Origin of the sequence: Pseudomonas putida (assembly GCF_002025705.1) — a bacterium.
Classification (GTDB): domain Bacteria; phylum Pseudomonadota; class Gammaproteobacteria; order Pseudomonadales; family Pseudomonadaceae; genus Aquipseudomonas; species Aquipseudomonas putida_J.
Genome location: NZ_CP018846.1, coordinates 1,788,829 through 2,019,514 on the forward strand (window position 1 = coordinate 1,788,829; position 230,686 = coordinate 2,019,514).

200 protein-coding genes, 4 pseudogenes and 2 riboswitches (2 of these 206 running past the window's edge) are annotated in these 230,686 nt (G+C 58.8%); of the genes and pseudogenes, 105 read left to right on the top strand and 99 right to left on the bottom strand.

Going from position 1 to position 230,686, the window contains the following annotated elements; genetic code table 11:
• The 12 genes from BUQ73_RS08145 to BUQ73_RS08200 form a co-directional block, all read left to right on the top strand.
• Positions 1-226, top strand: partial view of a TonB-dependent receptor gene (locus BUQ73_RS08145; RefSeq protein WP_079227375.1) — the end only. It extends 2,108 nt beyond the left edge of the window; the window shows 226 of its 2,334 coding nt (coding positions 2,109-2,334); its start codon lies off the left edge, out of view; the stop codon is at positions 224-226.
• 42 nt (positions 227-268) lie between these two features.
• On the top strand, positions 269-799 hold the full coding sequence (locus BUQ73_RS08150) for a RidA family protein (protein WP_202818630.1): 531 nt from the start codon (positions 269-271) through the stop codon (positions 797-799).
• A gap of 5 nt (positions 800-804) precedes the next feature.
• On the top strand, positions 805-1,953 hold the full coding sequence (locus BUQ73_RS08155) for an aminotransferase class V-fold PLP-dependent enzyme (RefSeq protein ID WP_079227377.1): 1,149 nt from the start codon (positions 805-807) through the stop codon (positions 1,951-1,953).
• A complete protein-coding gene (locus BUQ73_RS08160; RefSeq protein WP_079227378.1) occupies positions 1,950-3,368 on the top strand; it encodes a S10 family serine carboxypeptidase-like protein in 1,419 nt (472 codons plus the stop codon). Before BUQ73_RS08155 ends, BUQ73_RS08160 begins: the two co-directional genes overlap by 4 nt.
• The gene (locus BUQ73_RS08165) at positions 3,365-4,813 is read left to right on the top strand and encodes a S10 family serine carboxypeptidase-like protein (RefSeq protein ID WP_161492833.1); all 1,449 of its coding nucleotides are present in this window, start codon (positions 3,365-3,367) and stop codon (positions 4,811-4,813) included. The genes BUQ73_RS08160 and BUQ73_RS08165 overlap by 4 nt, the downstream gene beginning before the upstream one ends.
• 14 nt (positions 4,814-4,827) lie before the next feature.
• Positions 4,828-6,438 carry a hypothetical protein gene (locus BUQ73_RS08170; protein ID WP_152031521.1) on the top strand — a complete coding sequence of 537 codons (1,611 nt, stop codon included), beginning with the start codon at positions 4,828-4,830 and terminating at the stop codon, positions 6,436-6,438.
• Positions 6,435-7,439, top strand: a complete 1,005-nt coding sequence (locus BUQ73_RS08175; protein WP_079227381.1) for a dipeptidase — start codon at positions 6,435-6,437, stop codon at positions 7,437-7,439. The genes BUQ73_RS08170 and BUQ73_RS08175 overlap by 4 nt, the downstream gene beginning before the upstream one ends.
• A 31-nt stretch (positions 7,440-7,470) precedes the next feature.
• Entirely contained in the window at positions 7,471-8,808 is a 1,338-nt protein-coding gene (locus BUQ73_RS08180) for a CapA family protein (RefSeq protein ID WP_079227382.1), read from the top strand.
• Between the two features lie 25 nt (positions 8,809-8,833).
• Positions 8,834-9,463: a YitT family protein gene (locus BUQ73_RS08185; protein WP_161492834.1), complete on the top strand. Its 630-nt coding sequence runs from the start codon at positions 8,834-8,836 to the stop codon at positions 9,461-9,463.
• Positions 9,460-10,953, top strand: coding sequence for a leucyl aminopeptidase (locus tag BUQ73_RS08190; RefSeq protein WP_079227384.1), 1,494 nt, complete (start codon positions 9,460-9,462; stop codon positions 10,951-10,953). Before BUQ73_RS08185 ends, BUQ73_RS08190 begins: the two co-directional genes overlap by 4 nt.
• A gap of 259 nt (positions 10,954-11,212) precedes the next feature.
• On the top strand, positions 11,213-11,359 hold the full coding sequence (ykgO, locus tag BUQ73_RS08195; RefSeq protein WP_051095424.1) for a type B 50S ribosomal protein L36: 147 nt from the start codon (positions 11,213-11,215) through the stop codon (positions 11,357-11,359).
• Positions 11,360-11,799: 440 nt separating this feature from the next.
• Positions 11,800-13,740 (top strand): TonB-dependent receptor, encoded by a 1,941-nt coding sequence (locus tag BUQ73_RS08200; protein ID WP_161492835.1) that lies wholly within the window; start codon positions 11,800-11,802, stop codon positions 13,738-13,740.
• 82 nt (positions 13,741-13,822) lie between these two features.
• On the opposite strand, the gene BUQ73_RS08205 is transcribed toward BUQ73_RS08200, so the two are convergent.
• From BUQ73_RS08205 to BUQ73_RS08215, 3 genes are all read right to left on the bottom strand, one after another.
• Positions 13,823-14,452 (bottom strand): 6-pyruvoyl trahydropterin synthase family protein, encoded by a 630-nt coding sequence (locus BUQ73_RS08205; protein ID WP_079227386.1) that lies wholly within the window; start codon positions 14,450-14,452, stop codon positions 13,823-13,825.
• A gap of 26 nt (positions 14,453-14,478) precedes the next feature.
• Complete coding sequence (locus BUQ73_RS08210; protein ID WP_079230503.1) at positions 14,479-15,603, bottom strand: CobW family GTP-binding protein; 1,125 nt, start codon at positions 15,601-15,603, stop codon at positions 14,479-14,481.
• A 170-nt stretch (positions 15,604-15,773) separates the two neighbouring features.
• On the bottom strand, positions 15,774-16,211 hold the full coding sequence (locus BUQ73_RS08215; RefSeq protein ID WP_079227387.1) for a nuclear transport factor 2 family protein: 438 nt from the start codon (positions 16,209-16,211) through the stop codon (positions 15,774-15,776).
• An 88-nt stretch (positions 16,212-16,299) separates the two neighbouring features.
• Here BUQ73_RS08215 and hisI point away from each other — a divergent pair, with 88 nt between their 5' ends.
• From hisI to cysS, 5 genes are all read left to right on the top strand, one after another.
• The gene (hisI, locus tag BUQ73_RS08220) at positions 16,300-16,713 is read left to right on the top strand and encodes a phosphoribosyl-AMP cyclohydrolase (RefSeq protein WP_079227388.1); all 414 of its coding nucleotides are present in this window, start codon (positions 16,300-16,302) and stop codon (positions 16,711-16,713) included.
• Positions 16,710-18,044, top strand: a complete 1,335-nt coding sequence (locus BUQ73_RS08225) for a dihydroorotase (protein WP_079227389.1) — start codon at positions 16,710-16,712, stop codon at positions 18,042-18,044. The genes hisI and BUQ73_RS08225 overlap by 4 nt, the downstream gene beginning before the upstream one ends.
• Positions 18,045-18,081: 37 nt before the next feature.
• Positions 18,082-20,007 carry a threonine--tRNA ligase gene (thrS, locus tag BUQ73_RS08230; RefSeq protein WP_079227390.1) on the top strand — a complete coding sequence of 642 codons (1,926 nt, stop codon included), beginning with the start codon at positions 18,082-18,084 and terminating at the stop codon, positions 20,005-20,007.
• 46 nt (positions 20,008-20,053) lie between these two features.
• Positions 20,054-20,959, top strand: coding sequence for a GTP cyclohydrolase FolE2 (gene folE2, locus BUQ73_RS08235; protein ID WP_079227391.1), 906 nt, complete (start codon positions 20,054-20,056; stop codon positions 20,957-20,959).
• 149 nt (positions 20,960-21,108) lie between these two features.
• Positions 21,109-22,503 (top strand): cysteine--tRNA ligase, encoded by a 1,395-nt coding sequence (gene cysS / locus BUQ73_RS08240; RefSeq protein ID WP_079227392.1) that lies wholly within the window; start codon positions 21,109-21,111, stop codon positions 22,501-22,503.
• A gap of 471 nt (positions 22,504-22,974) precedes the next feature.
• On the opposite strand, the gene BUQ73_RS28920 is transcribed toward cysS, so the two are convergent.
• A complete protein-coding gene (locus tag BUQ73_RS28920; protein ID WP_079227394.1) occupies positions 22,975-23,442 on the bottom strand; it encodes a transcriptional repressor in 468 nt (155 codons plus the stop codon).
• Between the two features lie 76 nt (positions 23,443-23,518).
• Here BUQ73_RS28920 and zigA point away from each other — a divergent pair, with 76 nt between their 5' ends.
• Entirely contained in the window at positions 23,519-24,736 is a 1,218-nt protein-coding gene (gene zigA, locus BUQ73_RS08255) for a zinc metallochaperone GTPase ZigA (RefSeq protein ID WP_079227395.1), read from the top strand.
• A 67-nt stretch (positions 24,737-24,803) separates the two neighbouring features.
• Positions 24,804-25,217, top strand: coding sequence for an RNA polymerase-binding protein DksA (gene dksA / locus BUQ73_RS08260; protein ID WP_079227396.1), 414 nt, complete (start codon positions 24,804-24,806; stop codon positions 25,215-25,217).
• Between the two features lie 38 nt (positions 25,218-25,255).
• Here dksA and BUQ73_RS08265 read toward each other — a convergent pair whose 3' ends face one another.
• Positions 25,256-26,068: an SDR family NAD(P)-dependent oxidoreductase gene (locus BUQ73_RS08265; RefSeq protein WP_079227397.1), complete on the bottom strand. Its 813-nt coding sequence runs from the start codon at positions 26,066-26,068 to the stop codon at positions 25,256-25,258.
• Positions 26,069-26,208: 140 nt separating this feature from the next.
• A complete protein-coding gene (locus tag BUQ73_RS08270; protein ID WP_079227398.1) occupies positions 26,209-26,997 on the bottom strand; it encodes a MoaF C-terminal domain-containing protein in 789 nt (262 codons plus the stop codon).
• A 406-nt stretch (positions 26,998-27,403) separates the two neighbouring features.
• Between BUQ73_RS08270 and BUQ73_RS08275 the strand changes: the two genes are divergently transcribed.
• Positions 27,404-27,991: a TetR/AcrR family transcriptional regulator gene (locus BUQ73_RS08275; RefSeq protein WP_079227399.1), complete on the top strand. Its 588-nt coding sequence runs from the start codon at positions 27,404-27,406 to the stop codon at positions 27,989-27,991.
• 91 nt (positions 27,992-28,082) lie between these two features.
• Here BUQ73_RS08275 and BUQ73_RS08280 read toward each other — a convergent pair whose 3' ends face one another.
• On the bottom strand, positions 28,083-29,513 hold the full coding sequence (locus BUQ73_RS08280; RefSeq protein WP_079227400.1) for an APC family permease: 1,431 nt from the start codon (positions 29,511-29,513) through the stop codon (positions 28,083-28,085).
• A gap of 308 nt (positions 29,514-29,821) precedes the next feature.
• Between BUQ73_RS08280 and BUQ73_RS08285 the strand changes: the two genes are divergently transcribed.
• Positions 29,822-31,039, top strand: a complete 1,218-nt coding sequence (locus BUQ73_RS08285; protein ID WP_079227401.1) for a multidrug effflux MFS transporter — start codon at positions 29,822-29,824, stop codon at positions 31,037-31,039.
• Between the two features lie 11 nt (positions 31,040-31,050).
• Positions 31,051-31,644 carry a TetR/AcrR family transcriptional regulator gene (locus tag BUQ73_RS08290; RefSeq protein ID WP_079227402.1) on the top strand — a complete coding sequence of 198 codons (594 nt, stop codon included), beginning with the start codon at positions 31,051-31,053 and terminating at the stop codon, positions 31,642-31,644.
• A gap of 284 nt (positions 31,645-31,928) precedes the next feature.
• On the opposite strand, the gene BUQ73_RS08295 is transcribed toward BUQ73_RS08290, so the two are convergent.
• Together BUQ73_RS08295 and BUQ73_RS08300 are read right to left on the bottom strand one after the other, a co-directional pair.
• Positions 31,929-32,384 carry a type II 3-dehydroquinate dehydratase gene (locus BUQ73_RS08295; RefSeq protein ID WP_079227403.1) on the bottom strand — a complete coding sequence of 152 codons (456 nt, stop codon included), beginning with the start codon at positions 32,382-32,384 and terminating at the stop codon, positions 31,929-31,931.
• A 15-nt stretch (positions 32,385-32,399) separates the two neighbouring features.
• Positions 32,400-33,755 (bottom strand): MFS transporter, encoded by a 1,356-nt coding sequence (locus BUQ73_RS08300; protein ID WP_079230504.1) that lies wholly within the window; start codon positions 33,753-33,755, stop codon positions 32,400-32,402.
• Positions 33,756-33,922: 167 nt separating this feature from the next.
• Between BUQ73_RS08300 and BUQ73_RS08305 the strand changes: the two genes are divergently transcribed.
• Positions 33,923-34,822 (top strand): LysR family transcriptional regulator, encoded by a 900-nt coding sequence (locus BUQ73_RS08305; RefSeq protein WP_079227404.1) that lies wholly within the window; start codon positions 33,923-33,925, stop codon positions 34,820-34,822.
• Between the two features lie 222 nt (positions 34,823-35,044).
• Here BUQ73_RS08305 and BUQ73_RS08310 read toward each other — a convergent pair whose 3' ends face one another.
• Both BUQ73_RS08310 and BUQ73_RS08315 read right to left on the bottom strand, forming a co-directional pair.
• Complete coding sequence (locus BUQ73_RS08310; protein WP_079227405.1) at positions 35,045-35,494, bottom strand: GlcG/HbpS family heme-binding protein; 450 nt, start codon at positions 35,492-35,494, stop codon at positions 35,045-35,047.
• Between the two features lie 79 nt (positions 35,495-35,573).
• On the bottom strand, positions 35,574-36,596 hold the full coding sequence (locus BUQ73_RS08315) for an MsnO8 family LLM class oxidoreductase (RefSeq protein WP_079227406.1): 1,023 nt from the start codon (positions 36,594-36,596) through the stop codon (positions 35,574-35,576).
• A 312-nt stretch (positions 36,597-36,908) separates the two neighbouring features.
• Between BUQ73_RS08315 and BUQ73_RS08320 the strand changes: the two genes are divergently transcribed.
• From BUQ73_RS08320 to BUQ73_RS08330, 3 genes and pseudogenes are all read left to right on the top strand, one after another.
• Positions 36,909-38,078: a p-hydroxyphenylacetate 3-hydroxylase oxygenase component gene (locus BUQ73_RS08320; protein ID WP_079227407.1), complete on the top strand. Its 1,170-nt coding sequence runs from the start codon at positions 36,909-36,911 to the stop codon at positions 38,076-38,078.
• Between the two features lie 74 nt (positions 38,079-38,152).
• Entirely contained in the window at positions 38,153-39,094 is a 942-nt protein-coding gene (locus BUQ73_RS08325; protein ID WP_079227408.1) for a p-hydroxyphenylacetate 3-hydroxylase reductase component, read from the top strand.
• Positions 39,095-39,189: 95 nt separating this feature from the next.
• Positions 39,190-39,447 (top strand): annotated as a pseudogene (locus BUQ73_RS08330) (MarR family transcriptional regulator); the annotation flags it as partial.
• 77 nt (positions 39,448-39,524) lie between these two features.
• Here BUQ73_RS08330 and hpaI read toward each other — a convergent pair.
• From hpaI to BUQ73_RS08370, 8 genes are all read right to left on the bottom strand, one after another.
• Positions 39,525-40,328, bottom strand: a complete 804-nt coding sequence (gene hpaI, locus BUQ73_RS08335; RefSeq protein WP_079227410.1) for a 4-hydroxy-2-oxoheptanedioate aldolase — start codon at positions 40,326-40,328, stop codon at positions 39,525-39,527.
• Between the two features lie 10 nt (positions 40,329-40,338).
• On the bottom strand, positions 40,339-41,142 hold the full coding sequence (hpaH, locus tag BUQ73_RS08340) for a 2-oxo-hept-4-ene-1,7-dioate hydratase (RefSeq protein ID WP_079227411.1): 804 nt from the start codon (positions 41,140-41,142) through the stop codon (positions 40,339-40,341).
• A gap of 17 nt (positions 41,143-41,159) precedes the next feature.
• Positions 41,160-42,467 (bottom strand): MFS transporter, encoded by a 1,308-nt coding sequence (locus tag BUQ73_RS08345; RefSeq protein WP_079227412.1) that lies wholly within the window; start codon positions 42,465-42,467, stop codon positions 41,160-41,162.
• Positions 42,468-42,521: 54 nt separating this feature from the next.
• On the bottom strand, positions 42,522-42,926 hold the full coding sequence (locus tag BUQ73_RS08350) for a 5-carboxymethyl-2-hydroxymuconate Delta-isomerase (RefSeq protein WP_079227413.1): 405 nt from the start codon (positions 42,924-42,926) through the stop codon (positions 42,522-42,524).
• Between the two features lie 63 nt (positions 42,927-42,989).
• Complete coding sequence (gene hpaD, locus BUQ73_RS08355; RefSeq protein WP_079227414.1) at positions 42,990-43,913, bottom strand: 3,4-dihydroxyphenylacetate 2,3-dioxygenase; 924 nt, start codon at positions 43,911-43,913, stop codon at positions 42,990-42,992.
• A gap of 90 nt (positions 43,914-44,003) precedes the next feature.
• On the bottom strand, positions 44,004-45,464 hold the full coding sequence (gene hpaE, locus BUQ73_RS08360; RefSeq protein ID WP_079230505.1) for a 5-carboxymethyl-2-hydroxymuconate semialdehyde dehydrogenase: 1,461 nt from the start codon (positions 45,462-45,464) through the stop codon (positions 44,004-44,006).
• Positions 45,465-45,469: 5 nt separating this feature from the next.
• Complete coding sequence (locus BUQ73_RS08365) at positions 45,470-46,237, bottom strand: fumarylacetoacetate hydrolase family protein (protein WP_079227415.1); 768 nt, start codon at positions 46,235-46,237, stop codon at positions 45,470-45,472.
• Complete coding sequence (locus tag BUQ73_RS08370; RefSeq protein WP_079227416.1) at positions 46,234-46,905, bottom strand: fumarylacetoacetate hydrolase family protein; 672 nt, start codon at positions 46,903-46,905, stop codon at positions 46,234-46,236. Before BUQ73_RS08370 ends, BUQ73_RS08365 begins: the two co-directional genes overlap by 4 nt.
• Positions 46,906-47,081: 176 nt before the next feature.
• On the opposite strand from BUQ73_RS08370, the gene hpaA reads away from it, so the two are divergent.
• From hpaA to BUQ73_RS08395, 5 genes are all read left to right on the top strand, one after another.
• A complete protein-coding gene (gene hpaA, locus BUQ73_RS08375; RefSeq protein ID WP_079227417.1) occupies positions 47,082-47,987 on the top strand; it encodes a 4-hydroxyphenylacetate catabolism regulatory protein HpaA in 906 nt (301 codons plus the stop codon).
• A 239-nt stretch (positions 47,988-48,226) separates the two neighbouring features.
• Positions 48,227-48,649, top strand: a complete 423-nt coding sequence (gene hpaR, locus BUQ73_RS08380) for a homoprotocatechuate degradation operon regulator HpaR (RefSeq protein WP_079227418.1) — start codon at positions 48,227-48,229, stop codon at positions 48,647-48,649.
• An 84-nt stretch (positions 48,650-48,733) separates the two neighbouring features.
• Positions 48,734-49,930, top strand: a complete 1,197-nt coding sequence (locus BUQ73_RS08385) for a Bcr/CflA family multidrug efflux MFS transporter (protein WP_079227419.1) — start codon at positions 48,734-48,736, stop codon at positions 49,928-49,930.
• Positions 49,931-50,094: 164 nt separating this feature from the next.
• A complete protein-coding gene (locus tag BUQ73_RS08390) occupies positions 50,095-52,170 on the top strand; it encodes an ATP-dependent nuclease (RefSeq protein WP_079230506.1) in 2,076 nt (691 codons plus the stop codon).
• On the top strand, positions 52,163-53,914 hold the full coding sequence (locus BUQ73_RS08395; protein WP_079227420.1) for a UvrD-helicase domain-containing protein: 1,752 nt from the start codon (positions 52,163-52,165) through the stop codon (positions 53,912-53,914). The genes BUQ73_RS08390 and BUQ73_RS08395 overlap by 8 nt, the downstream gene beginning before the upstream one ends.
• 520 nt (positions 53,915-54,434) lie before the next feature.
• Here BUQ73_RS08395 and BUQ73_RS08400 read toward each other — a convergent pair.
• From BUQ73_RS08400 to BUQ73_RS08415, 5 genes and pseudogenes are all read right to left on the bottom strand, one after another.
• Complete coding sequence (locus BUQ73_RS08400) at positions 54,435-55,736, bottom strand: NAD(P)/FAD-dependent oxidoreductase (protein WP_079227421.1); 1,302 nt, start codon at positions 55,734-55,736, stop codon at positions 54,435-54,437.
• A 256-nt stretch (positions 55,737-55,992) separates the two neighbouring features.
• Positions 55,993-57,480, bottom strand: a complete 1,488-nt coding sequence (locus BUQ73_RS08405; protein ID WP_079227422.1) for an aldehyde dehydrogenase family protein — start codon at positions 57,478-57,480, stop codon at positions 55,993-55,995.
• Between the two features lie 222 nt (positions 57,481-57,702).
• Positions 57,703-58,242: pseudogene (locus BUQ73_RS28925) on the bottom strand (methyl-accepting chemotaxis protein); the annotation flags it as partial.
• Between the two features lie 366 nt (positions 58,243-58,608).
• Positions 58,609-59,841 (bottom strand): annotated as a pseudogene (locus BUQ73_RS28930) (chemotaxis protein); the annotation flags it as partial.
• A gap of 112 nt (positions 59,842-59,953) precedes the next feature.
• A complete protein-coding gene (locus tag BUQ73_RS08415) occupies positions 59,954-61,267 on the bottom strand; it encodes a hypothetical protein (protein WP_079230507.1) in 1,314 nt (437 codons plus the stop codon).
• A 349-nt stretch (positions 61,268-61,616) separates the two neighbouring features.
• Here BUQ73_RS08415 and BUQ73_RS08420 point away from each other — a divergent pair, with 349 nt between their 5' ends.
• Both BUQ73_RS08420 and BUQ73_RS08425 read left to right on the top strand, forming a co-directional pair.
• Positions 61,617-62,435 carry a molybdenum cofactor biosynthesis F family protein gene (locus BUQ73_RS08420; protein WP_161492836.1) on the top strand — a complete coding sequence of 273 codons (819 nt, stop codon included), beginning with the start codon at positions 61,617-61,619 and terminating at the stop codon, positions 62,433-62,435.
• Between the two features lie 136 nt (positions 62,436-62,571).
• Positions 62,572-64,011, top strand: coding sequence for an APC family permease (locus tag BUQ73_RS08425; protein ID WP_079227425.1), 1,440 nt, complete (start codon positions 62,572-62,574; stop codon positions 64,009-64,011).
• Between the two features lie 333 nt (positions 64,012-64,344).
• Here BUQ73_RS08425 and feaR read toward each other — a convergent pair whose 3' ends face one another.
• Positions 64,345-65,313 carry a transcriptional regulator FeaR gene (feaR, locus tag BUQ73_RS08430; protein ID WP_079227426.1) on the bottom strand — a complete coding sequence of 323 codons (969 nt, stop codon included), beginning with the start codon at positions 65,311-65,313 and terminating at the stop codon, positions 64,345-64,347.
• A 399-nt stretch (positions 65,314-65,712) separates the two neighbouring features.
• Between feaR and BUQ73_RS08435 the strand changes: the two genes are divergently transcribed.
• The 11 genes from BUQ73_RS08435 (at position 65,713) to BUQ73_RS08485 (ending at position 81,951) form a co-directional block, all read left to right on the top strand.
• Positions 65,713-66,009 (top strand): hypothetical protein, encoded by a 297-nt coding sequence (locus BUQ73_RS08435; protein ID WP_079230508.1) that lies wholly within the window; start codon positions 65,713-65,715, stop codon positions 66,007-66,009.
• A 391-nt stretch (positions 66,010-66,400) separates the two neighbouring features.
• On the top strand, positions 66,401-67,867 hold the full coding sequence (locus BUQ73_RS08440) for an FAD-binding oxidoreductase (RefSeq protein ID WP_161492837.1): 1,467 nt from the start codon (positions 66,401-66,403) through the stop codon (positions 67,865-67,867).
• Positions 67,868-67,897: 30 nt separating this feature from the next.
• A complete protein-coding gene (locus BUQ73_RS08445; RefSeq protein WP_161492838.1) occupies positions 67,898-69,184 on the top strand; it encodes a (Fe-S)-binding protein in 1,287 nt (428 codons plus the stop codon).
• Complete coding sequence (locus BUQ73_RS08450) at positions 69,181-70,839, top strand: FAD-binding oxidoreductase (protein WP_079227429.1); 1,659 nt, start codon at positions 69,181-69,183, stop codon at positions 70,837-70,839. Before BUQ73_RS08445 ends, BUQ73_RS08450 begins: the two co-directional genes overlap by 4 nt.
• Positions 70,840-70,931: 92 nt before the next feature.
• The gene (locus tag BUQ73_RS08455) at positions 70,932-71,957 is read left to right on the top strand and encodes a cupin domain-containing protein (RefSeq protein WP_079227430.1); all 1,026 of its coding nucleotides are present in this window, start codon (positions 70,932-70,934) and stop codon (positions 71,955-71,957) included.
• Between the two features lie 138 nt (positions 71,958-72,095).
• The gene (locus BUQ73_RS08460; protein ID WP_237772751.1) at positions 72,096-73,517 is read left to right on the top strand and encodes an aldehyde dehydrogenase family protein; all 1,422 of its coding nucleotides are present in this window, start codon (positions 72,096-72,098) and stop codon (positions 73,515-73,517) included.
• Positions 73,514-75,043, top strand: a complete 1,530-nt coding sequence (locus BUQ73_RS08465) for a class I adenylate-forming enzyme family protein (RefSeq protein WP_079227432.1) — start codon at positions 73,514-73,516, stop codon at positions 75,041-75,043. The genes BUQ73_RS08460 and BUQ73_RS08465 overlap by 4 nt, the downstream gene beginning before the upstream one ends.
• 341 nt (positions 75,044-75,384) lie before the next feature.
• Positions 75,385-77,010 carry a DUF1302 domain-containing protein gene (locus BUQ73_RS08470; protein WP_237772779.1) on the top strand — a complete coding sequence of 542 codons (1,626 nt, stop codon included), beginning with the start codon at positions 75,385-75,387 and terminating at the stop codon, positions 77,008-77,010.
• 21 nt (positions 77,011-77,031) lie between these two features.
• Positions 77,032-78,396, top strand: coding sequence for a DUF1329 domain-containing protein (locus tag BUQ73_RS08475; RefSeq protein ID WP_079227434.1), 1,365 nt, complete (start codon positions 77,032-77,034; stop codon positions 78,394-78,396).
• A gap of 217 nt (positions 78,397-78,613) precedes the next feature.
• Positions 78,614-79,501 carry a WD40/YVTN/BNR-like repeat-containing protein gene (locus tag BUQ73_RS08480; RefSeq protein ID WP_237772752.1) on the top strand — a complete coding sequence of 296 codons (888 nt, stop codon included), beginning with the start codon at positions 78,614-78,616 and terminating at the stop codon, positions 79,499-79,501.
• 32 nt (positions 79,502-79,533) lie between these two features.
• The gene (locus BUQ73_RS08485) at positions 79,534-81,951 is read left to right on the top strand and encodes an efflux RND transporter permease subunit (protein ID WP_237772753.1); all 2,418 of its coding nucleotides are present in this window, start codon (positions 79,534-79,536) and stop codon (positions 81,949-81,951) included.
• Between the two features lie 144 nt (positions 81,952-82,095).
• Here BUQ73_RS08485 and BUQ73_RS08490 read toward each other — a convergent pair whose 3' ends face one another.
• Complete coding sequence (locus BUQ73_RS08490; protein WP_079227437.1) at positions 82,096-83,001, bottom strand: LysR family transcriptional regulator; 906 nt, start codon at positions 82,999-83,001, stop codon at positions 82,096-82,098.
• 305 nt (positions 83,002-83,306) lie between these two features.
• Between BUQ73_RS08490 and BUQ73_RS08495 the strand changes: the two genes are divergently transcribed.
• The 13 genes from BUQ73_RS08495 to BUQ73_RS08555 all read left to right on the top strand — a co-directional run bounded on the left by BUQ73_RS08495 (position 83,307) and on the right by BUQ73_RS08555 (position 95,692).
• Entirely contained in the window at positions 83,307-84,269 is a 963-nt protein-coding gene (locus BUQ73_RS08495; protein ID WP_237772754.1) for an SMP-30/gluconolactonase/LRE family protein, read from the top strand.
• 56 nt (positions 84,270-84,325) lie between these two features.
• Positions 84,326-85,258, top strand: coding sequence for a VOC family protein (locus BUQ73_RS08500; RefSeq protein WP_079227439.1), 933 nt, complete (start codon positions 84,326-84,328; stop codon positions 85,256-85,258).
• Complete coding sequence (locus BUQ73_RS28935) at positions 85,255-85,632, top strand: Rieske (2Fe-2S) protein (protein ID WP_416171808.1); 378 nt, start codon at positions 85,255-85,257, stop codon at positions 85,630-85,632. The genes BUQ73_RS08500 and BUQ73_RS28935 overlap by 4 nt, the downstream gene beginning before the upstream one ends.
• A 41-nt stretch (positions 85,633-85,673) precedes the next feature.
• Positions 85,674-86,837 carry an alpha/beta hydrolase family protein gene (locus BUQ73_RS08510; protein ID WP_079227440.1) on the top strand — a complete coding sequence of 388 codons (1,164 nt, stop codon included), beginning with the start codon at positions 85,674-85,676 and terminating at the stop codon, positions 86,835-86,837.
• A 33-nt stretch (positions 86,838-86,870) separates the two neighbouring features.
• Complete coding sequence (locus BUQ73_RS08515) at positions 86,871-88,004, top strand: FAD-dependent oxidoreductase (RefSeq protein ID WP_079227441.1); 1,134 nt, start codon at positions 86,871-86,873, stop codon at positions 88,002-88,004.
• Positions 88,005-88,301: 297 nt separating this feature from the next.
• Complete coding sequence (locus BUQ73_RS08520) at positions 88,302-88,844, top strand: carboxymuconolactone decarboxylase family protein (RefSeq protein ID WP_079227442.1); 543 nt, start codon at positions 88,302-88,304, stop codon at positions 88,842-88,844.
• A gap of 47 nt (positions 88,845-88,891) precedes the next feature.
• On the top strand, positions 88,892-90,175 hold the full coding sequence (gene hisD, locus BUQ73_RS08525) for a histidinol dehydrogenase (RefSeq protein WP_079227443.1): 1,284 nt from the start codon (positions 88,892-88,894) through the stop codon (positions 90,173-90,175).
• Between the two features lie 3 nt (positions 90,176-90,178).
• Positions 90,179-90,934: an SDR family NAD(P)-dependent oxidoreductase gene (locus tag BUQ73_RS08530; RefSeq protein ID WP_079227444.1), complete on the top strand. Its 756-nt coding sequence runs from the start codon at positions 90,179-90,181 to the stop codon at positions 90,932-90,934.
• A gap of 15 nt (positions 90,935-90,949) precedes the next feature.
• The gene (locus tag BUQ73_RS08535) at positions 90,950-91,408 is read left to right on the top strand and encodes a VOC family protein (RefSeq protein WP_237772755.1); all 459 of its coding nucleotides are present in this window, start codon (positions 90,950-90,952) and stop codon (positions 91,406-91,408) included.
• On the top strand, positions 91,405-92,391 hold the full coding sequence (locus BUQ73_RS08540; protein ID WP_079227445.1) for a fumarylacetoacetate hydrolase family protein: 987 nt from the start codon (positions 91,405-91,407) through the stop codon (positions 92,389-92,391). Before BUQ73_RS08535 ends, BUQ73_RS08540 begins: the two co-directional genes overlap by 4 nt.
• Positions 92,388-93,344, top strand: coding sequence for an NAD-dependent epimerase/dehydratase family protein (locus BUQ73_RS08545; RefSeq protein WP_079227446.1), 957 nt, complete (start codon positions 92,388-92,390; stop codon positions 93,342-93,344). The genes BUQ73_RS08540 and BUQ73_RS08545 overlap by 4 nt, the downstream gene beginning before the upstream one ends.
• 179 nt (positions 93,345-93,523) lie before the next feature.
• Positions 93,524-93,763, top strand: a complete 240-nt coding sequence (locus tag BUQ73_RS08550) for a DUF2188 domain-containing protein (RefSeq protein WP_079227447.1) — start codon at positions 93,524-93,526, stop codon at positions 93,761-93,763.
• A gap of 108 nt (positions 93,764-93,871) precedes the next feature.
• Positions 93,872-95,692: a DUF4209 domain-containing protein gene (locus tag BUQ73_RS08555; RefSeq protein WP_161492839.1), complete on the top strand. Its 1,821-nt coding sequence runs from the start codon at positions 93,872-93,874 to the stop codon at positions 95,690-95,692.
• 69 nt (positions 95,693-95,761) lie between these two features.
• Here the strand turns inward: BUQ73_RS08555 and BUQ73_RS08560 are convergent, their stop codons facing one another.
• Together BUQ73_RS08560 and BUQ73_RS08565 are read right to left on the bottom strand one after the other, a co-directional pair.
• The gene (locus BUQ73_RS08560; RefSeq protein ID WP_079227449.1) at positions 95,762-96,955 is read right to left on the bottom strand and encodes an N-acetylmuramoyl-L-alanine amidase; all 1,194 of its coding nucleotides are present in this window, start codon (positions 96,953-96,955) and stop codon (positions 95,762-95,764) included.
• Positions 96,956-97,434: 479 nt separating this feature from the next.
• Entirely contained in the window at positions 97,435-97,920 is a 486-nt protein-coding gene (locus tag BUQ73_RS08565) for a hypothetical protein (RefSeq protein ID WP_079227450.1), read from the bottom strand.
• A gap of 328 nt (positions 97,921-98,248) precedes the next feature.
• Here BUQ73_RS08565 and BUQ73_RS08570 point away from each other — a divergent pair, with 328 nt between their 5' ends.
• From BUQ73_RS08570 to BUQ73_RS08610, 11 genes are all read left to right on the top strand, one after another.
• Positions 98,249-98,743, top strand: a complete 495-nt coding sequence (locus BUQ73_RS08570) for a hypothetical protein (RefSeq protein WP_079227451.1) — start codon at positions 98,249-98,251, stop codon at positions 98,741-98,743.
• A gap of 162 nt (positions 98,744-98,905) precedes the next feature.
• On the top strand, positions 98,906-99,865 hold the full coding sequence (locus BUQ73_RS08575) for a LysR substrate-binding domain-containing protein (protein WP_079227452.1): 960 nt from the start codon (positions 98,906-98,908) through the stop codon (positions 99,863-99,865).
• A gap of 505 nt (positions 99,866-100,370) precedes the next feature.
• Complete coding sequence (locus BUQ73_RS08580) at positions 100,371-101,183, top strand: hypothetical protein (protein ID WP_079227453.1); 813 nt, start codon at positions 100,371-100,373, stop codon at positions 101,181-101,183.
• Positions 101,184-101,274: 91 nt separating this feature from the next.
• Positions 101,275-101,457, top strand: a complete 183-nt coding sequence (locus tag BUQ73_RS27915; protein WP_152031523.1) for a hypothetical protein — start codon at positions 101,275-101,277, stop codon at positions 101,455-101,457.
• Positions 101,450-103,732 (top strand): hypothetical protein, encoded by a 2,283-nt coding sequence (locus BUQ73_RS27920; protein ID WP_152031524.1) that lies wholly within the window; start codon positions 101,450-101,452, stop codon positions 103,730-103,732. Before BUQ73_RS27915 ends, BUQ73_RS27920 begins: the two co-directional genes overlap by 8 nt.
• A 24-nt stretch (positions 103,733-103,756) precedes the next feature.
• Positions 103,757-106,075 carry a hypothetical protein gene (locus BUQ73_RS08590; RefSeq protein WP_079227455.1) on the top strand — a complete coding sequence of 773 codons (2,319 nt, stop codon included), beginning with the start codon at positions 103,757-103,759 and terminating at the stop codon, positions 106,073-106,075.
• Positions 106,076-106,091: 16 nt separating this feature from the next.
• Complete coding sequence (locus tag BUQ73_RS27925; RefSeq protein ID WP_152031525.1) at positions 106,092-106,601, top strand: hypothetical protein; 510 nt, start codon at positions 106,092-106,094, stop codon at positions 106,599-106,601.
• Complete coding sequence (locus BUQ73_RS08595) at positions 106,574-107,998, top strand: tyrosine-type recombinase/integrase (protein WP_079227456.1); 1,425 nt, start codon at positions 106,574-106,576, stop codon at positions 107,996-107,998. Before BUQ73_RS27925 ends, BUQ73_RS08595 begins: the two co-directional genes overlap by 28 nt.
• A gap of 86 nt (positions 107,999-108,084) precedes the next feature.
• Positions 108,085-108,753, top strand: a complete 669-nt coding sequence (locus tag BUQ73_RS08600) for a tyrosine-type recombinase/integrase (RefSeq protein ID WP_152031526.1) — start codon at positions 108,085-108,087, stop codon at positions 108,751-108,753.
• Between the two features lie 183 nt (positions 108,754-108,936).
• Complete coding sequence (locus BUQ73_RS08605; protein WP_237772756.1) at positions 108,937-109,605, top strand: hypothetical protein; 669 nt, start codon at positions 108,937-108,939, stop codon at positions 109,603-109,605.
• 250 nt (positions 109,606-109,855) lie between these two features.
• A complete protein-coding gene (locus BUQ73_RS08610) occupies positions 109,856-110,365 on the top strand; it encodes a hypothetical protein (protein WP_152031527.1) in 510 nt (169 codons plus the stop codon).
• 18 nt (positions 110,366-110,383) lie between these two features.
• Here BUQ73_RS08610 and BUQ73_RS08615 read toward each other — a convergent pair whose 3' ends face one another.
• A complete protein-coding gene (locus BUQ73_RS08615) occupies positions 110,384-110,563 on the bottom strand; it encodes a hypothetical protein (RefSeq protein WP_079227460.1) in 180 nt (59 codons plus the stop codon).
• Between the two features lie 143 nt (positions 110,564-110,706).
• Between BUQ73_RS08615 and BUQ73_RS08620 the strand changes: the two genes are divergently transcribed.
• A complete protein-coding gene (locus BUQ73_RS08620) occupies positions 110,707-111,585 on the top strand; it encodes a LysR substrate-binding domain-containing protein (RefSeq protein WP_079227461.1) in 879 nt (292 codons plus the stop codon).
• A gap of 153 nt (positions 111,586-111,738) precedes the next feature.
• Here BUQ73_RS08620 and BUQ73_RS08625 read toward each other — a convergent pair whose 3' ends face one another.
• Positions 111,739-112,956 carry an amidohydrolase family protein gene (locus BUQ73_RS08625; protein WP_079227462.1) on the bottom strand — a complete coding sequence of 406 codons (1,218 nt, stop codon included), beginning with the start codon at positions 112,954-112,956 and terminating at the stop codon, positions 111,739-111,741.
• A gap of 284 nt (positions 112,957-113,240) precedes the next feature.
• On the opposite strand from BUQ73_RS08625, the gene BUQ73_RS08630 reads away from it, so the two are divergent.
• Together BUQ73_RS08630 and BUQ73_RS08635 are read left to right on the top strand one after the other, a co-directional pair.
• Positions 113,241-114,395 carry an MFS transporter gene (locus tag BUQ73_RS08630; RefSeq protein WP_079227463.1) on the top strand — a complete coding sequence of 385 codons (1,155 nt, stop codon included), beginning with the start codon at positions 113,241-113,243 and terminating at the stop codon, positions 114,393-114,395.
• Positions 114,396-114,524: 129 nt separating this feature from the next.
• A complete protein-coding gene (locus tag BUQ73_RS08635; RefSeq protein ID WP_237772757.1) occupies positions 114,525-114,905 on the top strand; it encodes an NUDIX domain-containing protein in 381 nt (126 codons plus the stop codon).
• A 48-nt stretch (positions 114,906-114,953) separates the two neighbouring features.
• Here the strand turns inward: BUQ73_RS08635 and BUQ73_RS08640 are convergent, their stop codons facing one another.
• Positions 114,954-115,139 (bottom strand): hypothetical protein, encoded by a 186-nt coding sequence (locus BUQ73_RS08640; RefSeq protein WP_079227465.1) that lies wholly within the window; start codon positions 115,137-115,139, stop codon positions 114,954-114,956.
• Positions 115,140-115,433: 294 nt separating this feature from the next.
• Positions 115,434-116,423 carry a zinc-dependent alcohol dehydrogenase family protein gene (locus BUQ73_RS08645; protein ID WP_079227466.1) on the bottom strand — a complete coding sequence of 330 codons (990 nt, stop codon included), beginning with the start codon at positions 116,421-116,423 and terminating at the stop codon, positions 115,434-115,436.
• A 115-nt stretch (positions 116,424-116,538) separates the two neighbouring features.
• Here BUQ73_RS08645 and BUQ73_RS08650 point away from each other — a divergent pair, with 115 nt between their 5' ends.
• On the top strand, positions 116,539-117,432 hold the full coding sequence (locus BUQ73_RS08650) for a LysR family transcriptional regulator (protein ID WP_079227467.1): 894 nt from the start codon (positions 116,539-116,541) through the stop codon (positions 117,430-117,432).
• Here BUQ73_RS08650 and BUQ73_RS08655 read toward each other — a convergent pair.
• From BUQ73_RS08655 to BUQ73_RS08665, 3 genes are all read right to left on the bottom strand, one after another.
• Positions 117,425-118,198, bottom strand: a complete 774-nt coding sequence (locus BUQ73_RS08655; protein ID WP_060486168.1) for an AraC family transcriptional regulator — start codon at positions 118,196-118,198, stop codon at positions 117,425-117,427. The two genes, BUQ73_RS08650 and BUQ73_RS08655, sit on opposite strands and share 8 nt — an antisense overlap.
• Before the next feature lie 34 nt (positions 118,199-118,232).
• Positions 118,233-119,468 carry an MFS transporter gene (locus BUQ73_RS08660; protein WP_079227468.1) on the bottom strand — a complete coding sequence of 412 codons (1,236 nt, stop codon included), beginning with the start codon at positions 119,466-119,468 and terminating at the stop codon, positions 118,233-118,235.
• Between the two features lie 109 nt (positions 119,469-119,577).
• Positions 119,578-120,627, bottom strand: a complete 1,050-nt coding sequence (locus tag BUQ73_RS08665; RefSeq protein ID WP_079227469.1) for an NAD(P)-dependent alcohol dehydrogenase — start codon at positions 120,625-120,627, stop codon at positions 119,578-119,580.
• Positions 120,628-120,997: 370 nt separating this feature from the next.
• Between BUQ73_RS08665 and BUQ73_RS08670 the strand changes: the two genes are divergently transcribed.
• A complete protein-coding gene (locus BUQ73_RS08670; protein ID WP_027919839.1) occupies positions 120,998-121,285 on the top strand; it encodes a DUF3303 domain-containing protein in 288 nt (95 codons plus the stop codon).
• Between the two features lie 8 nt (positions 121,286-121,293).
• Here BUQ73_RS08670 and BUQ73_RS08675 read toward each other — a convergent pair whose 3' ends face one another.
• Both BUQ73_RS08675 and BUQ73_RS08680 read right to left on the bottom strand, forming a co-directional pair.
• Positions 121,294-121,530, bottom strand: coding sequence for a hypothetical protein (locus tag BUQ73_RS08675; RefSeq protein ID WP_079230511.1), 237 nt, complete (start codon positions 121,528-121,530; stop codon positions 121,294-121,296).
• Positions 121,523-122,302, bottom strand: a complete 780-nt coding sequence (locus tag BUQ73_RS08680) for a VacJ family lipoprotein (protein WP_079227470.1) — start codon at positions 122,300-122,302, stop codon at positions 121,523-121,525. The genes BUQ73_RS08675 and BUQ73_RS08680 overlap by 8 nt, the downstream gene beginning before the upstream one ends.
• A gap of 168 nt (positions 122,303-122,470) precedes the next feature.
• On the opposite strand from BUQ73_RS08680, the gene BUQ73_RS08685 reads away from it, so the two are divergent.
• Together BUQ73_RS08685 and BUQ73_RS08690 are read left to right on the top strand one after the other, a co-directional pair.
• A complete protein-coding gene (locus tag BUQ73_RS08685) occupies positions 122,471-123,181 on the top strand; it encodes a response regulator (RefSeq protein WP_079227471.1) in 711 nt (236 codons plus the stop codon).
• The gene (locus tag BUQ73_RS08690; protein WP_079227472.1) at positions 123,178-124,533 is read left to right on the top strand and encodes a sensor histidine kinase; all 1,356 of its coding nucleotides are present in this window, start codon (positions 123,178-123,180) and stop codon (positions 124,531-124,533) included. Before BUQ73_RS08685 ends, BUQ73_RS08690 begins: the two co-directional genes overlap by 4 nt.
• On the opposite strand, the gene BUQ73_RS08695 is transcribed toward BUQ73_RS08690, so the two are convergent.
• From BUQ73_RS08695 to BUQ73_RS28590, 3 genes are all read right to left on the bottom strand, one after another.
• Entirely contained in the window at positions 124,534-124,998 is a 465-nt protein-coding gene (locus BUQ73_RS08695; RefSeq protein WP_079227473.1) for a DUF1348 family protein, read from the bottom strand. It abuts the gene before it with no gap.
• Between the two features lie 137 nt (positions 124,999-125,135).
• Positions 125,136-125,867, bottom strand: a complete 732-nt coding sequence (locus BUQ73_RS08700) for a zeta toxin family protein (RefSeq protein WP_079227474.1) — start codon at positions 125,865-125,867, stop codon at positions 125,136-125,138.
• Complete coding sequence (locus tag BUQ73_RS28590; protein ID WP_237772758.1) at positions 125,864-126,328, bottom strand: DUF416 family protein; 465 nt, start codon at positions 126,326-126,328, stop codon at positions 125,864-125,866. Before BUQ73_RS28590 ends, BUQ73_RS08700 begins: the two co-directional genes overlap by 4 nt.
• Positions 126,329-126,402: 74 nt before the next feature.
• Here BUQ73_RS28590 and BUQ73_RS08710 point away from each other — a divergent pair, with 74 nt between their 5' ends.
• Positions 126,403-126,876, top strand: a complete 474-nt coding sequence (locus BUQ73_RS08710; RefSeq protein WP_079227475.1) for a sn-glycerol-3-phosphate transporter — start codon at positions 126,403-126,405, stop codon at positions 126,874-126,876.
• 82 nt (positions 126,877-126,958) lie between these two features.
• Here BUQ73_RS08710 and BUQ73_RS08715 read toward each other — a convergent pair whose 3' ends face one another.
• The 5 genes from BUQ73_RS08715 to BUQ73_RS08735 form a co-directional block, all read right to left on the bottom strand.
• Positions 126,959-128,125: an MFS transporter gene (locus tag BUQ73_RS08715; protein WP_079230513.1), complete on the bottom strand. Its 1,167-nt coding sequence runs from the start codon at positions 128,123-128,125 to the stop codon at positions 126,959-126,961.
• A 52-nt stretch (positions 128,126-128,177) separates the two neighbouring features.
• The gene (gene dkgB / locus BUQ73_RS08720; protein ID WP_079227476.1) at positions 128,178-128,981 is read right to left on the bottom strand and encodes a 2,5-didehydrogluconate reductase DkgB; all 804 of its coding nucleotides are present in this window, start codon (positions 128,979-128,981) and stop codon (positions 128,178-128,180) included.
• 187 nt (positions 128,982-129,168) lie between these two features.
• Positions 129,169-130,743 carry a hypothetical protein gene (locus BUQ73_RS08725; RefSeq protein ID WP_237772759.1) on the bottom strand — a complete coding sequence of 525 codons (1,575 nt, stop codon included), beginning with the start codon at positions 130,741-130,743 and terminating at the stop codon, positions 129,169-129,171.
• Positions 130,744-130,868: 125 nt separating this feature from the next.
• Positions 130,869-131,363, bottom strand: a complete 495-nt coding sequence (locus tag BUQ73_RS08730) for a DUF934 domain-containing protein (protein WP_027919848.1) — start codon at positions 131,361-131,363, stop codon at positions 130,869-130,871.
• Positions 131,347-132,999 carry a nitrite/sulfite reductase gene (locus BUQ73_RS08735; protein WP_079227477.1) on the bottom strand — a complete coding sequence of 551 codons (1,653 nt, stop codon included), beginning with the start codon at positions 132,997-132,999 and terminating at the stop codon, positions 131,347-131,349. Before BUQ73_RS08735 ends, BUQ73_RS08730 begins: the two co-directional genes overlap by 17 nt.
• A 214-nt stretch (positions 133,000-133,213) precedes the next feature.
• On the opposite strand from BUQ73_RS08735, the gene BUQ73_RS08740 reads away from it, so the two are divergent.
• A complete protein-coding gene (locus BUQ73_RS08740; protein ID WP_079227478.1) occupies positions 133,214-134,290 on the top strand; it encodes an ABC transporter substrate-binding protein in 1,077 nt (358 codons plus the stop codon).
• Between the two features lie 85 nt (positions 134,291-134,375).
• A complete protein-coding gene (locus tag BUQ73_RS08745; RefSeq protein WP_079227479.1) occupies positions 134,376-139,073 on the top strand; it encodes a hypothetical protein in 4,698 nt (1,565 codons plus the stop codon).
• A gap of 322 nt (positions 139,074-139,395) precedes the next feature.
• Here the strand turns inward: BUQ73_RS08745 and BUQ73_RS08750 are convergent, their stop codons facing one another.
• Both BUQ73_RS08750 and metH read right to left on the bottom strand, forming a co-directional pair.
• A complete protein-coding gene (locus BUQ73_RS08750) occupies positions 139,396-139,614 on the bottom strand; it encodes a DUF2970 domain-containing protein (RefSeq protein WP_027919851.1) in 219 nt (72 codons plus the stop codon).
• Positions 139,615-139,782: 168 nt separating this feature from the next.
• Entirely contained in the window at positions 139,783-143,490 is a 3,708-nt protein-coding gene (metH, locus tag BUQ73_RS08755; protein ID WP_079227480.1) for a methionine synthase, read from the bottom strand.
• Between the two features lie 180 nt (positions 143,491-143,670).
• Between metH and BUQ73_RS08765 the strand changes: the two genes are divergently transcribed.
• The 5 genes from BUQ73_RS08765 to BUQ73_RS08785 all read left to right on the top strand — a co-directional run bounded on the left by BUQ73_RS08765 (position 143,671) and on the right by BUQ73_RS08785 (position 149,217).
• Positions 143,671-145,971, top strand: coding sequence for a fatty acid cis/trans isomerase (locus tag BUQ73_RS08765; RefSeq protein WP_079227481.1), 2,301 nt, complete (start codon positions 143,671-143,673; stop codon positions 145,969-145,971).
• 108 nt (positions 145,972-146,079) lie between these two features.
• Positions 146,080-147,114 (top strand): acyltransferase family protein, encoded by a 1,035-nt coding sequence (locus BUQ73_RS08770; protein ID WP_079227482.1) that lies wholly within the window; start codon positions 146,080-146,082, stop codon positions 147,112-147,114.
• A gap of 58 nt (positions 147,115-147,172) precedes the next feature.
• Positions 147,173-147,757, top strand: a complete 585-nt coding sequence (gene nfuA / locus BUQ73_RS08775; protein WP_027919855.1) for a Fe-S biogenesis protein NfuA — start codon at positions 147,173-147,175, stop codon at positions 147,755-147,757.
• Positions 147,758-148,120: 363 nt separating this feature from the next.
• Positions 148,121-148,729 carry an SCO family protein gene (locus tag BUQ73_RS08780; protein ID WP_060511040.1) on the top strand — a complete coding sequence of 203 codons (609 nt, stop codon included), beginning with the start codon at positions 148,121-148,123 and terminating at the stop codon, positions 148,727-148,729.
• Positions 148,729-149,217, top strand: coding sequence for a copper chaperone PCu(A)C (locus BUQ73_RS08785; RefSeq protein ID WP_079227483.1), 489 nt, complete (start codon positions 148,729-148,731; stop codon positions 149,215-149,217). Before BUQ73_RS08780 ends, BUQ73_RS08785 begins: the two co-directional genes overlap by 1 nt.
• A 48-nt stretch (positions 149,218-149,265) precedes the next feature.
• On the opposite strand, the gene BUQ73_RS08790 is transcribed toward BUQ73_RS08785, so the two are convergent.
• The 8 genes from BUQ73_RS08790 to BUQ73_RS08825 form a co-directional block, all read right to left on the bottom strand.
• Complete coding sequence (locus BUQ73_RS08790; RefSeq protein ID WP_027593874.1) at positions 149,266-149,493, bottom strand: hypothetical protein; 228 nt, start codon at positions 149,491-149,493, stop codon at positions 149,266-149,268.
• 74 nt (positions 149,494-149,567) lie between these two features.
• Positions 149,568-150,401, bottom strand: coding sequence for an AraC family transcriptional regulator (locus BUQ73_RS08795; protein WP_079227484.1), 834 nt, complete (start codon positions 150,399-150,401; stop codon positions 149,568-149,570).
• Positions 150,398-150,712, bottom strand: a complete 315-nt coding sequence (locus BUQ73_RS08800; RefSeq protein ID WP_079227485.1) for an AzlD domain-containing protein — start codon at positions 150,710-150,712, stop codon at positions 150,398-150,400. The genes BUQ73_RS08795 and BUQ73_RS08800 overlap by 4 nt, the downstream gene beginning before the upstream one ends.
• Positions 150,709-151,410 (bottom strand): AzlC family ABC transporter permease, encoded by a 702-nt coding sequence (locus BUQ73_RS08805; protein ID WP_152031528.1) that lies wholly within the window; start codon positions 151,408-151,410, stop codon positions 150,709-150,711. The genes BUQ73_RS08800 and BUQ73_RS08805 overlap by 4 nt, the downstream gene beginning before the upstream one ends.
• Before the next feature lie 176 nt (positions 151,411-151,586).
• Positions 151,587-152,276, bottom strand: coding sequence for a hypothetical protein (locus BUQ73_RS08810; protein WP_079227487.1), 690 nt, complete (start codon positions 152,274-152,276; stop codon positions 151,587-151,589).
• A 156-nt stretch (positions 152,277-152,432) separates the two neighbouring features.
• Complete coding sequence (locus BUQ73_RS08815) at positions 152,433-153,527, bottom strand: hypothetical protein (RefSeq protein WP_079227488.1); 1,095 nt, start codon at positions 153,525-153,527, stop codon at positions 152,433-152,435.
• A 34-nt stretch (positions 153,528-153,561) separates the two neighbouring features.
• Positions 153,562-154,191, bottom strand: coding sequence for a LysE family translocator (locus BUQ73_RS08820; protein WP_079227489.1), 630 nt, complete (start codon positions 154,189-154,191; stop codon positions 153,562-153,564).
• A gap of 2 nt (positions 154,192-154,193) precedes the next feature.
• On the bottom strand, positions 154,194-154,976 hold the full coding sequence (locus BUQ73_RS08825; protein ID WP_079227490.1) for a YqcI/YcgG family protein: 783 nt from the start codon (positions 154,974-154,976) through the stop codon (positions 154,194-154,196).
• A 161-nt stretch (positions 154,977-155,137) separates the two neighbouring features.
• On the opposite strand from BUQ73_RS08825, the gene BUQ73_RS08830 reads away from it, so the two are divergent.
• Positions 155,138-156,058 carry a LysR substrate-binding domain-containing protein gene (locus BUQ73_RS08830; protein ID WP_079227491.1) on the top strand — a complete coding sequence of 307 codons (921 nt, stop codon included), beginning with the start codon at positions 155,138-155,140 and terminating at the stop codon, positions 156,056-156,058.
• On the opposite strand, the gene BUQ73_RS08835 is transcribed toward BUQ73_RS08830, so the two are convergent.
• Positions 156,039-156,935 carry a LysR family transcriptional regulator gene (locus BUQ73_RS08835; RefSeq protein ID WP_079227492.1) on the bottom strand — a complete coding sequence of 299 codons (897 nt, stop codon included), beginning with the start codon at positions 156,933-156,935 and terminating at the stop codon, positions 156,039-156,041. The two genes, BUQ73_RS08830 and BUQ73_RS08835, sit on opposite strands and share 20 nt — an antisense overlap.
• A gap of 118 nt (positions 156,936-157,053) precedes the next feature.
• Between BUQ73_RS08835 and BUQ73_RS08840 the strand changes: the two genes are divergently transcribed.
• From BUQ73_RS08840 to BUQ73_RS08855, 4 genes are all read left to right on the top strand, one after another.
• Positions 157,054-158,238, top strand: coding sequence for an MFS transporter (locus tag BUQ73_RS08840; RefSeq protein WP_079227493.1), 1,185 nt, complete (start codon positions 157,054-157,056; stop codon positions 158,236-158,238).
• Positions 158,239-158,272: 34 nt separating this feature from the next.
• Complete coding sequence (locus BUQ73_RS08845) at positions 158,273-160,633, top strand: DNA polymerase II (RefSeq protein WP_079227494.1); 2,361 nt, start codon at positions 158,273-158,275, stop codon at positions 160,631-160,633.
• Positions 160,634-160,711: 78 nt separating this feature from the next.
• Positions 160,712-165,268 (top strand): NEL-type E3 ubiquitin ligase domain-containing protein, encoded by a 4,557-nt coding sequence (locus tag BUQ73_RS08850; RefSeq protein WP_079227495.1) that lies wholly within the window; start codon positions 160,712-160,714, stop codon positions 165,266-165,268.
• Between the two features lie 196 nt (positions 165,269-165,464).
• The gene (locus tag BUQ73_RS08855) at positions 165,465-166,019 is read left to right on the top strand and encodes a DUF4174 domain-containing protein (protein ID WP_079227496.1); all 555 of its coding nucleotides are present in this window, start codon (positions 165,465-165,467) and stop codon (positions 166,017-166,019) included.
• 79 nt (positions 166,020-166,098) lie between these two features.
• On the opposite strand, the gene BUQ73_RS08860 is transcribed toward BUQ73_RS08855, so the two are convergent.
• The 4 genes from BUQ73_RS08860 to BUQ73_RS08875 all read right to left on the bottom strand — a co-directional run bounded on the left by BUQ73_RS08860 (position 166,099) and on the right by BUQ73_RS08875 (position 169,388).
• Positions 166,099-166,587: a DoxX family protein gene (locus BUQ73_RS08860; protein WP_079230515.1), complete on the bottom strand. Its 489-nt coding sequence runs from the start codon at positions 166,585-166,587 to the stop codon at positions 166,099-166,101.
• Between the two features lie 15 nt (positions 166,588-166,602).
• Entirely contained in the window at positions 166,603-167,223 is a 621-nt protein-coding gene (locus tag BUQ73_RS08865; RefSeq protein WP_079227497.1) for a ferric reductase-like transmembrane domain-containing protein, read from the bottom strand.
• Between the two features lie 144 nt (positions 167,224-167,367).
• Entirely contained in the window at positions 167,368-168,651 is a 1,284-nt protein-coding gene (locus tag BUQ73_RS08870; RefSeq protein WP_079227498.1) for a sensor histidine kinase, read from the bottom strand.
• Positions 168,648-169,388: a response regulator gene (locus BUQ73_RS08875; protein ID WP_079227499.1), complete on the bottom strand. Its 741-nt coding sequence runs from the start codon at positions 169,386-169,388 to the stop codon at positions 168,648-168,650. The genes BUQ73_RS08870 and BUQ73_RS08875 overlap by 4 nt, the downstream gene beginning before the upstream one ends.
• A 221-nt stretch (positions 169,389-169,609) precedes the next feature.
• On the opposite strand from BUQ73_RS08875, the gene BUQ73_RS08880 reads away from it, so the two are divergent.
• Positions 169,610-169,885, top strand: a complete 276-nt coding sequence (locus BUQ73_RS08880; protein WP_079227500.1) for a DUF2790 domain-containing protein — start codon at positions 169,610-169,612, stop codon at positions 169,883-169,885.
• Positions 169,875-170,414 (top strand): thioredoxin family protein, encoded by a 540-nt coding sequence (locus tag BUQ73_RS08885; protein WP_079227501.1) that lies wholly within the window; start codon positions 169,875-169,877, stop codon positions 170,412-170,414. The genes BUQ73_RS08880 and BUQ73_RS08885 overlap by 11 nt, the downstream gene beginning before the upstream one ends.
• Positions 170,415-170,528: 114 nt before the next feature.
• On the opposite strand, the gene BUQ73_RS08890 is transcribed toward BUQ73_RS08885, so the two are convergent.
• A complete protein-coding gene (locus tag BUQ73_RS08890) occupies positions 170,529-171,377 on the bottom strand; it encodes a shikimate dehydrogenase (protein ID WP_079227502.1) in 849 nt (282 codons plus the stop codon).
• A complete protein-coding gene (aroQ, locus tag BUQ73_RS08895) occupies positions 171,374-171,823 on the bottom strand; it encodes a type II 3-dehydroquinate dehydratase (RefSeq protein WP_079227503.1) in 450 nt (149 codons plus the stop codon). The genes BUQ73_RS08890 and aroQ overlap by 4 nt, the downstream gene beginning before the upstream one ends.
• Positions 171,824-172,040: 217 nt before the next feature.
• On the opposite strand from aroQ, the gene BUQ73_RS08900 reads away from it, so the two are divergent.
• The 3 genes from BUQ73_RS08900 to BUQ73_RS08910 are packed head-to-tail and all read left to right on the top strand — an operon-like array spanning position 172,041 to position 177,637.
• Positions 172,041-173,294, top strand: coding sequence for a TolC family protein (locus BUQ73_RS08900; RefSeq protein ID WP_079227504.1), 1,254 nt, complete (start codon positions 172,041-172,043; stop codon positions 173,292-173,294).
• Positions 173,287-174,483, top strand: a complete 1,197-nt coding sequence (locus BUQ73_RS08905) for an efflux RND transporter periplasmic adaptor subunit (RefSeq protein ID WP_079227505.1) — start codon at positions 173,287-173,289, stop codon at positions 174,481-174,483. Before BUQ73_RS08900 ends, BUQ73_RS08905 begins: the two co-directional genes overlap by 8 nt.
• A gap of 16 nt (positions 174,484-174,499) precedes the next feature.
• On the top strand, positions 174,500-177,637 hold the full coding sequence (locus BUQ73_RS08910) for an efflux RND transporter permease subunit (protein ID WP_079227506.1): 3,138 nt from the start codon (positions 174,500-174,502) through the stop codon (positions 177,635-177,637).
• A 131-nt stretch (positions 177,638-177,768) separates the two neighbouring features.
• Here the strand turns inward: BUQ73_RS08910 and BUQ73_RS08915 are convergent, their stop codons facing one another.
• The 6 genes from BUQ73_RS08915 to BUQ73_RS08940 all read right to left on the bottom strand — a co-directional run bounded on the left by BUQ73_RS08915 (position 177,769) and on the right by BUQ73_RS08940 (position 184,515).
• Positions 177,769-179,103 (bottom strand): MFS transporter, encoded by a 1,335-nt coding sequence (locus BUQ73_RS08915; protein WP_079227507.1) that lies wholly within the window; start codon positions 179,101-179,103, stop codon positions 177,769-177,771.
• 149 nt (positions 179,104-179,252) lie between these two features.
• Entirely contained in the window at positions 179,253-179,972 is a 720-nt protein-coding gene (locus tag BUQ73_RS08920; RefSeq protein WP_237772760.1) for a hypothetical protein, read from the bottom strand.
• A 208-nt stretch (positions 179,973-180,180) separates the two neighbouring features.
• The gene (locus BUQ73_RS08925; protein WP_079227509.1) at positions 180,181-182,331 is read right to left on the bottom strand and encodes a TonB-dependent receptor; all 2,151 of its coding nucleotides are present in this window, start codon (positions 182,329-182,331) and stop codon (positions 180,181-180,183) included.
• Between the two features lie 68 nt (positions 182,332-182,399).
• On the bottom strand, positions 182,400-182,810 hold the full coding sequence (locus BUQ73_RS08930; RefSeq protein ID WP_027919886.1) for a DUF2946 family protein: 411 nt from the start codon (positions 182,808-182,810) through the stop codon (positions 182,400-182,402).
• Between the two features lie 115 nt (positions 182,811-182,925).
• On the bottom strand, positions 182,926-183,702 hold the full coding sequence (locus BUQ73_RS08935; protein WP_079227510.1) for a ParA family protein: 777 nt from the start codon (positions 183,700-183,702) through the stop codon (positions 182,926-182,928).
• A gap of 333 nt (positions 183,703-184,035) precedes the next feature.
• Positions 184,036-184,515 carry a hypothetical protein gene (locus BUQ73_RS08940; RefSeq protein ID WP_079227511.1) on the bottom strand — a complete coding sequence of 160 codons (480 nt, stop codon included), beginning with the start codon at positions 184,513-184,515 and terminating at the stop codon, positions 184,036-184,038.
• Positions 184,516-184,625: 110 nt separating this feature from the next.
• Between BUQ73_RS08940 and BUQ73_RS08945 the strand changes: the two genes are divergently transcribed.
• Positions 184,626-185,126, top strand: coding sequence for a GNAT family N-acetyltransferase (locus BUQ73_RS08945; protein ID WP_079227512.1), 501 nt, complete (start codon positions 184,626-184,628; stop codon positions 185,124-185,126).
• A gap of 12 nt (positions 185,127-185,138) precedes the next feature.
• On the opposite strand, the gene BUQ73_RS08950 is transcribed toward BUQ73_RS08945, so the two are convergent.
• The 9 genes from BUQ73_RS08950 to lpxO form a co-directional block, all read right to left on the bottom strand.
• Entirely contained in the window at positions 185,139-186,488 is a 1,350-nt protein-coding gene (locus tag BUQ73_RS08950; protein WP_079227513.1) for an OprD family porin, read from the bottom strand.
• A 17-nt stretch (positions 186,489-186,505) separates the two neighbouring features.
• The gene (locus BUQ73_RS08955) at positions 186,506-187,294 is read right to left on the bottom strand and encodes an ABC transporter ATP-binding protein (RefSeq protein ID WP_079227514.1); all 789 of its coding nucleotides are present in this window, start codon (positions 187,292-187,294) and stop codon (positions 186,506-186,508) included.
• Positions 187,291-188,307, bottom strand: a complete 1,017-nt coding sequence (locus tag BUQ73_RS08960) for a FecCD family ABC transporter permease (protein WP_079227515.1) — start codon at positions 188,305-188,307, stop codon at positions 187,291-187,293. The genes BUQ73_RS08955 and BUQ73_RS08960 overlap by 4 nt, the downstream gene beginning before the upstream one ends.
• A complete protein-coding gene (locus BUQ73_RS08965) occupies positions 188,304-189,314 on the bottom strand; it encodes an ABC transporter substrate-binding protein (RefSeq protein ID WP_079227516.1) in 1,011 nt (336 codons plus the stop codon). Before BUQ73_RS08965 ends, BUQ73_RS08960 begins: the two co-directional genes overlap by 4 nt.
• Before the next feature lie 108 nt (positions 189,315-189,422).
• Positions 189,423-189,623: riboswitch (cobalamin riboswitch) on the bottom strand.
• A gap of 28 nt (positions 189,624-189,651) precedes the next feature.
• Positions 189,652-190,818, bottom strand: a complete 1,167-nt coding sequence (locus BUQ73_RS08970) for a DUF1624 domain-containing protein (protein WP_079227517.1) — start codon at positions 190,816-190,818, stop codon at positions 189,652-189,654.
• Positions 190,819-191,066: 248 nt separating this feature from the next.
• The gene (locus tag BUQ73_RS08975) at positions 191,067-193,184 is read right to left on the bottom strand and encodes a TonB-dependent receptor (protein ID WP_079227518.1); all 2,118 of its coding nucleotides are present in this window, start codon (positions 193,182-193,184) and stop codon (positions 191,067-191,069) included.
• 108 nt (positions 193,185-193,292) lie between these two features.
• Positions 193,293-193,499, bottom strand: a riboswitch (cobalamin riboswitch).
• Positions 193,500-193,533: 34 nt separating this feature from the next.
• On the bottom strand, positions 193,534-194,103 hold the full coding sequence (locus tag BUQ73_RS08980) for a GNAT family N-acetyltransferase (protein WP_079227519.1): 570 nt from the start codon (positions 194,101-194,103) through the stop codon (positions 193,534-193,536).
• A gap of 78 nt (positions 194,104-194,181) precedes the next feature.
• Entirely contained in the window at positions 194,182-194,526 is a 345-nt protein-coding gene (locus BUQ73_RS08985; RefSeq protein ID WP_027919898.1) for a carboxymuconolactone decarboxylase family protein, read from the bottom strand.
• Between the two features lie 93 nt (positions 194,527-194,619).
• The gene (gene lpxO, locus BUQ73_RS08990) at positions 194,620-195,519 is read right to left on the bottom strand and encodes a lipid A hydroxylase LpxO (protein ID WP_079227520.1); all 900 of its coding nucleotides are present in this window, start codon (positions 195,517-195,519) and stop codon (positions 194,620-194,622) included.
• 157 nt (positions 195,520-195,676) lie between these two features.
• On the opposite strand from lpxO, the gene thpR reads away from it, so the two are divergent.
• Positions 195,677-196,222 carry an RNA 2',3'-cyclic phosphodiesterase gene (gene thpR, locus BUQ73_RS08995; RefSeq protein WP_079227521.1) on the top strand — a complete coding sequence of 182 codons (546 nt, stop codon included), beginning with the start codon at positions 195,677-195,679 and terminating at the stop codon, positions 196,220-196,222.
• Positions 196,223-196,228: 6 nt separating this feature from the next.
• Here the strand turns inward: thpR and BUQ73_RS09000 are convergent, their stop codons facing one another.
• From BUQ73_RS09000 to BUQ73_RS09015, 4 genes are all read right to left on the bottom strand, one after another.
• Complete coding sequence (locus BUQ73_RS09000) at positions 196,229-198,664, bottom strand: TonB-dependent siderophore receptor (protein ID WP_079227522.1); 2,436 nt, start codon at positions 198,662-198,664, stop codon at positions 196,229-196,231.
• A gap of 85 nt (positions 198,665-198,749) precedes the next feature.
• The gene (locus tag BUQ73_RS09005; RefSeq protein ID WP_237772780.1) at positions 198,750-199,676 is read right to left on the bottom strand and encodes a FecR family protein; all 927 of its coding nucleotides are present in this window, start codon (positions 199,674-199,676) and stop codon (positions 198,750-198,752) included.
• A 44-nt stretch (positions 199,677-199,720) separates the two neighbouring features.
• On the bottom strand, positions 199,721-200,227 hold the full coding sequence (locus BUQ73_RS09010) for a sigma-70 family RNA polymerase sigma factor (protein ID WP_079227524.1): 507 nt from the start codon (positions 200,225-200,227) through the stop codon (positions 199,721-199,723).
• Between the two features lie 39 nt (positions 200,228-200,266).
• Positions 200,267-200,878: an NAD(P)H-dependent oxidoreductase gene (locus BUQ73_RS09015; RefSeq protein ID WP_079227525.1), complete on the bottom strand. Its 612-nt coding sequence runs from the start codon at positions 200,876-200,878 to the stop codon at positions 200,267-200,269.
• Positions 200,879-200,971: 93 nt separating this feature from the next.
• Between BUQ73_RS09015 and BUQ73_RS09020 the strand changes: the two genes are divergently transcribed.
• A complete protein-coding gene (locus BUQ73_RS09020) occupies positions 200,972-201,568 on the top strand; it encodes a TetR/AcrR family transcriptional regulator (RefSeq protein ID WP_079227526.1) in 597 nt (198 codons plus the stop codon).
• Between the two features lie 10 nt (positions 201,569-201,578).
• Here BUQ73_RS09020 and BUQ73_RS09025 read toward each other — a convergent pair whose 3' ends face one another.
• The gene (locus BUQ73_RS09025; protein WP_079227527.1) at positions 201,579-202,484 is read right to left on the bottom strand and encodes an AraC family transcriptional regulator; all 906 of its coding nucleotides are present in this window, start codon (positions 202,482-202,484) and stop codon (positions 201,579-201,581) included.
• 180 nt (positions 202,485-202,664) lie between these two features.
• On the opposite strand from BUQ73_RS09025, the gene calA reads away from it, so the two are divergent.
• Complete coding sequence (calA, locus tag BUQ73_RS09030; protein WP_079227528.1) at positions 202,665-203,717, top strand: vanillin reductase; 1,053 nt, start codon at positions 202,665-202,667, stop codon at positions 203,715-203,717.
• Between the two features lie 174 nt (positions 203,718-203,891).
• On the opposite strand, the pseudogene BUQ73_RS09035 reads toward calA, so the two are convergent.
• A pseudogene (locus BUQ73_RS09035) lies at positions 203,892-204,482 on the bottom strand (hypothetical protein); the annotation flags it as partial.
• A 224-nt stretch (positions 204,483-204,706) separates the two neighbouring features.
• Between BUQ73_RS09035 and BUQ73_RS09040 the strand changes: the two are divergent.
• Complete coding sequence (locus tag BUQ73_RS09040) at positions 204,707-205,906, top strand: sugar transporter (RefSeq protein WP_079227529.1); 1,200 nt, start codon at positions 204,707-204,709, stop codon at positions 205,904-205,906.
• 62 nt (positions 205,907-205,968) lie between these two features.
• Here BUQ73_RS09040 and BUQ73_RS09045 read toward each other — a convergent pair whose 3' ends face one another.
• Positions 205,969-206,553 carry a LysE family translocator gene (locus BUQ73_RS09045; protein ID WP_079227530.1) on the bottom strand — a complete coding sequence of 195 codons (585 nt, stop codon included), beginning with the start codon at positions 206,551-206,553 and terminating at the stop codon, positions 205,969-205,971.
• A gap of 50 nt (positions 206,554-206,603) precedes the next feature.
• Positions 206,604-207,434: an AraC family transcriptional regulator gene (locus BUQ73_RS09050; RefSeq protein WP_079227531.1), complete on the bottom strand. Its 831-nt coding sequence runs from the start codon at positions 207,432-207,434 to the stop codon at positions 206,604-206,606.
• Between the two features lie 174 nt (positions 207,435-207,608).
• On the opposite strand from BUQ73_RS09050, the gene BUQ73_RS09055 reads away from it, so the two are divergent.
• Positions 207,609-208,061, top strand: a complete 453-nt coding sequence (locus BUQ73_RS09055) for a hypothetical protein (protein WP_152031529.1) — start codon at positions 207,609-207,611, stop codon at positions 208,059-208,061.
• Positions 208,062-208,211: 150 nt separating this feature from the next.
• On the opposite strand, the gene BUQ73_RS09060 is transcribed toward BUQ73_RS09055, so the two are convergent.
• Both BUQ73_RS09060 and BUQ73_RS09065 read right to left on the bottom strand, forming a co-directional pair.
• Positions 208,212-210,761 (bottom strand): ATP-binding protein, encoded by a 2,550-nt coding sequence (locus BUQ73_RS09060; protein WP_079227533.1) that lies wholly within the window; start codon positions 210,759-210,761, stop codon positions 208,212-208,214.
• 88 nt (positions 210,762-210,849) lie between these two features.
• A complete protein-coding gene (locus BUQ73_RS09065; protein WP_079227534.1) occupies positions 210,850-211,749 on the bottom strand; it encodes a LysR family transcriptional regulator in 900 nt (299 codons plus the stop codon).
• A 104-nt stretch (positions 211,750-211,853) separates the two neighbouring features.
• Between BUQ73_RS09065 and nfsB the strand changes: the two genes are divergently transcribed.
• Positions 211,854-212,507 carry an oxygen-insensitive NAD(P)H nitroreductase gene (nfsB, locus tag BUQ73_RS09070; protein WP_079227535.1) on the top strand — a complete coding sequence of 218 codons (654 nt, stop codon included), beginning with the start codon at positions 211,854-211,856 and terminating at the stop codon, positions 212,505-212,507.
• 299 nt (positions 212,508-212,806) lie between these two features.
• Here nfsB and BUQ73_RS09075 read toward each other — a convergent pair whose 3' ends face one another.
• Both BUQ73_RS09075 and BUQ73_RS09080 read right to left on the bottom strand, forming a co-directional pair.
• Entirely contained in the window at positions 212,807-213,973 is a 1,167-nt protein-coding gene (locus tag BUQ73_RS09075) for a cysteine desulfurase family protein (protein WP_079227536.1), read from the bottom strand.
• A 193-nt stretch (positions 213,974-214,166) separates the two neighbouring features.
• The gene (locus tag BUQ73_RS09080) at positions 214,167-215,093 is read right to left on the bottom strand and encodes a LysR family transcriptional regulator (protein WP_060484821.1); all 927 of its coding nucleotides are present in this window, start codon (positions 215,091-215,093) and stop codon (positions 214,167-214,169) included.
• A 138-nt stretch (positions 215,094-215,231) separates the two neighbouring features.
• On the opposite strand from BUQ73_RS09080, the gene BUQ73_RS09085 reads away from it, so the two are divergent.
• Positions 215,232-216,461 (top strand): acyl-CoA dehydrogenase, encoded by a 1,230-nt coding sequence (locus BUQ73_RS09085; protein WP_079227537.1) that lies wholly within the window; start codon positions 215,232-215,234, stop codon positions 216,459-216,461.
• Between the two features lie 60 nt (positions 216,462-216,521).
• Here BUQ73_RS09085 and BUQ73_RS09090 read toward each other — a convergent pair whose 3' ends face one another.
• The 3 genes from BUQ73_RS09090 to BUQ73_RS09100 form a co-directional block, all read right to left on the bottom strand.
• A complete protein-coding gene (locus tag BUQ73_RS09090; protein WP_079227538.1) occupies positions 216,522-217,565 on the bottom strand; it encodes a TerC family protein in 1,044 nt (347 codons plus the stop codon).
• 159 nt (positions 217,566-217,724) lie between these two features.
• Entirely contained in the window at positions 217,725-219,032 is a 1,308-nt protein-coding gene (locus BUQ73_RS09095) for a substrate-binding domain-containing protein (RefSeq protein ID WP_079227539.1), read from the bottom strand.
• Between the two features lie 67 nt (positions 219,033-219,099).
• On the bottom strand, positions 219,100-220,200 hold the full coding sequence (locus BUQ73_RS09100) for a tartrate dehydrogenase (RefSeq protein WP_079227540.1): 1,101 nt from the start codon (positions 220,198-220,200) through the stop codon (positions 219,100-219,102).
• A gap of 96 nt (positions 220,201-220,296) precedes the next feature.
• On the opposite strand from BUQ73_RS09100, the gene BUQ73_RS09105 reads away from it, so the two are divergent.
• Entirely contained in the window at positions 220,297-221,208 is a 912-nt protein-coding gene (locus BUQ73_RS09105) for a LysR substrate-binding domain-containing protein (protein WP_079227541.1), read from the top strand.
• A gap of 125 nt (positions 221,209-221,333) precedes the next feature.
• On the opposite strand, the gene BUQ73_RS09110 is transcribed toward BUQ73_RS09105, so the two are convergent.
• From BUQ73_RS09110 to ribBA, 5 genes are all read right to left on the bottom strand, one after another.
• The gene (locus BUQ73_RS09110) at positions 221,334-222,482 is read right to left on the bottom strand and encodes an ABC transporter ATP-binding protein (RefSeq protein ID WP_079227542.1); all 1,149 of its coding nucleotides are present in this window, start codon (positions 222,480-222,482) and stop codon (positions 221,334-221,336) included.
• Between the two features lie 19 nt (positions 222,483-222,501).
• On the bottom strand, positions 222,502-223,311 hold the full coding sequence (locus BUQ73_RS09115; RefSeq protein WP_027919924.1) for an ABC transporter permease: 810 nt from the start codon (positions 223,309-223,311) through the stop codon (positions 222,502-222,504).
• A gap of 6 nt (positions 223,312-223,317) precedes the next feature.
• Positions 223,318-224,235, bottom strand: a complete 918-nt coding sequence (locus BUQ73_RS09120) for an ABC transporter permease (protein ID WP_079227543.1) — start codon at positions 224,233-224,235, stop codon at positions 223,318-223,320.
• Complete coding sequence (locus tag BUQ73_RS09125) at positions 224,232-225,257, bottom strand: ABC transporter substrate-binding protein (protein WP_079227544.1); 1,026 nt, start codon at positions 225,255-225,257, stop codon at positions 224,232-224,234. Before BUQ73_RS09125 ends, BUQ73_RS09120 begins: the two co-directional genes overlap by 4 nt.
• A gap of 274 nt (positions 225,258-225,531) precedes the next feature.
• Positions 225,532-226,653: a bifunctional 3,4-dihydroxy-2-butanone-4-phosphate synthase/GTP cyclohydrolase II gene (gene ribBA / locus BUQ73_RS09130; RefSeq protein ID WP_079227545.1), complete on the bottom strand. Its 1,122-nt coding sequence runs from the start codon at positions 226,651-226,653 to the stop codon at positions 225,532-225,534.
• Between the two features lie 78 nt (positions 226,654-226,731).
• Here ribBA and BUQ73_RS09135 point away from each other — a divergent pair, with 78 nt between their 5' ends.
• A complete protein-coding gene (locus tag BUQ73_RS09135; RefSeq protein ID WP_060484815.1) occupies positions 226,732-227,025 on the top strand; it encodes a DUF1330 domain-containing protein in 294 nt (97 codons plus the stop codon).
• 210 nt (positions 227,026-227,235) lie between these two features.
• Here the strand turns inward: BUQ73_RS09135 and BUQ73_RS09140 are convergent, their stop codons facing one another.
• Positions 227,236-227,958, bottom strand: a complete 723-nt coding sequence (locus tag BUQ73_RS09140; protein ID WP_079227546.1) for a pirin family protein — start codon at positions 227,956-227,958, stop codon at positions 227,236-227,238.
• Between the two features lie 249 nt (positions 227,959-228,207).
• On the opposite strand from BUQ73_RS09140, the gene BUQ73_RS09145 reads away from it, so the two are divergent.
• Positions 228,208-229,557, top strand: a complete 1,350-nt coding sequence (locus BUQ73_RS09145; RefSeq protein WP_079227547.1) for a PAAR domain-containing protein — start codon at positions 228,208-228,210, stop codon at positions 229,555-229,557.
• The gene (locus tag BUQ73_RS09150) at positions 229,550-229,939 is read left to right on the top strand and encodes a hypothetical protein (protein ID WP_079227548.1); all 390 of its coding nucleotides are present in this window, start codon (positions 229,550-229,552) and stop codon (positions 229,937-229,939) included. Before BUQ73_RS09145 ends, BUQ73_RS09150 begins: the two co-directional genes overlap by 8 nt.
• A 349-nt stretch (positions 229,940-230,288) precedes the next feature.
• Here BUQ73_RS09150 and BUQ73_RS09160 read toward each other — a convergent pair whose 3' ends face one another.
• A protein-coding gene (locus tag BUQ73_RS09160) for an alpha/beta hydrolase (RefSeq protein WP_079227549.1) crosses the window boundary here: on the bottom strand, positions 230,289-230,686 show its final stretch. 622 nt of this gene lie beyond the right edge of the window; 398 of the gene's 1,020 nt are visible here — the last part of the coding sequence; its start codon lies off the right edge, out of view; its stop codon occupies positions 230,289-230,291.

The following is a 230,686-nucleotide window of genomic DNA, read 5'->3' on the forward strand; positions in this document are numbered from 1 at the left end:
GGCCACTAGCACTCGTTTCACTTTGCCGTCCTACACAACTGTAGACCTTAAAGGTGGAATCAGAGCAGGGGATTGGGATGCCAGCCTCTACGTACGTAATCTGTTTAATCGAGATTCACTCGTAGGAACAGGTGGTCGCAATACGTTCGCAACTGATAACGATGTGTTCACTGACACGCGTTTGCAACCTAGAACCGTTGGTGTGTCACTTTCAACACATTTCTAATAATTTGCTGGGTGCGGCCTCATCATTTAGGAGGTCGCCTCAGTGGTGCCACTGCAAGAGGTTTATGGTATGGGCTTAACTGAGGCAAGATTAACTGAACTTGGCATCACGCTACCGCAAGAAAGATTTACTGCTGAAGGTGTAAGGCTGCCTTTTCCCTTTGTAAAGGTAGACGGCACGCGAGTATTTATCTCTGGTCACGGGCCCATGGGCGGAACGCCCGTAGGTGTGAGCCATAAATTAGGTAAGGTTGGTCAAGAGCTTTCCGTCGAAGAAGGGTATCTAGCAGCTCGATATACCGCCATCAGTATTTTGGGCAGTCTTAAGCTTGAACTTGGAAATCTAGATCGGATTCGTTGCTGGCATAGAATTTTCGGTATGGTAAATAGCGCTCCTGGATTTACTGAGCAACCTAGTGTCATCAACGGTTTCTCCGATTTGATTCTCGAGGTTTTTGGCGCAGAACGTGGAAAGCACACGCGCAGCGCTGTTGGCATGTCGGAATTGCCATTTAATATCCCGGTAGAGATCGAGGGCGAGCTGGCGATATTTTCGGAATTCACTGAGGCTTGAATCAGATGACTGCGATCTTCGGCTCCGAAATCCGTAAAGAGTTTGCTTTTGATGGCATCCAACTCAACGGCGCATTTATGCACCCAGTACCTCTTCGCTCAGTAAAAGCGATGCAGGATTATCTTGATGTTCGCCTGATGAACGCTAACTCACCATTGGTAGACATGCCAGCGGATCGCGCTGAAGCTCAACAGTTATTTGCTCAGTTGATTGGAGCTGACCCTGATGAAATCGCATGGGTCTCCAGTACGACAGTAGGGGAAAACCTCGTGTTGGCGAGCTTGGGTCTAGTTCCCGGATCTAATGGCCGCATTGTAACAGACGCTTATCATTTTCCCGGATCCCTGCACTTATATAATGAGCTTAGAAAGCAGGGGGGCGACGTTGAAATAGTTATGCCTCGTGATAGTCGAATCGATCTAGAGGATCTGGCCAAGGCGATTACGCCGGGAACGAGATTGGTTGCGATATCGTTGGTTTCAGCAATTAATGGTTTCCAGCACGACTTAAAAGCCGTTTGCGAATTAGCGCATTCACGAGGGGCGCTAGTTTATGCTGACATAGTTCAGGCGGCTGGTAGTGTGCCCCTAGATGTGCATGCCAGTGGGGTGGATTTTTGTGCGTGCTCTACCTACAAATGGTTGATGGGTGATTTTGGTGCGGGTTTTCTTTACGTTCGCCGCAACCTATTGGAACAGATCCAGAGGAGTCAGTTTGGCTACCGGCAGCTCGCCCATTTCACCTCCCATATTTTTCCTTTCGACGAGCCTGGTGTAGCACCATTTCAATCTAGGTCGAAGGACAACGTAGCGGGCTACTTTGAAGTCGGCTCACTGAGTAACGGAGCTGTTGCTGCATTGAAGCCTTCCCTTCGCTGGCTGCTAGAGCTAGGCCAGGAACGTATTACAAATCACAGAGCGCCATTGTTACGAAGACTTCAAGAGACGCTGCCCGGTATGGGTTATAGCGCTATGACGGCGCCTGAAAGTAGTAGTGCATTGGTTAGTTTTGCGTGCGCGGACACAACCTCTTTCGCAGAGCGTATGCGTCAAGCGAATATTCATATTTCTATCTATCGGCATCGATTTCGTATTTCACTGTCGTTCCACAACGATATGGATGATGTTGAAAAATTGTTCGAGGCTCTCTCATGACTGTGGAGACACATGCTTTATCTTCAAACGCACAGGCTCTCGAAACCTGCGTGGTTTGTCGTGGCCGCTTCAATGGGGTCGAACTCACTTATGAAGCGGAAGTTTCTACCCATGAAGTGGTCGATGAGGTCTCCCAGCAGATTGTGCACTTGGTCTGCACGTCTTATGTGCGGACACCTGTGGATTCTAATAGGCCCGTAATTATTGTCTTTAATGGCGGGCCAATTTCTCCTTCGGTTTATCTGCACATGTTGGCCTTCGGGCCAAAATACGTAGCCTTCCCAGATGACCTGGACGCTTTGCCGGATTCGCTCGAGCTTCGTGATAATCCTAACTGTTTGTTGGATGTTGCTGATTTGGTGATGTTCGATCCCGCAGGGACAGGCTTCAGTAAAGTAGGAAGCGCTAGCAAGTTAGCTGATGGGTTTAGTGTTGAAGCTGATGCTAGGCAGCTGGTGAATTTCGTTAAAGTATGGACGGGTTATAAAAATCGAAGAGTTTCGCCAGTGTATTTTTTCGGCGAGAGTTATGGGACGATTCGGGCCGCTGTAGCGGCTCGGCAGGTGATCAATGATGAGACTAATCTTAAAGTCTCGGGTGTCATGCTGTTAGGGCAAGCACTCAATATCGTGGATACCGTGCAACGTCCAGCTAACGTACTAAGCTATGTAGCCTCTCTGCCAACGCTAGCAGCGACTGCTTGGTACCATAATAAGGTTGATCGAGGCGAGATGTCTTTGGTCGAGTTCCTAGAGCGCGCAGCCGAATTCGCGGGAAGTGAATATCTCCTTTCGCTTATGAAGGGTAATGACCTAGATTCCGCAGGAAAAGAAATCATTGCGGGAAAACTCTCGGAGTTCACGGGTGTCAGTGCGAAGGTCCATTTGGAGAATAACATACGCTTAACGAAGATGCAGTTCAGAAACGAGCTGCTACGAGAGCGTGGTCAGGTACTGAGTTTCATCGATTCCCGCTATACCTCGGAAGGATTTTCGACTACCGCTGATCCCGCTACAGCGTTGCATCGTGCTCTTTATCGCTTTCATGGCGATTACCTCAAAGGTAACCTCAAGCTACAAGCCCCTGATTCCTATGAGGTCAGTTCTCCTGTAACGAGCCTGGATGCGTGGGATTGGCATAATGCCACGCCCTTCAGTGATTGGCCCTATCTTGCTGATATAAATATGGCGATGGCAGCAGATAGCAATCTTCGAGTTTGGGTGGGTGTTGGTTACTTCGACTTGATGACTACGTTAGGCGCCACGCTCCACGCTATCAAGCAATCTGAGTGGCCGCGGGACCGAACAACGCTTTGTTGCTATGAGGGTGGGCATATGCCCTATACGGTTGAGCGTAATCTGCGAAAGCTCATGGACGATATTCGATGCTTTATTGTGGGGGATCAGCAGGAATGACCGGGGTCGTCAGCGATATCAAAGAGGACGTGCAATCGTTTAATCAATGGCCTTCTAGTCGTCATAGCCTACGGGTGGGCGCGAGGATGTTGGATTATGACGCTACATTTTCTGAGCTAACTCTGTGCCGTGACAATCGCGCTCAGGCCACAATTTCTGCGACTAGTTATACACTTGCGGGAGGCTGTGCGGACAATCCTCGGCCTGTCATGTTCCTCTTCAATGGAGGGCCTGGTGCGTCTTCTTTGCCACTCCATTTCAAGGCGCTAGGTCCACGCTTAATTACGGCAATCGATGAAGATACCTATCAACTCCGTGACAATCCAAACTGCCCGTTGGCGCTGATTGACTTAGTGTTCATAGATCCTGTCGGTACGGGCTTTAATCAGATTGTGGAGGGAGGCTCTTTAAAGCACTTCCTGAATGTCGAGGGAGATGCTGAAGCTGTATTGGAATTCATTGCCTGTTGGCTACAGGCGCATGGCCGCCAGAATGACCCTATTCATTTGGCAGGGCAGAGTTATGGTGCCTACCGCCTCACCGCTTTGGTAGAAAAAGCAGAGGGCCTGAAACTATCCGGCCTTACTATCATCTCGCCAATGATTGATGCGAGTGCGTCGGACCGCGCTGTGGGCAACGATTTACCATTTATTTTTTTGCTTCCTAGCATGGCTGCATGCGCGTGGTACCACCAGCGTATCGACAAGCGTGGCGCGCTTGACCAGTTAGTGGCCGACGTAAGTACTTTTGCGCAGGGAGAGTATGCTTCCGCATTGCAACAAGGGGGGCGGTTGCCAGAAGCTACCAGGAAATTGATTTCTGACAAGCTTGCAGGCTTACTCGGTTTGCCTGCTGAGCTTATCCTAAAGAAAGACTTACGCGTCGACCTAGACTTTTTCATGAACTCGTTGCTTGCAAGTGACAATGTGCGGATAGGCCAGCTAGATGGCCGAATTGTGGGCTCTGCTCAACCCGCACGTGTAAATAGCTCGAAAAGTAGTCAGCCAACCAGTGATCCTGCTTTGATCATTAGTGGAATGTCGCTTACGGTTGCCCAGTATTTCTGTGATGAGCTGGCTGTTAATTTGAATAGGCCATATGTCAGCCTTAACTTGGGGGTTAACGCTGAGTGGGATTGGCGTTTTGGCTTGCCGTCGACTCGCTTCTATGTCAGCAGAGGGCAGCATCTGGCTAATGCGATGCGTGACAATCCGAATCTTAAGCTTCTATGCCTTTGTGGGTACTTTGATTTGAGCACGCCGTATCTTGGCGCGCGGTATTCGCTTGAGCATGCAGGATTGCCTCTAGAGCGTGTTTCAATTCAGGCATTCCCCGCGGGACATACACTGTATGACGACCAGGATGTGTTCGAGCAGGTCACGGACGCCTTGAAAATGTTCATTGCTCAGGCGGAAAGTAATTCCAGTCAGGGGACTAAAGTTTGAAAATAGAGCATTCGGTGACGCTGCAACTTAAACCGCAATCGGATAATTGTGGTTATTTAGAAATTTCGGTTGTGCTGGAGGACGCTACGGTTCTTGTTGGTGAGCCATTCCTGGAGATACCGTCGACTGTCGCTGGTATCAAATCAGTCAGCTATCTACCCGAAGAAATCCGGGTGACTGATGACATAGGGGCTATCGCTGTTGAAATCATGCCGACAGCTTCGGGCAATGCGATTATCCCAATGGTGAGGTATTCGGCAGCGCGAAGTAGTGTGGGCCCTGTGCGCGTCGCCTACACAGCGCCTGTGCCAAAATCTTCTTCGCATCGCAATAGTGCTCCGCCATTTGACCTGCGCAGCGACGCTCCTGGTGTAAGTGGCGCAGGACTTACATTTTTGCTTCTGCCTATTCTAGAGGGGCAGGTGGCCTTGTCGTTGAAGTGGGACTTGAGCCTAATGTCTACAGGCGCCCGTGGAGTGTGCAGCCTCGGTACCGGCGATTTTATTTTGAGCTGCACCCTGGAAGAAGTTAGAAGTAGCTTCTTCATGGCTGGGCCATTGAAGAGCGTCCCTGATGCAGTAGAACAGGATTGCGTCTTCAGCGCCTGGTGGGTTGGCAAACCCAATTTCAGCTGCGAGTCCACGCTGCCATGGATCAAACGTAGTTACGAAGCGATAGCAGATTTTTTCCAGCCCCTGGAAACGAAGCCGTTCAGAGTGTTTATTCGCCCTGGCTCAATTGATTCAAGCGGAGGCGCTGCCTTGGTCGACAGCTTTATGATCGGATATGGCATGGAGCCTCAATCGGAGGACTCGTTACGCTTTCTGATGGCGCATGAGATGGTCCACCCACTCGCTAAGGGCCTGGATGATCAAGGGGCGGAGCACTCATGGTATGCAGAAGGGTGTGCTGAATACTTCAAGCTTATCATCTCCTATCGAGCCGGATTGGTAGACAGCGATGCCTTCCTGCGCGAGCTTCGCGCGAGTACTCAAAATTATTACGGAAATCCAAATATTGGTCTGCCTCAAAATCACGTTCAGCGTTACTTTTGGAGCGACTCTCTTGTTCGTACGCTCCCGTATGACCGTGGGCTCCTCTATTTGGCATCCGTAGACTACCAGTTGAGGACTGCGAGTGATGATAAGGTTCGGGTTGATGACATTGTGCGCGAATTGATTGCGCTCAAAAATGAGGGGGTCCGCCTGAATCAAGAGCTTTGGCTTAGTAAACTTACTGAAGTCATTGGCGAACAAGCATCTATCGACTTTCAGAAAATGATGTCTGGTTCGGTGCTGGTGCCGGCTCCAGGTGCATTCGGAAGAGAATTCACTAGGAAGACTATTGAATTGAAACAATTCGATTTAGGCTTCCTGGAGTCGTCTTTCAGGGAGGGGCAGATCCGCGGTCTTAACATTGAAAGTAACGCTGCTAAAGCTGGGTTGCGTGAGGGTGATGTTGTCGTCCGACACGATCGAGTTGGGGCAGCATCATCCGACGTGGAAAGCGATTTCAATTTAACAGTTTCCCGTGAAGGCGAACTCTATGAAATTAGCTATTCGCCCCGCGGGCAGTGTGTTGTCGGGTATGAGTGGGTAACCAAGCTCGACCGAGGTGAGGTATGAGTTTTGAAGAAAATCGTCGTGAACTCAGCGCCCTGACGGGTGGAGGGATTATTTGGGATAACCACGTATGCATGCCGCTCAGAACCCGAGATGATGGTTATTTATGCAAGCTAGAGCATTGTCGTGATGCTGGAGTTGATGTTGTCACCTTACCGATTGGCTATGGCAATGATAGCGTAGAGCAGCATTTCAGGATGATCTCACTGTTCCGGGATTGGATTGCGCGGAATTCGAACAGTTTTAGACTCGTGTTGACTGTAGAGGACGTTCTGGCAGCCAAACGCTCTGGCCAGTTAGGTATCTGTTTCGATATCGAAGGGATGGGTGCCGTTGCTGATCAACCTGACCTGGTGCGGCTTTACTACGATCTTGGTGTGCGTTGGATGTTAATCGCATACAACCGATCTAACTCTGCCGGGGGCGGTTGTCTAGATAATGATTGTGGGCTTACTGAATACGGTCGCCAAATTATAAAGGTGATGAATGAAGTTGGGATGGTGCTCTGCTGTACTCATGCGGGTTATTTGACGGCGAGACAGGCGATTGAAGTGTCTGATGCGCCAGTTATTTTTTCCCATTCCAATCCGCGATCTATGTACGATCATCCGCGAAATATTCCAGACGACTTGATGCGAATGTGTGCTGAGCGGGGTGGTGTTATCGGTCTTAATGGTATCGGTATTTTTCTTGGTAATAACGATGCAAGTACTGAGACTTTCATGCGTCATTTGGAGTACAGCCTTGATTTGGTTGGGGAAGATCATGTGGGAATAGGCACGGATTATTCCTTTGATCAAGAGGATGTTCAAAGGGCTGTTTTGAGTAATCCTGAGACTTTTCCCCCCGAGCTGTTTCCTAGTGGCAGCGGGTTGGAAATGATCCCGCCTTGGCGATTCAATGAGATCGCTTTCCGGTTGAGTGATAGAGGTTACTCGCAGTCGTTGCTAGCCAAGTTATTTGGTGGAAATCATATGCGTATCGCCAATCAGGTTTGGCGGTGATTTTTCTCTTTTGAGCTTTTCGAGGTGCAGGATGTCTTTAACACTCCCAGAGTCAGGAAGATGTGAGTTTCCTTGTACTGTCACCGACAATTTTTCTTTTGCTGCTGTCGGAGATTTGATTGGTCCTACACGACCTGAAACCGTCCGCATAGGCACTCGTTTTCGGGACGTCGTTGATTTGCTAAAGGCTGCCGACGTTACTTTTGCAAATCAGGAAGGCTCAATTTTTGATGTTGACCACTTCGAGGGTTTCCGCGCTGCTGAAAACGGCGGGGGATATCCAGTTAGCGATGCAGTCGTTGCGGATGATCTCAAGGCCATGGGCATCGACGTGGTGTCCAAAGCTAATAATCACGCGACGGATTGGGGAATAGAAGGAATGAATGCCAGCCTCAGTGAACTGAGGCGTGCCGGTGTCGCGGTGGCAGGTGCCGGTACGAGTCTGGCGGCAGCGAGAGCGCCTGCATATCTCGAAACCGCGAAAGGCAGGGTCGCGGTACTGGCCGCTGCAAGTACATTCACCCCAATGTCTCCAGCGGGTAATGCGGACGGAGAGGTTGGGGCAAGACCTGGTATCAGTGTCCTGAGGACAACTCCCGTCAACGTGCTAACTGCCGAGGGTATGCAGGTAGTCTGGAAGGCCGGGTGTCTTCAGGGCATTGGTACCGGCCTCGATAGCCGCGCTCATGGAAACCCTGATCGCTTGAGGTTGGGTGACGAAGTTTTCGCTGTGGGCGAACGCTCGGGCTTGCGCTACGAGATGAACCCTCATGATTTTAAAGAAATCGTTCGGTCTATCCGGGGCGCTAAACAAGTATCAGATTTTGTGGCGTTTGGTCTGCACGGCCATGAGAGCTATTCTGGTGATGGCGTTGATCGTCGACCTGCTGACTTTATGCCAATCTTGTATAGGGCAGCCGTAGATGCAGGCGCGGATATTGTAGTTACCACAGGCCCGCATTTGGTCAGAGGCATAGAGATCTACAAAGGCAAGCCAATATTCTATGGCTTAGGCAGCTTTTTCCTTCAGCTGGAAGGGGGGCGAGGGCCTACAGTTGATGCGGCCCGCCAACTAACTATCGATCCTCTTGAATTTACAAAGCCAGAATATATTAGGAAAATATTTCAGTTTCCAGTGAGTTGGTATGACAGCGTTCTGCCAGTTTGTGAGTTTTCAGCAGGCCGACTTTCCACGGTAAAAATATTCCCTCTGTTGTTAACTAAAACCGAAAATCCTGGGCTTCAAGGGCACCCTCGAATCGCTGTTGGTCAAGACGCCACCAGGATTCTCCAGCAGTTACAGCTCGACTCAGCGGAGTTTGGTACTTCGATAGTAATCAAAGGTGATGTTGGAGTTATATGTCTGTGATAATAGTTGGGGCGGGCTTGCAGTGATGGTTGCGTTTCGTCATACGTTATTCGAAGACCTTTGCGCGTTTACTATCGGCACTGTGATGATATCAATTGGGCTGGTGTTTCTGCACGCTGGCGGACTGATGACTGGGGGCACCGCAGGGCTATCATTGCTAATTAACTATGTCACTAACGTTCCGATAGAGGTCTCTTTCTTTCTATTGAATATACCTTTCTATGTTTTGGCTTTGCGCAGCATGGGTGGCAGTTTTACCGCCATTTGTTTTTTGGCCGTCGCAACCGTGTCGGTAATGACAAAGTACCATGCAGGATTTCTGCATCTTTCGGGAATTGATCCCGTTTATGCTGCTGTGACGGGGAATCTAATGTTGGGTGTAGGTATGCTTATATTGCTTCGGCATAGCATAAGCATAGGAGGGGTCGGTATTTTGTCTATCTATCTCTCCGAGAGGCTAGGGGTGAGGGTCGGCTATATGCAACTGTTTTTCGATGCAAGCATTTTGCTGGCTTCGTTGGCAGTTGTTCCTGGGACGATTGCATTATTTTCTCTAGGCGGTTCATTTCTACTCAATGGAATTCTAGCGATGAATTTTAGGAAGGATAGATATCCCGCTCACGGCTTGGTGGTTAAAACTCGAGGTGAAAAATGAAATCCCGCTTGGTCAGTATTTTAGATTCAGGGTCGCTGAGCGAGGCCACCTACGATGCGGTGGTGGTGGGGGTCTATGGAAGAACCCTGACTGAGGCTGGGGTAATTATTGATGAAGCGTTCCAAGGTTCAATTGGGCTTTCTCTGAATCATCACGAGTTTCCTACGCAAATAAGCGGTGTGTTAGTTCTAAATCAGGTGCTCAAGGGTGACTTGAAACGCGTTGTAGTAGTCCAGATGGGTGAGGCCTTAAAACTGAGTGTCAGGGATTTCAATCGGTGCGCAATCGCAGCGGCCCAAGCTGTTTCTGGATGCGAGCAGTTGCTTTGGTGTCTTTCTGAACAAGATGGCGAAGGGGACTTGGCAGGTCTGTCGATGCTGGCTTTGCGTGATGTAAATTACCAGTTCAGTCAGTTTAAAGGAGAAATTAATCCGCCCAAAAAATTCCAGGTGTTTACCCAATTTATCCCTGTCAAGAGTGCTGCCATTGATCAGCATATAGCCAGAGCTTGCGCTGTTGCTGATGGTGTTGATATGTGTAGGGACTTGGGCAATCTTCCGCCCAATATATGCACGCCGCAGTACCTGGCTGACACTGCACTGTTGTTGGGTGAACATTCCGGGGTTGTTGTAGACGTTTTGGATAAACAACAGCTTTTGGAACTGAAAATGAATGCGTTCTTGGCCGTGGCCAGTGGTTCTATCCATCCCCCTAAATTGATCGTAGTGAAGATTGAGCGAGGAACGGTTGATCAGGCACCCATAGTACTGGTGGGTAAAGGCGTGACCTTTGATGCGGGTGGTATTTCCATCAAGCCGTCTGATGCTATGGACGAGATGAAGTACGACATGTGTGGCGCCGCATCTGTCCTAGGTACCCTTCAGGCGACTATCGCGATGGGCCTTCCCCTGAATGTCATCGGAGTGATTCCTGTCTGCGAGAACATGCCTTCTGGATCCGCTTTTCGTCCGAGCGACATCATCCGCGCCGCTAACGGTACGACCATAGAGGTGATCAATACTGATGCCGAGGGTAGATTGCTGCTCTGCGATGCTCTCACTTACGTTGAACGCTTCAATCCATGCGCTGTGATTGACATTGCCACTTTAACGGGCGCCTGCATCGTAGCGCTAGGAGGCGTACATAGCGGGTTGTTTGCAAGGGAGGATGTGCTCGCACGATCACTCGTCTCTGCGGCTAATTCTTCGGGTGATAGCGTATGGCGGATGCCTCTTGATGCGGATTATGACTCGGCTCTCAATTCAGCATTCGCGGATGTACGCAACGAGGGTGGTAGGCCCGCGGGCAGCATAACGGCGGCGCGTTTCCTGGAACGCTTCACGAGGGCTTATCCCTGGGCTCATCTTGACGTAGCTGGAACGGCTTCTTTACGAGGAAGTCAGATGAAAGGCGCCACAGGCCGACCAGTGCGGCTCCTGACGCGATACCTACAAGACTTTGCTGACATGCAGGGCTTGGGAGCTGCTTGACGAGACGAAAGGCTTTGTGTAGCTGCAACATCCGAGCGCGATAAGCCTAATCAGATTCTGCCCCATCGATAGCGCTAACGATGGGGTTTTCAAGCCCAACTTCCCTACGCCCATTCCTCGCAGGGCAATCTTCGGGCTCGTGGGTCCATCGCAAGAGCGATCCGCAGGGCAACCCAGCGAACAAAAGCTGGGGTAGGGCTTGCCTAATGATAATGATTCGCGTTACCGTGATGTTATCACATAACGTTTGGAGGTTGTCATGCAGGTATTGTCCTCTCTCAAGCAAGCGAAGCTTCGGCATCGTGACTGCCAGGTTGTTAAGCGCCGCGGTCGTATCTATGTAATTTGTAAGTCCAATCCACGGTTCAAGGCCCGTCAGGGTGGGGTCAAAAAGAAAAGAGGTTGAGGGGCTCAGGCTGACAGTCCGCTCCCTTTGCGGACATTTTTCTCGGGGTTGGCCGCCCATCTTTACGATATCTGGAGCGTACAGCCTCAGGCAGTACCTCCAGATACCCCACTGATCCTTCAATACCCAGCAGCGGTTAGCTCGTGGCAATCCTTGGTTGTGCCGAGTGATCGCGGCCTCTGGAGCAGCGGCTGCCTAGCCATGATCATCAAAATTATGTATAAGTCAGGACGTTATAACATAACTAAAACGGTGGTATTTTCATGTTTGTATCAAGATCCCGAGGGCGGGTCGGGTCGATTACGCGCGCGATGATCGCTAGCGGCGTCGTCACTTGCGGGGTGGCTTCAGCCGCGGAGCCTGGAGGCCAAGGTGTTACCGAGCTAGGGCCGATTGAGGTGGTAGGAGAGCGAGGTGAATCAGCGGGTAGCCAACCCTTAGTGAAGAGCAAGGTAAGCAATGCACCAGAGAGCCTACCCGCAGCCGTCAGTACCGTAACCGCCGAAGACATTCGAACGATTAACGTAGGTCGCGATATCTCGAATATCTACCGCCGCGTCCCAGGGGTATTGGCCAACAATATCGATCAGGGGGATACCGGTAACGGTTTCCGTATGAGGGGCTTTGCGACTCAAGGTACTCATGGCGCTGACACCGCCGTCTATGTTGACGGCGTACCTCAGAATATTCCATCCAGCCAAGGCGGCGCCGGGCATGGCCCAGTCTTTCTTGAATGGCTCTCCCCCGAATTGATCGGTCGGGTCAATGTCATCAAAGGTCCTGTTTCCGCGCTCTACGGTGATCAGAACCGAGCCGGCTCGGTCGACATTCAAACCTTGGATGGTGCAGACGTGTCCTCGAGCATTTCGCTCGACCTTTCTAGTTACAACGGTAGGCGCTCCAGCCTGGTCTTGGGTGGTGAGCACGAGGGCCTCGAATCGTTGTTCGTTGCGGACATCTACCGCGCGGACGGTTTCCGCAAAGCGACGGAAACCAATCGAGACAACTACTTCTGGAAGCTGAGCAAGGTCATCGATGATGCCAAGTACTCGGCTCGCTTTAGTCATTACGAGTCGGACTACAAGGGCGCGGGCTATCTCTCTCTGAACGACATGCGTGCTGGCCTGAGCCCCAGATCTACACAGTATGGTTTGCCTGGTTTCGGTGATGCCAAGCGAAACACCTATGTGTTCAACAGGGCGCCGGCAGATGGTGAGGCGGGGCTGTACGCCACCGGCTACTTCGAAGATTTTGAGCGCTCCAGAGCGATCACCACCAGCACGACCAACCATACGTTCGGTAAGGATGACCGCCATATCTATGGGGGGCGGCTGGCTTACAACTTTGTGTTTGAGGACAGTGCTGCCCTGACGGTGGGGGCAGAAGCTAGAAAGGACGATGGCACGGCCTACAGGCAGCAGTATCGCTTCAACCAGCCTACTGAAAATTTCATCAACGATTTTGACATGGATCTTGTCACCTATGGGGTCTTCGCCCAGGGCCAGTACAAGCCTGTTGAGTCGGTGAAATTGCTAGCAGGCATCCGGTATGATCGATTCGATTACGATATCGATAACCTGAAATACCCAGGTGCGAGCACGGGATACCACAGTTCAGTAACGACGCCTAAATTTGGTGTCGTTTGGTCGCCTATCGATAGCTTCGAGTTGTTCGCCAACGTTGCGGAAGGATACCGATCCCCCGCAGCAGAGCAAATCAGTGCCGGAGCTAGTACTGCGCTACCACTGGGCCAGGCTGGGGGGTTGGCGAACGACACCATCCGGCCGACCAAAGTCAAATCCTACGACGCTGGTTTCACCATTCGGCCGTCTAGCAATTTCTCCAGCACGACTGAGTTCTACTACATCAAGAACCAGGACGAGACTGTTCAGACCGCTCCAGAGGTGTACCAGCAGGTGGGGGATACGACTCGCCGAGGTGTCGAGACGAGCTTCAACTACCAGGTGTCGTCAACTGTCAGCACTTATGCGAGCTATGGACGGATTCTGGACGCAATCGTCAACAATCCACCTGCTGGCACCGGGGCCAAGCTTACGGTGCCTGAGCATACCTACAAGGTTGGGGTGCAGTATCGCGATAGCTTCATGGGGGGTCAGATCACGCTCAACGCCGATGCTTACCACCTTGATGGGATTCCCTACTACGTAGGCTCACCTCAGACCCAGGAGCGTGAGATGCCGCCGTATACACGATACGATTTAAGGGCGACCTACGATTACCAAGAGTACGAGGTGAGCGCTTACGGAATCTTCCAGCCACATCGTTACGGAAGTGAGATTGCCTACGGCACGGCCAGCGGCCTGCTGCTCTCGCCCCAGCCTTCGACTATTCTGGGGGCCTCTATCAAGTACTACTTCTGAGGTGATTCGGTTGTGCAAAGTGGCAGCGCTTTGCACAACAATCCGACTTTATTAATCTGATGGTTGGCCTAAGGCCTTAGGCTTACTTGAATATTTCTTTGAATTGGCTCTCGAGTCCCAGTGCGATAGACATTTGAGTGAGGTGAGAGGGCTTGGATGCTTTGAGCTTAAGGCGATTGAACAGATTGGGGTCATTCCATTCAGACATGATTTTGGTGGAGAATTCGATTTGTTCTAAGCTGAGAGCGCCCATTTTGGGGTTGTCGATATCGTTTCGGAAACACTGTGCATAGCCAGTATCCGTTTCGTGCACGATCACTGAGTTTAACGTTACTCCTGATTCGCCATTCTGCATGTCCGTATGTTGCAAAACGGTATCAACCAAGAAGAAGATTACTCGCGAGAACTGTTCAGCGCTTGGTGATACGGGGATTGCTACCCAGCGCTCGGAGTGATTTTGGATAGATTTTATGTACTCAGGATCATCATCGCTCCAGATGGCCACAGCGTGATCAAACGAGTCAATGAGTGTGCGTACATCTCCCTTTAATAGTCCAAAATCATATACCATCTGTCCATTATCTAGGGCATCAGCTTGAAGCAGGATTTCGACCTTGTAAGAGTGCCCGTGAATAGAGTGCGAGCACCGGCGTGTGCTACAGCCTCGCACAATATGTGCATTTTCGAATTTGAATAGTTTTCTGATTAGCATGGTGTGCGTCCAGCAGAGTTTGGCAGCTATTTGAGGATTTCAGATTGATGAGCATTTGTTGAGTAGAGTGCTTGCTTCAAGCTGTCCAGCGTTCCCTCAATTGTGTGTTGGTCTACACCGTTGGTAATGAATACTAATTTAGATCGTCTGTCCTCGTCCGGCCATCCCGGCAAGGTGACAGGAGGGTGGAATATATGTTGAACGCCATGCAGGACGACGGGTGATGCTCTGCCTTCTATGTTAAGTATGCCTTTGACTCGTAAGATGTCTCTTCCGACGAAGCTCATTAGGGTTTCGAGCCAGAGCGTTAGAACCGTTTCGGGTATCGGGCTATCGACTGCAAAGCAGAATGCGCGGATATTGTCATCATGACGATTTACATCTCTTGTTTTTTGAGATTCATCGCCGCTTTCACGACGTAGTGAGAAGCTTTCATTGCCTTGTTTAAGGGGGGAGCTTATACGATAAGTGCTTTCTCTCAACCAGCGTGACACGTCAGGTTTCTCACCCGCTCCAGTGAACAGGCCAAGATTTAATATTTGCTGAGCGTCGACCTTTCCATTTTCAACTTTCCAGTACGTCGCTGCCGGGTTGATATTTCGTAGTCTCTTTTCAAAGTTTTGTGCGTTATGTGTTGAACTTAGGTCGGATTTTGTCATGAGCAAGACATCTGCTACAGCAACTTGCTTTACGGCCTCTTTGAAGCTGTTCAGGTTGTTTTGGCCTGTCTCTATGTCAACTGTAGCGACGATTCCATCAAGCCGGTACCTGGGGGCGATTTGTGCGTGTGTCATCAGGGTGTGGATGATCGGTGAAGGGTCAGCCAACCCTGTAGTCTCAATCAATACGCGATTGAACTGCCGCTCACCCTTCCGAGAAAAACGCCATGAGATATCACGCAGTGTTTTAACCAAGTCGCCGCGGATAGTGCAACAAACACAGCCACTACTCATTTCCATTACTAGATTTTCAGTGCTGTGAGCGATGAGGAGATGATCAAGCGCCATCTCCCCGAATTCATTGATAATGACAAGCGTATCCGCCATCTCAGGCTGCTGAACAAGGTGGTTCAGTATTGTAGTTTTGCCGCTACCCAGGAAGCCTGTAAGCAGTGTCACTGGGATCAGATTTGACTTTGTGGTATCGGTCATGGCGACCTCTAAGTTCATAAGTGTTTACTAGGTCCGAAGGGCGTAATTTTTGGTGTGTGGAAGGGCTCTTCGCGCGGTGGTACTTGGTACCTATCGCTCTAATAGAGGCACGCCCAAAGCCGCTATCTGCCTTAGGCGTGGTTGTGATTGCCTGAGCAGGTATATGGACCTTAGGCCTCCACTGATGAGTGGTGACCGGTGATTAGCCAACGCCCCTCAATGAATTCGAATGTGAACAGGAAGCGCGCCGGTACCTGGCGCTCGTCGCCATCCTGTCGATACACGAACGTATACAAGCCTCCGACCACGACAGTGCCAAGCTTCTGGCTCACTCTTTTTTTGAAAACCTGAACGTCACAGACCAGCCCATCATTGGCCAAGAAATTCTCAAAGTAGCTACGGCGGCTGTCATCGCAGTCACGTACGTCATTGGAGAGCGTTGGCACCAGGATCGCGTCTGGTGCGTAGAGAGCGAGCACGTCATCTACGTTTCGTGTGGCGACAGTCGCAGCCCACTGATGAAGAGCGGCTTTCGCGCCCGCAAGGCACGCAATCTCAGCATTGGCAGGGGTTGCGCCATTGGGTGGGGTAGGGTCGATTCCAGTCATCAGAAGCTCCTTGATCGCGTTGGGAGAGGAACGATTGTTAAAGGCAACGTTATAACATAACATTACGATTTTGGCCGAACGTGAACCCATGGTTTTTTCAATTCTTGAGCGCTCAGCAGATCAGACCGCTGTTTCCTTGGAGGAGGTGATCAGGTCACTCCGTTGGAATGGCGACGGCCTGATTGCCGCAGTAGCGCAGCAGCACGACACCGGCGCGGTCCTGATGCTTGCGTGGATGAATGAGGATGCATTGGTCGAAACCCTAGCAACCCAGCGTGTCTGCTATTGGTCGAGGTCGAGACAGCAGCTGTGGCGAAAGGGAGAAACGTCAGGTCACCGTCAGCAGCTTGTAGAAGCACGATTCGACTGTGACGGGGACGCAATCCTCCTGCTTGTAGATCAGGTCGGCCCGGCATGCCACACCGGGCGTCCCAGCTGCTTTTACAACGTTGTTCATGGGCGAGAAGTGCGCGTCACAGGTAACGCCGGAGATTTCGTATGACATCCGCTTTGATCAGAAACGCTCGGCTTGTAAATGAGGGTCAGGTCTTTGATGCGGACGTGCTCATTGCCAACGGCCGGATCGAAAAAATCGCTCCCAGCATCGACAGCAAGGCTGTGGTCGAAATTGATGCCAAGGGGCGTTGGCTGCTACCAGGCATGATTGACGACCAGGTGCATTTTCGAGAGCCAGGAGCGCCGCACAAGGGAAGCATTTTCACAGAGTCTCGAGCTGCGGTAGCCGGCGGGATTACGAGCTTCATGGATATGCCGAATACCCGGCCTGCCACTCTTGATCTCGCATCCCTGGTCGACAAGAAACAGCGGGCCGCCCGCAGCTCAGTTGCGAATTACGCCTTTCATTTTGGGGTTAGTCAGCACAACTTGGATGTCATTGAGGCCTTGGATCCGCGCTCTGTCGCAGGGGTCAAGGTCTTCATGGGCGCCTCGACAGGCGACATGCTGGTGGATGATCCATTGATTCTCGAGCAACTGTTCTCGAGGGTTCCAACGATCCTGCTTGCGCACTGCGAGCATACTCCCAGCATCCTTGCTCAAGAGGAACGATTCCGAGCGAAGTACGGAGATTTCATTCCTCCTGCCGCACACCCCCTCATTCGTGACGCGGATGCTTGCTTCCAGTCCTCTAGCCTCGCGGTGTCGTTGGCCAAAAAGCATGGCACGCGTCTCCACGTGCTGCACCTTACGACTGCTAAGGAGCTGTCGCTGTTTGAACCAGGTCCGGTAACCCAGAAGCAGATCACTGCTGAAGTATGCGCGCACCATCTGTTCTTCGACGATCGCGACTATGCAGAGCTGGGGAACTTGATCAAATGCAACCCAGCAATCAAATCGCAGGCAGATCGAGACGGTTTACGCGAGGCCTTGCTAAGCGATCGGCTTGATGTGATCGGCACAGATCACGCGCCTCACGCCCTGGATGAAAAGCAGAAACCCTACAGCCTTGCGCCATCAGGGTTGCCCTTGGTTCAGCACGCCTTACCCGCTCTGCTTGAGTTGGTTGAGCAGGGGGTGATCCCTCTCACGAGGCTGGTCCAAAAAACGAGCCACGCAGTTGCTGAGCTTTTTGCCATCCGGGATCGGGGGTTCATTCGCGAAGGATATTGGGCGGATCTTACGCTGGTTGAACGGCTTGCTGCCCCCCGCGCTGCGGCAAGAGATCCCGTACTCGCGCACTGCAATTGGTCTCCCTTTGTAAACCATCAATTTCAACATCGAATCGTCAGCACATTCGTGTCCGGGCAATTGGCCTGGCACGAGGGCCATATCCAGGAAAACTGTCAGGGCCTTCCACTGATGTTCGCACGCTAAGAAAGCGTTTAGTGCAAAGCCATGAGGACAACGAATAATGATTAATGTAACCCTGCCGGACGGCGCTGTACGTTCATTCCCCGCGCCTGTCACAGTGGCAGAGGTCGCCAAAAGTATCGGAGCTGGCTTAGCCAAGGCTGCGATCGCCGGGCGTGTTGATGGTGCTCTGGTCGACGTCAGTCATCTGATTGAACGTGATGCGAGCCTGAGTCTTTTGACATCCAAGGATGCCGACGGCATCGAGGTCATGAGGCACTCCTGTGCGCACCTGCTCGCCATGGCCGTCAAGGAGCTGTATCCGCAAGTGCAGGTGGCGATCGGTCCCGTAACTGAGGATGGGTTTTTCTATGACTTTGCTACCGAGATCCCTTTCACCACTGAGGACCTGAGCGTCATCGAGACGCGCATGTACGAGCTGGCGAGCCAAGACATGGCTATCTCTCGGCGCACGCTGAGTCGCAAAGAAGCACAAGATCTTTTCGAAGCTCGTGGTGAGGTTTTGAAGAGTGAAATCATCCAAAGCATTCCTGCCGATGAGATATTGAGTCTGTACAGGCAGGGCGATTTTGAAGACCTTTGCCGGGGACCTCATGTCCCGTCAACGAGCCGAGTAGGCGCGTTTAAGCTGACCAAGGTGTCAGGCTCATACTGGCGTGGTGACGCTAACGGTATTGCGCTTCAGCGCATCTACGGAACTTGCTGGCCAACCGCGAAAGATCTCGCTGCCTATCTGAACAGGTTGGCTGAGGCTGGTAAGCGAGATCACCGCAAGCTTGGCCAAGCGCTGGACCTGTTCCATTTTGACGACAGCGCACCGGGATCAGTTTTTTGGCATCCGAACGGCTGGAAGCTTTTTCAGACCCTCATCGCGTATCTGCGTGTCCGCCAAGAGTCAGCCAGCTACGTCGAGATCAACACACCCGATGTCATGGATCGCGGGCTCTGGGAGATCTCCGGACACTGGTTCAATTATCGCGAGAGCATGTTTACCACGACTACCGCGGATGATCGGGTTTTCGCGCTCAAGCCCATGAATTGCCCGGGTGCCGTCTCTCTGTTCTCCAAGGGCATGAAAAGCTATCGCGACCTCCCACTACGCTTGGCTGAGTTCGGGAAAGTACACCGTTACGAGGCCTCTGGCGCCCTTCATGGCCTGATGCGGGTAAGGCATTTCACTCAAGATGATGCCCACGTTTTCTGCACCTTGGAGCAGTTGCAAGGTGAGTGTGAGGACATCATTGACCAGGTCTTCGACATCTACAAAGACTTCGGGTTTACGGAGGTTGCGGTCAAGCTTTCAACCCGTCCTGCCAAACGAATCGGCAGTGACGAAACCTGGGATCTTCTGGAGGGCGCTCTCGTTGGAGCCCTGAAGGGGATGAATACGGATTACACGATCAACCCGGGGGAAGGCGCTTTTTATGGACCCAAGCTCGAATTTGTATTGCGTGATGCGATTGGCCGAGATTGGCAGTGTGGGACCCTCCAGGTTGACCTCAACCTCCCAGAGCGTTTCGACGTTCACTACGTTGATGATTCCGGTGCAAGGCAAAGGCCGGTAATGCTTCATCGAGCCCTTTTCGGCTCTCTCGAGCGCTTCATTGGCATCCTGATTGAACACTACAGCGGTGCATTCCCGACGTGGCTGGCACCTCAGCAAATCGTCGTTCTCAACATCAGTGATGGCCAAGCTGATTACGTTCGTGCAGTCGTCAAAACACTCAAAGCAGCGGGGCTTAGGGCTTTCAGTGACCTACGCAACGAGAAGGTGGGCTACAAAATTCGTGAGTACACGCTTCAAAAGGTGCCGTATCTGATTGTCGTTGGCGACAAGGAAAAAGAAGCGAATACGGTCACGTTGCGTACTCGTACGGGCGAGAACCTGGGCACGTTCACATTACCTGATCTGATCGGTCGGCTAGTACCTGAGGGCGCGGGGCCACTTGCCTCAGTGCTCCAGTGACAGCGGCTACGCCAGCTAATACCACCCTTCGAAGCGAGATTTAGATATGTCATCCATGAAGCTGCCCGATGTCGCAATCACGGAGCAACCGATTGCGCCTTTGCCTTTGGACTGGGTAGGGATGGAGGGTATCGACCTACCTATCCAGCTTGATGAGCCTGGCATTTCTTTGCCAATCCATGCAAAGGCAGACGTGCAGGTGGATCTGCCCAATGGTGGGACAAAGGGCATCCACATGTCCCGTCTGTATCGGTTACTAGACGAGCTTTCTTGGCCTCGTCCGCTGAGCCCAACGTTATTGCAGTCTGTGATGGCTGCCATGGTGGCGAGCCATGAAGACTGCCAGGCAACTGGGGCTCGTCTGCGTCTGTCGTTCGATCTTCTAGCCAGTCGACCAGCCCTCATTACAGAGGGCCTAGCAGGATGGAAGGCATACCCAGCTGTCATTGAGGCGACACTCAAGAAGGGACAGCTGCACCTCAGGATCCACCTGGATGTCGGGTATTCATCTACGTGCCCCTGCTCGGCCGCCTTGTCACGTCAAATTGTTGAAAGCGCGTTTCTGAAGGATTTCGCTGGATCCCAGAGTGTCACGCCCGAAGACGTTGCGGTTTGGCTGCGTAAACATGCTACCGCTGCCACTCCTCACAGCCAGAGGAGTGTGGCGGCAATCAGCGTAGTCATTGACTCGGCTGCGTCTTCGTTAGGGCTACTCGATTTGGCCGATCGCACCGAAGCAGCGCTTGGAACGCCTGTTCAAACAGCAGTGAAACGCGCTGATGAACAAGAATTCGCGAGGCTCAATGGCAGCAATCTCATGTACGTGGAGGATGCGACTCGTAAGCTTCAGCAAGCGCTCGCTGGCCATTACGAGGGGCTGAACATCTACGTTTCGCACAAGGAAAGCTTGCATCCACACGATGCAGTGGCGTGGTCGAGTATTGCGCTTTGAGAGCAGCAAATTCTCGGCGATCAAGATAGCAAGAACCGGACGCTAGACCTGGGCAAGCATGCCGGCCGTGAGTATTTGACGGTCTGGCAGCTGTTCATGATGAGCGTTCGGCCCCACCTGACTTTCAGCAGCAAAGGAAGAAGGAGTCCATGGAACTACATCTATACAACACGCTTGGTAGCAGCCTCCAAGTATTTCAGCCGGCGGACCCGCAGCGGGTCACAATGTATGTGTGTGGTCCAACCGTTTACGATCTGGTGCACATCGGAAATGCACGACCTGTCGTCGTTTTCGACGTCCTCAGCAGGATGCTTCGGAAACTATATCCTAAGGTGATCTACGCCCGAAACATCACGGATGTTGACGACAAGATCACAGCAGCCGCGCAGGCCGCGGGTATTTCAATCGGAGAGCTGACTCGTCACTTCACCGCTCAGTTTGAAACCGACATGCGGCAGCTCGGTGCGCTCGAGCCTGATATCCAGCCGTTAGCAACAGCTCACATTCAGCCCATGATCGCCATGGTGCAAGCGTTGTTGAAGCGTGGGCACGCCTATGTGACGCACGGACATGTTCTGTTTCACGTCCCGAGCTTCCCTGAATACGGTCGCCTGTCCCGTCGAAAGCGAGAAGAGCAGATTGCCGGCGCACGTGTGGAAGTGGCACCGTTTAAGCGGGATCCCGCAGATTTCGTGTTGTGGAAACCCTCTGACGATCAGCAGCCTGGCTGGCCAAGCCCGTGGGGTAGGGGGCGTCCAGGGTGGCACCTCGAATGCTCCGCGATGATCGAGACTCATCTTGGAAACACAATCGATATCCATGCCGGCGGGAGAGACCTGATCTTCTCTCACCACGAGAATGAAATAGCGCAAAGCGTATGCGCCCATGGTGGGGAGGACTATGTTCGGTATTGGCTACATAACGGACATGTCACAGTCAATGGACAGAAAATGTCCAAGTCTATAGGGAACATGACAACGGTAAGGAGTCTCTTGGAGCGATTCTCTCCCCGTACGCTGCGGTATGCACTGCTTACCGGTCACTACAGGCGTTCGCTAGAGATATCGAATCAAAGCTTGTTGCAATCGGAGAAAAGCCTTCAGCGCCTGGATGCTGTGATGGCGGGCGAAGACCCTGATGATCTCAAGGACGCACGTCCCGATCCCATCGTTTGGAATGCATTATTGAATGACCTCAACACGCCCCAGGCCATCGCACAGCTTCATCGTATGGCAAATGATTCGGCGCAAGCGAAAGGCGCGGTAGAAAAAGCTAGTCGAGTTGCTTCTCTGAGGGCGAGTTGCGAGCTGCTCGGCATTACAGATGGCCAATCGACTGTAACACTATCTACTGGCTCTTCAGACGACCCAAACTTTGAAAACGAAGTCGAATCGCTGATTGAACAGCGGAAGGCACTTCGACTGGCCGCCCGATTCGAGGAGGCAGATGAGGTCAGAAATGCTTTAAGTAATCTTGGTGTGGGCATCGAAGACACTGCGCAGGGGACACGTTGGCATAGGCTTTCGTCGGGTTACAGCCGATGACGAAGTCCCAGCAGGCTCCTTTGAAACTCGGTGCTGTACGCCGTCGCTAGACTCAGGGGCGGGCTCGACGGCTCGCTCATTAAGCGTCTACTGTAAAAGGTTTATTGATGATGATTAGGCAGATTGAGCCGGAACTTCTATATTTTGATGTCCCAGAAGTCAGTCGTGAGGAGGCCCCTATACGCATCCCCCATAAAATCACGTACTCGATCTGTATGCGTCAAGTCTATATCCATCTGCTGGGGTTGGCCCGCGAGTTTCATGCTCCGCGATGGGCTGTGGCTGTGGAGATTATGGACAAAGAAAATGTCATATATCCCGTTCGGCGTGTAGGTGATGAGCTATTTGGTCTAATTGATGATGCGAAAGAGGTAGGGTTGATTTTTGCCCTGAGAAAGATTGAGGATCTGAGGATGAAGCGTACTTAACAAGGATTTTTACTGAATCTTGCCTCGGGTCTGGCGCTCATGGCTAAGGAGAGCACTTAGGGCAGATGGCATCAATTTGAATTCCTTGTTCATGTAGCGTATGGCCCGATCGGAGTAACGTGCTCGTTATACAGTTTGCGAATTCTCGGTTCTTAATGGTCGTTACAGAGTGGCAGATTGGGCAGATCAGCAAGATGTCTGGGTCACATTTTCTCTGCGTCTTGCTTGTGCACAGGAGATAAACGCTGTTGCATTTGAGCTTTCTGACAACCCCTGCTTTTGAGAAAAAGGCCAGAGCCCTGTAGACCAGTACGGGACTCGCCGACGCTTTTTTCGTCCGAATGTGTTCCAGCAAGGTATAGGCCCCTAAGCCATTTTTGTGCCGGGCCAGTTCTTCCAGGATCAATCGTCGATCAGACGTTACCTTCAACCCAAGCCTTTCACACTCGGCGTATGCCCAGTCCAAAGGGCTGAGCTTGCGACGCTTTCCAGTCGCTCCACAGCTTGGCATTTCCCAATCCTCGTCCTAGGATGTTATGTTATATCGTAACACTAAATCGAAAACCGGTAAAACGAACGGAGAGGTCATGACCGTGCTCACGCCATCATCAACATCAACCACCGCCAAGCTTCCAGTCACAGTTCTGTCTGGCTTCCTTGGCGCGGGAAAGACCACGCTGCTGAACCACATCCTTAACAACCGGGAAGGCCGTCGAGTGGCCGTAATCGTCAATGACATGTCAGAGGTCAATATTGACGCATCGCTGGTTCGGGAGGGTGGGGCTGAGCTGTCCAGGACTGATGAAAAGCTCGTTGAAATGAGCAATGGGTGCATTTGTTGCACGTTGCGCGAGGATCTGCTGATTGAGGTTGAGCGGCTTGCTAAAGATGGCAGGTTCGACCAACTGGTGATCGAGTCCACTGGTATCTCTGAGCCACTGCCAGTTGCCGAAACCTTCACGTTCGCGGGTGAAGATGGCAAAAGTTTGTCGGACCTGGCTCGCCTCGACACCATGGTCACAGTGGTCGATGCCTTCAATTTTCTGCGTGATTACTCTTCCCGGGACAGCATCCAGTCGCGTGGTGAGTCGCTGGGGGAAGAGGACACTCGAACAGTAGTCGACTTGCTGATCGAGCAGATCGAATTCTGTGATGTCCTCGTTCTGAACAAAACAGACCTGGTGAATGAGGAGGAGCGTGAGCAGCTATTCGGGATCCTCAAATCGCTGAATCCAAGGGCCAAGATTGTCACGGCATCTTTCGGCAAGGTTGCTCTGGAGGAAGTGCTGGATACGGGCCTTTTCGACTTCGATGAGGCGACCAATGCTCCAGGATGGCTCGCTGAACTCCGCGGCGAGCATACGCCAGAGACCGAAGAATATGGGATCGGTAGCTTCGTCTACCGCGCTCGCCGTCCTTTCCATCCTAAACGCTTCCATGCGCTGATTTCGCAGGAGTGGCCGGGCGTCATTCGCTCTAAAGGGTACTTTTGGATCGCAACGTTGCCGATCTTTGCTTTCAACTGGTCGCAGGCCGGAGCAGTGGCTCGTCATGGTAGGGCCGGCTACTGGTGGGCCGCGGTTCCCAAAGAACGTTGGCCAACAGATCCAGAGTCCATTGCTCTGATCAATAAAAACTGGGCTGAAGGGGTGGGTGACGCCAGGCAGGAGCTGGTGTTGATCGGTAGTGGCATGGATCAAGAGCAGATCACCGAAATGCTGGACGAATGTCTGCTTACAGATGCTGAAATGGCGCTCACGCCTGAAGGCTGGATCAAGTTTGATGATCCATTTGAGTGGGAATAAGCAATAGCTGGTAGTAGGGGCGCAGAGACTGCGCCCCTCACATTTACGGAATTCTGAGGCCGCAGACATGACCCATGATGAGATCCTTGCTCAATCTGAGCACGACTATATGAGCGACGCTCAGCTGAAATTTTTCCGCGAGCTTCTCCTGTCTCAGCGTGACGAGTTGCAGCAGAGAATTGATGGCGAGTTTCAGGTTTTGAAAGCTCAGGAGCCAAGCAGTGATCCGTCGGACATCGGTACCGCCGAGGAGCAACGTGGCTGGAACCTGCGGATACTGGAACGAGAGAAAAAGCTCCTGGATAAAATGGATGAGGCACTGGAAAGGATTGCGAAAGGTGAATACGGTTGGTGCGAAGAAACCGGGGAGCCTATTGGGATCAAGCGCCTTTTGGCCAGACCCACCGCGACATTGAGTTTCGAGGCTAAAGAAAGAAGGGAGCTACAGGAGCGTCACCAGCGATCCCGTCGTAACCTATAGGCCTACGAGGGGAAACGCTTGTGCATGTATGTCGATGCCTAGCCCTTCGTGGACTGGATGAACGTGACTCTAGGGTCGAGTGCTAAAGAGCCAGGATCACCTGCGATCATGCCACCATCGACAGGCAGTACAGCAGCGTTGATGTAAGAGGCGCAATCCGATAGCAGCCATGCAATGACCTTTGCAACTTCCGAGGCGTTGGCTGGCCTGCGAGCGGGCACAAACGAGGTGGCTCGCGAGTAGGCTTCCTCAACGTTCATAACAAGATCCGCGCCGTACTCGCGCATCTCCTCGTCGGCCATTTCGGTTCTGATCCAGCCCGGGCATACGGCGTTGGCACGAATACCCTGCGGACCGTAATCAATGGCTACTGATTGCATCAGCATGTTCAAGCCAGCTTTGGTTGCGTTATAGCCTGGAATTCCTCCCGTTGCCCTCAACGCAGCGGCTGACGCTACGCCAACGATGGCACCGCGGGCAGCGATGAGGTGAGGCATCGCAGCACGTAGCAGCTTGAACGGCCCGGTCAGATTGGTCTGGACCATGTCCCCCCAGTCCTGGTCAGACAATTGCCCCACAGGACCGGCGCGAACGATCCCGGCGTTGAGCACCAGCCCTTGTAGAGAGCCAAATCTCTCCAGTGTTATTTCCATCAAGCGATCGATGTCAGTAGTGGATGCCACGTCGGCGACTACGGGGAAGGCTCCTGTTTCATCAGCCACTCTCTGAAGAGGCTCAAGGCGCCGCCCACAAATGACGACTTCCCAGCCGTCCGAACGGAGGGCCTTTGCGGTTGCTGCTCCAATACCCGTACCTGCGCCGGTAACGATTGCTACTGAGCGACTGGTCATGTTCATCCTCACGTTTAGACATGCCTCTCCCTGAAATCCCTACCCGGAGACAAGCAAGTCATTCTCACCTCGTGCCCTTTATGCACGTGCCCATGCGAGGGCGGCAGGTTTATTCATTGCGCGCCCTCACACAACGTCCATTACCCTTTCGAGAGGTCTTCGGGGTAGTGGGTCGTGTTCATCACGCTCAGGCGGGAGTTGAAGGGCAGCACGAGGGTGCTGTTGAGAGTGTCATCCCATCCGAACATCCGGCCGATCGACCGCTCCTCTTTGAGGTCAACTAGCAGTACTGCCTCGACGGTCATGATCTTCTCGGTCCAGAAGAAGATGTAGAGGCCTTCAGCGACTTTCCACGTCTTGCACTGATCCGTGTCTGCAAGGCCAACCTCACCGCCGCGCAGGCAATGCCACGTGAAGGTGCCCAGGTTCAGGTAGATGTGCTCGTAGGTCTCGATATCGCTGTAGCGATAGAAGATTCGCTTACCAACCAATTCGTCGGTGCGCTCATGCTTCGTGCCTTCGCCGTTGACGTTCGCGTACGTAAAGTCGGTAGTTGCCCGGATTTTACCCTCGACCTCTACGAAGCGAGAGATACCCGTCGTGACGGAGCCCGTATTCTGATCAAGGATGATCGTGACGTTCTCTGCGGCAAGGCTCTCACCGCGGACAAAATCGATGATGAAGATCCCGGGTCGCGCTTCGATCGCTTTGTAGTTTGCGGAGCCGGCTTGGTGCTGCTCACCTTTCCCCGCAGACCAGGTCAAAAGGTCTTGATCTTTGAAAACGTACTCGCTGGAAGCGTCCTGAAGAATCGTGCCAACCAACGCAGCGGAGGCGGGGAGGGTCTGCTTCCCGAAACCGTCCAGCATTACGGATACGGACGGCCACTCTGCTTCAGGTACGAAGTCTTGGGTAGATGCTAAAGCCATGATTTTTTTGTGCCTTTTTGTTATCTGGTCTAGGGGGCGTGTCGCTAGATTCCCGCAGTCAGCGGTGTCTGTTCAGGACCTGACGTCAGCCAAGAAATTAGGGTTGCACGCTGCTACGCTAGAAACTCTACGTTTGTTTAGTTTGATCGTCAACGCAGAGATGGGTGAAATTTGTCTCTCGAACGTAATGAGGTGCACTGGGGCCAGAATCGGGGGCGTGGGTGTTCCCCTTACGCAGGTGTTGGCCTCATGGCCAGCAGCGATGGGGTGCCGATCGGACAGGTTTGTGAGACCATCGCCAGCCGACGGATGCCCCGGCTTTCATGGCTCTAGATCAGTCTTCACACTGATCTGCCAGGACAATTCACTGAGGGGGCGCGAAAATGGTTCTTAGGTGTTTTTTCAGATGACACAGCAATCTGTTCGTTTGCCCTACGGGGAAGGTCGGGATGCCTTGATGGCAGCAGCGATTGATGTGGTAGCCGAGAAGGGGCTTCGAGGAGTCACTTACAGGGCTATCGCAGGCCGAGCGGGCGTTAACCACACTCTTGTGACACACCACTTCGGCTCCATAGAGGGGCTACTTGCCGCGACGATGGAATGGGCGGTTGAGCGCTCGATTCGTGAGAGTGGGTTGGAGCGGATTGCGGATTTCGACAACGCGTTCGCAGACTCGCTGATCGAATCAGTCTCCAACGAACCAGAACTCCAGCTGTTCCAGTTTGAGATGCTGCTCGAGTCTCGACGTAATCCGGAGATGCGCAGCCTAGTGGAGAAATTGTACGCAAACTACATGATGACCGTAGAGGCGGCCCTCAGGAATCGAGGGCTCGACACCAGGAATGAGGCAGCTATTGCTATCTTCGCAGCCTTGGACGGACTGATGCTGCAATTCCTCACCATTAGCGGGCCGGAAAAAATCCGGGCAGCGGTGATTCACATCGGGCATCTCGTCTCAGCGCTGCCTCGAACGGGTGGCATGAATCAGGACTGAGTCTGGGGCCTTGAAGATACCTTCCAGCCCCTCCGTATCATCCGTGCACCTAGATGCCATTGACCATGGGTATCTCCGCGAAGCGGTCGGATCAAGCGCTATGCGGAGCTGTAGGATCACCTGGCTGGCCGCGGTCCTGAAGCTTTCGCAGTCCGTATAGGACTACGGAAAGAAGCAGAATCCCGATCCCCATGAGCAGCTCTTTGGTGCCCCCGTATCCCACCAGCTCAGTGGATGCTGCACCGACAAGCACAATCAGGCCAGTCAACAAACTCAAAGTCCATGCCACGGGGATCCAACCCCGCCCCAGTTTTACGGGTCTCTCAGCGCCGGCTGCATCTTTGCGCAGCCACAGGAAGCCGCTCAGCGCGAAGAAAATCGACGCGACATAACCTATGTTGGCAGTCACGAGGATGGCCAAGGGAGAGGAAAGCAGGAAGATCATAGCGATGTTGAGTACCACCGCGACTGTCATGCAGCGACCTGGCACCTGGTGCTTGTTCAATACACCCAATTGACGGACTGTCAGACCGTCTAACGCCATTCCGTAGAGTGCCCGGGAGCCATCAGCGAGGGACGCGTTTAGTCCCATGAAGAGTCCCACCAGCAGCGTACCCACGAAAAAGCTGCTGTATTCACTTCCTAACACCGCATCGAATGCGCCGATGAAGAAACCATTCGGGTTATCAATCGCTGCTTGTTGATCGGCCAATCCTCCCAGGCTCAACGCTACTGCGGCGAAGGCAGCAACCGTGTACAGACCAGAGGTCACGAGCGCTAGCTTCATATCCTTCTTGCTGCGGTACTCGGGGCCAAATGCAGCGCACATCTCCGTGCCATAAGCGCTCCAAGCAATGAGGAACAGCCACATCAACGCAGTCCGGCCGGTGCTCCAATCGGTTGCGGGCAGCTGATCCCACGCTTTCTGGAAGTGATCGAAGCTCCACGCGTCACTATAGAGAGGGGCAAATGCGAGCACCAGGATTGGGATCAGCAGCAGCACACCCATGTACTTTGAAACGGATGCTGCCATCTGCACGCCCAGGCGGTTGAACTGCCAGAAAACGAGAATTAACCCGGCGCCGATGAATTGAGCCAGCCCGATGCTCACTGATCCAAGCTGGTAGCTCCAGGTCTGATCCGCAAACCACTGCGCTTGAATCAGTGAGCCCGCGCTTACTCCGACGATTGCGAGCACCGCGGACCACCCTAGCCAGTAGCCAAAGGAGGCGATCGGACCTACGAGCTTGCAGCGGCGCTTCCAGCCCTCCGTAGCGATCATCGCGATGCCGCCGGGCTTGTCCGGGAACATTGCACTCACTTCGAGGAAAATCCAGTTTTGACACGCTCCGATTGCGGCCGACCCGACCCACAAAATCAAGGCACCAATTGGGCCCAGCGCTCCTAGAGCAAATCCGAAAGACGCAAAGATTGATCCTGAGACCGCCATGGACAGGGCAAAAGCATCTGTCCAACGAAGCGTTTTGGACAGATGGGAGGCATTATTTTCGTTGTGGGCCATCGACAGGCGTCCTGGGAGGTTAAAGGCAAGTCAATTAGCCCACACCTTGGTGTGCCAGAACATGACTCACAGTGACCGGTGATTGTGAATCAGTGCCAAACACTCACGGCCTTCCTTGACCAATGCGGTGTCGAACCCATGGCTGAGTCTAGGCGATGCTTCCTCGGCGCTGCGCATGATGCCTCCCTGGCCGCATCATAGCGTTACAAATCCAATCTTCCTCAGGATTGACTTCGACTGATGGAAGAAAATAGCATCGCGGCTCTTTGCGACCGACCGGTCGGTAGTTTTTAGGGTGAGGACTTGAAATGGATGGAGCTGCTAAAAGAGTGCCTGTACGCATCGCAATCGCCTTGGGATTGATTGGCGCTTTGGGGCCATCGGCAGTGGACATGTATCTGTCTAGCCTCCCCGAAATTGCGCGTGAATATCGGGCCAGCTTCGCCAGCGTTCAGTTGACGTTGACATTCTTTCTGCTCGCGATGGGCGCGGGTCAGCTCCTGTTCGGACCTGTTGTCGATGCTTATGGACGACGCAAGCCTCTACTCATAGGTCTGACGATCTTCACGGCCTGCTCACTCGGGGCAGCTTGGTCACCCACCTTGGAATTACTAATCGGGTTCAGGTTTGTCCAAGGCTTGGGCAGCGCTTTGACTCTTGTCGTAATCATGAGCATGGTCCGAGACGTAAGTCATGGGGTTGCCGCGACCAAGCTGTTCGCAATGCTCATGACGATTGAGGGCGTTGCGCCGATCCTGGCCCCGGCAATTGGCGGCTTTATAGATACGCACTTCGGGTGGCGGGCAGTGATGCTTGTACTCGCTGCGTTGGGAGCTGCTGTGTTCTGCAATAGCTGGCTTTCGCTGCCCGAGACCCTTGATAGGGAGCAGCGAGAGCCGTTACGGCTGCGGGCGGCCTGCCGGACTTACGTCACCATTGCCAGTGATAGAAAGTTCTTGATGCCAACGCTTGCAGTGGCTGCGGTCTTCTTTTTCCTCTTCGCTTACATCGGAGGAGCAACCTTGGTCTACCAAGAGATCTACGGATTGAGCGCTCAGGATTTTGGTCTGGTATTTGGCGCGACCGGAGTCACGATTCTTTTTGGAGCCATGCTGACCGGCAAACTGGTGAGTCGATTAGGGCTTGGGCGGCTGTCGATGCTCGGGGTTTTATGTATGGCTGCCGGCGCGGCGATCGCTTTACTCGCGGCAGCGTCCGGGTTGGGTCTTGTGGGTGTCGTTGGAGGCATGGCGTTATCGCTTTTTGGTCTTGGGATTGCCGAGTCGACGCTAATGTCCCTGGTGATGTCTTCTCAAGAGAAAGCCTTGGGCTCCACCGCGGCTCTTTTGGGCGCATTCCAACTGTCGATCTCATCCACTGCCACGCCAATTGCAGGTCTTGTCCTGGCGTACGGGCCAGTGGCTTGGGTGGGGCTGCTGGCCTTTAGCGCTCTCATGGTGTGTTGGCTAACCAAAATCAGTGTGCCTAGCTCGTCTACAGAGGCCTACAATCTCGCCGGACACTGACAGGAGGCTGCATGATTGTTAACGATTTGAGTCCGGCAGCAGGGCGGATCGCCCAGCTGGCACTCAGCCATTTCGCCGAGCGTGGCTATGACGCGGCCTCAATGAATGATATCGCGGTGTTGGCTGGGCTCAAGAAGGCTTCGCTCTACGCCCATTTCGAAAGCAAGGATGCGCTCTACGTCACTGCACTTGAGATAGCGTTGGAGTCAGAAGTTGGCTTCGTACGTGCGCATTTTTCTCAGAAAGAGGAGGCCAGCGAGGTACCAGGCGAAGGGTACTGGTCTCAACTGCGCGATCGATACGCGCATAATGACTCACTGCGATTTCTATTGAGGGCCGCGTTCTACCCACCTCATGCGCTGAGACGAACGGTGATGTCAGGCTTCGACAGCTATCTGGAAGTGCTCCGAGGCTGCTTTACGGAATCCTGTGTGGCGGGGCGCCAGAGCATCTCAGTTGAGGTGGACAATTGGCTCGTTGAGGCATACATGGCGGTGATCGATAGCCTCACGGTTGAGCTGATCTATGGGAACGAAGAGGGTTACCGTCGTCGCATAGAGGCTTTCAGGGGCCTGTATCTTTGGGTGCGTAGCTGCACAGACTGACCACTGCGGAGCATTGGACCTGACCACTTGTCTGTACGGTGGATTCCTAATACAGCTGCTGTCCGTGATCAGCATGTTTAGGTCCATGGTGCCCAAGGCGACAGCTAGTAGATGACCCACAACGGACACTGGTCCCAAGGTCGTTGATTAGCACCGCGCACATCGCTGGTAAGCTGGCGATGTGCGCGAAGCAGCTTTGGTTTCGAGTCCGTCATGCCATGATACTGGCGGCTAAAAGAGCAGCCGTTCGCCTTGTATGGACAACACCCTTTCGCCAGTGCCCTCTAGGCGCTGGCCGCCTGGCGACGCAGCAGGTCGTCAATTGCCCTGATTGCGAGCGGGTAGCCGTCAGCGCCCATGCCGCATATTACCGAGTTGACCACGCTAGACATGATCGAGTGGCGATGTAGTTCGTCGCGTGCATGAATATTCGACAAGTGCAATTCAATCAGCGGTGCGTCGATCAACTTCAGGGCATCCAGCACTGGGATTGAGTGAAACGAAAGGCCGGCTGGGTTGATGATCAAGGCTGCGCCTTGCTCGAACGCCTCTTGAATCCAGTCGATCATCACCCCTTCATGGTTGGTTTGGCGGAAGTCGCAAACCAGATCGAGTTCATTGGCCTGCTGTTCACTGCGTTGACGAATCTGCTCGAGCGTTGTGTGTCCGTAAATGTGTGGCTCTCGCCGACCCAGCAGGTTCAAGTTAGGGCCATTGAGAATGAAGACGGTGCGGTTCATGGTCGTCCTGCTGCGTTATTTGGAAAGGAGGGCTTGAGCGCAAGCGTCGGCGTCATCTGGTCCGGCGACGGCGTTAAGGTCGATGCCTTTGGTTTCCGGGCCAATGATGATCATCGCCAGCGAGATCAGGTTGATCACTGCACATAGTGTTACCAGCGGCCACGGCGAATTTCCCGACTGGCTCATCAGCCAGACTGCGATCATTGGCATTGGGCCGCCGATCACCAGGTTGGCGCCGGTGTAGGCCAGTGCCGAACCGGAGTAGCGCACCTGGGTCGGGAATGCCTCGGCGAACGCTACCGGCTGAATGCCGCTCTGGAATTGGGTGAACCCTAGGAATAGCCCCATGATGGCCATGATCGCGGTGACGTTTTGGGTATTAAGGATCGGGAAGTAGACGAACAGGATCAGCAGCGTCATGCACGAGCCTAGCGCCAGCGCTTTTTTGCGACCCCAGCGATCCGAAAGATAACCGCCACCCAACGCACCGAAAATCGCGCAGATGTTAGCCACCATCAACGACATGAAGCCCATCGACTGGCTCATACCCAGGTGCTTTGTCAGGTAGCTCAGGGAGAAAATCACAATCAGATAGAACAGTGCAGCGGGGGAGCAGAAGAACAACATCAGGCGCAGGATGGTTTTGTAGTGGCCACCCAGTGCGGATTTGAGAGGGCTTTTTTCCTGCTTGACCGGCGTTTTTTTCAAGGCAACGAAGGCTGGGGTTTCATCAACCTTGAGCCGGATGAAAATCGCGACAATCACCAGGACGAAACTCAGTACGAAGGGAATTCGCCAGCCGAAACTCTCAAATTGTTCGCTTGAAAGGCCTGCGGCCAGGGCCATGAGTACCCCATTGGCCAATATCTGGCTGAGCGGTGAGCATAGGCCCAGGTATCCCGAATAGCGTCCGCGGCGGTCGGGAGTAGCGTGCTCCAGCGCCATCAACTGCGCGCCAGTGGATTCTCCGCCCAGTGCAAAGCCTTGGATGATCCGCAGCAAGACCAGAAGGATAGGAGCCCAGACGCCGATTTGAGCGTAAGTAGGCAGCAGCCCCATCATTACCGATGCCAGCCCCATCATGGTGACCGTGGCCAGCATCAGATTCCGCCGGCCCATTTTGTCGCCCAGGTAGCCACAGGTGATGGCGCCCAATGGCCGCGCTGCCAAGCCCACACCGAACGTTGCCAGCGAAGCCAGCAGCCCCGCCGTCGGCTCCATGGCCGGGAAGAAGAGCTTTGGCAGAATGGTCGCCGACACCGCGCCGTACAATGTGAAGTCAAACCATTCAAGGGCAGTGCCAATAGTCGCGGCGGTCACTGCCTTGCGGGGCATGTGCAGATCTTGAGTCTCATTACTGGTCGTGCTCATAGAGATGCTCGTCATTGTTTTTATGGTTATGGGTTACCCATACGATCCTGCTCGGGCAGAGGGCGTTGGCAGGAAGCGATGAAGTAGGTAGACGTTAGCGCATCCTGCTTGCAGAATAATTATCTAAATCTAGATAAATCGATAAGCCAGCCTTATGGGAATGCGTTATGGAATTGCGTCATCTAAGGGCCTTTGTTGTCGCGGCCGACCTGCAACACTTCAGCAGGGCCGCCGAGCAATTGGGGGTCGCGCAACCGGCCCTCAGTCAGTTGATGCGAAGCTTGGAGACCGAATTGGGGCTGGCGTTGTTCCGGCGGGAAAATCGGGGGGTCGTACTGACTGCCGCTGGGGAGGCGTTCCTCCCTCACGCTCGACAATCCATTGAGTCCAGCGAACTCGCAACGGCCGCCGCGCGGCGTGCGCGGCGGGGGGAGGTTGGTGAGATCAACATCGGTTACCACTCGGCTTTGTTCGAAGCCAATTTGCCGCAGCTGTTACGGCATTACTTCAGCACGTTCCCCGAGGTCAACGTGTCGCTGGTGGATGCGGGAATCCGAGCGCAGTTCGACATGTTGCTTGACCACAAGCTGGACCTGGCATTTGCCAGGGTGTTTAAAGATCATCTACCCGATCGCTTGCGGACTCACCATTTCAGTCAGTCTCGGCTCGTTCTGCTTATTCCCGACAACCATGAACTGGCAGAAGGCTTTAGCGGCGAGCTGGTGACGCTTAGGCACGAGAAGTTCATCTTTCTCCAGGACGCAGCGGGCATCGGGCTCACTTCTCACACACTCCAAGCATGTCGGCAAAACCAGCTGCACCCGCAGAACATCATGTATGTACCTTCGTTGATGAGCATTCCTGGTTTGGTGGCGGCGGGGATCGGCCTAAGCATCGTGCCGGAAACGATGACGCGTTTGGCGATGCCTGGCATCAGGATCGTACCGCTGGCGCAACCGGAAATGATCAGTGAGCTGTCGCTTGTTTCCCGGATTGATGAGCGTTCAAGCGCGGTCCTGCATTTCATCGAAGAGGCGCATGGTTGGGGGAGTTTGCGAAGCGAGTGATTGTCGTGAGCGCACTGCCCAAGCTGTCGGCGTGCGGGCAGGGTCTGTAGGTATCCATGGCCTTCGACGCCAGCTTGCGGCCCATAGCTTTCTATCGCGCACGACCAAGCCAGCCGTGTGCGTTTTAATTATTCGATATCGGTGCTTGTTGATGAGGCCTACGATTGCATTGAGATTTGCGCCCGACGCGCAGTATCTACCTGTTTCAGCTCGAGTATGGTTCTAGACGGCGTCAGTCAACGCGAGATCACTGATACGCTTAGCTGCTGCTTTAGCGCACACACCATCATTGGCTTCACTCGCTCCAGACACCCCGATGGCGCCAACGACCTCTCCGTTAACCAAAAAGGGTTCGCCACCACCAAATAGGGCCATGCCTGCCTGAAGCGGCAGGCCTGTCTGGACCGCCGGTGAGCATCCCAGCAGACGATCCGTCCATTCTGATGTAGACCTCCCAAACCCGGCGGCGGTCAGCGCTTTATTTAGAGCGATAGCTTGCGATGGTCGTGGAGCACCGTCCATATGGGACATGTGTACTGTCATCCCCCCAGCGTCAACGATGACCAAGCTAACGCTGACGCTCAAGCCCTGTGCTTGCTCGATAGCGGCCTGCATACCTTGGATTGCAAGATCGAGCGTAATCGTCGCTTGCTGTCTCAACCAAAGGGCCATTCTATTGTTCCTCACTGGGCGGCTGAATTCGGGGTGGTGCTTTCTGCTGTTGCAGGGTGCGCGATGTGGCGATCCTGGCTCACTTGGCACAAAGACCGTGGGCGTCCGCGAGTAGGCGATAACTCTGAAGGCGATCTTCCAGGCGATGTGTCACGGTCACGATACCCACTTCGTCGCTACCGAAAACCCGCGCCAGATCCTGGATTTTCTTGTGGCAGCTTTCTGGTGATCCAACCACCATGTCGTCGAGCGTGGCATCGAACTCTAAGCGCTCTGGCTTGGTCATTTCCAGATAGCGGAGCCTTACCTCTGAGGGGGATAAAAGGGGCTCACGAGGGGCGCCACCCGCCATCATTTTTCGGTACACAGCGGTGCCTGCGATGAAGTGCGCCTCTTCGTCTGTCGGCGCACAAATCACCGCCAAGGCAAGGAGGCGAGGAGGGGTCGTTCCATGGCCGGCCTTCTGATAAATGTCGGTGTGATGGCTGAAAATGGCCGGCGAGCAGACACGGGGAGCAATGAACTTGGCCAGCGCCAAACCCATCCCAAGTTGGCCGGCGAGATCAGAGCTGCCTCCACCGGATCCGAGCATCCACAGTGATGGCCGAGCGGATGCTTCAGTTGGGAATGTCAGTGCTGCGTATGGGTGACCCGATGGAAAGCTGCCTCGGATGAAGGCGCAGAGTTCGGCTGCCTGCTGAGGGAAGTGATCGTGCTGAAGTAGGGCACCTGGTGCTGCCAATGCCACAGAGCTGAGGTGATTCCCACCTGGTGCACGCCCGATTCCAAGGTCAATACGGCCTGGAAACAATCCTCCTAGCAGAGAGAACGTTTCGGCGACTTTGTAGGGGCTGTAGTGGGTGAGCATCACTCCACCGCTTCCGATTCGCATCGTGCTGGTGGCGCTCGCAATCCGGGCCACCATAATCTCTGGAGCTGCTCCAGCGAACTGGATGCTGTTGTGGTGCTCAGCCAGCCAGTAACGGTGGTAGCCCAATTTTTCGCATTCGATCGCAAGGTCTACTGATGTCGCCGGCGCGGTTAACGCGTTGCAATTCTCATGGATAGGGGTTTGGTCAATTACGGTCAGTCGCAAAGTCACGGGCGTGCTTCCGTCATGAGGGAGGGGGCGCGCAGACTCAGGTTTGGAGCCAGGATTTTGTCGATCTGGCGAATAAGGCTTGAATCTACTGCTTTGTTTAAATGTTAACGAAACTGGAGCGGGCCTGCGACTGGGGGCAGGGATTTCCCATGGAAAGTGCAATTTTCTGCTCGTAACGTGCATTTCGGACGTAGGAGCGCCGCCACATACTGGACTGGTCATCGAATACACGGCCGGCTGATCGAGCCATCGCAAGAAATGCGAAGTGATCAGAGGCCTGGAACGAATTCTCCAATAATAAAGAGACCATCCATGAAAAAGCCCAATCCGCTGCTGGAAGATCTGAAGTCCGTCCTGCCTGCCATTGCAGCCAACGCTCCGCAGGCGGAAAAAGATCGTAGCGTGCCGGCCGAGAACATCGCCTTGCTCAAGGGCATCGGTATGCACCGAGCCTTCTTGCCAAAAAAATTTGGCGGCATGGAAATTTCGCTTCCCGAATTTGCTGAATGTATCGCTGTTCTTGCCGGTTCATGCGCAAGCACTGCCTGGGCGATGAGCCTGCTTTGCACCCACTCGCACCAGATGGCGATGTTCTCGGCCAAGCTCCAGGATGAGGCATGGGGAACTACTCCAGACGCTACCGCAAGCAGCAGCATCGCCCCCTTTGGTCGTACTGAAGAAGTTGAAGGCGGAGTGACCTTTAGCGGTGAGATGGGTTGGAGTTCGGGTTGTGACCATGCTGAGTGGGCGATTTTGGGATTCCGGCGTAAAAACGCCGAAGGTACCCAGGATTATTGCTTTGCGGTCCTCCCTCGTAGCGATTACGAGATCCGTGACGATTGGTACGCCATCGGTATGCGTGGCAGCGGAAGCAAGACGCTCATCGTGGAAAATGCATTTGTCCCTGAGCATCGCATCCAGAAAGCGAAGGACATGATGGAGGGCAAATCTGCTGGGTTCGGCCTTTATCCAGACAGTAAGATTTTCTACGCCCCCTATCGCCCTTATTTCGCGAGCGGCTTCTCAACCATTAGCTTGGGCGTGGCAGAGCGGATGCTCGAAGTCTTCCGCGAGAAGACCAAGAACCGTGTTCGTGCCTATACCGGCGCGGCAGTAGGCGCGGCAACGCCTGCCCTGATGCGGTTAGCCGAATCCACGCACCAAGTGGCCGCTGCTCGCGCGCTGCTCGAGAAGAGCTGGAACGAGATAGCCGAACACAGTGAACGTCATGAGTATCCCTCCCGCGGCACGTTGGCGTTCTGGCGGACCAATCAGGGCTACGCCACCAAGATGTGCATCCAGGCAGTAGACCGTTTGATGGAAGCGGCCGGCGGCGGCGCTTGGTTTGAAAGCAATGAGATGCAGCGACTCTTCCGCGACTCTCACATGACCGGCGCTCACGCTTACTCCGACTACGACGTATGTGCACAGATCCTCGGCCGTGAGCTGATGGGGCTTGAGCCCGATCCGGCGATGGTCTGAAGGCTCTTCGACGACCCAAACGATCCATAAAAACAACGAGAGCAAGCCATGCGCGGCTTGCTCGGGAGTCTTGCATGTCCACTGAAAATACAGAGCTTGAGTTTGATGCACGTGCGTTCCGTCGCGCCTTGGGTAACTTCGCTACCGGTGTAACCGTAATTACAGCCCGGGACCCCAGCGGTCGCCAGGTGGGCGTGACTGCAAACAGTTTCAACTCGGTGTCGCTTGATCCGCCACTCATCTTGTGGAGCATCGACAAGCGTTCAAGCAGCCATGAGGTGTTTGAAGCCGCGTCCCATTTTGCTGTAAACGTGCTCGCAGCCGACCAGATTGAGCTTTCGAACAACTTCGCACGGCCGAAGGATGACCGTTTCGCAGGGATCGAACATGAAGCAGGGGTAGGCGGCGCTCCAGTGTTCGAAGACTGTTCAGCTCGCTTCCACTGCGAGAAATATCAGCAGCTCGACGGCGGTGATCACTGGATCCTGGTCGGGAAGGTCTTGGCGTTTGATGACTTGGGTAGGGCGCCGCTGCTGTACCACCAAGGCGCCTACTCGATGGTCTTGCCGCACACCCGAATGACCAAGCGCGAAGAGGGTCAGCCGCCTAGCAGCAACTTCCAGGGACGCTTGAGTCACAACCTTTACTACCTCATGACGCAAGCGTTGCGCGCCTATCAGGCGAGCTATCAACCTCGGCAGTTGTCGACCGGTCTGCGCACAAGTGAAGCGCGGATGCTCATGGTTCTGGAGAACGACGCAGGCCTTAGCCTTCCAGACTTGCAGCGGGAAGTGGCGATGCCTGCCCGCGAGATCGAGGAGGCTGTCGCAAACCTCAAGCGTAAGGGGCTGGTGCAAGATGCAGGCGACTGCGTGAAATTGACGGTCAAGGGTGTGGATGAGACCGAAGCACTTTGGACGATTGCAGGTGAGCAGCAAGAGAAGGTTTTCGGTCAGTTTAGCAAGGAACAAGTCGAGACCTTCAAAGAGGTGCTCAAGGCTGTAATCCGCAACTGAAGCCTTACCTACAAAAAAACGGCGCCAAGGCGCCGTTTTTTATTTGGCCTGAGCTTAAACAGTCTTACCACAACACTAACAAGATGGATTTTCCAGTGATCAAATCCAGGCCATCGCTGACCCTCATCTTGCTTCAGGCGAGGGAAGGTGCCATGCGCTTTTTTCGCCCAGCTTTGAATGAGCATGGATTGACTGAGCAGCAGTGGAGAGTGGTGCGAATTCTCCATGATCAACGGCCTACGGAAATTCTCAAACTCGCCGATCTGGCTTGCATACTTGCTCCAAGCCTGACGGGTGTGGTTTCTCGCATGCAGAGGGCTGGGCTGAAGCAGAAGGTTCCTCACGACCAACGAGCTGAAGGGCTCCGTTCAAGTAGGTGAGGCTAGAAACTAAAAGAGGCGCAAGTGCGCCTCCTCTACATCGCCGAAAGTCAGTATACGCCGCCACCCGCGGTGTTGGTCACGATGCTTTCTTTGAACTTGCCCGCCAAGGTTTGCAGGCCCCTCATTAGCACCGTCGTGTCGACTCCGACCGCGACGAAGGCAGCACCCAGCTCAATGTAACGCCTGGCCAGCTTTTCGTCCGCACTGAGGATCCCGGCGGCTTTTCCTGCCTTACCGATCCTCACAATGGCGTCTTCTATAATCGCCTGAACTTCAGGGTGGCCGGGATTGCCGCGGTGCCCCAGAGCAGCGCTCAAGTCGGCTGGGCCGATGAACACACCATCTACACCTTCAACAGATAAGATCTCGTCCAGATTTGCCAGCCCCTCTTTGTTCTCAATCTGCACCAGCAAGCACATTTGCTCGTCCGCAAGATCAAGGTACCCCGGGATGCTATTCCAGCGAGAGGCGCGAGCCAGCGCACTGCCAACACCCCGGATACCTGTAGGTGGGTAGTGCACAGCCTTGACCAATTGGCGGGCTTGGTCGGCGGTCTCCACCATGGGCACGAGCAGTGTCTGTGCACCGAGATCCAGGACCTGTTTGATGAGGGCGGTGTCGCCGATCACCGGGCGAATGACCGCCTGGCTAGAGTAGGGTGCGACAGCCTGGAGCTGCGCAAGCATACCGCGCAGGTCGTTGGGCGCGTGCTCGCCGTCGATCAGCAGCCAGTCGAAACCGGCATTGGCGGCCAGCTCTGCACAGTAGGCATCGGCTAGGCCGAGCCACAAACCGATCTGGGCTTCGCCGCTTCGTAGGCGTTGTTTAAAACTGTTGATAGGCATGTCCATGACAGTTTCCTCAGATGAAGCGGCAGGAGATCGAGCCGAGCATGTCGTAGTCGACGTGGAAGGTGTCACCAGGGCGTGCGGCGACCGGTCGGGTGAACGAGCCGCCCAAAATGATCTGGCCTGGTTCGAGCGTGACGTCATACGGGGCCAGCTTGTTGGCCAGCCAGGCGACACCTTTGGCTGGATGATTGAGCACGGCAGCACTGACCCCGGACTCCTCGATCACGCCGTTGCGGTAGAGCACCGCTGGCACTTTGCGAAGGTCGATTTCGGTGGGGCGTACGGGGCGGCCACCCATCACCACACCAGCATTGGCTGCGTTGTCGGAGATGGTGTCGAACACCTTGCGGGTGGCCTGGGTTTGCGGGTCGACCTGCTGGATGCGCGCGTCGATGATCTCCAACGCCGGGATCACCCATTCGGTGGCGTCCAGCACATCGAATACGGTGACGTTCGGGCCCTTCAGTGGCTTGCCAAGGATGAACGCCAACTCCACTTCAACGCGCGGCACGATGAAGCGCTCGAAGGGGATGTCGCTGCCTTCTTCGAACAGCATGTCGTCGAGCAGGGCACCGTAGTCGGGCTCGGTGATGTTCGACGACACCTGCATGGCACGTGAGGTCAAGCCAATCTTGTGGCCCACCAGCTTGCGCCCGGCGGCGATCTTCTTTGCCACCCAGGCGCGTTGAATCGCGTAGGCATCTTCGATGGTGATTGCAGGTTGTTCCAGCGAGAACTGGCGCACTTGCTCGCGGCTACGTTCTGCCTGGTCGAGGCGTTCGGCGGCGAGCTGGATGAAAGCGTTGTCTAACATGAGGGAGATCTCTTGATTCAAGGATTGACGATGGCAGCCCGGGTGCGCAGCACCAGCAGGCCACCCAGGGCGATGAAGACGGCGAGTACGTACAGGGCCAGGCTGGCGCTGTGGGTGGTGTCGCGCACCCAGCCGATGAAGTAGGGCGTGAAGAACGAGGCGATGCTGCCTAGCGAGCTGATCAGGGCAATGCCGGCGGCCTGGGTGCGGGCGTTGAGGAAGGCCGGCGGCAGTTGCCAGAACATCGGCAGCGCGGCGCTGGCGCCCATGCCAGCCAATACCAGGCCACCCAGTACCGGCACCGCCTGCTCGGGCGCAATCGCGGCAATCGCAATGCCGGCGGCGGCCATCAGTAGTGGTACGCACAGGTGCCAGCGGCGTTCGCGCTGGCGGTCGCTGGAGCGGCCGCAAGCCAGCATGAACACGCATCCGGCCACGTACGGGACAGCGCTGAGCAGGCCGACACTGGCGTCGCTGGCCACACCGGCACTGTGAATCAGGCTGGGCATCCAGAACGCGAGGGTGTTGACCGCCAGCATTACCGCGCAATAGACCGCCACCAGCAGCCACAGCGCTCGGCTGGCGAAAATGGCGCTGAACGAGGTGACCGGTTTGCGCTGTTCTTCCTCGCCAAACTGAGCGCGCAGCGTGGCTTTCTGCTGCTCATTCAGCCAGCTGACCCGCTCGAAGTGCTCCGGCAGTACCGCCAGCACTACCAGGCCCAGCAACACCACAGGCGCACCTTCGAGCAGGAACATCCACTGCCAGCCACGCAGCCCGCCCGTGTCGTGCATGAAGGACAGGATGGCGCCGGACACTGGCCCGCCGACCACCCCGGCCAACGGCACGGCAATGGCGAACAGCGCGGTGACCTGGGCACGACGCCCGGCCGGGTACCAGCGGTTGAGGTAGACCAGGATGCCCGGAAAGAACCCGGCCTCTGCCGCGCCCAGGGCGAAGCGCAACAGGTAGAACGCGCTGCTGGTTTCGATCAGCAGCATGCTGGTCGACAACAGCCCCCACACCACCATCAGGCCGGCGATCCAGCGGCGCGGGCCAACGCGGTCGAGCATCAGGTTGCTGGGGACGCCGAACAGTGCATAGGCAATGAAGAACAGCCCGGCACCCAGGCCGTAGACGGTATCGGACAAGTGCAGGTCCTGGCTCATCTGCATCTTGGCGAAGCCGATGTTGATGCGGTCCAGGTGGGCAAACAGGTAGCACACCAGCAGCAGCGGCATCAGCCGCCAGGTAACTGCCCGATGAGTACTGTCGGCCCGTTCAACGTGTGCCTCGCGCGGCGAGGCTTGTTCGAGTGTGCTCATGTTTTTGTACTTGTTCTGTAATGAGTCAGGGGAGGCTTGGTGTGAGCCGGCGCGCTAGCGGTTGAACAGTGGGTGCAAGGTGCTGTGCTTGGCGTCGTAGACCTGTGCGGTGCTGTGGTCGATCTGCACGGTGATGCCGATCGGGCGCTGTTGCAGCAGTGGCTCCAGGCGGGCTTTCAACACTGCCAGCAAGCTGTCGCCCACTGCTTTGTGCACCTCGGTGCTACGGCCAGTAGCCATGCGTAGGTTGGCGTACAGGAAGCCGTATTCGCCTTTGCCGTCGGCCACCGCGCAATGGGCGGCGGGATAGGCCAGCACGCGGGTACCGCCAGTGGGGAATACGGCTTTGCCTTCGGCATCGCGCTGTTCAAGCATGGTGTCGGCCAGGGCGCGGCACAGGCCGGGGATGTCGGCGTCGGTTTCAAGGTCGGGGGTGTAGAGCAGAACCAGATGTGGCATGGGGGCCTCCTCGGTGAGGAGCGACTGGCCACCCGCCAGGGCGACCAGGCGCGAGCGGGTGGGTTACAGGCGGCTGGTGGACACCACGGCGGCCGGGTTGGCGGCCTGGGCAGCGGGGATGGCGCCGCCGTCCTGCGGGGTGACCGGGAAGATCGCGTTGATCTGGCCGGTGCCGGAAGAGCCGAAGTAGGGCGTGACCACTTCGGCCTTGCCGTCGTAATCGGACCAGCCCAGCGCACCCAGCAGCATCGCCGTGTCGTGCATGAATCCCTCGCCGTGGCCTTTGGCAGCGTACTCCGGCAGCATCCCGCAGAACGCCTCCCATTCAGCGTTTTCCCACATCTTGACCACACGATGGTCGAGGGTTTCCAGGAATGGGCTCCACACTTTGGTGGCGAAATCCGGAGCTTGGCCGTTCTGGGCGAAGCGGTGCGACAGCGATCCGCTGGCCAGGAACGCCACCGTGCCGTCGTAATGATCTTCCACAGCCTTGCGCATGGCCCAGCCCAGGCGGGCGCTGTCAGCCAGGAAGTGCGAGGTGCACAGCGCTGAGACCGAGATCACCTTGAAGTGCTGGTCTTGGTTCATGTAGCGCATCGGCACCAGAGTGCCATACTCCGGGCCCAGGGTAGTGGCGTGGTGAGCCATGGTCTCAACATTGAGACGATTGCATTCCTCGGCCAGGATCAAGCCCAGTTCCTTGTTGCCAGAGAACTCGTATTCCATGTTGCTGATGAAGTGCGGCAGTTCGTTGGAGGTATAGACCCCCTTAAAATGCTCGCCACAAAGGATGTGGTAGTTAGCGTTGACCAACCAGTGGGTGTCGAACACGACGATGGTGTCCACACCCAGTTCGCGGCAGCGGCGGCTAATCTCGTAGTGCCCATCAATGGCTGCTTGACGAAAACCGTGACGCGGTCCAGGCAGCTCGGACAGATACATGGAGGGTACGTGGGTGATCTTGGCTGCAAGTGCCACTTTTCCCATGATAAGACTCCTTATTCTTGTAGGTCCCGCGGCACCGGGCAGGTCCGGCGGTCGTCAGAACAGCGAACGCCCGGTGCGTTGGGGAAAAGGTCACACGCCCCAGCGAGGGATGTGGTGGCTGCCCATCGAGATACAAACGTTCTTGATCTCGGCGAACACTTCGAAGCTGTACTGGCCGCCTTCACGGCCGGTGCCCGAGCCTTTCACCCCACCGAATGGCTGACGCAGGTCGCGTACGTTCTGGCTGTTGATGAACACCATGCCGGCCTCGATGCCACGCGCAAGGCGGTGGGCCTTGCCGATGTCCTGGGTCCAGATGTACGAGGCCAGGCCGTATTCGGTGTCGTTGGCCAGTTGCAGCGCCTCGGCTTCGTCCTTGAACGGGATCAGGCACACCACCGGGCCGAAGATTTCTTCCTGGGCAATGCGCATCTTGTTGTTCACGTCGGCGAACACGGTGGGCTGAATGAACTGGCCCTTCGCAAGGTGAGCCGGCAGGTTGGCCGGGCGCTCCAGCCCGCCGGCAAGCAGGGTGGCGCCTTCCTCGATACCAATACGGATATACCCGGTGACTTTGTCGTAGTGAGCTTGGGTAATCATGGAGCCGACTTGGGTTTGCGGATCAGTCGGATCACCCACTTTCAGACGCTTGGCGCGAGCTGCGAATTCGGCGACAAACTGTTTGTAGACCGTCTCCTGAATGAAGATTCGGCTGCCAGCCGTGCAGCGTTCGCCGTTCAGGGAGAAGATAGTGAACAGTGCAGCATCCAGCGCACGATCAAGATCGGCATCTTCAAAAATCACCACTGGGGACTTGCCGCCAAGCTCCATGGAGTACTTCTTCAGACCGGCGGTTTGCATGATCTTCTTGCCGGTAGCAGTGCCGCCGGTGAAGGAAATGGCGCGCACATCGGGGTGGCGGACCAGTGCATCGCCGGCGGTAGCGCCGTAACCCTGGATCACGTTCAGCACGCCGTTGGGGATGCCGGCCTCTACAGCCAGGCGGCCCAGTTCGTTGGCGGTCAGCGGCGACAGCTCGCTCATCTTGAGTACGGCGGTGTTGCCCAGCGCCAGGCACGGCGCAGTCTTCCAGGTCGCCGTCATGAACGGCACGTTCCACGGGCTCACCAGGCCGCAAACACCCACCGGCTGGTACAGGGTGTAGTTGAGCATCTGGTCGTCGACCGGGTAGGTGTGGCCGTCCATGCGGGTGCACACTTCGGCGAAGAAGTCGAAGTTGTGCGAGGCTCGCGGGATGAGCACGTTCTTGGTCTGGTGGATCGGCAGCCCGGTGTCGAGGGTTTCCAGCTCGGCCAGTTTCGGCACATTCTGGTCGATCAGCTCACCCAGCTTGCGCATCAGCCGAGCACGTTCCTTGGCCGGGGTGTTGGCCCACTTAGGGAAGGCTTCTTTGGCCGCGGCTACAGCTTGAGCCACTTCCTCGGCGCCGCCGCTGGCGACTTCACAGATGGCCTCGCCGGTGGCCGGGTTGTAGTTGACGAAGGTGTCTTTGCTCTCGACCTCACGGCCGTTGATCCAGTGCTTGATCATGCTGCTCATGCCTTGTTGTTCTTGAAGAAGTCAGCTTCGCTGACGATACGGTTGACCAGGCGACCGACGCCTTCCACTTCCACCACCACTTCATCGCCCGGCACCACATCGGCCAGGCCTTCTGGCGTGCCGGTGGCGATCATGTCGCCCGGTTGCAGGGTCATGAAGCTGGAGAAGTATTCGATGAGGTGCGGGATGTCGAAGATCATGTCCGCCGTGGTGCCTTCCTGTTTCAGCTCACCGTTGATCCAGGTGCGCAGCTTCAGGTTGCTGACGTCTGGCACATCGGCGGCATCGACGATCCATGGGCCGACCGGGGTGGTGGCGTCGCGGTTTTTCACCCGCAGGTTGGGGCGGTAGTAGTTTTCCAGGTAGTCGCGGATGGCGTAGTCGTTGCACACGGTGTAGCCGGCAACGTAGGCCAGGGCGTCCTCGCGCTTGACGTTCTTCGCCGCTTTGCCGATCACCGCCACCAGCTCGCACTCGTAGTGCATGTACTCGACGTTGTCTGGGCGCCAGGTGACCTGGTTGTGGCCGGTGTAGGTGCCCGGCGACTTGATGAAGGCCAACGGTTCGGTGGGCGGTGCGAAGGCTAGTTCGCGGGCGTGGTCGGCGTAGTTCAGGCCCAGGGCGAACATGCTGCCGGTGGCCGGTGGCAGCCACTCGACCTGGTCTGCGGCCAGTAGCCGGCCATCGGCCAGGCGTACGGCGTCATCGGCCTCTACGGTAACCGCGTGGATGCTGCCTTCATGGCGGATGCGCGCGTGTTTCATTCTTGTTCCCCCGACTCGGCGACGATGGTGTTGGCCAGGCGGCCCAGGCCTGTGATCTCGACTTCAACCTGATCACCAGGGTTGACGTCGACGCGCCCTTCGGGCGTTCCGGTAATCAACACGTCACCGGCGTGCAACGTCATGAATTCGCTCAGCTCGGCAATCAGCTGCGGGATGCCGCGCACCAAGTTGGCGGTGGAGTTTTCCTGCACTACAGCGCCGTTGACATAAAGCTTCACAGTCAGCTGGTGCGGGTCTTCGATGGCCGATACCGGCACCAGTTCAGGGCCGATGGCGCAGAAACCGTCGCGGCATTTGGCCTTGACCGCAGGGCGGTAGTAGCTGTCTTCCGGCAGGCTGTATTCGTTGACGATGGTGTAGCCGGCGACATGCGCCATAGCGTCGGCCGCACTTACTCGGCTAGCGTCCTTACCAATCACTACGCCCAATGCCGGACCCGGTTGCAGTCGCTCTCCGGCGGGGTGAATAACGTTGGCACCATGGGCGTTGCGGGTGTTGGGTGTCTTGATGAAGAGCACAGGCTTTAGCGGAGCCTGCTTATAGGGCGGCTGTTCGAACTCGGCGAGACGTTGCTTCAGCAGACCGTTGTAGTTCAGCGCAATGCCAAACAGGGTGCCGTTCGCAGCGTCATGCAAGGCATGGCTCATGCTTCTCTCCTGGCAGCGGTAAGGTGGAAAAGCCTTACCCATAAATCGTTAATGTGTTAACGTTATATTTAATATGTTAACGATCGTCAAGCGCTCATGTCGTAGCGCTGCTTGCCCGCCGGGTGCAACATAGGCAGATAGCTAGCTGAGACGACAAAAACAACGGGTAAGAATTGATGACTGATCGGCAGCCAATCCCGAACATCAACATCGGTCAGGTGTACGACCAGCGCTACAGCGATAGCGAGGTCCACTACGACCGACTGGGTAACCTGGCAGGCTTTTTCGGAAGGAACATGCCCGTACACCGGCACGATCGGTTCTTCCAGGTCCATTACGTCAAGACGGGGACTGTCCGGGTGTACCTCGATGATCAGCAGTACATCGAATCCGGGCCGATGTTCTTCCTGACGCCACCTACGGTTGCGCATTCCTTCGTCACCGAAGCTGACAGCGACGGACATGTGTTGACGGTGCGTCAGCAACTGGTATGGCAAATGATCGAAGCGGACGGAAGCCTGGTGTCTTCTGGGCTTCAGGTCGCGCCGGCATGTGTTGCCTTGTCCCACCTCGCGCCTATGTACCAAGGTGAGGCCAGGCGAGTTGAGCTTCTGTTTGAAGAACTCAGCAACGAAATTGCGGAGCAGCGGGCTGGGCGCGGTGCAGCGTTGGAGAACCTTACACGGCTGATCATGATCAGCCTCCTGAGGTTGTGCTCCAATTCCGTAAAAGCGACCCCCGCGCGGCGAGAGGATCTGAAGATCTTCCATCGTTTCAATGAGCTGATCGAAGCTCACTACCGAGAGCACTGGCCGCTTTCTCGGTACGCTGAGGGTATTGGAGTCACCGAACCGAGGCTTAACGATGTCTGCCGACGAATCGCTGATCTTCCTTCGAAGCGCCTTATCCAGGAACGGCTTATGCAGGAAGCGAAGCGACTGCTGCTTTTCAGTGCCAGCTCCGCAAATGAGGTCTGCTATCAGCTGGGATTCAAGGACCCGGCCTACTTCAGTCGTTTTTTCCAGCGATATGCCAGCCTCACGCCTGGAGACTATCGGCAGCGACACTCTGGGTTGAGCTGATCTGGACACGGCTGGAGTGCTCCGGTCATCTTGATTGTTGTACCCAGATGGTCGCAGTTACGCTCTTCATGGAAAATGAGGTTTTCGTGGGAGAAATTGCACTTTTCATAGGCTCGTCCAAGGTGACGTTTGTGACGCATCCCTTAGGTTTGGTGGGGGCGCGACAGGGCGGGGCCTTTCTTGCACCCATACAGGCATGCTAATAAGCTGCCGTTTCGCTCACTCGACGTGGTTTGATCATGGCAAAACCAAGACCTTCTCTCACTCTGACGCTTCTGCAAGCTCGAGAAGCCGCAATGGCATTTTTCAGGCCTTCATTGAACGAGCATGACCTTACAGAGCAGCAATGGAGGGTGATCAGGATCCTCAGTCAACAGGGCGAGCTTGAAAGCCACCAGTTGGCTCAACAGGCATGCATTTTGAAACCCAGTATGAGCGGAGTACTAAGCCGACTAGAGCGAGACGGCGTCGTGCGCCGGCAAAAATCCCAGCAAGATCAGCGCCGAGTTTTTGTCAGCCTCACCGAGCAGGGGCAGGCATGCTTCGCGGCCATGAGCGGGGATATGGAGCGCAATTATCTGAAAATTCAGGCGCAATTTGGCCAGGAAAAGCTGGATCAGCTCCTCGCGTTGCTGAACGAGTTGAAGAGAATCGAACCGTAAGGCGCGACGTTTCACATGATGAAGTTCGCTTGATAACGTTAAGATGTTATCGTTTTGGGCGAACGTAATTCCTGTGGAGCGCCCATGCTGAGTAACCCGCGACGCCTGATCATAGTGCTAGCCGCCTTGGTAGCTTTTGCCCCTCTGTCGATTGATACGTATTTGCCAAGCTTGCCGTCAATCGCGGAGGATTTGAGCGCTAGTGCCGCTGATGTCCAGATGACTATCGGCGTCTTCCTGGCAGGACTGTGCATAGGGATGCTGTTTTATGGTCCGCTTTCTGATCGCTTTGGTCGTAAACCGCTGCTGATCTGCGGGATGGTTCTCTACCTCATCGCAACGGTGGGGTGCATGTTTGCAAGTACTGTTGAGCAGTTGATCGCTTGGCGTTTCTTGCAGGCGCTTGGCGGCGCAGCTGCCTCGGTACTCGGCCGCGCGATCGTGAGAGATCTGTTCTCGATCAACGACGCGGCTCGAACCTTATCGATGATGCATTTGGTGACGATGATCGCGACCCTCGTCGCGCCCTTGGCCGGTAGTTTCCTAATGATGATCTCTGGCTGGAGAACGATATTTGGAGGGCTTTTCTGCTTCGCCATCATTTGCTTGGTGGCTTGTATTTGGCGTGTCTCAGAGACCCATCCTATTGATAAGCGGACGAGGTCGATAGGCTCGGCTTTGGCAGGTTACTGGCATATAGCATGCGATCCTGCTGCGCTCGCTCTAATCCTGTGCATGGGGTTGAGCTTCGGCGGGATGTTCGCGTTCATCACCGCGTCGCCTTACGTTTACATTGAGCTTTACGGTGTGTCCCCACGTCTGTATGGCTTCCTGTTCGCGCTGAACATAGGGGGCGTGATTGCCATGACCATGCTGAACGCACGTATGGTTAATCGTGTCGGCCCTCAGGCAATGTTAGGCATCGGCGCGTTGTTATCAGCGATTGCGGCAGTTGGTTTAGGTGTGCTCGGGGGAATGAGTTTGCTCGACCTCCCTTGGATAGTTTTTTTTGTAGTCATGTATGTCAGCGTCACAGGCCTTATGGGAGCGAACTGTGTGGCCAGCCTACTGAAGCTCTTTCCAAAAAACGCTGGTGCTGCCGCTGGATTGGCGGTGTCTGCGCAATTCGCAATGGGGGCAGCTTTCAGTGCGCTCGTGGGTAGTTTGGCAGATGGCTCGCCTCGGCCAATGTGCTTAGTAATGGCTGCTGCCGGCGTGGGTGTAGCTGTGTGCTATCTGTGGCTGAGGTTTGGGCGGATGGGGCAAGCTTCGGCGGCATAGCAAACATTAACATTTCGAGCCCACGCGCTTCGCCGCCAACCATTCGATCGAACCTCGGGGGAGGTCAGATCCGGACTTGAGGGCTGCTGAACATTTCCATTGCAGTTGACTACGGTCCATCTGCATCTAAAGTGATGGCCAAACGATTTCACGGTAGGGACATCATGAGAATCGAGCGCGTCGAAATTCAGAATTTCAGGTTGCTCCAAAATGTCAGCCTCGGTCTCGAAGAGCGCACGACACTGATCGTTGGTCGAAATAATTGCGGCAAAACCTCGATTGCCGAGGTGTTCAGACGCCTACTGGCGGACAAGACGCCTTCATTTCGACTAGAGGATTTCTCCCTAGGTTGTCATGAGCGATTCTGGAGCGCATTCGTAGCTTTGCACGATGGTACATCTCGGGTTGATGTCGCTGATGTGCTTCCGGCGGTTCGAGTGACGCTGGATATTTCCTACGACATTGATGCGCCTGACTTGGGGCCCCTCAGCGAGTGCATCATTGATCTCGATACGAACTGTACCTGCGCGCGAGTTGCCCTCACGTATGGGCCGAGGGCTACTGCGCTCGACACCCTTTTTTCGGAAATGGACCCTCCGGCGTCTGATTCTGCGGTGCAGCGCTCAGCCTTCTTCAATCTCATCAAAGCGCGCCTGGCTTTGGCTTATGAAGCACGCCTAGAAGCGGTAGATCCCAACGACCCTACGAATCGAAAAAGCCTAGATCTCAAATCGCTCACAACATTGATTCAAGGTGGGTTCATCAATGCGCAGAGGGGCCTAGATGACGACACCCATCGTGAACGAGATGTCCTTGGCAAGGTGGTCGAGGTGCTTTTTCAGTCTGCACTGACTGACCCAACAGACCCTGAGAAACGCACCACCGCCGAGCAGCTCCATGGGGCGGTCGAAAAAATTCAGAAAGACCTGCACGACGGCTTCAACGCTGGCCTGACCTCGCTGCTGCCCACGTTCGAGCTATTCGGGTATCCAGGACTGGACGATCCAGGCCTGACTACCGTAACGACCTTCGATGTGGAGCGTTTGCTCAAGGACCATACCCAAGTCAGGTATCGCGGCGTTAACGGCCTAACGTTACCTGAAAGCTACAACGGGCTAGGGGTTCGAAACCTCGTTTACATCCTTCTCCAACTGTTGAAATTTTTCAGGGAATTCCAAGCGACGCCGGCGGCAGCGAGCGTGCATCTCATCTTCATTGAGGAACCAGAGGCGCACCTGCACCCGCAGATGCAGGAGGTCTTCATCCGTCAGTTGCATCTCATCAAAGGCGCCTTTGAGAAGCAGCTAAACGACAGTCGCCCATGGCCGGTGCAGTTCGTGATATCTACCCACTCGCCGCATATGGCCAACGAAGCGCGGTTCGAGACCATGCGCTATTTCCTCTCGGTGACTGACGAGAGCGGGATTCGGCAGTCCAAGGTTAAAGACCTTAGGCAGGGCATGGGCGATGCACCGGTGCCCGATCGAGATTTCCTCTACCAGTACTTGACGCTCACTCGTTGTGATCTTTTCTTTGCCGACAAGGCGATCTTGATCGAAGGCACCTCAGAGCGTCTTCTTTTGCCCACCATGATCGCCAAGACCGACGCATTGGCATCGGGTGGACCCCAACTCGCCAGTCAATACTTGACAGTGATGGAGGTGGGTGGTGCTTACGCCCATCGTTTTCACGACCTTCTGAGCTTCCTCGAGCTGCGCACCTTGATCGTGACTGACATCGACTCTGTCAAACCTAACGCGGATAAAAAGCGAAAGGCATGCCCAGTGGCAGAAGGGCATTTCACGAGTAATGGCTGTATCAAAAATTGGTTCGATGCTGAGGTGTCACCGGCACAACTGCTGGCGAAATCGCCAGCAGAGAAAACCAGCGGAATAAGGCGTCTCGCGTATCAGGTTCCGGAGGTTGAGCAAGGGCCAGTCGGTAGGAGCTTCGAGGATGCCTTCATTCTGGCGAATCTTGACCGTTTCGAGCTTGGGAAGGGTGACACCGCATCACTGGCATATGAGTATGCGTCGGACCTGAAAAAGTCGGAGTTCGCGCTCAGGTATGCCATCGAGGATACCAACTGGAACGTCCCCCGATATATTGCGGAAGGCCTGCGCTGGCTAGCGGTCGGGGCGCCGCCCATTGATCCTTCGGTGACTGCTGAAAAAATCTCCGCAGTTGTCGGGGCTGTAGGTGAGGCACTGGCAGCAGAGGGAGAGCAGGGCGATGTATAAACCCCAGGAAAGTCCCGCGGATGTAGCAGGGCGCGAAGCATTAGAGCGAATGTTCGCGTGCCTTGATCAGGGACAGAGCTTTCGTCTTGAGGCTGGAGCCGGCGCCGGCAAAACCTATTCGCTAGAAAAGGCTCTGAGCCGTTTGATCGAAAACCGAGGGTTAGCGCTGATTCGTCAGCGTCAGCAGATCGCGTGTATCACCTATACCAACGTTGCGAAAGACGAAATCATCTCGCGTTTCCAGGCACATCCAGCAATCCGGGCTGAGACCGTGCATGGTTTTTGCTGGTCACTGCTCAAGGATTTCCAATCATCTTTGCGCTCCTTTCTCTGCGAGCAAGAGTTCTGGCGTGAACGCCTTGAGCCCGCTGGGGGCATAGGTGTAAGGCGAATCCATTATGAGATGGGTATTCCGCGCATATCTGACGATGAAATCTCGATTCGGCACGAAGATGTCCTCACCTTGATGATACAAGCGTTACCCTCCCAAAAATTTAGGGCGGTGCTGACCTCGCGCTACCCAATCCTTTTTATCGATGAGTACCAAGACACGGATGAGCATTTCTTCGCAGCTCTGAAATCATGGTTCTTGGATCGTGGCCAGGGACCGATGATTGGCCTTTTTGGTGACCACTGGCAGAAAATTTACGGATCAGGGTGCGGCCTCGTCGTCCACGAGGCTCTACAGGCAATTGATAAAAATGCGAATTTTCGGTCGGCATCGCGGATTGTTGAAGTGCTGAACCAAATGCGACCGGCCCTCCGCCAGATGGTGAGAGACCCCGAACTGATCGGTGAGGCGAGGGTTTTTCACGCCAACCGATGGCCTGGCGTAAGGAGAACAGGGCAAGGAGGAGGTCACTGGACGGGCGACACCAGTGCTGAGGCCGCTCGCGCATATTTCGCGTGCCTGAAAGCTCAGCTCAGCGTGGAAGGGTGGGATTTCTCACCTGAAAAGACAAAGATCTTGATCCTCAATCACAGCGGAATTGCCCGAGAGCAGGGGTACGCGTCGATCCCTGCCATCTACGGCCAGTACAACGAGCCGTGGCTGAAGAAGGAGGATCCGCACATCAAGTACCTCACGGATCAGTTAGAACCCGCGTGCGCAGCTTATGAAGCGCGTAGATTCGGCGAGATGTTCGGGCATCTGGCAAGCGACCGCCCCACAATCCGTCGACACGGCGACAAAGTCGCGTGGGCTCAGGCGATGGGCGCGTTGGTCGAACTCAGGCTGTCCGGCAGCATTGGAGATGTGATTGATCACGTCAATGCGGTTCCGCAAATGCAACTGCCTGACGCTGTGGTGCGAAATGAGCAACGACTCCAGGCGTCCCACGATGGGGCTGAAGATGAGCCTCGGAGGATCACTCAGCTCAGGAAGCTTAGGGCTGTTCCATACTCAGAGCTGATAGCGCTTGACCGCTTCATCGATGGTCACACTCCATTCGCGACTAAACATGGGGTCAAAGGGGCAGAGTTCGAAAACGTCATCGTCGTGCTGGGACGTGGGTGGAATCAGTACAATTTCGGTGAGATGCTTGAATGGGTCCAGGCAGGACCGCCGGCGGACAAAAAGGATAAGTTCGAGAGCAACCGGAATCTTTTTTACGTTGCCTGCTCTCGCCCTAAGCTGCGCTTGGCTTTGTTGTTTACACAACTGCTGAGCCCAGGTGCATTAGCCCAGATCACCATGTGGTTTGGTGCCGATCATGTGGTCGAGCTTCCCCCTGATCCTCAATAGTGGCGGGAGTGCTGTAAGTCGAGAGGGAGGGGTGCAGTCAAAGAAGAGGCTCAGGGCTGTTTTTAGAGGTGTTTCGTGGTGAGCTGTGGGGTAGGGTTCGCCACTGGCGAAGTCGTCTTCATGGGCTTCTGACGGGCTTTTAGGGGGCTATCTGTTTATATTCAGGGAGTTATAAATCTAAAATTCAATTCTTATCACTGCTTATTGAAAAACCTATATTTTTCATTGACTTACTTGACACGTATTTATAAAATACTCTTAATCTCCGGCAGGGTAGGGTGCTAAGTCGGGTCCAAAACTGGTTATCTTCCTTGCGAAGCAAGGGTGTGTTTGAATACAAATAATACGCGCACGCGTAAAAAAATGTGCACCGTCATACCCCTCATCTCGCCTCCTTGGCCGTCGGCTACCGACAGCGTTAGCTTTGCGCTTTCTCGCGGATCTGCCAAGAAAATTGCGTCCTGTGAGACGCAATTTTTGCACCGGCGACCATTTGCTACTCACTCAGATTTAGCGCTGATCACCGACGACCGTTGGTGTACCCGACTAGCTGGTGGCTGATCTTCCCAAGTGTGCAAATTAGGTTTCGCCACGTGTCCTTTCCGACAACCTGCGTCGGTTTAATTGAACTCATGACATCCCAATGGCGCGACCCGCCCAGCATCCCTTCAGCGACAACCTGGCTAACCACATGGCTTGGGGTCACCCCAAAACCGGAGTACCCCTGGACGAAATATGCGTTCGGATGACCGGGGACCGTACCTACTTGCGGGAACAAGTTTGCCGTGCACTCCATTGGCCCACCCCAAGCAAGATCGATTTTCACACTCTCAAGATATGGGAATACCCTCAGCATAAGGCCGCGGTTCCATGCCTTCAAATCGTTGGGAATGTATTCGATCGCTTTGGTGGCAGAGCCGAAAAGCACCCTGTTTTCGTTGGTAACACGGTAGTAGTCGATGACGGGACGGATATCGCTGAAGGCGCCACGGATAGGGCTGATCTGATTGATTAGATCGACCGAGAGGGGTTCGGTGACTAATTGATAAGCGTAGGTATTGATTGTCCTTCTATGAAGGAAAGGCTCCAAGCGGTCAAGAAACGCCCCGCATGACCACAGAATTTTGTTAGCCCTTACCATGCCCTTTGCTGTGCGGACGGTGATGCTGTTGCCGTAGGTCACCTCAAGAACAGGCGTGTTCTCAAAAATCTGCCCGCCCAACCCGACGAACGCTTTGGCTGAGCCTAACAACATGTTGAGAGAGTGGATGTGGCCATTCCCCATATGCTTCAAAGCGCAGCTGTAGTAGTCCGAGCCGATGATGGACTTCACTGCGGCGCCTTCGAGGTACTCGATTTCGTGGTTCGGATTGAGTTGCTTGAATTCCTTTTCCCAAGCCTGAAGCAGTTTCCCCTGACGCTTGTTAAGGCCCATATAGCCATAGCCATGCTGGAAATCTGCGTCTATCCCGTACTTCTCGATGCGTGACTTGATGATAGAGGCGCCGACATCGCTGATCTCGAAGACTGCCTGGAGCCCCTGATCACCTACGCTCTTGCGGATCTTCTCCAGGTCATGGCCGATGCCAGCCATCACGTGCCCACCGTTGCGGCCAGAGCCACCAAAACCTAGATAGCGAGCTTCGAGCACGACGATGTTTTTGACACCCTTTTCTGCTAGCTCTAGAGCAGTATTGATTCCAGAAAAACCGCCGCCTACAACGACTACCTCTGCGTCGATCACTTGCTCAAGATCAGGGAAAGCGAGGTCATATTTTTTTGTGGCGGTGTAGTAGGTGGTGGGGGTTTCGACCGAGAGCATTCAGGGCACCTTTTTGCTGTCCGCGGTAGCTAGGCCAGGCTAGTGCCGCGCATCGACGCTTTTTTTATTGGGATGGGCGGGTTCGTTGCCCGCTGCATGTGCAGGTCCTATTAAACGCGCCGTCGCGGCTGGTGGACATGACCCAAGGTGCAAAGCGGTTGCCTGAGGATGACATGAGAGCATGGGCAGCCTCGTAGGCATCCCAGGATGCAGAAACCCGGCCGGAGCCGGGTTTGGTTGAGACCCTGCAAAGCAGTCAGTAGCGAATCATCACTGACTTCAGTTCGGTGTAGTCGTCGATGAACGCGCTCCCGAATTCTCGGCCAATTCCGGATGCCTTGACCCCACCGAAAGGCACCGCTGGATCCAGCATGGTGTGCATGTTCACCCAAACTGTTCCGGCCTCGATTTCCGGGACCAGACGGAGTGCTTTCGAAAGGTCGTTTGTCCAGATGCTTGCGCTGAGACCGTAAGGGGTATCGTTCATCAGCTGAAGCAATTCCTCTTCGGTGTCGTAGGGGAGGAACGTTGCGATAGGCCCGAACGTTTCCTCATTCAACAGTGTATCTTTCGCAGACTTGGCCAGAATGATGGTCGGCTCTACGTAGCAACCCGGGCCTTCAATGATTTCGCCGCCATAAACGATGGTGCTGTTTTCGGACTGAGCTGTTTTGAAGAAGCCTGCGAGCTTCTGCTGATGCTGCTTGTTGGTCACAGGTCCGAACTGGGTCGACTCGTCCAACGGCGAACCGATTTTCAGGGTTGCCAAACGTTGAGCCAGCTTCTCCATCAAGGGCTCGATCTGAGAGCGATGTGCGAAGAATCGCTCAGCCGCTGCACAGATTTGGCCCGAGTGAAGGAAGCCTGCTTCGATAATGCCGTCAGCCGCTTTGTCGAGATCCACATCCTGGAGGAAGCCTACAGAGTTTTTGCCGCCCAGCTCGAGTGTTGCTCGGGTAAGTTTGGCTCCCATAGCGCTCTTGCCCACGGCGATGCCGGTCGGCACCGATCCGGTGAAGGACACTTTGTTCGTCCCGGGGTGATCGATCAGCGCCTTGCCGGCGTAGCCGCTTCCCGTCACCACATTGAGAGCCCCCGCAGGAACGCCCGCTTGGGTGGCAAGCTCAGCGATACGCAGAATGGTGAGAGGGGTGAACTCGCTGGGCTTGATAATAACGCTGCAACCTGTGGTCAGCGCAGAGGCCAGCTTCCAGATTGCGATCATGGTGGAAAAATTCCACGGGACGATGCCTACCACCACACCGACCGGTTCTCGCAGGGTGAAGGCCGTGTACTTTTCGCCAGCGAAGGAGGGCAGGGAAGGTGTAATGGTTTCTCCACTGATCTTAGTCGCCCAGCCTGCGTAATACCGAAGGAAGTGAGCCGCTTGATCGACTTCAAAGGCACGGGAAATCTGAATGATCTTCCCGGATTGGATGGTTTCAAGCTGGGCCAGCTCCTCTCGATTGTGCTCGAGCAGATCCGCAAGCTTGAAGAGCACCCCAGCCCTCGCCGCAGGACTAACCTTGGACCAAACCTTGAAACCTGCCTGGGCGCTTGCAACGGCCTGGTCGACATCAACCTGGGTACCTTCGCTCACCTGAGCGATCGCCTCACCGTTTGCTGGGTTGACGACCTTTATCTTGTCGGAGGATGAACTGGAGACAAAACCGCCGTTGATGTAATGGCCATGATCACGGCCGAGAAAACTGATTACGCTTGGGAGAAGGGTGACATCGCTCATTAGGGCAGACTCCATCAATGAGGCAGAACGGCAGGCGCCGTGCAGCTGGAGGGAATAATCCGTGACGGTACTCCGGCGAGCTTCTGCCTTCTTGACTGAGGCTGTCAGGAGCATGACCTAAGGTGCCAACCGTACACCGCGTTCGAGCGGTCGGGCAGGCTGAAACAAGAGGTCTAACTGCGATGATTGCCACAGCTAGACTGCTCAGGAAAAAGCGGATTATCACACGCGGAATTGGTCCATCAGCTGCTTCTGATGACTCGCGAGGCTGTTGAGCTGACTGCTGATTTGAGCTGACTCATTTGCTTGCTCGGTCAACGTTTCAGTGACAGCGCGAATGGCAGAAACATTCCTGTTGACCTCTTCGGCTACCGCACTCTGCTCCTCAGCTGCACTGGCAATTTGCAGATTCATGTCACCGATCAAGGTGACCGCATCCCCGATTTTCGCAAGTGCTTGTGCTGCGCTCTGGATCTGAGCAGCATTGTTCTGGGCTTGGGTTTGGCTAGAGTGCATAGTGGTCACTACCTCGCGGGTTGCGCCTTGAATGCGCTCAATCACACCGCGGATTTCCTCCACCGAGTCCTGGGTTCTTCTAGCCAGGCTGCGAACCTCATCCGCCACGACAGCAAACCCCCGGCCGCTTTCCCCAGCGCGAGCCGCTTCAATGGCAGCGTTCAGTGCCAAGAGGTTGGTTTGCTCTGCAATGCTGCGTATCACCTCAAGCACAGAGCCGATCTCCTCACTGCTCAAGGCGAGGGCTTCGACTTCAATCACTGCCTTACTGACCTCAGCCGCCAGCTCGATAATGTCCCTGGTACTGCGCTCTATGATCGCTATTCCGTCTCTAGCCGCTGTGTCCGCGGCGAGCGCTGCTTGAGCCGCGCTAGATGCGCTGTTCGCGACATCGTGAGCAGTAGCGCTCATCTCATTCGCGGCTGTGGCGACCTGGTCAACCTCACGGAACTGCACCTGCATGCCCGTGCTGGTTTGGCGGGCAATTTCGGCTGATTGGTCAGCAGTGCCCCTCGCGTCGGTAATGCTTTGCTTGATATTCGCGATGGTAGGCTGAAGCTTTTCCAAAAAGCTGTTGAACCATCCGACCAAATTACCCAGCTCGTCTTTTTTGCCGTACTCCAGCCGCTGAGTCAGATCACCGTCTCCGCTGGCGATCTCTTTAAGCATTGCAGCGACCCTGTTGAGGGGCCGAGTAACGCCCGTCGCTGTGAACCAGACGAGCAAAAGACCGAAGATAGCTGCGGCTAATGCCACCACTATTGTCCTGTAGATACCTTCGGTTTGGACCTGATCGAGCAGGTTTTGAAGCTTGTATGAATCCTCGAGCATAATCTGCTCGGGCAGCTCAATGCTGACCCCCCAGGCCTTACCATCTGGGATTGGCTTAACGGGATGCACCGCTCTGATTAGCCCATCTTCCGCCATGATTGAAGGGCCTTGTGTGGCCAGCCGATGTAGAACTGCCTGTCCGTCAGTTCCCATGACATCACTGATGCGCTCGCCTACTTTACCTGGATCAGAACTGTAGCCTGCGAGTACGCCGCTAGCCGATGAAATAACGATCCGACCAGCCCCATTGAAAATACCAGCTTGTGCTTCGGTAACCGTCGCTTGCAAGGAATCCAATGCGAGGTCAACGCCGATGACTCCAAGGACTTTGCCTTCGTAAATGACGGGCATCGAAAGGGTTGTCATCAATAGGCGTTTGCCCGCTACAGTGTCCGAGTAGGGGTCCATGAGGCAGGTGGCCTTGGAATCTCTAGGGCACGTATACCAAGTGTTGTAGGGAATGCCACTAAGGCTCAGTTCTGTCTTGCTCAGATCGCCTTCCGTGAAAACGAGCTGAACTGACTGCCCATTACCACGGTTGAAAACCCTGCCGAATCGCCCAGCCTCGTTGGAGGCTCGGCCGTCGTCACCCACGAAATCGCTATCCCGCCCATCGAGGGCGTTTGGCTCGTAAGCCAACCATATCCCAACCACTCCGGGACTGTGGTCGAAGGCAGTTTTGAGCTGTTTGTTCAGCTCCTCACGCAGCACCGCCGGGCTCAATCCCCGGCTAGCAGCCATGGATCGTAGGTCATTGGCCTGATCAACCAGCGAGCGCATCAGCTGTAAGCTCGAGTTGAAGGTTTTTTGCAGCTCCAAGGCTTGCTCTGCTGCTTTAGCTTGGAGTTGAGCTTCGGCACTTCTGGTGAGCATCTTGCGACTTTCGGCGCTGATCAGCCGATTATTCGCACTGTTTTGATAGATGTTCATGCCGGTAGACAGGCTCATCACGACGAGTAGACAAAGTCCTGATAGGAGCACGATCTTCAGGCGAATGGACATCGAATTTAGCATTGGGGCTATCTCATATGGGCTAGCCCCGTTCGGAGGTGACCTCAGCGTTCCGTCACGGCCAAAGAGGGGCAGGGGAATGAAAACGCGCCGGTGATGGGCGCGTTTTTGGCTGTCAGAAGTTGGTGACGAACAACAACTGTGCGTAGACGTTGGTCCTGTCGCTTCCCAGCTGGCTGCCACCGTTTTCGGCACTGTGATCTGGCTTGTAGAAGCCGATCAGAGGCAGTACCAGAAGATGCTCGTTGACAGTCCATTCGCCGTAGATATCCAGCTCTTTGCCCGAGAGGTCCTGGACCGCGGAATTCAGCGTATCGAACTTGTAGAGCAGGGCGCCGGCGTTGAACGTCGGAGTAACGGCTAGCTTCAAGCCGACCTGCTGGATGGTGGCATTGGAGTTGAACGGGCCTGCGTAATTGCCAGCCACCTCACCTTGGAACCAGGTGCCAAGCTCACGGCCGTTCCCATAGAACAGAGGGTCGTAGCCTTCGGAAAAGCGGCTGTAGCGATAATTGACCTTAGGGGTAAATCTCGCGTCGTTGAAGGTCCAGCCAGCCTCGAGGTACCACGCATTTTCGTCAGACGACGTCTTTTGCTCTTTAGCGTATTCGCCGGCGAGGAAAAGGCCTGGTACGCCCGCGTCGCCTTTAGCGCGGACGCTGTAGATTTTCATGTCTTTTCGTTCCGGGTACAGGACGTCAGCGAACTCCTGATCCGTATCAACCACCTTGAGCGCCGTAAGCCCGACGGTGCCTTTGTCAGTGACATTTTCCAATGTGGCAACGATGGTCTCTGGCGCAGCCTGGGCGCGGTTATCAGACTTGAGCCACATCAGATCGCTGCGAATGCCCTCAGTCCCGCCCAGGCGCAGAACAGCGGTCTGATCGAAGTTTTTGCGACCTGTCAGGTAGTAAGCGCCCCCGCGGTCCAACCTGCCATCCAAGGGGCCGCGGCCGAAGTCCAGTGCATCGCCAGAGACGATGAAGCCATCCCCCACGATGATATTTTGTCTACCGAAGGAAACCTCAACGCCATCTTCACCGAGCATGGGGATCAGGTTTCCTGATTTCCAACCAGCAAAGGCGTCTTCGATTTTGGTGCTTCGTTCATCACCGATGGACCAGCCTGCCGCATCCCCATCACCAAAGGTGGCGGATGAAACCCAGTTGAGAGACGCGTAGGTGCTGCCGAATTGCTCAGTCTTGTGCTTCACATCCAAACCGTATTGGAATACAGCCTCTTGCCAAGTCGTTGAACCTGAAGTCTGAGTCGGTGTTTGGGCGTACTTCTCCCGGCTGGTGAAAATGCCAAAGGAGGCCGCGAGTTTCGCCTCGACGGTCGTGGCGCCGTTGCTGTACAGCGGGAGGCTGTGTGCGGTTGATGAAAAAATCAAAAAAGCGGGGGTCGCACAGGTTAGTGCAAAACGCAACGACAACTTCTTCCGGGGTTTAATATTCATCAACGCTACCTCTGCATTTATTAGAATTCTTAGAGCGAGACACAACTCCTCGTGTGTTGACGAAAGGCTATCCCTGGAGGGTTGGCGCCATCTTGACCAAGCGAGTCAAGCACTCGCCTCACAGTGCCAAAAACTGACTAGCCAGATGGTTGGCTTTGCTGAGCGGAAGGTGGCGAGCTAAAGCAGGCGCCGAACGGCAAGAGGTGTGACACGCAAAGGCAACACTTGGCGCTCATAGCCAAGACATGGCCAGATTCTCGTTCCTATCATGGAGGCGTATCGGCGATGCCGAAATCGTGACCGTGACGAGGAAAGATCCGTGACCTACCAGATCGAACAAGAGATGAAGCACCAGTCGTACATTCCTACCGAGCAGTGGCCCACGCTCGGGGAAATGGCCGACGGCTTCGAAGGGCACAAGTATGCGAGCACTGACTTTCTGGCTGGCAAGACCGTTAACATCCGTTTCGAAAATGGTTGGCTGATCGAGCATCGCTTTGAGAGCGCCACCTCCCTGACCTGGAAAATCCTTGAGGGTGATGGTACCGGTCTTAGTGCGACCGAGACCTACGAGGCCGTCGAGGTTCGCCCCGGCATCCTTTTTGTCGAGTTTCTTAAGCCGGCGCATCAAGAGTCAGCCACTTTGATTTGGAAGTTCGAAACGGGTGACATTCTTGCCGCCGTTTCTTCCTTCTGCGATCAAGACGGAGAGAAGAGAACCCAAACCGGGTTTGCTGCGGCTGTGGTCGATGGCATGCCTGGCGGATCGCCCATCACCAAATCGTCAAGCCTTGCTGGCAAGCGCGTCCTCTATCGATACAGCGAAGATGATTGGTACGAACACGTCTATTTCAGCTCTGAGACGATGGCATGGAACTGCGTCAACGGTGCCGAGAAGGGTATCGCAGATGTTGAAAAATGCGCTTACTACGATATCGCTGACGACCTATATGTGCTGTTCTGGACCGAGACAGTGATGCCAGTGGAATCCGTCATTGTTGTGGACCTCAAACAAATGCGCTCGATGGGTCGCTTCTTCTGCTGGGATCCGAAACCTGCTCAGTTACTGCATCTGACTTTTGGCTCGAAGGCGACTCTGCTCAACGAAACTACTTATCCAAAGACATTCGAAGCGTAAGGGTTTAAGGCTTTAATTCAACTGCCAAGTTCGGGTGTTGACCTGTTAATAAGTGCCCTGTGTGCGGCATGCAGTTTGGAAGTCGACGCCCGACACCGTAAACGACAATTACAATCAACGTTACGAGGGTCTAACCATGGAGCAGATATCTACTCCAGCTGGGACGCTACGCAAAAACGCATTAGGGATGTGGAACATCGTATTCTTCGTTCTCGCTACAAACGGGCCCCTAACAGGTCTTATTGGCGTTGTTCCAACCGCCATTTTGATGGGGAATGGCGTGGGTCTGCCCGGCGTTTTCCTGCTCGTGGGTGCTGTGTACCTCTTGTTTGCAGTGGGGTTTGTGGCGATGGGGCGTCACATCCGCAATGCCGGGGCTTTCTATGCTTACGTGGCTACCGGCTTGGGGCGTCCGCTAGGAGCCGCTTCGGCATTTTTGGCCATTGTGGCCTATGCCGGCATGCAAATCGCCTGCTACGGGTTGATCGGTTTCTTCACGTCAGAGACGCTTCTGCGCCTAGGCATCAACCTGGATTGGTGGGTCGCCAGCATCGGGTACGCAATTCTTGTACAGCTATTCGGTACCCGGAATGTCGAATTTAATGGGCGCTTCCTGGCTCTCCTGATGCTTGCCGAACTCGTCGTAATTCTGATCTTTGACATTGCGGTTGTTGGGCATGGCGGCGGTCCTGAAGGTTTTAGCACTGCGTCCTTCGTGCCTTCCAATGTCTTCGCCACTGGACTCGGAGCCGCTCTGGTTTTCGTGGGTGGTGCCTTCATGGGCTTCGAAACCACAGCGATTTATGCTGAAGAGGCTAGGGACCCGGCTAAAACGTTGCCGCGGGCAACCTTCACAGCATTGATACTGATCATGCTGTTCTACTCTGTATCGTCCTGGCTTCTCGTGGTCGCTATCGGCCCATCCATTGCCGTTGAGACAATTTCTCAAGATCCAGGGGCGATCTGGTTCCAGCTTTCTACAAAGCTCGTCGGTGTGGCGCTTTCAGACGCAATCAATATCCTGCTCATCACCAGCCTTTTTGCAGTGCTTCTTAGCTTCCATAACTCGCTCTCTCGGTACCTTTTCTCGATGGGACGGGAGCGGATCCTTCCAAGCGTGCTAGCTGTAACGCATAGCAAGCACCAGACGCCTTACGTTGCCAGCACGATCCAAACCTCGGTTTGCCTGGTTCTGCTTTTTGTGTTTGGCATCTCAGGTGCGGATCCGATCACCCAGGTCCTGCCGTTGGGCAGCGCTCCTGCAACCATTGGCATTCTCGCTGTGCAGTGCCTGGCCTCGATCGCGGTAATCCGCTACTTCCGCAAAAATCAGCTTGGCGTGAGTGTGTGGCAGCGCTTGATTGCCCCGTTTGTGAGCGCTGTAGCTCTGGCCTTTGGTGTGATTTTGATCATCAGCAACATGTCTCTGCTGACTGGCGGTGAGTCAATCTTCAACACGTTGATCCCACTGGGCATGTTGGCTGTGGGGATTTGCGGGATGGGGCTCGCCGGCTGGCACAGATGGCGCAATCCGCAGATCTACGCGAACCTGGGCCGAGTGCTCAACGAGGTTTAATCCCCACCACAGTGTCTTCTGATGGTGCTCCTTTGGTACCTCGGTTTGGCCAGCATTCGAAAGGGTGCTGGCCTTTTTTGTGCATTTGACCTGGACTCTCAGTCGCGGCGACTGGAACCTTAGAGGGGGCGACCGCGATTTTCATGCAGCTACCGGGCTAGGGAGGGTAGTCAATACAGCCTTCCGGCCAACTTCAGGGGATTGAATGCATTTTCCTGCATTGAGCGGCCTACTCGCATCAATTTAGCCCGCCCTGTCGGAAGCAGACAGCGCGTGCCCCGATCTGATCGGTTTCATCCCGGGCAGGCTAGGCCGCCTGCTCGGGGAATCTGGTCAGTTGAGTGAGCCAGTTTTGCTTCTGAACCCTCTAGGCGACACGCCGAATCTCGACTTGAATGCCCTGGAAAAGTGGCTCACATCGTTGAAGCCCCACGCGAAGGCCACGGCCGAGATTTTCTGAATATCGCTCTCCGACTCGAATTCTGAAGCGCACTTGTCCAGTCTTCTGTCCAGGATGTAGCGGCCGATCGACAGGCCGTGTTGGGCGAATATTCGGTGAAGCGTTCTCTTGGATGTACCCAGCTCGCTGGCGATCATCTCGGGGGTCAATTCAAAATTCGCAAGCTTAGCTTCGATGCAGCGTTGAGCTTTCTCGAAGTATGACTTCTGAACCCTTTCGCTGTACGTTGAGGCCTGGTTCTCAGATGAGGTAAAGGTCGGCCTAATCAGGCTGATCAGCGCTTCCATGACTGCCTCGAGATCCTCGCCGGTATCGTCTGCATCGAAGAATTGATTCGTGATGAAACCTGCGACCGTACCGATTCGGGAGCTTGAGCAGATCTTCTGATTTAGGATCAGTTGCTTGCTGTGAAGGCTGCTCTCCAGCTTGTGCCGAGGGATCACAATGGAAATCTGCTCTGACATTCCGGAGAAGTAGAAGTCACTCGGGCGCGAACTGTCCAACAGAACCAGATCACCTGGGGTGAGAATGCTTTGGGTACCACAATGATCCATCACCGCATCACCGGCGACCTGGTGGACGATATAGAAAAAATCGTGACCATCACGCTTGATATCTCTGACATCGCGATGAATGTGGGGGCAGTTGGCTCCGATCTTGGCCGCAGCATATCCGGGAACTGCCAGGTGGGCAGGTAGGATGGCACCCTCAAAACTCTCAATCCCTCGGGTCAGGGGCGGTTCAGGGTGAAAGGCTCCACATTGCTCCGCTAGCGTCGACTCCCAGAGCTGGTAGCCGGCTGATCCCTGTAAGCGATCATTGAGAGTCGAGGAATGGGTCATGGCGCACCTTTTTTGTATTCAGATGTTCGAAGCACGAAGCATCTGTTGTTGTGCAATTATTGAGCCGCTAAAGCCATTTGGACTAAGCGTATGATTTTTATACTAAAAATGTGGGGCATCATAAAGTGGTTTGTCCCCAATGCCACAGCCGAGGAGGTCGGCTACCCGCCGGGGCACCACAATAGGGTGCTTTGGTAACATGTTAATCATTTCTGGTGGGGCAGGTCCACTGTCCCGTTGAGCGAGCATTGGGCCCTGAAGTGTCGCTGTATGGGCGCGTATGCACCCACATCAGGGTGCGACCTTGCTGCCGATGGTGGGTGAGGGCAGAATTAGACCAAGGAGCACACCTGTACTCCTTGGGTGGAATTAGCATATTCAGCATTCGAGATTGCGAGCATGAGTAAGGATTTGACTGAGGCTGAGATGAGGCAAGCGCTGTTTGGCAGTGCTTCCCCGCCGACAATCGCTGCTTCTGCAACTGCCGTTGCAGAAAAAGCCACGCGTGTACGAGGGCAGGGGTTCTCGTCAAAATTGCTGGTTACTCTCCATGTCTCGAATGAGTTCGAGGGCGATTACCAGGTGGTCCAGCATGAGACCCCAACGCTGAGCCGACTTGTTGCTGAAATGGATGCCAAAAAGAAATTCAGCAAGAAATTCAAATACGTCACGGTCGTCTCAGTGGTTCAGGTTTGAAGCGAAAGCGCATCTGAGACCACCCCCCTTAACTTATCCAACCTGCGGTTCCTTCGCCATTGGCGGTATCTCCAGCATGCTCCTCCCATCGTGCTCAGGCGGCGTTGGATGGAGAAGGGCATTACAGATCGGTAGCCGCAAGCATCCGACGCCACGGCCGGCTGATTGCTGCTAACCGGCTGCCGGCGAGCATGTGCCTGTAAAGATTCTCACTCCATCTCCCCCTAAGACCGTTCTGGTCTGCGTAAATGAAAACCGACTAAAACCGCATTGGAAATAGACTAAAAAAGGACGATTTAGTCGATTTTATGGATTTTTGTAGCAGTTTTTGATCTTTTCTATCCCTAGACTTAAGCAATCCATCACCACTACAACTACAAGAAGGTGTGCCGTGGTTGCCAATAGTCTTCCAAAAAAGCTTCCGCCTGGAATCAAGCTTGATACCCAGCCAGAGGCTCTACAGCATTACGTTGCCTCACATCGTGTTCCTTGTGCTCTGCCGTTGGGGATTGCGCGTCCGAACACCCCTGAGCAGATCGAGCAGCTGGTCCTTTGGGCCCGGCAACACGAAGTAGCCCTGGTGACGGTTAGCTCCAGAGCCAACAAGCGCAGCCGTGCGGACACAGCTTTGGTTAAGCCGGCCCTGGTTGTGGATCTGTCTCAAATGCGTCGGATGATTCACGCAGATACCAAAGATGAGATCGCGGTCATTGAGCCTGGTCTGGATTTCGCAGAATTGGACGCGGCGCTTCTGAGTTCAGGATTGCGATCGATCAAGCCGTTCCTCCCTCGCCAAGGCAAATCTGTTCTGGCTACGTACCTCGAGCGAGAGCCTCCGATCGGGTCGAATACGCACTGGGACACTACTGACCCCTTGGCTGCGTTGAGCATTGTCTTCGGTAGCGGTGAGAGCTTCCGAACAGGTGGCGCATCTATCCCGGGTACGCTGGAGGAGAACCTTCAGCGTGGTAATCGCCAGATGATGGCGTCTGGTCCCTTGGTAACGGACTACGGCAGGGTGATTCTGGGCTCCCAAGGTACTCTCGGACTTGTCAGCTGGGCGTCAATCTACTGTGAAAGCATCCCTGCGATAGAAGAGTCTCGGTTCTACGGAGCCAACGAGCTAGGCGCCTTGACCGAACTGGCTAGGCTGCTTTCCTTGCACCAATTGGGCGCCCACTTCTTCATTCTGAGCGCCGCCCAACTCTCTCTCGCTCTCGCCGAGAAAGGAGGGGATTTTGAGCAGGTGCTACAGTGTGAGCAGAATGTCTTTGAATGGTACTTGTACGTAAATCTAACAGCAAATGATTACTTGCCCGAACAACGCATGGAATGGCAATTTGAATTGCTGTCTGACTTAGCGTCGCGGGCCAAGGCAACGTGGGTTGAGTCTATTGGCACGATTCTGCCTGCTACCTTCTCAAGGCGACTGCAAAATCCGCCAGAAAAGCACTATAAAGACGCGACTGGGAAAAAATACGCAGAGGCAATTTGCCTTACCCAATTGGATAAGTGCCAAGCGTTAGTAAGCGTAGTTCAAAAGCTTGTGAGTGATTTCGGTGCCAGCGCCCAGAGAAATATTCTGGTTGCAACGTATATTCAGCCGACCATCCAAGGAATCAGTTGCCATCTGGAGTTCACAATGTTCTCCGAGCCTGAGGATACCGCTCTGCTCATTGCGTTAGAGCGGCTAGTCGTATCGGCGCTTGCAGAAAACGGCGGATTCCTCAGTCGTCCATATGGCGATTGGGCAAAGATTGCGTATGAGCGGGATGCGAATATTGTTCCTTACCTGCGGAAGGTAAAAGATCTATTCGACCCGAGTGGGATTCTAAATCCAGGCAAGCTTTGCTTCTAAAAAAATAATTATTAGCTGGAGATGGACGCTATGTCGCTCGAAGAACGCCGAATCTATCAGGAGTCATGCACTCGCTGCTCCCAGTGCAAATTTGTGCCTATGCCTGAAAGTAAGAAATTTTCAGGGATCTGCCCCAGCGTGGATTATGGTAATTTCCACGCCTATAGCGGTGGTGGGAAGGTAATTACTAGCTATGCAATTCTCGAAAACAAGGCTGAAATAACGCCGGCGCTCATTGATAGTGTCTACGCCTGCACGATGTGCGGTGCCTGTGACACTACGTGCAAGACGAATATGGGTGAGAATGTGGAACCATTGGATACTATCTATGAGCTGCGCTCATTTTTAGCCAAAAATGGAAGTGTGCCCGACACGTTGAAGCAAATGGTCGAACAGTTGCGGGCCGAAGGGTCGCATCTGGGTAGAAGGAAAGAAAGAAGCCGATGGGCATCAGGTCTTAACATCAAAAATGCGCTGGAAAACAAAGTTGAAGTTCTGTTCCATGTTGGCGGCAGCATGGCATTTGATCAGTCTCAATGGCCCCAGCTTAAGCTTATCGTCGAATTGCTGACCCGTGCTCGGGTTGACTTCGGTATTGCCTTTGATGAGGAGCAAGACTCTGGCGGGCTCGCGTATGATCTCGGGTTCCGGGATGAGGCGCTGGCCTTAGCCGCCGCCACGCTTGATCGAGTTAAAGCATCAGGAGCAAAAATTCTGCTGGTGGCCTGTGCTGAGGAATTTGCCGCATTCAAAGGTCTCTACTCTCGAGTTGGCGTGGAATTCAAGAAAGTCCAAGTGATGCACGTGACCCAGTTCATCGAGAAGCTGCTGATCGAGGGCGCCCTGGAGTTGGAGTCAGTACCCGGACGTACAGTGACCTACCACGACCCTTGCAAGCTTGGGCGGCTGAGTGAACCTTACGAGCAGTGGTCCGGCCAATGGGAGACCGTGCTCAATACTGTGCCGGTTCCGAGCACGAAGCGGCCTGCACGATATGGCAACCAAGGTAACTACGGCGCACCGCGTCGCCTGCTAGGCATGGCAGGCGTCAAGATCCTTGAGATGGAGCGGAACCGGCAGTTTGCCTATTGCTGCGGTGCCGGAGCGGGCGCTACCGAAGCCTATCCAAAAATGGCTGAACAGGCAGCGCTTCATCGGCTTGAAGAGGCTAAAGCGACGGGAGCATCTTGCTTGGTAACCTCGTGTGCAGGATGTGAAAGACATCTTGGAGAAATTGCCCGGATCAATGCAATCGATATTGAGGTGCGAGATCTGGTTGGCTTCGTGGCCGGTCAATTCAAGGGAGGCAAGCAATGAGCAGCCTGCCGAAAGACATCTACGACGAACTCTCCCAGGTCGTCGGTGCACAGTACATCTCAGGAGACGACAGCGTTACGGCGAGTCACGACTGGTTCGGCCTGGGTGCTGACCCCTCGCCGCGGACGTTGCTGGACAAGCCACCAGCCGTCGTTGTCCTGCCGGCGTCGACTGAACAGGTTTCTGCCGTCATCAAGGTTTGTAACCGGCACGGAATCGGGTTCAAAGCGCATAGCACCGGCTACGGCAACTATGCTGGAGTGGGCACGGCCGGCTCCGTATCCATTGATCTTAGGCGTATGAATGGCCTGGAGATTGATGCCGAGAACCGTATGGCCATCATTGAGCCGTACGTTACCGCAGGTGAACTCATGGCAGAGGCCATGAAGCATAACCTGATGTGCCACATCATTGGCGCAGGCCCAGTGCATTCTCCTTTGGCCTCCGCGACCTCGATGGCAGGTGTTGGTTTGCCAGGGCACCACACAGGCAATAACTCCCGCAACCTGTTGTCGTTGGAATGGGTCACGCCAGAGGGTGAAATTGTCCGTATCGGTAGCAGTGGAAGTGACTGCGGTTGGTTCACAGGCGAGGGACCAGGCCCTGGATTCAGGGGAATGATTCGTGGCGTCCTCGGCGCTCTCGGCGGCTTGGGGGTTTTCACTCGCATTGGATATAAATTGTATCCGTGGGCTGGTCCGCAGCGACTGGAGTGGACCGGGGAGCATCCACAGCGTGGCGCAGTACTTCCCGAGCATTTTTCTCTCCACCAACTGAGCTGGCCGAATTGGGAGGCGATGACCAAGGGCACTTACGATATCAAGAACTCCCGCATCGCCACCTTGTTAACGCGTACCCCGCCATCGGGTATCGGGAATATTTTGACGGCTACAAACCGTGAATATTTCGAGGCAGAGGAAGCGGGTACGCTGCCTGAAGCAGCAACCGGTGCCACCGGTAAGGGCTGGACGGTGGTGCTGATGGCTTGGACCGCAAAAGAGCTAGCGTGGAAACATGCGGTGCTCGAGTCGCTTCTCAGTGCAACGCAGGGGCGCCAACTGTCGCTCGACCCACAGCATGAGCAAGTCATTTTTGCCAATGCGGTCACGTCGCTTTATGTCGCACGCTTCTGCCGGATGGGATCTGCCGCAGGCGTGAGCATGGGGATCTTTGACTCCTTCGGGCTGATACCTAAGGCGATTGAGCACAGTGAAGAACTGCTGGGCGACATGCAAAAGCCTGGTGGACCAATGATGAAAGCCGATACGGAGCAAAACTGGATGTGGTCCAGTGAGGGGCGGCATTTCTGGACCGAGAACAATCCCCCAGCCAACCGGTTTGAGCCGCGCAGTCTTGCAAGCGCAGTAGAGTTCATTGTCAGGTCTTTCATCAAAGGGGAAAAAGACCCCGTTGGCATCACCTTCTTCCTGATCGGGCCGGCAGCTGACATGTTCGGCAAGAAATTGGGCAATGCGCAGGTCTGGATGCGCAAAGTCAAGCAGATGTTTGATCCCAAGGACTTGTCTGACTCAAACGCTTTCGTTCGCTTGAAGGTGTCACCAGAGGCGCGTGCATGGCCAATTGTTAAGAATGTGCTTTTCCACCCTAAGTTGAAGCCACTGTTACAGCGGATTCTCGCTAAGCAATTCAAATAGCGAGCACATGCTTGCGTTGGGTTGTTCGCGTTATTGAAGGCAGGCTCTGTGGTATGGTCGTGAGCGAGGTGTCGTAGGTGCTTGGAGCTGAGATGATCACATCAAGAACAGCAAAGTCTGACCCCGCTGCTACAGGTCTGCCAGATTTGCTCAGTAACGCGATATCCGCTTTAAAGGTGGACTCGTCTGCCATCCTGGTCTTTGAGATTTTCGGGCCATGGGGGGTTAATGTTGAGTACGCCTATGGATTCAGCTGGACAGTTGTATCTGGCTGCATCTGGATGCAGCTTAACGGTAAGAACATAGAGAAGTTCAACCCGGGTGACACATTCATCTTTCCCAGGGGGACAGAGGGTAAGGTCTATACCTTGCTCTCATCTCCAGAGGCCAAACCTCAAGAAGCTTCGCATCTGTGGGAGCAGCAAAGCCTGCCTTCGTTCAAGCCCGGCCTGAGTATTGGCTGTCCTCGGCTCGTACGTTGGGGCGACGGCGCTCATCTGGATACGAAAATTGTCTCAACGGCTTTTGGTTTTAATGACAGGAAGCTAGGGCCTTTGATTGAGGCACTGCCAAGTCTGATGGTGGTTAAAGCGCCACAGGTTGATATGAGCTTCTTGGATATGTTGCTCAAATTTCCATTCGGTAAAGAGTCCGACAGCCAACCTGGTTATCTGGCAATAGCGGCTCAATCCGTACAATTGTTCCTGATGCATGCAGTTCGGGCATATGCGCTTTCAAGCACCGACTCCAAAATCGGTTGGCTAGGAGGGATGTCTGACCCAAGAATTTCCCGTGCGTTGGCCCGCATGCATGCGCAGCCAGAAGAGGATTGGGACCTGGCCAGGCTTTCAAGTGTGGCCGGAATGTCACGGTCTTTATTCGCGGCACGCTTTGTTGAGTGCATTGGCAGCTCGCCCAAAAAATACTTGGGCGCCTGGCGTATGCATTTAGCCCGTGAAGCACTCGCTGCTGGCGGGAAAACCGTGGCAGCGCTAGCTGAAAGCTTGGGTTATCAGTCTGAAGCGGCATTTCGCCTTGCTTTTAAAAAGTTTGGCGGGAAGTCCCCACGAGACTACGTCCGAAGCCTTAGGGACGACGGTGGTGAGGATAGCGGTTAACGTCGATGAAACGTGGCTGAGCGAGTGCTCAAGTCAGGGTGGATTAGTTTTTTTGGTTGGCAGTGAAAAGTTTCTGGCGTTCCAAACTTACGGGGCAAGGCGGTCATTTGCCTGAAATAATAATAAATGGAGTTCGAAATGTCTAACGTACCTTATGCAATGACTATTGGCGGTGAACGTGTCTTTGCCGATAACCTCGGCGAGGTAGTGAATCCGGCAACTGAAACTGTTGTATGTAGTTATCCGCTTGCTACGCGGGCTGATTTCGAACGTGCGGTGGCCTCCGCCAAGGACGCGTTTGTCTCGTGGTCGAAGACACCACTTGGCGTACGTCAAGCCAAGCTGCACGAGCTGAGTCAGCTGATTGAGCAAAAGAAAGACACATTCGTAGATCTGCTGATAACCGAACAAGGTAAGTCCCGAGCTGCCGCTGAGTGGGAAATCAATGGGTGTATCCATTGGTGCGACAAAATTTCCCGGCAGCACTTGGAAGACGAGGTTGTGGTCAGCAACCCCGATGAGGAAATCGTGACGCGCTATACGCCCATCGGCGTAGTTGGCGCGATCACGCCATGGAATTTTCCAGTGCTGCTTGCTGTTTGGAAAATTGCGCCGGCATTGCTGGTGGGCAACACCATGGTGCTCAAGCCATCTCCATACACGCCCCTCTGTACTCTGCTCTTGGGCGAGCTGGCACAGGCCGTACTCCCGGCAGGCGTGCTGAACGTGGTCTCTGGTGGCAATGAGCTGGGCCAGTGGATCACCGAACATCCCGATATCGGCAAGGTTTCTTTCACCGGCTCGACCGCGACTGGTCGACGAGTGATGCAAAGCGCTGCTAGCAATTTGAAACGCCTGACTCTGGAACTCGGCGGTAACGATGCCGCGATCGTGCTCCCTGATGTGGACCCCAAAGCAGTAGCAGGTCCTCTGTTCTGGGCCGCGTTTGCGAATAGCGCACAGTTCTGTGTGGCTTGCAAACGACTGTATGTACACGAGGATATTTACGATGAGCTGACCAGCGAGATGGTCGCTTACGCCGCTACGGTGAAAATGGGTAATGGCAAGGACGCAGGCACAGAGCTGGGCCCCTTGCAGAATCAGATGCAATACGAAAAGGTGGTTGAGCTACTGGATGACAGTAAAGCGAATGGTCACCGTTTCCTCCTGGGTGGCGAACTGCCAAGTGGGCCGGGCTACTTCGTACCGGTGACCCTGGTTGACAACCCTCCCGAGTCTTCCCGTTGCGTAGCCGAGGAAGCATTTGGTCCAATCTTGCCGATTCTGAAGTACCGAGATATCGAAGAGGTTATCGCGCGCGCCAACGACACTCCCTACGGGTTGGCCGGTAGTGTTTGGGGGCGGGACGTTGCCGAGGCTGAGCGCGTCGCTCGCCTTCTCGAGACCGGGACCGTCTGGATCAACCAGGCCCACATTTTCTCGCCAGATATCGCCTTTGGCGGTCACAAACAATCAGGCCTGGGAATTGAAAACTCACTGCATGGCCTTGCTGAGTACGCCAACGTTCAGACCATTCTGCGCAAAGGTAAAAGACCATGACTGTTCGCGAGTGCACGGCAGTCGGAGACTTGGTTGGTCTAGCGTCCCAGCGTTTCGGCGGGAAGGTGGCGATCATCTGCGAGGGCCAGAGCTGGACCTTTGAGCAGGTCAATGATGCCGCTAGCCGAGTCGCGCAGTACCTTCAAAACGCAGGGGTCGTGGCGGGGGATCGAGTAAGCCTCTACTCGCAGAACTGCCCGGAATGGATCGCTGGTTACTACGGAATTCTGAAGCTGGGTGCTGTAGTCAACCCTCTCAATCTGATGCTTTCCGCGGAGGAGGCTGCCTATGCAATCCGCGACTGTGGCGCCTCGGCCGTGCTGGGCGCTGGGGAGCTAGTTGAGAAACTTCTGCCAGTTATGGGAGAGGCCGCGCTAAAGGTAGTGGTTTCTCTTTCCGGCAATACCCCTGAGGGGGCAGTAGCGTTCACTGACGTTTTGGCTTGCGAACCATTAGCCAAACCGTACGTGAGCCTCGAGGGGGAAGAGCTTTGTACGATTGGATACACGTCGGGAACGACGGGTTTTCCGAAAGGAGCAATGCTCAGCCACAAGGCTATTCTCGTCAATGTGCGTATGACCTCGACGATGCATGTGAGGACGTCTCAGGACACAGCTCTGAGCGCGCTGCCGTGTTCACACGTGTACGGCAATATCGTAATGAACTCCGCTTTCCTGTGCGGCATGACGTTAGTGCTCCACAAGACATTCGATGTCACGGCCGTCCTTCAAAGTATCCAGGAGCACCGGGTGACGCTCTTTGAGGGCGTGCCGACGATGTACCACTACCTGATGTCTAGCGGCATGGTGAGTGGCTTCGATATCTCGTCCCTGACGCGCTGCACCATCGGAGGCCAAAGCATTTCAGCCGAAAGACTCGAGCAGATTGAGCGGCTGATGGGATGCCCGATCCTCGAGCTTTGGGGCATGACCGAACTTGGTGGATTGGGTACGACGCACAGTGCTTATGGTCCTAAACGCTACGGCTCGATTGGTGTGCCTCTGCCACACCTGGAGGCTCGTATCATCTCAACAGATGACCGAGCTAAACCGATGCCGTCGGGTGAGATTGGAGAGCTGCAAATACGAGGTCCCGTGACGATGACCGGGTACTTCGGCAAGCAATCTCAAACTCAGGAGACCTTGAGCGAAGAGGGGTGGTTAAGCACTGGCGACCTTGCGTACGCAGATGCTGAAGGGTTCTTGTACATAGTGGATCGTCTCAAAGATCTCATTATCACTGGCGGATTCAATATCTATCCGGCAGAACTCGAACGCGTGATTGGAGAGTACCCAGGGGTTGCGATGGTTGCTGTCGCTGGCGTACCGGACGATCTAAAGGGAGAGTTGGCTAAAGCTTTTATTGTGCAAAGTCCAGATGGAAGCATCGATCTTGATCTGCTCGAACAATACTGCCGAATGCGCTTGGCTGCCTATAAGGTGCCGCGTGCATTTCAGTTCGTCGATGCGCTCCCAACTACCAGCACCGGGAAGGTCCTTCGGCGGGAGCTTCGAAAGCTGGTATGACTTTATTTCAATTTGTATCGCACGCGTGGATCATTCGCGAGAATGATTCCTATTGGATGGGTGGTGGGGTCTTAGGCGTCAGATAAATAGTGATGAATATCAATGCTTTATTTGCATAGGTTGCGAGGGCATCAATAGGTGATTTTTAGGGGTTAGCTATCTGTGCTTTGGATAGGTCGTATCCATACTATTGATTTGTCATATGGTGGTTTTAGCGAGAAGCTCTAGTTGTAGACCCTCTTCTCGTGAGCAATTCGACGTTCAGCTATAACAAAAATAAGAGGCAAGCCATGAATAAAGAAGCAAATGCACTGCGCGGTGCCGTAGACATCAAACGTTCCATGATTTTCGCCTTCGCCACAGTCATTGGGGCTGCGCAGCAGGCTCATGCCTTCGAAATTGATATGGGTGACCCCGACCTCCGTGTGCGTTGGGATAACACAATCAAATACAGTAATGCCTGGCGCGTGAAAGACCAAAATAGCAAGCTCGTGGACGGAGCGAGCGCGCTCAACCAAGATGATGGTGACAGGAACTTCGATAAAGGTCTGATTTCTAATCGTCTGGATCTGTTATCAGAATTTGACGTCACCTATAAAAACTTTGGTGCGCGACTGAGTGGAGCCGCTTGGTACGATGATGTCTACAATCGTTCCAACGACAACAGTACTCCGTCGCGAGTGAACAGTTACTCCGTCGATTACGATGAGTTTACTAAAGACACTCGTGATCTTCATGGGCGGGATGCCGAAATTCTGGATGCATTCGTGTTCGCCAAAGGTGAGATCGCTGGGTTCCATACCAGCGCACGTCTTGGGCAGTACGCGATGCAATGGGGTGAAAGCCTGTTTTATGGCATGAATGCCATCGCTGGCGGCATGGCCCCCATCGATGTCGTGAAAGGTCTTTCGGTACCTAATACGCAGTTCAAGGAGCTGATCCGCCCTGTGCAGCAGGTGTCTGGCCAAATCCAGCTCACTCCAGACGTCAGTCTTGGCGCCTACTATCAGTTCAAGTACGAATCCAGCCGCCTTCCAGGGGCAGGCAGCTACTTTGGTCAAGAAGACTTCTTCGGAGAGGGTAGCGAACGACTGCTGGTGAGCGACTCGCCTATTCCTGGTGGAGCACCCATTGCGTTCTTCCATGGTAAAGACAAGGTCGCTAAAGACTCAGGGCAGGGTGGTCTTCAGCTGCGCTGGCGGACCGAGAGTGTAGATTGGGGCCTTTACGCGATCCGGTTCCACGATAAAGCGCCTCAATTCCAGGTTCGCCCGAATTTTGGGGCTCTGGACCTGGAGACCGGGAAGGCCGGCGAGTACTACATGGTTTATCCGGAGGGGATCGAAGCAGCGGGTGCGAGCTTCTCTACGACGGTTAACCAGACCAACATTGCAGGTGAAATTTCCACGCGCTGGAATCAGCCTCTTGCGTCCACTAGCAACCGGCCGCTGTTGGTAGGCGAAGCGATCGACAATGATCGAGATCCTCTGTATGCAACGGGTCGGACCCTTCACGCCAACTTGTCTTGGCTTCACACCTTGGAACCCAGCTTCATTGCCGCGGAGTCGAGCTTGATCGGCGAGCTGGCATGGAACCGCACGCTGAGTGTAACGAAGAGCCCTGACGCGATTGACCCCAACTCCGATCGTGATGCCTGGGCATTCCGCTTCGTATACGAGCCGACCTATCGCCAAATCTTCCCAGGTCTTGATATCAGCGTGCCCATGGGGATGAGTTACACCCATGGTCGTTCTCGAGCGATCGGTATTGCTTTCGGCGCTGATCGTGGCGGCGACATGAACATTGGTATCAACGGCACCTACCACGATACCTGGAAAATTGGCCTCAACTACACGCATTACTACGGTGCAGGTAATACCGGCCTTGATGAAGATGGGCACTATACGTTCCAGCAGGCCCTCAAGGATCGTGATTTCGTTGCATTCAGCATCAGTCGTACACTCTAATAATTATGTGAGGAGCACCTCATGAACACGGCTTTTAGAAAAGTGATACTGTCCTCGGCAATTGGCGCCTGCGCATTGCTGTCATTCAACACCTATGCCGCTGTCTCAGCTGAAGAAGCTGCCAAACTCAAAACGGAACTGACCCCGTTCGGGGCAGAGCGTAAAGGTAACGCAGACGGCAGTATTCCTGCGTGGGATGGCGGTTTGAAAGACGCTTCCTCGGTGACAAGTGCTGGCAAGCGGGGTGACCCTTTCTCCAGTGAGAAGCCGCTTTTCACCATCACGTCCGCAAATATGGAGCAGTACAAGGACAAGCTCTCGATCGGGACGCAAGCGATGCTGAAAAAGTATCCCGATAGCTACAAGCTTGAGGTCTACAAAACACACCGTACCGCAGCTGCTCCTGACAGTGTCTACGCAGCTTCGCTAGCCAACGCGACTTCAGTCTCCCTGGTTCAGGGCGCAGCCGGCCCAATGCCGAGTGGCGGAGCAGGGGGCATTCCATTCCCGGTCGCAAAAACCGGTGAAGAAGCCATCTGGAACCATCTGCTGCGCTGGCGCGGCAGTGCATGGCAGTCGAACATCACTCAGTACTTGACCACCGCAGACGGCAAACATGTACTGACCAACAACTCCCGTGTTCTTTCGCAGATGCCGTGGTTCCAGCAGGGCAATGGCGCAGATAAGGGCGTCTATTGGGAGCTGCGTATCCTGAACGATGGCCCGCCGCTTCGCGCTGGCGAAGCAATCCTTGGCGTTCAGAACATCGATGCGGAAAAGACCTCAAGCTGGACCTACCTCCCAGGTCAGCGACGCGTTCGCCGCCTTCCAAACGCTTGCTGTGATACGCCTACACCAGCTACTGCGGGCGTGATGAGCTTCGATGAAGTGACTGTGTTCCAAGGCCGGATCGATCGGTTTGACTGGAAGCTGGTCGGCAAGCGTGAAATGTACATTCCCTACAATGCCAACGGCGTGTTCGTCGCGGATAAGCCCGAAGACATCATGCTCCCTCGTCACTTGAACCCTGGCGTGGTGCGTTGGGAGCTTCATCGGGTCTGGGTCGTTGAGGCAACCCTCAAAAGCGGTGCGCGTCATGTTATGCCTAAAAGCACCTATTACCTCGATGAAGACACCTGGTCAGCTGTTCTGGGCGAACGCTACGACGGCAAAGGTCAGCTGAGCAAAACGCTCTTCGGTCTCCCTACAGTCATGCCTGACATCCCAGCAGTAGCTACGACCACTACCGGTTTCTACGACTTGGTGTCGGGTACCTGGTTCGTAGGTGATGTGTTCGCAGGCAGTCGTGATCAATACAAGATTGTGGAACCGTTCAATAGTTCGGTGTTCACTGCGGACTCTCTGGCTGGTGATGGCATTCGCTGACTTACCGGGGGCGTAAGCCCCCATTCCAGATTCCGCCAGATTGGTTGTATCCAAAATGAAAATAATAACTGTACTTGCGCTTGCCGTGCTCAGCTGCTCACCTGCTATCGCGGCCCCCGTTGCAGACGCCTCAGAACAAGGCTCACAAGCCCTTCGTGCCGTCTTGCAGGATGTAGTCCGAGCGGGTCCTCGGCTAGTCGCTGTGGGTGAACGAGGTGTGGTCTTGTTGTCCGATGACAATGGCCAACACTGGCGCCAAGGCGCGGTGCCAGTGCGTAACACGCTCACAGCAACTGACTTCGTGAATGACACCACTGGCTGGGCTATCGGGCACGGCGGAGTGGTGTTGCACAGCTCAGATGGTGGAGAAAACTGGAAAATACAGTGGGATGGCCAGAGGTTAGCCGAAGATGAGCTTAAGCAGGCCTCGATCTCCGGTGATGAAAAACGAGTAGTTCACGCCAAGCAACTGGTGGCCGATGGCGCGGATAAACCATTTCTGGATATCCAATTTGAAGACAGCTCCAACGGAATCGTCGTAGGGGCCTACGGCATCGCCATGGCTACAACCGACGGTGGCCGTAACTGGCATTCGATCATGGGACTGTTGCCGAATCCTGAGGGCTTGCACCTCTATGGCATCGCCAGGCGAGGGGACTTGATAGTCATCGCCGGCGAGCGCGGTTTGCTTCTGCGGTCGCGGGATGGTGGCAAAAGTTTTGAGTCGGTAGATAGCCCGTATCAAGGTAGCTTCTTCACCGCAGCTTACTTATCAGATGGGCGCATTCTGCTGGGCGGACTCCGCGGAAACCTGTTTTCTTCGGTAGATCAAGCTAGCAGCTTCACAGCGCTCCCATCCGGAGCCCCTGTGTCTTACACCACGATCCGAGAGGTTGGCGGCCGAGTCCTGATGATCAACCAGGCAGGTCTATTGACTCAGTCTCAGACGGAGAACTTTGATCCGCAGATCGTGCAAACACCTCCTGGTAATCCATTGTTCAGTGTGACTGAAGCAGCGGACGGCCATCTAGTGGGTGTGGGACTGGTAGGCGCAGTGCGACTTGATTCAAACACATCAACACCTGCTTTGAGAACTGAGCCATGAGTATTAAGCCTCCTGTATCATGTGATGTTGGCATGGAAAAGTTCGATCGAGCATCCGGGTCGATGTTAGAGCGAGCACTTTTCAATCACCGTGGCTGGGTGGTGTTGATATGCTTTGCTATCACCGTATTTCTGGGGTGGCAAGCATCCCACCTGACGTTGAATGCAAGCTTCGATAAAATGATTCCCAAGGATCACTCTTTCATCGTCAATTACAAAAAACACAGGGACGAACTGGCGGGGTTGGGTAATGCTGTACGTATAGCAGTGGTGAATCCGCAAGGCACCATTTACGACAAGCACTATCTGGATATGTTGCAGCAACTGAACGACGAAATTTATCTCCTGCCTGGTGTGGACCGTGCAGGTATGAAGTCGTTGTGGACTCCTTCGACCCGGTGGACCGGAGTGACTGAGGAGGGGCTTGAAGGCGGTGCAGTTATTCCCGATGGGTATGACGGTGAAGCTGAAAGCTTGAAGGCGCTTCGCCGGAATGTTGAACGTTCGAATGAAATTGGCCAGCTTGTGTCGTTTGATCAGCGCTCGAGTATTGTTTACGTTCCCTTGCTTGAAAAGTCGGCCGCAGGGGAGGTGCTCGACTACACAGCGTTCTCCGAGCAGCTTGAAGGGCTTCGCGCCAAGTACAGTACACAAGGCGTGGATATTCACATCACGGGCTTTGCGAAGGTAATTGGTGACCTGATTGAGGGCTTGCGGCAGATACTTCTCTTCTTTGCCGCAGCGATTGCAATCACTACCGCAGTCCTTTACTGGTATACACGGTGTCTCAGAAGCACGGCGCTCGTCGTGGTCTGCTCCCTGGTCGCCGTCATTTGGCAGTTGGGTTTGCTGCCGATGTTGGGCTACGGCCTAGACCCTTACTCGATTCTGGTTCCGTTTCTGGTATTCGCTATTGGCATGAGCCATGGCGCGCAGAAGATGAACGGGATCATGCAGGACATCGGTCGTGGAATGCACCGACTGGTGGCCGCACGCTTTACATTCCGCCGTCTATTCTTGGCAGGCCTCACCGCGCTGTTATGTGACGCTGTCGGCTTCGCAGTATTGATGATTATCAAAATCCAGGTAATTCAAGATTTGGCGGTAATCGCCAGTCTTGGGGTCGCCGTGCTGATCCTTACCAACCTCATTTTGCTACCCATATTTTTATCTTATCTCGGCGTCAACGCCAGGGCAGCCCAGCGGAGTCTGAGGGCTGAAGAGACTCAAATCGAAGGGAAGACCAAGCATCCGTTTTGGACCTTTCTTGATCTGTTTACACGGCGTCGCGGTGCGGTGATTTGCATCGCTGTGTCTGTCGGCTTGGCTGTGGGGGCGTTCCTCATAAGTTTGCACCTCAAAATTGGCGACCTAGATCCGGGCGCGCCAGAGTTGCGTGCTGACTCCAGGTACAATCAGGATGATGCATTCATGACCCGTAGCTATGGGGCCAGTAGTGACATCTTTGCCATCATGGTGAAGACTCCCGCTGGTGAGTGCTCAGCTTATGAAACGCTGAAACTGGTGGACGATCTTGACTGGCAGCTCAGGGGGCTGCCTGGTGTGGAGTCTACAAACTCATTGGCATTACTCAACCGCCGCATGCTGGTAGGGCTCTCGGAGGGCAACCCTAAATGGTATGACCTGGTAAACAACCAGGCCACCCTGAACATGGTCACCGCCAATGCACCGCGTGGCCTCTACAACGATGACTGTAGCCTCTTGACGCTCTATGCCTACCTGAGCGATCACAAAGCGGATACGCTTTCGCGTGTAGTCGACACTGTTGAATCCTTCGCAGCCGCTAATAACACTGAACATGTGCAGTTCATGCTCGCGGCAGGTAGCGCGGGGATCGAGGCAGCCACGAATATCGTGGTTCAGAAGGCCAACCGCGTGATGCTCATGTGGGTCTACGGTGCAGTGATACTGCTGTGCCTGGTTACCTTCCGATCCTGGCGAGCCGTGTTGTGCGCAGTGTTACCACTCATGCTTACCTCCATCATGTGTGAAGCGTTGATGGTCGGGTTGGACATCGGTGTGAAAGTAGCCACGCTGCCGGTGATCGCATTGGGTGTCGGCATTGGTATCGACTATGCCCTGTACGTCATGAGCATCATGCTTGGTCATATGCGCCAGGGTGTCAGCCTTTCAGAAGCCTACTATCGCGCGTTGGTATCCACCGGGAAAGTTGTGATGCTGACCGGTATCACGTTGGCGATCGGCGTTGGAACCTGGATCTTCTCGCCCATTAAGTTCCAAGCAGACATGGGCATTTTGCTAGCCTTCATGTTTGTCTGGAACATGGTGGGCGCATTGGTGCTGTTGCCCGCTCTCGCATACTTCCTGCTTCCTGTGAAGGGCGGAGTAGGGGTAGCCGATACGGTGAAATGCGACCAGCACAAACTGGATAAAGAGCCGGTCACTCATCAGCACTGTACCGTGCATTGATAGGTGCGGAGCAGGGCTCGGTGGTGTGAGTTTATCTAGCCTTTAATCTGCAAGCTTTACCCGGGTGATCCGCTGTACTGATTAGACAGCGGATCACCCGGTGAAGCTTTTTTTCTAATGACGGGTTGGTTTTTCGAGATTTCGCTAAAGGGTCTCGGCGGTTTCGGCGATGAGATGCCGGAGCCAGGTTAAGCCAGGATCATGCTGCTGGTATTTGTTCCACTGCATTGCGATCGTCAGCTTTGGTGCTTCCCAGGGCAGCGGCAGAATTTGTAACGGTAGGTAGGCAACCCAAAGCTCTGCAAGCCGGCGATGCATCGTTGCGAGACGATTGGTACCAATGAGGAAGGCTGGGACGCTGTTGAAGGTGGTGGTGATCACGTCACAACGCCGCTCAACACTGAATTTTTGCAAAAACCACTCATCCACACTCGGGGTTCTTCGTTCCCCCCACCTGACGAGTACGTGACTCATTAGCTTGTACTGCTCAAAGCTAAGTTTTCCACGGTCTAGCGGAAAATCATTGCTGGCTACACACACAAACTCTTCTTCGAAAAGCGCTTGCGACGGGTGCTCAGGAGTTATCTGGAGATCAGGCAGCAGCAAAAGATCCATTTCGCCACGTTCAATTTGATCGGCAGGATTGTTGTGCGGTGAAAACAGTTCGATGGAGCAGAGCGGGGCGACCTGGTTCATGCGCCGACTGACTTCGGGTATCAGCACCGTGCCGACATAGTCCGACACGATCAGGCTGAACTTCCGGTTCGACTCACCAGGGTTGAACAATGATCGATTTTCCAGCGTAGCTTTCATTTGAATCAACAGGTCGCGGATCGGCTGCACGAGTCCTTCACCGATTGGTGTCCGCACCATTTTACGGCCAACTTGGACGAGGAGATCGTCCTCGAAGTAATCACGCAAACGTGCTAGCGCTGCGCTTGTAGCCGGTTGACTCAGGTGCAAGCGTTCACCCGCCCGGGTGATGTTTTGCTCTGTGAGCAGGACGTCGAGAACGACAAGCAGATTTAGGTCTAGACCGTAGAAACGCATAGGTTTTTGCTCTCTTTAGCTGTACCGCCATTCACCAGCAGGACGCCATTTCTTGTTGATTTATTGAGATTTAGGCACAGAAGGGGATTTTTTACAATCCATGGGATTTATGGGTTGTATGTAAATTTAGAATTTCCCGAATGCCTCGGCCTTGAGTAATTTGTACCCTGAAAAGCAAAGTCACTCAGCAGTGAATCCCCGCAGCGTTCAGGGATTGGATTCTTCGCTTGACGAGGAAGGAGAAAATAAAAGTGAGGCAAAACCCACTCGTAGGTTGGCAAGTTGATAGGTCGAAGATCCATTTCGTGGGTCACGATCTTCAGCGCCCGGAGTGCATCATCGCGCAACCCAATGGAACTCTTTGGACGGCGGATGCACGCGGCGGTGTAATGCGGATTGACCCGGATGGGAGCCAGAAGCTAGTTGCTCCTCCTTTGGCGGCCGCGGTGGAGACCACGTTTGAGCAACGGTATGTTCAATCCCGAGACCAATCCCTGCCTAACGGCCTCGCATTAACGCCAGGTGGAGACTTCATCGTCTGCAATTGGGGTACGGAACGAATCGAGCGCTTGACCTCTTCGGGAAAGGTCGAAGTGCTTTTCGATACCGTCGCGGGACGCCCGTTGGGCAAAACAAATTTTCCACTCCTCGACTCAAAAGGGCGTATTTGGTTCACCGTCACTACCGTCATGCAGCCTTGGACAGACTCGATCAATGCGCGAGCGCTGGATGGTTATATCGGCGTGATTGATGAGAGCGGAATTCGGATTGTCGCGGAAGGGTTCGGTGGCACCAACGAAATCCGCTTCGATGATCGAGAGGAGTGGCTATACGTTGTTGAAAGCAATTCCCGTCGTATTTCCCGTCTCCGTGTGGGCCCAGGAGCCACCCTTTCCGATCGGGAAGTGTATGGCCCTCAAGAGCTTGAAGGTTTCCCTGACGGTTTCGCCTTCGACAGCTTTGGAAATCTCTGGGTAACGCTGGTGATGACCGACAAGTTAATTGCCATCACTCCCGAAGGTGACGTACTGACGCTGCTTGATGACGGGAATTCGGAAGCAACAGCAAAACTGAATCATCACTTTGCGAGTAGGACGTTAACGCCGGAGATCATGGCCGCGGCACGAGGCGAATTGGCGCCTTGGATGGCCAGCATCACGTTTGGCGGGCCGGATCTCAAAACTGTCTACCTCGGTAGCCTGCAAGGGACCCGCATTCCAGCGTTTACCGCGCCTTTGGCCGGTCAACCGCTTATCCACTGGCGTTAATCACTATGAGGCCTGCTTGGAACGTGCCTGGCAGATCGCAGAGCAATGGAGAATTTATGAACATTGTTGGACTAGAGAAGCTGGTTTTCGGTGTCGATGACATTCCGGCAGCGCACCAGTATTTGTTGGACTACGGCCTCGAGGCTACCGATTATGACCCAGCATACGGTGGCACCTATGTGGCTCTCGATGGCACGGGCCTGGTGGTCCGTCGTGGCGACGAAGCTAGCTTGCCGCCGTCACCGCCGGGTGTAACGTCTCCCAGCCTGCGAGAAACAGTGTACGGCGTTGCGGATGAGTCCACTCTGAGGGATATCAAAGCGCTTCTCAGCAGTGACCGGGAGGTGTGGGAGGATGCTGATGGTGCGGTGCACTGTATTGACGATGGTGGGTTTGCGATCGCCTTTATGGTCACCCAGCGCCATAGCTACGACGCTCGATATCTCGGCTTCAATGTGCCAGGGCAAGCGCCAGGTCGTGCACTGAATGACTGCGCAGCCAATCCTGACGAGGTCATCAAACCTCGCTCGCTGTCCCACGTGGTCTATTTCGTAGAGGACGCGGAAAAAGCGGAGGCTTTTTACGCCCGCCTGGGGTTTGTCGTTACTGACAAATTCAACCATCTCGGCCCCTTCATGCGGCCAGCGGGCACTACTGATCACCACACCTTGTTCATGATTCAGCGGCATAACGACCATATGGTCGGCTGCAATCACTTCACGTTCCACTTCGGTTCGGCGGGTGAAGTTCTTCAGCATGGCTGGAATTTTGTCAAGAAAGGGTATCGCAGCTTCTGGGGGCCTGGCCGTCACGTCTTTGGCAGTAATTTCTTCTGGTATTTCAACAGCCCATTCGGTGCGGTCATGGAGATGGACGCAGACATGGATCTGCATGATGAGCACTGGGTCGCCCGTGTCATGGACCCTGGTGCGGATAATTCCCAGATCTTCCTTTTCGACGCGGTCGATAAGTGGGCGCCCGGCGGGTGAGGCACGGAGTAGAGGGGCATGACCGTTTCCTTTGCTATCTGCATGAAATACCTCAAGGGCAGGCGAAGGGACTTTGGCGAGACGGTGGCCAAGACCTAGTTTTCGCTGTGCGTAAGGAAGAACAGCTTTTTATTTGGGTTAATTCCTGTCCGCATAATTACCGTCCGTTGGAGTATCGCCAAGATCAGTTCCTGTCAGGGAATGGTGAACATATTATCTGTTATGCACATTCGGCGCACTTCAGTATTGAGGACGGTTCTTGCTTTTCAGGACCATGCTTTGGCAAGCGACTGCTGCCTGTAAGTTATAGGCTTGGGCTAGATGGGAGCATATGGGTTTCTAACCTGCTGCCAAATATGACTAGTGAGATCTAGGTCCAGCAGTTTTTAAAATATTCTTTACGAGGATTGGGATAATGTTTCAGTATTTTCCTACGAACTATGTATGGAGCTTGTCAGCGATGATTGCCCTTACATCTGGGGGCAATATCGGCGAAGTTGATGCGATGTGCGCACCGCTTCTAGAGGCCGCACAGGCTGGCGATGACCCAGGTACTCAAGCATTTCATCAGGCTTGGCGGGCTGGAGGCGAAAACCTGGTTGGGCTTGCTACCGAAGATCTCGCAGCAGGCCGCGGCCGTTCCGCAGGTGAGAAATTTGCGCGCGCAGCGCTCTATTTAGGCATTGCCGAAAGGATGCTCGCGCACGGGGACGAGGAGCGATCAACTTTGTATGCTCGCTCTCTGGAGCTGTTTGCGCAGAGCCGCCTGCTTACGCGAGAGAACTGCGTACGCGTTGAAATTCCTTACGAGCATGCTTCCATCAGTGGTTTGTACGTGCGCGCCGAAGGTCTCAGTGCAGGGGAATCGTCTCCCGTCGTCGTGGTCATGAACGGCCTCGACAGTACAAAGGAAATGCTGCAAAAAAACGTAATTTGTACGCAGCTGGCACAACGCGGCTTGTCAGTACTTTTCATTGATCAACCTGGTACCGGCGAGGCTCTGCGTCTCCATGGCATGCCGGCGGTGCACAACACTGAGGTTTGGGCATCGCGCGTCGTTGATTGGCTAGAGCAACAGCCAGGCATTGACCCGGACCGTATCGGTGCCTTGGGTGTGTCTCTCGGCGGTTACTACTGCCCTCGGGCGGTCGCATTTGAACCACGGTTCGCATGTGGTGCGGTTTGGGGCGCCAACCACGATTGGCGGGAAGTCCAGCAAGCACGGCTGAATCGTGAAGGAGAGAATCCGGTACCCCATTACTGGAAACACGTTCAGTGGGTGTTCGGTGCTCGCGATATGGATGACTTCTTCGCCAAAGCCGAAAATATGCACCTGAATGGGGTATTGGATCGCATCCGCGTGCCGTTCCTGGTCACGCATGGCGACAATGATCGACAGATCCCACTGCGCTATGCCCATCAAACTTACGAACAGCTGACCAATTGCCCTGACAAAAAACTCGTGATCTTCACCGCTCGAGAAGGGGGCGTTGAACACTGCTCGCTAGACAATCCCTGCAACGCAGGCGGCCAGATAGCTGACTGGCTGGCTGAGAAGCTCGGCGGAACAACCAACTAAAAAAATAATAGCGGTATTCTGTGGAGAATCGCCATGGCGTTAGTTAACAAAGCTTTGGTTGTAGGGGGTGGTATTGGTGGCATGTGTGCCGCTATCCAGCTCAGCAAATTGGGAATTGAGGTTGACCTCGTTGAGGTCAACCCTCATTGGGCGCCAGACGGTGCCGGGATCACGATTAGCGGGCCTACGCTTCGAGCGTTGCGGCAAATCGGTGTCGTTGACCAAGTGCTTCAGCATGGAGGCTCCTGGCGCGCCATCGACCTCTGTGATGTCAACGGCGAATTGCTGCGCACTCTGCCCATGGCACCCACCACAGATGCAGAGGATCTTCCTCCGGCGGCTGGCATCCTGCGTCCGGTGCTGGCAGGTATCCTTGCCGAAGCCACTAAAGCAAGTGGTGTGCAGGTTCGCTTGGGAACGACGCTGACGACTCTGGTGCAGGATGCGGACGGGGTTGACGTCGTGTTTGCTGATGGCTCGAAGACTCGCTATGACTTGGTCATCGGTGCTGACGGCATCAATTCAGCGATTCGGAAATTCGTCATTCCTGATTTCGGTGGTCCCCAATTCACAGGGCAAGGCTCCTGGCGGGCCGTTGTGCCCCGGCAGCGAGAGAACTCCACCATTTACCTCGGCAGTCACGTCAAGGCGGGGATGAACCCCATCAGTGACAAAGAATGCTATCTCTTCCTCCTGGACAAGCGCCCGGGTTTGGACTTTATCCCGCAGGAGGATTGGCCTCGTTGTCTGGCTGAACTGCTTGAGGAGTTCAACGGTCCGTTAGGCGGTATTAGACGCGGCCTCCTTGACGGCACCCTCGAGCATCCACGTCTGCTCTACCGCCCGTTGGCCGGTCACATGATTCCTGGTCCTTGGCACAAAGGCCGAATTGTTTTGTTGGGGGATGCCGTTCATGCCACTACTCCGCATCTCGCTTCCGGCGCAGGGATTGCGGTAGAGGCAGCAATCGTCCTCGCTGAAGAGCTTGCGTCCCGGCGCACGTTGGAGGGCGCGCTAATCGCCTACGTTGGTCGTCACTATGATCGTGCCAATTTGGTGGTGACTGCTTCTGGGAAGTTGGGCGAGCTTGAAAAGGCTGGCGGGTCCGCGGAAGAACACTCCCGCATCATGGTTTCTGCCCAAGAAGCCCTGAGGGCGCCGATTTAGGGCAGGGCGTCTGTTAGGTACGCCGGCCCGCTTGGGGCGGGCCTGTGCTTGCAAAGGGTTAAGGTATTTGTTCGGTGGATATGTCCAATTCTAACAAATGATTTCTCTGATGCAGGTCAAGTCGTTATTTTGTAGTTAACACGTACCCAGCTCTAATTGAGCCAGTCATGGCGGAATCTTGTTGTCGAGTTCAGTTCGCTTGAATTGCGACTGGCATTTCCAGGCCGCTCTGAAGAGTCCTGTGCGTGCAATATGCATGTGCCTTTATTTAAAAGATTCTGACTCCAGGAGAGTGGAATGCCGGCTATTCCCTATAAACCCAGTGCAGAAGCTGGACCCGCTGACGTTGTAGATCCCATCATCGCGCGGCGTGGGGGCAAATTGTTGAACATCGATCGCATATTGCTCCACAGCGTACCGCTCACTGTGGGCTGGGGTGCGCTGCTGGGTAAAGTCCGAAATGAATTCAGTGTGGCACCGAAGATTCGTGAATTGGCGATTTGCGCAGTTTCAGCATTTTGCGGTGCTGAATACGAAATGCATCACCATGGTGACGTGTTTCTAAAGGCCGGAGGTACACCGGCTCAGTTCAACGCGCTACGCAATTTACGTGAGGCGATGCTTATGGAGAAAATATTTTCCCCACTAGAGCGGGCCGTTCTTCAACTGTCATTTGAAATGACCCGAAATGTACGCGTACCACAAACGTTGCTTTCAACGCTCCGTAGTGAGCTTGGTGATACGCAGCTGGTGGAGTTGGTGGGTATCATCGCAACTTACAATATGGTTGCTCGCTTCGTTGTCTCCCTTGGTGTCGATGTCGAAGGGAACTCCGCCTGACCGTGCCCTGTTTGCAGTTCTACAATCACCACAATAAAGGACAAAAAATGATTAGTTACCTCAAGAAAGGCAAATCTGCCGAAGTCAAAGCCGAGATCAATAACGATGTTCGCGCCACGGTTGAGAAAATTCTTGGCGACGTAGAGGCTCGTGGCGAAGCGGCTGTAAGAGAGTACTCTGAGAAGTTTGATAAGTGGAATCCTCCTTCTCTGCGCCTTTCTGACGCGGAAATTCAAGCCTGTATTGCCTCGCTTAGCCCGCAGGCGATTGAAGATATCAAGTTTGCTCAAGCGCAAATCAAGCGTTTCGCTCAAGTTCAGCTGATGTCCATGCGTGATGTTGAGGTTGAGACGCTGCCAGGGGTGGTTCTGGGCCATCGTAATATCCCAGTGAACTCGGTGGGGTGCTACATCCCAGGCGGCAAATATCCACTGCTTGCCTCGGCACACATGAGCGTGCTGACTGCCAAGGTTGCGGGTGTGAAACGGGTTATTGCCTGCGCTCCGCCGTTCGATGGCAAGCCTTCTCCGGAAATTGTCGCTGCGATGGCCATGGCCGGCGCCGATGAAATCTACGTGATGGGCGGCGTTCAAGCGGTGGCCGCGATGGCACTTGGCACTGAAGGGATCGCGCCGGTCGACATGATTGTGGGCCCGGGTAACGCCTATGTTGCAGAGGCGAAGCGACAGCTCTATGGCCGTGTAGGCATCGATCTGTTCGCCGGTCCGACTGAAACCATGGTGATTTGTGACGACACGGTTGATGCGGAATTGGTAGCAGTCGATCTGCTTGGCCAGGCTGAGCATGGTCCGACTTCTCCGGCATTCTGCGTAACCACCAGCCGCAAAATCGCTGAAGAGCTTCCTGCTGCAATTGAAGAGGTGTTGAAGCGGCTCGATACAGCGCCGGTCGCTAGTGTTGCCTGGCGGGACTATGGCGAGATCATCCTGTGTGACACCGATGAAGAGATGCTCCAGGAGTCCGAACGCATCTGCTCCGAGCACGTCCAGGTGATGACCAAAGATCCGGACTGGTTCCTCGAGCGCATGACCAGCTACGGTGGACTGTTCCTGGGTCACAGGACCAACGTCTCGTATGGCGACAAGGTAATCGGTACTAACCACACCCTCCCGACCATGGGTGCTGGCCGTTACACCGGCGGTTTGTGGGTAGGGAAGTTCATTAAAACCCATACCTATCAGCGCGTGCTCACTGATGAGGCATCCGTTCTGATTGGCGAATACTGCTCGCGCCTTTGCGCACTTGAGCATTTCTCCGGACACAAAGAGCAGGCCGACATTCGAGTGCGCCGCCTGAAACAGGTGGGCTGATCGATGAGCATTTCACTCAATGGCCGCGTTGCCGTGGTTACCGGCGGTGCTGGCAGCATTGGTGCTGCCATTTGCCGCCGGCTTGCAGCTTCCGGGGTGACGGTTGTGGTGGGGTACAACTCCTCGAAGGAGGCGGCAGAGCGCTTGGTCGGCGAACTCCCGCCGGCAGGGTTACCTCACTTCACCTTCCCCGCAGTGGTAACTGACAGCGCAGCGCTCGGAGCGCTCGCGCGCGAGGTAGAAGAGAGGCTCGGACGTTGCGATATTCTCGTGAACTGCGCCGGCACCACGCGTTTCGTTCCGCACAATGATCTTGATGGCTTGGACGACGAACTGTTCGACCAGATCTTCGCCACGAATGTCCGCGGTCCGTTTGCCTCTACAAGGGCGCTGAGCGCGCTCCTCAAACGCAGTGATGATGGGTTGGTTGTGAACATCTCCTCGATCGCTGCGGTGACGGCAATGGGAAGTAATGTTGCTTACTGCGCTTCGAAAGCCGCGGTGGACAACATGACACGGTCTCTGGCGCGCGCGCTCGCTCCGGCCATTCGAGTGGTTTCCGTATCCCCCGGACTTGCTGATACAGCCTTCATCAGCAAGCTCGACGGCGCCTGGCGGGATGATCAAGCGGCTCGTACACCGCTGAAGCGCCTGGCTGAGCCGGATGAGGTTGCTGATGCTGTCTTGGCTGTTGCGAGCCACCTGACGTTTACCACGGGTGCCGTGATTCCTGTTGATGGTGGAAGACCGCTTAGCTGACCCAGGGGAACGACAGTGTCCAGCATCTCCTTTGATTTCTTACCGCATCACCTCGGCGTCAGCGTACCGGACCTGGATTCTTCCATTTCTTGGTACAGCGACATGCTGGGCTTTGAACTGGATTTTCGTGAGTTTGTGAAGGTCATTCCCGCTGAAGTCGCCTTCATGCGTCGAGGTAACTTCCGCATCGAACTCTTCCAGGTTGAAGGGGCTGAACCTCTGCCGTCCGAGCGTCGTCATCCAAATCAAGATGTACGAACGCACGGTAACAAGCACCTGTGCTTAGCAGTGCAGGATGTGGGGTCCGCGATCGCTACGCTTACCGACAAGGGTGTTGACGTGGTTTTTGAGAAGGAGGTGCTGGGTACGCCGATGGCGTTCATCCGTGATAACGCCGGTAACCTGATTGAGTTCATTCAGTGCCCAGAACTCTTTCAGGTAACGCCGAACCACACAACGGAGAAAGGTTCATGAAACTTGCAACACTGAGAGACGGCAGTCGAGACGGTCGTCTCCTCGTGGTTTCCCGCGATCTGTCTTTGGCGACACGTGCTCATGCTGTTTCCACACTGCAAGAGGCGATCGAGCGTTGGGACGAGGTAAAGGACAAGCTGGATTCGGAATACCGCCGCCTCAACGAGGGCGACGAGACGGGAGCATTCCCCTTCGACCCATCTGATGTCATGGCACCGCTACCTAGGGCTTATCAATTCGTGGACGCTTCTGCGTTCTTGAATCACGGCAAAATAATGGAGCAGGCGTACAACCTGACCGTTAAGAAAAACCCAGGTGTCCCTATCCTGGTGCAGCGACAAGGTGACGACTTTTTCGGCCCCAAGGACGATTACCCGTTCCCCAGCGAGCAGGATCATTGCGACTTCGAGGGGGAGGTTGCAGTCATCGTCAACGATGTGCCCATGGGCATTGACTCATCCAATGCCGAAAAGCATGTGAAGCTTTTTCTATTACTCAATGATGTGTCCATGCGGGCACACCTGTTCCGAGAGCTTTCGATGGGGTTCGGCTTCATCAATGCGAAGCCGGCGACAGTCTTCGCACCGGTTGCCGTGACGCCTGATGAGCTGGGTGAGGCGTGGAGCGAGGGTAGGGTGCACTTGGACCTCCATGTCTCTAGAAATGGTGAGTGGTTCGGAAACCCAAATGGCGCCGAGATGGATTTCAGCTTCGGTGAACTGATTGCGCACCTTGCCTACAACCGCAACCTGCGCGCAGGCACGATTTTGGCGTCTGGCACGTTCTCGAATCAGGGCTACAAGAAAGTGGGCTCGGCGTGTCTTGCTGAACGACGCGCAATCGAGTTGATAGAGCAGGGTGAGTCAAAAACGCCTTTCATGCAGTACGGTGAAACCCTGCGTTTTGAAATGCTCGATCTGGATGGTCGATCGCTGTTCGGAGCGATTGAGCATCAGATGGTGTCCACCGAGGGTCAGCCATGAAAGTGCTAGTCACTGGAGGAAACGGCTTTGTAGGTCGGGAACTCGTCAGAAAGCTGCTCGCATCTGAGGACGTCTTGCCGGGCAAACCTCCGCTTTCGCAATTGACGATTGTGGACATGAGTGGAGAAAGTCTGCCCGATGACCCACGCATTAACATGGTCCTCGGGAGCATCGCTGACACTGCGGTGTTGCAGGAAGCCTTGGCGGTAGAGCCTGACCTGGTCTTCCATTTGGCGAGCGTGCCGGGTGGTGCTGCCGAGCGAAATTATGAGCTTGGTTTGAGCGTCAATCTGAGCGCAACGCTCGCATTGTTCGAGGGCCTTCGCACCCAGGCCGGACGGCCTGTTGTCGTGTTCACAAGCACGGTTGCGGTGTATGGACGAGAGCTGCCGCCGCTTATCAATGATCACTCGCTGCTACAGCCAGAGCTTTCCTATGGAGCACACAAGCTCGCTGGCGAGATCCTCCTTGAGGACTACAGCCGTCGGGGCTGGTTGGACGGACGCTTCCTCAGGTTACCTGGCATCGTAGCCAGGCCTCCTGAGCCCTCCGGACTCCTTTCTTCGTACATGAGTGAGGTTTTCTGGAAGCTCGCAGCGGGTCAGCATTTCGTTTGCCCAGTATCCGCAGCTGCAACCGCTTGGTGGATGTCGGTTGGATGCTGTGCGGATAACCTTCTTCATGCAGCTCGTCTGTCTGCCGAGACGGCCAGTTCGAGGCGGGGTTACACACTGCCCGTCCTACGCTTGACCATGGCAGAGGTCGTGGAGGGGATGGCGAAGAAGTACGGGGAAGACCGGCGAGACCTGGTTGAGTACCAGCCGAATGCTGAACTCGAGGCTGTGTTCGGTCGTTATCCTCCGATCGACACTCGTGCAGCTGAGGCTGTGGGATTCAGGCATGACGGCAGCCTCGATGTCTTGATCCGAAACTGCATGGCATGGCGCGACTGAAGCACCCGATGCAGTACCCGGTGGTCCTGTTCCGGCGCTAGCGCCGGCTCATGACAACGTTGGCTCGGATGCACAGCAAGCCATCGAGCTGTCGGGCCATCACCTGCTTTCTACGTGACTTTGTCTCCTACAAAGAGCTGGTCTATAACTCAGTGGCCACTACGCATAGGAGGGCGACCATGAGTAAAGATCAGGACAGAACCATATCTAGGCGAGCCGATGGTACTTGGGAGAACAAACGCAATGATGCCAGCCGTGCCTCGAGTGTGCATGACACGCAGGCAGAGGCTCAGAAGGCGGCCCGAGAAATGCTCAAGAATCAGGGGGGAGGGGAGCTGACGACTAAGGGAGTAGATGGGAGGATTCGCGACAAAGACACAGTCGCTCCAGGGAATGACCCAAGCCCTCCAAAAGGTTAGTGAAAGGCCCCCATGCGGGGCCTTTTTTGCGGGCGACGTGTACAGCGCTGAAGAAAGCGAATGAGCTGCTGACGCAGAATGGAGACAGTACCCATACGGAGGTCGTGCATGGCGCTTGACTGGCAACTCATCAACAACGAGAGCCTTGAATCCCTAGACTTGGACTGCCTGCTTCAGACGGTTGAGCGGTTGGATTGCTTCAGCTTTCAAACTGAAATTTCTCGGTTGGAGCGAGATCAGGCTCGATGGACCGGCGCGCAGCTCGAATGTCTACGCTTCATCGGCGCAGTGCTAACGATGATGCTCCATGCAGATCGGCCGCAGGAACCCTTTGGACCCATGTTCGTTATGGGAGCACAACGCAGCGCCATTCCATCTGACTTTCCTAGAGAGAGCGTTCGAGGGATAGAAGTGTGGGCAACCTATCTCAAAGAGCCGGAGCTTCGCGCGAGATTCTTGGACGTGATTTGGATTCAGGGACGTTCTTTCCCGGCCGCTCAAGCTGCCGTAGAGGCGTACCTTGCCTCTGCGTTGAAATTGGAGGATCCGAAAGACTGGAATTCCTCTGTGAAACGCATGGAGCGAGCCTTGCGTCTTTCAGCAGGCCTCGGCAAAGGTGGAACAGAGCTGCGACAGAAGGTGCTGAACGAGATCGAGGCCATGCTGCACCGGCACAAGGGTATGGATCCTCTTTACCTAACCCTGCGCCTCACTCGGTTGCTATTAGAGTTTAACCATGGCGACACCAGACAGTTTGCTGATTATGCGCGTTCAGCCGCAACGGAGGCCGAGGACGCCCAAGATTTTTGGAGAGCAAAAGACTACCTCCAGCTTGAGGCCGATTGCCATCGAGCGGCGGGCGATATTGAGAAGCAGGGCGCTGCGCTACGTGACTCAGCTGAAACCCTGGTGAAAGAGGCCGAGTTGGCGCAAAAGCGCTCTGGTCGCGGCGCGATGGTTGCTGCGTCAGTGTTATCGGATGCGGTAGAGGCAATGCGCCAAGCACCAGGGGGACGGGAGCGTGCAGCAGAGTTGCATGAGAAATTGCTGGTCTTGCAGCAAGAGTCGGTAGTCGAGTTTAAGCCGATCTCGACCAGTCTCGACATCACCCAATTGATTCAGAATTCCACCGCAGCGGTTAGGGACAAAACCATCAATGAGGCGATAATTGCATTCTGCCATATGGCAAAGCCACCCTCGGTGGCAGACCTAATACGGGAGGTCCACAAGCAGGCTCGCGTGGCAGTGTTCAGTAGCCTGATTTCAAGCGAAGTGTTGAATTCGCGTGGCCGAGTGATCGCCCGGGCTCCCAGTCTTGAGGAATCTGACGATCCTAAGCTCGAAGGCCTTCGCTGGCGAATGTTTGGGCAAGCGCGCATGGGTCGGAGTCTGGCAGTCCAGGCAACGCTTAACCCTGCCAGGATGGAGATTCTCGGGGCACATAGCCCGGACCGCCTGCATCTTCTGAGCTTGATTCAGCACAGCCCCTGGATCCCGCCTAACCACCAGGAAAGTATCCTCCGTGCCCTCGTTGCGGGCTTCGAGGGTGACATGCTCATCGCCGGCCACCTAATACCCCCACAGCTCGAAGCGTTGATAAGACACGTGGTGGAGTCTTTGGGGGGCGCAACCTCAATGCTAGAACCTGGCGGCGTTCAGCCCGAGCGACCATTAGGTGTTCTACTTGAGACACCTGAGGCGCTCAGGGCTTTCGGTGCGGATGGAGTCTTTGAGTTGCAGGATCTCCTCATCGACCCATTAGGCACCAACCTACGGAACGAGGTGGCGCATGGACTGCTCGACGACTCTGGGATGTTCGAAACAGATGTGTTGTACGCGTGGTGGCTCCTACTTCGCTACTGTGTTCTAACGTCCAAAATCACGGCACGGCGGCTAGGCGAAACACCGCCAAGCACGGCCGACACGTAACTGAGTGCACGGGCGTCCCGTGAGGGGCCGGACATGACCGATATAAGGCCCTAGTGCGAAGGGCAGGTATCAGGCAGTGCGAGCCCTTGCACGGGTGGCCAGTAGGGTGCCTTCCGGCGGCGTAGCGCTGAAGTAATCATTTATTCCATCAAAGACTGCCTGAGCTAGCCGTTTTTGGTGGCGGGGATCGCACAGCTTTCGGCAGTCATTGTCGTTGGAAATGAACCCTGTCTCGACGAGAATCGAAGGGATATCGGGTGACTTGAGGACTGCGAAACCTGCCTGCTCTACCCGTTTTTGATGGGTGCCGGCGACCTTGCCGACATTGCCAAGGATCGTTCTTCCTAGGTCCAGGCTAGTGGCAATCGTGGACGAGAGGGACATGTCCAGGATGACGTTGGCGACCATTGGGTCCTTGTTCTTCAGCGACAGCAGCTCCCTGGCGCCCAACAGATCGGAGCTGTTCTCTCGCTGTGCCATCCAGCGCGCAGTTGTGGATGTCGCACCATTTTCTGAGAGGGCATAGACGGACGCTCCGGAGGCACTTTTCCGCGGGGCGGCATCGGCATGTACAGAAACAAACATGTCCGCGTTATGGCGCCGGGCTGCTTCGACCCGTTTTCTCAGCGGGATGAATACGTCAGTGTTCCTCACGAGATGAGCCTTAAAGCCTCGCTGAGCGTTGAGCTTCTGCGCGAGCTGCTGCGCAATGGCAAGCGCTACCACTTTCTCCTTTTCACCTTTAGACCCCATTGCCCCGGGGTCTTTGCCGCCGTGCCCCGCGTCTATGACAACCACGATGTCACGATCGGAGCTATTTCTGATTGATTCAATTTGCGTGGCAGCTACTACTGTGGCGGGTTTGGCAGCAGAGCGGAGGTCGAGTACCAAGCGGTAGTTATCACTCCCGGAAGGATCGAGGACGAACAGCTTCGCGGCGGCTGGTTCCTTCAGGTCAAGCACCACTCGAGTACTGGTGCCGTATGCACCACTTCGTACTGCGGTCACCAGGCGGCTGGCTTCGGGGAAATGCCCGAGCGAATTTGCGACATGGGTGTTATCTAGATCGATGATCAATCTATCAGGGGACTGTAGGGTGAAGGTGCGGTATTGAGGGCGGCCGTTCAGCTCAAAAACCAGTCGTAACCGTTCCCCATCATCAGCTGCTCTAGCAGCCAGGAGCCTTGGAGAGGCTTTCGCGGATAGGGCCCATGGGACTGCTAGGCCAGCCACCAAGAGGTGAAGTACATGGCGTCTACGCATGATCAATGCAATTCCGGATTCAAAATCTGAGTGATAACGAAATGATATAACGTTACACCTAACCTATCACTATGCCTAGATGCGCAACACGGCTGCTCGTGGGTAATACGTCTGCGAATGTAACGGCGTAGTCATGTCTCCGCAGTGTCTGAGCAGCGGACGCGACGACAGCGGGGTTGAGTGGGTCAAGATTCACAGGTATCGACTGCGAGGGCAGCACTCTCATTGGCTAAAAGTGAGAGGACGGAAGGGCACCCGCCCATCTTGGCATCGAGGAGCGTGAGAAATCTGTGACGTGAGAGGCGAAGGGATCTGCGCGGCACAGCGGTAAAGGGGCGTTTGCCACTGGCAGGGTGGCAAGCGCTATGAGGCGGGCGGGGCTTGGCGGTTTATAGGCTTTTATAGACGACTATAGAGTGATTATCGATTTGGGGGTGGCTACGGCGGATCCGCCATTCGGTGCCCGAATTAGCGCAGTTTTAGGCGATCGTCGGCGCCTGTAGTGCGCGCTGGACGTCGCTCACCGTGCCGAGCCAGTTGCGACCATCGTCAATCGTCTGAAGGCCAAAGCGCTTCCCGAAAGCCCGGGAGTTATCGTTAGCGCACTCGATGGCAATGTGGTGGTAGCCAATTTCGGGCGCTAGCTCCGCCAGTAAGCTCAGTAAGCTCCTGCCGTGACCTTTGCGCTCCTCCCGAAAGAGGATGCGCGCGAGAACAATGGTTTCTCGCGGCCAACCTCCTTGGGGCCTTGGGAACAACCGAAGATAAAGATCGTATTTCCGAGCATAGGCGCACACGGTTGAGCCAAGACCGACATTCAGCGAACGCTTTACAGATCGTTCCGTGTAGCCGAAATGTTCCCTCAGAAATGGGCCAAGCCTCGATTCAAGAAAGACGCAGCTGTCCCTTGCGTACTGCTTCCAAAGCTCGTCGGATGCATCCAGTTCGGGTTTTCTGGTGATCATGCGAAGCGTATCCCAAGCGGCGTGGCGGTCCACTCAAGGTAGGAAAGGTTAGCCAGGTGTCCAGATCAGAGAGCCGTCAGACCCGGAAAACGCGAATACGCCAGGCGATTCGCAGGACCCCTGACCTGATAAAGAACAGCTACAAACCCTGAGCGTGATCGAGAGCGCCCGCCGAGTTGCAGTTGGTGGCCATGCGCTACCATGGGTGACCCAGCGGCTGTAGCAACGGATCCCTACGGATCTCGTTGGTAGACAGCTGTGAAGGGTGATGTCAGTAGTGATTCGGCGTGAATCTGTAGTTCTCGTAAGGCTCGATGGAGGGTCAAGGATGTTGGTTAAGGCTCAAGAAAGGGTGTTTGTCCCGCGCAGGGTAATGCGTGAGATTACCTACGCTACCTTTATGGGGGGGATCCCGACGGTACTCAGCAGCGCAACTGTTACCGAGCTGAGGAACGCCGTGAATGCGCTGCTCGCGGCACCAGCTTTGATGACGTATTACGCGATACTGATGGTTGTCTGCGTGATTTTCACAGGCTTCAGTTTCCGGACTCGGCTCCGCTCGCCTTCTCACCACATGGGCGTACGTAAAACCCAGAGTTTTTTCGCGGATATCGGCGGAAGCTTCCTGATGGCGCTCCGCGCGGCATTAGGTGCGATGCTTGGTTTTATTCTGGTCTGGGCGACCTCAGAGCCTGAGACGATTAGCGCAGAGGCGATCATCAGGATGTGCCTGATGATCTCTACATCGCTTGCCTGCTGTGTCTGGTTAGCGTGGATGGAGGAAACGTTCAAAAATCCATACGGCTTCCGGCGATATGAGTAAGGTGGATACCGACAAGCTCAGCGCACTCAGCCGGAGCGTTCGAGCCGGACCACTGAGTAACCCGTAACCGCTCTGCCGAAGCTTGCCTCAAGACCGCCGCTTTAGGACACGCCTGTGGTTCCCTGCGATAATGCGGGATGTCCTTAGCGAGCGGATCGCCCCGTGTTTGACTTCAACGAACTGTACTTCTTCGCCCAGGTGGTTGAACACAAGGGCTTTGCCGCGGCCGCACGAAAGATCGGAATCCCAAAATCAAAGCTTAGCCGCCGGGTTTTGGCGCTTGAGGAGCGGCTTGGCGTACGCCTCATCCAGCGTTCAACCCGCAAGTTCACCGTCACCGAAATTGGCCAGGACTACTACCGCCACTGTGTTGCCATGCTCATTGAAGCGGACGCGGCGGAGAAGGTTATCGAGCAGTCCAGATCGGAGCCCCACGGTCTCATTCGAGTCAGCTGCCCGCCGGCGTTAGGCGCCATGGGCGTGAGTGATGCCATGGCGAAGTTCATGGTTGCTCACCCGAAGGTTCAGATCCAGGTCGAGAGCACCAACAGACGGGTTGATGTTGTCGGTGAGGGTTTCGACATTGCCCTACGGGTGCGCTTTCCACCGCTCCAGGACGAGAACCTGTTCCTCAAAGTCTTTGGCGAGAGCTACCAGAAGCTTGTGGCAAAGCCTTCCCTTATCGAAGGGGTCGAACTAGAGGTACCAGGTGATCTGATCGGTCTACCGAGCATGGACCTGGCTCCAGCCAACCGCGACCACCGCTGGGCCTTTATCGATCCCTCCGGGGATCGAGTAGAGGTTCCTCACTCACCACGGTTTGTCACGGCTGACCTAGACGCGCTCCACCGCGCTGCGGTCCAGGGCGTAGGTGTCGTACAGATGCCTGAGGTTATGGTGAGACATGATCTAGAGGCAGGCTTGCTCGTGGAGGTCCTGCCGGCGTACCGACCTCCTAGCGGGCTCATCCATGCCGTCTATCCATCTAAACGGGGACTGCTTCCATCAGTGCGCGGGCTCATTGATCTTCTTGCTGAAGAGCTTGGTGCTAATGCTGAAGCGGATCGCGAGGCCTGCATTGCGGCTGGGAAGACTCCTCCGCGGCGGCAGCCACCTTTATGATAAGTGCGGCCTGTTACGGTGCGTCACTGCCACGCCAATCTGCACTGATTCTCAAAAATTTGAAGTAATCCTTAGCCATGCTTGTACGTCAACGCTCAGTGCACCGCTGGATGGCGGATGGCAACTCATTGCCCTTGCGTAATTGTTAGGTACGATTCCAAACCAATACGCTGACAACCATTCGTCGGGTAGCGTTCTTGAAACAAGTCTGTAAAAAACCTAACAAAATAGCAATTTGTGAACATGATTCTGTATGTGGATTGAATATTCTGTTGCTATAACGGATTGTTAATCTCATAAATGTCAATGACATGAAGTCTGGCAAAAGAGGATTTCTGTAACGGCAATTTTTTGTTCTGCTGATCTTATGTCAATGTCATTTTCATGAGTGCATTTTTTGTGCTGGGCTAAGTTTAGGAGGCGATAAGGGAAGAGTTGCGCTCGCAAAGGGTATGCGCTAATTCTTTTATCACGTTCATTGGGAACGCGACGAAGGATGGGATGTATGCTCAAAGTACATACTCTTTTTTCACTCTGCGAGAAGCAGATGCCCCAAGTGTTTAGTGAAATAATGACTAGTATCAGACCGCCACATTCTGGTTATGCCGAGAAGATCGATCGTCGGCTGAGTGTGACATATCCCGTCGTCTTAGATTCCTTGGGGTTGATAGCCGGTTCACACCCAGAAGAGTTGTTGGTTTATGAGAGCTTTATGTTGCGTTACACAGATGAAGATGTCGATCTGATCAGGTCGGCATGCAACAGGCTTGAGCAAGTCAGGCGAATCGCGGGATTGCCCCATGCATCCGGTGAGGCTGATGAAACCAGCATATGGAGTGAACTCACTCTCTCAGAGGAGCGGCTTAAGTACTACAGCGGATGGTCCGTTCCGAACCTAGGAGTGGCCGGTCAACACATTAATCTCTTGCCCCTATATAAAACCTTTGGAAGCGAATTTTGCACTGAGGTTCATCAGGCGATTATTGATTATGTAAGCGGCATAGATCCAAAAACAGCCAAGTTTAAAATTGATGCACTGCTTGTCGTGAATAGAATTTTGGCTGAGATTTTCAGTAGCAAGGCTGAGCTTAAAGATGGTTTTGAAGGCAAGTTAAATTTAGTGCTTGAAAGGCATTGGAGCTATTATCATTGCGAGCACTTTAATCGCCGGAGTGAAAGTCAGTTCTATGAGGCTATGAGGCTGATAAATGACCTCTATATGGGATATGGCTTCATAAAAATATTGAGTTTCCCGTTGAGTGGTCGCACGGCTAAAATTTTTTTGCGTGATAGCATTAAAGGAAAAAGGTTCAGCTAAGGTCGTATCCAAAAAGGCAACAATGAGTTGGGTAACTTAAGTTCATCCAAGCGCTGTCCCTTTGCCTATAAACTGGAACGGGAGTTGAAAGATGATTATTGATCAAAAGTCGATTGGTGAATCTCAAAAAATTTATCAGGAAATTTTACAGGATCTTGAAGTCGTCAAGAAAGCATGTGAAGAAGCTAGGATAACAGTGATCAGGAAGCATTCGCGCAAAGGCAACCTTGGAAATACTCCTGTCGCATTGAATTCGAGTTATCATCGTGAATAACATGATATCAAGTGGGCAGATTTCAAAGTATCCATTGACGGAATACGGTGCCGATCTAGAACGAAGAATGTTGGAGGCGATTCCTAAAACCAGTCAAGCCTATGAATCAGCCCATAAAGTTGCTTGTTGTTTATTCTCCTGTTTTATGAGGGTGGCAGGTATTGGCAGTGATAAGCAATTTTTGATTAACACTGCGATTGAATTCAGGGGTTTTTTGCTAGTAGAGGTCAATGGTTCGTCAGATAATCACGATAATATTTTTAGGTCATTTTGCAGAGTGCAGGTGGCGCTGGGCTCTGAATACGATTACAGCACATTGACGGATATACTCGCGGAAAGCGAACGAAGTCGTCAAGCTTATCTCAGATTAAAGCGTGACCCACATTTGTTGGAGTACTACGCCGGCTGGCCCGTGATAACACTTGATGAAGTCGAGGTATGGGCAGACTTCAGAGAGCTTCACCGAATTCACGGGATAAAGACGGTGCGTCGCTTTCATAGAGCTTTGAAGCGTTACGCAAAAACAATGGACGCATCGACGTTCAAGCAAAAACGCACCATTATCGTTGACATTGTTCATGCAATGTTGACCCTAATTACCAAAGAGGAGCACTTGAAGCATTTGGAATCACCCCTAAGTGTGAATAAAATTTTTGAAGCTGTGAAAGGTGTAATGCTAGTACAGTATCAAACGAGTCACCCAGGTGAAAACGTTGCAGAGGCATTTGAGTCCAAGTGGCGTAGGGCCTGGGTTGAAATTTACGGTTACTTCATCGGTGAGGGATTGGTTGCGGAGCCTCTTTATCCGATTCCAAAAGGAAAAATTAAAAATCCTGTTTCTCGATCGAGTTTGCCAAAGGATGAGCTTGAGGCGGTGGACTCCTTCGGTGTACTGACGCCAATACCGATCATCATCCAAGATGAGGCCGCAGCAAATCGTATTTACCAAAGCATCAATGAAGATTTGAATCTGGTCAAATGTGCATGTGAAGAGGCAAGAGCAGAAATTCTTGCGGCATATTGGAATAGGATACATCTGGCCAGCCAAGGCACTGTGTGTACTGAAAATGATGGCACTGAGAAGCGTGCGAAACTGGAAAATCGATGCAGGACCTGGGAAGAACACAATTATCATGCGCGAGATCGGTGGAGTAAAAGAAATCTATACGCGCTCCGGAAAGCGTGCCCCCCTGAGCTTGCACTATTGTCTAATTCGACGCTTCTGCCATTTTTTTATCTATTAGTTGCAGAGGATCCTTCGATTACGGCGTCGTGGCTAGTCAATTTCGAACTTTACGACAAGCATGGCAACCTCAGAGGCTTTGAGAATGATAAAAAAATTGCTGATAGTATCAAGCGAAGGAGGGGCTATAAATCAGCGCAGCAACCGATCTACTTAAATGATAAGTCTAGACAATTATTTGATGAGATCTTACTTTTGACTCAACAGGCCCGCGATTACCTTCGTGAGTCTGGTGATGATGACTATCGTTACTTGTTCTTAACTGGAAACGGTTTTAGTAAGCCCATGCGGAAAAAGCAATGTATTCCGCCTATGAACGACCAGACATATGCTCAATCCCTTCTGCGAAAGATATTGCTGCGAAAGCTCAAGGGGAGACCGGATGGTGAAGAATTTTTCGACCGCATAACACTAAAGGCGATGAGGACAACTGCTGCTCTCAAAATTTACTTTGAGACTGGCCGTTTGAGAGACATGGCCGAGGCTTTGGGTCACAAAACGCTCAACAGGAAGACTCTTGAAAAATACTTGCCTGCCCAATTACTTTGTTTCTTTCTCAATAGATGGATCAGAATTTTTCAAACGGCGATTACGTTCAAAGCTGTTGCCGGGCGTCCGTGCATGCACGAGGCAATGGGAATCAGTACTGAACACGAGTTGCAAGAGTTTCTCAAACATCATGATCTCAAGCCGCTTCCTAAATATCTTATGGTCGGTACCTACGGACTGCCTGAAATTAATGTTACTCAGAAGTCTGAGCACAGTCAGGTCGTGTTCCCGATTACCGCTGAATACTGCACATTTGTTTTGTCTTGTTTGGCTGCTGTAGACCGCCTTAAGGCTAAAGGTTTTAAAGTGACTGAAACTGGTCAGCATTGGTGGAGGACCGGGAGATATTTGCAAATGTCATGTGGACTTCATGAATCAGGTCAAATCCGTGTGTATTCCGGTGAATCTCTTGCAATTCTGAATTCAGCTAGATATTCAGAAGCGCTTATCAAGGTTTTAACTCCCGTTATGACGATGTCTTAACAATATATTGCAGATGAGGTGCGCATGAGTGACTCAATTCCTGAACGCAAAAAATCCTCTCCGGAAGATACTGAATTCTTACCTGAAAAACTCAATACAGCTTTGTCGCTGCCTTTTTCTGAAATGCTCGATGCCGTCAGCGCGTTAGTCCACATAGGCGCGATTGGCGACATTAGTGTTGATGCACCTGACTGGCTTATCGACGGGACGAATTTTCACTCAACAGTCTGGTCCTGTTATTTCGGGGAGGCAGATGGGTACTCAGTCAAAAAGTTGGTAAATTTTGACGTGCTGTTGGCTAACGGCACCTCTCTGATTGACCCCAAAAACACCGAAATTCTTACGTGGTTCAAGCTCTTTCTTAGCGTCCAGGTGCAAGAGCGATTCAATGGCGGATCGCGTAAGCGACCTCTCTACGAATTGCTCAAGTTCAACCGAGGACTACATACCATTGACCACGTCTTGCTGAATGACAGGGCGCATTTTGACATTGGAAATAATGGCTTGGGAATGGTATCTGTAAGCAGCATAAGAAGTTTTTTGCTCAAAAACATTGCCACGCCGGTATCCGACTACCTTTATGAGTACCCAGCTCGATTGACGGCCTGGTTTAAATCAAAGCTAGCTGAGGTAACAGATCAGGACGTAATAGAGGCTATTAGAAAATTTCCGTTGATCGAAAACCTACCTCCTCTCGAAGATAGAGTGCTCGATTTTAATGATGCTGACCTTATTAGGGTGCGAACGATTATTGCACTGAATGGTTGGTATGACCTCTATCCAGGCGGTAAGCGGTTCAACCCACGCGTTTTCATCACCTTGGAGTATAAAAATACTCTGCATGGGCCTGCGCTTATGCCGAGAGTTATTCCTGAGCTTAACCTTGAGGATTCGCTGGTGAGGGAGTTTGCCGGAGTACCTGTCACAGCCGAGCCTGCTCCCGGGCTAACGCTGGACCATTTGCGGCGTTACGTGACCACTATCCAAAAGATTCCAATTGTAGAGGCGTGTTACGGAGTTCAAGGCATTTCGACAAATGGGTTTGAAAAAATTGATGCTGCGCAAATTTTTGAGTTGTCTGAGAAAAAATATTTGGGCCGCTTTGTTACCGTGCCTTACTCGGTACTTATGTACATGCTAGGAAATTCATTTCAATACTTCATTGACAATTGTCATGCAATATTTGATGCCGTGCTGGCACTAATGCTGGCCGTCAATGATCATGTTTTTATTTCTGGTTCAAAGATGAGGCAGGTAGAAGATGTTTTTTCCAGAATAGCTTTGCCCGACAATCTGAAAACCATGGGAGTCAGTCGGTGGTGCTTGGAACTGCACTCTGAGAATTTCCAGGGATTTTATGAAGATGTTCGAAATAATAAATATCTGTTGTGCTGTTACCAAGTGTTGATAGGCACGTTCTTAATAATTATTGGTAGCTTAGCAGCACGTAGGCAATCTGAAATCATCGAGCTACATCCGACCAAATGTTTAGAGCCGGCTGCTGATCCTTACCTTCCTGTGAATGCAAGTCTAAATTACTGCTTGATATATTCTGCTCGAAAAACTGGTAATAGAACTCACCATAGAACCTTGAGTGTTGGCATTACGCTCCCAATGGCTAAGTTTATCTGGGATGTGATGGAGTTTCGACGTAAATGTGAAGTTCATAAGCTTATTTCTGTCAAGGACCACCTCTTGCTTTGGATTGATCAGCGTAAAGTTAAACCAGTTCCTATCAAGGTTTGGTCGTATAATCAAGCTTTCGATATCGCGTGTGATTATTTTGAAAGCCAGACTGTGAATATACACGGTGTCGAAAAAAGATACTATTTGCGCCAGCATCAGCTACGTAGGTTCATAGCATTGGCTTTTTATCACTCATCAGGAGGTAATATCGAGGCGCTACGCCACTTACTTGGTCATTCAGATGTTGAGCATGTCTACACCTACATTACGGAAAGTACGCCAGGTGCGGTGCTTGATTCCGCGAAGGCAGAAGTGATCGTTGATTGCATGTTTGATGGTGAGGACAGTATTGAGGGTCTTGATTTTCTCAAGCAAAAGATAATTGCAAAATATTCAGCGAGCGACTTTGTAGCGCGCTCACTGAAGGAAATTGAGAAGTCCTACGAGCCTCTGGTTAAGAAGGGGTTGAGAAAGTCCAATGTTTCTCTGGCTGAGCTGGTCGATCAACAAACATGCCTGAATGAAGTGATCAAAATGCTGGAGTCTCATGAGGTTGACCTCACACCTGATTTTTTTGTTGTTACTGCCAAAGATGGCTCCCAAGAAAATCGCTTCAACCTGGTCTTGAAGCTCGCGGAGGTTCCTCATGCACGCTGATCGATCGAGGCAGTCAATGTTAAAGCTTCACGAATTGCTGAAGAGTATCAATAACTCTCCTCAGGCGTACGTTGATGATAAGGAGTGGTTGTCGATTCTAGCGACGCAGCGGAGTCTAGCCGAATACAGCAATCCGCAACTCGGTATTCGGGCATGCGCGATGGCCACGTTCAGAAGTTCCGCATCTCGTCTTGTTATTGGTTTTGATGGAATAAATAATCTGCGAATCAGTGCCAGAGCCAAGCTTTTACAGCTTGCAGCTCAGAAACCTAAAAAAGCTCAGAGAAGTCGCCGAGATTATGTATCTGAGATAGCGCTGCTGAAGCAACAGCTAAAGACCATGTCGAGGGATTTTTGCCAGATGGAAATTGTTGTTTACAAACTGAGATTGATATCAGAGCACCTTGCTACCGATGAAGGAATTAGAGATCGTAAGAAATGGTGGCTTCGTGAGATGCGAGAGGTTGAGATAATCTATGAAGGTGGAGTGGGTCGGTTATGGATAGAGCCAAAAAGTGCTATTTAAACATACCTAAGGGCTCAAAGCTTGCGACACATGCACCTCTAGGAAATAGTCACGCACTTTTCAACAGCGCTAGCGGCTTCCCCGTGTTGTTTTTTCCTGATGGGCGCTACTGCTTCGAGTTTAATGCATATCTTGCATCACTGCTCCTTGAGCGAAGATATTCCTTAGTTGGCGAGAACGGCGGAACCTATACCCAAATTGCCGCTGATTTATCACCTCTTGTACGGTACTTGCATAGTAATCGTATTTGCGCCATGGAGATGACAAATTCACGGTTTATGAGTTTCATTGATGGGCTCAATGTAGGCAGAAATCCTGATGGGAGCGCCACTCGACAGCCTAACCGCATCCGAGCGATAGGCTCAACGTGTCTTGATTTTCTAAATTACATGGGTGAATTTCATCACCGTCCGAGCTTTGTCTCCCCTAAAGGTACAATCAGAGCCTATCAAAAGCATGAAGTCCCTAAATACAAGAAAAAGTTTGCTGGGCGTCTGCGTTGGTATCACTTTCACTTCCCCAATCCTCGGCCAGACAATTATCGTCATCCGATCGGAGATTTATCACTTAAAAAGTTGTATGACGCGGCGGATACTATGGGGAATTATGAAACTCAGCAGCGTAACAGAATAATTCTTTCAGTGTATGAGCATACTGGTGCTCGCAGGGAGGAGGGTAATAATCTCCTTGTTGCTGAACTAATTGCTGCTCTAGAGAGTAGTGAGCCGTGTCCGAAAATCAAAATGCCTACTCTCAAGCGTGGATCCAACCATTTCCGATATGTTCCTGTGCCAAGAATCTATCTTCAGCAATGGATGGATTACGTGGATTCTACGAGACTAGTGTGTATGATTGAGAAGGGGGTGGTCGATGATGGTTATCTCTTCATAAATGTTAAAACCGGAAGACGATTAGCCAGTACGACAATTTCAAAGATCGTGCAGGAGTTGCGAGCAGCGGCAAATCTCCCGGAACGTGCGCATCCACACATGTTTCGCCACCGATTCATTACGAACAAGTTGAAATCAATAATGCTGGAGTTTGATTTTGAAAATCAAGATAACTTTAAAAGGGCTTTGGCTGACTTCAGCGGATTTTACGAAAAGCTCAAGCAGTGGACTGGCCATGCCAGGATCGAGTCTCTTGAACGATACATACATCTTGCATGTGATGAGCTATCTGAATTAGGTCCTATCGTAGAGCATGCTTTACAAGCCGAAGCATTTCGAGCCGTCAGTCGGGTGCTCAACGGCATAAAACAGAAGTTGGATAGCGGAGAGATTACAGCTTATGAATATCAAAAACAATTTCGACGAACCATAGAAAGTGGCCTGGGTGACTTGTTCAGTGATGCTTGGAAGGCGTCGTTGTCTACAAACGATGATTTTCAATCATAATTGTTCACGAATAGATTCCGGTCCTGAGAATATGCTGTGTTGTAGATGTGCCGTTGTTCTATATCTTTGACTTTTGCGAGGTTTTTATGAACAGCTATGCAATCGACGAAACTTCTCTCAACAAGCTTTATAAAGCTGCTGCCTCCATAGGTACTGAGGAAACGCAGGATCGAAATGAAATGGTGCTTTCGGTGTTCGTACACACGGGCGCAAATCTGGAGGAAGCGCTCAACCTAACTGCGGCTGAAGTAATGAACGCACTTAAGGCTGCTGACCATGGCCAGATGGTTATGATTCCATTTCCTAGCCCACAAACGAGTAAAATCCGTCATGATGCGAGTACTACGGGTAAACGGAGCGTACCTGTTCCTCAATCTACTGTCATCCGGTGGGCACGCTATATTCATACAACTCGTTCATCTTGCATCAAAGGCATGCACGGTGATGATCACGGTTTTCTGCTTATCAGCACCAAGACAGGCAAGCAGCTTACAGCCGGATCGCTGGCAGCGATCTTGCGCGAATTGAGTCTCGCTGCGGGTTTACAAAAACCAATTAACACTCGGATGCTCAGGTCCAGGTTTCTGCTTAATGCTTGCGCGGCCATCAAACGGAGTCATGGCAGTGGTGCGACAATGGCGCAGTCCCACGCTTTCGCTGAGGCACTTCAATGGATGACGGGACACACCCGCATCAGCACCCTTGAACATTATCTGACATTGATCGGTGACGATGGTTGCCCTCCTTCGGATTGATCACGAAGCGCTGAAGCTGTTCCTGATGTGGGCGCCGCGTGGCTGTTGAACGCCCCGGTGGCGCCCTCATTGAAATCAGGTAGACCAAGATTCCCCTACTTTTCGCTGCGACTGAGTGTCGTTACCGGCCTTCGTGATCGTATCGGCACCTCATATGCGGCACATGCCTTTCAGATCATTCGGATGTCGTTGCGTCGAGAATTACTACTGGCACTGACACGCCTATGGGATAGCAACAAACAAGCTGTGAGAATGAGCCTGATCGCGGATCGTCTTCGAGACGCGAAATTCTTCTATGCCCTGGTTCTGTACAGGGCTGGGCGCTTGAGCCCTCGCTTCGTGTCCGAACCCGCTCCTGTTAGGGACGCACTCACACCAACACGAGATCTGGTACTGACCTTGATCAGCAAATACAGTGAGGGCGGCTCAGCCTCTGTGGTTTTGAAGAAACTGAAGACCTTACGTCACGAGCGGCTGGCGCACCGGCAACTGCCTGATGCACCGCTAGCAGTAGTGATGGCGGAGATGCCGGAGCAGCAAGGCGAGGGTGGTGAAGGGCCTGTTTGGGCTACAGATGACGAGATCGAGGAGTTCTATCAAGACAATCTCGAAATCGTGCGCCTGCTGTTGAGTTCGGTTCAAGGTGTAGCCTTCGACTTATCCGAAGCCAGCAGAGTCTACAAGCATCACGCAAAATACTTCTGGGCTTCTGCGCGTGGTGAACGCACCGAGGGGCATCCCGATTATCGTCCACGACCTTTAGACTCTTGGTCAGAGCTATGCCGGGAAAGCCCAAGGTACCCTGAAGGGCAAAGCGGACTGGATCTGTGTCGCATGCACATCGAGGACTGAAGCTGGGGACAGCTATGACTCGATTGGCTTTGGGTCACCCTGGGCTCTCGATTCACAGGCCTTCACGGCACTGATCAATCCCATCGCACCATCCCGGAGACATTGAGGGGAGGGATTCTGAATGTGCTTGGACGTCTACTGCCTTTGGGGTTTCTAGGGAAGAGAAGGGTAGAGCATTTTGACCATTTCCTCCCCTAAACTGGTATTCCCCACAAAATGTCCAGGTCTTGGAAAATCCATCGGGAGAGAGATGAGAAAGTACCTCAATCTGGCAGTCGCATTGCTCGCCCCGTTGGTGGTCGCTGCCTGTACGACAACGGGCGCGGGTAAGCCGCCTGGCGAAACTCAGATCACAAGCCCCACGTACAACAGAAGTGACTTGTACGGCCTCTGGTACTCCAACGCCGATGACGGCACCTCCCAGGCGCTGGCGCTGTTGCTGCTCAGGGCGGATGGGTCGGCAACCGACTTTCTGATCGTCACTGACAAAAACTCAATGCAAAAAATAGTACAGCAGTCGTCGTGGTCGTATGACGCTGAACGCAATGTGTTCGAGCAAACCGTCAGCGAGGTATCCACCCAGAACGGCAAAGCTCCCGCCACCGTCACGCATCCGCATGAAGTTATCCGGGCATCGGTCGAGCTGGTAAAGCTGGATAACAAAGTGATGGGCATCAAATTCAAGCGGGAAGATGGCGAGGTCACCGGCTACCTCAAAGGCAGCGCCGCCATGCTCGAAAAGCTCAAGCGAATCCAGTAAGCGCTGCCCCGTGGCGCCTTAGCGTTGCGCTTTCTGCCGCTGCGAGCGCTGGATACGGGTAACCACGATCTGCACGCAGGCTGCCACCAGGCACAGCACGCCGATTTTCCAGCTGCCCTGAAGCGCAAAATGCTCGGCCAGTTTCCCTGCGAGGATCACGCTTACAAAGATGGCCACAGGTAGGATCAGTTTGTTCATCAGGTCTTCCAGGGAGGGGCAAAGAAAGGCCCAAGTCTACTGCACTGGGCTTGCCCCGTGACAACAGACGCCAATAAGCGCTTCCCCGTGCCGCAGCTTCAGGCATCATGCACCCAGCCCCACTCGAAAGCCGACCCTTGCCAATGACCGACAGCACCAAATCCAACCGCGCCATCTATGACCTGGACATGCTCCGCGCCGTGGTCATGGTGGCCGACTGTGGCAGCTTCACCACTGCCGCCGCACGCCTGCATTCCACCCAATCCACGGTCAGCCAGAAGGTGCGCAGGCTGGAGGAAATGGTCGGCCATCAGCTGCTTGATCGCAGCAACCGCGAGGTGCACCCGACCGACGCCGGTGAAACCCTGTTGCGCTATGCGCGGCATCTGCTCACGGTGAGCAACCAGCTGAGCGAAGCGATGTCGGGTGGGGTATCGGTCACGGTGCGTATCGGCCTGCCGGACGATTTTGTCGCGGGCAAGGCGATGCAGGCGCTGGCAGCGTTCAACCGGCTCAACCCGACGGTCAAGCTGGAGATCACCGGCGGCCTGAGCCGTGACCTGATGAGCACCTACGACAGGGGCGAACTGGACCTGGTGCTGGTCAAGCAGCGGCGCCACAGCCGCGAGGCCAATGCCTGCCAGCCGGAGCGTATCGAGTGGATCGACAGCGCGCAGTACCCGAGCTTTGCCCAGGACCCGATCCCGCTGGTGACCTTTCCGCCGCGTGGCCTGTACCGCGATGACATGATCAGCGCGGTCGAGGCCATGGGCCGTAGTTGGCGCATTGGCTTCACCAGTTCAAGCCTGGCGGGCATCCAGGCGGCGGTGGCCAATGGCTTGGGCGTCAGCCTGTTGCCGTCGCGGGTGGTGACGCCTGGGCATCGGGTGCTCGGGGCAGAGGAGGGGTTCAAGCCGATTCGGGTGTTCGAGGCGGCGATCTTCCATCGGCCCACGGCGGACCCGATGGTCAAGGAATTGGCCGAGATCCTGATTGGCATCCTGCACGCCGAAGCCGAGTAAGAGCCCGCGTTTAGTGTAGGAGCGGCCTTGTGTCGCGAAAGGGCTGCGCAGCAGCCCCAAGATTTCAGTGCACATGCATGAATTACAGGGGCTGCTGCGCAGCCCTTTCGCGACACAAGGCCGCTCCTACAAGAGCTCGCGTTAGCGAGCCGATTAACGACGCAGTTCGTTGGCGAACTGCGCAGCCTTCAGTTGCAGCTGTGCAGGCCCGCCCCAAAACGCGCCATGGCGCACGATCAACCGTTCGTGGATGGCTGCGGCCACGGCCGCGGCCGCATTGGGTGCCTTGAACAGCACGAAGCTGGCTTCGTTACCCACCTGCAGCCCGTAATCCTGCTTGCCCATTACCCCAGCACTGGCCACGGTCGCCATCTCCAGTGCTACCCGCAGTTCTTCGTCGGTATTAAAGCCGGAGCGGTAGCTGACCAGCATCGCCCGTTGCAGCATGTCGCCGTTGCCATAGGGCCACCAGGCGTCCTGGATGTTGTCGTTACCGGTGAACACCCGCACGCCACCGGCGCGCAGGCGCAGCACGGGCGGGAAGGCGTGTTCGCCGGGGGCATTGGTCATGATCGACACGCCGGCACGGGCCAGCACTTCAGCGCAGCGGTCGACCACCGCGTCGCTGACGTCGCCCAGGCCATAAGCGTGGCTGACCGCCACCAAGCCTTGCATGCCCAGCGCCTGGGTGCGGGTGGCGATGCGTTCGAGCTGGGCGATGCAGATGTCGCCTGGTTCGTGCAGGTGGATGTCGGCCTTTACGCCATGCCGGTCGGCAATGCCGAAAACGATATCAAGCTGAGCTTCGGCATCGCCGTCCAGGGTGGTCGGGTCGATGCCGCCGACTACCTGCACGCCTTCACGTACGGCGGCTTCCATCACTTCAGCGGTGCCAGGGCAGGTCACCACCCCGGCCTGCGGAAAGGCCACCAGCTCGATGTCGATCAGGTCTTTCCATTTTTCACGGGCCTCGAGCATGGCGTGCAGGTTGGTCAGGCCGGTGGTGGCGTCGACGTCCACGTGGCAGCGCATGGCCAAGGTGCCGAAGGAGGCGGCCTGGCGCATCAGCGCATCGGCGCGCTCGACGATCGGCGGGGCGCTGGCGAGCTCGCGCTTTTCCACGGCCAGCCGTTCGCGCAGGCTGGCAACCGGCTGGTGCGGGCGCCAGCGGTCGCCGACGAAACTCTTGTCCAGATGGATGTGGCCGTCGACGAAACCGGGCAGCACCAGCAGGCCTTCGAGGTCGATGGTTTCACCCGCGGCGATGCCAGCGCGCTGCGGGCCGATGTGGCTGATGCGGCCGTTGCGCACGGCGATGTTCAGGGGCTGGCCATCGGCATCGATGGCATTGATGAACTCACGGTCGTTCATGATGGGGGCCTTTTTTTCCGAGGCTTGGGTAGCGTCATACGGTAGGGAGGATCCAGCCCCCTCACAAATTAATTATCAGGATCGACCACAGTGCGTTTCTTGATGCAGGCAAGGGCCGCTGGCCTGCATTAAAAAGTCCACTGAAGTCGATTCCGATAATTAACTTTCAAAGCCTTCGATCTCGGCCCAGGATGGCCCTCGTGACCGGCCCGGCCGCCTGCTACGGCGCTTTCGGTGCGGGTCAACACCCACAATAAAAACAAATGCCGTGTCGGAGTCCTCCCATGATCAATGATTCCAAGCTGCTGCGTGCCGCCTTGATTTTCATTGCCTGTACTTCATTCATCGTCTGTGGTGTGCAACCCATTTTCATGGGCTTGGTCACCGAGCAACTGAGCCTGTCACTCGACCAGCAGGGCTGGGTGGTGTCGGTCGAGATGATCGGCATGACCCTGGGCACTTTGCTGTGCCCGATCCTAATGAAGCGCCACGGCGGGCGCAGCCTGTGCCTGTGGTTTGGCGCGCTGTGCGTGGCGCTGAGCATCGCCACGGCCTTCGCCAGCAGCAACACACTGTTGCTGGTCGTGCGCCTGGCAGCCGGCACCTGTGCGGGGCTGGTGTATGCCTATGCGGTCTCGACGCTGGGCCGTTTGCCCAACCAGGACCGTTCGTTCGGCTTGATGCTGCTCCTGCAGACGCCAGAGTATTCGCTGTTTTCCGCAGCGTTGCCGTTGCTCGCTGCACAGAGCGGGACGGTGACCGCGTTGTGCGCGTTCGGCCTGTGGTACCTGCTGATCTGCGGCGCGAGCCTGGTGTTGCCTCGTCGCCCGACGGTGTCGCTGGCAAGCGGCGAGGGCTCGTCGGCCCAAGGCGGCTCGGCGCGCACGGGGCGCACGGCGCTGGTGGGCATGCTGTTCATGCAGATCGCCATCTATTGCGTGTGGGGCTTCATCGACCAGCTGGCGCGTGACCAGGGCATCGACGCTGTCGATATCGGCTGGGCGTTTGGCCTGTCGGCCATTGGTGGCTTGCCTGGGGCCGGGCTGCCGAGCCTGCTGGGGGCGCGGGTCAACCGCCAGCTGATGATCGCGCTGGGGCTGATTGCGGTGTTCATCTCCATTGCCATGCTCACTGGCCACACCCGCACGCCAATGCAGCTGTTTGTGGCGCTGCTGCTGATCAACTTTGGCTGGGTGCTGTCGTTGTCGTACTACATGGCGCTGATCACCACCAACGACCCGACCGGCAAGCTCACGCCGCTGGTCAGCATTACCCTGATGGGCGCGGCGGCGGTGACACCGGCGCTGATCGCCCTGTTGGTGGAGGGCTCCAACCAGCAACTGATCTTCCTGCTGGGCACCGGGGCGCTGGTGATCGCCTTTGCCGTGACCTGCCTGGGGGCGGGCAGCAGGGAACTGCGCCGCAAGGCAGCGATCTGAACTGCAGTCTGAACCAGCCCGTGCGGGTGATGGTCATTCAATCGACACATTACCCCCCTACAGTCGGGACAGGAGCCTTGCACGGCTCCAGCCCGGCCAACCTGATGGGAACGCGCGCGCATGAAGGCAATGGACACTGCAACAGCCAGACGCAAAGGTATCAAGCTTCGCGCCACGGTGATCTACCGCAGGGATGGCGAGGTGCTGTTCGTACGCAAGCGCAATGCCAAATGGAACTTGCCTGGCGGTACGGTGGAGCGTGATGAAACGCCGTTGGAGGCGGCGCACCGCGAGATGGCCGAAGAAACCGGCCTGGCGTTCGACGAACTGCGCTACATCGCCGAGTTCAGGGAGGAGAAGGTCATCCACTACCTGTTTGAGGCCCGCAAGGCCGCAGCCAAGCCGCGCCCTTGCAACGAAATCGAGGCCTGCCGCTGGATCAAGCCAAAGGCGGTATCGAAGCGCCGGGTGAGGCGCCCGATCAAGACCATCCTCAAGCGCTGCGCTTGAGCCGGCGCCCTGGCAAGAACGCCCCGCGCTGACGGGGCGTTTGCCTTTCTACTGCAGCGTCGGCGGTTTGGCCGCCGCGGGCAATGCAGCCACTACAGATTCGATCCGCGCAATTTCACGCGCCAGCCGCTCGGCTTCCTCGTGTTCGCCTTCGGCCCTCAAGCGGTCCCGCTCGCGGCGCAGGTTGAGCAAATTCTTCTGCAAGGCCAGGCCGGCTTTATTGTATTGATCCATGTTTCTCTCATGCCATTGGCGTCCGTGCCGTTGTAGGAAAAACGGACCGTAACAGCCATAAAATCCTGCGGAAACTGAGGTTTCATACAGGAAAAGGCCGATACCACGATTCTGCCTACATAGCTCAAGTGAAACGTCCTACAAATCACCCTGCTAGCTGTTTCAAGTCATGTACATCAAACATCCTTCGGATGCCCGGATTTGCTGAGGATTGCGGGGCTGCACCCGGTTCACACGCAAGGGCAATGCAGCCACGGAGATTTCGCCCGTGGCTGAAACCTTATGTAGCAATTGTCAGACCGTCACCAGCACCTTGCCGACTTGCTGGTTGGCTTCCAGGTAGCGATGCGCAGCCTGGATCTCGTCCAGCGGGAACGTGCGGGCAATGATCGGCTCCAGTTCGCCGCTGGCCAGGCCATCGACAATGAACGCCTTGGCCCGCGCCAGCGCTGCCGGGTCGCTGACGATCTCGGCATACAGGTAGCCTTTGAGGGTCAGGCTTTTGCCCAGCACGGTGAACAACGGGAAGGGGGTTGGCTCGCTGCTCAGTGCGCCGTACTCCAGCAGGATGCCGCCGCGTGCCATGCTGGCGGTCAGTGCCTCGAAAGCCGGCCCGCCAACCGGGTCGAAGACCACGCGGGCGCCTTGCCCGTCTGTAAGTGCCATGACCCGCGTGACGATGTCCTCTTCGTCGCTGACGATCACATGGGCCGCGCCAGCCTCCAGCAGCGCCTGTGCCTTGGCGCGGCCACGCGTGATGGCTATGGCCGTGGCGCCGACCTTGCGCGCGATCTGGAAGGCGGCCAGGCCGACGCTGCTGGAAGCGGCGGTGACCAGTACGAAGTCGCCCTGGCTCAGCCTGGCCTGGTCGACCAGCGCTCCCCAGGCGGTCACATACTGCATCCACGAAGCAGCTGCCTGCTCATACGACAGGTTGGCCGGGTGTTTCACGGTCAGGTAGGCGGGGACGTTGATGACCTCGCCATAGGTGCCCCAGCGGGCGATGTCCAGTGGCGGAATCAGGCTGACCGCATCGCCCACAGCGAAGCCGCTGACCGCGCTGCCCATGGCCAGCACATCGCCTGCCGCTTCATAGCCCAGGCGGCTGGGGAACTCGGCCTGTTGCAGGTAGTGGTTGCTGCGGAACATCACCTCCGCACGGTTCAGGCCGATGGCTTTGACCGCGATCTGTACCTCGTCCGCCGCAGGTGCGGGTACTTCCAGGGTTTCAAGTTGCAGGACGCTGGCGTCGCCGTATTCATGGAATCTGACAATCCGAGACATGTTCACCTCTAGGCTGGTTGGGGCAGGTGTGCCCTGTGACAGGCACCAATCTAGGCATTGGGGGCGGGCTGAAAAAGGCCTAGGATGGCGTAACACTGGAAACAGGATGTTTGTAATGGACCGCCTCACGCAGATGGCCACCTTCGTCAAGGCGGTGGAACTGGGTTCGTTCAGCGCCGCCGCCGACGACCTGCGCCTGTCGCCGCAACTGGTCGGCAAGCAGGTCAAGCTGCTCGAACAGCACCTGGGCCTGTCGCTGCTCAACCGCACGACCCGCCGGCAGAGCCTGACCGACTTCGGGCGCGCCTACTATGAGCGCGCCAAGCTCATCCTCAACGATGTCGAGGCCGCCGAAAGCCTGGCCGCGGTCACCCGTGGCACGCCCAGCGGCCGGCTGCGCATCAATGCCCCGGTCACCTTCGGCATGCGCGCGCTATCGCCGCGTCTGCTGGAATACATGGTGCGCTACCCGCAAGTATCGGTGGAACTGGTGCTGTCCAACGACCTGGTCGACCTGGTCAACGGCAGCTACGACGCGGTATTTCGCGTGGGTGAGCTGGCCGACAGCGGGCTCAAGGCCATGCCGCTGGCGCCCTATCAATCGGTACTTTGCGCTGCGCCTGCCTACCTGGCGAGGCGCCCTGCAATCCAGCATCCGCTGGACCTGGCGCAGCACGAATGCCTGAACTTCGCTTATGCCGATGGCCGTTCGAGCTGGGTTTTCGAGGGGCCGGGCGGGCGTTTCGAGGTGCCGATTACAAGCAGATTGACCATCAATCAAGGCGACCCGCTGCTGGCGGCGGCCGTGGCTGGGTTGGGCGTGATGTTGCAACCGCTGGAACTGGTGCAGGATGCCCTGCGCGATGGCACCCTGGTCAGGGTGTTGCCGTTGTATCACTCGCCGGCTTCACCGATGCATGTGCTTTACGCGCACGATCGCCGCCTGACCCCCAAGCTGCGCAGTTTCCTGGACTTCGCGCGTGCAGCGTTCGGTGTTCAGGTCACTTGAAGAACTGGCTTGGCGTGATACCGAACTGGCGCTTGAACATGCTGGCGAACGCGCTGGGGCTGTCATAGCCCAGCGTGCCTGCCACATCGATGATGCGCTGGCCCAGGGCGATGCGCTCCAGTGCCTGCATCAGCCGCGCCTGCTGGCGCCATTGGCCGAAGGTCATGCCGGTTTCCTTGCGGAACAAGCGCTGGATGGTCTTCTCGTCGATGCCCAGGTGTGCACCCCAGTCTGCCAGGGTCGAGGTATCGTGTGGCCGCTCGTGCAAGGCCGAGCAGATAGCCCGCAGGCGTGCGTCGCTGGGATGCAGCAGCTTCAGCGGCAGGGTCGGCAGCACGCAGATCTCATCGAGGATCAGGCGCATGACCCGCGCCTCACGCGAATCCTCGACAAAAGGCCCCGCGAAGTCGACCGATGCCTTGATCAGTTCGCTGAGCAGCGGCGAAATACTGATGGCCTTGCTCTGCTGCGGCAGGCCAGCTGCCGCATCGGGGCGCACGAACACGCTGCGCATCTTCACGTCACCGACGCAGCGAATGGCATGCACCTGCCCGCAGGGCATCCAGATGCCGCGGCTGGGGGGCACGGTCCAGCGTTCGGCCTCGGATTCGACCAGCATCAGGCCCTTGATGGCGTAGATCAGCTGATGCTTGGCATGCGAGTGGGGGGCGATGAACCAGTCCGGCGGGTAGTCGGTTGCCCGGCTGCCCACCTCCCAGGTCCATTCATCGACCTCTGTCAGCAATTCGTGCTGGGGTTTGACCATGATGCTCTCGTACAGTCCGACAAGCGCGGCCATCTTAGCAGCAGCGGGTAGGGCGCGCCTTCGAGCGGGTTGCCGGCAGCAGTGCGGTGGCAAGGCCCAGCAGCGGCAGGAACGAGATCACCTGGTACACCCACTCGATGCCATGCAGGTCGGCCAGTTCGCCAAGGCCCGCAGCGCCGATGCCGCTGATGCCGAACATCAGGCCGAACATTACCCCCGACACCATGCCGACGCGGCCGGGCACCGCCTCTTGGGCGTACACCACCAGCGCAGCGAAGGCCGATGACATCACCAGGCCGATGGCCACTGCCAGTACGGCGGTCCAGGCCAGGTTGGCGTAGGGCAGGGCAAGGGCGAACGGGGCTACGCCGAGGAAGGAGATCCAGATCACCGCCTTGCGCCCGATGCGGTCACCCACTGGCCCACCGGCAAAGGTGCCCAGGGCCACTGCGGCGAGGAACACGAAGAGGTACAGCTGGCTTTGTTGCACGCTCAGGCCGAAGTGTTCGATCAGGTAGAAGGTGAAGTAGTTGGTGAACGACGCGATGTAGACGAACTTGGCAAACATCAACACGGCGATTACGCCCACGGCACGCCACATGGCGCCTTTCGACAGCCCAGGCGCCTGTTGCCCGGCCAGGCCTTTGAGCTGAGTCTGGCCGTGGCGGATGGTCCAGCCGGTGACACGCAGCAAAACGAAGATGGCCAGGCCGGCAGCCAGCATGAACCAGGCGATGGCTGGCTGACCGTGGGGGATAACGATGGCGGCGGTCAGCAGTGGGCCGATTGCCGAACCTGTGTTGCCGCCGACCTGGAAGGTCGACTGTGCGGTGCCGAAGCGCCCGCCGGAGGCCATGCGCGCCACCCGCGAGGCTTCCGGGTGGAAGGTCGCCGAGCCGATGCCGACCACGGCAGCGGCGCACAGCAGCATCTCGTAACTGTTGGCGAAGGCGAGCAGGGCGATGCCGACCAGGGTAAACAGCATGCCGGTAGGCAGCAGGTAGGGCATGGGGCGCTTGTCGGTGTACATGCCGACCCAGGGCTGCAGCAGCGAGGCGGTCACCTGGTAGATCAGGGCGATCCAGCCGATCTGGGCGAAACTCAGCGAGAAGTCGCTCTTGAGCATTGGGTAGATCGACGGCAGCACGGCCTGGATCAGGTCGTTGAGCAAGTGGGCGAAGGCGGCGGCGCCGACAATACGGACCAGGAAGCCCTGGGGTTGGTCGGCAGTGGTGGCGGACGGGGCCGAGGTGGCGGCAGGAGTCGTCATGGGCGTGGCTCTTTTTCGAGTGATGGCAAGGCATTGCCCGAAGGAGGTTATCCAGCCGGGCAATGCCTGTCTCACGTCGAACAGGCACTCACTGTCGCGTTTCGGACATTCAATCGGCCAGGGTGGCGTTGTCGATCACGAAGCGATACTTCACATCGCCCTTGAGCATGCGCTCGTAGCTCTCGTTGATCTGATCGGCGCGGATCAGTTCGATATCGGCGACGATCCCGTGCTCGGCGCAGAAGTCGAGCATCTCCTGGGTTTCGGCAATGCCGCCGATCATCGACCCGGCGATCGCCCGGCGCTTCATGATCAGGTTGAACACGTTCGGTGACGGGTGTGCCGTGGCCGGTGCGCCCACCAGGCCGAGGGTGCCGTCGCGCTTGAGCAGTACCAGGAACGCATCCAGCTCGTGGGGCGCCGCCACGGTGTTGAGGATGAAGTCGAACGACAACTGGTGCCTGGCCATTGCCTGGGTATCGCGCGATACCACGACCTCATCGGCACCCAGTGCCAGGGCAGCTTCGCGCTTGGATTCGGACGTGGTGAAGGCGACCACGTGCGCGCCCATGGCATGGGCCAGCTTGATGCCCATATGGCCGAGGCCACCGATGCCGACCACGCCGACTTTCTTGCCTGGCCCGGCACCCCAGTGGCGCAGGGGCGAGTAGGTGGTGATGCCGGCGCACAGCAACGGGGCCACGGCTGCCAGCTGGGCTTGTGGATGGCGCACGCGCAGTACGTAGCGCTGGTGCACCACGATCTGCTGCGAGTAGCCGCCCAAGGTCCAGCCCGGTTCGTCGGGGGTGGGGAAGTTGTAGGTGCCGATCATGCCGTTGCAATAGTTCTCCAGGCCCGCGTCGCAGTCGGCGCAGTGCTTGCAACTGTCGACGATGCAGCCCACGCCGACCAGGTCGCCGGGCTTGAAGCCTGTCACCTCGGTACCGACGGCCGTGACCCGGCCAACGATTTCGTGGCCGGGCACGCAGGGAAATTGAGTGCCTTCCCACTCGGAACGCACCTGGTGCAGGTCGGAGTGGCAGATACCGCAGTAGTCGATGGCGATCTGTACATCGGCGGCGCCGGGGGCGCGGCGGGTGATGCGGATCGGCTCAAGAGGGCGGTCGCTGGCGTGGGCGCCGTAGGCAATGACGTGCATGGGGGTGTCCTCGTTTGCGGGGGCGGGATGTGCAGCATGTCCGACCACCCTCGTGCAGAGGTAACTCGATCCGGCCGACGGATTGCCTGATTCTGCTGTTGCCTGTGCCGGCCTCTTCGCGGGCAAGCCCGCTCCCACAAGGGTTGCGCAAATCCTTGGAGATTGAGCAGGACAGTTGCTTGTACAGGTAGTGTTCGATCCCTGTGGGAGCGGGCTTGCCCGCGTAGAGGCCGGTACAGATTCCGACAATCAGCCAGGAAATAGGCTGCCCATACTGCTATGCCTAATCATGGCGCATTCACCCGCTCCAGGCCCCGGCGCCCCCGGAGCGCGTGTTTGGCACAGGTGCCGAGCTACTGGGAGGTGCCACATGCTCTTCATCATTCAATGGAGCATTGCCCCGGAAAACCGCAACGCCGTCATGGCCCGCTTCGCCAAGACCGGCGGCGTGCCGCCCGCCGAGCTGAAGGTCCATGGTCGTTGGCATGCGGTAGGCGAACTGCAGGGCTTTGCCGTGGTTGAAAGCAATGACCTGCAGCCGGTGTTGCACTGGACGCTGGACTGGAGTGACCTGATGCACATGCAGGTCTGCCCGGCGATGACCGATACAGAGCTGGCCCCGATACTGGCGGCCGCAGTGAGCAAGATGACGCACTGACAAGGTCATCAGGATGGCTGGGGTGTCGTGGCTTCTCTGGCCATCCACTTGAGCAATGCAGCGATCGGTACGCGGCGATGCACTTCGTGGCGCTGGGCGTCGCCATCATCGCCATAGCGCTCCCGATAACGGCTGACAATCAGTTCGCGCCCATCCGCCGAGACGCGGGCTTCGAGTTCGTGCAACAGCACCGGCTGTTCGGCCCCGCTTTCCACGCGGCGGAACAGTGAAACAGCCTCATTCACCGGCATGCCCTCCCTGGCAGTGGTCCGGGCGCTTGCCGGGTGCACCGAGCTTGCCTTCGACCACCCGGTTGGCGCGCTGTTGCGCGGTGTAATCGCGCAGGGCCCGGTAGTAATCTGGCTGGGTGCGCAGTTTGTCGGTCAGCGGCAACGCCTGCGCGCGGCCATCCACCACACCACCGGCCAAGGCCACGGTGCTCAAGGTTTCGACCGTATCGCTGTTGTCGCCGAACGGGTCCACCGCCAAGCCTAATACCCGGCCAGTCGCATCGCGCAGGTTGTGCGAGCCCAGCAGCGGCAGCTCGACGATCGGGCCATCGGCGATGTTCCACACGCCGAAGGTCTGGCCGAAGTCCGACTCATGGCGGGCAAGCCCCATCTTGCCGGAAACATCGATCAGGCCGGCCACGCCGAGGGTGGTGTTGAAGATGAAGCGGCTCAGGCTGGTCATCGCCCGTTCGCCGTTACCTTGCAGCACGTCGTTGACGAATACCTTTGGTTCACCGAAGTTGACGGCGAAGTTATGCATGCCTTGCTGGGCGAAGTTCGGCAAGGCGGTGTAGCCACGGGCGACCGGCGCCAGCAGGTAGTCGTCGACGCTGCGGTTGAAGGCGAACACGGCGCGGTTGGCGGGTTCGGCCGGGTCGCTGAGCTGATGGGCGACAGGGCCGCAGGCACTGGCCGGCGGGCGCTGGCTGCAGCCGCTGGCGGCAAGCAGCGACAAGGCCAGGACCGTGTTGCGGGCAGATGACCAGGCAGCAGAAGAGGTGGGCATAGGCACATTCCTGTGAAGAAGTGGCGCCGATGCTGCGGGGGATTGATTGCCTGGGAATGTCCGGATTATCTCGTGTCTGACACTTTGTTTCCGGGTTGAAATATATGACTGCGGCCCGGAGATGGCCTTACAGTAAGCACTCATTGCCTTTGTTCGCGGTACCTTTGTGTGAGCCATTTGCTGATTGTTGACGATGATGTTGAAGTACTCGACCTGCTGCAGAAGTTTCTCCGTCAGCACGGCTATGAGGTCGATGTGGCGCGCGATGGCAAGGGGCTCTGGCAAGCCCTGGAGCGGCGGGTGCCTGACCTGGTGATTCTCGATGTGATGCTGCCGGGCGACAGTGGCCTGGTGCTGTGCCAACGTTTGCGCGCCGAGCACAAGGTGGCGGTGATCATGCTCACGGCCATGGCAGAGCTGAGCGATCGCGTGGTCGGCCTGGAGCTGGGGGCAGATGATTACCTGACCAAACCATTTGCCGCCCGCGAGCTGCTGGCGCGGGTGCGAGCGGTGTTGCGCAGGGTAAGCGAAGCATCGGCCGGCGGGGCCGCTAACCCGTGCACGGTGCTGGAGTTTTCTGGCTGGCAACTGGATGTGCTGCGGCGTGAGCTGCGTTCGCCAGAGCAGGTCATGATTCCGCTTTCCAACGGTGAGTTCGAGCTGCTGCTGGTGTTTGCCGAGCACCCGCGGCGGGTGCTCAGCCGCCAGCAATTGCTGGACCTGGCCCGGGGTGAAGCCTACGAGGCCTATGACCGCAGCATCGACGTCCAGGTCAGCCGGCTGCGGCGCAAGCTGGAGGGTGAAGCTGGCACTCAACCGCTGATCCGCACCATGCGCAACGTCGGCTACCTGTTCACTGCCAGCGTGGTCAGGCGATGAGCCTGCTGAGCAGGCTGCGCAAGGCCCTGCCGCGGCCACGGATCACCATCGCCCGCTGGATAGCCCTGACCACCCTGACCGCGATGCTCATCCTGCTATTGCTCAAAGTGCTGTTCAGCCTGTTGCTGAGCGTTTGGGCGCAGCCGCCATTGCTGGAAAGCGGGGTGATCGACAAGGTTGCCACCGTTACCCGCATTCTCGATGCTGCGCCGGTCACCCAACGGGCTAGTATCGCCAGTGCTGCGGGGGACGGTTCTTACACCGTGCAATGGTTGCGCAGCCATGACGAAGCCAATGTGCCTGTGCTGGTCGATGCTGAGTTTCGCAAGGGCGCGCCAACCCTGCGCGCATTGCTGAAACGGCCCGATGCACGGATTCAGGCTTTCGAGCCGTCCGATCTGCCGGAGTATGCACCGGCGCGCGGCTACGCCCTGATGATCGAACTGAGTGACAAGAGTTGGGTGCTGTACCGTGCCACGGACCGCAGCTGGGGGCTGGACGAACTGCCGCGCAACCTGATCATCCTTGCCTTGATGCTGGCGTCCAGCCTGCTGGTCGCGCTGTTCGCCACACGCTATCTGGCCCGTCCGCTCGAACGCTTCGCCGAAGGCGCGCGGCGTTTTGGCAAGGACTTCAACGCCCCGCCGATCCCGGTAGTCGGCCCCCATGATCTGCGCCAGGCAATACTCGCCTTCAATGCCACCCAGGCGCAGCTCAGGCACTTTGTGAATGACCGCACACAAATGCTGGCGGCGATTTCCCACGACTTGCGTGCGCCCTTGACGCGCATGCGCCTGCGCGGCGAGTTCATCGAGGACGGCGAATTGCAGGCCAGGCTGTTCAGGGATGTTGACGAAATGCAGGCCATGGTCGATGCCGCGCTGGAGTTCTTCCGTGATGATGCGCGGCTTGAGCAAACCACGGCGTTCGACCTGGCAGAGATGCTGCAAACAGTGGTGGACGACTTCAAGGACGCGGGCATCAAAGTTGCGCTCGATGCACCGCGGCGCTGTGTCTACGTCGGGCGGCCCGTGGGTATCAAGCGGGTGCTGGTGAACCTGGTCGACAACGCGGTCAAGTATGGCCTTGCGCCTGAGATGCGCCTGGCGGTCACTGCCGAGCAACTGGAAATCACGGTGCTGGACCGCGGGCCGGGTATTGCGCCGGAATTGCAGGAGCGGGTATTCGCGCCATTTTTCCGTATAGAGGGTTCGCGTAATCGCGACACCGGTGGCGTCGGGCTTGGCTTGCCTGCGGTGCGCGCGATTGTGCTGGAGCAGGGAGGCAGCGTGACCCTGGCCAATCGCTTGGGCGGCGGGCTGGAGGTCAAGGTCAGCTTGCCTGTGGGCTGATCAGAGGCCCAGGTCGCTCAGCCCCGGGTGGTCGTCCGGGCGCCGGCCGAGCGGCCAGCGGAACTTGCGCTCTGCTTCAGTGATAGGGTGTTCGTTGATGCTGGAAAAGCGGTTCTGCATCAAGCCATCTTCGGCGAACTCCCAGTTTTCGTTGCCATACGCTCGGAACCACTGACCGCTGTCGTCATGGTATTCGTAGGCATAGCGCACGGCGATTCGGTTGCCGGTGAAGGCCCACAGTTCCTTGATCAGCCGGTATTCCAGTTCATGGTTCCACTTGCGGGTCAGAAACGCCTCGACCTCGGCGCGGCCACGGGGGAACTCGACGCGATTGCGCCAGGCGGTATCGACGGTATAGGCCAGTGCGACTTTGGCAGGGTCGCGGCTGTTCCAGCCGTCCTCGGCGAGGCGGACCTTCTGGATGGCGGTTTCGCGGGTGAAGGGAGGCAGTGGAGGGCGGGACATCGGGGTGGCTCCTGGGGACTGGTTGGCAGGAAGTAGCGTAGTACTCGCTGGCGTGCCCGAGAATCGGTGCGCTTGGCATTTCATTATTGCGGCAGGTGGAATAAACGGCTTGCGAGCGTCCTGACCCTCGCTTGCATTCAGGGCTCGACTTCGTCGACGTAAGCATCGAAGAACCAGTCGGGTATTTCTTCGGCCCGATATTGCAGTTCGGTACCTTCAGTGATTTCCGCCAGCCAGACCGCGTGATCACCCGAGTTGTCGAACACGTAGGCGCGGTTGCTGACGGCGATGGCATCCGGCAACAAGTCCAACGCGCGTGCGTAGCGTTTTCTTACGAGATCTGGCCTGACTGGATGGCCACCCTCCTGCACACGAATCTGTACCCGGTCGATATTGATTTCAGGGTTTTCAGTTGAGACGAAGTAGAGGTAGGTGCGGTAGCCACACGCTTGGGCGTTCTGCATGAACTCGATCTTGCTGGGGTGCGACATGACCGTTTCGAAACTGAAGCTGACGCCTTCAACGAGCAAGCGTTGCCGAATGAGGTCAGAAAGGACGGAGGCGAAATAGGAATTCACCTCGATCTGTCGATAGTCGACTTTAGTGCCGTGCTTCCCCAGCATTCTGGCTTCGTCAGTCAGTTGCTTCTGCTGTATCAGGTAATGATCGATGTGAAATAAAACCAGTTCAGCCAGGCTGATTTCGATACCGAAGACTGCCAGGTCGATAAAACCAGTGATTCTGGCTTCTCTTTCCAATTCGTCGGCATTGACAAAAATTCGCGTGAGGGCTGCGGGCAGGTCAGCTTTGATCGTACTTTTGCCAGATCCATTGGGACCAGCGAAAACGCGAAGCCTGGGGGCCTTCACTGGGCCGGATTCTCACTGACCTTCCTGACGCTGATCTTCTCGCCAACATTGACTTTTCGCCGGGGTCTGGCATTGGCGACTACCGTTTTGGAGCCGTCAGCAGCAACCCGCACGAGATGACCATCATCAGTACGTAGTACGCCATGGAGGCTCACCTGCAGCGCCCGCAGATAAGCGGAATGCGTTGCTTCGGTGGCACAGTCGGGAATCAACTGCTCCAGTGCGTCAAGCTCGATTTCAGTGGCATGCTTGGCTTTTGCAGCCATGGGTAGATACCTCCAGACAACCTGAAACAGATTGTAAGCGTGAGAGGCATCATAGCGCTGGCTCGGTAAAAAGGCATCAAAGGATGGCATGGTGGCGGTCCCGAAAAAGGTCGTGCCTGAGTCTGGCACAAAGGCGCTTAGCTGTTTTCGCCACGACGTGTAGTCCAATTCTGCTTCGTTGCGCTTGCGGAGCATATCCAGGGCTTTACCTATGGCGCGATCCACACGGCGCGGCTAGTGTCACTGGATTGTCCAGCGAGGCATCGAGCATGAACAGGACGTCAATTGCAGCGATCGGGCTGCTGGCAGTGAGTCTGGCCGCCAATGCCGAAGAAGGCGAGCGAGAGGGGGACTATTGGTATGTGCAGACCAGCGCCTATACCAAGCACTGGACCCACGACCCGGAGCACAACAACCACCAGGAACTGTTCGGCATCGAGCGTATCTATACCGACGGCTTGCTGTGGGGCGCAGCGACCTTCAAGAACTCGTTCTCCCAGCGGTCGTACTACGCCTACCTGGGCAAGGTCTGGGAACATGAGCGCTATCCGGTCTATGCCAAGCTGAGCGCCGGGTTGATCGAGGGCTACAAGGGCGAGTATGACGACAAGATTCCGTTGAACCACTTCGGCGTCGCGCCGGTGATCATTCCATCGTTCGGGGCTCACTGGGGGCCAGTGGGGGCCGAGTTCGTGGTGCTGGGAGGGGCTGCGGGGATGGTCAACGTCGGGTTGCGGTTCTGATCTTCTACAGGTTGGCGAGGGCCATTGTAGGAGCGGCCTTGCCGGGGCGCCGGACCGGCAAGGCCGCTCCTACAGAGCCATCTCAGTCGGCAGCCAGTGCTACCCCAGCCTTGTTGCGCCCACCGAGCCACACCAGCAGCAACCCGGCAGCCGCCAGCACGCCGCCGGCCATCGGTACTGCAGCGTAACCAAGGTTCAGGCTGATCACCGCGCCGCCCAAGGCCGCGCCTACGGCGTTACCCAGGTTGAACGCACCTACGTTGATCGACGACGCCAGCCCAGGTGCCTCGATGGCGGCGGTCATCACCCGCATCTGCAGCGGTGGCACCACCGCGAAGGTGAACATGCCCCACACCAGCAAGGCGATGGCGGCGCCGACATGGCTGCCCAGTACCAGTGGCATCAGCAGCATGATCAGCGCAAGCAAGCCGAGGAAAATCTTCGCCGCACCCTCCAGTGACCAGTCAGCCAGGCGGCCACCCAGGCTGTTGCCCAAGGTGAAGCCTACGCCGATCAGCACCAGGCCAAGGGTGACGAAACTGTCCGAGGCACCGGTCAGTTCCGCCAGCACTGGCGCCACGTAGGTATACAGGGTGAACATGGCGCCAGCCCCCAGCACCGTGGTTGCCATCGCCAGTAGCACGCTGGGGCGGGCGATCACCGCCAGTTCCTTGCGCACATGCGGCACGCTGCCGCGTTCACCCTTGGGCAGGGCGTACCACAGGGCGGCCATGGCCAGCAGGCCGAGAACCGCCGTGCCGGCGAAGGCCATGCGCCAGCCGACTTGCTGGCCAACCCAGGTGGCAGCCGGCACACCGCCGATGTTGGCGATGGTCAGGCCCATGAACATGGTCGCCACGGCGCTGGCCTGTTTTTCCTTGGGCACGACGCTGGCGGCCACCACGGCACCAAGGCCGAAGAAGGCCCCATGGTTGAGGCTGGTGACCAGGCGCGAGGCGAGCAGGCTGTAGTAGTCCGGTGACAGTGCCGAGAGCAGGTTGCCCAGGGTGAAAATCGCCATCAGGGCCATCAGCGCTGCGCGTTTGCCGAAGCGGCTGAACAGCAAGGTCATGATCGGCGCCCCGACCATCACGCCGATGGCATAGGCGGTAATCAGCATGCCGGCGCTGGGGATGCTCACGTCGACGCCCTGGGCGATCACCGGCAGCAGGCCCATCGGGGTGAACTCGGTGGTGCCGATGCCAAAGGCACCGATGGCCAAGGCGAACAGCACCCGAGCAGGCTTCATTGTGCGGGCTTCACTGGCAGTGCCCAGGGGTTGCAGGGGCGTGGTCATGGCATCAGTCCCAGATCGGTGCCAGGCCTTCAGGGCTGACTTCGCGGCCATTGCGCTCGAGTTTGGCGATACGGGCCATGTCCTCGTCGTCCAGGCGCAGGTCGCGGGCGAGCAGGTTGCTGGCCAGGTTCTCGCGTTTGGTCGAAGACGGGATAACCGCATAACCCTGCTGCATGGCCCAGGCCAAGGCGACTTGGGCGACAGTGGCCTTGTGCTTGTTGGCGATCTCGGTCAGCACCGGGTCTTTCAGGACCTTGCCGTAGGCCAGGGTCATGTACGAGGTGACGGTGATGCCTTGTTCCTTGAGGAACGCCGTCAGCTTGCTGTTCTGCAGGTACGGGCTGAGCTCGATCTGGTTGGTGGCGATTTCGCCTTTGCCGACCACGGCGATGGCCTGGCGGGTCAATTCGATATTGAAGTTGGACACGCCGATCTGGCGGCTCAGGCCCAGCTTCTTGGCCTCGGCAAGGGCTGCCATGTATTCGCCCAGTTCGACGCCGTTGCCCGGAGCCGGCCAGTGGATCAGCAGCAGGTCGACGTAGTCGGTGCGCAGTTTCTGCAGGCTGTCGCGCAGGCTGGGGATCAGCTTGTCGGCGGCGTAGTTTTCAACCCAGATCTTGGTGGTGATGAACAGCTCGCTGCGCGGTACGCCGCTTTCGGCGATGGCCTGGCCGACATCGGCTTCGTTCTGGTAGATCTGCGCGGTGTCGATGACTCGGTAGCCCAGTTCAAGGGCGGCCTTCACCGAGTCGATGACGGCCTGGCCCTTGAGGCGGAAAGTACCGAGGCCGAAGGATGGAATGCTCATGGGATCTGCTCCTGATGAATGAACGTCGGACCGAACCGAGCCGTGTGGCTCGGACTCGATCACTGTTCGAGTGCGGAGCAGTGTGCGGGTTTCAGCGCGATTGATTAAGGCAGCGCTCAGCTAAGGTCATTTGTCCTGAAATCACGAATAGGCCATTGGCTCATGCAAAACCGATAAGGCGGCACCTTCAATTCTCGATAAGCGCCGAGGTGGATTGCAGTAACCATAGCCGGCTCAGGTCCGCTACCTGACGCTCCAGCGTTGACTGCACGCCGATGCGCTGTGCCTCACGGTCCTGCCGCAGCAAAGTGTCGAGAACACCCAGCAAGTCACGATCCTTGCTGCTGGAAGTTTTGTTGTTGAGGTCTGATGTCTCGATGCCTTTCTGGTAGGTGCGAACTCGTTCTTTCTGGGTCGCCTGCTGCGACACACTGGCATCTGTCATCACACCCTTGCGCCAGCCCAGGCGAGTAGTGCTGTTCGACTGGTCGTTGACTTCGTGGTAGCGATAATTCTGTGATTCGTTGTCACGGGTCAGCTGCAGGTCCATCCCTGGGTTAAGTCCTTCGTGCCATGCGGCCCGCAGGTTGGCCTGTTGTTGCTGCTCCACGCGAAGGTTGGGGTCGGTATCGATCCTGGTCGACTGAGAAGCCTGGTAGCTGAAACCATCTGCCTCCTCCGGCTTCAGGGGATTTGGCTGCTTCGTGGGCTGGCTGATCGATGCGTTGAAGTCGGCCAGGCCGCTGAGCAGCAATCGGCTGTTCTTGTTCAGGGCCACGGCCGAGTTGGCCGGGCGGGTGTGGTTGTCATCGACGCTGTTGAGCTGGCTGAAGGCATCCTTGAAAAGGCCCATCAGTTGTTTGTCGCCGTGGCCACGCTGCTGCGCGGCGTCAAACTGATTCAAGTAGTTGGCCAGCGCCGCCTGGCGCATGGCTTGGCTCCCCAGCAACTCGCCGCCCTGGGTGTCGAAGCTCATCTTCACCTCGCCACTGGGGCCCTGCAGTTTCAAGCTGCGCGTCTGGTCGTCCAGGCGCAGTTCGAAGGTTTGCGGTTCGCCGCTGCTGGTGACCAGCTGCGCGTCGAGTTGCAGGCCGGTGAACAGCGTCGGGTCGAGCTTGACCAGCGCGCCGAGCTGGAGGCTTGGCGGTTCCTGGGTCAGGCCGTTGATGGCCGACTGGAAGCTGCCAGCCAGCGCTGCCAGGCCATCCAGCTCCTTGGCGTTGAGCGTGCCGCCCTGAACCTGTGCATTCACGGCCAGGCCTTGCTCGCTGCTGTACAGGCCCAGGGTCACGGTGGCGCCGGAAGCGGTGGTGAGGCTGAAGGTGATGCTGTTGCTGGCGTATTCGCGCAGCCCCGACTGCTGCAGGCCCAGGATCAGCGGGTTTGGCGCGGACGCGTCGTTCACCAGTAGGCCGGATTGGGCGATGGTCGCACCGCCATTGGCGGCCAGTTGCGCCATCAGCGCTGCCCCCAGGCCCTGGAAGCGCGCGCTGGTCGAGCCCGATTGAATGGCAGCGGCCATGTACTGGCTAAGCTTGTCGACACCTGGCGCTTCCCAGACATAGCGGCTGGAGATGTTTTGCAGGGTGCCTTTGGCGGAGTAGATGTCGCTGTCCATGCCGATCAATTGCTGGCCGAGGACCACCTGTGTACTCGCCTGCGTCAACGTGCTGGCGACCTGGCTGGTCGCGTTCAACTGGGAAGTCGCGGCAGGCGTGACCTGGACGGGGAGGGGGCGAACGGCAGCAATCGGATTCATCATCAGCGTTCCATGCAGATTCTGTGGGTATCAAGGCTATCGGCGCGGCCTCAGGAAACCTGAGTGTGTATTGCGTACAAACGAAACGGCCCGCCATAAAGGCGGGCCGTGGGCATTGCCGGCAACGATCAGCGGCGGCGGAACAGCGGCAGCGGTTCGTCGGTGGCGCCCTGGTAGGTCACCGAGAAGTCCTTCAGGCTTTGCAGCGCGTCTTCCGGGTCTTTGTCGGCACGGATGGCGAACGCGTCGAAGCCGCAACGGGCCATGAAGAACAGCTGGTCACGCAGTACGTCGCCAATGGCGCGCAACTCGCCCTTGAAGCCGTAGCGGTCACGGAGCAGGCGCGCATTGGAGTAGTTGCGCCCGTCGGTGAAGGCCGGGAAGTTCAGGGCGATGACCTGGAAGTGCTGCACGTCGTCGCCGATTTCTTCCGCCTGCTCGTCGCTGTCCAGCCACACGCCCAGGCCGCCGTCGCGGGCCTTGAGCACGTGGGCATGGTCGCGCCACATCTGCAGCGGGACGATGTAGTCGTCGCAGTTGCTCAGTTCGTCGAACGAGAAGTCCTTGGGCAGCAGGTGCCAGGTTTCGTCGACGATCTGGTTGTTCTTAATGATTCGCTGCATAGACGCGTTCCTTGAAGGGGTCGATGCCGATACGCTGGTAGGTGTCGATGAAACGCTCTTCCTCGGTACGTTGTTCGACGTACACGGCGATCAGCTTCTCGATCACATCGGCCATGTCATCCTGGGCGAAGGACGGGCCGAGGATCTTGCCCAGGCTTGCGTCGCGCGCGGCGTTGCCGCCCAGCGATACCTGGTAGAACTCCTCGCCCTTCTTGTCCACCCCGAGGATGCCGATGTGGCCGACGTGGTGGTGGCCGCAGGCGTTCATGCAGCCGGAGATGTTCAGGTCGATCTCGCCGATGTCGAACAGGTAGTCCAGGTCGTCGAAACGGCGCTGGATGGATTCGGCGATCGGGATCGACTTGGCGTTGGCCAGCGAGCAGTAATCACCACCCGGGCAGCAGATGATGTCGGTCAGCAGGCCGATGTTCGGCGTGGCGAAGCCGCCCTCGCGCAGTTCCATCCACAGCGCGTGCAGCTGGCGCTGCTCTACGTCGGCGAGGATGATGTTCTGCTCGTGGGAGGTGCGCAGGAAGCCGAAGCTGTAACGCTCGGCGAGGTCCGCCACGGCGTCCAGCTGTTTGTCGGTCAGGTCGCCAGGGGCAACGCCGGTAGGCTTCAGCGACAGGGTTACCGACACATAGCCTGGGCGCTTGTGGGCGCGGGTGTTGCGCGAGCGCCAGCGGGCGAAGCCTGGGAATTCGGCGTCCTGGGCGCTGTAATCGACGTTGTCGAGGGCCAGGTAGTCCGGGTCGACGAAGTGGCGCGACACGCGCTGGACTTCTGCTTCGGTCAGGGTGGTGCTGCCGCCACGCAGGTGGGCCATTTCGGCCTCGACCTTCTCGGCGAACACTTCCGGGGTCAGCGCCTTGACCAGGATCTTGATCCGCGCCTTGTACTTGTTGTCACGGCGACCGTAACGGTTGTACACGCGCAGGATGGCGTCGAGGTAGCTGATCAGGTCCTGCCACGGCAGGAACTCGTTGATGAACGAGCCGACCACCGGAGTACGGCCCAGGCCGCCACCGACCAGCACGCGGAAGCCCAACTCGCCAGCGGCGTTGCGCACCGGCTCCAGGCCGATGTCGTGGACTTCGATGGCGGCACGGTCTTCCTTGGAGCCGTTGATGGCAATCTTGAACTTGCGCGGCAGGTAGGCGAATTCCGGGTGGAAGGTGGTCCACTGGCGGACGATTTCGCACCATGGGCGCGGGTCGACGATTTCATCTGCGGCAACACCGGCGAACTGGTCGGTGGTGGTGTTGCGCAGGCAGTTGCCGCTGGTCTGGATTGCGTGCATCTGCACGGTGGCCAGCTCGGCGAGGATGTCCGGGATGTCTTCCAGCGCCGGCCAGTTGTACTGCACGTTCTGGCGCGTGGAAATGTGGGCGTAGCCCTTGTCGTAGTCGCGGGCGATCTTGGCCAGGGTGCGAACCTGGGTGGCGTTCAGCTGGCCGTACGGCACGGCGACACGCAGCATCGGCGCGAAACGTTGGATGTAAAGGCCGTTCTGCAGGCGCAGAGGGCGGAATTCTTCTTCGCTCAGCTCACCGGCCAGGTAGCGGCGGGTCTGATCACGGAACTGCTTGACGCGGTCCTCGATGATCCGCTGATCGTACTCGTCGTATACGTACATAAAAGTCCTGTCTCAGGCTGCATGCAGCTATTCGCGCGCACGGCCGCGCACTCCGGTTCGGAGCCGGGGAACGATAGCAGGTTGGGTTTATGCGCTAAAGTGATGTTTTTGCATATGAAAAGAACCAAACGAACTAAGTGAGACTGACTGGCATTTGTTACCCCCGAGTGCGACAGGTTTATACTCGGTGGTTTGTTTCAATGGGTGTATCCGCATGCTCAAGGCGCTTTGCCAAAGCTTGTGCCTGAGCCTGCCACTGGCAGCCTCCGCTCAGGCCGCTTCTGTGGTTTTTCTCAATCCTGGTCAGTCAAACGAGACGTTCTGGACCAGTTACGCGCGCTTCATGCAGGCTGCTGCCGATGAGCTGGGCATGACGCTGCGGGTGGAGTACAGCGAGCGTAATGCCGAACGTGCGTTGAACCAGGCGCGCACGATCCTCCAGGGCCCGCAGCGGCCCGATTACCTGGTGCTGGTCAACGAGCAGTACGTGGCGCCAGAGGTCATCCGCCTGTCCCGAGGGACCGGGGTCAAGCTGTTCCTGGTCAACAACGGCCTCACCAGCAGCCAGGCCAAGAGCATCCTGGCCCAGCCGGACAAGTACCCTGCAGTGTTGGGTACCTTGACCGCCAATGATGAGCAGGCCGGTTTCCGCATGTTGCATGAGATGGTCGCCTCGCTGCCGCGCAGCAACGAACCGATCGACCTGGTGGCGTTCTCCGGGGTCAAGACCACGCCGGCCTCGCAGTTGCGCGAAGAAGGCATGCGCCGCGCTCTGGCCGACTTCCCCCAGGTGCGTCTGCGCCAGGTGGTGTATGGCGGCTGGAGCCGCGAACGGGCCTATGAGCAGGCGCAACAGCTAATTCAACGCTACCCCGAGACCCAACTGGTGTGGGCAGCCAACGACCAGATGGCCCTGGGTGCCATGCGGGCGTTCGAGGAAGCTGGACGCAAGCCGGGGCGCGATGTGGTGTTCAGCGCTGTCAACAGCTCGCCAGAGGCCTTGCGAGCACGTATTGACGGGCGCCTGAGTGTACTGATGGGAGGGCACTTCACCTTGGGCGGCTGGGCGATGGTCATGTTGAGTGACGATGCCCATGGCATTGCGATCGACCGTGACGGCCTGCGCGAGCACAGCATGCCGGTGCTGCAGTCGATTGATCAGGTGAAGGCCAAGCGCTGGCTCAAGTTGCTTGAACAGGACGATCTCGGTATCGACTTCAAGGCGTACAGCGCCCAAGGGCACCCGGCAGGGTATCAGTACCCGTTCCTGACATCGCCCATGGCCTATTGAATGCGCCATTCCCGGGAGAATTAAGTACCGCTGGCAGGCACTCGAGGTTTGCTGAGATGACAGCTCCTTTTTTCCGGAGCCTGTCATGTCTGAATTGCCAGCAGCCGATAGCGCGATCTCGCCTGAAGCCGATCCCCTCATCACCTTGTATCCCCGTGGTTATGCCCCGACCCTCCTGACGGCTGATGAAAGCCGCGCTGCAGATCTGTTTGCCAAGGCGCAGGAGGTGCTGCGAGCCTTCTATGGGAGCCTCGACAAACCACAGCGTGCCCGGCTGGACGCTCTGTATGGTACGCCCCGAGTTGGCGCTGAAGCGCTCGGCCAGATTATCGAAGCCACCAAGGCACAGGTTGGCCAGCACCTTGCCTCCCTGTCTGCGCGCGAGGTGAGCGTGGATGACGTGCGTATCCACACCGCGCGCGTGGCACACCCTTCGATGAGCGAACCCTTGTGGACGTGGCTTTCGCGCGGAACGCCGATCCAGCTTGCGTCCCCGCGCCTGACCAAAGATGCGAACGATTTTGTCGGCAACAGCTGGCTGACACTCAACGGCGAACGCTTTGCCAAGCAAGATGGGAGCCCGGTCACGGTCGATGAGGTCATCGGCATGGGGCGCCAGCTTGATATCGGCCAGTCGATAGCCAGCCAGTGCGAGGCTTGGGTCGCCCAGCGAGAAAACGCCTTGATGATTCGCCGCGAGTCGAATGCCAATTTCGAGATCGCTTTGCTCGACGCCTTGAAAGTGGGCCGGATCAGCGCGGTGCAATATCAGCGGCTGCAGGCGAGCGCGGGTTTGTCGCTGGCAGGAGTTTTCAGCCATGGGTTACCGGTCATTGGCCAAGTGTTGCACCAAGGCAACTTCATGCTGCGAGTGGAGGGGCACGATTTGCCGGCGTTCGTGCTGAAGGCAGCCGGCGACGACTTTGTCTATGTCGCAACCCTCCCCGAAGGCAGGCTCTTTTTGCCCGACCCCAATGCTGGTTTCACGGCGATGCAGGTATTCACCCAAGCGTTTCGCCAGGATCTTTGGAGCACCCGGCGTAACCGTGCGGGCTGGTCGTGGTCACTGCTCACGCCATCGGCACAGCTGGCGGTCAGTATCAGGCTACCGCAGCCACTGCCGCAGAGTATCCGCTACCCGGCGACCGCCTACTGGGCGCAAGGTGCTGGCGTCTATGCGAGCAAGGCCGATTACGAGCGCGCGGCGAACGACGTTCGCTTCACGGCACCCTATCCACTGTCGCGCAGTTCGGTCGTCGACCGATTGGCTGGGTTTTACGCCGCCCTGCTGGCTGGCCGGGTCAAAGACCATTTTACGCCCAATCAGGCAAGCAGCCTGGAGCATGCCAAACGTATCGGCCTGGAGCTGCTTGCCTTCGTGCTCGATACCGTTCTGATTGCGGTACCTGGCAATGTGAAGTTTCCGGGCCGCGCGTTACTGTTCAAAGCCATGTTTGCCAAGCAGTTGGCCATTGATCTGCCGCTGAGCGTCGTGCAGTCGAAGTGGGATGAGGCGGCAGAGGTCATGGTGGACTTTTTCGAGACGGTGTTGGAGATGCAGGCCGGCAGGAAGGCCGGCCTGCTGGTGAAGTCGCGCATCGATAAGCTGAATCGGGTGTTGTTACCTGGCCGCGCGCCGGGTGCCGATGTGCCTGCTTCGGCGCTTCAGCGCTTGCGCAACATGCTGCCTCCAGAGCTGCGCGGGCTGGACGATGCCGCGTTGTCGGCGGTGTTGCATCAGGCGCGCGTCGGCAAGCCTGCGTTGGATGCCATGTGGCAAGGCAAGGCCGAAATGGACATGGGGCTTGCAGCCTCCGCGGACAAGGCGGTCAGCCGGGAACTCATTGCGCGCACAGCCTTGCTGCTGGAGACGCCACGCTACACGCAACTGCCGGAAACCGTGGAGTGGCCAGTGGTCGGCTGGCTGGCCAACAGGCTGGATACACGCATCAGTGTCGAGGACGCGCAAGGTACTTCGCTCAGGATATTCGAGCCACAGACACGCGGGCAGGCGACGCGTGACGTGGTGCTGATCCGGCATGGCGATTGGCATTACGGCATGAATGAAGAAAACAGCGATGGCGCAATGGCCGATTCGCTGTTTCATTTCGTGCAGGCGCCACCTGCCTCCAAAGAAGGCAGCGACAACCGCGGCACTGCCGCAATTGCGTTGAGAGAAGAAGTGGCCGAGCAGTTCAAGCGTCCGGCAAGCGAGTATTTGCTTGAGCGCGCCATTCATCACGGCACGCGCCCTCGTGCCGCAGTGCTAGCGGGCGAGGGGGCGTTACTGGCGGTGTCGGTGGATGGAAATGAAAGCGTCCCTGAAGGCGGGCTTCAGGGTTTCGCAGCGCGTGCAGTCAGTGCGCAATGTGAGCGCTGCGTGGCTCGCCCTGGCAGCCAGGCAAACCTTGCAAAGGCCCGCTATCAGGCCGACCTCGCAGCCTTGGCTGGCGGCCCGGGGCCGTCCGGCTACCAATCGCTGACTCATGAGGCGCGGGCACTTTACCTGGGTGGCATGCTTCGTCTGTTGAACGAGAAGGGGCTAGGCCAGAGGGTTGCCATTCGGATTCGGTCGGGCGGTATCAGCCTGGAGGCCTGGGGTGATGAGCAAGCACCTCAGGTACTGGTGTTGGAGCGCAGAGGCAACGAGGGCGCTTATACCTACAGAGGTATTTTCAGTGACGGTGATCAGGTATTGCCAGCAGCTGACAGCCGAACGCCCTTGAGTGACATCGTGCTGCGCGTGATGAACGACAACGCTCGCGACAGCCTTGGGATCAATATCGGTGATGCTCAGGCACTGAATCGGGCAGTGATGGAAAAGGTGTTGGCCGATTCTGGCAGCCCTGTAGCGCCGGGCAGCCTGAAAGGTGTGGACTTGCGTACCGACCCTGAGCTGGATGCCTGCCAACAGGCCCTGACGCTGTCCGAGATGCCAGGCGCGGACGGCACGATAGTGCAAGGCGGCAAGGCTTGGTTGCCGTGGCGGGGCGGTGCACTGGAAGTGCGCCAGGAAGGCCTGTCATGGCGCGTGCAGGGGCCAGGCACGGCGCGCGGGCCGCTGCTGCATCGGGGGTATGGCGAGTGGCGCCGCTTGCAGGAACCCTTGGACGCGGTGGCCGGGCTGGTTGACGGCCCGGTAGCGGGTGTGGCCGTGGTGACCCGGTTGAAGGCGATGCATGCCCGGAACCCGCTGGCGCGCATCTACCATGACACCGCAGACAATGCCGGAGGCGGCGCAAGCTACATCGCGTTTCGGGGATTGAACACCACCTTTTACCGGATCAAGCCCGCAGAGGTCGCGGCGCAGGAAGTAGAGTTGGTGCGGCCTGCCGGCACCGGCGGTGGCGTATGGCTGCATCGCTTGCCATCGGGCATCTGGGCACCTGCACGGACCCTGCCCGGCGGGATGGACAACAATGACGAGTTGCCCTGGCGCCCATGGGTCAGGCCCGGTTCGCAGCAGGTCCCGCGTACATTGGGCTTGGAGGGTTCTGTGCACGAAGCAACCTTCAGCCTGGCGGGTGGTACGCACAAGGCTGCTAACCGTTTCTATCCGTTCGTACGCCACTTCAGCCGTCGCACCGAGTTCGACAGGCTTCTTTCGAGGGCCCCTCAAGACGTGCAGCGAGGCAGCGACAGCGCCAACATTGCTGCCAAAGTCGAGCTGTTTCACAACCAGTGGCGTTTGCCAGTGGACATCACGGCGCTGCGCTTCTTCCGCATGCCGGGGGAGATTACCTCGGAAGCCAAGCAAATCAATGGGGCGCTGATCGCTGATCTGGTGTCTGCACAGCAGGCGGGGCAGCCGTTGATCACGCGGGTGCTGGAGCCGATGTCAGGCTCCGGGTTCTACAGCAATTTTGTCAGGGCAGCCGGGTTTCGAGGTGAAGTCAGGGTCAACGATATCAGCCCGCTGGTGGCCTTGGCGCAAGCGGAAATCGTTCGTCAGCCAGACCGGGTGAAGCACCATGTCCATGCAATCAAGCAAGCATTGGTTGAACTTTGGCAGGCCGACAACGCTGACTTTGCGTTTGACCCGCAGACGCTGAAGATCCGGTTTCCCAACGGTGACGCTTCACGTGAATTCGTCAACTCGGTACAGGTCAGGCGTTTTCGAGACGATGTACGGCACTACTTCTATTCGACGGTAGAGACTCAGTACAGACTGATCGATGGGAACATCGTGATAGCGCCCGACTCGTCGTTTCTGGCGGATCCTGTCAACGGCGAGGCGGAGGCAAGGGCTTACATCGCCGCTGCGTTCTATATCATGCAGAATAACTCCGCCCGGCACCGTGCGCCGGTGGAGATCAATGAACTGGGCCGGCTCGATCTGCCGATGTCAATCGTCGTCAGAGACGGGAATGCCGGCTCGGTGCTGTTGTTGCCCAGCGGCCTGGCAAATCTGGACGGCCTCAACTACCTCAGTTACCTCCATGCCCACGAGCGAGGACACACGTTCTTTTCCAGGGGCGACGGCTGGCAGATGTTCAGGGTTGTAGAGGGTGAAAGCAACCTGGGAGACCTGGCCATACTCAGTGGGCACTTCAGTGATGTGTACTTGGATGAAGTGCAATTCATGAGAAAGGTCGAAGAGCATGTCATGCCCTTTGTCCATAACCATGGCAGGGTGATCATCACCAACGCCTATTCACCCTACAAGGAGCGTGCCTTCCTGGCGCTGGGGCTACGGGTGTTCGTACTGGAGAACAGGCGCAATGGTTTCTTGCTTGTGGTGAATGATGCGGTGGCCAGGGATGCCGGCCTTGCCAATGTTTGAATGGGCGTTGGTGGCGCTTTGCGCGTCATCCGTCGACCGGCAAAAGACCCTGCTTGAGGTAATGGCATTGCTCGTCTTAACTGCTGGTTGTGAAGTGCATTCCCATAACCACTACAAGAGGCAATGCAATGGGAAACTCTACCAAAGTCCGCAAAGCTGACAGCAGCGTCGATGCCTGGGCGATCCTCTGCCTGATCGTCCTGGTGGTGGTCACTGCCGTGTATTGGGTCAGCCACCAGTGACTTGAAACTCAAGACCGTGATGCAGCCAGAGCGCCTGCGGGATGGATTCCCGCAGGCGTTTTCGTTTTATGGCAGAGCGTTCAGCGGGCCGTGAGGTGCAGCGCCAGTTGCACCAGGCCAATCAGCACGGCTATGAACACCAGGGTGAACAGCGTGCCCAGCGCGATGAAATGGCTGGCCTTGCCGTGGGTAAAGTCGCGGGCGCGGTTCTTGCCGCTCTGCACGCCGAAGGCGGCGGCAAGGATGCTGTGCAGCATCTGCCAGAAGGTCGGGGGCTTGCCCTGGCTGGGATCGTCCATGGTGGCTCCTGAAGAATCAGAGGCAATCAGGGACAGTGTAGGCAATGTGAGTGAGGTTGCCTGTGCCGATCCTTTCGCGGGCAAGCCCGCTCCCACAGGATCTCCACCGTCTCCAGGCTGGTGGTATTCCTGTGGGAGCGGGCTTGCCCGCGAAGAGGCAGGTGCGACTTAGCTGTCGTACCCGAGGTTAGGCGCCAACCAGCGCTCGCTCACGCTGATCTCCTGGCCCTTGCGTGCGCTATAGCGCTCGATCTGGTCCTTGTCGACCTTGCCCACGGCAAAGTACTGCGCCTGCGGATGGGCGAAGTACCAGCCGCTGACCGCCGCCGCCGGGAACATCGCGAAATGCTCGGTAAGGAACACGCCGCTCGGCCCGGTTTCGCCGATGGCAGTGCCATCGAGCAGGCGGAACAGGGTTTCTTTCTCGGTGTGGTCCGGGCACGCCGGGTAGCCCGGGGCAGGGCGGATACCGCTGTACTGCTCCTTGATCAGCGCCTCGTTGTCCAGGTGCTCGTCGCGGGCATAGCCCCAGTGCTCTTTACGCACCTGCTCGTGCAGCCATTCGGCGCAGGCCTCGGCCAGGCGGTCGGCCAGCGCCTTGACCATGATCGAGCTGTAGTCGTCGCCCTTGTCCTGGTACGCCTTGGCCACTTCCTCGGCACCGATGCCGGCGGTGGTGATGAAGCCGCCGACGTAGTCGGTGACGCCGCTGGCTTTTGGCGCGACAAAGTCGGCCAGGGACAGGTTCGGCTTGCCATCGGGCTTGATGGTCTGCTGGCGCAGGTGGTGCAGGGTGGCCAGGGCCTGGCCGTCCTCACCGTAGACTTCGATGTCGTCATCGGCGACCTGATTGGCCGGCCAGAAGCCGAACACCGCACGGGCACTGATCAGCTTCTCGCCGATCAGCTTGTCGAGCATCTCGCGGGCATCCTTGTACAGCGCGGTGGCCGCTTCGCCGACCACTTCGTCGGTGAGGATGCGCGGGAACTTGCCGGCCAGGTCCCAGGAGATGAAGAACGGGGTCCAGTCGATGTACTCGGCCAAGGTGCGCAGGTCGATGTCTTCCAGCACCTTGACTCCGGTGAAGGAGGGCACTGCTGGCTGGTAGCCGGCCCAGTCGTACTGTGGCTTGGCGGCGATGGCCTGGGCGTAGCTCAGGCGCTCGGTGCGGGCGCTGCGGTTGGCGGTGCGCTCACGCACTTCCACATAGTCCAGGCGGGTCTTCTCGACGAAGCCAGGTTTGAGCTCCTTCGACAGCAGCTGGGTAGCCACACCTACGGCGCGGGAGGCGTCGGTGACGTAGACCACGGCGTCGTTGCTGTACTTGGGCTCGATCTTGACCGCGGTGTGCGCCTTGGAGGTGGTGGCGCCGCCGATCATCAGTGGCAGGTGGAAGTCCTGGCGCTGCATTTCGCGGGCGACGTGGACCATCTCGTCCAGCGATGGGGTGATCAGGCCGGACAGGCCGATGATGTCGCACTTCTGTTCGCGGGCGGTCTGCAGGATCTTCTCGGCCGGCACCATCACGCCAAGGTCGACGATGTCGTAGCCGTTGCAGCCCAGCACTACACCGACGATGTTCTTGCCGATGTCGTGCACGTCACCCTTGACCGTGGCCATGAGGATCTTGCCCTTGGCTTCTGGCTTGTCGCCTTTTTCGGCTTCGATGAACGGGATCAGGTGCGCCACGGCCTGCTTCATCACGCGGGCCGACTTGACCACTTGCGGAAGGAACATCTTGCCGGCGCCGAACAGGTCGCCGACCACGTTCATGCCGTTCATCAGCGGCCCTTCGATAACCTCGATCGGGCGGGCGCACTGCTGGCGGCACTCTTCGGTGTCTTCGACGATGAAGGCGGTGATGCCTTTGACCAGCGCGTGTTCCAGGCGCTTTGCAACGGGCAGCGAGCGCCACTCTTCGTTTTCCACTTCCTTGGTCGCGCCACCGCCCTTGTAGTCGTCGGCAATCGCCAGCAGGGCGTCGGTGCCGTGCGGGGTGCGGTTGAGCACCACGTCCTCGACCTTCTCGCGCAGCGCAGCCGGGATCTCGTCGTAGATCTCCAGCTGGCCGGCGTTGACGATGCCCATGGTCAGGCCATTCTGGATCGCGTGGTAGAGGAACACCGAGTGGATCGCCTCACGCACCGGGTTGTTGCCGCGGAACGAGAACGACACGTTGGATACACCGCCCGAGCTCAGCGCGTGGGGCAAGTGGTCACGGATGTAGGCACAGGCCTCGATGAAATCGACGGCGTAGTTGTTGTGCTCTTCGATGCCGGTGGCGACGGCGAAGATGTTCGGGTCGAAGATGATGTCTTCCGGCGGGAAGCCGACTTCGTTGACCAGGATGTCGTAGCTGCGCTTGCAGATTTCCTTCTTGCGCGCGGCGGTATCGGCCTGGCCGACTTCGTCGAAGGCCATCACCACCACGGCGGCGCCATAGCGCTTGCACAGGCGGGCGTGGTGCTTGAACTGCTCGACGCCTTCCTTCATGGAGATCGAGTTGACGATGCCCTTGCCCTGGATGCACTTCAGGCCCGCTTCGATCACTTCCCATTTCGACGAGTCGATCATGATCGGCACGCGGGAGATGTCCGGCTCACCGGCGATCAGGTTGAGGAAGCGGACCATGGCGGCCTGGGAGTCGAGCATCCCTTCGTCCATGTTGATGTCGATCACCTGGGCGCCGGCTTCGACCTGCTGCAGGGCGACTTCCAGGGCTTCGGTGTAGTTCTCTTCGCGGATCAGCCGGGCGAACTTGGCGGAACCGGTGATGTTGGTGCGCTCACCGACGTTGACGAACAGCGACTGGCGGTCGATGGTGAACGGCTCCAGGCCCGACAGGCGGCAGGCCTTGGCGATTTCCGGAATCGCGCGCGGCCGGTACTTGGCCACGGCCTCGGCGATGGCCTGGATGTGGCCCGGGGTGGTGCCGCAGCAGCCGCCGATGATGTTGAGGAAGCCGCTGGCGGCGAACTCTTCGACCACCGCTGCCATTTCGGCCGGGGTTTCGTCGTATTCACCGAAGGCGTTCGGCAGGCCTGCGTTGGGGTGGGCGGACACGTGGGTGTCGGCCTTGGTCGCCAGCTCTTCCAGGTACGGGCGCAGGTCCTTGGCGCCAAGGGCGCAGTTCAGGCCCACGGAGATCGGCTTGGCATGGCGCACCGAGTTCCAGAACGCTTCGGTGGTCTGGCCCGACAGGGTGCGGCCGGAAGCGTCGGTGATGGTGCCGGAGATCATGATCGGCAGCTCGATGCCGTCGTCCTCGAACACCTGTTGCACGGCGAAGATCGCCGCCTTGGCGTTGAGGGTGTCGAAGATGGTCTCGATCAGGATCAGGTCGGCGCCGCCCTCGATCAGGCCGCGGGTGGCCTCGATGTAGTTCTCGACCAGTTCGTCGAAGGTGACGTTGCGGTAGCCAGGGTCGTTGACGTCCGGGGAGATCGAGCAGGTGCGGCTGGTCGGGCCAAGCACGCCGGCGACGAAGCGCGGCTTGTCCGGGGTTTCCAGGGTCTTGGCATCGGCCACCTGACGGGCGATGCGCGCACCCTCGACGTTCAGCTCGTACACCAGCGACTCCATGCCGTAGTCGGCCTGGGAGATCTGGGTGGCGTTGAAGGTGTTGGTTTCGAGGATGTCGGCGCCGGCATCCAGGTAGGCTTTCTCGATCGCGGCGATCACGTCCGGGCGGCTGAGCAGCAGCAGGTCGTTGTTGCCTTTCACGTCGCTTGGCCAATCGGCGAAGCGCGTGCCACGATAGTCGTGTTCCTCGAGGCGATAGCTTTGGATCATAGTACCCATGCCGCCGTCGAGGATCAGGATGCGCTCTTTGAGTGCGTGCTGGAGTGCTTGGAGACGAGCGCTGCGGTCGGACATAGGAACTACCTGGTCGGGCAAATATCAGAAGGTGCCGAATCATAACAAAGCTGCGCGGTTTTTAGGCGCATTGCCCATTTGCATGAATTCTGCTCATGTTGGGCTGGCGTTATGCAAACAGAGCACCCAAGGACGACCAGGCAAATCGTGATGGCTTTCAATTCTCAGGACTTTCCGCACATGGTGCATCGTATCCTTGTCAGCGTCTTCGCTCTGCTCATCAGCAGCGTGGCGTTCGGACAAGCCCCACAATCAAGCCCGGTCATCTCCTACACCCGGGATATCCAGCCGATCTTCACCGAGAAATGCGTGGCCTGCCACGCCTGCAACGATGCCGCCTGCCAGCTCAAGCTGGAAAGCCCCGAGGGCGCGGTGCGCGGCGCCACCAAGGTGCCGGTGTACCAGGGCGAGCGAAGCAAGGCAGTGCCCCCCACGCGGTTGTTCTACGACGCCCACAGTGAAGATGAGTGGCGCAAGAAGGGCTTCTATTCGGTGCTCGACAACCAGGGCAGCCAGGCGGCGCTGATGGCGCGCATGCTCGAATTGGGGCACAAGACCCCGCTCACGCCCAACGCCAAGCTGCCCGACGAGATCGTCCTGGGGCTCAACCGCAACAACATGTGCCCGTTGCCGGAAGAGTTCGACGCCTATGCCGGCGCCCACCCCAAAGAGGGCATGCCGCTGGCGGTGACCGGGCTGACCGACAAGGAATACGACACCATGCGCCGCTGGCTCGCTGCTGGCGCACCGGTCGAGTACCAGCCGATTCAGCCAAGCGCGGCCGAGGCCCGGCAGATCACTGACTGGGAAGAGCTGCTCAACCGCCCAGGTTCCACTGAGGCGCTGGTCGGCCGCTGGCTGTATGAACACCTGTTCCTGGCGCACATCTACTTTGTCGGTGGCGAGCCTGGCCACTTCTTCCAGTGGGTACGCTCGCGCACGCCAAGCGGCAAGCCGGTCGACATCATCGCCACGCGCCGCCCCAATGACCCGCCGGGTACCGACTTCTATTACCGCTTGGTCCCGGTGCAAGGCGTGATCGTGCACAAGACCCACATCACCTATCCGATGGGGCCGCAGAAGCTCAAGCGCGTCAAGCAGCTGTTCTACGCTGGTGACTGGCATGCCACCGCGCTGCCAGGCTATGGCCCGCGCCACCGGGCCAACCCGTTTGAAACCTTCGAGGCGATCCCGGCGGTGGCGCGCTACCAGTTCATGCTGGATAACGCCGAATACTTCGTGCGCACCTTCATCCGTGGCCCGGTGTGCCGCGGGCAGATCGCCACCGACGTGATCCGCGACAACTTCTGGGCGCTGTTCCAGGAGCCGGCCCACGACCGCTACATCACCGATGCCAAGTACCGCGGCGAAGCCACGCCGCTGCTGGCCATGCCCGGGCAGATCGATGACGTCGGCAGCGTGCTGAACCTGTGGCATGCCTACCGCGACAAGCGCAACGAGTACGAAAAACTGCGCCGCGAGGCTTACGCAGAAATGCCCGCGCCAGGTTGGGCAACTCTGTGGGCCGGCAACGACAACGCGCTGCTGAGCATCTTCCGCCACTTCGACAGCGCCTCGGTGACCAAGGGCCTGATCGGCGATGTGCCGTTGACCGTATGGCTGTTCGACTACCCGTTGTTCGAGCGCACCTACTACCAACTGGCGGTCAACTTCGATGTGTACGGCAACGTCTCGCACCAGTTGCAGACGCGGCTGTATTTCGACCTGATCCGCAATGGTGCCGAGGTCAACTTCCTGCGCCTGATGCCGGCCGACCAGCGCGGCAAGATCCTCGGTAGCTGGTACCAGAACAGCGGCAAGGTGAAGATGTGGATGGACTACGAGGACATCGACACCGACACCCCGAGCGGTATCAAGCTCGACCCGCGCGACCCCAAGCGCGACTTCGGCCTGAAACTGCTGCAGCGCACCGGCAGCCTGAACGCGGCGCCCGACCCGATCAACCGCTGCACCGGCGCGTACTGCTCGCGGCCGCAGATGAGCGAGGAGTTCCGTAATGTCGAGCAGTCGCTCAGCCGCCTGGTGTCGCGCCCGGCCGCCGGCCTGAAGGTGATCAGCCAGTTGCCCGAGGCGACCATGCTGCGCATCGAAGGCGAGGGCGGCCAACGCCAGGTCTACAGCCTGCTGCGCAACCGCGCGCACAGCAATGTGGCGTTCCTGCTGGGTGAGGCGTACCGCTACCAGCCTGGTCTGGATACCTTGACCCTGTACCCGGGCGTGCTCAGCAGCTACCCGAACTTCATCTTCAACATCCCGGCCAAGGATGTGCCGGAGTTCGTCGAGGATATGGAGTACGCCAAGGATGACGCGGCGAAGTTCGAGCGCATCGTCATGCGTTGGGGCGTGCGCCGCAGCCACCCTGAGTTCTGGCGCTACTTCCATGACCTGAACACCTACATCAAGGAGACCGAGCCGGTGGAGGCCGGGGTGCTGGACATGAACCGCTACGAGAACCTCTGATCGGGTCGGTTGACCTTTGCGAATACCTTACGGTCGGAACTGGTGGGTGGTCCGGGGGCTGCAAATAGCCCCCGAGGCCTCAATGCACCGGCAATCGCAGGGTATTCCATGCTGTATTCGCTTCAGGCACTGCGGGCGTTCGCCGCCTGGGTGGTGGTCTGCCACCACTTCATGCAGATCTTCTTCGACTTCCATGCCACCGGCCCCATCGGCCAACTGCTCACCGACCGCGGCGCTGTAGGCGTCGACATCTTCTTCGTCATCAGCGGGCTGGTCATCTACCTGTCGACCCGTGACAAACCCATCGAGCCGCGCCAGTTCCTGCTCAACAGGGCACTGCGTATCATCCCGGCCTACTGGTTCTATACCGCACTGATGGCGGCGCTGTTGCTGGCATTCAGCCAATGGATGCCGCACCAGGCCTTCAACTGGCATCACCTGTTGCTGTCGCTGCTGTTCATTCCCGCGGAAAACCCAGGCGGCTACGGCCTGTACCCGACCCTGAACGTGGGCTGGACGCTGAATTTCGAGATGTTCTTCTACCTGTTGTTCGGCCTGGCTTTCCTGGTTCGCCAGCGCCACCACTTGTTGCTGGTGACCGCTGCGTTGCTGCTGGTCAGTGAAGTGCTGGGGCGCATGGGCGTGCTTAGCCGCTTCTACAACAACGACATCATCTACGAGTTCCTGCTGGGCATTGGCCTGGGCGTGATGCATCGCCGCGGCCTGATCCGCGAAGGCCTGTGGCTGCCGCTGGCCGTGCTGGGCGTGGCAGGTTATGCGATCTACCACCTGGACGCGTCGCAACGCCTGCTGCACTGGGGCGTGCCAAGCGCCATGGTCGTGCTGGCGTTCATCGCCCTTGAGCCGTACTTCAAGGGCAATCGCCTGCTCAAGGCGCTGGGTGACTGTTCCTACTCGGTGTACCTGATCCACGTGCTGGTGCTGTACGCCGGTTGGTTTGCCAGCCAGCGTCTGGGCCTTAACCCGTACCTGGTATTCGCCTTGTGCGTACCGTCCATTGGACTAATGTCGTGGTTCAGCTATCAGTGGCTGGAGCGTGGCCTGTACCGGCGGATGCAGGCCTGGCTGGCGGCGCCACGGGGGCAAGCCCCGGAATTTGCGCTTTCCCGAGTCAAATACTAGGACTTTGTTCAAGGCCCAGGTTGGCGTACACTTGGCCGCAAGTCTGTGAGGAACTTCCATGAGCGCTATAACCATTACTGACGCCGCCCATGATTACCTGGCTGATCTGCTCTCCAAGCAGAACACGCCTGGCATTGGCATCCGTATTTTCATCACCCAGCCGGGCACCCAGTACGCCGAGACCTGCATCGCCTACTGCAAGCCGGGCGAAGAGAAGCCCGACGACGAACCCGTCGGCCTGAAGAGCTTTACCGCCTACCTTGACGCGGTCAGCGTGCCGTTCCTGGAAGATGCGCTGGTCGACTATGCCACCGATCGCATGGGCGGCCAGCTGACCATCAAGGCGCCGAACGCCAAGGTGCCGATGGTCAATGAAGACAGCCCGATCAACGAGCGTATCAACTACTACCTGCAGACCGAGATCAACCCGGGCCTGGCCAGCCACGGCGGCCAGGTAAGCCTGGTGGACGTGGTCGACGACGGCATTGCCGTGCTGCAGTTCGGTGGCGGCTGCCAGGGCTGCGGCCAGGCCGACGTGACCCTCAAGGAAGGCATCGAGCGCACCCTGCTCGAGCGCATTCCGGAGCTCAAGGGCGTGCGCGACGTGACTGACCACACGCAGAAAGAGAACGCCTACTACTGATCCAGACGCGGTCACTGTGTAGGAGCGGCCTCGCCGGGGCGCCGGACCGGTCGGAAAGGGCCGCATGGCGGCCCCGGCAATATCCGCTTCGCCGCCGACATCCCGGGGCTGCTGCGCAGCCCTTTCCGACCGGTCCGGCGCCCCGGCGAGGCCGCTCCTGCAACGACTGCGACAGGTCAAGGCCTAGCAACAAAGTGTTACGGATTCAACCCCTGCGACAACAGGCCGCAGCCCGTGTTTAAAGGGCTGCGGGCCATCACCGCCTTGGTCGGGTAGAAGCTCGCCGGGTGTCATGCCAGAATGCCCCGGTTTTTCGGCCGGCCCGCCCCGAGGGTCGGCACCTTCCCTTTAAAGGATGGTTTCATGAATGATCAGTTTACCCGGCGCGCGGTTGTCGCCGGGATGGGCGTTCTGGGGCTCGGCCTGCTGGCAGGTTGCAACCCGGCCCGAGGGCTCGAGTTCAAGTACGGCAAGAACATGAGCAACGAAATCCTTGGGCGCAAGTTCAGCCTCAAGGACCCCCAGGGCAACGTCCGCACCTTGTCGAGCTTCTACGGCAGCATGCCGATGATCTTCTTCGGTTTCACCCAGTGCCCGGCTGTCTGCCCGACTACCCTGGCGCGTGCGGCACAGATCAAGAAGCTGCTCAGGGGCCGCGACCGCGAGATCTTCCAGGTGGTGTTCATCACCCTGGACCCGGAGCGCGACACCCCGGAAGTACTCGATGCCTACGTCAAGGCCTTCGACCCGTCGTTCACCGCCCTGACCGGCACCCCGGAAGAAATCGCCGCGGTGGCCAAGGAATTCAAGGTGTTCTACGAGAAAGTCCCGGCCGGTGACACCTACACCATCTCTCACTCGTCCACCAGCTACGTCTACGATACACGTGGCACCCTGCGCCTGAGCCTGGGCCATTCGCTGAATGCCAAGGAATGCGCTGAAGACCTGGCTACCCTGATGGAGATTTGCTAATGGCTGTATCACTGCAACCAATCAAGCGCGGCCTGGCCGCCATTGCCCTGCTGAGCCTTGCCCTGCCAGCCCTGGCGCAGACTACCGTGAGCGATGCCTGGGTGCGCGCCAGCGTGCCGCACCAGCCGTCTACCGGCGCCTTCATGACCTTGACCGCCAGCACCGACAGCAAGCTGGTCGGCGTGGCTTCGCCGGTGGCCAAGACCGTGCAGGTGCACGAGATGACCATGAACGGCGACGTGATGGGCATGAAGGAAGTCAAGGCCGTGGAACTGCCTGCGGGCAAGCCGGTGAGCCTGGACCCCAATGGCTACCACGTGATGCTGATGGGCCTGACCCAGCAGGTGAAGGAAGGCGAGAAGGTACCGCTGACCCTGACCATCGAAGATGCCAAGGGCGCCAAGGAAACCGTCGAGGTGCAGGCAGAAGTACGCCCGCTCAACGCCGAAGCCGGCGGCGGGCACGATCACATGCACATGAACCACTGACCATCGAAAGGGCCGCATCAGCGGCCCTTTATCATTGCGCTGCGCGCTTCAGCTGCGAAAGCGTGGCAGCGGCCTGTCGAGGGTAAGCGAGGTCAGCGTCTTGCGGACCTGGGCCTCATCGGCCTCCAGCGCCTTGAGGCTGGCGCGGATCTTGCCCGCAGCGGGCACATCGCCCTGGCGGTCGATCCAGTCGGCAATTTCCTTGCAGGCACTGCTCAGGCAGGCTTGGCGCTGGTTCATCAGCGATATCAGGGTGGTGAGCTCTCTTTCGGACATGGCAGGATCCTCCGTTCTGCACTGTCAGTGTAGCAGTGGCTGCAGGGCTTGCCTGAGGCCTGGGGTCGCAGGTACTAGCTGTGCAGGCAGGCGCTGCGGTAGGCACCCGGCGTTACGCCATACGCCTGCTTGAACTGCCTGCTCAAGTGGCTCTGGTCGGCAAAACCCAGCGCAAACGCCACGTCAGAGGCTGCCAACCCGCTTTTCAGAAACTCCCTTGCCCGTGACAAGCGCCGTTGCTTCAGCCAGGCGTGGGGCGGCAGGCCGGTGGCCTGGCGGAACACCCGGGCAAAGTGGAATGGCGAAAGGTTGACCGCAGCGGCCAAGGCTTCCAGTGACGGCGGGTTCGCCAACTGGCTTTCCAGCAGGTCCCGCGCGCGTGCCACTGCCAGCGGTTCATTGCCGGGGGCTGTGGGTTCAGGGCAGTGGCCGTGGCGCTGCACCAGGGCCAGTACCGCCTGGCGCCAGGCGGTCTGTTGCTCCAGGGCGCTGGCACCGGCTTCCGACAGCTGGTGCAGTTGGCTGAAAGCCCGCGCCAGGGCTGGGTCCTGGATCACGCTGTCGTTGAAGCGCGGCATCCCGTGGCGGCCCAGTTCCAGTTCATCCAGCACGCCGGTGACCCGCTCATGCTCCGGATAGAAACCCCGGTAGCGCCAGCCGGCTTCGTGGGCGGTGGCGCCGGTGTGCAGTTCGTCCGGGTTGATCAGCACCATGCTGCCAACCGGCGCCAAGTGCTCGCTGCCGCGGTGCCAGAAGCGCTGCGCGCCCGACTCGATCACGGTGAACACGTAGCCTTCATGCACATGCGGGGCAAAGCGCTGCTGGAAGTAGCGCGCGTGCAGCATCTCGACGTCGCCGAGGGCCGGCGCCTGCCAGAGGTGGGTCTGTTCGCGCAGGGGCGTGCTCATGCCAGCCAGCTGCGCAGCAGGAAGAAGATCAACATGCTCACCAGCATGCTCAGCAATACGCTGCGGGTCAACAGTACCAGCGCAATGGCAACCAGCGCGCCGAGCAGGTAGGGGTTGAGCGGGCTCAGGTCGAGTTGGTGTCCAGGCAGGAAAATGATCGGCCCGCAGATCGCAGTGAGCATGCCGGGCACGGCAAAGCCGAGGAACTGCCGGGCGTTGGAGCTCAGGCGCAGGGGCAGGCGCGGCTCCAGGAAGGCGTAGCGGTTGAGGAATACCACGGCGCCCATGGCAAAGATCAATAGCCAGATCATGCGCGGCCTCCGGTGAATTTCTGACAGAAGAAGCCTGCGGCCATGCCCAGCAAGCCCGCAGCGACCAGTGCGGTTTCCCAGTGCCAATAGCTGAACAGTACCGAGCAGAACAGCGACACCGCCACGCACACCACGGTGGCGAGGTTGCGCACCAGCGGTGCAATCAGCGCGACGAAGGTAGCGACGATGGAAAAGTCCAGGCCCAGTTGATCGAGGTGCGGGATGTTCTGGCCCAGTACGATGCCGGCCAGGGTGAACAGGTTCCAGGCAATGTAGAAGGTCAGGCCCACGCCGAGTGCGTACCAGCGGTTGAACTGCTGCTGGTCGTAGTGGCTGGTGAGGGCGAAGAATTCGTCGGTGAGCAGAAAGCCCAGTCCCAGCCGCCAGCGCAACGGCTGGTTCGACAGCACGGGGCGCATGGACAGGCCATAGAGCAGGTGCTGGGACGTCAGCAGCAGGGTGGTGAGCAGGATCGAAAGCAGGCTGGCCCCACCCTTGAGCATGCCGATGGCCACCAGTTGTGCGGCACCGGCGAAGACGATCGCCGACAGGCCCTGGCCTTGCCAGGCGCTGAGGTTGGCCTCGATGGCCATGGAGCCGGCGAGCAGGCCCCAGGGGGCGACTGCCAGGGACAGCGGCAGGATGGCAATGGCGCCGTGCAGGAAGGCTTGGCGGGCGACGGGGGGACTGCTGGGCATGATGGCTGCGACACTGTTTGCAAGGTAGGGCAGCATGACAGAGCTGTGGGGCGGGTGGCTTGAACGATCTTGCTTGTTTGCTGCCTGCCCCGGCCTCTTCGCGGCTGAAGCCGCTCCTACGGGGATAGTGTCAACCTGTAGGAGCGGCTTCAGCCGCGAAGGGCCGGGGCAGGCGGTTATCGCTTGCTCAACCGATGCTGCGCCGCCACGCAGCCATTGATGTCCACGGCCTTCTGCAGCAGTGCCTGGCGATGCTGCGGATCAAGATTGCTCAGCAATCGGTAGACCTCGGCCTGGTAGTCGCGCTGGCGCCCCCATTGCATTTGCAACCCCTGCGGGTGGCTACGGCTGCAAGCCAGGCGTGTGGCCGGCTGCGGGTAGTAGGGGGCGTACAGCGTCGCCATGCTCGGGACCGCTTCGAGGGCTTCGCGGTAGGCCGGGCTGGCATTGTAGGGTGGGCACCAGGCAGCAATCGCTGTTGCCGGTGGTGCGAAACCCTGATTCAGGCTGGCTTCCAGCAGTGGGCAGGCGGCATCGGCGATCTGCGCTGCAGGCAGGTAAGTGGTGTAGTACAGCGCCAGGCGATACTGAGCCACTGGGTGGCCAAGTTCTACCGATTTTTTCAGCAAGGCCACCGCCGTCGGCAAGGTTTGCGCCATTGCCCGGCCCTGGCGATTGAGCTCCGGGTCGCCACCCATGGCCGTGCGCAGCGTGCTGTTGTCGTCCTGGTTGTCGGCCTGCTCCAGCAGCGGCAGCGCCTGGCGGTAAAGCAGATCGGCGTGTGGGTCGATGCGTACTTCGAGCGCGTTCACGGCCGCCGGTGCCAGCGCGATGAAGAGGGCCGGTGCCAGCGCGACACGGCTCACAGGCGTGCCCCGAGCAACGAACGGGGCCGGCAGGCTGCCAGGCAGGAATGGACGGCTTGAGGATTGATCACAACTGCGCGTACGCCTCGGGCGAATCGGAACGACGGGGTATTCTAGCCAAGCGCGGGCTGAAACCGAAACCCCGACGGTCAGCTGTCAGACCAGCTTGATCGGTGTGACCTTGCGTTGAGCGTGTCGTTCCTGGGCCAGCCCCAGTTTGGCGGTGATCACCTTGGCCAGCGCATTGTTGCCCAGGTCGTTCAGGTGCAGGCGGTCGACGAACAGGTCGGCGCCGAATACCGGCGAGCTGCTGAGCATGCTGTTCATGTCATAGCAGGGCACGGGGTCCGCCTGGCTCTTGATGCGGCGGAAGAAGGCCATGTGCAGTTGGCTGTCGAATGCGCCTTCAAGCAGGCGATCGAAGTTCGTCGGTTGCTGCTGCAGTGCGGCCAGCATCGCTTGCTCGCCCGCTGGCAGGGTTTCCCGGCACCAGGGCAGCAAGGGTTGAAGGATGAAGGTCAACGTGGCGTGGCTGTCAGCCAGCATCCGCTCCCATTGGCGCAAGGTGCGGCCGATGCTGTCGGCCGCTCGAGCCAGGCGTTTTTCCGGGGCGGACAGCGGCCAGACGGGGACAGGTTCGTTGCGCCGCGGTGCCAGTGCCTGGCCCAGGCGTTGCCACAGCGACGCCCGGTGAGCCGGGCCAACAGGCGGCATGCCCTCGTTGAAACTGTTCAGGTAAGCCTGGTGCGCCTTGGCCTGTTGTGGGTCATGCGGGCCGGCCAGGATTTCGCCGAGGGCTTCATGGGCCAAGGTGTTCAGGCCGCTGAGCAGCACCACATGGCCCACTTCGCCGAAGCGGTGCTGGTGGGTCAGGAACATCAGCAGTTCCTGGCTGGCGTTGAGCCCGCAGCCGGCCAGGCTCAGCCATACCTCACCGGTCAGCATCGACAGGTGCGAGGCCACCGTATGTTCATCGGAGCTGGCACCGATGCCCATGGCGGTCGAACCGCCGACCAGCAGGTTGATGCGTGGTGCACCGCCGCGTTCGGCGGCGGAGAAGCGCTTGCCGGCGCAATGGCTGTAGCGCAGGCCGAGTGCATCGGTGTTGATGGTGCCCGAGCGGTAACCGCTCTCGTGCACATGCAGGGTGTGCGGTGCGCGGCGGTTGCCCAGCAGCAGAAAGCGCTGGTAGTCCAGGTGCAGTGGCGAAGTGAGGCCCGGAACGTGTGTGGCGGTTACGGACGGTGTCATGGGCGCTCCTTCTTGGCTGGCTTAGCCAGGGCTGTCAGCCCGCCAGTTCTTTGAGGTTATAGGCCAGACCACCGGCGGCGATCAGTAGCAGGACGACCCCCGAGGCCAGGGAAATCATGCGGTTGCTGCGCTGCGAAGTGATCTTGCCGATGGCGAAGATGTAAAGACTGAGCACGGCGAAATCGATCAGCACCCACAACAGCGACAGCACCACCATGCTCTTGCCGAACGATTCGGTGATCTGGATGAACTGCGGGAAGAAGGCGATGAAGAAGATGATGTCCTTCGGGTTGGAAATGCCCACCATGAAGCCTTGCCACAAACCACCGCGCCCGGCCTTGGCTGGCTGGATATCGGCCTCTTCGACGGCAGGTGCCTGCAGGCACTCGCGCAAGGTGCCGACGGCGATGTAGCCGATGAACAGGCAGCCCAGCAGGCTCATGCCGCTGAGCCAGGCCTTGTCGATGGCCGCACTGGTCAGGATGACCCACGCAGCGGCGCCGATCAGCACCAGTGACGCCCAGTTGGTGCCGACGGCGGTGAAGATGGCCTTGCGCGAGCCGGAGGCTGCGGCGGTGTTGACGATCAGCGCCACCACCGGGCCCGGGGTGGCGATCAACAGCAGGACGGTGAGTGCGTAAGTCAGTGTCAGTGCGGTATTCACGGTCAGTTCTCGATCAGAGTGTCAGGTGTCGCATGGGCGTGGGCATGAAAGGGGCAGCGCGACGGATTGAGCGAGCCGGCTTCCTGCAGTTGGTACTGCTTCCATTCGAAGTTGTCGTCCTGGCCAAAGAAGCCCAGGGTTTCGGGCATGACCCCGTCGTTGTAATGGCGCACACGATCACGAATGCGGGCGCGAATACGTTGCCCGCTTTCGGTGCTGGCGTTGGCCACTTCGTCGAAGTTCTCCCGCGGGTTGATGACGAACGTGATCTGCGGGCCAAGGTTGCGGCTTTTCATTTGCTGGTGGCCGGGGAAGTTCATGTTGATGAACAGCGGCATGCCGGCGTAGCAGAACGACCAGGCGTTGTCGTGCGGGTCGGTGGGGATCGCCTGTGGCCAGGGATGCGGGTCACGGGCGTGGACCCCGCGCAGTACTTTCCAGGCCAGTGCCTGTTGTTCGGCCAGGCTGCTGTCGGTGGCGGTTTCGAGAAACACCACCAGCGGGCTGCCGATGCGCTGCTTGATCGGCACGGGAGTAATGGTGCGGACATACTCCGCCAGGCCCTGGGCGATATCATCGGCCAGTTGCTCGGCACGGGCGAAGAGGATGTGGCAGGATGCGCCAGCTACCGCTTTGCGCCCGAACAGGCAAGGAAAGTCGGGGTTGGCGAGTACGCTGCGAAAATGTTGTATGGTTTGGTGCGTCCAGTGCTGAGAGTTCCGTACATGTTCATCGGCCAGCTCTAGCGCATCCAGGCGATAGCAGTTTCCATAAACCGTAAACATGATTTCCCCAGGAGATTCAAGTAAGAGAGAGTTCCACTCATATGCAGGCAGGTTGGTTACTTATCTTTGTTATTTACCTGCATTTTCTGAGACGCTCTTCACGTTGTAAAACGCGTGGAACTATGACCTACTATTAGTCTTACTCATGCTTCGAGGGTGCCATGTCGGAACGGATTCAAGCTTTGCACGCCCTGCGTGCCTTCGAGGTGGCCTCGCGCTACGGCTCGTTCACCCGCGCCGCCGAGGAGCTGGCCTTGACCCAGGGAGCGGTCAGCCATCACATCAAGACGCTCGAATCCATGTTCGGCTGCGACCTGTTCGAGCGCCGTGGCCCCAAGTTGAGCCTCACCGAGCATGGGCGGCTGCTGGCCCAGGAGTTGAAGGTCGGGTTCAAGATCATCGAGAACGCCTGTGCGCTGCTGCGCCAGGACCGCTACGGGCTGCGTTTGAAAGCGCCCTCGACACTGACCGTGCGCTGGCTGCTGCGGGCGCTGGACGGCTTCAAGAAGCTCGAAGACAACTGCAGCGTGCAGCTGTCGAGCGTGTGGATGGACATCGACTCGGTGGACTTCTATTCCGAGCCCTACGACTGCGCCATCCTTCTGGCCAACGGCCGTTTCCCGGCCGATGTCGAGAGCGTCAAGCTGTTCGATGAATGGCTGATTCCGGTGTGCCACCCGGACTACATGGCACAAGCGCAACCGGTGCTGGCCGACCTGCGCCAATGTGAATTCCTGCACCCGTCACCGGACCGCCGCGACTGGCGACGCTGGCTGGCGCGCATGGATGCGCTGGACATCAGCATCGATCAGGGCCAGGTGTTCGATACCCTCGACCAAGGCATCTCGGCTGCACAGCAGGGTCTCGGCATTTCGGTGGTCGACCTGGTGCTGGCCAGTGCCGACCTCGCTGCCGGGCGCCTGGTGACGCCGTTCAAGCATGCGGTGTCGACCGGTGACGGTTATTACATGACCTGGCTCAAGAGCAGCCCCAAGGCGCGGCAGATGCACAAGCTGCGCGACTTCCTGCTCGGCCAGGTGCCGCCGCTGGGTTACAAGGACATCAACTACCTGTACGGCTGAACACGCGCTCCAGCATGAAGTCGATGAACACCCGCAGCTTGGGTGGCACGTGGCGCCCGGACGGCCACAGCAGGTAGAAGCTGCCGCGCCGTTCGATGAAGCCGTCAAGCACGCTCACCAAGGTGCCAGCGGCCAGCTCGCGACGCACGCTGAAGTCCGGCAGGCAGGTGATGCCGCGGTGGTTGAGGGCGAAGCAGATACGCGTCTCGACATGGTTGCAGACCATCGAGATGGGGATGTCGTAGCCCTGTTCCGGGTGCTCCTGGCGCAGCGGCCAGGTTTCCAGCTTGCCGTTGCTGGGGAAGCGGTAATGCAGGCAGGTGTGTGCGCCGAGTTCGCGCGGGTGCAGCGGCGTACCACGCGTGCGCAGGTACTCGGGCGAGGCCACCAGGCAGTGCTGGAAGTGCCCGAGAAACTTGGCGTTGAGCCGCGAGTCCAGCGGTTGGCCGCCGCGCATCACCACATCGAAGCCTTCGCCGACGATATCGACCATGCGGTCGGTGAACTCCAGGTCCAGCTCCACCTGCGGGTAGCGTTCCATGAATTCGGCCAGAGCCGGCATCACCAGCCCGGTCACCTGGGGCAGGCTTACGCGCAGGCGGCCGCGTGGTGTTTCACTGGCCTGCGACAGTTCCTGTTCGGTGGCCTCGATCTCGGCCAGGATGCGCCGGCTGCGCTCGAGAAACAGCGTCCCCTCGGCGGTCAGGGTGATGCTGCGGGTACTGCGGTGGAACAGGCGTACACCCAGGCGTCCCTCAAGGCGCGCCACACGCTTGCCCACGGCCGAGGCACTGATCCCCAGCGACTGGCCGGCGGCGACGAAGCTGCGGGTTTCGGCGACCCGGTTGAAGACCACGAAGCCGCTGAGGCTGTCCATTCTGTGCTCCTGATTGCGGACATCCATGTCCTGGGTGAGCGGTATTGTAACCGTCTTTTTCCGCAATACGGGGCCTTGCAGACTGTCGGCCTTGATCGAAACCACAAGGCATCCTGAAATGTCCCAGACATCCACTGCTTCTCTGCCCCGTGCCGAGCGCCTGCCCTTGAGCGGGCTGCTGGCACTGGCCATGACCGGCTTCATCGCCATACTCAGCGAGACCCTTCCGGCGGGCCTGCTCGACCAGATCGCCGATGGCATGCACATCAGCCAGGCCATGGCCGGGCAATGGGTGACTGCATACGCACTGGGTTCGTTGCTGACAGCCATCCCGCTGGTGAGCCTGACCCAAGGCTGGTACCGGCGCCGAGCGCTCTTGCTGGCCATTGTCGGTTTTGTGCTGTTCAACGGCCTGACCGCCGTTTCGCCTTCCAACACCCTGACCCTGTTGCTGCGCTTTCTCACCGGCGCCGCTGCCGGGCTGGCCTGGGGCCTGATTGCCGGGCATGCCCGGCGCATGGTGCCAGCAGCACTGCAGGGGCGGGCGATGGCCGTGGCCATGCTCGGCCAGCCGATTGCGCTGTCGTTGGGTTTGCCGATTGCCACATGGCTGGGAGCGGCGCTTGGCTGGCGCGCCACCTTCGCCGTGGTCACGCTGGTGGCGTTGCTGTTGGTGGCGTGGGTGCTCAAAGCTGTGCCTGATTATCCAGGGCAGGTCTTCGGCAAGCGCCCATCCGCGTTGCAGGTACTACGTACGCCAGGCGTGGCCCTGGTGCTGTTGGTGATCCTCACCTGGGTCCTCGGCCACAATATTCTCTACACCTACATCGTGCCGTTGCTGGCCGCAGCGGGCATGGCGACCGATATCGGCCAGGTGCTGATGCTGTTCGGTCTCTCGGCGCTGGCGGGCATCGGCCTGGTGGGCCTGCTGGTCGATCACCACCTGCGCAGGCTGGTCGTACTGAGCCTGGCAGGGTTTGCCCTGGCCACCCTGTTGCTGGGGCAGGCCTCGCCCTGGGCCATCTACCTGAGCGTTGCACTATGGGGGGTGACCTACGGCGGTGCGCCGACTCTGTTGCAGACCGCCTGCGCCGATGCGGCGGGTGAGGGTGGTGATGTTGCGCAATCGATGCTGGTGACGGTGTGGAACAGCGCCATTGCCCTGGGTGGGATCGTCGGTGGCCTGTTGTTGGCCGGGGTGGGTGTCGAGGCATTCGGCAGTGTGGTGTTGGCACTGGTCGCAATCGCCTTGCTGGTGGTACTGGCAGCGCGCAGAAGCGGCTTCGTGGCGGGGCCGCGCTAGCGTAGAATCGTCCTTTTAAGCAGAGGTCGACGCGGTGGAGTTGCAGCAGGGCTTTGTCCTGACCCGGCATTGGCATGACACGCCCGATGGCACCTGCGTGGAATTCTGGCTGGCCACAGATGCCGGGCCACGGCTATTGCGCCTGGCTACCCAGGAATCAGTGGCCTTCATCCCGCAGGCGCAGGCCGAACACGCTCGGGTATTGTTGGCCAAGGAAGAGGGCGCGCAGCTCAAGCCGCTGCGCTTGAAAGACTTCGACCAGCGCCCCATGCTCGGCCTTTATACCCGCCAACACCGTCAGCTGATGCAGCTGGAGCAGCGCCTGCGCACCGCCGGCATCGATGTGTTCGAGGCTGATATCCGACCCCCGGAGCGCTACCTGATGGAGCGCTTCATCACTGCCCCGGTGCAGTTCACCGGCACGGTGGATGAGCACGGTGTGTACTGCGACGCCCAGCTCAAACCGTGCCCGGATTACCGCCCAGCCTTGCGCCTGGTGTCGCTGGACATCGAGACCAGCGAACGCGGTGAGCTTTACAGCATCGCGCTTGAAGGTTGTGGCCAGCGCCAGGTGTACATGCTCGGCCCGCCCAACGGCGAAGCTGGCGACCTGGATTTCGACCTGCGCTACTGTGCCGACCGGGCCGAGTTGCTGGCATGCCTCAACCAGTGGCTGGCCGAGCACGATCCAGATGCGATCATCGGCTGGAACCTGATCCAGTTCGACCTGCGCCTGCTGCACGAGCACGCCAAGCTGTTGCAAGTGCCGCTGGCGCTGGGGCGCAACGGCGCACCGATGACCTTGCGCAGCCATGCCGGTGGTGGCCACGTGTTCGCCGATGCCCCGGGGCGCCTGCTGATCGACGGCATCGAAGCGCTGCGCTCGGCGACCTGGAGCTTCCCCTCGTTCAGCCTCGAGAGCGTCGCGCAGACCTTGCTCGGCGAAGGCAAGGCCATCGACACGCCGTACCAGCGCATGGACGAGATCAACCGCCGCTTCGCCGAGGACAAGCCTGCGCTTGCCCGCTACAACCTCAAGGACTGCGAGCTGGTCACGCGGATCTTTGCCCACACCCGGCTGCTCGACTTCCTGCTGGAGCGTTCGTCGGTCACAGGCCTGGCGGTGGACCGCAGTGGCGGTTCGGTCGCCGCATTCTGCCACCTGTATATCCCACACATGCACCGCATGGGCTTTGTCGCGCCCAGCCTTGGCAGCCGCCCGGAAGAAGCCAGCCCCGGCGGTTTCGTCATGGACTCGCGGCCAGGGCTGTACGACTCGGTGCTGGTTCTCGACTACAAAAGCCTGTATCCCTCGATCATCCGCACCTTCCTGATCGACCCGGTCGGCTTGGTCGAGGGCTTGCGCCTGGCCGATGACGAGCATTCGGTGGAAGGCTTTCGCGGTGGGCGTTTTTCGCGCACCGAGCATTGCCTGCCGGCCATCGTCGAGCGCGTATGGCAGGGTCGGGAAGCGGCCAAGCGCGAGGGCAACGCGCCGCTGTCGCAAGCGCTGAAGATCATCATGAATGCCTTTTACGGCGTGCTCGGCTCCAGTGGTTGCCGGTTCTTCGACCCACGCCTGGCCTCATCGATCACCATGCGTGGCCACCAGATCATGCGCCAGACCCGCGCACTGATCGAGGCGCAGGGTTACGAGGTGATCTACGGCGATACCGACTCCACCTTCGTCTGGCTCAAGGGCGCCCATGGCGAAGAGGCGGCGGCGCGTATCGGCCATGATCTGGTGGCGCTGGTCAACCAATGGTGGCGCGAGCACCTGCTGGCAACCTTGAAGCTGGAAAGTGCGCTGGAGCTGCAGTTCGAGGTGCATTACCGGCGGTTCCTGATGCCGACAATCCGCGGTACAGATGAGGGCAGCAAGAAGCGTTACGCCGGGCTGGTGCGGCGAGCAGACGGCAGCGAAGGCATGGTCTACAAGGGGCTGGAGTCGGTCCGTACCGACTGGTCGCCGTTGGCCCGCCAATTCCAGCAAGCGCTGTACGAGCGTGTCTTCCGGGGCCAGCCGTATCGCGACTATGTGCGCGGCTTCGTGCAGCAGACCCTGGCCGGTGAACTGGACGAGCTGCTGATCTATCGCAAGCGCCTGCGTCGCCCGTTGGCCGACTACCAGCGCAACGTCCCACCGCACGTGCGCGCGGCGCGCCTGGCCGATGAATACAACAGCCGCCTGGGCCGTGCCCGGCAATACCAGAATGGCGGCTGGATCAGCTACGTAATCACCACGGCGGGCCCTGAGCCGATGGAGAACCGCCAGTCGCCAATCGACTACGAGCACTACCTGAGTCGTCAACTGCAGCCGGTGGCAGATGCCATTCTGCCGTTTGTGGGTGATGATTTCTCGGCGTTGACCGACCGGCAACTGCTCTTGTTCTGAGTGGGTGCGTTAGCTATCTGACACCTCGCCCAAGGTGCCCGACATAGGCTGCCTGCTTTCTTTCAGGAAGCAGCGAACATGGGCACCTTACCACTCGATACTCCGCCGAATGGCGATACCCCAGCTACCGTCGCATTGCATGCCGACACGCAGCGGTTTATCCCTCTGCACCAGCTTAGCGAGGCATTTCAGGATGAGGTCATTGGCAAACGCCTGCCCGACTGGATACGAAAAGTACCGGTCGACCAGTGGCCTGTGCTCAGCCAGGCATTGGCCAGCAGCCTGGAGTGCCGCCAGCGCCTGAAAACGCTGTTGGCGCGCATCGAAGGCATCGATCGGTTTGTCGCTTCGGCACTGGAGAACGCCCTCGACGAGCGACATGGTGTCAGGTGCAATGTGCATCGGATGCAGTTCCTGGCAGGCCGACGTGAACCAGTCATCAACACGCAACCGGTTGGCGTCCACCTGACTGAAGTGGTGTACGAAGAAGAGCCATTGCTGGAGATTGTGCTACGCAATTTCAGCGCGGATCAGACCCAGGTAGGTGGGCAGCCTGCAGGCAACCGCCTGCTCGTGCCCTGCCAGGTCAGCGGCAGGTTGCCCACGGCCATCGAGTTTGCGGCTCTGTGCCGCGAGTTGGACCTGGGCGAGCGTTACCAGCGTCACCTTGATTCGATCCTTGAACCTGCGGGCGACAGCAAAAGCGTCCATGCGTTGCTGGGCGACGCATGCCGTCATGCCATGTTGGTGGACGCACACAAGGCCAGGCTGGACGGTCGCCTGGATGACAGTGAGCTCAGGCTGTTGACCGCCATGTGCCACGAGGGCGTCCTGTTGCGCCTTGCCGGCGATCTGGTCGAGCCCAGGCGCCTGACTCTGTTGGGCTGCGCGCTGGAGCAGGTGGTGGTGCTGGAAGTGATCGATCAGGGCGTTTTGCTCAACACTACCCGGCGCTTGCTGGTGTACATACCTGGTGACCCGGTCGCCCCCTGGAGTGCATTCGACAGTTTGAAAACCCTCAACCGTGAACTGGGGCACCGCTTGCGCGTCAAGTCTTATCAGGGCTTTTTCAGCCGGTTCGTGCTTCGGCGTGACAGCCAGGCCTTCTTTGGCACGGCGGTTCCTGTCTTTGATGACTTACCAGTTTGGGCCGGTTTCGACATGAAGCCGCAGTTGCGGCCCTATCCAGCCCCATTGTTCAATAGCCTCGCCCAGTCGCGTATCGGGCAGATGAAAGAAGACGCGGCGACGATCGCCATGCCCGTGGCGCGTCTGGACCGCGACGCCCAGCGCGTCCACGATCAGCGTCTGGCTGCGGAAGGCTGGCTGTTGCTCAACATTGCCGGGCTGTTCGTACCAGGCATCGGTCTGGCGTTGCTTGCGTTGACCGTTTGGGAGGTGATGGGCGAGGTCTACCATGGCCTGGAGGCGTTGCACGAGAAAGACGCGCAGGGGGCACTGGAGCACCTGAGCAATGTCGCCATCGACGTGGCGACGATCGCTGCCACGGTCGTCGGCGTCACCGCGGTGCAACGTCTCTGGTCACGTTCGGCGGTGGTCGATGCGATGCTGCCGGTGCGCCTTGAAGACGGCAGCGTCAAGCTCTGGCAGCAGGACCTGGCGCCCTACCGTGGTGGAGTGCCGAGCGCTGCGGCAACGCGCGATGCCCTGGGCATTCGACGCCTGGAGGGGGCCGCGTGGGTGGAAATGGACGGGCATCATTACCCTGTCGTTGAAGCTGACCCAGGCCAGTGGCAGCTGCGACCGCGCGATGGCCATGGGCCGGCCTTGCGCCACAATGGCGCGGGTGCCTGGCGGGTGTGGAGCGAGCAGCCCGCGCAGTGGGATGACACTCGGCGGATGTTTCGTCGGCTGGGTGACCCGTTGAGCCAGATGAGCGACGAGCAGGTCGACGAGGTGCTGAACATCCACGGCCTGGAGGCAGAGCACCTGCGCGCCTTGCATGTCTACGGTCGTGCCCCGGAGCCGGGGATGCTCGACACCGCCGAGCGCTGCCGGCTCGCGCAGCGCATCAGGCAGCTGGTCAACCGCTTGCGCGCAGGCCAGCAAGTCGAGGATGTCACCGTGTTGCAGCATGCCCGGCGCCTGCCGGGGGCAAGCGAGGCATCCGACCAGGACTTGGCCGAATTGGCATGGGCACAGCGGCGCACGCTGCTTGGCCATCTGTATGACGCTGTGCAGGCCAGCGACAGTACGGCGAGTGCCACCCTGCGCAGAGTGTTCCCCAGCTTGCATCCGCGTGCTGCGCAGGCGCTGCTGGCCACCGCCAGTGGTGAAGATCGACGGCGCCTACTGGAGACTGGCCGCGTGTCGTTGAGCCTGGCCGAAGCGGCGAGGGGCAGGGCCGCCAGCACCCGCGCGGTCAGAGTTTTTGAAGCTTTCTTCTTGGACACCCCGCAAAACGCTGATCTGGCTCGCGTGGTCCTCGCGCTTTTGAAACATCTGCCTGGTGCTGCAGAAGGGCTACGCTGGCGTCTGTTCGAAGGTTCGATGAGCGGGCCGCTGCTGCAGGCGACCGAACACGGTATCGAGCCATTCGCGCTGGTGCACGCCTATGGCACCTTCCAACTGATCGATGGGCAAGGGCTTGCGCAGGGCAACGCGGGAGAGCTGTTCGAGGTGATGGCCGCCGCCTATTCGTCACAGCAGCGCCAGGCCATGCAGATTGGCGACCCTTTCGCTCACAATCTGCGGGTTGTGCTGGCGCGCGAAGCCATCCGCCGCCGAACCGAGGTGGCAAGTGTGCTCAGCCCATTGCGCCCAGGTGCGTTCCGTGCGCCACAGCGCTGGGCGCAGGGACGCCTGGGTTATCCCTTGGGCGGCTGCAACTCGGGAGGGACCGGGCGCGCCGACAGGCCTCTGACAGCGATGCTGCGTGACCTGTACCCTTCGTTCAGCGATGAACAGGCGGCGGCATGGGCAGCCCATGCCCAGCGTTTGGGGCGCCCGGTCGAGGAAGTGCTGGCGGCCCTGCGCCAGCAATTCACGGTGCTGCAGAATGCACTCGCAGCCTGGGTCGCGGAGGCCGAAGGTGAACCGCAGCAGGACCGTGGCAGTGTGCGCGACACCCTGATCGACGGTTGGCGCCGAATGACCACAGGCTCGGAGTCCCACGTCGATACCGAGGACAACTACCGGATCGTCATCTACAACAACCGGGTGGAGGATTTGCCGGAGATCCCGGCTCAGGTAAGTTTTCCCCATGTCTCCGACCTGTCGTTGCTGCGCATGCAGCTTAGAGAGGTTCCCCAAAGTTTCCTCCTGGCATTCCCACGCCTGCGCAGTCTGGACCTGGGCGGCAACCTGCTGACCCGGATACCGCAGCCCTTGCTGCAGATGCCTCTTTTACGGCAGCTGAGCCTGACCAACAACCAGATCGTGCTGACTACCAGCCAGGCCGCCACACTGGCCAGCGCCTCGGGGCTGGAGTATATCGACCTGTCGTTCAACCCGCTGGGTCGTACATTCACCCTCAATGGTCTGGCATCGCTGCGATGGCTGAGCCTGCGCAGCACCGGGCTTACGCATTTCCCCCATGCTTCCAACAGTCGTGCGAACCTGTTGTACATGGATATGCGGGAGAATCAAATCCGGGAGATTCCGGCGGAATTCTTTCGTCTGCCCATCGCCATGCGCCGGCGCATCAGGCTAGCCGGGAACCCTCTGAGCGAAGCCGAGTCGCTGCGCCTTCAAGCCTCGCTGAGCGCACCTTTCCTGCCGGTGGACGAAGCGCTGCTTGAAGAGCAGCAGGCCCGGGCCCGCGAAGTCTGGGGCGACTCCATCGGCCCGCGTTACCGCGGTGTTTTGGTCGCGGCCTGGGAAACAGTGGACGTTGGCGAACCTGCGAACCGCTTCTTTCGCGTGTTGCAGCAATTGTTGCAGTCCGCCGATTTTCATATCAATGCCCAGGCCCTCGCCCAGCGGATACTTGCCCTGCTGCAGGCGATGGCGGCGGAGCCTGCATTGCGTGATGAACTGTTGGCCGTTGCCAATGATGAATGGGGCTGCCAGGACGGCGCCACCTGGTGCCTGAGCAACCTCGAGCTGAATGTGCGGGTATGGCGTGCACGCACCGATGTGCCGGGCAATACGCAACAGGCCCTGCTGTCGCTGGGGGTGCGCCTGTGGCGCCTGGATGAAGTCGACCGGATTGCCCTGCAGGATATTCTCCAACGTGGCGGCAACCCTGATGAAAGCGAGGTCGGGCTTGCCTATCGCGTCGGCTTGCGCACTCGGCTGAACCTGCCCATTGAAGTAGGGGACATGAGCTTTGGGCAAGTAGCGGGCGTTACCGATGAACAGCTGGAGCAAGCCGCCGCGCAGATAGAGGAAAACCAGACGCAGGAAGAAATCGCTCGCTCGATGGTCGACCGCACATTCTGGCAGACGTACCTGGAGCGCACCCATCCCGAACGTTTCCGCCAGCTCGACAGGCCGTTCCGGCGGCGCCTGGATGCCGTGCTGGACGATGACACGCTGACGGATGAAACCCGCCGCCTGCATGCGGATGCCATCCTTGGGGAACAACGTGCAGCCCGGCGTGGCCTGATGCTCGACATGACGCTCGATGCCCTGCAAGTCGGGCCAGACGACCCTGCGGTCGAGGTGCGCTGATACCGGCGATGGCTTTGGGCTATGCTCTATATGGATGACAGCAGCGGCTGACAGCGGCGTCATTGGCCAGGGGCGGGCTGGAAATTACCAGTTACTTTTCCCTGGCCATCCCTTGTTCGAAGTGGTTTAGGCTCCAGATCGGATTTTTCTCCATGATCTGTAGTCATTGATATATCGGGACAATAAGGAGATTCGCATGCTCTTCCGGTCACTGACCCTCGCCACCTTGCTCGCTGTCGCCGGTCCGCTGTTTGCTGCCGACAGTGACGCGCCACTGGCCAAGGAGCTTGGCAAGGCCAGGCCATTGGTCGTTATCGCTCCAAGCAGTGCCGACCCCACCTTGCGAGGGTTGAATGAAGCACTCAAGGACCCTGCTACCCAGGCGGGTTTCAAAGAGCGCAACCTGGTGCTGTTCAGCGTCGCCCAGATGATGGGCAAGCGTGAAGACAAGAACCTTGAACAGCAGACCACGATGGCCCTTATTCGCGAGCTCAAGCTAGGTGCCAGCAAGGGTACCAAGGTGATCCTGGTGGGTATGGACGGCGAGCGTCACGTACTCAAGGATGACGAATCAGGCGAGAAGCTCGACCCGCAGTTGATCTTCAAAGCTGTCGATGAGCTGCCAGCCAGTGAAAAGGCTGCGCGCGCGCCAGAGCCCGTAGCGGCGGCTGCGCCTGAACCCAAGGCCAAGGAAAGCAAGCCGGCAAAACCCGCCAAACCTGCCGCGCCTCCCAAACCGTTGGATGATTGAGTGGCGGCAACCTTCCCGATCGGTTGATCCCTGTTACCCGATGACGGCTGAAGGGGCTGCCTGGCAGCCCCTCCGGTCCTTACCCCACTACGCGGTTCCTGATCCAGTGATCCAGGCTCAAGCGCCCCGAGCCTTTGAGCAGCAACGGCAGCAGGGCTATCAGATAGATGAGCGGCAATTTGAAGTTGCCGAAGCCTTGGTCGGTAATGGAATAACCTTGGGCCAGTTCCGCCAGGGTCGACCAATGGCTGGGCCAATGCACTGCAGCAATCGCCACCACGGTCACCACCATCAGCCCGGCCGATGCCAGGCGTGTGCCCAGGCCAAGCAACAGCAGAAGCGGGAGCAACAACTCCGCCCACATCGACAGCTGCCAGTTGAACGCTGCCGGCAGCACATTGAATGGGAACGGGAAGTTCGACTGCAGATCGCCGAACCAGTTGCTGCCGTTGAATTTCTCCCAGCCGGACTCGAAAAACTCCCAGGCCAGGAACAGCCGCAACGGCAGATCGGCGCTCCAGCTGCCAAAGCGATCTAAGGTGGTGAAGGTGCGGGCGAGTGTGGTCATGGTGGTCATCTCGGTTCAGGAAAGGGTAGGGGCAGTGCGGCGATGCTGCCGGGCCAGCTTGGCGGTGAGCTTGACGGCGGCGGCGCTGAACATCAGGGCGAAAGCCAGCGGGTACCAGCCGCCCATGGGGATACGCTTGTAGAACGACAGGCAGAACACCCCGGCCAATACCCACATGCCGGTGCTGTGCAGGTTTTTCCAGGCACGCCCACCCAGCAAGCGCATCGGTGCCTTGAACGAGGTCACGGTGAGCAGCAGCAGGAACAGGTAACCGATACTTCCCGGCAGGCTTGAAGTGATCGTCCGCCCGGCCCAGAACAGTTCAGGGAATTGCTGGGCGTAGCGGTAGATCAGCAGGCCATGCACGGTATGCGAAAAGGCGAAGGCCAGGCCCACGTAGCGCCGCTCGCGGAGCAACCAGCGGCTAGCGTTGGTGGGCCGGAACGTGACCAGTGACGAGGCCAGGAAGGCCAGCAGGAACAGTGCGAAAGAACTGCGTGCGGTGGCGCGGATGGCACTGCGCAGGGCATCCGCACCTGGGGGATAGCTGAGCAGCACCATGGCCGTCATCAACAAGGTCAGGCCGGCAAGGGCGGCGAACAGCTTCCAGCCAGAGGGTAACGTGAGCGGCTTCATGGGTGAGGTCTCCCGGGGTGTCGTTGTGTGACCGGGAGTGTGTGGGGGACGGGTATCTGCAGTGTGTCGGTGAAAGTGGCTTTGTGTATCGGACTGTAGCCCCTAGGGCTGTAGGGCGGTCCGAGCAGGCCGCCGCGTCCGTCATTACAGCTCGATCTGGGCGCACAACCCGCCGCTTTTGCGGTTGCTCAAGGTCAATCGCCCGCCCATGGCTTGTGTCAGTTGCTGGGCAATGGCCAGCCCAAGGCCGGTACCGCCGGTACTGCGATTGCGGGAGCTTTCTACCCTGTAGAACGGTTTGAGTACTTCGTCCAGCTCTTCAGCGGGGATCCCGGGGCCTTCATCGAGAACCCGAATCAGCGTCTTGCCGCGCTCGCGGCTGACTTCAAGCTGTGCTTTGCCGGCGAACTTCAGGGCGTTGTCCACCAGGTTCACCAGCACACGGCGCAACGCGTGCGGGCGGGTTTCCAGCAGGCTGCCGGTATTGCCGTGGCGCTCCACCTGGGCGCCGCTGTCCTGGTAGTCGAACACCACGCTGTCGAGAAAGGCGTCGAGGTTGATCCGGCAGGGCGCCTCGGTGTTGATGTCCATGCTGCGGGCGTAGGCCACGCCTTCGCGCACCAGGTGCTCCATTGCGTCCAGGTCATGCCAGAGCTTGTCCTTCTCGCTGCCATCCTCCATCACCTCGACCCGCAGTTTCATACGTGTGATCGGTGTTTGCAGATCGTGGGAAATGGCCGCGAGTAGTTGCATGCGCTCTTTCAGGTAAGCGGCGATGCGTGCCTGCAGCGCGTTGAAGGCCACGGCAGCGTACTGCACTTCGCGTGGGCCACTTTCGTCCAGCAGCACGCCAGGCTTGTCCGGATCGAGGTCGTCCACCGCCTGGACCAGGCGGGTCAGCGGGCCGATAGCCAGGCGCACTGCCAGCCAGGTGCAGAACAGCAACACGCCGAGCTGGATCAGCAGTACCAGCGGCAACCAGCTCGCCACCGGCACCGGCGTGGGGGTGACATCGATGGTCAGCGGTGCGCCGTCCGCCAGGTGCAGGTGAACCTGAAAGTGCTGGGTCGGCCCGGGAATTTCCTGAAAGCGCAGTTTGTAACGGTCGCCGATCGCCTTGACGATCGATTCGGCAGCCATGGGCGGGTCGTCACTGGCCATCTGCGTGCCCGCCTGGCCCTGGTCCAGGCGGTAGCGGTAGGTGTGTCGCTCAAGGCGTGGCAGCCAGCTGGCGCGCTCGTCGGCAGGCAGCCGCTCGAAGATGGCCAGCGAGGTGGCGACGTCCTGTTCCAGGTGGCTGAGCATCATCGAGCGGCTGCTGACGTAGCGCTCGTAGGCCTGCAGGCTGAACGACAGACCATAGGCCAGGACCAGGCCGGTGATGAAGATCAACGCCAGGCGTGAGGCCAGGGTGCGCGGCCATTTCATGACGGCGTCTCGAGCAGTTGCACGGCCAGTGAGAACACATACCCCTCGCTGCGCACGGTCTTGATGCAGCTCGGCTCACGGGCGTCGTCGCCCAGGCGCTGGCGCAGCCGGCTGACCAGCAGATCGATGGAACGGTCGAAGATGTCCGCTTCGCGACCCTGGGTCAGGTTCAGCAGCTGTTCGCGGCTGAGCACCCGTTGCGGATGGTCTAGGAACACGCGCAGCAGCCGGTATTCGGCGCCACTCAGGGCCACCAAGGTGCCTTCGCTGTCGAGCAGGTGGCGGGCGGTAGTGTCCAGGCGCCACTGACCAAAGGCGAGCAGGCGGTTGCTTTCGCTGATGGTCAGGTTGGGTGGCAGCATGCGTGTGCGGCGCAGCACGGCATTGATGCGGGCCAGCAGTTCGCGGGCGGAGAAGGGCTTGGTCAGGTAGTCGTCGGCACCCATTTCCAGGCCGATGATGCGGTCGGTCTCGTCGTTGCGCGCGGTCAGCATCAGCACCGGCGTGTTGCGGTGTTTGCCGGCGCGCAGCTCGCGGCACAGCAGCAGGCCGTCGTCGCCGGGCATCATGATGTCGAGCACGATCAGATCGACGCTGTTGGCTTCGAGGAATGCGCGCATCTGCCGGCCGTCGCCGACGATGCTGGTGCGCAGGCCGTTTTTCTTCAGGTAGTTGCCGACCAGCTCGCGGATCTCACGGTCGTCGTCGACGATCAGGATGTGATCGACATGTTCCATTCGCGGCGTTCCTGTTCAGGGGGAGTGGGCGCAGTGTACCGAGCGCGTTGCTGATTGCCTTTGGGGTTTTGTATTGCAGTGTATCTGCACCGGCTACAGATACAGGAGGAAGCAGATCACAGGATAAGGCGACACATGCGAGATACCTGGCAGGGGTGAAATGGCTATCAACCGGGGAGCACTGATCCCCACCCCTGAAAGTGTTGCAAAGGAGAGATGCCATGAACTTCAAGACTATCGCCAGCGCCAGCCTGTTCGCCGTGCTCAGTTTCGCGGCCGTAGCCGCCAATGCCAGCACCACATCGATGAACGACGCCAGCGTGATGCACTACCGCTACGGCGACCATCTGGACGTGAAGAAAGTGCTGTCGGTGAAAGATGACCAGAGCAACGCCTGTGGCCCGGTCAAGACCCGCATGGACTACCTCGATTCAAAAGGCCAGAAAGAGAGCGTTGAATACCGCACCTACGCCACGAGCGGTTGCCATGACAACTGATCGCCGGCTGTTGTTGAAAGTGGGGGGCGTGGCCCTGGCGCTGTTTGGCCTGGGCCTGGCCGGAGGGCAACTGATGGCTCGCGAAAATTACGGCGCCATGCCGTCGCTGGCCGGAGCCAGCCAATGGCTCAACTCGGCGCCGCTGGATAGCCAGGCGCTCAAGGGCAAGGTGGTACTGGTGGATTTCTGGACCTGGGACTGCATCAACTGCCAGCGCAGCCTGCCACACGTCAACGACTGGGCGCGGCGCTATGCCGACCAAGGCTTGGTGGTGGTGGGGGTGCATACGCCGGAATACGACTACGAGCATGATGTGGGCCAGTTGAAGAGCAAAGTGGCCAGCCTCGGTATCGCGTATCCGGTGGCGGTGGACAACGATTACCAGGTGTGGAATGCCTGGGGTAACCAGTTCTGGCCGGCTCACTACTTTGTCGATCGCCAGGGGCAGGTGCGGCATGTGCACTTTGGTGAGGGTGACTATGCTGGGCAGGAGAAGGTCATACAGGCACTACTGGATGAAAAAGGTTAGATCGGCGTTTACCTCTTCGCGGGCAAGCCCGCTCCCACAGGTTCACCGCAGCCTTTGAGGTTGGCGCTTCAACTGTGGGAGCGGGCTTGCCCGCGAAAAGGGTGTTGTGGTCTGTCAGGAGAGGCTGGCGAAATGCGCCTGCATCCGCTCGGCGTCTGCTGGTTTGCCGCTGAACAGCTCGAACGCCTTGACTGCCTGGAACACCGCCATGTTGCTGCCATCCAGCGTGCGACAACCCAGCGCCCGCGCCGCCTTCAGCAGTTCGGTCTGCAGCGGGAAGTAGATGATCTCAGCCACCCACAAGCGCGGGTGAAGGAGCTCCACCGGTAGTGGTGTACCTGGCAATTTGGCCATGCCCACCGGCGTGGTGTTGACCAGGCCATCGGCCTCGGCCACTTCCACAGCAAGGTCCTTGCCCAGTACCGCCCGACCCGCACCGAAATGGCCATTGAGGTTGTCGACCAGCGCCTGGGCGCGTGCCGCGTCCACTTCGAACAGCACCAGTTGCTCGACCCCTTCGCTCAGCAGCGCATGGGCCACCGCCGAGCCGGCACCGCCAGCGCCCATCTGCACCACGCGCCGGCGCGATACATCCGGCAGGCCACGGCGCAGGCCTTCGGCAAAGCCCAGGCAGTCGGTGTTGTGACCCACCCGCTTGCCGTCCTTGAGCACCACGGTATTCACCGCACCAATCCCGCGTGCCTCGTCCGACAGCTCATCGAGCAGCGGCAGGATCGCCTGCTTGAACGGGAAGGTGATGTTGAGCCCGGTAAAACCTGTGTGCTGGGCGGCATCAAGCAGCTGTGCCAGGGCGCTGTCTTCGAGCTGGAGCTGGTCGGCGTCGATCAGGCGATAGAGGTATCGCAGGTGCTGGGCGTCGCCTTCGTGCTCGTGCAGGGCAGGGGTACGCGACAGCTGGATGCCACGGCCGATCAGGCCGGCAAGGATGGCGGGCTGGCTCATGCGCGTGGCTCCTGGAGCAGCTCGGCGAAGTGGCTCAGGGCCATGCGGTAGCCGTGGCTGCCCAGGCCGCAGATCACGCCGACGGCAATCGATGAGACGAACGACAGGTGGCGGAACGGTTCGCGCTTGTGCACGTTGGACAGGTGCACTTCGATGACCGGGAGTTCGCTGGCCACCAGGGCGTCGCGGATCGCCACCGAGGTGTGGGTCCAGGCACCGGGATTGATCACGATACCGGCACAGCGACTGCGGGCGGCGTGGATCCAGTCGATCAGTTCGCCTTCGTGGTTGGTCTGACGGAATTCGATTTCCAGGCCGTGGGCGTGGGCAGTGTCGGCGCAACCCTGGGCCAGGTCGGCAAGGGTTTCATGGCCATACTGGGTGGGTTCGCGGGTTCCCAGCATGTTCAGGTTGGGGCCATTGAGCACGAGAATAAGGGGCGTCATGACGGGCATCGCTTTGTTGTTGTTGAATGCCTCTATGTTTGTACTGGGTGGTTAATTACGTCAATTGGATCGGCTGTCGCAGGGGGGCAAAGTGGGCGATTATCGGACTTGTTTATGCCGCCAGCCTGATTACAGAATTGTAATTTTCACGCCACCACCCCGATAACCGCCCGTCCTTACAGTTCCTCGCCAACGCTCGCCGACGAGGACGCCCGAAGTGCCCACCCCCCGCAAGATCGCCTTGCTCAGCCTGTTGCTGGCGGCCACCGCCAGTGCTCAGGCCGGGCAAGGCATGAGCCTGCCCGAGGCGCTGAGCGCCGCCTTTGCCAACAACCCTGAACTGGCCGCAGCCGGCCGCGAAATCGGCATTGCCGAGGGCGAACGGCGCCAGGCCGGGTTGCTCCCCAACCCGGAACTGGCCTGGGAAATGGAGGACACCCGCCGCGAGACCAGCACCAGCACCGTTACCCTCAGCCAGCCACTGGAACTGGGCGGCAAGCGCGGTGCGCGCATCGCTGTGGCCGGTGCCGGCCAGGCCATTGCCCAGCTTGACCTGGAGCGCCAGCGCAATGGCCTGCGCGCCGACGTGGTCCAGGCTTATCACGCCGCACTGCGCGCGCAGACCGCCGTGGAACTGGCGCAACAGTCGCAGGCGCTGACCGAACGCGGCTTGCGGGTGGTGCAGGGCCGGGTCAGCGCAGGCCAGTCGTCGCCGGTGGAAGCCACCCGCGCGCAGGTGCAGCTGGCCCAGGCCCAGGCCGAGGAACGTCGCGCCGAAACCCAGCGTACGGTGGCTTACCAGGCGCTGGCACGCTTGACCGGCAGCCCGCTGGCGACCTTCGACGCTTTGCAGGCGAGCAACTTGTCACCCGGCCAGGCCCCTTCAGCCGACACCTTGCTCGGCCAGGTCGAACAGACCGCCGAATGGCGCCTGGCAGCTGCCCAGGTCGAGCGCGGCGAAGCATCGCTGGGCTCGGAAAAGGCCCTGCGCATTCCCAATCTCACCGTCAGTGTCGGCAGCCAGTACAGCCGTGAAGACCGCGAGCGGGTCAACGTGGTGGGCCTGTCGATGCCCTTGCCGTTGTTCGACCGCAACCAGGGCAACGTGCTGGCCGCCGCACGCCGCGCCGACCAGGCCCGCGACCTGCGCAATGCGGTGGAGCTGCGCCTGCGCAGTGAAACCCGCAGTGCCGTCGATCAATGGCGCACGGCGATGCAGGAGGTACAAGCCTACGACCGCACGATCCTGCCGTCGGCGCAGCAGGCCGTGGACACCGCCACCCGTGGCTTCGAAATGGGCAAGTTCGCCTTCCTCGACGTGCTCGATGCCCAGCGCACGTTGATCGATGCGCGCGGGCTGTACCTCGACGCACTGGCCGCAGCAACCGATGCGCGGGCACAGGTCGAGCGGATCTACGGCGACCTTGAAGGTTTGAGCAAAAATTCGAGCAGCAGGAGCAACAATGACTAACCCCCGCAAACTCGCTCTCCTGGCCGCTGCCATTGCCGTGCTCGGCATGGGTGGCCTGGCCTGGACCGGCAACCCTGGCCAGGCCAGCAAAGGCGAGGCCAGCCATGACGAGCATGGCGAAGACAGCCACGGCCACGGCATCGAAGCGGCTGAAGAGCACCAGGAAAAGGAAGGCGCACTGCACCTGTCGATCGCCCAGATCGAGTCGGCCGGCATCCAGCTCGCTACGGCCGCTCCGCGCGAAATGGGCACCGCCATCAGCTTCCCGGGCGAGATCCGTTTCGACGAAGACCGCACGGCCCATGTGGTACCACGGGTGCCGGGTGTGGTCGAGGCGGTGCAGGCCGAACTCGGCCAGGCGGTCAAGCGCGGCCAGGTGCTGGCAGTGATCGCCAGCCAGCAGATCTCCGACCTGCGCAGCGAGCAGCAGGCCGCCCAGCGCCGCCTGGAACTTGCGCGCCTGACCTTCCAGCGCGAGCAGCAACTGTGGCAGGAACGCATCAGCGCCGAGCAGGACTACCTGCAGGCGCGCCAGGCCTTGCAAGAAGCCGAGATCGCCTTGGCCAATGCCCGGCAGAAGGTGGCCGCAGTCGGCCCGGCCGGTGCCGGCAACCGCTACGAATTGCGTGCCCCCTTCGATGCCGTGGTGGTGGAAAAGCACCTGACCGTGGGCGAAGTGGTCGACGAGACCAGCAATGCCTTCACCCTCTCCGACCTCAGTCGGGTCTGGGCCACCTTCGCTGTCGCACCGCGCGACCTGGCCCGGGTCACCACCGGGCGCAGCGTGACCGTCAGCGCGCCGGACCTCGGCGCCGAAGTCGAAGGCAAGGTCAACTACGTCGGCAGCCTGCTCGGCGAGCAGAACCGCGCCGCCACGGTGCGCGCCACCCTGGCCAACCCCAACGGTGCCTGGCGCCCCGGGCTGTTCGTCAGCGTCGCGGTCAATGTCGAGCGCTTCAATGCCGCCGTCGTCGTGCCCGAGAGCGCGTTGCAGAACTGGGAGGAGCAGACAGTGGTGTTCGCCCGCACCGACGAAGGTTTCGAGACCCGCCCGGTGAAGACCGGCCGCCGCGAGGCTGGCCAGGTGGAAATCACCGCAGGCCTGGCGGCCGGCACCCAGGTGGCTGCCGCCGGCAGCTTCGTCCTCAAGTCCGAGCTCGGCAAGGCTTCTGCCGAGCACAGCCATTGATCGCGGGGACGCTTGCATGTTCGAACGCCTGATCCAATTCGCCATCGAGCAGCGCCTGGTGGTGATGCTCGCCGTGGTGCTGATGGCTGCCGTGGGCATCCACAGTTACCAGAAGCTGCCGATTGATGCGGTGCCTGATATCACCAACGTCCAGGTGCAGATCAACACGGCCGCGCCGGGTTATTCGCCATTGGAGACCGAGCAGCGCATCACCTTCGCCATCGAGACCGCCATGGCGGGCCTGCCGGGCCTGAAGCAGACACGTTCGCTGTCGCGCTCGGGGCTGTCCCAGGTGACGGTGATCTTCGACGATGGCACCGACATCTTCTTCGCCCGGCAACTGGTCAACGAGCGCCTGCAGGTGGCCCGCGAGCAATTGCCCGAGGGTATCGATGCCGGCATGGGGCCGATCTCGACGGGCCTGGGCGAAATCTTCCTGTGGACGGTGGAGGCCCAGGAGGGCGCGCTCAAGGATGACGGCACGCCCTACACGGCGACCGACCTGCGGGTGATCCAGGACTGGATCATCAAGCCGCAGCTGCGCAACGTGCCCGGTGTCGCCGAGGTCAACAGCATCGGCGGCCACGCCAAGCAGTACCTGATCGCCCCCGAGCCCAAGCGCCTGGCGGCCTACAAGCTCACCCTCAACGACCTGATCGCGGCGCTGGAGCGCAACAACGCCAACGTCGGCGCCGGCTACATCGAGCGCAACGGCGAGCAGTTGCTGATCCGCGCGCCGGGGCAGGTGGCCTCGGCCGAGGACATCGCCAACATCGTCATCTCCAGCGTCGATGGCACACCGATCCGCGTCAGCCATGTTGCCCAGGTAGGGCTGGGCGAAGAGCTGCGCTCCGGCGCGGCCACCGAGAACGGTCGCGAAGTGGTGCTGGGAACCGTGTTCATGCTGATCGGCGAGAACAGCCGCACGGTGTCCCAGGCGGTGGCCGCCAAGCTCGCCGAGATCAACCGCAACCTGCCCAAGGGCGTGGTCGCGGTGACGGTCTACGACCGCACCAACCTGGTGGAAAAAGCCATTGCCACGGTGAAGAAGAACCTGGTCGAAGGCGCCATCCTGGTGATCGCCGTGCTGTTCCTGTTCCTCGGCAACATTCGTGCTGCGCTGATCACGGCCATGGTCATCCCGCTGTCGATGCTGTTCACCTTCACCGGCATGTTCAGCAACAAGGTCAGCGCCAACCTGATGAGCCTCGGCGCCCTGGACTTCGGCATCATCGTCGATGGCGCGGTGGTGATTGTCGAAAACGCCATCCGCCGCCTGGCCCATGCCCAGCAGCGTCATGGCCGCATGCTGACCCGTGCCGAACGCTTCCATGAGGTGTTCGCCGCCGCCCGCGAGGCGCGTCGGCCGCTGATCTACGGGCAGTTGATCATCATGGTGGTGTACCTGCCGATCTTTGCCCTGACCGGGGTCGAGGGCAAGATGTTCCACCCGATGGCCTTCACTGTGGTGATGGCACTGCTGGGGGCCATGATCCTTTCGGTGACCTTCGTGCCCGCGGCCATCGCGTTGTTCGTCACCGGCAAGGTCAAGGAAGAAGAGGGCGTGGTCATGCGCACCGCCCGCCAGCGTTATGCGCCGGTGCTCGGCTGGGTGCTGGGGCGGCGCAGGCTGGCGTTCGCCGGCGCCGCAGGGCTGGTGCTGTTGTCCGGGGTCATGGCCAGCCGCATGGGCAGCGAGTTCATCCCCAGCCTCAGCGAAGGCGACTTTGCCTTGCAGGCACTGCGCGTGCCAGGCACCAGCCTGTCGCAGTCGGTGGACATGCAGCAGCGCCTGGAGCAGGCGATCATCGCCCAGGTGCCGGAAGTGGAGCGGGTATTCGCCCGTACCGGTACCGCCGAGATCGCCTCCGACCCGATGCCACCGAACATCTCCGATGCCTACGTGATGCTGCGCCCGAGTGAGCAATGGGGCGACCCGGGCAAACCCGGCGAGGAACTGATCGCTGAAGTCCAGCGCGCTGCCGCCAGTGTGCCGGGCAGCAACTACGAGCTGTCGCAGCCGATCCAGTTGCGTTTCAACGAACTGATCTCCGGCGTGCGCAGTGATGTGGCAGTAAAGGTGTTTGGCGATGACATGGACGTGCTCAACCGCACCGCCGCGCAGATCGCCAGCAGCCTGCAACAGGTACCGGGCGCCTCGGAAGTGAAGGTCGAGCAGACCACCGGCCTGCCAGTGCTGACCATCGACATCGACCGCGACAAGGCCGCGCGCCACGGCCTGAATGTAGGTGACGTGCAAGACGCCATCGCCATTGCCGTTGGCGGGCGCACGGCGGGTACGTTGTACGAGGGCGATCGGCGCTTCGATATGGTGGTGCGGCTGTCCGAAACCCTGCGTACCGATGTCGATGGCCTGGGCAGCCTGCTGATTCCGGTGCCCGCCAGCGCAGCAGCCGGTGCGGCACAGATCGGCTTCATCCCGCTGTCGCAGGTGGCCACCTTGAACCTGCAACTGGGGCCGAACCAGGTCAGCCGCGAGGATGGCAAGCGCGTGGTGGTGGTCAGCGCCAACGTGCGCGGGCGTGACCTGGGCTCGTTCGTCGAGCAGGCCGAGCAGACCCTGCGCGAGCAGGTGCAGATCCCGCCGGGTTACTGGACCCGTTGGGGCGGCCAGTTCGAGCAGCTGCAGTCGGCGGCCGAGCGCCTGCGGGTGGTGGTGCCGGTGGCGCTGCTGCTGGTGATGGCATTGCTGCTGATGATGTTCAACAACCTCAAGGACGGCCTGCTGGTGTTCACCGGGATTCCGTTTGCCTTGACGGGCGGGGTGCTGGCGCTTTGGCTGAGGGATATCCCGTTGTCGATTTCCGCAGGGGTGGGTTTCATCGCCTTGTCCGGGGTGGCGGTGCTCAATGGGTTGGTGATGATCGCCTTCATCCGTAACCTGCGTGAAGAGGGGCGTGGATTGCGTGCGGCGGTCGAGGAGGGGGCGTTGACACGCTTGCGGCCGGTGCTGATGACCGCGCTGGTGGCGTCGCTCGGGTTCATTCCGATGGCCTTGGCTACGGGTACCGGGGCTGAGGTGCAGCGGCCGCTGGCGACGGTGGTGATTGGCGGGATTCTGTCTTCCACGGCGCTGACTTTGCTGGTGTTGCCGGCCTTGTACCAGTGGGCTTATCGACGTGAAGAGGATTGAGATCGCCGGGGCCGCTCTGCGGCCCTTTCCGACCGGTCCGGCGCCCCGGCAAGGCCGCTCCTACAGGGCATGCGATATCTTGTAGGAGCGGCCTTGTGTCGCGATAGGGCTGCAAAGCAGCCCCAAGGGTATCAACTCGAAGTGCGAACAGCAGGGCTTACATCACTACCCGTTTCATCATGCAACGATATCCGCGAGGTCTCCGGCAACGCCAACCCGCCCACCAACGCCACCAGCGCAATCACCACCAGGTAGAACGCCGGCGCCAGGCTGCTGCCGGTCTGCCCGATCAGCCAGGTCGCCACCAGCGGCGCGGTACCGCCAAACAGGGTGTAGGCCACGTTGTAGGTAATCGCCGAAGCGGTATAGCGGGTACGGGTCGGGAAGCTCTCCGAGAGCAACGCCGCCGTCACCACGCCGCTGCACAGCGCCCCTACTGCCAGCAGGATCACCCCCAGCAGCGCCCCCGACATCGAACCGGAACTGGCCAGCCAGTAAGCGGGGAACACACAGAGCATCACCCACAGGCAGGTGAAACCAATGGTCTTGCGCCGCCCGACCCGGTCCGAAAAGGCCCCGGCCAACGGGCAACCGACGGCCGCGAACAGCAGCGCCACGGTGGTTACCAGCAGCGATTGGGCACGGGTCAGGTTGCCGACCAGCTGCAGGTAGGTCGCGAAGTAAGTGGTGAACATGTAGAACGACAGGGCTGTCAGCGAGATGAACATGCCCAGGTTGCGAATTGCCCGGCCGTGGTTGCGCAGGGTTTCCTTGAGCGGCGAATGTTCATGCTCCTTGCCTTGGGCGATGGCTTCGCGGAACGCCGGGGTTTCCTCCATACGCCAGCGCAGGTACAAGCCCACCAGCCCCAGCGGTGCGGCCACCAGGAACGGGATACGCCAGCCCCAGGCGGCCATCGCTTCGGCCGACAGGCTAGCCTCCAGGCCATAGGCGATCACCGCTGCACAGGCAAAGGCTGAGAAGGTCGAGACCGGTACGAAGCTGCCGTAGAACGCACGCTTGTTCTGCGGCGCGTGCTCCATCAGGTAGGCACAGGCGCCGGCGTATTCGCCACCGGCGGAAAAGCCCTGCAGGCAGCGCGCCAGGGTCAGCAGCGCCGGTGCGGCAAGGCCGATGCTGGCGTAGGTCGGCAGCAGGCCGATCAAGGTGGTGGAGCCGGCCATCAGCAGGATGGTCAGCGACAGGATGCGCTTGCGCCCAAGGCGGTCACCGAGGGCGCCGAACACGATGCCGCCGAGCGGGCGCAAGGCGAAGGCCACGGCAAACACGGCGAAGGTCTTGAGCAGGGCGACACTGGCATCTTCGCTGGCGAAGAACTGGTTGGCGATCAGGGTGGCGAGGAAGCCATAGACGGCGAAGTCGAACCATTCGACGAAGTTGCCGATGGCCGAGGCGGCGATGACCCTGCGCAGGGTGGCGGGGGATACCTCATGCGATGCAGACATACGGAAGCTCTCCGGTTTCCATAGGCAGCCTGAATGAATGTGGCGCGCTCAGGGCGCGCCATCGTTGTTATCAGGGCCAGTAGACCGAGTAGCGCAGCAGGGTGCTTCGTTCAGGGCGACATCGGGATATCTGTTTTGACCAGGGGCGGTTACTGCCGGCCGACTCGCCACGGTGCGTATTCCAGTTCGCTGTAGCCCTTGGCCACGCCATGCATGTCTGGCGAAAAGCCTGGCAGGCGGCTCAGGTCCATGGCCAGGCAACGGTTGTTGAGTTGGGCCTGGAGCTTGCCGTCGAGGCGAAAGTCATTCGGCCGCAGCGGGTGCGGGTAGATCTGCACCAGGCACTCTTCGACCTTGCCTTGGGCGTTGGCCTGGTAATACACCGAGACCCTGCCGATGCTGGTCACCGGCTGGTCGCGCAGCAGGTGCTGCCAGAAGTACTGGCGTTGCGCGATGACCTGGCGCCGTGCCGTGCCGGGGGCTTGCGCGGCGGCGGGCAGCAGCACGAACATCGGTGCGCGCACTTCCACGGTGCCGTCCTCATCGCGCAGCCCTTCGGGTACCACAGGGTAGATGGTCTTCCAGCATTGCGCCTCGACCATGCTGGCCAGTGACTTGAAATCCGAGCGCTTCACGTCGGCAGGCAGTTGCATCTCCAACCCGACCGGGGCTTTGCTGGCCTTGCAGCGGGTGGGGGCGGAGTGCTGGTCGAGCTTGACCGACAGCATGACCACGCCGACCTGCTCGTCGGTGTCTGCCGTGGCGATGCCAAGCTTCAGGGCCTGCTGCATGTCGCTCACGAAGGTTTTGCGGGCCTGTGGATCCACCTTGGGCTCGACATGGCTCTGGCAGCCAGGCAAAAGGAGCAATGCAGCAGCCAGAAAAACGGGAGACAGCGAGTTCGACACGAGCGCTTTCAAAACGGGAACTTCCTTGAATTGCCTGAGCCGGGGCTTCATGTGCCGGCGTGGATGAGGTTGCACATTATCACTGATGACGAGATAGGAATTGAGCATCAGGCGGGTAGGAGATTTCTTAAAGTCTGTGCCGGTGGGGTCACCGGCACAGACTTGAGCGTCAGAAGCGCATGTCCACCGCCACCTCGAAGGTCCGCGGTGCCCCCATGTAGTACTGCAGCCCATAGGCCTGCTTGGCATACACCTCATCGGTCAGGTTACGCACCCGCCCGGTGATCGTGGTGTGCTCATCCAGCCGGTAGCGGGCGAAGGTGCCGAACAGCGTGTAGGCCGGCGCCTTGAGGGTGTTGGCATTGTCTGCGTACACCGAGCCGACATAGCGGGCATCCACCCCCGCCGACCAGGCCGACGTGAAGCTATAGGTGAGCCACAGGTTGGCGACATTGGCCGGCACGTTGACCGGGGCATTGCCCTTGCGCGATACCGATACGCCGTTGACCGCTTCGTTGAACTCATCGTACTGGGCGTCGACGTAGGCATAGTTGCCCTCGGCCAGCAGCTTCGGCGTGACTTGCAGCCGCCCGGACAACTCGACCCCGCGCGAGGTCTGCTGGCCGGCCTGGACCGTCAGGTTGGGGTTGCTCGAATCGCGTACGGCAAAGTCCTTGCGCACGATCTGGTACAGGGCCACGGTCGCCGCGCCACGCCCATCGAGGAAGTCGAACTTGCTGCCCACTTCCCATTGCTCGCCCTTGGACAGGTCGAACGTGCCGACGTTGGCGTAGGTGGCCGCCGCCAGCGAGCCTGCTGGCAGGTCGGCGGCGGTGCTGTACTGGGCGTACAGGCTGGCCGACGGCGTCAGTTCGTAGGTCAGGCCGATACGCCCGGACAGCGGTTCCCAGCGCCGTTCGAAGTAAGCCGGTGAAGTCGGTGTCACTGCGCCGTAGTTGGTCACCTCCATGTCCAGGTAGTCGTAACGCAGGGCCGTGAGCAGGGCCAGGCGCTCGGTGAGTTGCAGGCGGTTTTCGGCGAACACGGCACGGTTGCTGGTGACATGCCGGCGCTGCTTGGTCAGCCCGGCATTCACCCCGGGGATGTCGTAGAAGCTGCCGGGGTCGAAGTGGTCCGGGTCGACCTCATCGCTCCAGCTCCCGGAAGTCGGGTAGACGCTCTGGCGCATGTGCGAGTAGTCCAGGCCCAGCGACCACTGGCTGGCCAGGCCGAACAGCTGAATGTCGTGGCGCAACTCGATGCGGTCGCCCAGCACGCTCTGTTCGTGGCGCTGCAGGTAGGGGCTGGCGCGCTGCACGTTGCCGTCGCTGGTGTAGCTGTAGCGCTCGACGTTGCGGTAATCGCGCTGGGCGCTGTAGTGGTAAAGGGTGTTGTGCACGCTGGTGCTGTCGCTGAACTGGTAATCGAGCAGCGAACGCAGCCAGCGTACCCGCTGCTCGTAACGGCCGTCGGCAACGTTGTAGTTTTCGAAGCGGCGGCTGTTGTCGATTTTCATGGTGCTGCGCCCCGGCAGGATCGGCGCCCCCCAGTACGGGCTGTCCTCACGGTCTTCCTGGTATTCCAGCGCCAGGGTATGGGTCAGGTTGGGCGTCAGGTCACTGAGCAGGGAAAACGCCAGGCTGTCGGTCTTGCGCTGGTTGCGGTCGATGTAGCCATTGCCGTCGGTGTGGCTGAAATCCAGGCGCATGAAGTGGCGGGCATCGGCCGGGTTGCTGGCCAGGGCCTGGTTGATGCCAAAGGCTACTTCCGAGTCGTCGTAACTGCCATAGCGCACGCGGCCGTCGATGGTCTGCTGGTCTCGGGTGGCGGTCTTGGTGATGTAGTTGATCGAGCCACCCACGGCACCTGCGCCATGCAGGAACGATGACGGCCCGCCAAGCAGCTCGACGCGGTCCAGCACCCAGGCATCCACCGGCCGGGTGGCGCTGCTGTAACCGAGGTTGATGCCGTTGTAGAGCTGGCTGACCTGGTTCTGGGTGAAGCCGCGGTAGCTGACGAAGCCACCGTAGCCGGGGTTGGCCGAAGCGTTTACGCCGGTCATGGCGTTGATCACGTCCTGGCTGTCCTTGGCACCGCGTGCTTCGATGACGCGCCGGTCCGAGACGCTTACCGAGGCAGGTGTTTCCCGAGCGGTGAGGCCCAGCCGCGAGCCGGTGCGGATCGGCTCGTCTAGTTGCACGCCGGAGGGTGCATCGCGCTCGCCATCGATGGTGGTGGCGCTGAGTTCGACGGCTGCGTCATCCGCCCAGGCGAAGGTGCAGGTGCCCATGAGGAGCACCAGGGAGGTCTTGCGGAGCATGTTGTTGGGTCTTCCACGCAAAGGTCATGGCTGACGGCGAGCGCGCAGGCAGGCGCGCCCGCTTCAAGTCAGGCGAAATGATTAACGGCTGCGGGGAAAATGGCAGGGGGAGCGCGAGGGGTGAGGGCAGGGCGTTGGTAACGGGGCGGCGGCTGCGCCCAGCTGCGCACGACGATGGGCGAGGTGGCAGTGGCTTGCGCCGGGCTGAACGACCAGCCGCCGCTGCCAAGTGGCACGGCCAGGCCGAACGAGGAACACACCGGGCAATCGAGCTGGGCCATGTGCTGGTCGCTGCCGGCACCGTCAAGGTCGATGGCCACACCGTGCTCGCTGTTGATCGAGCAGAAACCACCTTCCAGGCCGGCAAGGCGCAGGCCACCCATCTGGCCGTGGTGCAGGCCGCACAGCAACAGGCTGAACAGGACGCTGGCATAGAGCGTCCAGGCAGTCAGCGTGCGGGTGTGCCGGGTGATTTTCATGGCGGCGAATCTATCACTCGGACGAACGGCAGGGTAGTCCTTTTGAGTGGAGCATCCGGGGGCTGTTTTGCAGCCCAATCGCCACACAAGGCCGCTCCCACAGGGTTGTCGCAGCTCAGGCGGCGCGTTCGAGCACGTCCAGCAGCTCGACGAATTCCTGCGCCAGCTTGTGGCGTGGCGCCATGTGCACCAGCGGTACCGAAACCTGGTGCGATTCGCGCATCTTGATCGAGCTGCTGAGGTACACCGGCAACACTGGCATGCCTTCGTCGCGCAACTGTTCAACCAGGGTCTGGTGCAGCGCGGTGCGCCCGGCGAACTGGTTGACCACCACGCCTTCCACCTGCAGCGCCGGGTTGTGGTCCTGGCGCAGTTCCTCGACCTCGGCCATGACGCTGAGCAGTGCCTGGCGCGAGAAGCTGTCGCAGTCGAACGGAATCAGCAGGCGCTCGGCGGCCACCAGGGCGCTGAATGTGTAGAAGTTCAGCGCTGGCGGGGTGTCGATGTAGATCCGCTCGTAGTCCTCGCCCAGCTCCACCAGCAGCTTGCGCAGCTTGTTGATCTTGTACTTGCTCTCCAGCTTGCTCTGCAGGTCGCTGAGGTCGGGGCTGGCGGTGACCATGTGCAGGTTGTCGTAGCGGGTTTCGGTGATCGCCACGCGGTGCTTCTTGCCGGTGGCGGTGACCGGCGAGAGGGTCTGGCGGAAGAAGTCGGCGATGCCGGCGGGGATGGCGTCGTTGGTCAGCCCGGTGAGGTAGTAGGTGGCGTTGGCCTGGGGGTCGAGGTCGACCAGCAACGTGCGATAGCCTTCGGCGGCACTGGCCGCGGCGAGGTTGCAGGCGATGCTCGATTTGCCGACGCCACCTTTCTGATTGAAAACCACACGACGCATGAGACGCTCATCCATGAAGAGGGGAAATGTCAGGTTGGGGTCAATCCTATGACCGAAAGACGACAGTTTTATGACAAGCTTTGTTACAACAGTTAAGTTCATCTTTCTCGAAGTGCAAGCTGTCTGTTCCGCGGCCTCTGCGCTCTACAGAACGATCAATCCAAGCTTGTGCCGGCCTCTTCGCGGGCAAGCCCGCTCCCACAGGAATACCTTCGCCCTCTGGGCTTGTGATCTGCACTCTGGACCTGTGATCTCTACTCTTCAGGCCTGTGATATTTCTGTGGGAGCGGGCTTGCCCGCGAACACCGGCGAAGCCGGTGCCAGGTTGCCAAGTCAGGAGCCTGCCCCCTCCAGCTCCTGCAGTTCATCCTCGACCTGCTGCATGCGCTGCTCGGCCAGGGCCTGGACCTTTTCGTCCCGCGCCGTCTCGCGCATCAGGCCGGTGAGCTTGTCGCTCAGGCGCTTGCCTTCTTCGGTCTCTTCCAGCGCCTTGGCCTTGGCCGGGTCGCGAGTGGCGGCGACGATGGTGGCAAATTCAGCATCGGTGAAGTTTTTCTCGCTGTAGAGCTTGAACAGGTCCTGGCGCTGGTCCTCGACGGTGAGGTGCTTGCGCAGGACATTGCTGATCGTGGCGGCATCCAGCTGCGGGTGGGTGCGGGTGAGCAGCGTGGCCATGCGTTCAATGTTGTGGTCGTAGGCCTCCTGCAGCGGCAGGTTGGCCAGTATCTGCTGTTCGCGGGTGGGCTTCTGGTCGCAGGCGGCGAGTGCGGCAATCAACAGCAGGGGTAACAGCAACTTCTGGATGCGGGGCATGGGGTGGCCTTGGGCGCGTATTGCAGAGGGGGGATTATAGCGGTGTCGGGTTGCCAGCTAGCAGCCCTTGAGGTAGAAAAACCGGTCGCTCAAGCTACGTTTGCACGCTCATGACCCACTGGACCATCCAACCGCCCAGCCACGCTTGTATCAGTGAAGTCGTGGCCTTCATCGACAGCGCCCGCCGTGGGCTTTTCCCGATGCTGGCGGGTTCACCGTTGCCCAAGGACCTCGCTCATTTTGCCGAGACTTACCTGGAAGGCGCAGGCCATTTCCTTGAAGCCCGCGATCAGGGCCGGTTGATCGCAGGCATCGGCTATCTGCCCTACGACCACCGCTTCGCCCAACTCGACTACCACGGCAAGCACGTGGTCGAAGTGGTGCGCCTGTTCGTGCTGCCCGAATACCGCCGGCTTGGCCTGGCCGCGGCCCTGTTCGCCGCCTTGCGTGAGCACGCCCGTGCCTCAGCGGTCGAATGCCTGTATCTGCATACCCACCCGTTTCTGCCCGGCGCGATCCGCTTCTGGGAGCGGCAGGGTTTTGCGCTGATCGATGTGGAAGACGACCCGGTCTGGCGCACGACGCACATGGAACACTGGCTGGCCGGATAAGCCTGCGGCCTGTCAGAAACTGCCGGACAACGGCCATTCCACCACCAGGCGGATCTGGTCGCCATCCAGCTCCGCCTGGGCCGTATTGCCCCGGTGCACGTTGTGCCGCAGCGAGAATGTGGTGCCTTTGGCCTTGCCACTTTGCACTACATAGTTGGCCTCAAGGTCGCGCTCCCAATGCTTGCCACCCTTGCCATAACCCAGGTACGCATAGCCGCCGTTGGGGGCGACGTGGGTGCCGTCGATATCGAAGCCGCGTACATACAAGGCGCTCAGGCTCAGCCCCGGCACGCCGTAGCCGCCCATGTTCAGGTCGTAGCGCGCCTGCCATGACTTCTCGTTCGGTGCGTTGAAGTCGGACATCTGCACGGCGTTGGCGATGTAGATCGCCCCGCGGGTGACGTAGTCGAACGGTGTGTTGCCATCCACCTGCTGCCAGCCGAGGCTGAAGCCGTGCGGGCCCTGGTTGTAGCGCGAGACCAGGCTCCAGGTGGTGTTGTCGATACGCCCGGACAGCGCCTTGCCGGTATCGGTGGTGCGGTACAGGTTGAGGTCCAGGCTCAGGCTGCGGCGGTCGTCCAGCGCGTGGGTGATGGTGCTGCCGAGGTAGTGCTGGTTCCAGGTGTCTTCGTAGCGCGAGGTGTACAGGCTGCCGCTGAAGGTGGCGCCGGGGTTCCATACCAGGCCGGCGAGGTCGAAGCTGTTGCCCTGGCGGCCGTCGGAGTAGTTCACCACGAAGCCCTGATCGTGGCTGGACGCGTTGCGGTCGGTGCTTTCGTTGAAGTGGCCAGCGACCAGCTTGACGGTGTCGATTTCGTTGCTGGCAAGGAAGAAACCGGTGGCCGTTTCCGGCAGCAGGCGGCTGTCGGAGGAGCTGAACACCGGCGTCTTCACTCGCTGCTCGCCGTAGGACAGCACGGTGTTGGACACCCGCAGTTTCAACGCCGCGCCGCCACGGCTGTATTCGTTCTTCGGCTGGCCGTCGTTGTCCAGGCCCAGCAGGCGCGCCTTGCCGGCACGGCCGCCGCCGCTGTCGAGCTGCACGCCGAGGTAGGCGTGGGCATCCACGCCGACGCCGATAAGGCCTTGGGTGAAGCCGGACTGCAGCGTGCCCATCAGGCCGTAGGCCCATTCTTCGGCCAGGCCATTACGTTCGCTGCGTGGCTTGTAGGCATTGCGTGCGCTGCTGTTGCGGCCGCCGTGTTTGTAATCGCGCTGGTCGTAGACCGTGCGGTTGAGGATGCTCCAGCTGCTGTCTTCAATGAAGCCGCCGCTTTGCGACTGCGCCGAGTCCGCGAGGGCGAACGGGGCCAGACCTGCCAATGGCAGGGACAGCAGAACAGCGGCGGGGCGCAACGACATGTCGGGAACTTCCTGGTTCAGGGGGCGCGAAAACGCAGGATGCGCGCGCCATCGAAGGGGTCGGTAAGGTAGTGGGCGTGCACGCCGAAGGTGCTCAGCAGGCGTTCGGGGGTGAGCACCTCCAGCGGCTTGCCAAGGGCCACCAGGTGCCCCTTGTCGAGCACCGCCACGCGGTCGCAGGTCAGCGCCTGGTTGAGGTCGTGCAGGGCCACCAGGGTGGTTACCGGCAGTGCCTGCACCTGTTGCAGCAGGCTGAGCTGGTGCTGGATGTCGAGGTGGTTGGTCGGCTCGTCGAGCAGCAGCACCTTGGGGCGCTGGGCCAGGGCGCGGGCGATGTGCACGCGCTGGCGCTCGCCGCCAGACAACGAACTCCAGATACGTGTGCGCAGATGCGCTGCATCAAGGTCGGCCAGGGCCTGTTCGACGATGGCGCGGTCTTCCCTGGAAAACGGTGCCAGCGCCGATAGCCACGGCGTACGGCCAAGGGCAACGGCATCGAACACGCTGATCGCATCGAGGGTGTCGGCTTGTTGCTCGACCAGCGCCAGGGCCTGGGCGATACGCCGGCGCGGCAGGCCTGCCAGCGGCTCGCCAAGCAACTGAACACTGCCAGTGCCTGGTGTGCGCAGGCCGGCCAGCAACTTGAGCAGGGACGACTTGCCTGAACCGTTGGGGCCGACGATGGCCAAGGTTTCACCGGCCACCACGCTGAGTGCGATGTTGCACAGCACGGTGTTGCCCGACAGTTGCAAGCCCAGGCCGCTACACGCGAGAGGCGCCAGTTGCGCGCTGTTCATGACCGTCATGGGCGCCCCCGTCGGCTGACCAGGATCAAGGCAAATACGGGCGCGCCGAGCAGCGCGGTGACCACGCCCACCGGGATCACCTGGCCGGGGATCAACGTGCGCGAGAGGATATCGGCGGCAATCAGGAACAACGCCCCGCCAAGGGCGCTGGCCGGCAGCAAGCGGCTATGGCCCGGGCCGAGCAGCAGGCGCAAGGCATGGGGAATGACCAGGCCGACGAAGCCAATGGCGCCGACAATGGACACCATCACCGCCGTCACCAGCGCCGCGCAGCTGATCAGCAGCAGCTGGCTGCGGCGCACGGCGATACCCAGCGACGCCGCAGAGTCGGCGCCGAAGGTAAAGGCATCCAGCGCCCGGCGGTGCCACAGGCACACCACCAGCCCGAACAAGGCCACCGGTACGGCCAGCCACACCGACGGCCAGCGCACGCCGCTGAGGTTGCCCAACAGCCAGAACAGGATGCCCCGGGCCTGCTCGGCGGTAGCCGACTTGGTGATGAGGAAGGCGGTGAGGGCGTTGAACAGCTGCGAGCCGGCGATACCGGCGAGGATCACCTGTGCATTGTTGCTGCCTGGCCCGGCGGCGCGGGCCAGCACCAGCACCAGGGCGAACGCTGCCAGGGCACCAATGAAGGCGCCGCCGGACATGCTCAGGGCGAAACTGCCCAGCCCCAGCAGGCCGACCAGCACCGCGCCGGTCGAGGCGCCTGCGGACAGGCCCAGCAGGTACGGTTCGGCCAGCGGGTTGCGCAACAGCGCCTGCAGGATCACCCCGCAGGTCGCAAGCCCCGCACCGCAGGCAGCGGCGACCAGCGAGCGAGTCAGGCGGTAGTTCCAGACGATGCCGGCATCGATCGGGTCGACCGGGTAGCCGGCCTGCCACAGGTGGTTGGCCAGCACCTGGCAGACCACGCTCGGCGACAGGTTGGTCTCGCCGATGGCGGTGCCGGCCAGCACGGCCGCGAGCAGGGCCAGCAGGGCCAGGGCGCTGTAGGGCAGGGCTCTCATCACTGCGCCGCGTGACCGCTGGCGAAGGCCGCAGACAGGGTCTGCAGGCCACGGAACAGGCGGATGCCGGCCTGCATGGCGTCGGCGTCGAGGATGATGATGCGGTTGTGTTTCACCGCGTCCATGTTTTTCGTCACCGGGTCGCTGTGGAGGAATTCGAGCTTCTTCTGGTAGTCGTCGGCGGGGAAACGACGGCGGTCCATGCGCGCGATGATCAGCCAGGTCGGGTTGGCCTTGGCCAGGGTTTCCCAGCCTACGGTCGGCCACTCCTCGGTGGACTCGACCACGTTGCGCACGCCCAGGGTGCGCAACATGAAGTCGGCCACGCCTTGGCGGCCGGCAACGTAGGGGTCGATGTCGAGGTTGGCGCTGGAGAACCAGAACAGTGCCGAGGTGTTGGCCAGGTCCTTGCCGCTCAGTTGCTGTTTCGCGCTGTCCAGGCGTGCCTTGAGGTCGGCATTGAGTGCGGCGCCGCGCTCCTGTACGTCGAAAATCTCGGCCAACTGGCTGACACTGTCGTAGATGCTCTCGACTTTGAACGCCTGCAGGCGGGTGCCGTCGGCGCCGACCAGGTTGTCCTTGCCTTCGCAGTCCGAGGGCAGCAGGTATGTCGGGATCTTCAGCTCGCTGAACTGTTCACGGGTAGCGACTGCGCCCTGGGCACCGACCATCCACTCGAACTGCACCGCTACCAGTTGCGGGCGCTTGCCGACCACGGCCTCGAAGCTGGGTTCGTTGTCGGCCAGGCGCGGTACCTTGTCGTTGAGTGCCTTGAACTCGGGCAGCACGTTGTTGAACCACAGCGAGGTGCCGGCCAGCTTGTCGCCCAGGCCCAGGGCGTAGAGCATTTCGGTGCCGGCCTGGCCGATGGTGACCGCGCGCTGGGGCGCCTGGGCAAAGGTCTGTGGTGCGCCGCAGTTGTTGATGGTCAGCGGGTAGTGGGTGGCGGCGGCCTGGGCCAGGCCGGTGAGGCTAAGGCCGGCGAGCAAGGCGGTGATACGGGGCAGCATGCTGGGCGATCTCCTGTCGGACAGTTCTGGTGAGGAACGCACGGACAGGCATCGCCGAGCCCCTGCAGGCGCAGAGGCAACACGGATGGCCATCCCGGACACCCCGCCGGTTGGTGAATGTTCGCCGGCAGGTCTCCTGACTGGTGCGTCGTCGCCCGGCTCCGGCCTTCCCGGATCGGTTGATCCAGTGGCATCGATGGAGCAGGCTCGGCACTTACAGTTGCGGGGGCAGTTCCGTTTGGCACGCCTGGGGCGGGCCCGGGATTCCCTATTGATTCCGTGGTGGAAACCGGCGGGCCGCATGGTAGACCATCAGGCCGCCGGGCAAAAGGTCAAATCAGAAGTACTTCAGCCAGCGGATGTCGCGCCGCCGCGCCTTGAGCCGGGCAAAACCGCGCACCGGCAGGTACAGCGCCGCCGCCAGCAGCAGCGCGGCCAGCCACACTGCGCCAATGCCGTCGAAGCCGAAGTAGTCACCGTGGTTAAGGCCGAGCAGTGCCACGCAGGCCAGGTACAGCAACTTGAGCACGTACAGGTGCAGCAGGTAGAAGAACATCGGTGCCGCGCCGAACACCGCCAGGGCGCTGACCCAACGGGCCAGCCCGGCGCGCTCGAAGGCGCGCAGCAACAGCAGGCCGCAGCCCAGGGTCAGGGCCAGGAACAGCAGTGAAGGCGGGTATTTTGTGATGTTGAAGAAGCTCATCAGCGTCTGGGTGACGGTCGGGTAGCCACTCCATGGCGCCTCGCCGTAGCCGTTGTAGATGCGCAGCACCATGAAGCCGAGCAGGGCGATGACGCCGGTGATCAGCAGCCGATGCTGACGCTCGCCGGCTTCGCTGCCACGCGCGAACCAGGGGCCGAGGCCGTAGCCCAGGGCAATCACGCCGATCCACGGCAGCACCGGGTAGGAGGTGCGCAGGCGCAGGTTGTCCGAGATCTCCAGCCAGCCCCGGTCATGCAGGATCGCCCACGGCGCATGCATGGCCGACTCAACGCCGAAGTGCAGGCCATCGAGCAGGTTGTGGCCGGCGATGATCAGCGCGCCCAGGGCAAGCAGGGCAGGGCGCGGCAGCCACACCAGCAGCGACAGGGCGATCATGCTTACGCCGATGGCCCAGATCACCTGCATGTAGACCACGCTCGGCGGCAGCTGGAAGGTCCAGGCGAAGTTGACCAGGGTGAATTCCAGCACCACCAGGAACAGCCCGCGCTTGAACAGGAACGCCGAGACATCGCTGCGGCCTTGATACTTCTCGCCATACAGCCAGGCCGACAGGCCGGTGAGCAAGACGAATACCGGGGCGCACAGGTGGGCCAGGGTGCGGCTGGCGAACAGCGATGGGTCGGTGGCATCGATGGCCATCGGGTCACTGACCTGGCGGTGCAGGAAGAAGGTTTCCCGCACGTGGTCGAGGAGCATGAACAGGATCACCAGGCCGCGCAGGGCATCGATGCTCTGCAGGCGCTGGGTGAGCAGGGTGGGGGTAGCTGAGGCGCTGGTCATGGAGGGGTCGCAGGCAGGAATGAATGTCAAATGAAACGTTATCTTATAACTATTTCATTTAAGGTTGATAGCTGTTTTTGTGTTGCCTGTGCTGGCCTCTTCGCGGGCAAGCCCGCTCCCACAGGTTCACCACCATTTCCGAGTGAATGGCCTCCTGTGGTTCCCACAGGTTCATCACAATTGCTCAGAGGATGGTATTCCTGTGGGAGCGGGCTTGCCCGCGAAGAGGCCAGTACCGGCGACTCAGATCAGAAGGTGTAATCCACGGTGGCAAAATACGACCGCGGTGCGCCCATCACCCACTGCTCGCCACTGAACACCGAGGCCACATACTCCCGGTCGAACAGGTTGTTCACCTGCAACCCCAGGCGCACATCCGGCAGCACCTGCCAGCCGATGTTCGCATCGACCACGGTATACCCCGGCGCACTCTGGCTATTGGCCGTGTCGGCATAACGCTCATCCACATACCGCGCGCCAATCCCGGCTTCCACCTGCTGGCCAAAACCCTTGCTCAGCCACAGGTTGGCCGTGCGTCGCGGCACATTGGCCGGCCGGTTGCCAGCGCGGTCCTGGGCCACACCATCGACCACCTCGTCGAAATCATCGAACTTGGCCCGCACCAGCGAGGCATTGGCCGACACCTGCCACTGCTGCCCCAAGGCCAGTTCCAGCGACGCCTCCAGACCATCGGAGGTCTGTTGCCCGGCCTGCTGCGCCTCGTGGGTGATCGGGTCATCCACCAGCAGCTTGTTCTTGACGATATGGAACGCCGCCAGCGTCCACTCGCCACGGCCCTCCCAGAAGCGCTGCTTGAGGCCCAACTCGGTCTGCTTCGCCTCGGTCAGGTCGTAGTGCATCTGCGTCGGGCTGAGGCTGACCAGGTTGTCCACGCCGTCCTCGCTGGTGGAGTACTGGCCATACAGCGACAGGTTGTCGGTGACCGCAAACACCAACCCTGCGCGCCAGTTGCCGCCCTGCAGGCTGCGGTCGCTGCGGCTGCCGTCGATAAGGTTGTCGCGGTCGATATGGTTCTGGTCACGGCGCACGCCGGTCACCAGCGACAGGCGCTCGCTGAGCTGCAGGCGGTTCTCGGCGAACAGGGCGAAGGTGTGGGTGGTGGACAGCGTCTGCGGGCGGGTTGGCGAGTCGCTGTGGAACCAGCCCGGGGTCGGCTGCCACGGGTCGATGTAGTCGCCACCCACATCGTTGTAAGGGCGGTTGCTGTCGACGTTGAAGCGCACCTTGTTGTACTCGACCCCAACCAGCGTCTTGCTCGCCAGCCCGAACAGGCTGTGGTCGAAGGTGAAGGTCTGGCGGTCGCCGATCTGCTCCTGGTTGTGCTTGATCTCCAGGTAGCTCTGGCGCTCCAGCTGCTGGCGATCGTCGTCCCAGCTGTAGTTTTCGGCATTGCGCCAGTGGCGGCGGCTCTTGATGTAGTACAGCTGGTTGCTGGCGCTGATGTGGTCGTTGAGCGTCCAGTCGGTGGTGAAGCGGGTCCACTCGTCGTGGTAGCGCTGCACGTCGTTCTGGATGTTGTAGTTCTTCTTGCGCAGGCTGCTGCGGTACTGGCCGTCGATCAGCGGCGTGCCGTAGTAGTTGGCCGGCTGGGCGTCGCCGCGTTCGTGGGCCAGGGTGAAACTGAGGTCGTCACTGGCATCGAAGCGCAGCGCGGCACTGAGCGCCAGGCTGCGTGAGTCGGTGCGATCCACCCAGCCGTTGCCGGCCTGCTGGTTCAGGGTCAGGCGGTAGCTCAGGCGTTCGCTGAGGCTGCCGCCGCTGTCCAGCCCCAACTGCTGGCGGTCCCAGGAACCGTAGCCCAGGCGCAGGCGGTTGTGGATGTCGCCAACGAACGGTTTCTTCGGGATCACGTTGATCACTGCGCCAGTGGCGCCTTCGCCATACAGTACCGAAGCAGGGCCGCGGATCACGTCGATCTGTTCGACCATCCACGGGTCGACCGGGAACGTCTGGGTGCCGGCCCCGGTGTACAGGCGCGCGCCGTCGAACAGGGTCATCACCGAGCCGTGGCCGGTGAAGCCGCGTGCCGACAGGCCAGTGCCGCCATCGCCCGGGTTGCCGATGAAGGTGATGCCGGGTGAGCGAGTCACGGCGTCCTGCACGGTGAGGTTATTGCGTTGCTCGATCTGTTCGGCAGTGATGCTGCTGGTGCTGGCCGGGGTTTCAAGGGCGCTGAGGTTCAGCCGTGAACCGGCCTCGGTCGGCGTGGCCAGGTCGACCTGCTGTGGGTCACGGGTATCGGTGATGGCCGTGGAGGGGAGGTTCAGCACAGGTTCGTCGGCCAGGGCTGGCAGGGTAACGGCCAGGCAGGCCGCCAGAGGGTGAAGCTTGATGAATCGGGACATGTCGTTCCACTGCTGCAGGAATGAATGGATCCCGGTGGAAAACACGCAAAGGCACACCACGCATGCAGGTGCGCACGCGGATACCGGCCTGCGCCCGCCCACCGCGGGTTGCCAAGTGGCGCTTCAGGCCGGTCTCCGGGCTTGCGAGGGTCGTGAGGCCTTCACCTTCCCATGCTGGCGCACAGTGGTGTGTCGAAGGCATCGCTCGCTTACCGTTGCGGGGGCAGCGCCGGACTTGTCGTGGACCACGACGCACCGGCTTCCCGTTTCACCCTGCGCTCGGCGGCGCAGGACACCTGAAACTGGCGCGCATCTGACCATCGAATGGCCAGCACGTCAAATGCGCGTGCTAGCGCCCGCGGCGGCGCGACACCCTTGCCTCGATGTTCTTGCGCCCGATCAGCAGTGCTGGCTTCTCCACCACAGGCTCATCGGCCAGCCACTTGTACATCACCAGGCAGTCGACCAGCCCCAGGCGGGCATGGCGATAAGCTTTGGGCAGGCGGCCAACGGTCTCGAAGCCCAGCTTGGTCCACAGCGCCACAGCCACTTCGTTGCTCGCCACCACCGAATTGAACTGCAACGCCAGGAAGCCCTCCTGGCGCGCCAGCTTCTGCGAGTGCTCGCACATCAGCCGGGCCACGCCACGGCCACGGGCGCCCTCGCAGACCATGTAGCCGCAGTTGCCGACATGCGCGCCAGGGCCTGCGGCATTGGCCTTGAGGTAGTAGGAGCCGAGCAGTTCGCCATCCTCTTCGGCCACCAGTGTGCGCAGCGGCAGTTGCAGCCACAGCTGGCGTGCCTGCTCGATGGTCAGTGCGGGGTCGAAGGCGTAGGTCTCACGGGCCTGGACGATGCCTTGGAAGGTCGGCCAGAAACGCTCGAAGTCGTCGGGCGTCATGGGGCGGATGTGGATCATGGCGGTTCCTGCAATGGCTAGGCCGCCAAGTCTGGGTGGCGCGGCGCCGTCGCGCAAGGGCGGCGACGCCGTTTGGCTTCAGCCGTTGGCCTTGCCCACCGCGTCCATGGCGCGCGCCGAGTAGACCAGCGCGGCCCCGGCATTCATCGCCACGGCCACACCCAGGGCCTCGGCGATTTCCTCGCGGGTGGCGCCGTGCTTGACGGCTTGTTGCGAGTGCACGGCGATGCAGCCGTCGCAACGGGTTGTGACGGCCACGGCCAGGGAGATCAGTTCGCGGGTCTTGGCGTCCAGGTGGTTGGTCTTGGCACCCGCACCGCTGGCGGTCATGTAGCCGGCGACGGTGTCGGGGGACAATTGCTTGAGATCGCCGATGCCGGCCATCAACTGCTTACGGTAGGCGTCCCAGTCCATCATGCTCATCGTCTTCACCTTGGCAAGGTTGCGGGAGGAGCTTTCAGGCTAGTCGAATTTGCGCCTGTCGCCGGTTGCCGGCGACAGGTTGCGCGAAGGGCATCAGATGTAGACGAACACCAGTACCAGGGCGGCGACCACCAGCCACTTTTCCAGGTAGTAGCGCATGCGGTTGCGCTTCTTCAGCGCCTTGCCACGCTCGCGGATCTTGTAGATGCGCGTGAACAGGCGGTTGATGCCGCCGGTCTTGTCGCCCGCGTCGTTGGGCGCTGCTGCGGCGGCCATGACGTTGCGGCTGAACCAGCGGTTGAACGCGGTGGCCCAGCGGTATTTCAACGGGCGCTCGATGTCGCAGAACAGGATGATGCGGTTGTGCTCGGTGGTGTTGGCTGCGTAGTGGATGTAGGTCTCGTCGAAGACCACGCCCTCGCCATCGCGCCAGGAGTATTTCTCGCCGTCCACATCGATGTAGCAACCGTCATCGTTCGGCGTGTCCAGGCCCAGGTGGAAGCGGTACGAGCCGGCATACGGGTCACGGTGACGGACCAGCTTGGCCCCCGGTGGCAGGGTGGCGAACATCGCCGCCTTGACCGTGCCGATGCCTTGCAGCAGCTCGGTGGTGCGCGGGCACAGGGTCATCGCCGACGGGTGGCTTTCGCCGTACCATTTCAGGTAGAAACGCTTCCAGCCGGTCTTGAAGAACGAATTGAAACCGACGTCGTCATAATTGTCGGACTTCTTGATCTCGCCCACGTGCAGCAGCTGCTGGGCTTCGGCACGGATCTCCTGCCAGTTGTCCTTGAGCGGCTGCAGCTCCGGGAAGGCGTCCACCGGCAGGTAAGGCTTGGCCGGGTGCTTGGAGAACAGGTACAGGAAGCTGTTGACCGGGGCCAGGAAGCTGGAGTGGTCGCCCAGCTGACGGGTCAGCTTGTGGCGTACCCGACCGCGCAGGTGAACATAGGCGATCGAGAGGACGAAGATCAGTACGAGTGCAATTTTCATGGACGGTTACTTGTCGAAAAATGGCCATGCGCCATGGCATAAGCTCGCCAGCATAAACAATCATGGGGGCAGTTTGTACTTATTGTTACGTTAATGCGGGTCGACATTGGTGTAAGGCGCGTAAGTGTGCGCAAACGTTTCACGTGATGGAGTTCACATGGTTCAGGACATTCGCCCGAGTGGCACCCCCTTCAAAAGGTTGTTCTTCGCCTTGCCTGTCAGCGATGCTCAGCGCCGTGCGATCAGCCAGTGGCGGCGCGGCCTGGACCTGCGCAGCGGCAAGCCGGTGCCCAGCGAAAACTTCCACCTGACCTTGCTGTTTCTGGGTGATGTGGACGCGGCCCAGGTGCCGGCGGTCTGCGCCGCAGTGGACAACCTGACGCGGCCAGACGCGCCTTTGCGGCTGTTGCTCGACCGGCTGAAAACCTGGCCGCGGGCCAGTGCCCTGGTGCTGGAAGCGCAAGAGACACCCGCCGCGCTGCGGCAGCTGGTCTACGCCCTGCAACAGGCCTTGCTGCCGATGGGCTTCGAGGCGCAAGCCCGCGAGTGCCGCCCGCACCTGACCCTGTCACGGGATTTTCGCGGGCAGACGCCTGAAGCCACAGTGGCGCCTGACTTCTTCGTGACGGCCCGGCACTTCGCGCTCTACGAGTCGCGCAAGGGCCGGTACTGGCCACTGGCGCAGTGGCCATTGACGGTGTGAGAGGGGTCAGAACTCCGGCGTGTACTTGACCGTGAACATGAAGTTGCGTGGCTCGCCATAGTTGTTGCTGCCGTTCAGCTGGTTGAACCCCGCCACCCAGTACTTTTTGTCGAACAGGTTGTTGCCGTTGACCGCCAGGCTCACCTCCGGGGTCAACTGGTAGGCCAGGCGCGCACTCCACACGGTATAGCCGGGCACGGTATAGGTGCGCTCGTAGCCCAGGGTATGGCTCTGGGTGGTGAAGCCCAGGCCTGTGCTCCAGCGCTGGTCGTCCAGCGGCAGGGTGTAGTCGGCCCAGGCGCGCAACATGTGCTTGGGCGTCCACTGGCTGAACACGCGGCCTTGTTCGTCCGGGTCGTCGAGGAACTTGGTGGTGTTGTAGGTGTAGCCGGCAAACAGCTGCAGCCCGCTCAGCACTTCGCCGCTGATTTCGGCTTCGATGCCTTGGCTGCGCACCTTGCCCGCTGCCGTGGAGCAGTACCAGTCGTCGCAGGCAAAGCCCGAGGCCACGTCGGTGACGGCACGGTTTTCCTGGTCGTAGCGGAATATCGCCAGGGAGGCGTTGACCCGGCCGTCGAGCAGTTCGCCCTTGAGGCCTGTTTCGTAATTGCTGCCGATCACCGGTTTGAGCGGCACGTTGTTGACCGCGCGTTCGGTCTGCGGCACGAACACGTCGGTGTAGCTGGCGTACCACGCCCATTCGCGGGTGAGGTCATAGACGAAACCGGCGTAGGGCGTGACTTCGCCGCTTTCTGTCATGCGGCTGGTGGGGTAGCGGGTGCCGGGGTCGGTGCGGCTGTCGAAGTCGATCGAGTCCCAGCTGTAGTCGAACCAGCTGACCCGTGAGCCGACGATCAGGGTCAGGTCGTCTGTCGGTTTGACCCGCCATACGCCATACAGGCCTTTCTGCCGAATGTCGTAGCTGGCTTTGTTGGCGCGCGGGAGTTTGCCGTCGAACAGGCTGTCGCGGCTGGGCTCCGGGCGGTCGTGGTCGATGCCGAAGAGGCTGTCGTCGGAGGCGGCGAAGTTGCGCCAGTAGGCGTCGTCCGAAGTCAGCTTGGAGTAGTTGCCACCGAGGGTGATCTCATGGGCCAGGGGGCCGGTGTCGAAATGACCGACCAGGTTCATATCCAGGCCGAGCTTGGTGTTGTGGAAGTCGGTGATCCAGTCGGCGTAGGTAATACCGCTGCCATCCGCGTTCACGCCCTGGCCGGTGGACTGCACGCGCTGGTGCGTGGAGGTGTTGGTTTCGTCCATGCGCACAGCGGCGGCCTTGAATGCCCACGCGTCGTTGAAACGGTGCTCGAGGTCCAGGTAGTAGGTCGTCACGTCGGTCTCGGCGCGGCTCCAGCGCGCGCCGGTGAAGGTCGAGCGTGGCAGGTCGACCGGCTTGCCGTCCGCATGGCGGGGGATACCGCGCAGCATCGGCCGCGACTGCTGGCGGTTGTAGCTGATGCCGGCACCCACGGTGGTGGCATCGTTCAGGTCGATGTCCAACGCACCGTACAGCGAGTGCGACTTGCTCCACTGGTAATCGATGAAACTGTCACTCTGGTCTTCGTCGGCGACCATCCGGCCGCGCACGCGACCGTCGGCGGTCAGTGGGCCGCCGGCGTCCAGTTGCAGGCCATAGTGGTCCCAGCTGCCGGCCTTGCCGGTGACGGTAACGGTCGGCGTGGCCTGGCCGCGCTTGCGTACCAGGTTGATCGCACCACCAGGGCTTCCAGTACCTTGCAGCAGGCCTGATGCGCCGCGCAGCACTTCAACGCGGTCGAAGAACACCAGGTCCTGGGTCGCCCAGTTGCCCAGCGAATAGTTGTTGCGCGGGATCGGCACGCCGTCGTATTGCCAGTCGTCGATCTGGAAGCCACGCGAGGTCACCACCACGCCGGGGCCGATGCCTTGGGCGCCGACGATGCCGGTGGTGTGGTTGAGTGCGTCCTGCAGGTCGGTGATGCCTTGGTCATCGAGCTGCTTGCGGGTAATCACCGTGATCGACTGGGGGATTTCCTTGAGGCTGTGGGTGCCTTTGCCCAAGGTGACCGCGCGGGCAGCATACGAGCCGCTGCCTTCGCTGGTGGCATCGAGGTAGTCGTCGGTGATGCTGGTGCTCCCCAGCTCCAGTGCATCACCGCTCTGGCTGGCCGGGGCCACGCTGAAATGGCCGCTGCTGGTCACCCGCAATTGCAGGCCACTGCCGGCCAGGGCCGCTTGCATGGCCTGTTCGGCGCTCATCTCGCCGACCACGGCCGGCGCTTGCTTGCCACGCACCAGGGCCGGCTCCAGGGCGATGATGGTGCCGCTCTGGCTGGCGATGCGGTTGAGGGTGGCCGCCAGGCTCGCAGGCGGCAGGTTGAACGACAGGGTCTGCGCCTGGGCGAGGGCGTTGAAACTGGTCAGGGCGGCGACCAGGGGCAGGGCGCGGGGCCAGAGGTTGTGCACGGATTTCTCCCGGTTGTATTGGCTTGTCAGGAGATAGGTGCAACGAGAATTGAAAACAGGACACGCCTGATAATGATTTTCATGATTATTTTTGCGCAGGGCCGATCAAGGTCAGCCATGGGCCATAGTGTTCGACGCTGATCGGCAAGCTCTCGGCCAGGGCCAGCAGCGCTTGCTGTGGCTGGTCGAGGGGGAACACGCCTTGTACCCGCAGGTTGCGCACCGCAGGTGCGACCCGCACATAGCCGCGCTGGTAGGGGCTCAGGGCGTCGATCACCCCCTGCAGCGGTTCGTCGAGCACTTCCAGGCGGCCATCGAGCCAGGCGGCGCGGTGCTGTTGGTCGTCGCTCAGGGGTTCGATGGCGTGACTGCGCAGTAATGCCGCCTGGCCTTGCTGCAGGTTGCGCCAGCGGCCGTCGGGCAGGCTGGCGCGCACGCTATGTTCCAGCACCACGACGCGCGTGGCGCTAGCCTCCTGGCTGACCAGGAAACGTGTGCCCAAGGCCTGGACCTGGCCCTGAGCGGTGCGCACGCGCAACGGCCGCTGGGGGTCGGCGGCGACCTGGATCAGCAGTTCGCCGCGGCGCAGGGTCAGCAGGCGCTGGGTGGCGTCGAAGTGCAGGTCGACGGCGCTGGCGCTGTTGAGGCTCAGGCGGCTGCCGTCGGCGAGGGTGAAACTGCGGCGCTCGCCACTGCCGGTGTGCAGGTCGGCCAGCCAGTTCTGCGTGCTGTTGCTGCGCCAGCCGCCCCACAGGGCAGCACCGAACAGGCCGACACCGGTCAGCGCTGCTAGCACTTCGCGGCGCGAATGGGTGGGTTGCAGCAGCACCTGGCGTGCCTCGGCGGCCTGGCCTGGGGCGCGCTGTTCCAGGGCGCGCAAGGTGGCGATCGGCCGCCCCAGGCGGGCCTGCAGGCGCTCCCAGGCCTGCTGGTGGGCGGGGTCCTGTTGCAGCCAGTGGGCCAGGCGCTGCAGCAAGGCGTCGTCGGGCGTGCCGGCGTTGAGCGCCACCATCCAGTCGATGGCCTGTTCGCTGATTGCGTCGAGCGGGCGGCTGCTCACGGCTGCACCTCGCACAGGTAGCACTGGCGCAGGGCCTGCTTCATGTAGCGGCTGACGGTGCGCTCGCTGATCTGCAGGCGGGCAGCGATATCGACATAGCTCATGCCATCGAGCTGGCTGTAGAGGAAGGCTGCTTTGACGATGGCGGGGAGGCCGTCCAGCACCTGGTCGATGGCCACCAACGCCTCGATCAGCAACAACTGCTCTTCAGCGCTGGGGGCCACTGGCTCGGGTAGCTGCGCCAGGCGCTCCAGGTAGGCCTGTTCCAGTTGGCGGCGGCGGTGACGGTCGAAGATCAGCCGCCGCGCGATGGTCGAGAGGTAGGCGCGTGGTTGCTCGATGCTGTCGGGGTCGACACGGGCGCCGAGCATCTGGCAGAACGCTTCGGAGGCAGTGTCCTCGGCATCGGCGCGATTGCGTAGACGCTTGTGGATATGTTGGAGCAGCCAGCGGTGATGGTCGCTGAAGAAAAAGCCCAGCTTGCGGGTCGACGTGCTGTCCAACGGCAGATATCCAAGTGTGAGTGTGAATCGTTCTCAATATTAGCCGGGTCGTTGCATGCCTCGCAATGGGACGGCGCTGAACAGGTGCTCGCCCAGTTTCCGGGCGGCGGGGAGCAGCAGCGCGGCGTCCGCGCCTTCGCTGTCTTCCAGCCGGGTCGAACTGAGCACCTCGGCGCCGCAGTAGTCGAAGATGCCGTGCTCGATCTGCACGCGCATCGCCTCACCGTAGCCATGGCGCTGGAACGTGCCGGCATCGGCGCCCGCCACGCCGACCAGGTGCACTTTCAGGCCACGCAGCTTCTTGATCGTGATGCCGTCCTGGTAGTCGAATGCCCAGCCATTGCTGAACACCCGCTCGACCCAGCCTTTGAGCAGGGCCGGCAGCGACCACCAGTAGATCGGGTAGACCAGCACCAGGGCATCGGCGCGGTCGATGCGGGCCTGTTCCAGCAGCACGTCGGCCGGTGGTGCGCCCAGGCGACGGTGCACGGCGTGGTCAGCCAGGCCAAAACGCGGGTCGAAACCTTCGCCGGCCAGGTCGGCGATTTCGCTGCCGTGGCCGGCGCTGGCCAGGCCTTCGGCAATCTGCCGGGCGAGGGCATGGGTGAGGGAGTCAGGGTCGTGGTGGCCAATGACGATCAAGGCTTGCATGGTGTTCTCTCCAGTGTGAAGGTGCGCTGCTGCCTTGAGCGCTATATACTCAAGGTAAGTTACGATTGGTAAGTTACTTTTGGTAGGTAAACAATGTCAAGCGAAGACAAGGCCCAGCCACGCAAGCGTCTGTCCCGCGAAGAGCGGCGGCGTCAGTTGCTCGATGTGGCCTGGCAGCTGGTGCGCGAGGAAGGCACCGAAGCCCTGAGCCTCGGCCGCCTGGCCGAGCAGGCTGGGGTTACCAAGCCAGTGGTGTATGACCATTTTGAGACCCGTACCGGGCTGTTGGCGGCGTTGTACCAGGATTACGATGCGCGCCAGTCGGTGATGCTCGCCCGGGCGCTGGACGGCTGTGAGGCGACCTTGTCAGGGCGTGCCGGGGTGATTGCGGCTGCCTATGTGGACTGCGTGATGAGCCAGGGGCGCGAGATGCCCGGGGTGTCGGCCGCTCTGGCCGGGTCGCCGGAACTGGAAGCAGTGAAGCGCGTGTACGAGCAACCGTTTCTCGACAAGTGCCGTGCGGCGTTGGGCGATTTTGCGCCCAGTGGAGCGATTGGCGCCGCGGGCATGCGCCTGCTGGTGGGCGCGGCCGAGGCGCTGTCGCAAGCGGCTGCGGCAGGGGAGTTGGAGGCGGTGCAGGCCAAGGTAGAACTGGAGGCTGCGATCGTTGCCATGGTCGAGCGGCAATGATCCGGGCAGGTCAGACCGGCAGGCTCTGGTAGGGCAGTTCATCCCCAGGGCTGCGGGCAAACTGGCGCTTGTACTCGCGGCTGAACTGCGAGGTGCTCTGGTACCCCACCCGGTGCGCCGTCTGCGCCACACCCAGCCCTTCGCCGATCAGCATCTGCTGCGCCTTGAGCAGGCGCAAGCGCTTGAGGTACTGCATCGGCGCCATGTCTGTGCAGCGTTTGAAGTGCTCGTGGAAGGTCGAAACGCTCATGTTGGCGCAAGCGGCCAGTGCCTCGACACTCAGCGGCTCGGTGTAATGCGCGCGCAAGTGCATGAGCGCGGCACCGATCCGGGCGAAGTGCCCTTGCTGCTCGACCAGCGCCCGCAACACCCCCGCCTGCGGGCCGCGCAGTGCGGTATACAGCACTTCGCGAATGCGCGCCGGGCCCAGCACCTTGGCGTCCAGCGGGTCCTGCAGGCAGTGCAGCAGGCGTTCCACGCAATCACGCATCGGCGCATCGAGCGCCGCCGAGGTCATCGACTGTGGCGTCTGCGCCTGTACCGCCGGGTCGGGTGCCAGGTCCATGCTCTGCACCAGCTCGCCCAGCACACCGCGGTCGATGTCCACCGCCACGCCCAGCAGCGGCTCGTCGGGGGTGGCAAAGGTCTCGCACATGAACGGCACCGACAGCGCCTGCACCAGGTAGTGCCCGGCACCGTACTCCAGGGTGCGCGGCCCCAGGCGCGCCAGTTTGCTGCCCTGGGCCAGGATCATCAGGCTCGGCTCGTAGATCTGCGGGCTGCTGGCCACGTAGTGATCCCAGCTAAGTACCTGCACCTGGGGCAGGTGCGTGGGCACGAAGCCCGGGCGGGTGGCCAGGCTGCGGATCAGCGAACACAGGGGGGCGTTGGCGTCGACGTGGCGGGTCAGTTGCATGATGAACCAGGGCAGAGAATCAGACAGTCTCATCATCGCAGATTGGCAGGCCAGCGCCAGATGGCCATTGGCAGGTTCGGAGGATCAGGCATGGATACCGGAGAATCAGCCGTGGGCGGGGAGGGCGCCGGCGAGCAGAATGCGCGGCCTGAATCGTTTCACTTCCCTGTGAGGTCCTGCATGTACACCGCCATCGGCTACGCCGCCCAAACCCCGACCAGCCCCTTGGCCCCCATGACTTTCGAGCGCCGTGCACCGCGCGCGGACGATGTCGCCATCGAGATCCTCTATTGCGGCGTGTGCCACTCCGACATCCACCAGGCGCGCAACGAGTGGGGTATCGCTGTGTACCCGCTGATGCCTGGCCACGAGATCATCGGCCGCGTTACGGCGGTGGGTGACAAGGTCACATCGCACAAGGTTGGCGACCTGGTCGGTGTCGGCTGCATGGTCGACTCCTGCCGCCACTGCGAAGCCTGCGCCAAGGACCTGGAGCAATACTGCCTGGAAGGCCCGACCATGACCTACGCCACCCCGGACCGGGTCGACGGCAGCAACACCATGGGTGGCTATTCCAGCAGCATCGTCGTCAGCGAGCACTTCGTGGTACGCATCCCGGCCGGCATGGACCTGCCCAGCGCGGCACCGATCCTCTGCGCGGGCATCACCACCTACTCGCCGCTCAAGCACCATGGCGTCGGCCCCGGCCATAAGGTCGGCATCCTCGGCATGGGTGGCCTGGGCCACATGGGCATCAAGCTGGCCAAGGCGCTGGGCGCCGAAGTGACCCTGTTCACCCGCTCCCCGGCCAAGGCCGAAGAAGCCCGCCGCCAGGGCGCCGACCACGTGATCGTGTCCACCGATGCCGAGCAGATGCGTGCCGCCGCCGGCCGTTTCGACTTCCTGCTCGACACCATCCCGGTGCAGCACGACCTCAACCCGTACCTGGAAACCCTGAAGTTCGATGGCGTGCACATCCTGGTTGGCCTGATCGAGCCGATCGACCCGGCCGTGCATGCGGCCAACCTGGTGCTCAAGCGTCGGGTGCTGGCCGGCTCGTTGATTGGCGGTATCGCCGAAACCCAGGAAGTGCTGGATTTCTGTGCCGCGCATGACATCCGTTGCGATATCGAGATGCTCGACATCCGCAACATCAACCAGGCCTATGAGCGCATGATCGCCGGCGATGTGAAGTACCGCTTCGTGATCGACATGGCGACCCTGCAGGGCTGACCGCGGCCTGTACCGGCACTCGCGCCGGTACAGGCCCTAGCACGCCAGTGCGCTTTGCCAGTCCTTCCAGAACAGCGCCTGCCGTACTTCGTCATCCTCGGCATACGCCCGCAAGCACGCGTAGGCCTTGCCCAGCATGCAGCTGTCATGGAGCTGGCAGCCATCGACCATCAGTGGCTGTTCGCTGCCCGTGGCGATCTCGCCGATCACCTCAAGCTGTTCGTTCAGTACCAGGTGAGGGCTGTTTTGCTCGCCAACCATGATCAGCCGGCCATCGGGCGAGACGGCGCCTTGCGCCATCGACAGCCGCAAGTCGATATCGTCCGGGTCGATGCCCGTTGCCAGTGCCTCGGCAATCTGCACCTGGCGTGGCAACAGGCGTGTGGCGCCCCCGCTGGCGAGCAGGAAGATGCCCTCGGCGCTGACCAGCAACACCCGTTGCCCATCAGGGAACGGTACCAGCGTGGTCGGCGTCGGCGGCAGGTCGAAAGGTTCGAACGGGTAACCCCTGGGCAGGTTTTCCAGCCCGGTCGGCCAGGCCAGCCGGGTCATCTGCGGGCCGTCCCAGCCATCGGTGATGCGCACGCCATCGGCGTTGGCCAGGGCGAAGTAACGGCGCTGCGGGCAGCGGCCGAAGTGCGTAAGGCCGATGACGGGAACCACCCCGTGGCGGTCAATACGCAGCACCTGGCCTTTTTCGCCGGGCATGCCGAAGCGCGCCAGCAGGCTGCCGTCGTCCAGCAGCAGCACGCTGCTGAGGCATTGTTCGGGGGACTGCTTGTCCATGGGCGGACCGTGCTCCTTGTTCCGCTTTGCCATTCACATGTAGCGCGCATGGTACCCGCAATGCCGCCATGGTTGTGAGGCCCCGGCGTGACGCGTACCATGCGGGCAATCCATCCAATAACAAACCCGTGCCTCAGCGCGGCCGATACTTGGCCCCTGACGCGCGTCCTTTCGCCATGCCTGCGGAGAACAGATTCCTACCCATGAACGGACCTATCCCGACCAACCTGCCCCCAACCGCGGGTGGCGGCAGCTGGCTGAGCGTGATCGCCCTGGCCCTGGCGGCGTTCATCTTCAACACCACCGAGTTTGTTCCGGTGGCGCTGCTCAGTGATATCGGCAGCAGCTTCGACATGACCACCGCGCAGGTCGGCCTGATGCTGACCATCTATGCCTGGGTAGTGGCGCTGGCTTCTCTGCCGATGATGCTGGTCACCCGCAACGTCGAGCGCCGGCGCCTGCTGCTGTTCGTGTTCCTGGTGTTCATCCTCAGCCACCTGCTGTCGTGGTTGTCGCAGAGCTTTGCCATGCTGCTGGTTAGCCGCATCGGCATCGCCCTGGCCCATGCAGTGTTCTGGGCCATCACCGCGTCGCTGGCCGTGCGTGTGGCGCCGCCGGGCCAACAGGCCAAGGCGCTGGGGTTGCTGGCGACGGGCACGACCCTGGCGATGGTGCTGGGCATTCCACTGGGGCGCGTGGTGGGCGAAGCGCTGGGCTGGCGCATCACCTTCCTCAGCATTGCCGGTGTAGCGCTGGTGACCATGCTGTGCCTGATGAAGTCGCTGCCGCTGCTGCCTAGCCAGAACTCCGGCTCGCTGCGTAGCTTGCCGATCCTGTTCAAACGCCCGGCGCTGGTGATTACCTACCTGCTGGTGACCTTGGTGATCACCGCGCAATTCACCGCCTACAGCTACATCGAGCCCTTTGCCCTGCACGTGGCGCAGATCGGTGGCGAGCGCACCACGGTGTTGCTGTTGTTGTTCGGTGGCGCTGGCGTGTTCGGCTCGGTGCTGTTCAGCCGTTACAGCGATCGCTTCCCGCATGGCTTCCTGGTGGGCTCGATCGGCGTGCTGGCGGCTTGCTTGCTGTTGCTGCTGCCGCTGTCCGGCAATTTCTATGTGTTCGCGGTGTTGAGCATGTTCTGGGGCGTGGCGATTCTCAGTTTCAGCCTGTCGCTGCAGTCCAGGACACTCAAGTTGGCGTCTGATGCCACCGATGTGGCCATGGCGCTGTTCTCCGGTATCTACAACATCGGCATCGGTGGCGGGGCGTTGCTGGGCAGTATCGTCAGCAGCCAGATGGGTGTGGCCGACATCGGCATGGTCGGTGGCAGCGTGGCGGTGGCTGGTTTGCTGCTGGCGGTGGCCAGTACCCGGCGATTCCGCGAGGCGTTGAGCCACTGATACCTTTACTGGCCTCTTCGCGGGTGAACCCGCGAAGAGGCCAGTAAAGGAAACTTCAAGGATCAGCTCAACACCGCAGCCCAGGCCGACACCAGCAGCAGCCCGGCCAACCCCCGGTTGAACCACAGCAACCGCCCCGGCGCCTGCAACCAGCGCGCACTGCCTACGCCCAGCACCGCCCACGCCGCCATGCACGGCAGTGCGATCAGCAGGAACACCAATGCCAATTGCCACACCGGCAATGACGGCGCCGCAAACACCCCGATCACTGCCACGGCCATCATCCACACCTTCGGGTTCACCACCTGCAGCGATGCCGCGCTCAATGGCCCGAAAGGTCTGCCTGCCGACGTATCCAGCGGTTCACCTGCGCTGCGCAACATGCGCAAGGCCAGCCAGCTCAGCCAGATCACGCCAGCCCAGCTCATCGCTTGCTGAGCCAGTGGGTGGCGAATCAGTAATTCGCCCAGGCCCAACCCCACCAGCAGCACGACCGCCGCAGCCGCCCCGCAGGCCGCGAGTATCGGTACCAGGCTGGCGCGCATGCCTTCACGGGCGCCGTGGGCAAGAATCAGCAGGTTGGTCGGCCCCGGGCTGATGCTGGCCACCAGAGCGAAGAGGATGAAGGGCAACAACGATTGCGACATGGTAAATGGCTCCGATTGATCAGAGCCCGATGCTCGCAGCTGACCTCGGGTCAGTCTGGAAGGTTTGAGCAGCGGCGACGGTAGTCGGCCGGGGTCAGCTGGTAAGCGCGCCGGAACCAGCGCCCCAGATGGCTCTGATCGGCAAAGCCCAGGATCATGGCCACCTCTGCGGGTGTCTGGCCCTGGGCGAGGAGGCGCCGGGCGCGGGCCAGGCGCAGCTGGATCAGGTAGGCATGGGGTGCCAGGCCAAAGGCGGCCTTGAAAGCCCGGGTCAGGCGGAAGCGGTCGACCCCGCAAGCCTGTGCCAGTTGCTCCAGGCCGATGTCCTGGTCGAGGTGGGCATGCAGGTAGTCGCGTGCCCGTTGCGCAGTCAGCGGCAGGCGCGGGTCGGGGTTCAGGCCCTTGCGCCAGTGCAGGTGACGGGTCAGGCAACTGAGCAGGTCATCGGTGGCGGTTTGCCGCACGATGCGCAGCTCCGGGCCATGTACGGCCTGGAATGCCCGGGCGACAGCACCGGCCAGGCGTGCGTCATGGCACAACGGCTCGGCAATGCTGGGCAGGCTGTCGCTCGGTGCCTGTTCGAACAGCGTGCGCAACTCAGCCTCCAGCCAGTGTGGCTGCAGGTACAACGTCGAGTAGGTAAAGCCTTCTGCGGTGGGCGCCTGGCCATTGTGGATATCGCCGGGCTCAAGCAGGAACACGTTCCCTGGCGTGCTGTTGTGGCGCACCTTTCGGCAATCGAATTGCTGCACGCCCTGTTCGGTGAAGCCGACCAGGAAACTGTCATGCCAGTGTGGGTCATAGGCGTGGCCGACAAAATGCGCGCGGACCGACTCGATGCCGGTGTCGGCGTCTTGCTTGAGGTCGATCCAGTTGGGCATGAAGGGCAGGCCGTGCTGAGTAAACGTTACGCTAATATCGCGCGATGTTACATGGGGTAAATATGCTTTGACTGGCTAATACTATCGCGACACCAATGCTAAAGTCGAGACTGCCTCGGATGTTTCTGGTAGATTGATAAAGGTCTACAGTTTAATCGTAAGAGGAGGGGCTGTGTGGATTTGAAAGATGAAATAATGTTGGAGAAATACAAATACATCTTATCGCAAAAGCAAGCGCTTAATGAAGCTACTTTTAAAATTGTTGCAGTCTACCAGGCCTTAGTTTTGGCGCTTGCTGCTGGTCAGTACACTGTGCTCACAACATACGAGAATGCACCGCTCAAACCTGTCTGGGCATTGTCGGTCACTTATATGCTGTTGGGCATGTATGTCACTGTCTCTTTATTGATTGTTGCATTGTTGGTGGGTGGCATTTTTTCCTGGAAAGGATACCGAAAGGATGAGTCAGTGATAGAACTGCAGGTGTACGGGGTAGGGAAAGAATCTATTAAACTGAAAAGTGTCTGGTGTTGGTATGAGACGTACTTGGTTTTATTTGTGGTGGTAGCAAGCGGAGTTGGTGTTTTTAGCTATTTTGCATGCATTCTACCAGTTTTCAAGATGTAAATTGGTTCCTATCGGGGTTGATAAGGCTGAGATGTCGTTTTAAAGCTCAATTGCATTAACGACAACACCTTTTGGTGTTGTCGTTAGCTTGTGGGTGTTTGTGCGTGCTATTGAATGTGCGATTTCGTAGTAGTAGTTACTTTTTTGCCGTTACTTGCACCTGGTGTAAATATCGCACTCTCTAAATATGTCTTTGCCTAGAACCGTTGCGACTTTCACGAGTTGGGACTTTTCGATGTTGAAACTCTCCCAGCTTTCGCTTAAAGCCTGTTTGATTATTTTCTTTATGGTGTTTGTTCCTAGCGCTCCTTCGCTGTTCAAGGTATTGATCCACGAAGGTGGGCGGGTGGTTTCAGCTTCTATCACGAACTCTTCGTATATATAGTTGTTGTAAAAGTCTTTGCTTAAAATTTCATCTTCATCTTCGTGACCAATAAATCCGTCATGTAGGTATATGGTTTCAGTTTTTGCGCATATATCTAGTAGCTTTAGATAGGTGATGTCTTGGCCTTCTATTTGGCCTATGTACAGCTGTTTGTAATTAGCGCCAAAGCTAGCTAAAATTGATGAGCTTAATACTTTGTCAGATTCGGAATTTAATATTTCTTCAGCTTGCTTGTTGGCCCATTGTATAAGAGAGCTTGGGCTTATATTGGGTGCGGCTGACCTTCTGGCAAGATCTTCTTGGGGGAGGGTCTGTATTATTCCGATTACCCCTTCTATTTTTCCGCTTAATATGCCTCTGTAGAAGCCTGCAGAGCTGAGTCCGTCGGACCGAAAGTATCTTTGGAGATCTATTGCAGCCCTGCCTATGAGTTCTCCATCATCGTTGTGAATTTCAAGAATGGGGCCTATGCTGGAAAGAGATTTTTTGGTGATTTTAGCTTCGGGCGCTATCCTATTCAAGAGGGATAGATTGTCAATTACTTTCCAGTCATTGGCTTGAATTGTTTTGTTCTTAGGTGCCTGATTTTCTTTGGTGAACAAGTTTATGTCCAGTGCAGGCGCTATAGAGCTACAGACTTCTGCAAGGCTTAGTTTTATGTGCTCATTAACTCCTGTGTTTCTTGTGGTTAATGCGTCAAGCTTTCCGTTTGAAAGAAGTATGGATACTTTGGTCCCGTGACGCTTAAGCTTTTCAAGCTCCGTAGGTGATCGTAAAATTGGACGAAATTCAGTGCCTTGCGAGAATTCTAGTACCCAGTGAGAAGCTTCGTTTTCTTTGGGTTCGTAACGATTGGTGGTGACTGTTACTTTCTCGCCTAGCATGAAGATTGAGAAGAAGCCAATGCCAAATTTTCCAACTGCTTCGAAATTGGAGTTGGTCAGGCTTTTCCATTCGCCTTGCAATTCTGGGCTTTTCCATAATGATTTGCCAAAGTCAATTAGCACATTGGTCAGTACGTACCGACTCATACCTATGCCTGTATCAACAATATGAAGCCAGTCACCCTGTGGTGTGTTCTCGATTGATATGTCAATCGAGCCTTCGTCATCGCCCAAGGCTCCAAGACTCCTACAAGCATGAACGGCGTCTCTAGCGTTTTGTATTAACTCTCTGAGGGCTATTCTGGGGCTGTCGCCATATAACCGGAAGCCGCCAAATTGTTCAATGATTTTGGGGATGTTGCTGATCTTGAAGCTCGTATCAATCGGGTGCCAACCGTTGGTAGGGACGTTGTATGAAAAGCTCTCGGTGGAATGAATGTTTGCAACTGATCGAACGGCGAATTGGGGTCTGTTGAAATCAATGTTGATTCGGTCGCTGGTGCGTAGTTCGTTATCGATCATTCTTGCTGTATCGTACGCAAGCCACCATGCTTGCTGTTCATCAGCTGGGAAGCTGCTACCGGATAGGCAAAGTTCTTTTCGAGCTGGATCGGGATCTCTCTTAGGATTGTTTAGGCGTGCTTGGAAATTCCAGTGGGCCAGAGAAAAGCCGCTAGGTTTTACCAATGCTTGAAGAAAACGAGGCGCCCGTTGGGCATCGATATGAGCTGCATCGGCTGTTCGCAAGACTAAAGCGATTTTAAGAATATCTACGGTCCATGGTGATGGATATAAGCACGCAGGTGGAGTTATTTTTTGGCGGCTAAGGTTCTCAAGTTGGTGAGGGGGGTGCCAATGGCTCTCAGCGACTATGCCAATAGCCTCAGCATAAGCGCGACGAAGATCGTCATTAGGCAAAAGGAAAAGAGGGTGATTATCTCCTGGGGAGTTCCAGCTTAAACGGGCAAGAATGCGCGCTTGTTTGGGGTGCAATGATCGTAATACTTCAAAAAGCACTTGTTGAAAGCTATCTGAACCTTTTATGAGGTGGTTCGGGTTTAATTCAAGCGTCCGGCAGTAAAATTCCCATTCCGGTAATGAGGTGATTTCCGCTATGCCTCTAGGGTAAGCTGCTATGCATTGCGCGGAATCATGAAGTAAAAAAGCGCCTCCCAGAACAAAAGCCTCTGCAGGGTTTATGGGGTAGTCTGGCCCCGTAATTTCGGATGCTGTCCACCATAGAGCGTCTATGTGTGAAATATCATGAACTGTTAGTGAAGGCATGTCTTTATGAATTTGCGCTACGAGGATAGCTACTCGATCGCGAAATTCCATGTATGCTGAAATTAAAAATTTCCGCTGCTCGTCAAAGTCGTCATTTTTCAGTTCAAAAGCCTTCTTCCATAGTGGTGATATTTGGTAACTTTCCATGTTCTTCCTATGTTAGTTGTGCTGTTGTTTTTAGGGGCTGAGGTTTGCGTGGGTTTTTGGTCTGATAAACTTAAGGGCGTTCGCGACTTTAAGGTATATTCAATGGCTCTATTCTGATGAAACGCTCACGCAGCCACTGATAAAGTTGCGTCACCGCAGGCGACAGCTGCTTGCGGTGCGGGCACACCAGCGTCACCGGCGTGGCTTCGCCCTGATGGTCGGGCAGCAGGATTTCCAGCTCGCCGGCGGCGATGTTGGCGCTGACGTCCAGCCACGATTTGTAGACGATACCTTCGCCCTCCAGCGCCCAGCGTCGCACCACGTCGGCATCGTCGCTGACCAGTGGCCCGCGTACCTGTACGGTGCGGTTGCCAAGCTGCCATTTGTCGTACACGCGATTGTGTTGCAGGTACAGCAGGCAGTCATGCTGCTGCAGTTCTTCGGGCGTGCGGGGGCGGCCGTGGCGGGCCAGGTAGCCGGGGGATGCCACCACTACCCGGCGGTTCCAGGGCGCCAGCGGCAGGGCGATGTAGTTGGCGTCCTGGTTGAGGCCGTAGCGGATGGCGATGTCTACCGGGTCGCGGCTGAAGTCGGCAATCTGGTCCGAAAGGAAGAAGCGCAGGCTCAGTGCCGGGTGCTCGCGGCGAAAGGCGCTGAGCCATGGCAGCAACAGGTTGCGGCCAATGTCGGAAGGCGCCGAGACCTGCAACACCCCGCGCAGGGTGCTGTGGTGGCCATGAAGCTGTTCGTGGCCCTGGCGCAGGGTGTCCAGCACACGCTGGGCGGTGGGCAGGTACAGCTCGCCTTCCGCAGTCAGGCGCAGGCTGCGGGTGGTGCGGGCGAACAGGCGCACGTCGAGGTCGCGCTCCAGGCGCTTGATCGCGGCGGCGACTTGCCCGGGCAGCAGGTCGGCTTCATGCGCGGCGGCGGTGAAGCTGCCCAGTGCACTGCTGCGCACGAACAGTTCCAGGTCGGTAAAACGAAGCATTTTCACTCCAGGGGTGAAAGTGTTGCTGCATTCTGCCGGTTTTTCTTATCAACAGGAAAGATAAGATGCGCGACAAATCCCGTTTCGTTCACTGGAGTTGCAGCATGGATACCGTCTCCCTGGCCAAGCGCCGTTACACCACCAAGGCCTACGATGCCGCTCGCAAGATCCCTCAGGCCACGGTCGATGCGTTGCTTGAACAGCTGCGCCACAGCCCGTCCTCGGTCAATTCGCAGCCTTGGCATTTCATCGTCGCCGACAGCGCCGAAGGCAAAGCCCGCCTGGCCAAGGCCACCGACGGCCGTTTTGCCTACAACTCGCCAAAAATCCTCGACGCTTCCCACGTGATTGTGTTCTGCACCCGCACCGAGATGACCGAGGCGCACCTGAATGCGGTGCTCGACCAGGAACAGGCCGATGGCCGCTTCCGCGATGAGCAGGCGCGGGCAGGGCAGAACCAGAGCCGTCGGGGCTATGTCGACCTGCATCGCTTCGATCAGAAAGACCTGCAGCACTGGATGGAGAAACAGACCTATCTGGCCCTGGGCACCGCACTGCTGGGCGCCGCGGCTCATGGTCTGGATGCCACGCCGATCGAAGGCTTCGACAGCAAGGTAATGGATGCCGAACTGGGCCTGCGTGAGCAGGGCTTTACCAGTGTGGTGGTGCTGAGCCTGGGCTATCGCAGCGAGGCCGATTTCAATGCCGGGCTGAGCAAGTCGCGTCTGCCGGCTTCGACGGTGTTTACCTTCCTCTGAGGGGGCGGTGGGCGTTGGGGTGTTCGCCGTGTACTTTGCAGTGCCTGTGATATCGAGCGCCGCCCACGCGGCGCATCGCGGATAAATCCGCTCCTACATCTATTGCAACGTGCCGGACCTGATACGCCATGGTTGTCCACCTTGGCGCATGAATTGAGCCGTGTAAACCGGCTGACAACCATGGCCTCACAGGCATGGCCACGTTGCAACAAATGTAGGAGCGGATTTATCCGCGATGCGCCGCGCGGGCGGCGCTCGGTCTTACAGGCGCTGAAAAGCTTGAGGCATGCGCCCAGCCCCTACCACAATGCCGCAGAAGCCGCAGTCAAAGCCCGCCCAAACACCCCGATCGCCGTGTCCACCTCAGCCTGGCTGGTAAACCGCCCAATACTCACCCGCACACTTTTGCGTGCCCGCGCCTCATCAAGCCCCAGCGCCAACAGCACATGCGAAGCGGCATTGCTCGCCGAGTTGCAGGCCGAAGTGGTCGACAGCGCCAATTCACTGGCCAAGGCCATGCTGTTGAAGCCGTTGGCCTCGACGCACAGGTTCAAGGTGTGAGGAATCCGCTGTATGGCACAGCCATTTAGACTGACGCCTGGCAATGCCAGCAGCCCCTCACGCAAGCGCGTTGCCAATTGCTCGATACGTTGGTGCTCGCTGTCACCCGGCTCACCGGCCAAGGCGAAGGCGCTGCCCATCCCAACAATCTGATGCGTCGGCAGGGTACCCGAACGCAGCCCCTGCTCATGCCCGCCGCCGTGGATCTGTGCACGCATCAGCTCACGGGCGCGGTGGCCGACATACAGCGCGCCGATGCCTTTTGGCCCATACACCTTGTGCGCCGAGAACGACATCAGGTCCACCGCCATCGCCTGCAAATCGATGGCCAGCTTGCCGACTGCCTGAGCCGCGTCCACATGCAGCAGGGCGCCATGGGCGCGCACTCGCTCGCCAATGGCAGCGAAATCGGTGACGGTACCCAGTTCGTTGTTGACGGCCATCAGCGACACCAAGCGAGTGTCGGCACGCAAGGCTGCCTGCACGGCGTAAGGCTGGATCAGGCCGCTGGCGTCCGGCGCCAGCCGGGTGATGGCCCAGCCCTGGCGCTCCAGTTCGTTGACCGTGTCGAGCACGGCCTTGTGCTCCAGCTGGCTGGTGATCAGGTGGCCCGGCTGGGCCTTGCCCTGAATCATGCCCTGGGCGATGCCCTTGAGTGCCAGGTTGTTGGACTCGGTGGCGCCCGATGTCCAGATGATGTCTTCGGCGCGGGCACCGACCCGCTCGGCCACTTGCCGGCGGGCTTGCTCGACCACTTCGCGTGCAGCCTGGCCGTAGGCGTGGCCACTGGAAGCAGGGTTGCCGAAGTTAACCTGGCGCCCGAGGCAAGTGAGCATGGTTTCGATGACCCGGTCATCGACCGGAGTGGTGGCGGCGTAGTCGAAATAGAGCGGGGCGCTAGGCATAGGGCGAGTCCGTGCAGTGCTGCCGTGGTATCGGCAATCGTTGCATCAAGCCTACGCGCTGGAGTGGGAATGAATTTGCCTTTTATGCTGGGTTTAACCATTCCATGGAGAATATTTTTCTCTATTCATAGAGCATCATGGAATAAATTTTACTCTGTGGGCGCATAACGAACCCACAGGTTTGCGAGTGTGGTCAGGCAGGCGCCAGCGCACGCTCTTCCTCGGCCACCACACGCTCGCACAATTCGATGATCTGCTCACGCATCCAGCGGTTGGCCGGGTCCTGGTCGGTGCTTTCGTGCCAGTACAGGTGAGTCTCCAGCGGTGGCACTTCCACCGGCAGCGGCTGGAAGCGCAACTGGTGGCGGCGGGCGAAACGCTCGGGCACGGTCATGGCCATGTCGGTCTGCTGCAATACCTGCGACGCCATCAGGTAATGTTGAGAGCGCAGCGCGACCTTGCGTTGCACACCCATCTTGCCCAGTGCCAGGTCGACGTATCCCAAACCGTTTCGGCGGCTGGAAATATGAATGTGGGTCATGCCCAGGTAGTTGTCCAGGGTCAGCTTGGCATCAGCCAGCGGGTGGCCCTGGCGCAGTGCACAGACGTAGCGGTCCTGCATCAGTTTGACGTGGCGCACCTGCGGGTCGGTGTTCAGTGGAGCATCGACGGCGAAGTCCAGGCGCCCGGCGGCCAGTTCCTTGGTGGTTTCGCGGCGCTTGCACAGGAAGCTTTCGATCAGCACTGCCGGGGCCAGGCGGCGCAGGCGCTGGAATAGCGGCGGCAGGATCACCGCCTCGGTGAGGTCGGTCATGCTGATGCGGAAGGTCTTGTTGGCCTGTTGCGGGTTGAAGATGCGGCTTTCTTGCACCGAGGTACGCAGCAGCGCCAGGGCATTGCGCACCGGGCCGATGATGTTCTGGGCCATGGGCGTGGGCACCATGCCCTGGGCGGTGCGCACGAACAGCGGGTCGTTGAAGGTTTCGCGCAGCCGCGACAGGGCATTGGACACTGCCGGCTGGGTGATGCCGACGATCTGCCCGGCGCGGGTCAGGTTGGCTTCGGTGTAGATCGCGTCGAAGACGATGAACAGGTTGAGGTCGACCTTGCTGAGGTTCATGGCGCCGCTCTTTGTTGGAATTATTGGCCGATCATATATCGGTTATGAATGTTTATACACGCGGAAAATAGACTAGGTAGATCGAGGCTGGCTGCTCTAGGCTCTGCCCATGTACTTCCAACCGTGAAGGTAACCCCGATGGATTTCGCCTATTCGCCCAAGGTCCAGGCACTGCGAGAGCGCGTCAGCGCCTTCATGGATGCTTACGTCTACCCCGCCGAACCGGTGTTCGAGCGCCAGGTTGCCGAGGGCGACCGCTGGCAGCCCACTGCGATCATGGAAGAGCTCAAGGCCAAGGCCCGCGCCGAGGGTTTGTGGAACCTGTTCCTGCCGGAATCGGAATACGGCGCCGGCCTGAGCAACCTTGAGTACGCCCCGCTGGCCGAGATCATGGGCCGCTCGTTGCTGGGCCCGGAGCCGTTCAACTGCTCGGCGCCGGACACCGGCAACATGGAGGTGCTGGTGCGCTACGGCAGCGAGGCGCAGAAGCGTCAGTGGCTGGAGCCTCTGCTGCGCGGCGAAATCCGCTCGGCATTCGCCATGACCGAACCGGACGTGGCCTCTTCGGACGCGACCAACATGGCCGCCACCGCCGTGCGTGACGGTGACGAGTGGGTGATCAATGGGCGCAAATGGTGGACCTCCGGCGCCTGCGACCCGCGTTGCAAGGTGATGATCTTCATGGGGCTGTCGAACCCTGACGGTCCACGCCATCAGCAGCACTCGATGGTGCTGGTGCCCACCGATGCGCCGGGCGTCAAGATTGTCCGCCCATTGCCGGTGTTCGGTTATGACGATGCACCGCACGGCCATGCCGAAGTGCTGTTCGAGAACGTGCGGGTACCGTATGAAAACGTACTCCTCGGGGAGGGGCGTGGCTTCGAGATCGCCCAGGGCCGCCTGGGCCCAGGCCGCATTCACCATTGCATGCGCTCGATCGGCATGGCCGAGCGGGCGCTGGAGCTGATGTGCAAGCGCTCGGTCGAGCGCACGGCCTTTGGCCGGCCATTGGCGCGCCTGGGCGGCAACGTCGACAAGATCGCCGACTCGCGCATGGAGATCGACATGGCGCGCCTGCTGACGCTGAAGGCGGCGTACATGATGGACACCGTTGGCAACAAGGTCGCACGCAGCGAGATCGCCCAGATCAAGGTCGTGGCGCCGAACGTGGCGTTGAAGGTGATCGACCGGGCGATCCAGATGCACGGCGGAGCAGGGGTGAGCGGCGATTTCCCGCTGGCCTACATGTATGCCATGCAACGCACCCTGCGCCTGGCGGATGGGCCGGATGAGGTGCACCGGGCGGCGATCGGCAAGTACGAGATTGGCAAGTATGTGCCGTCGCACCTGCTGAGCGGCGGAAGGTGATGCAAGCCTGTACCGGCCTTTTCGCGGGCAAGCCCGCGAAAAGGCCGGTACAGGTAAACCTTACATTTTCAGTTGTGGGTCCTTTTCCTTTTTGCGGGTGGCTACAGGTTCGCTGACGCTCGGTACCTGCTTCTCCCCCCGCGTCTTGATCAACGAAACTACCACCCCACCCAGTAACAACCCGAACGTCACCCCCAACGACAGCAACGCCGGCACCTTGCCCACCATCCCGTGATAGAAAATCTTGCAGCCAATGAAAATCAGCACCAGCGCCAGCGCGTACTTGAGGTAGACGAACCGGTGCATCAGCGCCGACAACGCAAAGTACAGCGAGCGCAAGCCGAGGATGGCGAAGATGTTCGAGGTGTAGACGATGAACGGGTCCTGGGTGATGGCAAAGATCGCCGGTACGCTGTCGACGGCAAACACCAGGTCGGCCAGCTCGATCAGTACCAGGGCCAGGAACAGCGGTGTGGCGTAGCGCAGGGCCTTGCTTTCGCCGGGCGGCGTCAGGCGCACGAAGAAGTGCGAGCCATGGATCTGGTCGGTCACACGCATGTGCCGGCGCACGAACTTCAAGATCGGGTTGTTGGCCAGGTCGGGGTGGCTGTCTTCCTTCGACAGGGCCATTTTCACCCCGGTGAACAGCAGGAAGGCGCCGAAGATATAGAGCACCCAGGCAAAGTTCTGCACCAGCGCCGCACCCACGCCAATCATGATCGCACGCAGGAACACCACCCCGAGAATGCCCCAGAACAGTACGCGGTGCTGATAGCGACGGGGGATGGCGAAGAAGCCGAAGATCATCGCCATGACGAACACGTTGTCCATCGATAGCGACTGTTCGACCAGGAAACCGGTGTAGAACTCCAGCGCCGATTGCGCACCCAGCTCGTGCCAGACCCACAGGCCAAACAGTACGCCGACACTGAAATAGCCCGAATACAGCAACAGGCTCTCGCGCATTTCGATCTCGCGGTCCTGGCGGTGCAGCACCCCCAGGTCAAGTACCAGCAAACCGATGACGATGGCCATGAACACCAGCCACAACCAGGTGCTGGTGCCAAGAAACGGAGTGGTGAGGAATGTCTGCAGAGCTGTCATGAGCCCCTCCTTGATAGTCGACGTTGCCATCTGAAGATCGCAACAGTGATCCGACATCACGGCTTGACAGCCGTCAGAGGGGCCCGGTATCACATGAGCTTGAGCCTAGACCCGTTTGCCAGTGATGCCGAATGGTGAGCTGTTACAATTCTTTGCCTGTCAGTAGACCCAGACTTCCACCCGCCGGTTACGCAAGCGGCCTTGCTCCATGTCGTTGCCGGCGATTGGCAGTTCATCGCCCATGCCAGTCACCTCCAGCACCTCGACGCCACCCCGTGCCAGTTCGCGGCGTACGGCCTGGGCGCGCAGGCGCGACAGCAGGGCTGCACGGCCAGGTGTTTCCTTGGGGTCGCCAAAGCCAACCAGCACCGCCTTGCTTTGCAGCTTGCCGGCCTGGCGCAGGTATTCGGTGACCCGCTGCACATCGCGCAGGGCCTTGTTGTCGAGGCTGGCGCTGCCTTCCTGGAAACGGAAGTTGACGCTCAAGCGTTGCGCTTGCTGGGCCAGGCTGCGGTAGCGCGGTGGCATGTCGGCCTGCGCCGGTACCGGTTGCGCGTTGACCTGCTGTGAGACGAAGCCCTGTGCAGCGACGATGGCCTGGCCGGCCGGGCTCTGGGCGAAGTCCGCCAGCGCTCGGGCCTGGGGTTTGGCATTGGCCGGCAGGTAGAAGTACAAGCGCCGTGACAGTGGGTAGTCTTCACTGGCCACCAGCTGACGGTCCGGCAACATGGCCGGTGCATCGCCCTCGGCCACCGCCAGCACCTTGGCCCCGTGCACGGCTGCCAGGCTGCTGAAACCGATAGCCTGGCGGTCAGCGCCGACCCGCTCGGCCAGCTCTTCGCTGGACTCGAAACGCTGCGCCTGGCTGGCCAGTTCGCCATGCTGCGGTTCCAGCACCAGTGCCTTGAAGGTCTCATAGGTCCCGGACCGATCATCACGTGCGTACAGGTGAATGGCACCGCCAGTCACGCCCAGTTGCTCCCAGCGCCGGATCTGCCCGGAGAAGATCTGGGCCAGTTGCTGGGTGGTCAACTGTGGCAGGGGGTTGTCGGGGTGGACGATCACCGCCACGCCGTCCAGGCCGATGACCTGCTCGGCGTTGGCCGAGCGCAGGTCACCCAGAGCCTTGAGCTGGTGCACCTCGGCGTCACTGATGGGGCGTGAGGCCGCAGCCAGGTCGGCATTGCCCTGGCCCAGCGCGGCAAAGCCGGTGCTGGAACCATGCGCCGCGACGTCGATGCGCAGCGCCTGCCCGTGGGCATCGCGTGCGGTGATCACGGTCTCGTTCGGCACTGCCCCCAGTGACTGCTGGATGTCCGTCGCCTGTTGCGCCCACAGTTGCCCCTGCACCAGGGCGGGCAACAGCGCCGCGCCAATGGTGTTGGAGCCTTGCACGCGCAGGTGGCCAGCTTCGGCCATGGCCGTCAGCGGGAGCAGGGGAAGCAGCAGGAGCAGCAGGCGGAGCATGCCGGGCGACCTTGTGGCATAGAGTTGCCCGGCAGATTACGACGGAGGGGTGACCGAAATGTGACAGTCAAGCGGCGTTCAACGCCTCGACGATGGCTTGGCCGACTGCCTGGGTCGAGCGGCTGCCGCCCATGTCAGGCGTGGTCGCACCGCTGGCGATGACCGCCTCGATGGCCTGCAGGATGTCATCGTGTGCCGCCTGGTAACGGCTGTCAGCCGTTTCCTTGCCGAGGAACTCGAGCATCAGCGCGCCCGACCAGATCATGCCGATCGGGTTGGCGATGTTCTTGCCGAAGATGTCCGGTGCCGAGCCATGCACCGGTTCGAACAACGACGGGAACTTGCGCTCGGGGTTGAGGTTGGCCGACGGCGCGATGCCGATGGTGCCGGTGCAGGCTGGCCCGAGGTCGGAGAGGATGTCGCCGAACAGGTTGGAGGCCACCACCACGTCGAAGCGCTCCGGCTGCAGCACGAAGCGTGCGCAAAGGATGTCGATGTGCTGCTTGTCCCAGCTGATCTCCGGGTAGTGTGCGGCCACGGCGGCGGTGCGTTCGTCCCAGTAGGGCATGCTCACGGCCATGCCGTTGGACTTGGTGGCCGAGGTCACATGCTGACGCGGGCGATTGTGCGCGAGTTCGAAGGCGTATTCGAGGATCCGGTCGACACCACGGCGGGTGAACACCGACTCCTGCAGGACGAATTCGTTGGCAGTACCTTCGAACATGCGCCCACCCAGCGACGAGTACTCGCCTTCGGTGTTCTCCCGTACCACCACGAAGTCGATATCGCCAGGCTGCTTGCCGGCCAGCGGGCAGGGCACGCCGGGGAACAGGCGTACTGGGCGGATGTTCACGTACTGGTCGAAGTCGCGGCGGAACTTGAGCAGCGAACCCCACAGGGAAATATGGTCAGGCACCTTGTCGGGCCAGCCGACGGCACCGAAGTACAAGGCGTCGAAGCCCTTGAGCTGGTCGAACCAGTCGTCCGGCATCATCTTGCCGTGGGCCAGGTAGTAGTCGCAGCTGGCCCACTCGAAGAACTCGAACTGCAGGTCCAGGCCGTGCTTGCGGGCGGTGGCTTCGAGCACGCGAATGCCTTCGGGCAGCACTTCATTGCCGATGCCGTCACCGGGGATGGCGGCGATCTTGAAAGTCTTGGTCTTGGTCATGGCCACACCTTGTGTCTGGGGATCTGATGTGGGCCATGCTATAAGGGTTTGCTTCATGGATAATCAGCCAGTTCATGCATTCTTGGTGTACGTATCGTGAATAATCTGCCAAGCCTCGACGACCTCGATATCTTCCTTCAGGTGGCCCGCCGCGCGAGTTTTGCGGCGGTGGCCGAAGCCCGCGGCATGTCGGCGGCGTTCGTCAGCAAGCGCATCCGCCTGCTCGAGGCGGACCTGGGCGTGCGCCTGCTGCACCGCACCACCCGGCGGGTGACGGTGAGCGAGGAGGGCGAGCGGGTCTACCAGTGGGCGCAGCAGATTTTCGAGGCCCTGCAGCGCATGGGCGATGACCTGGACGCCGGCCAGCGCGAGCCGGCCGGGCAGTTGCGCATCGCCAGCAGCCTGGGCCTGGGCCGGCGGATGGTGGCGCCGGCGTTGTCGGAGCTGGCGGCGCGCTACCCACGGCTGGACATTCGCCTGGACGTGCATGACCGCCTGGTGGACCTGGCGGCCGAGGGCGTCGACCTGGATATCCGCGTGGGCGACCAGATTGCCCCGAACCTGATCGCCAAGCGCCTGGCGCGCAACTGGCGGGTGCTGTGTGCGGCGCCAGACTACCTGGCCCGGCGCGGCACGCCGAAGACCCTGGCCGACCTGGCCAGCCATGACTGCCTGGTGATCAAGGAGCGCGACCATCCGTTCGGTCTCTGGCACCTTGAAGGGCCTGCTGGCGAGGAAAGTGTGCGGGTTACCGGCGCGCTGTCGAGCAACCACGGCGAAGTGGTGCACCAGTGGTGCCTGGACGGGCGCGGGATCGTGCTGCGTTCATGGTGGGATGTGCACGACAGCCTGGCAGATGGCCGGCTGGTACAGGTGCTGGAAGGGTATCGGCAGAGTGCCGATATCTGGGCGGTGTATACCGCGCCGCTGGCCGGGTCGGCCAAGGTGCGGGTGGCGGTGGAGTTCTTCCGCCAGTATTTCACCGAGAGGTTTCAGATCCCGGGCTGACAGTGCCGGCCTCTTCGCGGGCAAGCCTGCTCCCACAGTGAGCGCACCCTACTCAAGGTTGGTGCGATCCCTGTGGGAGCGGGCTTGCCCGCGAAGAGGCCGGCACAGCCACTAATCCTGTGGGATCAATGCGCCCCAGCCGACTTGCTCAGGTCACTCTCCGCCCACTCGGTGTAGATGCAGGCATCCGCCACCGCCCAGCGCACTTTCACGCTATCGCCCGGTTGCATCGGCATCCCGGCGGCCGACAACGCCTTCACCGTCAGTTCGGTACCGCCGGCGGTCACCACGTGGCAGGTCTGGCTCTCGCCCAGGAACAGCACTTCTCCCACCTTCGCACTTACCTCATTCCAGCCCGCAGGCAATGGCTCGCGCGCGGCCTGCTCGGCAGTCAGCGCCAGTGCCTTCTCCGGCCGCACCATGATCAGTGCGTCCTGTTGCGCGGTGAGGCCTGGGGTCAGACGAATCGCCACCGGCTGGCCTTCGAAGCTGCCTGCACCATTGCTGTTGGCCTTGATCCGCAGGAAGTTCGAGTTGCCCAGGAACGACGCAACAAAGGCATTCGGCGGGTTCTGGTAAAGGTCGTAGCCGGTACCCAGGCCAACGATCTTGCCATGGCTGAAGATGGCGATGCGCTGGGACAGGCGCATGGCTTCTTCCTGGTCATGGGTCACGTAGACGATGGTGATGCCCAGCCGGCGGTGCAGCTGGCGCAGTTCGTCCTGCAGGTCTTCACGCAGCTTCTTGTCCAGGGCACCGAGCGGTTCGTCCATCAGCAGGATGCGTGGCTCGTACACCAGCGCCCGGGCAATCGCCACACGCTGCTGCTGGCCACCGGACATCTGCGACGGCTTGCGGTGGGCGAATTGCTCCAGCTGCACCAGCTTGAGCATGGCGTCGACGCGCTTGGTGGTTTCGGTGGCGCTGAGCTTGCGAATGGCCAGCGGGAAGCCGATGTTGTCGCGCACGTTCAGGTGCGGGAACAGCGAGTAACGCTGGAACACCATGCCGATGTCGCGCTTGTGCGGCGGCACGTTCACCAGCGACTGGCCTTCGACCAGGATCTCGCCGCTGCTTGGCGTTTCGAAGCCGGCCAGCATCGACAGCGTGGTGGACTTGCCCGAGCCACTGGAGCCGAGGAAAGTCAGGAACTCGCCGTCCTGGATCTCCAGGTCGAGGTTGTCCACGGCGGTGAAGTCGCCGTAGTGCTTGTTCAGGCCACGCAGGCTGACCAGGGTCTTGCCGTGCGCGTTGTCTTTGATGACTGCACTCATTGTTGTTTTCTCCGCACGCTCAGGCGTTGACTTCGGTGCGCCGGCGCAAGGCGGCGGCAATGAACATGACAAGCAGCGACAGGCCGATCAGCAGGGTCGAGGCCACGGCGATCACCGGGCTCAGGTCCTGGCGCAGGGTGGTCCACATCTTCACCGGCAAGGTCTGCAGGTCGGGGCTGGCCATCATCACGCTCAGCACCACTTCATCCCACGACACCAGGAAGGCGAACAGGCCACCGGCGATCATGCCCGGGCGAATCGCCGGGAAGGTCACCTTGAAGATCGCCTGCAGGCGCGAGGCACCACAGATCACCGCAGCATCCTCGATCGACTGGTCGAACAGCTTCAGCGAGTTGATGATCGAGATGATGGTGAAGGGCAGGGCGACGATCACATGGCTGACCACGAAGGCGAACAGCGTGCCGGTGTAGCCAAGTTTGAGGAACAGCGCGTACACCGCCACGGCGATGATCACCAGCGGCACGATCATCGGCATGGTGAACAGCCCATAGAGCATTTCGCGGCCAGGGAAGCGGCCACGCACCAGGGCGAAGGCGGTGGGCAGGCCGAGCAGCACGGCAGCGATGGTGGTCAGCACGGCGACCTTGAGGCTGGCCAGGGCGGCGTCCATCCACTCCGGGTTGGAGAAGAACTGGCCGTACCACTTGAAGGTCCAGCCCGGCGGCGGGAACACCAGCCACTGGGACGAGCCGAATGACAGCAACACGATGAACACCACCGGCAGCAGCAGGAAGGCCGCGATGACCCCGGTGGTCAGGTACAGGCCCGTACGCAGCGGGCGGCCCATGGCATTGGGAGACAGGAGCATGGCGGTTTACCTCGCGTTGCCAACCGGCGATTCCGGCTGCAGCTTCAGGTACAGGTAGAAGAGCATCAGGGTGATTACCACCAGCAGTGCGGCGGCGGCGCTGGCCAGGCCCCAGTTGAGGAACGACTGCACCTGCTGGATGATGAATTCAGGCAGCATCATGTTCTGCGCACCCCCGAGCAGGGCCGGGGTGACGTAGTAGCCGAGCGACATCACAAACACCATCAGCGCCCCGGAGAACAGCCCCGAGCGGCACAGCGGCAGGAACACTTTCCAGAAGTTGGTCCACGGGCTGGCGCCGCAGATCGAGCCGGCCTGCAGTACCATCGGGTCGATGGCGTGCATGGTCGCCTGCAGCGGCAGCACGATGAACGGGATCATGATGTAGCTCATGCCGATCACCACGCCGGTGAGGTTGTGCACCATCTCCAGCGGGGTATCGATGATACCCATGGCCATCAACGCCTTGTTGATCACCCCCGAGCTTTGCAGCAGCACCAGCCACGAGTAGGTGCGCGCCAGCAGGCTGGTCCACATCGACAGCAGCACGATGTTCAGCAGCCAGCGGCCCCAGCCATTGGGCACCAGGGTGATCGCCCAGGCCAGCGGGAAGCCCAGCAGCACGCTGATCAGGGTGACCACGCCGGCCACCGAGAAGGTGTTGAACAGCACCCGTGCATAGGCCGAGTTGGCGAACAGCTGCTCGTAGTTGCCCAGCCCTGGCGTTGGCTCCAGCACCCCGCGCAGCAACAGGCCGACCAGCGGGGCGAAGAAGAACAGGCCGAGGAACAGCAGGGCCGGCAGCAGGTTGCGGCTGCCTTTCCAGCGTTGGCTCAAGCTGACGCGGCGCGTGGCCGTTCCCGGGGCGCCGGTGCCCGTGGGGGCACCTTGCGCGTTGTGCAGGGCGTTGATGGCGACTTTCATTTGACCAACCACTCATTCCAGCGGGCTGCGATGGCCTGGCCGTTTTTCGCCCAGTAGGCAAAGTCCAGGGTGACCTGATCCTGGGCGTAGGCGGTCGGCAGGTTCGGCGCGAGGTCTTTGTCGAGCTTGGCCACGCTGTCGAGGTTCACCGGGGCGTAGGCGGTCTTGTTGGCGAATGCGGCCTGGCCTTCGGCGCTGCTGGCGTTGGCCAGGAACTTCATGGCCGCGTCCTTGTTCTTCGAACCTTTCGGGATGACCAGGAAGTCGGCCATGACCAGGTTCTGCTTCCAGCTCACGCCTACCGGTGCACCATCTTGCTGCAGCGCATAGACGCGGCCGTTCCAGAACTGGCCGAGCGAAGCTTCACCGGAGGCCAGCAGCTGCTGCGACTGGGCGCCACCGCCCCACCAGACGATGTCTTTCTTGATGGTGTCGAGCTTCTTGAAGGCGCGGTCCAGGTCCAGCGGGTAGAGGTCTTTGGGGGCTACGCCGTCGGCCAGCAGGGCCAGTTCCAGCACACCGGGGCTCGGCCATTTGTAGAGGGCGCGTTTGCCAGGGTAAGTCTTGGTGTCGAACAGCGCGGTCCAGTCGACCGGTTTGTTGGCACCGAGCTTGCCTTCGTTGTAACCGAGCACGAAGGAGAAGAAGAACGAGCCGACGCCGTGATCGGAAACGAAACGCGGGTCGATCTTGTCGCGCTTGATCTGGTTGAAATCGAGGGGTTCGAGCAGGCCTTCGCTCGCGGCACGCAAGGCAAAGTCGGCTTCGACGTCGACCACGTCCCACTGCACGTTGCCGCTCTCGACCATGGCCTTGAGCTTGCCGTAGTCGGTCGGGCCGTCCTGGACGACTTTGATGTCGGTCGATTTGCTGAAAGGTACGGCCCATGCTTCTTTCTGGGCGTCCTGGGTGGTACCGCCCCAGCTGACGAAATTGAGGCTGTCGGCGGCCTGGGCGGCCTGACATGCCAGGGTCAGCAGGCTGGCGGACAGCACTGCGGTTACACGTTTGCTCAACAGCATGGTTACGCCCTCGTTGCTTTTGTTATTCGAGGCGGGGCTTCTGGTGCGCCCGCCAACAGTATTCGGGGAGCAGCTAAAACAAAGTGTCTTGTGGCCGTTTGTGATTGTAGGTGCCGGCCTGCAGATTCAAGGTCTACGGGATATCATATTATGGTATTCCAAGCTTTTGGCAAGAGGCATGAGGCGACCGGCCATCACTCCGTCCTCATGAGACTGCCGCAGCACTTGTAGGAGCGGCCTTGTGTCGCGAAAGGCCGCTCCTACAGGGCCCGTGTCAGCCAACCATGCCCGGCTCGAACGGAATGCTCTGCACCACTTCCAGCTCATAACCGGCCAGCCCGGCGTACTTCAGCGGCGGGCCCAGGTGACGCAGCTTGCCCACGCCCAGGTCCTGCAGAATCTGCGCACCGGTCCCGACCTCCGAATACACTTTCGACTGCCCACGCTGATAGGGGCGGACCGGCTGGGTCAGCTGCGGCACGCGTTCGAGCAACGCCTGGGAAGATTCATGGTTAGCCAGGATCACCACCACTCCGGCACCTTCCTCGGCGACTTTCTGTAGCGCCGCCCAAAGCGTCCAGTTGGCGGGCCCGGCGTATTCGGCACCGACCAGGTCGCGCAGCGGGTCGATCACGTGCACCCGCACCAGGGTCGGCTGCTCACGCCGGATATCGCCCATGACCATGGCCATGTGCACGCCGCCTTCGATGCGATCCTCGTAGGTCACCAGGCGGAAGGTGCCGTGCACGGTCGGCAGCTCGCGCTCGCCGATGCGCTTGATGGTCTGCTCGGTGCTCAGGCGGTAGTGGATCAGGTCGGCGATGGTGCCGATCTTGATGCCGTGTTGCGCGGCGAACACTTCCAGGTCGGGGCGCCGGGCCATGGTGCCGTCATCGTTGAGCACCTCGACGATCACCGAGGCCGGGGTAAAACCGGCCAGCCGGGCCAGGTCACAACCGGCTTCGGTGTGCCCGGCGCGGGTCAGCACGCCGCCTTCGCGGGCGCGCAGGGGGAAGATGTGGCCGGGCTGCACCAGGTCTTCGGGGCGGGCATCGGGCGCCATGGCGGCGGCCACGGTGCGTGCCCGGTCGGCGGCGGAAATGCCGGTAGTGACGCCGCTGGCGGCTTCGATCGACACGGTGAAGGCGGTGCTGAACACGCTGCCGTTGGCCGGTACCATCTGTTCCAGGCCCAGGCGCTGGCAGTGCTCGTCGGTCAGGGTCAGGCAGATCAGGCCGCGTGCTTCGCGGGCCATGAAGTTGATGGCCTGGGCGTCACAGCGCTCGGCAGCGATCAGCAGGTCGCCTTCGTTTTCCCGGTCCTCGTCGTCCACCAGCAGGACCATCTTGCCTTGCTGGTAGTCCTCGAGGAGTTCCTCGATGGTGTTGAATGCCATGTTGCGCGCTCACTGTGGTGGGGTGATTTTTATGGTATACCATCATACACAAATATCGTTGTAACAGGAGAGCAGCGGATGAAGGCCTATTGGATCGCCCACGTCGATGTGACCGACCCCGAGCAGTATCAGCAGTACACCCAGCGCGCGCCGGCGGCCTTCAAGGCATTCGGCGGCCGCTTCCTGGCCCGCGGCGGGCGCAGCGAGGCGCTGGAGGGGCGGCCCACTCCCCAGCGTAGCGTGGTGATCGAGTTCGATTCGTATGAGCAGGCACTGGCGTGCTACCGGTCGGAGCTGTACCAGGAGGCGTGCAGCCATCGCCAAGGGGTGGCAAAGGCTGAGGTGATCATCGTTGAAGGGTTCGAGCCTTGAGTGAGGGCTGATGGCCCTTTCGCGGGTAAACCCGCTCCCACAGGTGCACCACAAGTTTCGAATTTAGTGATGTTCTTGAGGAGGCCCACAGGTGCACCACAAGTTTCGAATTCAGTGGTGTTCTTGAAGAGGCCCACAGGTACATCAAAAGTTTCGAATTCAGTGGTGTTCCTGTGGGAGCGGGTTTACCCGCGAAGAGGCCGGTCCTGCTTATGGCATACCGGGTAGTTCATTGGGCCGCAGGTCGAACACCAGCACTTCGGCATCCAAACCATTGCCCAGCTCCAGCAGCTGTTCCTGGCGCACCCGCACGCCATCGCCTTCATTCAGCACCTGGCCATTGAGCTCGATGCTGCCACGAGCCACATGCACATAGGCATGGCGGTTTTCCGGCAAGACCAGCGTCGCGCGTTCCGCTCCATCAAACAGTCCGGCATAAACCCGCGCGTTCTGCCGTACCTGCAATGACCCCTCGGCGCCATCCGGCGAGATGATCAGGCGCAACTTGCCGCGTTTCTTCTCGGCACTGAAGTGCTGTTGCTGATAACGCGGTGTCGCCCCTTTGACGTTGGGCACGATCCAGATCTGCAGGAAGTGCACCGGTTGTGCCTGGCTGTGGTTGAACTCGCTGTGCGCCACGCCGTGGCCGGCGCTCATCAGCTGAACATCGCCCGGGCGGATCACCGAGCCGGTGCCCAGGGTGTCCTTGTGCTCCAGCGCACCTTCGAGCACGTAAGAGAAGATTTCCATGTCGCGGTGCGGATGTTCGCCAAAGCCTTTGCCGGGGATGACACGATCATCGTTGATCACCAGCAGGTCGGAGAAACCCTGCTCGTCGGGGTTGCGATAATGGCCAAACGAGAAGGTGTGGAAGGATTTCAGCCAGCCATGAAAGGCCAGGCCGCGGTCTTGGGCGTTACGGACGGTGAGCATGGGGAATTCTCCTTGAAATGCCGGGGCTGAAAGGGCTGGCGGCTGTTGATGGGAGAATCTTACTGTCAGTTTATGTGGATAAAAATTAGTCCGAGTGAGTATGACTGTCTCGTTTAAAGTGACGAATGCGAGGCAGTTCTGACAGGTATTTCTTCGAAGCGTGTAGGTCTGCTCTTGATTCCAGCAAGTGCGGTTTCAGGGGCTTTTCTGCTGTTAGCTTCCGGGCTTCCCAACTTCTGGAAGCGACCCATGAGAAGCGTAACGATCGATGGCAAAGGCCAGGCAGTAGATGGGGACAGGACAACCACTGGTGCGATCTGCCAGGCGACCGGCGCCGGCTATACCAGCGAAGGGCGCATGGTGCTGCGCTGTGGCGATCCGACCACTGCCTGTCCGATGTGTGGCGAGGAAGGTACAGTTGTCGAGGGAAACGCGGGCTTCATTTCGGATGGTAAACCTGTCGCGGTAGACGGTTCGTTGGTGGCGTGCGGTTGCCCGAGCGGCAGTAACCGGGTCGTGGCTTCAATGACCGATGCATTTCCTTCAGGCCGTACCGTTATTCTCGCCGGGTCAACGCCAGCAGTGCTTAATCAGAGCAGTCAGGTCCCGGCATTGGAGTCTGGCTTTCATATCGTCCAGCGAAGCATGTCGTTCGAGGAGGTGCTGGCGAGCCTGGAAATGACGCGAGCCCCCTTGCCGATTTCGCTCCTGCAGCGCTTGAACCCCAGCCACGCGGAAGGTTTCAAGGCGGGAGAGATTTTCGTGCTCGGCAGCCCGGACAGCGAGTTTGCCTGTAGCCCCGGCGAAACAGAGCTGATCATGGTGGCTGAGAAGGCGCGGGAGTCGCTGGCTGTTCTCTCCAGAGAGGAGGCCAATTTCATGATGCAGCACATAGGCGAGATCGCAGGTGTGCTTAACGGGGCGAGCCAGTCGATGGGCGTGGGCAAGGACATGCTGGAGCGAGGATTGTCGCAGGTGAAGGATACCCTCAAAGGGATCGAAGCATTGCACCAGCAGCAGTTCACCCTGCATGGCCATCTCAAAAGCCCGGAGTTCTTTACGTCGCGCCAGGCCCTATACAAACAACTGGATAGCCAACTGCGCACGGCGTTCCTGAACAAACCACTAGGGCTGGGAAGCTATGACAGGTTGCGCCGTGACCTTGGCATTTCGACCAAAAGTGTGGTGCATCACTGGAAGAAGGCCGGTGTGCCCGGACAGTTACCAGGCTATGCAACGCATCTGGATGATGTAGCGAAAGTCTCGAATTATCTCAAATACGGAGGGTGGGTCGGGGTAGGGCTTGGTGCCGGTTCTTCTTACCTGAAAGTGTATGAAGCCTGTCGTGCAGGTGAGACTGAAGAGTGTCAAAAGATTCGCTTTACTGAAACTGGAAGTTTTGCAGGGGGACTTACAGGAGGGGCTGCTGGAGCTGCTGCCGGTAAGTCGGTAGCCGGTGCTGTATGTAAATTCGGCGTGTGGGGTAAAGCTGCGTGCGGTATCGTCACAGTTGGAGGAGCCGCGTTCGGTAGTTCAAAAGGTATCGAGGCATTTGGTGAGTTCATAGGAGAGAAGTTGTACGAGGTCGTCTATGATTGACCTGAGCGATTGGCATGTGGTTATCCGTCTCACTGTATTGTTGATGCCCGCCGTGGCGATGCTGAGTGGACTGGCGATCAACGGTTATATCGCGATGTCTCGCCACTACACGGTTATGTGCAATTCATTCAGCCGCAGTAGTGCCCTGCAAGAAGAACTACGATGTGCGGGTGATTTTGGTATCAAGTCTCGATTCCTGGTCATTGCAGGGATGACTACGCCGCTATTGCTCCCTCGCCTCTTCATCAGGCGTGGTAAATTGCACCCTGGTGATTACAGGAATTTTCCATCCTATTTGAAAAGGAGTATGCGATCAGCATTGGGGTTAATGGTGTCTGGCCTTCTAATGGCAGCTGTCGTGATGAATTTTTTTAAGTTGTAAATGCCAAGTGGCATTTCAATCGTTGGGTGGTGACGCTGCTACTCGTCCCCATGGCGTTTTGGTACGTCGCCCCCAAGTGAGTTTCCATTTTTCTGAACAGGGGCAGGGGCGTCTCGGCTACATTTTGAATGCGCAACACGACATATCAAAAGGTGGGATCTTCCCGAACGATCGGTTTTTCACTGAGTTCGATTGGAACTACGGAGGAATATAGCGCTGCATCCGGGTTAACCCCAGATGGAGCGGATGGTGCTACTGGTGGCAAAAGTATCGAGGCATGTGGGCCGCTACCTGAATAGAAAATCGTGACGAAAAAGACCCGCCTGGGCGGGTCTTTTGTTTCAAAGAGTCACTGCAAATGCACCTTCAATTCCCCAGCCGCCTGGCGCATCGCTGCTTTTACTGCTGGCACCTGGCTCAGCGGGTTGAGCAGCCCATAGTCATGGATCATGCCGTTGTAGCGCACCGAGGTGACGGTCACGCCGGCTGCATTCAACTTGCGTGCATAAGCCTCACCCTCGTCGCGCAACACATCGAACTCGGCGGTCTGTACCAGTGCAGGCGGCAGGCCCTTGAGCTGCTCGCTGCTGGCGCGCAGCGGCGAGGCGTAGATCTGTTCCCGAGCCTTGGCGTCGGTGGTGTAGTTGTCCCAGAACCACTTCATCATCCCGGTGGTGAGGAAGTGCCCCTCGGCAAACTGCCTGTACGACGCAGTCTCGAAGCTGGCATCGGTCACCGGCCACAGCA

Coding starts and splice junctions, on each gene's coding strand:
- BUQ73_RS08155 (WP_079227377.1), top strand. CDS start 805: ATGACTGCGATCTTCGGCTCCGAAATCCGTAAAGAGTTTGCTTTTGAT.
- BUQ73_RS08160 (WP_079227378.1), top strand. CDS start 1,950: ATGACTGTGGAGACACATGCTTTATCTTCAAACGCACAGGCTCTCGAA.
- BUQ73_RS08165 (WP_161492833.1), top strand. CDS start 3,365: ATGACCGGGGTCGTCAGCGATATCAAAGAGGACGTGCAATCGTTTAAT.
- BUQ73_RS08175 (WP_079227381.1), top strand. CDS start 6,435: ATGAGTTTTGAAGAAAATCGTCGTGAACTCAGCGCCCTGACGGGTGGA.
- BUQ73_RS08180 (WP_079227382.1), top strand. CDS start 7,471: ATGTCTTTAACACTCCCAGAGTCAGGAAGATGTGAGTTTCCTTGTACT.
- BUQ73_RS08185 (WP_161492834.1), top strand. CDS start 8,834: ATGGTTGCGTTTCGTCATACGTTATTCGAAGACCTTTGCGCGTTTACT.
- BUQ73_RS08190 (WP_079227384.1), top strand. CDS start 9,460: ATGAAATCCCGCTTGGTCAGTATTTTAGATTCAGGGTCGCTGAGCGAG.
- ykgO (WP_051095424.1), top strand. CDS start 11,213: ATGCAGGTATTGTCCTCTCTCAAGCAAGCGAAGCTTCGGCATCGTGAC.
- BUQ73_RS08205 (WP_079227386.1), bottom strand. CDS start 14,452: ATGCTAATCAGAAAACTATTCAAATTCGAAAATGCACATATTGTGCGA.
- BUQ73_RS08210 (WP_079230503.1), bottom strand. CDS start 15,603: ATGACCGATACCACAAAGTCAAATCTGATCCCAGTGACACTGCTTACA.
- BUQ73_RS08215 (WP_079227387.1), bottom strand. CDS start 16,211: ATGACTGGAATCGACCCTACCCCACCCAATGGCGCAACCCCTGCCAAT.
- hisI (WP_079227388.1), top strand. CDS start 16,300: ATGGTTTTTTCAATTCTTGAGCGCTCAGCAGATCAGACCGCTGTTTCC.
- BUQ73_RS08225 (WP_079227389.1), top strand. CDS start 16,710: ATGACATCCGCTTTGATCAGAAACGCTCGGCTTGTAAATGAGGGTCAG.
- thrS (WP_079227390.1), top strand. CDS start 18,082: ATGATTAATGTAACCCTGCCGGACGGCGCTGTACGTTCATTCCCCGCG.
- folE2 (WP_079227391.1), top strand. CDS start 20,054: ATGTCATCCATGAAGCTGCCCGATGTCGCAATCACGGAGCAACCGATT.
- cysS (WP_079227392.1), top strand. CDS start 21,109: ATGGAACTACATCTATACAACACGCTTGGTAGCAGCCTCCAAGTATTT.
- BUQ73_RS28920 (WP_079227394.1), bottom strand. CDS start 23,442: ATGCCAAGCTGTGGAGCGACTGGAAAGCGTCGCAAGCTCAGCCCTTTG.
- zigA (WP_079227395.1), top strand. CDS start 23,519: ATGACCGTGCTCACGCCATCATCAACATCAACCACCGCCAAGCTTCCA.
- dksA (WP_079227396.1), top strand. CDS start 24,804: ATGACCCATGATGAGATCCTTGCTCAATCTGAGCACGACTATATGAGC.
- BUQ73_RS08265 (WP_079227397.1), bottom strand. CDS start 26,068: ATGACCAGTCGCTCAGTAGCAATCGTTACCGGCGCAGGTACGGGTATT.
- BUQ73_RS08270 (WP_079227398.1), bottom strand. CDS start 26,997: ATGGCTTTAGCATCTACCCAAGACTTCGTACCTGAAGCAGAGTGGCCG.
- BUQ73_RS08275 (WP_079227399.1), top strand. CDS start 27,404: ATGACACAGCAATCTGTTCGTTTGCCCTACGGGGAAGGTCGGGATGCC.
- BUQ73_RS08280 (WP_079227400.1), bottom strand. CDS start 29,513: ATGGCCCACAACGAAAATAATGCCTCCCATCTGTCCAAAACGCTTCGT.
- BUQ73_RS08285 (WP_079227401.1), top strand. CDS start 29,822: ATGGATGGAGCTGCTAAAAGAGTGCCTGTACGCATCGCAATCGCCTTG.
- BUQ73_RS08290 (WP_079227402.1), top strand. CDS start 31,051: ATGATTGTTAACGATTTGAGTCCGGCAGCAGGGCGGATCGCCCAGCTG.
- BUQ73_RS08295 (WP_079227403.1), bottom strand. CDS start 32,384: ATGAACCGCACCGTCTTCATTCTCAATGGCCCTAACTTGAACCTGCTG.
- BUQ73_RS08300 (WP_079230504.1), bottom strand. CDS start 33,755: ATGAGCACGACCAGTAATGAGACTCAAGATCTGCACATGCCCCGCAAG.
- BUQ73_RS08305 (WP_079227404.1), top strand. CDS start 33,923: ATGGAATTGCGTCATCTAAGGGCCTTTGTTGTCGCGGCCGACCTGCAA.
- BUQ73_RS08310 (WP_079227405.1), bottom strand. CDS start 35,494: ATGGCCCTTTGGTTGAGACAGCAAGCGACGATTACGCTCGATCTTGCA.
- BUQ73_RS08320 (WP_079227407.1), top strand. CDS start 36,909: ATGAAAAAGCCCAATCCGCTGCTGGAAGATCTGAAGTCCGTCCTGCCT.
- BUQ73_RS08325 (WP_079227408.1), top strand. CDS start 38,153: ATGTCCACTGAAAATACAGAGCTTGAGTTTGATGCACGTGCGTTCCGT.
- hpaI (WP_079227410.1), bottom strand. CDS start 40,328: ATGGACATGCCTATCAACAGTTTTAAACAACGCCTACGAAGCGGCGAA.
- hpaH (WP_079227411.1), bottom strand. CDS start 41,142: ATGTTAGACAACGCTTTCATCCAGCTCGCCGCCGAACGCCTCGACCAG.
- BUQ73_RS08345 (WP_079227412.1), bottom strand. CDS start 42,467: ATGAGCACACTCGAACAAGCCTCGCCGCGCGAGGCACACGTTGAACGG.
- BUQ73_RS08350 (WP_079227413.1), bottom strand. CDS start 42,926: ATGCCACATCTGGTTCTGCTCTACACCCCCGACCTTGAAACCGACGCC.
- hpaD (WP_079227414.1), bottom strand. CDS start 43,913: ATGGGAAAAGTGGCACTTGCAGCCAAGATCACCCACGTACCCTCCATG.
- hpaE (WP_079230505.1), bottom strand. CDS start 45,464: ATGATCAAGCACTGGATCAACGGCCGTGAGGTCGAGAGCAAAGACACC.
- BUQ73_RS08365 (WP_079227415.1), bottom strand. CDS start 46,237: ATGAAACACGCGCGCATCCGCCATGAAGGCAGCATCCACGCGGTTACC.
- BUQ73_RS08370 (WP_079227416.1), bottom strand. CDS start 46,905: ATGAGCCATGCCTTGCATGACGCTGCGAACGGCACCCTGTTTGGCATT.
- hpaA (WP_079227417.1), top strand. CDS start 47,082: ATGACTGATCGGCAGCCAATCCCGAACATCAACATCGGTCAGGTGTAC.
- hpaR (WP_079227418.1), top strand. CDS start 48,227: ATGGCAAAACCAAGACCTTCTCTCACTCTGACGCTTCTGCAAGCTCGA.
- BUQ73_RS08385 (WP_079227419.1), top strand. CDS start 48,734: ATGCTGAGTAACCCGCGACGCCTGATCATAGTGCTAGCCGCCTTGGTA.
- BUQ73_RS08390 (WP_079230506.1), top strand. CDS start 50,095: ATGAGAATCGAGCGCGTCGAAATTCAGAATTTCAGGTTGCTCCAAAAT.
- BUQ73_RS08395 (WP_079227420.1), top strand. CDS start 52,163: ATGTATAAACCCCAGGAAAGTCCCGCGGATGTAGCAGGGCGCGAAGCA.
- BUQ73_RS08400 (WP_079227421.1), bottom strand. CDS start 55,736: ATGCTCTCGGTCGAAACCCCCACCACCTACTACACCGCCACAAAAAAA.
- BUQ73_RS08405 (WP_079227422.1), bottom strand. CDS start 57,480: ATGAGCGATGTCACCCTTCTCCCAAGCGTAATCAGTTTTCTCGGCCGT.
- BUQ73_RS08425 (WP_079227425.1), top strand. CDS start 62,572: ATGGAGCAGATATCTACTCCAGCTGGGACGCTACGCAAAAACGCATTA.
- feaR (WP_079227426.1), bottom strand. CDS start 65,313: ATGACCCATTCCTCGACTCTCAATGATCGCTTACAGGGATCAGCCGGC.
- BUQ73_RS08435 (WP_079230508.1), top strand. CDS start 65,713: ATGAGTAAGGATTTGACTGAGGCTGAGATGAGGCAAGCGCTGTTTGGC.
- BUQ73_RS08445 (WP_161492838.1), top strand. CDS start 67,898: ATGTCGCTCGAAGAACGCCGAATCTATCAGGAGTCATGCACTCGCTGC.
- BUQ73_RS08450 (WP_079227429.1), top strand. CDS start 69,181: ATGAGCAGCCTGCCGAAAGACATCTACGACGAACTCTCCCAGGTCGTC.
- BUQ73_RS08455 (WP_079227430.1), top strand. CDS start 70,932: ATGATCACATCAAGAACAGCAAAGTCTGACCCCGCTGCTACAGGTCTG.
- BUQ73_RS08460 (WP_237772751.1), top strand. CDS start 72,096: ATGTCTAACGTACCTTATGCAATGACTATTGGCGGTGAACGTGTCTTT.
- BUQ73_RS08465 (WP_079227432.1), top strand. CDS start 73,514: ATGACTGTTCGCGAGTGCACGGCAGTCGGAGACTTGGTTGGTCTAGCG.
- BUQ73_RS08470 (WP_237772779.1), top strand. CDS start 75,385: ATGATTTTCGCCTTCGCCACAGTCATTGGGGCTGCGCAGCAGGCTCAT.
- BUQ73_RS08475 (WP_079227434.1), top strand. CDS start 77,032: ATGAACACGGCTTTTAGAAAAGTGATACTGTCCTCGGCAATTGGCGCC.
- BUQ73_RS08485 (WP_237772753.1), top strand. CDS start 79,534: ATGGAAAAGTTCGATCGAGCATCCGGGTCGATGTTAGAGCGAGCACTT.
- BUQ73_RS08490 (WP_079227437.1), bottom strand. CDS start 83,001: ATGCGTTTCTACGGTCTAGACCTAAATCTGCTTGTCGTTCTCGACGTC.
- BUQ73_RS08500 (WP_079227439.1), top strand. CDS start 84,326: ATGAACATTGTTGGACTAGAGAAGCTGGTTTTCGGTGTCGATGACATT.
- BUQ73_RS08510 (WP_079227440.1), top strand. CDS start 85,674: ATGTTTCAGTATTTTCCTACGAACTATGTATGGAGCTTGTCAGCGATG.
- BUQ73_RS08515 (WP_079227441.1), top strand. CDS start 86,871: ATGGCGTTAGTTAACAAAGCTTTGGTTGTAGGGGGTGGTATTGGTGGC.
- BUQ73_RS08520 (WP_079227442.1), top strand. CDS start 88,302: ATGCCGGCTATTCCCTATAAACCCAGTGCAGAAGCTGGACCCGCTGAC.
- hisD (WP_079227443.1), top strand. CDS start 88,892: ATGATTAGTTACCTCAAGAAAGGCAAATCTGCCGAAGTCAAAGCCGAG.
- BUQ73_RS08530 (WP_079227444.1), top strand. CDS start 90,179: ATGAGCATTTCACTCAATGGCCGCGTTGCCGTGGTTACCGGCGGTGCT.
- BUQ73_RS08540 (WP_079227445.1), top strand. CDS start 91,405: ATGAAACTTGCAACACTGAGAGACGGCAGTCGAGACGGTCGTCTCCTC.
- BUQ73_RS08545 (WP_079227446.1), top strand. CDS start 92,388: ATGAAAGTGCTAGTCACTGGAGGAAACGGCTTTGTAGGTCGGGAACTC.
- BUQ73_RS08550 (WP_079227447.1), top strand. CDS start 93,524: ATGAGTAAAGATCAGGACAGAACCATATCTAGGCGAGCCGATGGTACT.
- BUQ73_RS08555 (WP_161492839.1), top strand. CDS start 93,872: ATGGCGCTTGACTGGCAACTCATCAACAACGAGAGCCTTGAATCCCTA.
- BUQ73_RS08560 (WP_079227449.1), bottom strand. CDS start 96,955: ATGCGTAGACGCCATGTACTTCACCTCTTGGTGGCTGGCCTAGCAGTC.
- BUQ73_RS08565 (WP_079227450.1), bottom strand. CDS start 97,920: ATGATCACCAGAAAACCCGAACTGGATGCATCCGACGAGCTTTGGAAG.
- BUQ73_RS08570 (WP_079227451.1), top strand. CDS start 98,249: ATGTTGGTTAAGGCTCAAGAAAGGGTGTTTGTCCCGCGCAGGGTAATG.
- BUQ73_RS08580 (WP_079227453.1), top strand. CDS start 100,371: ATGCTCAAAGTACATACTCTTTTTTCACTCTGCGAGAAGCAGATGCCC.
- BUQ73_RS27915 (WP_152031523.1), top strand. CDS start 101,275: ATGATTATTGATCAAAAGTCGATTGGTGAATCTCAAAAAATTTATCAG.
- BUQ73_RS08590 (WP_079227455.1), top strand. CDS start 103,757: ATGAGTGACTCAATTCCTGAACGCAAAAAATCCTCTCCGGAAGATACT.
- BUQ73_RS27925 (WP_152031525.1), top strand. CDS start 106,092: ATGTTAAAGCTTCACGAATTGCTGAAGAGTATCAATAACTCTCCTCAG.
- BUQ73_RS08595 (WP_079227456.1), top strand. CDS start 106,574: ATGGATAGAGCCAAAAAGTGCTATTTAAACATACCTAAGGGCTCAAAG.
- BUQ73_RS08600 (WP_152031526.1), top strand. CDS start 108,085: ATGAACAGCTATGCAATCGACGAAACTTCTCTCAACAAGCTTTATAAA.
- BUQ73_RS08605 (WP_237772756.1), top strand. CDS start 108,937: ATGTCGTTGCGTCGAGAATTACTACTGGCACTGACACGCCTATGGGAT.
- BUQ73_RS08610 (WP_152031527.1), top strand. CDS start 109,856: ATGAGAAAGTACCTCAATCTGGCAGTCGCATTGCTCGCCCCGTTGGTG.
- BUQ73_RS08615 (WP_079227460.1), bottom strand. CDS start 110,563: ATGAACAAACTGATCCTACCTGTGGCCATCTTTGTAAGCGTGATCCTC.
- BUQ73_RS08620 (WP_079227461.1), top strand. CDS start 110,707: ATGACCGACAGCACCAAATCCAACCGCGCCATCTATGACCTGGACATG.
- BUQ73_RS08625 (WP_079227462.1), bottom strand. CDS start 112,956: ATGAACGACCGTGAGTTCATCAATGCCATCGATGCCGATGGCCAGCCC.
- BUQ73_RS08630 (WP_079227463.1), top strand. CDS start 113,241: ATGATCAATGATTCCAAGCTGCTGCGTGCCGCCTTGATTTTCATTGCC.
- BUQ73_RS08635 (WP_237772757.1), top strand. CDS start 114,525: ATGGACACTGCAACAGCCAGACGCAAAGGTATCAAGCTTCGCGCCACG.
- BUQ73_RS08640 (WP_079227465.1), bottom strand. CDS start 115,139: ATGGATCAATACAATAAAGCCGGCCTGGCCTTGCAGAAGAATTTGCTC.
- BUQ73_RS08645 (WP_079227466.1), bottom strand. CDS start 116,423: ATGTCTCGGATTGTCAGATTCCATGAATACGGCGACGCCAGCGTCCTG.
- BUQ73_RS08650 (WP_079227467.1), top strand. CDS start 116,539: ATGGACCGCCTCACGCAGATGGCCACCTTCGTCAAGGCGGTGGAACTG.
- BUQ73_RS08655 (WP_060486168.1), bottom strand. CDS start 118,198: ATGGTCAAACCCCAGCACGAATTGCTGACAGAGGTCGATGAATGGACC.
- BUQ73_RS08660 (WP_079227468.1), bottom strand. CDS start 119,468: ATGACGACTCCTGCCGCCACCTCGGCCCCGTCCGCCACCACTGCCGAC.
- BUQ73_RS08665 (WP_079227469.1), bottom strand. CDS start 120,627: ATGCACGTCATTGCCTACGGCGCCCACGCCAGCGACCGCCCTCTTGAG.
- BUQ73_RS08670 (WP_027919839.1), top strand. CDS start 120,998: ATGCTCTTCATCATTCAATGGAGCATTGCCCCGGAAAACCGCAACGCC.
- BUQ73_RS08680 (WP_079227470.1), bottom strand. CDS start 122,302: ATGCCCACCTCTTCTGCTGCCTGGTCATCTGCCCGCAACACGGTCCTG.
- BUQ73_RS08690 (WP_079227472.1), top strand. CDS start 123,178: ATGAGCCTGCTGAGCAGGCTGCGCAAGGCCCTGCCGCGGCCACGGATC.
- BUQ73_RS08695 (WP_079227473.1), bottom strand. CDS start 124,998: ATGTCCCGCCCTCCACTGCCTCCCTTCACCCGCGAAACCGCCATCCAG.
- BUQ73_RS28590 (WP_237772758.1), bottom strand. CDS start 126,328: ATGCTCCGCAAGCGCAACGAAGCAGAATTGGACTACACGTCGTGGCGA.
- BUQ73_RS08710 (WP_079227475.1), top strand. CDS start 126,403: ATGAACAGGACGTCAATTGCAGCGATCGGGCTGCTGGCAGTGAGTCTG.
- BUQ73_RS08715 (WP_079230513.1), bottom strand. CDS start 128,125: ATGAAGCCTGCTCGGGTGCTGTTCGCCTTGGCCATCGGTGCCTTTGGC.
- dkgB (WP_079227476.1), bottom strand. CDS start 128,981: ATGAGCATTCCATCCTTCGGCCTCGGTACTTTCCGCCTCAAGGGCCAG.
- BUQ73_RS08725 (WP_237772759.1), bottom strand. CDS start 130,743: ATGATGAATCCGATTGCTGCCGTTCGCCCCCTCCCCGTCCAGGTCACG.
- BUQ73_RS08730 (WP_027919848.1), bottom strand. CDS start 131,363: ATGCAGCGAATCATTAAGAACAACCAGATCGTCGACGAAACCTGGCAC.
- BUQ73_RS08735 (WP_079227477.1), bottom strand. CDS start 132,999: ATGTACGTATACGACGAGTACGATCAGCGGATCATCGAGGACCGCGTC.
- BUQ73_RS08740 (WP_079227478.1), top strand. CDS start 133,214: ATGCTCAAGGCGCTTTGCCAAAGCTTGTGCCTGAGCCTGCCACTGGCA.
- BUQ73_RS08745 (WP_079227479.1), top strand. CDS start 134,376: ATGTCTGAATTGCCAGCAGCCGATAGCGCGATCTCGCCTGAAGCCGAT.
- BUQ73_RS08750 (WP_027919851.1), bottom strand. CDS start 139,614: ATGGACGATCCCAGCCAGGGCAAGCCCCCGACCTTCTGGCAGATGCTG.
- metH (WP_079227480.1), bottom strand. CDS start 143,490: ATGTCCGACCGCAGCGCTCGTCTCCAAGCACTCCAGCACGCACTCAAA.
- BUQ73_RS08765 (WP_079227481.1), top strand. CDS start 143,671: ATGGTGCATCGTATCCTTGTCAGCGTCTTCGCTCTGCTCATCAGCAGC.
- BUQ73_RS08770 (WP_079227482.1), top strand. CDS start 146,080: ATGCTGTATTCGCTTCAGGCACTGCGGGCGTTCGCCGCCTGGGTGGTG.
- nfuA (WP_027919855.1), top strand. CDS start 147,173: ATGAGCGCTATAACCATTACTGACGCCGCCCATGATTACCTGGCTGAT.
- BUQ73_RS08780 (WP_060511040.1), top strand. CDS start 148,121: ATGAATGATCAGTTTACCCGGCGCGCGGTTGTCGCCGGGATGGGCGTT.
- BUQ73_RS08785 (WP_079227483.1), top strand. CDS start 148,729: ATGGCTGTATCACTGCAACCAATCAAGCGCGGCCTGGCCGCCATTGCC.
- BUQ73_RS08790 (WP_027593874.1), bottom strand. CDS start 149,493: ATGTCCGAAAGAGAGCTCACCACCCTGATATCGCTGATGAACCAGCGC.
- BUQ73_RS08795 (WP_079227484.1), bottom strand. CDS start 150,401: ATGAGCACGCCCCTGCGCGAACAGACCCACCTCTGGCAGGCGCCGGCC.
- BUQ73_RS08800 (WP_079227485.1), bottom strand. CDS start 150,712: ATGATCTGGCTATTGATCTTTGCCATGGGCGCCGTGGTATTCCTCAAC.
- BUQ73_RS08805 (WP_152031528.1), bottom strand. CDS start 151,410: ATGCCCAGCAGTCCCCCCGTCGCCCGCCAAGCCTTCCTGCACGGCGCC.
- BUQ73_RS08815 (WP_079227488.1), bottom strand. CDS start 153,527: ATGACACCGTCCGTAACCGCCACACACGTTCCGGGCCTCACTTCGCCA.
- BUQ73_RS08825 (WP_079227490.1), bottom strand. CDS start 154,976: ATGTTTACGGTTTATGGAAACTGCTATCGCCTGGATGCGCTAGAGCTG.
- BUQ73_RS08830 (WP_079227491.1), top strand. CDS start 155,138: ATGTCGGAACGGATTCAAGCTTTGCACGCCCTGCGTGCCTTCGAGGTG.
- BUQ73_RS08835 (WP_079227492.1), bottom strand. CDS start 156,935: ATGGACAGCCTCAGCGGCTTCGTGGTCTTCAACCGGGTCGCCGAAACC.
- BUQ73_RS08840 (WP_079227493.1), top strand. CDS start 157,054: ATGTCCCAGACATCCACTGCTTCTCTGCCCCGTGCCGAGCGCCTGCCC.
- BUQ73_RS08850 (WP_079227495.1), top strand. CDS start 160,712: ATGGGCACCTTACCACTCGATACTCCGCCGAATGGCGATACCCCAGCT.
- BUQ73_RS08855 (WP_079227496.1), top strand. CDS start 165,465: ATGCTCTTCCGGTCACTGACCCTCGCCACCTTGCTCGCTGTCGCCGGT.
- BUQ73_RS08860 (WP_079230515.1), bottom strand. CDS start 166,587: ATGACCACACTCGCCCGCACCTTCACCACCTTAGATCGCTTTGGCAGC.
- BUQ73_RS08865 (WP_079227497.1), bottom strand. CDS start 167,223: ATGAAGCCGCTCACGTTACCCTCTGGCTGGAAGCTGTTCGCCGCCCTT.
- BUQ73_RS08870 (WP_079227498.1), bottom strand. CDS start 168,651: ATGAAATGGCCGCGCACCCTGGCCTCACGCCTGGCGTTGATCTTCATC.
- BUQ73_RS08875 (WP_079227499.1), bottom strand. CDS start 169,388: ATGGAACATGTCGATCACATCCTGATCGTCGACGACGACCGTGAGATC.
- BUQ73_RS08880 (WP_079227500.1), top strand. CDS start 169,610: ATGAACTTCAAGACTATCGCCAGCGCCAGCCTGTTCGCCGTGCTCAGT.
- BUQ73_RS08885 (WP_079227501.1), top strand. CDS start 169,875: ATGACAACTGATCGCCGGCTGTTGTTGAAAGTGGGGGGCGTGGCCCTG.
- BUQ73_RS08890 (WP_079227502.1), bottom strand. CDS start 171,377: ATGAGCCAGCCCGCCATCCTTGCCGGCCTGATCGGCCGTGGCATCCAG.
- aroQ (WP_079227503.1), bottom strand. CDS start 171,823: ATGACGCCCCTTATTCTCGTGCTCAATGGCCCCAACCTGAACATGCTG.
- BUQ73_RS08905 (WP_079227505.1), top strand. CDS start 173,287: ATGACTAACCCCCGCAAACTCGCTCTCCTGGCCGCTGCCATTGCCGTG.
- BUQ73_RS08910 (WP_079227506.1), top strand. CDS start 174,500: ATGTTCGAACGCCTGATCCAATTCGCCATCGAGCAGCGCCTGGTGGTG.
- BUQ73_RS08915 (WP_079227507.1), bottom strand. CDS start 179,103: ATGTCTGCATCGCATGAGGTATCCCCCGCCACCCTGCGCAGGGTCATC.
- BUQ73_RS08925 (WP_079227509.1), bottom strand. CDS start 182,331: ATGCTCCGCAAGACCTCCCTGGTGCTCCTCATGGGCACCTGCACCTTC.
- BUQ73_RS08930 (WP_027919886.1), bottom strand. CDS start 182,810: ATGAAAATCACCCGGCACACCCGCACGCTGACTGCCTGGACGCTCTAT.
- BUQ73_RS08935 (WP_079227510.1), bottom strand. CDS start 183,702: ATGCGTCGTGTGGTTTTCAATCAGAAAGGTGGCGTCGGCAAATCGAGC.
- BUQ73_RS08940 (WP_079227511.1), bottom strand. CDS start 184,515: ATGCCCCGCATCCAGAAGTTGCTGTTACCCCTGCTGTTGATTGCCGCA.
- BUQ73_RS08945 (WP_079227512.1), top strand. CDS start 184,626: ATGACCCACTGGACCATCCAACCGCCCAGCCACGCTTGTATCAGTGAA.
- BUQ73_RS08950 (WP_079227513.1), bottom strand. CDS start 186,488: ATGTCGTTGCGCCCCGCCGCTGTTCTGCTGTCCCTGCCATTGGCAGGT.
- BUQ73_RS08955 (WP_079227514.1), bottom strand. CDS start 187,294: ATGACGGTCATGAACAGCGCGCAACTGGCGCCTCTCGCGTGTAGCGGC.
- BUQ73_RS08965 (WP_079227516.1), bottom strand. CDS start 189,314: ATGCTGCCCCGTATCACCGCCTTGCTCGCCGGCCTTAGCCTCACCGGC.
- BUQ73_RS08970 (WP_079227517.1), bottom strand. CDS start 190,818: ATGACCAGCGCCTCAGCTACCCCCACCCTGCTCACCCAGCGCCTGCAG.
- BUQ73_RS08975 (WP_079227518.1), bottom strand. CDS start 193,184: ATGTCCCGATTCATCAAGCTTCACCCTCTGGCGGCCTGCCTGGCCGTT.
- BUQ73_RS08980 (WP_079227519.1), bottom strand. CDS start 194,103: ATGATCCACATCCGCCCCATGACGCCCGACGACTTCGAGCGTTTCTGG.
- BUQ73_RS08985 (WP_027919898.1), bottom strand. CDS start 194,526: ATGAGCATGATGGACTGGGACGCCTACCGTAAGCAGTTGATGGCCGGC.
- lpxO (WP_079227520.1), bottom strand. CDS start 195,519: ATGAAAATTGCACTCGTACTGATCTTCGTCCTCTCGATCGCCTATGTT.
- thpR (WP_079227521.1), top strand. CDS start 195,677: ATGGTTCAGGACATTCGCCCGAGTGGCACCCCCTTCAAAAGGTTGTTC.
- BUQ73_RS09005 (WP_237772780.1), bottom strand. CDS start 199,676: ATGGTGGCGCTCAACGCCGGCACGCCCGACGACGCCTTGCTGCAGCGC.
- BUQ73_RS09015 (WP_079227525.1), bottom strand. CDS start 200,878: ATGCAAGCCTTGATCGTCATTGGCCACCACGACCCTGACTCCCTCACC.
- BUQ73_RS09020 (WP_079227526.1), top strand. CDS start 200,972: ATGTCAAGCGAAGACAAGGCCCAGCCACGCAAGCGTCTGTCCCGCGAA.
- BUQ73_RS09025 (WP_079227527.1), bottom strand. CDS start 202,484: ATGCAACTGACCCGCCACGTCGACGCCAACGCCCCCCTGTGTTCGCTG.
- calA (WP_079227528.1), top strand. CDS start 202,665: ATGTACACCGCCATCGGCTACGCCGCCCAAACCCCGACCAGCCCCTTG.
- BUQ73_RS09040 (WP_079227529.1), top strand. CDS start 204,707: ATGAACGGACCTATCCCGACCAACCTGCCCCCAACCGCGGGTGGCGGC.
- BUQ73_RS09045 (WP_079227530.1), bottom strand. CDS start 206,553: ATGTCGCAATCGTTGTTGCCCTTCATCCTCTTCGCTCTGGTGGCCAGC.
- BUQ73_RS09050 (WP_079227531.1), bottom strand. CDS start 207,434: ATGCCCAACTGGATCGACCTCAAGCAAGACGCCGACACCGGCATCGAG.
- BUQ73_RS09060 (WP_079227533.1), bottom strand. CDS start 210,761: ATGGAAAGTTACCAAATATCACCACTATGGAAGAAGGCTTTTGAACTG.
- BUQ73_RS09065 (WP_079227534.1), bottom strand. CDS start 211,749: ATGCTTCGTTTTACCGACCTGGAACTGTTCGTGCGCAGCAGTGCACTG.
- nfsB (WP_079227535.1), top strand. CDS start 211,854: ATGGATACCGTCTCCCTGGCCAAGCGCCGTTACACCACCAAGGCCTAC.
- BUQ73_RS09075 (WP_079227536.1), bottom strand. CDS start 213,973: ATGCCTAGCGCCCCGCTCTATTTCGACTACGCCGCCACCACTCCGGTC.
- BUQ73_RS09080 (WP_060484821.1), bottom strand. CDS start 215,093: ATGAACCTCAGCAAGGTCGACCTCAACCTGTTCATCGTCTTCGACGCG.
- BUQ73_RS09085 (WP_079227537.1), top strand. CDS start 215,232: ATGGATTTCGCCTATTCGCCCAAGGTCCAGGCACTGCGAGAGCGCGTC.
- BUQ73_RS09090 (WP_079227538.1), bottom strand. CDS start 217,565: ATGACAGCTCTGCAGACATTCCTCACCACTCCGTTTCTTGGCACCAGC.
- BUQ73_RS09095 (WP_079227539.1), bottom strand. CDS start 219,032: ATGCTCCGCCTGCTGCTCCTGCTGCTTCCCCTGCTCCCGCTGACGGCC.
- BUQ73_RS09100 (WP_079227540.1), bottom strand. CDS start 220,200: ATGACCAAGACCAAGACTTTCAAGATCGCCGCCATCCCCGGTGACGGC.
- BUQ73_RS09110 (WP_079227542.1), bottom strand. CDS start 222,482: ATGAGTGCAGTCATCAAAGACAACGCGCACGGCAAGACCCTGGTCAGC.
- BUQ73_RS09115 (WP_027919924.1), bottom strand. CDS start 223,311: ATGCTCCTGTCTCCCAATGCCATGGGCCGCCCGCTGCGTACGGGCCTG.
- BUQ73_RS09120 (WP_079227543.1), bottom strand. CDS start 224,235: ATGAAAGTCGCCATCAACGCCCTGCACAACGCGCAAGGTGCCCCCACG.
- BUQ73_RS09125 (WP_079227544.1), bottom strand. CDS start 225,257: ATGCTGTTGAGCAAACGTGTAACCGCAGTGCTGTCCGCCAGCCTGCTG.
- ribBA (WP_079227545.1), bottom strand. CDS start 226,653: ATGGCATTCAACACCATCGAGGAACTCCTCGAGGACTACCAGCAAGGC.
- BUQ73_RS09135 (WP_060484815.1), top strand. CDS start 226,732: ATGAAGGCCTATTGGATCGCCCACGTCGATGTGACCGACCCCGAGCAG.
- BUQ73_RS09140 (WP_079227546.1), bottom strand. CDS start 227,958: ATGCTCACCGTCCGTAACGCCCAAGACCGCGGCCTGGCCTTTCATGGC.
- BUQ73_RS09145 (WP_079227547.1), top strand. CDS start 228,208: ATGAGAAGCGTAACGATCGATGGCAAAGGCCAGGCAGTAGATGGGGAC.
- BUQ73_RS09150 (WP_079227548.1), top strand. CDS start 229,550: ATGATTGACCTGAGCGATTGGCATGTGGTTATCCGTCTCACTGTATTG.